Here is a 221,559-nt window from a genome sequence, read left to right as displayed (position 1 = left end):
CGGGTCGTGGCGCTGGGCGGGGTCGTGGTGCTCATGGGGCGGGTCCGTTCGGGTCGTGCGGTCAGCGGCCGAGGAAGCGCAGGGCGTTGTCGCGGAGGATGGCGGTCTTCTCGGCGTCGTCGAGGAAGGCGGAGCGGTGGACGACGTCGCCGACCGGTCGCTCGCCCAGGGGATACGGGTAGTCGCTGCCGACCATCACCTGCGAGGCGCCGAGCGTGTCGACGAGCAGGCGCAGTGCGGCCGGGTCGAACACGACGCTGTCGACACTGAACCGGTCGAGGTAGGCGGAGGGCGGCTGTGCGCTCACGCCGATCACGTCGGGCCGCTGCCGCCACGCGTTCTCGAAGCGGCCGAGCCAGAACGCGAACGAGCCGCCACCGTGCGCGAACGCGAGCCGCAGCGACGGCGGAACGCGGTCGAACACTCCGCCGAGGATCAGCGCGATGATCGACAGGTGCGTCTCGGCGGGCATGCCCGTGAGCCAGCGGGCCATCCAGCGATCGAGTCGCGGCGAGCCGGCCATGTCCCACGGATGCACGAACACGGGGATCCCGCGCTCGGCGCAGTGCTGGAGGAACGTGACGATACCGGCGTCGTCGAGGTCGCGGTCACCGACGTGGTTGCCGATCTCGACCCCGGCGTGACCGGAGGCGATCGCGCGGTCGGCCTCGACGCACGCGGCATCCGGATCCTGCAGCGGCACCTGCGCGAACGGGATGAGCCGATCGGGTGCGGGGGCGCAGATCTCCAGCGCCAGGTCGTTGAAGAGGCGCGCGACCTTCACCGCCTCGTCTCCCGACTTGTCATAGGAGAAGAACAGCGGAGTGGGGGAGACCACCTGCATCTCCACCCCGTCGGCGTCCATGTCGGCCAGGCGCACCTCGGCATCCCAGCAGTCGTCGCCGATGCGACGGAACTCGGACTCGCCGAGCATGATCATCGCCTCGCGCTCGGAGTCCACGCGCAGGGTCGGCCAGAGCCCCGGCCCGACCTGCGTGGACAGGTCGGGCCAGGCGCTCGGCACGAAGTGCGTGTGGACGTCGATCGTGCCCAACGCCGCGTCAGCCCTTGCCGGGATGGACGGTGCCGCACTCGGGGCAGGTGCGCCCCTCCTCGCTGTCGTAGAACTCGCGGAACACCGGCGGCAGGTCCTCCACGATGTCGCGCACCTGCAGCTCGACCTCGTGCACCTTGGTGTTGCAGTTCGGGCAGAACCACGCGAACTTCTCCAGCGTGCCCTCCTCGCGGATGCGCTCGATCACGATGCCGATCGACCCCTCCTCGGGGCGCTGCGGGGAGTGGAACACGTTGCCGGGCAGCAGCCACATCTCGCCCTCGCGGATGTCGATGCGCTGCGGGCCGTCCTCCGTCTGGATGTTCACGTGCATGTTGCCGCGGTACTGGTAGAACCACTCCTCGTACGGATCGAAGTGGAAGTCGGTGCGCTGGTTGGGGCCGCCGACGACCTGCACGATGAAGTCGCCCATCGGCGTCCAGGCGGCCTTGTTGTTGACCGGCGGCTTCAGGAGGTGCTCGTTCTCCGTGATCCAGGCGGCGAAGTCGATGACGGGTGGGATGGTGCTCATTTCTCCTCCTCGAGAGTGGCAGGGGTGGTGCGGTCGGGGCGCCTCGCGATCGCCTGGATCTCGAGGCGCAGGTGCGGATGCGGCAGGGCGTGCACGGCGACCGTGGTGCGGGCCGGGCCCTGCTCGTCGAAGTACTCGGCCCAGACGGCGTTGTAGGGGGCGAAGTCGTTCATGTCGACCAGGAACGTCGTGGCCTGCACGAGGTCGTCGAGGTCGCAGCCCGCGGCGGCCAGCACCGCGCGGATGTTCTCGATCACGGCGCGGGTCTGCACCGCGACGTCGAGCCGGGTCGCCCCGAACTCGTCGACCTCGGCGCCCGCGATCGTGTTGTCGGGGCGGCGGCTGGAGGTGCCCGACACGAACACGAGGTCGCCGCTGAGCTTGGCGTGCGGGAAGCGTCCGCGCGGGGTGGCCTTGCCCTCCACGAGGATGCCGCGGGACTCGGTCATGATGCGCCCTTCGGGCCGGACGACGCGGAACCGTCGTCCGTGCGGATCGTGACGCCGCCCAGACCGGTGACCGTCGCCTCGACCACACCGCGGTCGGGCAGGGGAACCGCGGCGGTCGCGGCCCCGGCGAGGAGCACCATGCCCGCCCGCAGCACGAAGCCGTGGCGGGCGCCGAGTCGAGCGGCCGCGAGGACGGCGCGACCGGGGTCGCCGAGGATCGCGGCGGTCGAGCCCGTCGCGGCGATGCGGCCGTCGACCTCGAGCCGCACGGCCCGGTTGTCGATGGCGCCCGCGCGGTCGAGCGGCGTCCAGGGGCCGATCGTGTAGGCCGCGGCGGAGGCGTTGTCGGCCACCACGTCGGCGAGGCTGAAGCGGAAGTCGCGGTACCGGGAGTCGATGATCTCCAGGGCGGGGGCGACCGCGGCCACCAGTTCCGACAGCGGCCGGTCGACCGCGGATGCGTCCAGGTCGGCGCGCAGGAGGTAGGCGACCTCGGGCTCGATGCGCGGGTGGATGGCGGACCGCCGCGCGAACACGCCGTCGTCGTCCAGGCGCATGGCATCGGTCAGGGTGCCCAGGATCACGTCGTGCACACCCATCTGCTGCGCCTTGGCCTGACTCGTGAACCCGAGCTTGACCCCGGTGATGTGCTCGCCGCGGGCGACCCGTCGGGCCATGAGGGCGTGCTGCGTGGCGTAGGCCGTGGCGAGGTCGACCTCCTCCGTGGGCGACAGCTGGTTGATGGGCGCGGCCGTGCGCTGGGCGGTGTCGAGAGCGGCGGCGTAGACCGCGTCGGTGCTCATGAGGCCGCCCCCGCGGAACGCGCGGCGACCAGGTCGAGCGCGACATCGACGATCATGTCCTCCTGGCCGCCCACCATGCGCCGTCGTCCGAGCTCGACCAGGATGTCCCGCGCGTCGAGGTCGTGCTTCGCGGCCGCGCGCTCGGCGTGCAGCAGGAAGCTGGAGTACACGCCCGCGTAGCCGAGAGTGAGCGTCTCGCGGTCGACGCGCACCGGACGGCGCTGCAGCGGACGCACGAGCTGCTCCGCGGCGTCCTGCAGGGCGAACAGGTCGCAGCCGTGCTCCCACCCGAGCAGATCCGCGACGGCGACGAACGCCTCGACGGGGCAGTTGCCCGCTCCGGCGCCCTGGCCCGCGAGCGAGGCATCGACGCGGTATGCGCCGTGCTCGACGGCGGTCACGCTGTTGGCGACGCTCAGCGAGAGGTTCTCGTGCGCGTGGATGCCGATCTGCGTCGCGGGGTCGAGCACGTCGCGATAGGCGTCCACGCGCGCGGCGACATCGTGCATCGTGAGGCGTCCGCCGGAGTCGGTCACATACACGCAGTGGGCGCCCGCCTGCTCCATGATCCGCGCCTGCTCGGCGAGCCCGCGCGGATCGTTCAGGTGGCTCATCATCAGGAACCCCGACACGTCCATGCCGTGCTCGCGCGCCCACGTGATGTGCTGGATCGCGACGTCGGCCTCGGTGCAGTGCGTCGCGACCCGCACGCTCGCGACGCCGAGGTCGCGGGCGCGGGCGAGGTCGTCGATCGTGCCGATGCCGGGCAGGATCAGGGTCGTCAGCACCGCCCGGTCCAGGACCTCGGCGGCCGCCGCGATCCACTGCCAATCGGTGTGGGCGCCGTGCCCGTAGGCGACGCTGGACCCGCCCAGACCGTCGCCGTGCGCGACCTCGATCGCATCCACGCCCGCCGCTTCCAGGGCCCGGGCGATGTCGCGAACCTGGTCGGTCGTGTAACCGTGGCCGATGGCGTGCATGCCGTCGCGCAGCGTCACGTCCTGCACGTACACGCGCGGAGTCGAGCCGGTCATGCGGGAACCCCCGTCCGTCGGGCGACGAGTCGCTCGGCGGTGCGCAGGGCGGCCGAGGTCATGATGTCGAGATTGCCCGCGTACTCCGGAAGGTAGTGCCCGGCGCCGGTCACCTCCAGCAGCACGGTCACGCGCGTGCCGCGGAACGCCCGGTCGAGCGCGGGGACGTACCCCTCGTCGACCGCGTCGAACTGCACGTCCTGCGCGAGCCGGTAGCCGCCCACGTACCCCTGCACCGCGGCGACCATGTCGGTCACCGAGGTGCGGACGGCGTCGCGGTCGAGCGTGGCGGGGTCGCCCTCGACCAGGCAGTACACGGTGTCGCGCATGATGAGCGGGGGGTCGGCGGGGTTCAGCACGATGATGGCCTTGCCGCGCTCGGCGCCCCCGATCACCTCCAGCGCGCGGGCCGTGGTCTCGGTGAACTCGTCGATGTTCGCGCGGGTGCCGGGTCCCGCGGACTTCGAGGCGATCGAGGCGACGATCTCGGCGTATGCGACCGGGGCCACGCGCGACACGGCGGCCACCATCGGCACGGTCGCCTGCCCGCCGCACGTGACCATGTTCACGTTGGTGGCCCCGGCGTGCGCGTCGAGGTTCACCACGGGCACCACATAGGGGCCGATCGCGGCGGGGGTGAGGTCGACCATGAGCCGTCCGGCGTTGCGCACGAGGGCGTCGTTGCGGGAGTGCGCGCCGGCCGAGGTCGCGTCGAACACCAGCTCGACATCGGCGAACTCAGGCATCGCGAGCAGCCCGTCCACCCCCTCGTGCGTGGTGGCGACACCCAGGCGGCGGGCCCGCGCGAGGCCGTCCGAGTGCTCGTCGATCCCGGCCATCGCCACCACGTGCAGCGTGGTCGACAGCCGCTTCACCTTGATGAGCAGGTCCGTGCCGATGTTGCCGGAGCCGATGATGGCGATTCCCGTGGTCATGCCGCCGCCCCTTCCGTCGTCGTGCCGGAGGCCGTGCCGTGGAAGTCGGCGCGCACCTCTCCGAGTCCGTCGAGCCGGGCGCGGAACACGCCGGCCGTCGCGTCGACCATGGGCCCGAGCGCCCCGGACAGGATCACCTCGCCCGCGCGCAGCGGCTGTCCGCGCCGGGCGACCTCGCGCGCCAGCCAGGCCACCGCGATCACGGGGCTGCCCAGGCACGCGGCGCCGCTGCCGGTCGAGACGGGGCGCCCGTCGCGGTCGAGCGTCATGCCGAGCGCGGTCAGATCCAAGCCGTCGAGCCGGCGGGGGGTCGTGCCCAGCACGACCGCGCCGCTGGAGGCGTTGTCGGCGATGGTGTCGGTGAGGCGGATGTCCCATCCCGCCACCCGGGAGTCCACGACCTCGATCGCGGGCAGCACGAACTCCGTCGCCCGCAGCACGTCGGCGACGGTCGTGGTGGGGGAGTCGAGGTCGCGCCCGAGCACGAACGCCACCTCGGCCTCGGCGCGCGGCTGCAGGAAGCGCCCGAGGTCGAGCGGCTCCCGGTCGGCGTGGATCATGTCGTCGAGCAGCACGCCGTAGTCGGGGCTGTCCACGCCGAGCTGCGCCTGCACGACCGGCGAGGTGAGGCCGATCTTGCGCCCCACGATGCGCCGGCCCCCGTCCACGCGACGGGCGATGCCGAGCGACTGCACGGCGTACGCGGCGTCCTGGTCGGTGTCGCCGAGCAGGTCGCGCACCGGAGCGCACGGGCGACCGGTCTCGGCCGCCCGCCGCAGCCGCTCGTCGGCGGCCCGCACGGCCTCGGTATCGAGGAGCCGGGTCACAGCTGCACGCACACGTTCGTCGGCTCGGTGTAGAACTCGAGCGAGTGGTGGCCGCCCTCGCGACCGATGCCGGAGAGCCCCACGCCGCCGAACGGGCTGCGCAGGTCGCGCAGGTACCAGGTGTTGACCCACGACATGCCCGTGCGCATCTGCTGGGCGACGCGGTGACCGCGGGTGAGATCGGTGGTCCAGGTGACGGCGGCGAGCCCGTAGTCGGTGTCGTTCGCGAGCCGGATCGCCTCCTCCTCGCTGTCGAACGGGATGAGGGCGGCGACCGGGCCGAACACCTCCTCGCGCACGGTGCGGTGGCTGTTGTCGAGCCCGGTCCACAGCGTCGGCTCGATCCAGGAGCCGCCGTCGAGTCCGTCGCCGAGGGTCGGCACCCCGCCACCCGCGAGCACCGTGGCGCCCTCCGACACCGCGAGGTCGAAGTACGACTGCACCTTCTGCCGGTGCGCCTGCGAGATCAGCGGGCCCGTGGTGGTCGCGGGGTCCTCCGGCCGACCGAGGCGCAGCCGCCCCGCGTGCTCGGCGAGCCCGGCCGCCACGTCGTCGAACACCGACCGCTCGACGTAGATGCGCTCGGTGCACAGGCACACCTGGCCCGTGTTGAGGTAGGTGCTGCGGGCGAGTCCGGCCACCGCGGCGTCGAGGTCGGCATCGGCGAACACGAGCGCGGCGTTCTTGCCCCCGAGCTCGAACGACACCGGACGCACGCGCGGTGCGACGGCCCGCATGATCGCGGAGCCCGTGGAGGACTCGCCCGTGAAGGTCACGCCGTCGATGCCGGGGTGCTTCGTGAGGGCCTCGCCCGCGGAACCCGCGCCGAAGCCGTGCACCACGTTCACCACCCCGGCCGGCACCCCCGCCTCCGCGAGGATCTCGGCGAGCAGCGTGGCCGACGACGGCGTCTCCTCGGACGGCTTGATCACCACGGTGTTGCCGGTGGCGAGGGCCGGCGCGAGCTTCCACGTGAGCAGCAGCAGCGGCAGGTTCCACGGCACGATCACCGCGACCACGCCGAGGGGCTTGCGCACCGCGTAGTTGAGGGCGCGGCGGCCGTCGGGCAGTTCGGTGAGGAACGAGTCGAGCCCGGTGGCGGAGACCGTGTCGGCGAAGGAGCGGAAGTTCGCGGCGGCCCTGGCCACGTCGAGGTCGCGGGCGAGGGACTCGGGCTTGCCGGTGTCGCCGACCTCTGCGGCCACGAGCTCGTCGGCGCGGCGGTCGATCGCGTCGGCCACGCCCCGCAACAGGCGGGCGCGCTCGGCCACCGTCATGCGACCCCACGGTCCGTCGAACGCGGCACGGGCGGCAGCCACGGCACGGTCGACCTGCTCGGCCCCGGCCTCGTGCACCTCGGCGATCAGCGTGCCGTCGATCGGACTGATCTTGGCGAACGAGCCGATGCCCTCGACGCGCTCGCCGGCGATCAGGTTGTGGATCGCGCGGGGCGCCCGGCCCTGCTCGGCGGCAGGGCGGGGAGGCGTCATCGTCTCGGAAGGCATGCGCTCAGGCTAGGAACGTCGAAGGGATGCCGACAAATACTCTCTTGATGCACTGCCATGCCCCCACGGCTATAGTCCCGCTCATGGTCACCGATCGACTGCTCGACGGCCGGGTCAAGATCCGGCACCTCGTCCTCATCACCGCGATCGCCGACGAGGGCACGCTCGTGCGCGCGGCCGAGTCGCTGCACATCACCCAGCCCGTCGTCACGCGCGGACTGCGCGAGGTGGAGGAGGTGCTCGGGGTCGCACTGTTCGAGCGCCTGCCGCGCGGGGTCAGACCGACGCCGTACGGGCACGCGTTCATCGAGCGGGCCCGGTCCGTGCTCGCCGAGCTGCGGGCGGCGGGGGAGGAGGTGCGGCTGCTGCAGTCCGGGCAGCTGGGCACGGTCACGGTCGGCACGCACCTGGCGGGGTCGAACCTGCTGCTGCCGCGGGCGATCGCGGGGCTGAAGGCCGAGCATCCCCGGCTCACGGTGGTGGTGCGCGAGGGTACGCCCGACACCCTGCAGCAGCTGCTGCTCGCGGGTGACCTCGACCTCACGGTGGGGCGGCTGTCGCCCACGGTGCCGGTGCGACTGGAGCAGGAGCGGCTGCACCTCGAGCCGATCCGCCTGGTCGCGCGGGCCGGGCACCCGGTGCTCGGTGGCGCCAAGGCGCACTCGCTCGCGGAGCTCATCTCCTACCCGTGGATCTTCCCCGTGGCCCAGACCGCCCTGCGCGCGGAGCTGGAGGCGGTGTTCTTCCACGAGGGGCTGCCCCTGCCTCCCGACCGCGTGGAGTGCACGTCGATGCTGACGCTGCGCACGCTGCTGATCTCGACCGACGTGATCGCGGCGCTGCCGATGTTCATCGCGGTCGACGACCGCGAGCTGCGGATCCTGCCCACGCCGCTCAGCTCGATCCGGCGTTCGGTCGGCGTCACGCTGCCCAAGGACCGGGCGCCCTCGCCCGCCGCGACCGCCCTGCTGACGCACCTGCGCGAGGAGGGCGCGCGGCTCGCGGCCCTGGAAAGCGAGTACACGGAGGGGGAGCCGCGACCCCTCGGCTGATATGCCCGGATGGTCATGGCTCTGACCCGTATGGATATTGGACAGCATCGCGGCACCGGGTGAATCTGAGGGGGACGACACGACGTCGTGACGATCCCACCCGATTCAGCCAATGGAGGCGACATGGCCGGCTCTCCCTACGTGCCCGATGCGAAGAAGTACCGTCCGGAGGACTTCGAGCGCGTCGCCGGAGAACCGGCCGATCCCGACCCCTCCACGTGGGGCATGCAGCCCGACGGCACGTTCCTGCCGCCCGCCCACACCCCCTCCGTCCCGCGCGACGTGTTCGTCGACTGGCCAGGCCAGCTCGACTACCGCGACCCGGAGACCTACACGCTCAACGCGAAGGCCGAGGCGTTCTACCCGATCGTGGTGAACACGAGCCACTCGTGGCAGTGCATCTACGACTGGGACGGGCGGCGGCTGATGCTGCACTACGGCGGCGGCAACCACTGGAAGCTGTACGACATCACCGACCCGCGCGACCTCACGATCGTCGACGAGGAGCAGTGGGGCTGGGGCGACCCCCGCCCGCAGTTCGGCGCGACCACCGTGCAGTGGAACCAGGAGCTCGGCGCGTACATCGCGATCCAGGCGAGCGAGACCCCGCGGTACTTCCTCCAGGGGCGTGTCGCCAACAAGTGGCTCGACGACACGGTCGAGGGGCAGCTGAAGGAGTGGGAGGGCCTGCGGGGCTTCCGCACCTGGCGGATGGACGGCCCGAGCCCGCGCGAGTGGACGCTGCTCACCGAGGTGTCGACCGACCCGAACCACTCGCCCGGCGAGATCCAGGAGGGCAACGGCGTGCTCGACCTCCCGGTGTACTACGGCGACAAGTACCTGTTCGTGGCCACCGCGCCCGACAACACCTTCACCAACCAGCCGTACCGCACCACGCTGTGGACCGCGGGCCACGCGGCCTACGACGTGTCCGACCCCGCGAAGCCCGAGCTGCTGTCGACCTGGTGGGTGCCCGGCTCGCGTGCCGGCGAGGAGGACGACTCCCCGTACCTGGCCGACAACGACCGCTGGAACAACAAGACCTCCTGGTTCGGCTCGCGCATGGGCGTGTTCCTGCCCCGCTCGGTCGAGTCGGGCTGGAAGTACGGCTACGCGGCGCAGGGCGGCCAGGGCTTCTTCGTGCTCGACGTCTCCGACCCGACGGACATCCACCACGTGGGCTGGTGCCCGCTGCCGACGAGCGTCGCCGGCACCGAGGGCGACAACGTCGACACCACCCAGGTCGAGGAGACCGGGTACGTCTACGTCTCCGGCTATCCGATGAACACCGACTGCTACGAGCCCGCCAAGGAGATCTACCAGATCGACGTGAGCGACCCGACGAACCCGCGGGTCGTGCGCACGCTGCCCCGGCCCACGCCGCCCGCGGAGGCGGCCTTCACCGACTGGGCGCAGCGCCGCGGCTCGTTCGGTCCCAAGCGCTCCGGCTACTTCACCAACACCGGCACGCCGCACGGCGGGGTCATCCCGTACGCGTTCTACGCCGCCGGTCTGCAGATCTTCGACGTGCGCGACCCCGAGGACCCCAAGGTGGGCGCCTACTTCGTGCCGCCGATGGGACTGAAGGACGACGACGATCTCGCCGCACCCGTGCACGGCATCTTCGTCGAGTGGGACCGCAACCTCATCTGGCTGTTCGCGAACCACGGCATCTACGCCGTGTCGACGCCGCTGCTGGGGGAGCCCGTCACCGGGATCCCCTCCGCCGACGGCTGACCCCGGCCCCCGGAACTCCGGCGTCCGTCCTGCACTCGGGGGCGAACAGGACGGACCCCGGACCACCCGCCCCCCGTGACGCCCCACCCGAAAGCAGCTCATGACGCAGACAGTCCGGCCGTGGCCCGCCCTGTGGGCCCTGTGCATCGGCTTCTTCATGATCCTCGTGGACACGACGATCGTGGCGATCGCCAACCCGGTCATCCTCGCGGCGTTCGACGCCGACCTCACGACGGTGATCTGGGTGACCAGCGCGTACCTGCTCGCCTACGCGGTGCCGCTGCTGATCACGGGCCGCCTCGGCGATCGGTTCGGCCCCAAGCGGGTGTACCTCGCGGGACTCGTGCTGTTCACCCTCGCCTCCCTCGCGTGCGGCCTGTCCGGCAGCATCGAGATGCTGATCGCGGCGCGGGCCGTGCAGGGCTTCGGCGCCGCGCTGATGACGCCGCAGACGATGGCGATCATCGCCCGCGTCTTCCCGCCGCGCGGCCGGGGCCAGGCGATGGGGGCGTGGGGTGCCGTGGGCGGCCTCGCGACGCTCGTCGGGCCGATCCTGGGCGGCGTGCTCACCGACACGGTCGGCTGGGAGTGGATCTTCTTCGTGAACGTCCCGGTCGGCGTGGTGGCGTTCGTCGTCGCGTGGCGGCTGGTGCCGGATCTGGACGGCCACCCCCATCGGTTCGACCTGCTCGGCGTGATCCTCTCGGGTGCCGGGCTCTTCCTCCTGGTCTTCGGACTCCAGGAGGGGGAGGTGTACGACTGGGGTGTGATCGCCGGTCCGGTCACGGTGTGGGGGCTGATCGCCGCGGGCGTCGTGCTGCTGGTGCTGTTCGTGGTGTGGCAGCGCGTCAGCCGCGCCGAGCCGCTGATGCCGCTGGCCCTGTTCCGCGACCGCAACTTCTCCGTCGCGAACGCCACGATCTTCCTGGTGGGGGTCGGCATCACCGCGATGCCCGTGCCGCTCGCCTTCTACTTTCAGGTCGCCCGTGGCCTCGACCCCACGCTCGCGGCCCTCATGCTCGCGCCGATGGCGGTGGTGTCCGGGGTGCTCGGGCCGTTCGTCGGAAAGCTCAGCGACCGGGTCGGACCGCGCTGGGTGACCTTCGCCGCGTTCACGATCTCGGCGGTCGCGATGGCCTGGTACGCCGCGACCATGACGCTCGATGCGCCGTTCTGGCTGCTGCTGCTGCCGTCGGCGCTGCTCGGGGTCGGGGTGTCCGGCATGTTCGGGCCGCTGGCCTCGACCGCCACGCGCAACCTGCCGCACACGCAGGCCGGGGCGGGCTCCGGGGTCTACTCGACGACGCGGCAGATGGGCTCCGTCATCGGTTCCGCCCTGCTGGCCGTGCTGATGAACGTGACCCTGGCGGCGCAGATCCGCGGGTTCGTGCCCGGTGCGATCCACCCCGGCAGTGTGCTGTCTGACGAGGACGGCGCGGGGCTGGCGCGGGCGATGTCGCAGTCGCTGCTGCTGTCGGCCGTGGCCTTCGGGGTGTGCGCGCTCGTGGTGCTGTTCTTCGTGAGGCCGCGGCCGTGGGGTGCACCCGCCGCCCCGCAGCCGGTGGCGGCGACGACGGGAGAGGGACGATGATGGCAGCGATGATTGTGGATCCAGAATCCAGAACAGGGGCCCGGGAGAGGACGCCGATGACCGCGAACGCCGGGGGCGGACGACTCGTCGTCGACGCCCTGAAGAAGGACTACGAGCTCGACGGCGCCGCCGTCCCCGTCGTGAAGGACGTCACGTTCACGATCGAGCCCGGCACGTTCTACTCCCTCCTCGGGCCGTCGGGCTGCGGCAAGACCACGACCCTGCGCTGCGTCGCCGGGCTCGAGCGCAGCAACGGCGGAGTCATCTCGCTCGACGGGGGCGTGCTGTCCACCGGCACCCAGCACGTGTCGCCCGACAAGCGCGACATCGGCATGGTCTTCCAGAACTACGCCATCTGGCCGCACATGACCGTGTTCGCCAACGCGATCTTCCCCCTCCAGGTCGCCGGCTCCCGGCTGCCGAAGCAGGAGGCGAAGAAGCGCGCGATGGAGGCACTGGAACTCGTGCAGCTCGACCACCTCGCGCAGCGCCCCGCCACCGCGCTGTCGGGCGGGCAGCAGCAGCGACTCGCGCTCGCCCGCGCGCTCGCGCACCGTCCGCGGCTGCTGCTGCTGGACGAGCCGCTGTCCAACCTCGACGCGAAGCTGCGCGACACCATGCGCAACGAGCTGCGCAGCCTGCAGCGCAGCCTCGGCATCAGCGCCCTCTACGTCACCCACGACCAGTCCGAGGCGTTGTCGATGTCCGACCGGGTGGCCGTGATGAACGGCGGCCGCATCGTGCAGGAGGCCGCCCCGCGCGAGCTCTACGACCAGCCGGCCGACCGCTTCGTGGCGGACTTCGTGGGCCGCGTGAACATGGTGCCCGCCCGTGTGGTCGACCGCGACGGCAGCGGTGACGCGGTGGTCGAGGCACTCGGCACCCGGCTGCACACGCCCGTCCCCGACGGGGTGACGGCGGGCGATGAGGTCACGCTGACGCTGCGGCCCGAGGCGGTGCGCTGGCATGAGACCGCGGTCGAGCGCCCCAACGTCGTCCCCGTGCGCATCGTGCGGGTGGAGTTCCTCGGCGAGATCGTCGAGTACGAGGCCGAGGTGCTCGCCGGCGGCGAGACGGTCGGCACGATCGTCGGCCGCGGAGCTCCGCTGGCGACACCCCCCGAGGGCGGCAGGGTCTTCCTCGAACTGGTCCCGCACGCCTGCCGCGTGCTGGCCGCATGACGCAACCCGCACCACACCCGAGATCACGCACCTGATGTCAGAGAGGACATTCGGATCATGAAGAGAACACTGGGAGCCGTCGCCGGAGCGGCGGTCGTCGCACTCGCCCTGAGCGGCTGCGGCACGCAGGCCGAGGCGGGCGACGGCGAGAGCTCGCTGAAGGGCGACGCCGCCGCGGCCACGTGCGACGCGGTCGACGTCGGAGCCATCACGCGCTGCGAGAACTTCTACGACGACTACTGGCCCGAGATCGACAAGCAGCTCGACGCCCTCTACGAGCAGGCGAAGGAGGAGGACGGCGGCACCCTGGTCATCTGGGACTGGTACGAGCTGTCGCCCGACGTGATCGCGCAGTTCAACGAGCGCTTCCCCGACATCAAGGTCGAGACGCGGGGCCTCACCTACAACCTGTCGTCGGCGATCATCTCGGCCAAGGCCACCGGGTCGCGCAACACCGACGTCGTCTCCGGATCGATCACCTCGATGGCCGCGATGTACGACGAGGGCTTCTGGGAGAAGGTCGACTGGCAGAGCTTCGGCGTGCCGGAGGAATACCTCACCCTCGGTGCCCCCGAGCTCATGCCCGACAGCATCAACGGCTCGCTGCTGCAGTACAACACCGACAAGATCGCGGAGGTCCCGGCGTCGCTCGACGGCCTGCTCGCCCCCGAGTACACCGGCAAGGTGTCGGTCGCCGGCTACAACGCGGTGGTCTTCGCGGGCTACGGCATGGCCGAGGGCGAAGACGCGATGCTCGACCTGATCGACGAGCTGATGTCGTCCGGCACCATGAAGCTGCTCGAAGACCAGGGTGCCCCGCTGTCGAGCGGAGACGTGCCGGTCGCGCTCAACCAGACCCTGTTCAACCCGAACCCGTCGCTGCAGGTGGCGCCGTTCGAGCACTCCGGGGTGTGGGCGCAGTTCTCGGGCGTCAACTCCGACGCGAAGAACAAGCCGGGCGCCGCGCTGTGGACCCTCTGGAACGCGTTCGACCCCGACTGGATCCACCTGCGCATGACCGACGAGCGTTTCGCCAGCACGCAGGTGCCGTTCGCCGGGCTCCCCGCCGCGACCTTCGGAGAGGCCACGGGCCTCATGAAGACGAACGCCGATGCGCTGCTGCTCGGCCTCGACAGCGGTGCCGAGACCGAGACGCAGGACACCCGCGACGACTGGCAGGCCATGATCAACGCGGCCGACAAGGCGCTGAACGGATAACCATGTTCCAGGCACGACGGACCACGGGACGCCGGCGTCCCACCTCGATGACGATCGCGATGGTCGTCTCCGGGATCGTCATCTTCCTCCTGCTCGCGGTGCCGCTGATCGTTCAGGTGATCACCGCGTTCCGTGGTCCGTTCCTGCCCTTCGGGGTCTCGTCCGCCCAGTGGGGCGTCGAGAACTTCGTCACCCTGTGGCAGCTGCGCGAGGACTTCTGGGGCGTGCTCGGCGCGACCGGGGCTTTCGTCGGCGGCTCGACCCTGCTCACGCTGCTGATGGCGTTCGGCCTGGCCTGGGTCACCGTCCGCACCGACGCCCCGTGGCGCCGGCTCATCTCGGTGCTCGTGATCGTGCCGTACATCATCCCGCCGATCGTGAAGGCGCAGGCGTATCTGCTGATGCTGTCGCCCGAGTCGGGTGTGCTGAACCAGCTGCTGCGGCTGCTGCCGTTCGCGAGCGACGTGCCGATCGACCCGTATGCGTTCCCGACGATGATCGTCATCCAGGCGCTCACCAACGTGACCTTCCCGTACCTGATGATCGTGCCGATCCTGACGAACATGGACGGGTCGCTCGAGGAGTCGGCGCGGGTGTCGGGCGCGTCATGGCCGCAGACCCTGCGGCGGGTGACGCTGCCGATGCTGTGGCCGGGGCTGCTCGGGGTGACGGTGCTGACGTTCATCCTCGGCCTCGGCAGCCTGGAGGTGCCGCTGCTGTTCGGCCAGGAGTCGGGGCGCAGCATCTTCGCCCTGAAGCTGTGGACGCTGATCAGCTCGAACGCGGGGGAGCTGCCGCAGTACGGCCTCGCCGCCGCGTGGGGCCTGGTGTTCCTGGTGATCACCACGATCGCGTTCGCGGTGTACCTGAGGGCGACAAGGAACGCGGAGCGCCGCGCCTCCGTGTCGGGCAAGGGCTTCCGGCCGTCGACCATGCGGATGGGGCCGTGGAAGATCCCGGTCATGGTGCTGGTGGCCGTGTTCGTGCTGCTGACCGCGGTGCTGCCGCTGCTCGCGCTGCTGTGGGCGGCGATCACCCCGTACCCGGTGGCGTTCTCGATCGACGCGATGCTGAGCCGCACCGACTTCGGGGCGTTCGGGGTGGTGCTCGCCGACTCCGAGTTCTGGGTGTCGCTCGGGCGCACGGTGCTCATCGCGGGCGGGAGCGCCACGATCGCGGTGGTCTTCGCGACCGTGCTCGCGTACGGCATCGCCCGCAGCAAGAAGACCGGGTGGATGAAGGCGCTCGACCTGTTCGCGTCGTCGTCGGTCGCGATCCCCGCGACCATCGCCGGCTTCGCGATGTTCCTCACCTTCATGGTGCTGAACCCCTACATCCCGCTCGCCGGGACGCTGTTCGCGCTCGTGATCGCCTACTCGTACCGGGTGTCGATCGCGTACCGCTCGTCGTACAGTGCGACGCTGCAGATCAGGCCCGAGCTGGAGGAGGCGGCGCTCACCAGCGGGGCCAGCAGGTTCCAGGGGTTCCGCCGCATCATCGCGCCGCTGCTGATGCCGACCGTGATGGCCGTGTGGATCCAGATGTTCATCCTCGGCACGAACGAGTTCACGCTGCCGGCGTTCCTGGCGACGCCGTCGTCTCGTCCGCTGTCGATGTACATCTACGCCATGATCAACCCGCGGTCCGCGCAGCTCTACGCACCCGATCAGGGTGCCGCGATGGCGCTGATCTTCACCCTCATGGTGTTCGCGATCGGCTACGGCCTGCAGTGGGTGCTGTCGCGCCGCGCGATCGGTCGCACGCGCAAGACCGTCGCCGCCGGCCTCCCCGACCTCGCCGCCGCGGCGCCCGCCCCCGCCGACTCCGCCACCGTGACCCTCGCCGTGCAGCGCCGTCGCCGCTGAGTGGGCGGTACAGGCGGGTCGGTCGCGTCGGCTGTCTCCTGGACGATCGGTCTTGCCGCCCTCCTCGGATGGCGGAGGGCGTGACTCCGAAAGAGGACGGGTCGAGTACCGCGGCCGCGTATCGGCCCGGCCTTCCGGGCATCGAGTTCGTGCTTAGTGACGGAATACTGCTGAGCCTGCATCGACGAGCTCCTGCGGTTTGACGGGGAACTCTCTGCGGCGTCAGCCTCTCCTGAAGCCGAGTCCCCCGAACGGCGGACAGACAGGTTCGAATGCGCGTCATAGCTTGAGCTGCGGCGGGTCGGCTGCTCACGGTGAGCGCGATGGATGGAGAAACTGTGCGTGTACATCAGAATCGGCGGATTGCGCTTGGCGCGTGTGTGGCGGTGAGCCTGCTCGCGACCGGGTCGCTGGGCTACATCGCTGGCTCCGCTTCGGCCCGGCCGGCTTCGACCCTCAACGGGACTCTGACGTCCGAGGCCTCGAGCGGCATAGAGGCCGTATCAGCCGGCGGTGAGGCCTCGACTCTGACGGGTGAAGCCGCCGAAGCCTATGAGGAGAACACGACTCCTATCGACCAGACCGACGTGACGTTCGACGAGAACACGGCGTTGTCGAGGGCGGAAGTTGAGGAACGAAAAGATGCACTAGCCGACCACTATTCAGTGGGACAGCCACTGAGCGCTGAGGACCTTGAGTTCATGCGCGCGTACTTGATAGACGCGGAGCCTCCCGCAAGTGCCAGTTCACCCGCGATCGAGGCTGCGGCATACGGCGGTGCCGAAGCCCGCATCGTCCCCGCTGCGTTGTACAACCTCAATCAATCGTTCAACGTGACAAGATCGGGGGCTGGCGCCACAGCGAACGCTAGTGGCCGCATTACTGGTGGTATCAATCTCGTGGATGCCAACTGGGGCGTTTCGTGGACGACCAAGCGCACGGGTGGCAAAGCGCTGACCAAGATCACGAGTTCGGTGAAGGCAGATGCATTCGGGGCGGTGGCTGCTTGGCCGTTTGTCGGACTGATCTACTCGAAGTCTTACAGCGCCACCTCACCAAGCGGGGCGAGTAGTTGGTCGTTCTCCCGGAACGGAAGAGTGACGGGCGCAGTAGCGTACATGCAGATGGATTGTCGGTCTTACGTATACACCACCTCCGGGTCGTTTGCGCTGCCGTAAGGAGTACGAAGATGGACGCGTCACTTTTCAGCTGGTCGGGGCTGATCATCAGCTTGCTGGTCGTCGCGGCGATTCTCGCTGTCGCCTTCATTCTCGTGCGCGGCGTTGTTCGTTTCATCCAGCGACGAACTCGGCATCGTGCGAATGGAGGCGCGTTGGACGAGGGGCTGTAGTTCGGTCAACGAATGACGAGGGTGTGGGTGGTGTGTTCAGGCACGCCACCCACGCTTTTGTGCTCGACGCCAAACGCATGGCGCCGACCCCGGGAGCAACAAATCTCAATCCCACAGCTAGCCGCTTGACTTTTGGATCCAGTATCCATTCAATGGAGACAGCGACGACGCGAGAGGAGGGGCCATGCACATCGGGTACGCCGCGATGCTGGAGCAGGTCCAGCCTTCCGCCGTCATCGAGAACTGCATCGCCGCCGAGGCCCACGGGTTCCGCGGCATCATGGCCACGGACCACTTCCAGCCGTGGCTCCCGCGACACCGGGCCTCCGCGCACGTGTGGACCATGCTCGGCGCGATCGGCGCGCACACCACGGGCGACCTGGGTCCCGGCGTCACGACCCCCGGGTTCCGCACGCACCCGGCCGTGGTCGCGCAGGCCGCCGCCACGCTGGCCACCCTGTACCCCGGCCGCGCGTGGCTCGGGGTCGGTTCCGGCGACGCGCTGAACGAGCACATCACGGGCGGCTACTGGCCCGAGCCCGCCGAGCGCATCGACCGCATGTTCGAGGCCGTCGACATCATCCGCAAGCTCTTCACCGCCTCGCTCGCGGGCCGCGACACCCGCCACCGCGGCGAGCACTTCCGCATGGAGTCCACCCGGCTGTGGACCATGCCCCCGGCCGCGCCCCCGGTGTTCGTCGCCACGGCGGGCCCCGTCACCGCGCGCCGCGCCGGCCGCAACGCCGACGGCCTCATCACGGTCGCGGCCGAGGTCGAGCGCCTCGCCCCGCTGCTCGCACGCTTCGCGGAGGGCGCGAGGGAGGCCGGGCGCGACGCCGACACCCTGCCGCGCGTGCTCCAGCTGCCGCTGTCGTGGGCGCCGACCGAGGAGCAGGCGCTCGCCCAGGCCCACGCCGAGTGGCCCATCGCGGCGCTGCGCATGCGGCGAGGCGACGTGCGCTCGCCCTACGACTTCGAGCAGCTCGTGCGCGGCGTGACTCCCGACGACATGCGCGCGTCGATGCTGATCTCCGCCGACCCCGACGTGCACCGCGCGCAGATCCAGCGCTATGCCGACCTCGGCTTCACCCGCATCTACCTGCACAACGTGGGGCCGAACCAGCGGGAGTGGCTCGAGGTCTTCGGGCGCGACGTGCTGCCGAAGGTGCGCGCATGACCGCCCCCGGCCTGCACGTGTTCGCCCTCCCCGGCATGGGCGAGGTGCGCCCGGGCGACGACCTGGTCGCGCTCATCCTCGCCACGGGCGTGGAACTGCTGCACGGCGACATCCTCGTCGTCACGTCGAAGATCGTGTCCAAGGCGGAGGGGCGCTACGTGCAGGCCGCCGACCGGGAGGCCGCGATCACGGCGGAGACCGTGCGCCTCGTCGCCTCCCGCACCCACGACGGCCACACCATGCGCATCGTCGAGAACCGCCTCGGCATGGTCGCCGCGGCGGCCGGAGTCGACGCCAGCAACACCCCCGACGGCTGGGTGCTGCTGCTGCCCGAAGACCCCGACCGCTCCGCCCGCGCGCTCGCCGCGGGGCTGCGTGCCGCGACCGGGGCCGAGGTCGGTGTGCTCCTCAGCGACACCCTCGGGCGGCCCTGGCGCGAAGGACAGACCGACGTCGCGATCGGCGGCGGCGGCGTGCACATGGTCGCCGACCTCCGCGGCACCACCGACCAGGCGGGCAAGGTGCTCAGCGTCACGACCCCGTGCGTCGCAGACGAGCTCGCCGCCGCCGCCGACCTCGTCAAGGGCAAGGCCAGCGGGAACCCGGTCGCCGTCGTGCGCGGCCGCGGCGACCTCGTGGGTCCGCTCGACCTGCCCGGCGCGTCGAGCATCGTGCGCGGCGCCGACCGCGACCTCTTCTGGCTGGGCACCGCCGAGGCGCTCGACCAGGGCTACCGCGACGGCTATGCGGCCGCGCGCGCCGAACTCTCCCCACCCGAACAGAAGGATGCGACATGACACTGACCCTCGGATACAAGGCCAGCGCCGAGCAGTTCGACCCGCGTGAGCTGGTCGAGATCTCGGTCGCGGCCGAGGCGCACGGCATGCAGTCCGTGTTCGCGAGCGACCACTTCCAGCCGTGGCGGCACACCGGCGGTCACGCGCCGTTCTCGCTCACCTGGATGGCGGCTGTCGGCGAGCGCACGTCGAGCATCCGCATCGGCACGTCCGTGCTCACCCCCACCTTCCGCTACAACCCGGCGGTGCTCGCCCAGGCGTTCGCGAGCCTCGGCTGCCTGTACCCCGACCGGGTGATCCTGGGGGTCGGCTCCGGCGAGGCGCTCAACGAGATCGCCACCGGGTTCCGCGGCGCCGGTGAGCAGGACTGGCCCGAGTTCAAGGAGCGCTACGCCCGCCTGCGCGAGTCGGTGCGGCTCATGCGGGCGCTGTGGTCGGGCGACCGCGTGAGCTTCGACGGCGAGTACTACTCCACGCACGACGCCTCCATCTACGACCGGCCCGAGGGCGGCATCCCCATCTACATCGCCGCGGGCGGCCCGATGGTCGCCCGCTACGCCGGCCGCGCGGGCGACGGCTTCATCTGCACGTCGGGCAAGGGCCAGGAGCTCTACGTCGACCAGCTGCTGCCCGCCGTGAAGGAGGGCCTGGAGCAGTCCGAGCGCTCCTTCGACACGTACGACCGCATGATCGAGATCAAGCTGTCGTACGAGGAGACCAGGGAGGCGGCGCTGGAGAACACCCGGTTCTGGTCCCCGCTGTCGCTGTCGAAGGAGCAGAAGCACGACATCACCGACCCGGTCGAGATGGAGAAGGCCGCCGACGCGCTGCCCCTGGAGACCATCGCCAAGCGGTGGATCGTCGGCAACGACCCCGACGCGGTCGCCGCCGAGATCCAGCAGTACATCGACTGGGGCTTCAACCACCTCGTCTTCCACGCGCCCGGTCACGATCAGCGCCGGTTCCTGCAGCTGTTCGAGCGCGACATCGCGCCGCGGCTGCGCGGGTGAGGGCGCGGCCATGACGGGCGGTCTGCGTGCCGGTGCGTCACCGCACGCCCCGGCGCGGGAGTGGGTGGTCGTGATCCCGGTGAAGCGGGCGGAGTTCGGGAAGACGCGACTGCGGCTCCCGGGCGTCGACCGCGAGCCGCTCGCCAGGGCGATCGCGCTCGACACGGTCGAGGCCGCCGCGCTGTGCCCGCGGGTCGCGGAGGTCGTGGTGGTCACGAGCGACGAGGTCACCGCGGCCGCCCTGCTCCCGGTGCCCCGCGTGCGGATCGTGCGCGACCGCGTCGAGGGACTGACCGCGGCGATCGCGCAGGGGGTGTCTGCGGCGTCGACGCGGCTCCCGCGGGCCGTGCTGCTCGGCGACCTCCCGGCCCTGCTGCCCGACGAGCTCACCCGGGCGCTCGACTACGCCGCAGCCCACCCGCGGGCCTTCGTGCCCGACGCGGAGGGCACCGGCACCGTGCTCGCGACCGCCCGCGCCGACGTGCCGCTGCGGCCCTGCTTCGGCGACGACTCGGCCGCCGCGCACCGCGCTGCCGGGTTCGCCGAGGTGGGGTTCCCCGTGCTGAGCGGGCTGCGCCGCGACCTCGACCACGCCGATCACCTCCGAGCCGCCCGGCGGTGCGGTCTCGGTCCGCGCACGGCGGCGCTCCTCGCCCCACGTCTCGTGCTGGCATCATGACCGGGCCGGAGGACCCCGGCCCGTCCGGCGTCGGTGTCGGGCGGGCTGAGCCCGCCTCGTCCGCGACCCCGTCGGCGCGCGGGGATGCGGTCGCCGGAGCGGCCGCCTCGACCGACGTCGAACCCGGGCCCGAGGCCGCCCCGCGGATCGTCGTGCTCGCCGGGGGCGTCGGCGGCGCGAAGTTCACGGTGGGGGTGCGCGAGGCCGCACGGCGATGCTGGCCGGACGGCGCCGGGGGCACGCGCGCCCGGATCACCGTGATCGCGAACACCGGCGACGACCTGTGGCTGAGCGGCCTGCGACTCCAGCCCGACGTCGACTCGATGGTCTACGCGCTCGCCGGGGTCAACGACACCGCGCGGGGCTGGGGCCGGGCGGGCGAATCCGAACGCACCGCCGCCGAGCTGCACGCCTGGGGTGCCGGGTGGCCGTGGTTCACGCTCGGCGACCTCGACCTCGGCACGCACATCGCCCGCACCGGGTGGCTGCACGAGGGCGCGACCGTGACCGAGGTCGTCGCGCGGCTCGCGTCGCGCTGGCCGCTCGGGGTCGCGCTGCTGCCGATGACCGACACCGAGGTCGACACGCACGTGGACACGACCCTCGGGCGCATGCACTTCCAGGAGTGGTGGACGCGCCACCGGGCGACCGTCCCCGCGCAGCGCTTCGACAACCCGCGGATCGAGCGCGCGACCCCGGCGCCGGGCGTGGTCGAGGCCATCGCCGCGGCCGACGCCGTGCTCTTCGCCCCGTCGAACCCCGTCGTGTCGCTCGGGCCCATCCTGGCCGTGCCCGGGCTCGCCGCGGCCGTGCGGGCGGCCTCCGGTCGGGTGGTGGGGGTGTCGCCGATCATCGCGGGATCCCCCGTGCGGGGCATGGCCGATGCGTGCCTGGCCGCGGTCGGCCTTCCCCCCACGGCCGATGCGGTCGGACGGCACTACGGCCCCCGTGCCACGGGCGGCCTGCTCGACGCGTGGCTGATCGGCGAGGAAGACGCCCCTCTCGCGCCCGACCTCGAGGCGCGGGGGCTGCCCGCGCCCGTGCACCCGCTGTGGATGCGCGACCTCGACACCGCCGCCGCCCTCGCCGCGGCCGCTCTCGGGGAGGCACTCGGGGAATCACCCGGCTTATTTCCGGCCGTGCCGCGAGAGGCGCAGCGGCCCCGGCCCTAGCCTGGAGGCGCAGTCCCCGAGGCGAGGAGAGCGGCCATGAGCGAAGCGACCGAGACCACCGAAGTCCGTCACCCCGACGACGGCAGGAGACGGATCGTGAAGGTCGTCGGCGTGCTGGGCATCGTCGGCGGCATCGTGCTGATCGTCGCCGGCATCGTCGTCTGGATCATGGTGTCGTCGCAGCTGCGGGCGGAGAACATCACGATCCCCGACGACGCGATGGCCTTCCAGGGGCAGACGGTCGCCGGACCGCTCACCGCCTACGTGCAGGCCGACATCATCCAGCACCACGCGCTCGAGGCGTCCGACGGCAAGACCTACGCGGAGCTCGCGATGGACGACCCGGTGCGGGCCACCCTGATGAACGCCTCGTTCCTGCGGGCGTCCCTGTTCACCTCCGTGGTGTCGTTCGGCGTCGCGGCGTTCGCGATGGGCATCGGCGTGCTGTCGATCCTGTTCGGCTGGGCCCTGCGCTCGCTGGCGGTCCTCCGCCCCCGCTCCGCCTGAGCACACGCACGCGCGGGGTCACCGCAGCACGGCGGGCTCGGGGTCGAACACGACCAGCGGGCGGCCGCTGCCCGCGCGGGACAGCACCTGCGCGTCGACCTGCCAGACGCGGGCGATGAGCTCCCGCGTCAGCACGTCGCCCGGGGTTCCCGCGGCCTGAACCCGTCCGTCCGCGATCACCACGATGCGGTCGGCGAAGGCGGCGGCGTGGTTGAGGTCGTGCAGTGCGGCGAGCACGGTCATGCCGTCGTCGGCGAGGTGACGGAGCAGTGCGAGCGCGTCGAGCTGGGCGCGGATGTCGAGGTGATTGGTCGGCTCGTCGCACAGCAGCAGCGACGGGCGCTGGGCGAGCGCCCTGGCGAGGTTCACGCGCTGGCGCTCGCCGCCGGAGAGCGTCGCGGCGTCGCGGTCGGCGACGGCGAGGGCCCCTGCGCGGACGAGGGCGTCGTGCACGGCCGCGGCGTCGCCCTCCTCGCCGTCGAAGGACAGCCATCCGCGGTGGGGCAGCAGCCCGAGCGCCACGATGTCGCGTCCGGTCAGCCCCTCGGCCGCCGACCACTCCTGCTCGACCAGGGCCACGCGTTGCGCACGGGCGCGGCGGCGCAGGTCGGGCAGCGACACCCCGTCGAGCGCGAGAGCCTCCACCTCGCCGCGGAGGGTGCCGGCGATCAGGCGCAGCAGCGTGCTCTTGCCGGAGCCGTTGGGGCCGAGAAGCGCCGTGACCGCACCGCCGGGCGCCGTGAGGGACAGGTCGCCGAGGATAGCCCGGTCGCCGTGGCCGAACCGGAGCCGCCGCGCGTCGAGGCCGTCGGTCGCCGGGCTCACGAGCGTGCCGTCCGTGGGCGCTGACGCGGAGCGGATGCGGGTCCGGCGCCCGGCGCGCTCAGCCCACCAGTCGCCCCGCTCATGCCCTGGCCTTCCGCATGCGCAGCATCAGGGCGGCGAACACGGGCCCGCCGATCAGCGCCGTGACGATGCCGACCGGCAGTTCGCGCGGATCGAACACGGTGCGGGCGATCGTGTCGGCCCAGATGAGGAACACGGCCCCCGCCAGGAACGACACCGGCAGCAGCACCCGGTGCCGTGAGCCGACGACCGCGCGCACCGCGTGGGGCAGGATCAGCCCGACGAAGCCGATCGATCCGCTCACGGCGACCAGGGCCCCGGTGAGCAGTGCCGTGCAGACGAACAGCAGCACGCGCAGCCGGGTGACCGGCAGGCCGAGCGCCTCGGCGGCGGTGTCGCCGAGCACCAGGCTGTCGAGCGGGCGGGCGGCCGCCAGCAGCGGCACGGCGCACACGAGCGCGGCGGTCCCGGCCAGCGCGACCGAGGACCAGTCGGCGCCGCCGAGGGAGCCGAGCAGCCAGCTGAGGATCTCGCGGTAGCTGTCGGTCGTCGCGCTCCAGAAGATCACGAGGCTGGTGAGCGCGCCGAGCACCGCCGACACCGCGAGCCCGGCCAGCACCACGGCGGTCGCGGAGGAAGCGCCGGCGGCCCTGGCCAGCCCCAGTGTGAGCGCGAGGGCGAGCAGCGCGCCCGCGAACGCCGCGAACGGCAGGGCCACGGCGGCGCCGAGCACGATCACGATCACGGCGCCCGTGGACGCTCCCGACGACAAGCCGAGCAGGTACGGGTCGGCGAGGGGGTTGCGGGTGAGGGCCTGCATGACCGCGCCGCACAGCGCGAGGCCGCCTCCCACCGCGGCGGCCGTGAGCACGCGGGGCACCCGTCCCTCCCACACGATCGCGTCGCGGATCGGACTCAGCCCGCTCGCGGCCCCGGTCAGGTGCGACCACGCGCTCGCCAGCAGCTCGGACGGCGTGATGTCGGCGGGACCGATGGCGACCGCCGCCACGACCGACCCCGCGAGCGCGAGCAGCAGCACCGCGGTCGCCGAGGCCGCGCGCCCCCGTCGCCGTGCCGGGCGGGCGACCGCGGCCGGGGCCGCCGTGCGCAGCGGCGCCGCCGCGACGCTCACAGCTCTCCGAGCCGCGCGACGATCGCGGCCACCGCGTCGACGTTGCGGATCCCGGCCTCCGTCGCCGGGAAGTCCACGACCACGTACCGCTCGTTCCGCACGGCGTCGAGCTGGGCGGTCACCGGGTTCGACGCCAGCAGCTCCTGCTTCGACGCGGCGGTGTTCCACGCGGCGTCCACCAGCACGATCACGTCGGGGTCGGCCTCCGCGATCAGCTCCCACGAGGTCGAGGTCCAGGTGTCGTGCACCTCGGCGAACACGTTCTCCAGCCCCGCGGCCGCCATGATCATCTGCGGTGCGCCGATGCCCGCGCCGACGAAGGGCTGGTCGCTGCCCGACGAGTACCAGACGGCGGAGAGCCCGCGGTCGTCGGGGGCGATCGCGTCGAGGGCGGTCCGCTGATCCGCGACGAGGGCCGCCGCGGCCTTCTGCTCGCCGAGCAGCTCGCCCGCCTCGGTGAAACCGTCGAACACGTCGTCGAACGTGAGCGGGTCGGGCATGTAGCCGGGCGCCTTGCACGCCGCCGGGGCGACGTAGGTGGCGATGCCCAGCTGCTGCAGGTCGTCGCGCTCGCCGGCGCCGTCGACCGAGAAGTTCGACTCCCATCCGGCGAACACCAGGTCGGGTTCGAGCTCGAGCACGGCCTCCTTCGACGGCACCTTGTCCGACACGGTGGGGATGCCGTCGGCCTCCGCCGCGAGCGCCTCGGGGAGCGGGCCGTCGGTGAAGGCGGAGCCGATGATGCGGTCGCCCGCGCCGAGGGCCAGGGCGAGTTCGAGGGTGGAGGACTTGACCGTGAGGATGCGCTGCGGCGGTCCGTCGAGGGTCACCTCGGTGCCGCAGTTGTCGAGGGTCGCACGGGGCCGGTCGGCGTCGGCGGCTGCGGGGGAGGCGGGGCCGCTCGCGCAGCCGCTGAGGCCCGCGGCGAGGAGGAGGGCGAGGACGGGGGTGGCGCCGAGCGCGCGGGCGGTGGGGGTCATGGTTCTCCGGAGGACGTGGGCGGGGAGGCGCGGGTGTGTGCGCGGTCGCAGTCCAGGTCGGGACCACCGGCGCCGGCCAATCGGGTCGGCGCGATGCGGTCATGCTAGCTCGGATTCTGGATCCAATCAATACTGGATTCTGGATCCAAAATGGGTCATGATGAAGAAGCCCCACCGCCGCGGCGCACATCGCCCGATCGCGACGCCGCGTTCAGCCGAGAGGAATCCATGCAGACCACACCCGTCTCGTTCTTCAGCGAGGGCTCCCGCATCTCCGCGATCTGGCGGACCCCCGACCATGACGGCCCGTACCGCGCGATCGTGCAGGGGCCCGGCTGGCTCGGCCTCAAGGACGCCAAGCTCTACGTCCGCTACCACGAGGCCCTCGTCGCGGCCGGCTTCGCGGTGCTCGTGATCGACTACCGCGGCTTCGGCGACTCCGACGGCGACCGCGGCTACCTCTCGCCCGCCTGGCAGCTACAGGACCTCGTCAACGCCGTCACCTACCTCACCACGCGCGACGACGTGATCGCCGACGCCATCGGGGTGTTCGGCACCGGCGGCACCGGCGGTGGCAACGCGGTGCTGCTCGCCGACGTCGATCCGCGCGTCAAGGCCGCCGTCAGCCAGGTTCCCGTGGCCGACGGCGAGGACTGGCTGCACCGCATGCGCAGCGAGTACGAGTGGCTCGACTTCCAGAAGTCGCTCGACGACGACCGCCGCCGGCGCGTCACCACGGGGGAGGGCCGCATCGTGCACCCCCGCGAGGAGATCATGATCCCCACGGCCGAGCGTCGCGCCACCACCATCAAGGCCGACGTCGACGACCGCATCCCCTCCGCCGTGCCGCTCGCGTGCGCCGAGGGCATCATCGCCTACCGCCCCATCGACGCCGCGGCCCGCCTGACCACGCCGCTGCTCGTGATCGGCGTCGAGGGCGATGCGACCACGCCGACCGATCACGCCGAGGCGCTGTACGAGGCGGCGCGCGGCCCCAAGCAGCTCATCATGCAGCGGCACACCACGCACTACGCCGCCTACGACACGTACTGGGAGCAGACCACCCCGGTGATCGTCGGCTGGTTCGACACGCACGTGCGCCCCGCGCATCTCATCCACCGGACCACGCCGTCGCCCGCGATCGGCGAGTCCATCCAGACAGAATCCGTTCAGGAACAGGAGGTCGCGCGATGAGCGTCGATCTGAAGATCACCGGCGGCACCGTCGTCACCCCCGCAGGACCGGTCGTCGCCGACCTGCTCGTCGCCGACGGCCGGGTCGCCGGCATCGTCGCGGCCGACACCGACATCGACGCCGCGCGCACGATCGACGCCACCGGCAAGCTCGTGCTGCCCGGCATGGTCGACGTGCACGTGCACACCCGCGAGCCCGGCTACGAGCACAAGGACGACATCTACACGACCAGCCTCCAGGCCGCGGCCGGCGGTGTCACGACGATGTTCGGCATGCCCAACCTCAAGCCGCCCACGACCGACGTCGCCACCCTCACCGACGTGTTCCGGCGCTACGAGGAGTCGTCGATCGTCGACTGGAACCACAACCCCGCCCCGACGAAGTTCGACGAGATCGCGGGCATGAGCGACCTCGGCATCCGCGCCTACAAGATCTACATGGTCGTCGACACGGGCCGCGACTACCCGCACCCCTCCGGAACCGGCATCCACGACCACGGGCACCTGCTCGAGATCATGGACCACATCGCCCAGACCGGGAAGCGCTTCATCGTGCACCCGCACGACCAGGCGCTCATGGACTACATCGAGGGCGCCTACCTCGCCCGCGGCGAGAACACCCCGCAGGGCTACGCCTCCGCCTACGCCGCGCGCGAGGGCGTGATCTGGGACACCGCGATCGACGTGGTGCTGCGGCTCGCCGAGGCCTCCGGCTGCCCCGTGCACATCGCGCACATCCAGACCCGGCGCTCGATCGAGGCCGTGCGCCGCGCCAAGCAGAACGGCATCGACGTCACATGCGAGGTCAACCACTGGGCGCCGTTCCTGTCCACGTGGGACGACGTGGAGACCCTCGGTCCCTACGCCCTGAGCTACTGGGTGCCCGACGACAACCGCACCGCCGTGTGGGAGGGCATGCGGGACGGCACGATCGACATCGCCGCCAGCGACCACGCCCCGCACACCCGCGAGGAGAAGGAGGTCGGCTGGACCAAGATGTGGAGCTCGCACACGGGCACCCCGGGCATCCAGTACTACTACGAGCTCATGCTCGACGCCGTGAACAAGGGCGAGCTCGACCTGCAGCGTGCGATCGACATGGTCGCCCACATCCCCGCCGCGAAGTTCGGCCTGGAGGGCGTCAAGGGCTCCCTCACGATCGGCGCCGACGCCGACATCGTGATCGCCGACCTGGCCGACGAGTGGACCATCACGAACGACGACGTGCTGTCGAAGATCGGCTGGACCCCGTACGACGGGCGCACCATCAGCGCCCGCATCCAGCGCACGCTGGTGCGCGGAGAAGACGTGTACGTCGACCGCGAGGTCGTCGGCGACCCCGCCTTCGGAAAGCTCGCCGCCTCGGCGGAAGACAGGGCGGCACTGGCCGCAGAGAGGAACTGACATGAAATTCGGACTGCTGCTGCCGCACTTCGGCGAGGAGGCGAGCAAGGAGAAGCTCCTGGAGGGGTCGAAGCTCGCCGAGAGCTTCGGATTCGACTCCGTGTGGGTGCGCGACCACCTCGTGTTCGAGCCGCACGGCGAGATGGAGAAGCCCAACCGCACGTTCTACGACGCGCTCACCACGCTCACCGCCATCGGCGCGGTGACCGAGAAGATCGAGCTCGGCACCGGGTCGCTCATCCCGTTCCGGCACCCGCTCGTGACGGCGCTGATGGCCGGCACCATGACCCAGCTGCTCGGCCCGCGCCTGATCCTCGGCTTCGGCGCCGGCACGTTCGACCACGAGTTCGAGGCGATCGGCTGGGGCGACCTGGACCGTGTGGAGATGGTGCGCTCGAACGCCGAGATCCTGCGCCGCGTGTTCACCGAGAACGACGTCACCTACGACGACGGCATCTTCTCGTTCGAGAACGTCACCATCGAGCCCAAGCCCGTCGGCGGTCGCATCCCGTTCTGGTACTGCGGCGCGACCCCGCGGTCGGCCCGCCTCGCGGCGGAGTTCGCCGACGGCTGGATGCCCGGCCGCACGGGTCTGGCCACGATGGAGAAGCGCATCCAGACCATGCGCGAGATGACCGACGAGAACGGCCGGCCGATGCCGACCATCGCTGTGATCCCGCCCACCTCCATCGAGGACACCCGCGAGGAGGCGCTCAAGCACGTGAACATCCCCGGCCTGCTGGCGTGGGCGAACAAGGCGAAGTTCGCGGTGAAGCCGCCGTCCGGCAGCTTCGAGACCGTGGAAGACCTGGAGGGTCAGCTCATCGTCGGCAGCCCCGACGAGGCGGTCGATCAGATCCGCCGGTTCGAGGAGATCGGCACCGAGCACCTGGTGTTCGACTTCCGCTTCAAGTTCGATCGGTTCTTCGAGCAGATCGAGCTCCTCGGCACCGAGGTGCTTCCTAAGCTGCGATAAGCCGCGCACCCGAGCGCGGCGACAAGACGAGAGGTCGACGATGACTGACGTGAAAGACACCGCACCCTCCGCCACGGACCCGTTGATCTCGGTCACCGGACTCTCCGTGAGCTACGACGTGGCGCGCACGGGGAAGAAGCTGATCGCGATCGAGAACGTCGACCTCGACGTGTTCGAGGGCGAGTTCATCACGGTGCTCGGCCCGTCGGGGTGCGGCAAGACGACGTTCATGAACGTCATCGCCGGCCTCGTCGCGCCGAGCACCGGGTCCGTCCTGGTGGATGGCACGGAGGTCGACGGCCCGGGACCCGACCGGGCCGTCGTGTTCCAGGACTACGCGCTGCTGCCCTGGCGCACGGTGTTCGACAACGTGAAGTTCGGGCTCGAGATGCAGAAGGGCCTGCGCACGGCCGACTGGCGCGAGCGCGTGCAGGAGGCCATCGACATGGTGGGCCTCAAGGGCTTCGAGTCGTCGTACCCGCGGGAGCTGTCCGGCGGCATGCAGCAGCGGGTGGGTCTCGCCCGGGCGTTCGTCGCCGAGCCGCGCATCCTGCTGATGGATGAGCCGCTGGGCGCCGTCGACGCCCTCACCCGCGAGGTGATGCGCGACGAGATCGAGAAGCTGATCGAGAAGACCGGCAAGACCGTCCTGTTCATCACGCACTCGATCGAGGAGGCGATCCTCCTGGGCGACCGCATCGTGGTGTTCAAGAGTCACCCCGGCGCGATCAAGGAGATCATCACCACGGGGATCGAGCGGCCGCGCTCCGAGCGGTCGGTGCAGCACGATCCCCGCTTCCTCGAACTCCGCGACCACCTCTGGGAGGCGCTGGAGGGCGAGGCCACGGCGGCAGCGGTGTCGAAATGAGCGCGCTGCTCGCCACGGGACCGAACCTCGGACGCGGCGGGGTCGCCGCCTGGCTCGCGGGGCTGAGCACGCGCGGCAAGGCCGCGGTCATCGCGGTCGAGGTCGTCGTGCTCCTGCTGCTGTGGCAGCTCGTGGTCGGAGTCCTGGGCTGGATCAACCCGGTCTTCCTGCCGCCCCCGCTGTCGATCGCGCAGGGTTTCGGGGAGATCATCGCGAACGGGTCGCTCGCCGCGAACGCCGGGATCTCGGCGCAGGCGTGGCTGACCGGCTTCGCGCTCGCCGTGGTCGTGGGCATCCCGGTCGGCCTGCTGATGGGCTCGTCCCTCCCGGTCGACCGCGTGGTCGGTCCGATCGCCTGGACCATCTACGCCACCCCGTCGATCGCATACCAGCCGCTCGCGAAGGCCTGGTTCGGCTTCGGCATCGGACCGGTCATCTTCCTCGTCACGATCAGCGCGATCTTCCCGATCCTGCTGAACGTCGCCGCCGGCATGCGCACCACGAACCCGTCGATCATCCGCGCCGCCCGCGTGTACGGCGCGGGCCGCCTGCGGCTGTACCGCTCGGTGTACCTGCCGTCGACGATCCCGTTCCTGTTCGCCGGTCTCCGCCAGGCGGTCGTGCTCGCCACGATCGGCATGGTCGTGGCCGAGCTCGCCGGGTCGTCGAGCGGCATGGGCGCGCTCATCATCCGCGCCTCCAACACGTATCAGACGGATCAGGCGTTCGCGGCGATCGCGCTCGTCGTGGTGTGGAGCGTGGGCATGACCCAGGTGGTCACCGCGATCGAGCGCGGGGTCGCGCCGTGGACGAGGAAGGGCAAGCGATGAGCGTCATGTCGGCCACCGGCACCGTGCGGATCGTGCGTCCCCGGCGCGTGGTGCGCGCTGGCGAGGGCAGGTGGACGCTGCTGCTGATCGCGGTCGTGGCCGCCGTGCTGCTCGTGTGGGAGGCGGCGGTCACCTGGTTCCAGTGGGTGCCCGAGGCGTTCCTGCCCGCGCCCAGCGCGATCGCCGTGGCCTTCGGGCGGCTCATGGTCGACCCGGAGTTCTGGGGCGCCTTCGGCTTCAGCGTCACGAACCTGCTCATCGGCCTGGCCATCGCGATCGTCGTGGGTGTGGTCGTGGGGCTCGCGGTCGGCTGGTCCCCGGTGCTGCGCTTCATGGTGGCCCCGTTCCTGTGGGTGCTCTACTCCACGCCCAAGGTCGCGCTCGCTCCGCTGTTCATCCTGGGCCTCGGGCTCGGCAGCGAGTCGAAGATCGCCCTCGTGATCCTGCTCGCGGTGTTCCCGATCCTGCTGAACACGATGGAGGGCGCGGTCACCGTGAACCCGTCGCTCGTGAACGCGGCGCGCGTATACGGCGCGAAGGGCATCGGGCTGGGGTGGAAGGTCGTCTTCCCGGCGACGCTGCCCTACAGCCTGTCCGGCATCCAGCGCGGTGCAGCCCTCGGCTTCACGGGCGAGGTGCTCGGCGAGTTCCTCGGCGGGACCGGGGGCCTCGGTCACCTGCTGGAGTTCGCGGCGTATCAGTTCCGCATGGACGAGGCGATCGCGATGGTCGTGGTGATGGTGATCATCGCGAACCTGACGCTGTTCCTCATCTCGGTGCTGCGCCGCAGGCTGGCGCCCTGGTACGACGAGCGGAAGATCGTCGGCTGACGCCGCCCCCGACTCCCGGCCCCCGTCTCATGCGCGACGGGGGTCGGGTCCGCCTTCTCGCTTCGCCGAGTGGTACGCTTTTCTGTACCACTCAGGAGGTGACGAGATGACGGCGATCTCCGCGACCGAGGCGCGGAAGAGTCTCTTCGGTCTCATCCAGCAGGTGAACGACGACCATGCTCCGGTCGAGGTCGTGTCCCGCCGCGGCAACGCCGTGCTCATGTCGAAGGACGACTACGACGCGCTCACGGAGACAGCCTACCTGCTGCGCAACCCCGTCGGCGCGGAGCGGCTCCTCTCGGCACTCGAGCGCGCCCGCCGAGGTGAGTCCGAGCAGCACGACCTGATCGACGAGTGAGCAGGCGGCTCGCCTTCGACCCGCACGGGTGGGAGGACTACACCGACTGGCAGGGCCAGGACCGGAAGACGCTGCGACGGATCAATCAGTTGATCGCCGATGTCCTCCGTGACCCGTTCGAGGGCATCGGCAAGCCGGAGCCCCTGAAGCACGTGCTCTCCGGCGCCTGGTCCCGCCGCATCGACCAGACCCACCGCCTCGTGTACTACGTGAGCGACGAGCAGATCGTGATCCTCCAGGCCCGCGATCGCTACTGACCCGCGGACGCGACGAGGCCCCACCGCCATGCGCAACGGTGGGGCCTCGTCCGGGGTCGTGCGGCTCAGGGGTAGGGGAGCGTCGCCGGTCCCTCGTTGTCGAGCCCGAGCAGCTCCTGCGCCTTGAACAGGTGCGCGAGCTGCGCGTCGTCGAACTCCAGCGGCTCGAGCTTCTGCGTCTCGATCGTGGTGTCCCAGGCGTCCGCGTCGAAGTACAGGTTCGGGCAGGCGAGGTGGCCGTCGAGGATCCAGACGCTGTCGGAGTCGCGGAGCTGCTGAACGTCGAAGTCGTTGGCCTCGTAGATGTCCAGCGCCTCCTCCGCGTTCTCCGGGAACTCGCCCGGTGCGGGGGCCGTCATGAAGTCGGTGGCCTTGAGTGTGGCGCGCAGGAACCGCACGAGCGAGTTCGGGTTCTCCTTCACCCAGGCCGTGCCGGCGATCTGCACGTCGTTGGCCCAGTTGCGCAGCGACTCCACGACGATGTTCGCGCCGTGCTCTTCCAGTGCCGCACGGTCGTCGGCGTAGAAGGGCTGCAGCGAGATGCGGTCGTTCACGAAGAACTCGGTCCACGATTCGGAGCCGGGTCCGGGGTAGACGACCTCCGCGTTGATGCTCTCGAGGTCCCAGCCCTCTTCCGCGAGCACCTGTGCCCGCTGGAACTCGGCCGGGTCGCCGGGGGTTCCGGCGAGGACGATCGAGGTGCCGTCGAGGTCTTCGACGCTCTCCACGTCGGACTGGGCCGCGAAGTCGAAGTTCTGGCGGCAGTAGTGGCCAGACACCAGGTCGATCTCCACGCCGCCGCGGATGGCGTCGATCACGGTGCCGGTGGACTCCACGCCGATGTCGGCGCTGCCGCTCGCGACCGCGGCGGTGACGTTGTCGGCGGTGATGACCTCGACGGTGAGGCCCTCCTCCTCGTAGTAGCCGAGGTCGGTGCCGAGGACGAACATCGAGTACATCGTGACGTCGGGGAAGGGGATGGCCACCGTGATGCTGGTGTCTTCGGCGGCGCCGGGTTCCCCGTCGCCGAGGTCGACCGGGCCGTCGGGTGCGGGTGTCGGCGAGGTGCAGCCGGCGAGCAGCGTCAGTGCTGCTGCGCCTCCGGCCACGGCGAGGCCGAGCCTGGTTCTTGTCGTGCGCATGACTCTCCATTCGGGCAGTGCGTGCGCCCCTTCGTGAGGGGGGCGTCTCACGCGGATTTTGGGATACGGTATCCAATTTGGTACCGGCTGTCCATGCTTCGGCCGATATCGTGCTGACAACGGGGTCTGGACGACCACGATGAAAATTGGATACAGTATCCGAAACAGTCCCACGATGAAGAGGTGACCATGCGTGCCGCCGTGCTGAGCAGCCACGACCTGGACGGCCTGACCGTCACGGAGTCGGCGGTGCCGTCGGCCGCTCCGGGCGAAGTGCTGATCCGCGTCGAGACCGTGGGCATCAACCAGCTCGACCTCAACGTCATCGCCGGCGTCGGCCCCGGAGCGCACGCCCGGCTCCCGCGCATCCTCGGCATCGACCCGGCGGGGGAGATCGTCGCCGTCGGCTCCGGCGTCGACCCCGAGCGCCTCGGCCAGGCCGTGGTCGTCAAGCCCAACATCGCCTGCGGCACGTGCCCCCGCTGCCACGCCGGAGACGAGGCCGACTGCCCATCGCAGACCGTCGTCGGCGTGCACCGCGACGGCGGCGCCGCCGAGTTCGTCGCGGTGCCCGCGCGCAACGCGATCGACCGCCACGGCCTGACCGCTGCCGACGCCACGGCTGTGGTGCACAGCGCCCCCATCGTGCTCAACGCCCTGCGGATCGCCGCGTTCGCCGCCGACGAGCGGATCCTCGTCACCGGTGCGGGCGGAACGCTCGGTCGCGCAGCCGTCGCGATCGCGCTCGCCCGGGGAGCCCGCGTGGTGGCGGCCTCCCGCCGGCCCCTGACGCCGGTCGGCGACGAGCGGCTCCTGCACGCGCCCGATCCCGCCGCCCTCGCGGACGCCCTCGCCGCGGAGGACGGCTTCGACGTGGTGCTCGACGTCTCCGGCCACGGCCCCACGCTGAGCGCCGGGGTCGCTGCGCTCGGCTGGGGTGGACGGGCCGTGTTCTGCTCGGCCTCGGTCGACCCCGACCTGCGGATCGATGCGCGCGACTTCTACCTGCGCCGCAAGCGCCTCGCGGGTGCCGCGAGCGCCCGGTACGACGACGTGGCGGAGGCCCTCGCCCTCGCCGCCGCCGGAGTGCTGCCGCCGCTCGCGGGCGCCCGGTACGCGCTCGACGACATCGCCACGGCCTACCGCGACTTCCCCCGCGCCGGCGACGGGAAGGTGATCGTGGATGTGCGCTGACCACGGGTATCGAAGAGGAGACCAGACGTGACGAGTACTGCACTGCCGGGCGCCGGGGCGCTCGCCGGGATCCGGGTGGTCGAGCTGGGCCAGTACATCTCCGGCCCTTTCGCGGCGAAGCTCCTGGCCGACCTCGGTGCCGAGGTGATCAAGGTCGAGTCGCCGGAGGGCGACCCGATGCGGCGGTGGGAGGGTCGAGCGACCATGAGCCCGCAGTTCGCCGCGTACAACCGGGGCAAGCGCGGGGTGGTGCTCGACCTGAAGAGTCCGCAGGGGCTGGCGGCGCTGTTCGCCCTGGTCGCCGACGCCGACATCGTGCTCGACAACTTCCGACCGGGCGTCGCCGAGCGGCTCGGCTTCGGTCCGGAGGCCCTGCACGCGCACAACCCGCGCGTCATCACCTGTTCCATCACCGGCTTCGGCCCCACGGGACCCTCGGCGAAGCGTCCCGCGTACGACACCGTGATCTCCGCGACCGGCGGTATGTACAGCCAGGTCGTCCCGGCCGACACGATCCGACCGCTCGGCCCGGCGTTCTCCGATCTGCTGTCGGGGATGTCGGCCGTGCAGGCGGTGCTCGCGGCCCTCCACGCCCGCGACGTGAGCGGGGAGGGCGAGCACGTCGAGGTGTCGATGGTGGGTGCGCTGCTCGACTTCCTCACCGAGTCCGCCTCCGCGTTCCTGGAGACCGGGCAGGTGTCGTCGCCGGACTCGCGTCCGCGTCGCGCCCAGGCGTACGCGTGCCGCGGCTCCGACGGCAAGGCGTTCGTGATCCACATGTCGGTGCCGGAGAAGTTCTGGACCGGGCTGCTCGACGTGCTGGAGCGGCCCGACCTCGCCGACGACCCCCGGTTCGCGACCAGGGAGGGGCGCGTGCGGAACTACGACGAGCTCGACGCGGTGCTCAAGGAGATCGCCGCCACCCGTCCGCGCGCCGAGTGGCTGGAGCGCCTGGCCGCGCACGACATCCCGCACGGCCCGCTCAACACGATGGGCGACCTGTTCGACGACCCGCAGATCGCGAGCATGGGCCTGGTCGAGGAGATCGCGGGACCGGGCGGCGCGGTGCGCGTGCCGGTGCCGAGCACCCGGTTCCACCGCAGCGGCCGGCCCGAGCTGGTCTATGCGCCCGCGCTCGGGGCCGACACCGAGGAGCTGACCGGCCTGCGCATCGCGACCGGAACCCTGAACGAAGGAGCGGCCTGATGCCCGGCATCGACGACCTGGTGGCGATCGACGTGCACACCCACCCGCAGACCGAGGAGTTCATCGCGGCGATGGGCACGCGGCACACGCAGATGGCCGCGCACTTCGGACGGGAGCGGCCGGTCGTGTCGTTCGCCGAGCAGGCCGACCAGTACCGCGACCGCAGGATGATGGCCGTGATCGTCAACTCCGACTCGGAGACGACCAGCGGGATCAAGGGCGCCCCCAACGACCTGCTGGGCCGGGCGCAGCGAGACCACCCCGACGTGTTCCTGGCCTTCGCGGGCATCGACCCGTGGAAGGGCGAGGCGGCGATCGCCGAGATCCGCCGCATGCACGACGAGTACGGCATCAAGGGCGTGGGCGAGCTGAACCCGTCGCGGCAGAGGTTCCTGGCGAACGACCGTCGGTTCTGGCCGATCTGGGAGACCTGCGCCGAGCTCGGGCTGGTGGTCATGTTCCACTCCGGGTTCCCCGGTGCGGGCGCCGGCACCCCGGGCGGCGGAGGGTACCGGCTGGAGAACGCCCGCCCCGTGCCCTACATCGACGACGTCGCGGCCGAGTTCCCCGAGCTGAACATCATCAGCGCGCACCCGGCGTGGCCGTGGCACCTGGAGAACCTGGCGATGGTGTGGCACAAGTCGAACGTGTACCTCGACCTCTCCGGCTGGGCTCCGAAGTACCTGCCGCCCGAGGTGGTGCGCTACGCGGACTCGCTCATCTCCGACCGGGTGCTGTTCGGCTCGGACTGGCCCGTGATGACCGCGGACCGGTGGATGGCGGAGTTCGACGAGCTCGGCTTCAAGGAGGAGTCGCGCCGCAAGATCCTGATCGACAACGCGCGGAAGCTGTTCCGGCTGTGACCGCGGAGAAGGGAGCCGACCGTGGCTGAACTGGTGCTGGCGGCGGCGACCCCGCACAACCCGCTGCTGTGGCGCGCGATGCGGGAGCCGTATCCGCCCGACCTGGTCGCGGTGGAGGCGAACTTCCGGCGCATCCGTGAGGCGATCGCCGAGGCCGAGGTCGACGTGCTGATCGTGCTCGGCACCGACCACGTGCGGCAGTTCTTCGCCGACAACTCGCCCGCGTTCATCGTCGGCAAAGCCGCGTCGTACCACGGCACGTACGAGAATGAGGTGCGCACGTTCGGCATGGAATACGCCGAGCTCACCGGGCATCCCGAGCTCGCGGCGCAGATCGCCGGACGCGAGGTGCTGCCCGAGGCGATCGACTTCTCGGTGTCGCACGAGTGGCGGCTCGACCACAGCTTCGTCCTCCCGCTGCAGTACGTGCGGCCCGAGCTCGACCTGCCGATCGTGCCCATCCACGCGAATGCCATCCTGCCGCCGCTGCCCTCGGCCGCGCGGTTCGCCGCGCTCGGACATCACCTGCGCGCCGCGGTCGAGTCGTGGGACGGCGGGGCCAGGGTGGCGCTGCTCACCTCGGGCCACATGGCCACCGACGTCGGAGGGCCGCGCACGTTCAACGGCTCGCCCGACCCCGCGTTCGACGCCGAGGCGGTCGGGTGGATGCGCGACGGCGACCTCGACGCCGCGATCGCCGGCTGCCGGTTCGACCGCATCATGGCGGCGGGCAACGTCACCTACCAGTACGTGAACATCGTCACGGCGCTCGCCGCGATGCAGGGCCGCCCGGCCGAGCTGGCGGAGGCCACCACGTCGCGTTTCGCCTCGAGCCCGTTCTTCCTGTGGAGGTCTGCATCGTGAGCAGGTACATGATCGGCAAGTTCATGCGGGCGGTCGAGATGAGCACGGCCAACGTGAACGCGTACGTCGCCGACACCGAGGGCTTCGTCGACCGGTGGCTGGCGGGCGGCGCCGGGCCGGATGCGGTCGCCGACGACCGGGAGCTGACGCCGCAGGAGCGGGCGGCCTTCATCGCGCGCGACTACGGGGCGCTGTACGGGCTCGGGGCGCATCCGTACCTGCTGTGGCACTTCACGGAGGCGGTGTACGAGCACGAGTACACGGAGGGCTTCGGCTGGCGCGAGCTCGTGGAGCGCTACCGGGCGGCGATCATCCCGCACGGCGAGGTCGACGACATCCTCTGAGGCGGGCGGAGAAGATCCGCTCTTGACAGGATTTCCGCACGTGCTGTTTATTTAGCTACGTGCAAAAAAAACTATCCGAGGTCCGGCTCGACGCCGCGGCGATCCGCGCGCACCACCGTCGCGTGCTGCTGCAGCTGCTGCGCTCGCACGGCCCGCTGTCGCGTCGCGATCTGTCCCGCGCCTCGGGCCTGAGCGCCGCCGCCGTGATGAACGTGGTCGTGGAACTGGTCGACGCAGGCCTCGTGGCGGAGGAGATCCCCGCCACCCGGGAGGCCAGGGTCGGCCGCCCGAGCACCGACGTCGCCCTCACCGGCACCCACCACGTGCTCGCACTGCAGATCGGCGCCGGGTTCCTCCAGGCAGGAGTGGTCGAGCTCACCTCGCGCGTCGTGGCGTCCGAGCAGATCCGCTTCCCGGTCCCCACCGCGCCCGAGGCCGTGCTCGACCTCGCGGACGAGCTGCTACAGCGGGTGATGGACACGGCGGGCATCTCGCTGGAGCAGGTGCTCGGCCTCGGCGTCGGCGTGGCCGGCATCGTCGACGCGAGCCGCCGCGTGAACATCTCCGCCCCCACGCTCGGCTGGACCGACGTGCCGATCGCCGAGCACTTCGAACGCACCCTCGGGCTCGACGTCGTGCTCGACCACAACGTGCGCGCCATGGCCGCCGGCGAGTCCCGCTACGGCACCGGCCAGGGGCTCGAGAGCCTCGCCTTCGTCTACGTGCGCACCGGTGTCGGCGCCGGCCTGATCCTGGGCGGCGCCGAGTACCGCGGCGGCACGCACGGCGCGGTCGAGATCGGTCACCTGCGCGTCGAGCAGGACGGCCCCACCTGCACCTGCGGCGGCCGCGGCTGCCTGGAGACCGTGGTCAGCGATGGTGTGCTCCGGCGGCGCATGATCGACGCCGGGCTGCTCGACGACGACCGCGCCCCCGACGACCGCACCTGGACGGAGGACTTCGTCGCCGCCGTCGAGGCCGCCGACCCGCGGGCACTGGAGGTGCGCGACGACCTCGTCCGGCACCTCAGCACCGCGCTGCTGAGCATGGTCAACCTCCTCAACCCGCAGCAGATCGTGCTGGGCGGACTGCTGTTCGACCTGGCCCCGGTCGTGATCGAACCCGTCAGGGCGGCCCTCGCGGAGCAGGTCATGCCCGTGCTGCGCGACGGCATCCGCGTCGAGCCGCCGCGCTTCGGTGCCGACGCGGGCATGATCGGCGCCGCCACCATCGCCCTGGACACCTTCGTGTTCGGGCCTCCCCTCCTTCCGACCGCCCCGGTCGGCTGACACCAACGGGCTCCCACGCAACGAAGGGAAAGAGCCATGATCGACGCCACACCCGAGACGGCGACCACGACGCTCTCGGTGCCGCGCGCCACGAGAGCGCGCCGCACGACCGTCCGCACCGAGAAACCGCTGACGCTGCTCTACCTCTCCACCCTGGTGCTCGGCATCGCGGTGTGGTGGATCATCGCGGTCGTCAGCGACAACCCGCTCGCCCCCACGCCGATCGCCGTGGTGCAGAGCTTCTGGGAGGGACTGCTCGACGGCAGCCTGCTGCTGAACACCGTGGCGAGCGTGCAGCGCGTCGTCATCGGCTTCCTCCTCGGCGTGATCGTCGCCGTCCCCGCCGGCTTCATCATGGGCTGGTATCGCTGGGGCCGCGGGCTGCTCGAGCCGTGGGTGCAGTTCTTCCGCACCGTGCCGCCGCTCGCGCTCATCCCGCTCGTGATCGTGTTCCTCGGCATCGGGGAGCCGGCGAAGATCTTCGTCATCTTCCTCGCGTCGTTCCTCTCGTGCGTGCTCGCCACCTTCCAGGGCGTGCGCAACGTCGACACCACCCTCGTCAACGCGGCTCGCGTGCTCGGCGCGAGCGACGGCACGATCTTCCTCCGCGTGGTCGTCCCGGCCTCGCTGCCGTTCATCTTCGTCGGCACCCGCGTCGCCCTCGGCGCGGCCTGGGCCACGGTCGTCGCCTCGGAGCTCATCGCGGCGGCCTTCGGTCTCGGCCGCATGATGCAGGCCGCCTCGCAGTTCCTCGACACCCCGCGCATCGTCGTGGGCATCATCCTCATCGGCGCGCTCGGGTTCGCGATGGACCGTGCCCTGCTCTTCGCCGAGAACAAGCTCACCGCCTGGCAGGAGGTCCGGAAATGACCGCGATGATCTCGATCCGCGGGGTCTCGAAGCACTACGAGACCAGCCGCGGCACGGTCCGCAGCCTCGACGACGTCGACCTCGACGTGGCAGACGGGGAGTTCATCACCCTCGTCGGGCCGAGCGGCTGTGGCAAGAGCACCCTGCTGAACCTGATGGCGGGGCTCCTCGACCCCACCGAGGGGGAGGTGCTCGTGGGCGGCCGACCGGTCACGGGGCCCGGGCCCGACCGGGGCGTGATCTTCCAGCAGTATGCGCTCTTCCCGTGGCTCACGGCCCGGCAGAACGTCGAGTTCGGCCTGCGGATCCGCGGCATGAAGAAGGCCGAGCGCGAGCAGGTGGCCCAGCACTACCTCGACCTCGTGGGCCTGGGCGACTTCGCCGGCGCGCTGCCGAAGGAGCTCTCGGGCGGCATGAAGCAGCGCTGCGCGATCGCCCGCGCCTATGCCGCGCAGCCGTCGATCCTGCTGATGGACGAGCCGTTCGGCGCGCTCGACGCGCTGACCCGGGTGAGCATGCAGGAGAACCTGCTCGAGACGTGGCAGCAGGAGCGGCGCACCGCCGTGTTCATCACCCACGACGTGGACGAGGCCGTGTTCCTCGCCAACCGCGTGATCGTGATGAGCCCGCGGCCCGGACGGATCACCGAGGTGATCGACGTGCCGCTCGCCTACCCGCGCACCGAGGAGATGCGCTTGTCTCCCGAGTTCGCCGCCCTCCGCGCCCGCGTCTGGCGCGGCGTGCACCACCAGCCGGAACCCACCACCGCCTGACCCGGCGGATCCGCACCCGCACGACCCACCGCACTCCCACCCGATCACGTAAGGAACCCGATGATGCGCTTCCCCACCCGGACCCGTCGCGCGGCCGTCGCCGCCGCGGCCGTCACCGCACTCACGATCGCCCTGTCCGCCTGCACGGGCTCGGCCGAACCGGCCCCCTCGTCCGACGCCGGAGGCGAGGCCCGTGAGCCGGTCTCCCTGAACGTCGGCTACATCGACACGAGCATCAACGGCGTCGGCGTGATCGCCGCCGCGAACGAGCTGGGTCTGTGGGAGAAGTACGGGCTGGACGTGACGCTGACGCCGTTCACGAACGGCCCCACCCAGATCCAGGCGATGCAGGCCGGCCAGATCGACGTCGGGTACATCGGCGCCGGGGCGACCTGGCTTCCGGCGACCGGACAGGCGACTGTGATCGTGCCCAGCGAGACCTCGCTCGGCGACGTGGTGCTCGCCCGCCCGGGCAGCGGCGTCGAGGATCCGAAAGACCTCAAGGGGCAGCGCGTCGGCGTGCCCGAGGGCGGGTCGGGGGAGATGATCCTCGCGCTCACGCTCCTGGAGGCCGGGCTCACGTTCGACGACGTCGAGCGCGTGGTGCTCGACCCGCCGAGCGTCGTCAGCGCCTACGTCGGCGGGCAGATCGACATCGCCGCGATCTTCTCGCCGCTGAGCGCGCAGATCCTCGACAGCGTGCCGGACACCGTGACGGTGGCCGACAACGCCTCGTTCCCGGAGACGTCGTTCCTCGGGTCGTGGGTCGCGTCGAACGAGGCCGTCGACGGCAAGGCCGACGCCCTGCAGCGCTTCCTCGAGGTGTACGCCGAGGTGAACGACTACCGCATCGACGACACGGAGCAGGTCGTCGAGTGGGCCTCCGCCGCGTCCGGTGCCCCGGTCGACCAGCTGACGCAGCAGGCGAGCATCTCCGGGTGGACGCCGTCCGACGAGATCCTCGCGAACAACGAGGACGGCACCACGTTCGAGCAGTACGAGTCGATCATGCGGGTGTTCGTCCAGTCCGGTCGCATGGAGGACATGACCGATCCGGCGTCGTTCGTCAACACCGAGCTGTTCGCCGCCGCCATGAAGGACCGCTCGTGACGGGTCCCGTCGGGCTGGGCATCGTCGGCTCCGGTTTCGTCGCCGAGTTCTACCTCCGGGCCCTGGCGGAGGTGCGCGACCACGAGGTCGTCGCCCTCGCCGCGCGCTCGCCCGAACGGGGCAGAGAGCTCGCCGACCGGTTCGGCGTGCGCGACGTGGTCGCCAGCGTTGAGGAGCTGGCCGCCCTTGCCGATGTCGACATCGTGGTCGTGGCCGTGCCGCAGGACGCGCACCTCGACGCGGTGACGGCGGCGGCCGCCGCGGGCAAGGCCGTGATCTGCACCAAGCCGCTCGGGCGCAGCGGCTCGGAGGCCGCGGCGTGCCTCGCCGCCGTGACCGCCGCGGGCGTGTGGCACGGCTATGCGGAGACCGCGGTCTTCTCGCCCGCGGTCATGCACGCCAAGGCGATGGTCGACGCGGGCGGCATCGGTCGGGTGCTCACCGTGCGCGCCCGCGAGGCCCACGGCAGCCCGCACAAGCACGCCAGGGAGATCGCGCGCATGGGCGGAGGGCCGCTGCGCGGTCTCGGCTGCCACGGTGTCGCCGTCGGGCGCTGGTTCCTGGAGGGCGCGACCCCCGTGGAGGCCTTCGCGTGGGGGGACCGGCTCGACCGCGACGACGTGGACTCCGAGGACAACGCGGTCCTGCTCGTGCGGTTCGACGACGGTCGTGTCGCCCAGGTCGAGGCCGGCTGGACGCATCGCCCCGGGCTGGACAACCGGCGCGAGATCCATGGCTCGGACGGCTGGCTCGGCGTGGACGAGACCGGCCCCGGTGCCCTCGCGGCGTTCGCGGGACAGGAGCTCGGTTACGTGGGGGAGAAGGCCGGCTCGACCCGCGGCTGGCTGCGGCCCGTGCTCGACGAGCCGCGCACGTACGGCTACCACGGCCAGTTCGCGCACTTCATCGAGAGTTTCCGCGCGGGTGTCGCGCCGCGGCAGACCCTGGCCGACGGCGTCATCGACAACGCGGTGATCGACGCGGCCTATCGCTCCATGACGACCGGTCGCTGGGAGCCCATCGACCTCTCCGGGCTCACGGCCCCTCCCGCCGAGATCGTCACCGACGCGTACCACCGCCCCGCAGAGAGAGAAGCACGATGACCGCCCGGCGACCGAACATCCTCATGATCCTCACCGACGACCACGCCACGCATGCGATCGGCGCCTACGGGTCGGTGGTGAACACGACCCCGCGCATCGACGAGATCGCGCAGTCCGGTCGTCGCGTCGATCACTGCTACTGCACGAACTCGCTGTGCACCCCGAGCCGCGCCAGCATCCTGACCGGCACGTACAGCCATGTCAACGGCGTCTCGACCCTGGTGACCCCCATCGACGCGAGCCAGCCGACGTTCGTGTCGCAGCTCAAGGAGGCGGGCTACCGCACGGCCATCGTCGGCAAGTGGCACATGGGGGAGGGGCCCGGCCATGATCCGCAGGGCTTCGACTACTGGGCGGTGCTGCGCGATCAGGGCGAGTACTTCGATCCGCAGATCCTCACCGCCGACGGCGTGCACATCGAGAAGGGTTACGCGACCGACATCATCACCGACCTGTCGCTGCAGTGGCTCGAGTCGCTGGAGGGCGATGAGCCGTGGTGCCTGCTGATCCATCACAAGGCGCCGCACCGCGCGTGGGAGCCCGACGAGGCGCACGCCCACCTGTACAGCGATCCGATCCCCGTGCCGTCCACGTTCACGGACGACTACGCGGGCCGGGCGAGCGCGGCGAAGCATGCCACCATGCGCATCGCGGAGCACCTGACGCTGGACGACCTCAAGGTGGAGCCGCCGCAGGACCTGACGCCCGACGAGCTCGCGCTGTGGAAGTACCAGCGGTACATGGAGGACTACTTGCGCTGCGTGGCCTCGGTTGACGACAACGTCGGACGGGTGATCGACTGGCTCGGCGCGCACGGCGTGCGGGATTCGACCCTCCTCACGTACAGCTCCGACCAGGGCTTCTTCCTCGGCGACCACGGGTGGTTCGACAAGCGCTTCATGTACGAGGAGTCGATCCGGATGCCGCTGCTCGTGTCGTGGCCGGAGCGGATCGCGCCCGCGGCCCCGATGGAGCAGATCGTGACGAACGTCGATTTCGCGCAGACCTTCCTGGATGCCGCCGGGGTCGATGCGCACGAGCGGATGCAGGGGAAGAGCTTCCTTCCGCAGCTGACCGGATCGGACGAGCCGACGCGCGACGCGTTCTACTACCGCTATTACGAGAACGACGACGAGAACCACCATGTGCTCGCGCACTACGGCATCCGCACGGAGGCCCACAAGCTCATCTACTTCTACAGCGACGGGATGGGTCTGCCCGGGTCGTCGCCGTTCCGGTTCGCGCCGGAGTGGGAGTTGTACGACCTGGAGGCCGACCCGGACGAGCTGGTGAACGTGTACCACGACCCCGCCTACGCGGAGGTGCGCGAGCAGCTCAAGGTGCGGCTGTGGGAGCTGCAGGCCGAGCTGGGCGACCAGCCCCACGCGAGTCAGCCGATACCCGCGCTGACGAGCTGAGCGCAGGCGTGAACGGATGCCCCGTGGCGGTTCGCCACGGGGCATCCGCGTGTCGCGCGGCCGTCGCGCTCGGCAGAGGAGGTGCGGGGGACGCACCGCACGAGCGGACGCTGCCGCGCACCGGCGGAGCCGTGTCTCCTCCCCCGAGGACACCGGCGCCGCCGGGGCTCAGCGCCTACGCCGTGCGACGGCGCAGCAGGCCCGCACCTCCCAGAAGCAGCAGGGCGGCGATCGCCCACAGCGCGGGCGACGGTGCACCGCCGGTCATGGCGAGACCGGTGGCCTCACCGGAGACGGCTGCGCCCGACGCCCAGGCCATGCCGGACGCGCCCGGAGTGGTGCCGGGGTTCGTTCCGGGGGTGGTGCCGGGGTCCGTGCCCGGGTCGGTTCCGGGGTCGGTTCCCGGGTCCGTACCGGGGTCCGTGCCCGGGTCAGTTCCGGGGTCGGTTCCGGGGTCGGTTCCGGGCGTGGTGCCCGGGCCGGTCACGGTGCTCTCGCCCACGACCGAGATGGCGTTGCCGCCGATCGTGATCGGAAGCGTCACGGGCAGACCCAGCTGGGTGCCGCCGAGGATGCCGCCCTCACCGGTGGTGATCCCGCCGCCGGTCGCCGGAGCGGTCGGGGTGGTCCCGGTGCCGGTGGTCCCGCCGGCGACGGTGGCGTCGTCGAGCACGGAGATCGCGTTGCCCGTCACGCCGATGGGGGCGGTGACGGGTGCGGTGACCTGGGTGCCGCCGAGGATGCCGTCCTCACCGGTGGTGATCCCGCCGGCCGCGGGTGCGGTCGGGGCCGTGCCTGTGCCGGTGGTGCCGCCGGTGACGGTGGCGTCGTCGAGCACGGAGATCGCGTTGCCCGTCACGCCGATGGGGGCGGTGACGGGCGCGGTGACCTGGGTGCCGCTGGCGGTGCCGTCCTCACCCGAAGTGGCGGGCGTGCCGCCGGTGGCGGGTGCGGACGGGGTGCCGCCGGTGCCGGTGTTACCGCTCGTGGCGCTGTCTCCCAGGAGCGAGATGGCGTTGCCGGTCACGGTCACGGGGGCCGTCACCGGGGCGACGACCTGGGTGCCGCTGGCGGTGCCGTCCTCACCCGAGGTGGCGGGGGCGCCGCCGTTCGCGGGTGCGGTCGGGGCCGTGGTGCCGGTACCGGTGGTGCCGCCGGTGGCGGTGGCGTCGTCGAGCACGGAGATGGCATTGCCGGTCACGCCGATGGGGGCGGTGATGGGTGCGACGACCTGCGAGCCGCCGACGACGCCGTCCTCACCCGAGGTGGCGGGGCTGCCGCCGTTCGCGGGTGCGGTGGGAGCCGCGCCGGTGCCGGTGCCGCCGGTGCTGGCGCTGTCGCCGAGCAGCGAGATGGCGTTGCCGGTCACGGTCACGGGAGCCGTCACGGGGGCGACGACCTGCGTGCCGCTGGCCGTGCCGTCCTCACCGCTGGTGCCCGCATCGACGCCGGTCGCGGGAGCCGGTGCTGCGGCCTCCGCGTCGGTCGAGGCCGACTCGGCGTCGCCCAGGAGCGACAGCGAGTTGCCCGACACGGTCACCGGGGCGTTCACCGCGAGCAGGGCCTGCGTGCCCGAGAGCACACCGTCCATGCCGTCGGTGTCGAGGGAAAGCACCCCGGCCGCGTCAGGGGCCTGGGGAGCCGCGCTCTGGGGTGGAGCGGCGGCCGGGGTGCTGGTCGTGGAGTCGTCGGTGAGGCTGATCGCGTTGCCCGACACGGTGACGGGCAGGTTCACGGTCACGACCGCCTGGGTTCCCGACGCGGTGCCCGAGCCGCCGTCCGTCTCCGCAGCGGGTGCGGGAGCCGGAGCGGGCGCCGGAGCGGGCGCGGGGGCTGGTGCCGGAGCGGGCGCGGGGGCCGGAGCCGGGGCCGGTGCGGGAGCCACCGCATCGCCGAGCACGGAGATCGCGTTGTCCACGACCGTGATCGGCGCTGTGATGGGTGCCACCGCCTGGGTGCCGGAGAGCAGTCCGTCGTCTCCGGATGTCTCGGCCGCATTGGCGGCCGTCGCGCCGAGCAGGGTGATCCCGCCGGCGAGGAGCGCGCCCCACAGGGCTCGCTTCGCGTAAGTACGCATGATGGTTCTCCTGACATGACTGGGGTGTCTGATGGGTGCACGCGATGAGGTGCGCGCGCAGCACGGCATCTGCCATCCGCGGGGATGGCGCGACAGTCAGTCAGTCAGGTGAGACGTCGGTGTCGGCGACGGGCGAGCCGGGAAGGGCATCGTCCGAGGCGCCGGCAACCCGCTCCCAGGCGCGGAGCGGGAGCACGCCGTCGTCGCCGAGGCGAGCGTGGGCGTACGGGGTGCCTCCGCCGGAGGTGGCGGAGGAAGACGGAGCGGCGGGGGCACCGGGGGGTGCGTTGCCGGGCGTGGGGGTGTGATCGCCCGCGGCAGGGTCGGCGGGCGGCGTGGCCCCCTCGGCGCGTTCGTCGGAGGCGCCGGAGATCGCGGCGGACACGCCGGGCGTCGTTGCGCCGGGCAGCGCGGACGCGGGCGCGGACGCAGAGGTGAGAGCCACCGCGGCGGCGGGGAGCGATCCGTCGCTCACCGGCGGAATTCCGGGCTGTAGGCCGTCGATCACGGGCGGCACGGTCTCGTCGACGGTGCCGCCGATCACGCCGGTCACCTCATCGACCACGCCCACCACCTCGGTCACGAGGTCGGACGCGCCGGAGTCGACGACGATCCCGCCGACGATCGGAAGGCGGCCGACGGCGTCGAGGATCGGTGCGGTCACGCGCGAGATGGGCGAGTCCGCGAGGAGGTCGGTGGTGGTGTCGACGACCGACGAGGTCGCGTCCGTGACCGTGCCGAGCACGGGCGCCGCGACCGACCCCACGACCGGCACGCTCTCGACCGTCTCCGTGACCGTCTCGACGACGGCGGGCGCGGCATGCACGGGGGCGACCGCCTGCGAGACGACGGGGGCGACCACCTGCGTCACCACCGGGGCGACCACCTGCGTGACGACGGGCGCGGCCACCTGGGTCACGACCGGGGCGACGACCTCGTTCACGACGGGTGCCGTCACGGCGGTCACCGTCTGCGTGACCGCGGTGGTCAGGGAGTCGAGCGGGCCGGGCTTCTGCTCGTCCGCGTGAGCGGATCCGCCACCGGTGAGCACCGTGAGTGCGGCCCACGCGAGCGCGCCGAGGCCACCCCAGAGAACGACGGCGGGTACGCCGCGTCGGGTCGCTCGAGCGCTCACGTCGTCCTCCCCCTCTGAAGGCAACGCCATATCGATACGGGTGTGTCGATGGGGAGCAGAATACTCGCGGGGTCCCACCCTGTCCAGGCCCATTTACAACCGCGACGGGTGGTGTCAGATCGTGACGCGCCCGGCGGATTTCCGGCTTGACTTTCCCCAAGTTCTACACATGTCGCTCCGGCAGGGGAAACCTTCAACGCGCGATTTAAGCTCGTTTCCATCCACAGGGTGGGGAAACGAGAAATCCCAGTTCAAGCGTCATAAAAAAGTTCTTCTTCACCACACTCCACCGGGTTATCCACACCCGTTCTGCACAGACACTCCGCGTTTCTCCGCACGCTCTCCACATGGTTATCCACAGGCTGTGTTGCACCGTGTGGAGACCGCTCATAGCGTGGTCGAGCGACCGAATGTCGGGGGCCCCTGTTTGTCTGGAACCGGCCGCCGCGCGGGCGTGGAACCACCGACGACCACTCGTCATCCGCTGTCGGAGTTCCGCATCGGAACCGTCGCATCGAAGGGAACACTGTGTCGATCGCCGACATCTCGGAGGAGCGCCTGGGAGGGCAGCGTCCGCCCGAGCGCACCCCGCCGCACGACCTCCTCGCCGAGCAGAGCGCCCTGGGCGGCATGCTGCTGTCGAAGGACGCGGTGGCCGACGTGATCGAGACCCTCAAGGGCGCCGACTTCTACATCCCGAAGCACGAGCTGATCTTCGAGGCGATCCTGTCGCTCTACTCGCACGGCGAGCCGACCGACGTGGTCGCCGTCACCGACGAGCTCATCAAGACGGGCGAGCTGAGCAAGGCCGGCGGCGCCGACTACCTGCACACGCTCACCTCGATCGTGCCGACTGCCGCGAACGCCGGCTACTACGCGGGCATCGTGTCGGAGCGGGCCATCCTCCGCCGGCTGGTCGACGCGGGCACCCGCATCGTGCAGCTCGGCTACGACGGCCAGGGCGACGCGACCGACATCGTCAACAACGCGCAGGCCGAGATCTACTCCGTCACCGGTTCGGAGACCGCCGAGGACTACGTGCCGCTGACGGTCGCGGTCGACGCGGCGGTCGAGGAGATCGAGGCGGCGAACGGCCGCGACGGCTCCATGACGGGCATCCCGACCGGTTTCCGTGAGCTCGACGAGCTGACCAACGGCCTGCACGGCGGCCAGATGATCGTCGTCGCCGCCCGACCGGCCATGGGAAAGTCGACGCTCGCGCTCGACTTCGCGCGCGCCGCCTCCATCGGCCATGACTTCCCCTCCATCTTCTTCTCGCTCGAGATGGGCAAGAGCGAGATCGCGATGCGTCTGCTCAGCGCCGAGGGAGCCATCCCGCTGCAGAACATGCGCAAGGGAACGCTCGACCCGCGCGACTGGACCACGGTCGCCGCGACCCGCGGCCGCATCAACGACGCGCCCCTCTACATCGACGACAGCCCGAACATGACGCTCGTCGAGATCCGCGCCAAGTGCCGGCGGCTCAAGCAGCGTGCCGGGCTGCGCATGGTCATCATCGACTACCTGCAGCTGATGACCTCGGGCAAGCGCGTCGAGTCCCGTCAGCAGGAGGTCTCGGAGTTCTCGCGAAGCCTCAAGCTCATCGCCAAGGAACTGCAGGTGCCGGTGATCGCGCTGTCGCAGCTGAACCGTGGTCCCGAGCAGCGGCAGGACAAGAAGCCCGCCATCAGCGACCTGCGTGAGTCGGGCTCGATCGAGCAGGACGCCGACATGGTGATCCTGCTGCACCGCGACTCCGTGTACGACAAGGACGTGCGTCCGGGTGAGGCCGACCTGATCGTGGCCAAGCACCGTAACGGCCCGACGGCCACCATCACGGTCGCGTTCCAGGGCCACTACTCCCGCTTCGCCGACATGGCCCCCGGCGGCGACTTCAACTGACGTGTGCACGGAACGTCGGTCGCCCGGGCCCGTCGCGCTGGCGCGGGCGGGCGCATCCTGACAAGCTGACGGGATGAACCGCACCCGCGCCATCGTCGCCGTCGTCGCGGGGGTGGCGGTCGCCGGTGTCGCGGCCCTCGCCGTCCCGGCTGTCGTCTCCGCCGTCTCCGCGCCATCCGAGACGTTCACGCACGCGCCCGCACCGGCCCCCGCCGCGGTCGACGAGTCGGAGTCCGCACCGGGCGAGGGCGACCTGGTCGATCTCGGTGACGGCGTCTCCGTGCCCGCGGGCGGTCCGGGGGAGTGCACCACGAACTCGCTCATCAACATCGTCGCCCAGGACGGAGAGGCGCCGCATGCGAAGCTGCTCGGCGACCTCGTCGAGATGGGGGCGTCCGACCTCGCGAACGGCACCCCCGTGCTCGGCGACGACGGGAAGGTCTTCGCCTACGAGGTCGCCCCGGGCGACAGCCTGATCGCGATCGGCCAGCGGTTCTGCATCGACTACGTCACCGTCTCGATGTACAACCACGTCGACGGCATGACCGTGCACCCGGGCGACGTGCTGATCCTCCGACCCGACCCCGCCCTCCCGTGGATCGACCAGTACGGGCCGTTCCGGGCGGAGGCCGGCACCTCCACCATCCCCTACGCCAACGCGTTCATCGAGTTCTCGAACGCGATCGCCGCGGGCGACCTGGGCGCGGCGCGCGTCGTGTGGCAGCGCCTCGGCCCCGACGTCTCGCCGGAGGGGCAGGCCGTGGTCACGCAGGCCCTCGCCGACGAGGACTGGGACGTGCTGCACCAGCTCTTCCCCTGACCTCGCGCCACAGGCCCTTGTGGCTCCCGCCCCGGCGGGTGTAAGACGGAGCCAGTCGAAGTGGACTGGGGTTCGACATGGGGACGTGGACGCGCGCACGGCGTCGTGCGCTGGCGGTGGTCGGAGCGACCGTGATGCTGGTCGGCGCGCTCGTGCCCGCCGTCGCCTCCGCCGCCGACGAGACCTTCACGATCGTGGTGCTGCCCGACACACAGGGCTACACCGTGTCGAGCACGTACGAGCAGACGATGGCCGCGCAGACGCAGTGGATCGTCGACTCCCGCGCACAGCTCAACACGAAGTTCGTGATCCAGGTGGGCGACCTCGTCGAGTCGTGGCCGAACGTGAACCACTGGGAGCGCGCGAGCCGGTACATGAAGACGCTCGACGACGCGGGCGTGCCGAACTCGGTGCTGCCGGGCAACCACGACCTCGACATCACGACCGGCGAGTCGAGCACGTACGACACCTACTTCCCGCCGAGCCGGTACTCCGCCGCCTCGTGGAACGGCCCGACGGTGTCGTACGGCGGATACCTGGGGCAGAACCAGTTCGGGCCCGACGGCATCGACCGCAAGAACAAGGACAGCTACAGCCTGCTCACGGTCGGCGACACGAAGCTGCTGCTGCTGAGCCTCGAATTCGAGTCGCCCGCCTACACCCTCGCGTGGGCCCAGCGCGTGCTCGACGCCCACCCCGACCGCAAGGTCATCCTCGCCACGCACGGCTTCATCAACACGGGCGGCACGCGCGCCACGCACGTCATCCGCACCGACGTCACCCCGGTGTCCGCGGTGACGCTGTGGAACGACTTCGTGTCGCAGAACTGCTCCATCTTCCTTGTCGTCAACGGCCACTGGCACGACGGCGACATCGGCGAGGCGCGACGCACCGACCCGAACTCCTGCGGCACGCCCGTGCACCAGATCCTGTCGAACTACCAGAGCCGCGCGAACGGGGGCAACGGCTGGCTGCGGTACTACACGTTCGATCCCGCCGCGGGCACGGTCGACGCCTTCACCTATTCGCCGACCCTCCAGCAGTACGAGACCGACGCCGGGAGCCGCTTCACCCTCCCGGTCCACCTGGAACCCGGCACGGATGAGGTACTGCTCGCGGGCGGGTCGACGTGGAAGTGGCGCAACTCGACGCAGGCGTGGCCGACCGGGTGGACGACCCTCGGCTTCGATGATTCCGGGTGGGGTTCGGGGAGGGCCCCACTCGGATGGGGCACCGGTGCCGTCACCTCGATCGACCTCGGGCCGCCGAGCACCAACCGCGCCCGCGCGATGCTCTTCCGCACCACCGTGGCCCTCGCCGACATCGACGAGCTCAGTGGCGTGACCGTGAGCACCCGGGCCGACGACGGGGTGGCGGTGTGGGTCAACGGCACGCTGCTGGGCACCTCGCACCTGCAGTCGACCGCGCCGACCAGCGCGACCTATGCCGACGCGGTGCGCTCGACGAGTGTCGCGACCGCCGACCCCGCCGTGTTCGCGGTGCCGTCCGGACTGCTGCGCGAGGGGGCGAACGTGATCGCCGCCTCGGCCCACGTGAACTACCGCGGCACGCCGGACAGCACGTTCGACCTGGTGATGACCGCACGCCGCACGACCGTCGACCCCCCGCAGGACCCTCCGGGCGCCCCCGCGGCCACCGCGACCGCCACGTCTCCCACGAGCGTGGACATCGCGTGGTCGCCGGGCCCCGGAGGTGCGGTGAGCGGTGTGGAGGTGTCGCGCCCTGGCATGACGACGCTCACGGGGACAGGGGCGACGGGGGTGGTGACGGACGCGGCGGCACCGGCGGGGAGTGCGGTGTCGTACGCGGTGGTCGCGATCGGGCCGGACGGTGCGCGGTCCGCCGCGACCACGGTCTCCGTCACCACACCTCCCGCGGCGACGCCCGTGCCGGTCACGCTCGTGCGCAGCGACGCCGCCTGGCGCTTCCGTTACGCGGCCGGAGCCTGGCCGACCGGATGGACGGGCGTCGCGTTCGACGACACGGCGTGGGGGCAGGGCGCCGCACCGCTGGGCTTCGGCAGCGGCATCACGACGGTCGTCGACGTGCCACCCCCCACCACGCAGCGCCCCATCAGCATGCTGTTCCGCACGTCGTTCACCGTCACCGACCCCGCGAAGCTCTCCGAGCTGGTGCTCACGGCGCGCGCGGACGACGGGGCGGTGGTGACGGTCAACGGAGTCGAGGTCGGTCGGCTCCGCATGCCGACGACGACCGTCACCTCGACCACGTACGCCACCGCGGCGCCGAACACGGCCGCCGCGGTCGCCTCACCGCTCGTGATCCCGATCCCCGCGTCGTCGCTGCGCGCCGGCGTCAACGTGATCGCCGTGTCGACGCACCTGAACTACCGCTCGACTCCCGGCGTCTCGTTCGTCGCGACGCTGGAGGGCAAGACCCTTCCCTGAGCCGCGTGCTCGCGCAGGGCGAGGTGCACGCGACAGGAATGCGCGTCGGTGAACGGCAGCACGCGATCGATCACGACCGGTCCGCCCGCGCGCTCCAGCAGTGAGCGCAGCAGCTCCTCGTGCACGCGGCAAGCGACCGGTCCGTCGTCGGCGAGCAGGGCGTGGAAGCGGCACGGTGCGAGCTCGATCGTCAGCGCCTCCTCGTCGACCTCGGGCTCCAGCCCCACCTCGTCCAGGTGGTGGTAGATCGCGTCGAGCTGGTGCGTCGCGTCGGTCGGCAGGGTGGACTCGGTCGCCGGGAGCACCGCGCGCATGAGATCGCCGTGCCGGATCGCCTCACGCAGATGCCGCTCCGCGACCTCGTTGCGATCGGTCGCTGTCACCACCGCGAAGCGCAGCCGGGGTCGTCCACGGCGGCCGGTGTGCTCGACCTCGGAGCGCACGTGCCCCTCCTTCTCGAGGATCCGGAGGTGATCGCGGAGGGTGTTGACGTGCAGGCCGGTGATGGCGGACAACTCGGCGAGACCGATCCCCGGGGTGTCGAGCAGGGCGTCGAGGACCCGCAGGCGACTCGACTGGGCAAGACCGCGGTAGGCGTCGATAGGACGTGGCATGTTACCTATTATCCGCGCAGGTCGGAGAACGGGCGAATTGCACGGCCCGCGTCTGCGCAGGCTCCCGGCCGCCTGGGTAGCGTGGGGCCATGACCGGCGGGCGTCTGACCACAGCACTGCGACTGCTGCTGCCTGCGTTCCTGCTCGGCGCGATGGTCGCCATCTCGTTCCTCGAGGCGCCGCTCAAGTTCCTGGCGCCGGGCGTGACCATCCCGATCGGACTCGGCATCGGGCGCCTGGTCTTCACCGCGCTCAACGTGCTCGCGGGTGTCGTGCTCCTCGTGCTAACGGTCGTCACGGTGCGGGCGCGCGCCGGGCGCACCGTCGGGGTGCTGCTCACCGCGATCTGGGTCGTGTTCGCCGTCGAGGTCGCGGTGATCCGCCCCGTGCTCAACCGCCGCAGTGATCGGGTGATCGCGGGGTCTGCCGCTCCCGGGACCGACGGGGCGCACTATGCCTACATCGCGGCCGACACGATCCTGGTCGTGCTGCTCGTGGCGCTCACGATCGTCACCGTGCGCTCGGTGCTGCCCGATCCTGCGGCGACGCCGGCTCCAGGAGTGTCCGTGCGCAGTCCCGGGCCACGAGGAACGGACCGTTGAACGTCCCCATCCCGACCGTGACGATCGCCCCTTCGTAGAGCAGCATCATCGCCTCGGCAGGCCGGTCCGGATGGTCGAAGCCCGCCTCGGCGAGCAGCTCGTGGAACACCGACAGCAGCCACGTCTTCTGCCGCGACGCCTCGGCGAGCACGAGGCGCTCGTCGTCTCCGCCGTCGATCTCCGCGCGGGCGTTGATCGCGCTGCACCCCTTGGGGCTGTTCTCGTCGGACCAGGTGATGGCGGCATCGAACACGGCGAGCACGCGGTCGACGCCCGGCTCCGGCACGCGGGCGAGGTGCGCGGCGACGTGATCGCGCCAGCGGGCGTCTCGGTGCTGGAGGTAGGAGACGACGAGCGCCTCCTTCGAGCCGAACCGGTCGTACAGCGTCTTCTTCGTCACTCCGGCGGCCGCCGCGATGGTGTCGACGCCGACGGTGTGGATCCCCCGTTCGTAGAACAGCCGGGACGCCGCGTCGAGCACGCGCTGTGCTCCCGGGGTCAGGGGAACGAGCTGCGGGGTCTCCTGGGGCATGACACGAGTATACCGCCCTGTATAGTCAGGATCATGAGTAAACAGATCGGTATACTTCACGGGGCGTTGACCGTGGCCGCCGCCGTCGCCTTCGTCGCCACGTGGAGCTCGGGTTTCGTGATCGCCGCCTTCGCCACGGCCGACACCTCCGCCCTCACCCTTCTCGTCTGGCGGTTCGTCCTCCTCGCGATCGTGCTGCTCCTTCTCGTCGGCGCGACCCGGGCGGCACGGGGTGTCACGCCGCGCGAACTCGGCGTCCAGGCCGCGATCGGGTTGTTCGCGCAGTTCGGCTACTGCGCCGCCGTGTGGGGCGCCGTCGCGGCCGGCATCGCCACCGGGACGGTCGCCCTCATCGACGCCGTGCAGCCGCTCGTCGTCGCCGCCCTGGTCGGCCCCCTCCTCGGCCTGCGCGTGCGCGGCGCCCAGTGGGCGGGGCTCGGAGTGGGTGCCATCGGCGTGGCCCTCGTCGTGCACTCCCAGCTCGGCTCCGCCGCGGCCACTCCCGCGGCCTACCTGCTGCCCGTGACCGCGATGGTGTGCCTCGTGATCGGCACGTTCCTCCAGCGGCGGTCGTCCGCGCACACGGGGGTCCTCGTGACCCTCGCCGTGCAGGTCACCGTCACGGCCGTCGTGCTGCTCGTGATCGCCCTGCTCGCCGGAGCGCTCGTCCCTCCGGCCACGGCGGGGTTCTGGATCTCGGTCGCGCTCGCCGCCGTGTTCCCGACGCTCGGCGCCTACGGTCTGTACTGGTGGCTGCTGCGTCGCGTGGGCATCACCGCACTGCAGGCCCTGCTGTTCCTCATCGCACCGGCCACCGCACTCGCCGGGGCACTGCTGCTGGGTGAGCCGTTGACCGTGCTCACCGTCGCCGGCTTCGTCCTGTGCGCCGGGGGTGTGACGCTCGTGCTCGCGGGCGAGCGGGAAGCGCGGACCGAGGGGGCGGAGGCTCAGGGCCGGACGCGCACCGCCCGGCCCTCGAACGCGACCACGTCGCCATCGTGCAGTTGACGACCACGGCGGCGGTCGACCTCACCGTTCACGGTCACGAAGCCGTCGATGATGACCTCCTTCGCGTCGCCGCCCGAATCGAGCAGACCGGCGAACTTGAGGAACTGGCCGAGGCGGATGACCTCACCGCCGATGGAGACCTCGTCGATCGGATCGGAGTTCGTCATGCCTGCATCGTATCGGCCGCCCGCCGCGTCTCAGTCGTCGAGGTCCGTGCCGACCACGGCGAAGGAGGCATCGAACTCGATGTCGACCGAGCGGTTGTCCGCCGTGAGCACGGAGGCGTCGTAGGGGCTCACATCGTCGGCGTCGACGTCGAGGTCGGTGATCATGCCGTCGGCCTCCGCGAGCGCGGCCTCGACCAGCGCCCGGATGGTCTCGTCGTCGAGCGTGAGCGTCGGCCCCGTGTCGTCGTCGTCCGCCTTCTCGGTCGCCACGACGGACGCCTTCAGGTCGTCGTCCACGCGCACGTCGCTCTCGTCGCCCGTGGCCGTGGTCAGCTGCACCTCCCACGTGCCGTCGCGCTTCGCGTCGATCGAGGTCACCTCGCCGTCCGCGGCTCCACGCGCCGCCTCGGCGATGTCGAGCAGCTCGTCGATCGAGGCGGTGCCGATACCGGTCACCGGTCCACCCGCACCGGCCGGCCGGTCGTCGCGGTCGCCCTCGCGCGGACCGTCGTCGTCGCGGGGGCCGTGGTCGCCGTCGCGGTGGTCGCCGTGGCGCGGTCCCTCCATCGACGGGTGGTCGTCGTCGCCGAACTCATCGCCGATCGCCGCGCCGACAGCCACCCCGCCACCCGCGAGCAGCACGGCCGCGGCGATGCCACCGCCGATGAGCAAGGCGCGCTTGCGTCCGGGCTTCGCCGGGGGAGTCGCCTCGCCTGCGGGCGCCGTGGAAGCGGGGGCGGGCTGTGCGGCGGCGGGCGCGGTCGGCTCGACCGGAACGGTGGGGGCGTCGGCGGCGGGGGTCGCGTCGGGCTGCGCGGGGGCCGGGCTCTGCGCGGCGGCGGGCTGCTCCGGGGTGCCGGGCTGCTCCGGGGTGGGGTTCTCGGGGGTGGGGTTCTTGTCGTCCATGTCCCGATGGTCTCGCGGGGGCGCTGAAGCCACCCTGAAGCGTCCTGAAGCGCTCTTCAGGAATGCCGTGCGGCGCCTCAGTCCGCCGAGGGCAGGGTCACGACGAACCGCGCCCCGCCCCATCGCGAGTCGTCCACCGTGACGGTGCCGTGCGCCGCGGTCGCGATGCTGCGGGCGATCGCCAGGCCCAGACCGCTGCCGCCCGCATCACGGCTGCGCGCCTCGTCGAGTCGCACGAACCGCTCGAAGATCCGCTCCCGCTCGGCCGCCGGCACGCCCGACCCGTCGTCCTCCACGGTCAGGAACACGTGCTGCTGCACCGTGGTGACCCCGATCGCCAGACGACCGCGGGCGTGGCGGGCGGCGTTGTCGGCGAGGTTGCGCACGAGCTGCGCGAGCAGCCGGGGGTCGCCCGACACCCGGGCGGCGCCGATGCCCGACCCGTCCACGTCGAGCCCCGCCGCGCGCAGGCGTCGCACCTCGGTGAGGGCGATGTCGTCGAGGTCCACCGGCTCCGCGGCACCCGCCACCCCCTCGTCGAGGCGGGCCAGCAGCAGGAGTGACTCGACGATGCCTTGCAGGCGCAGGCCCTCCTCCGACACCACGTCGGCGAGCTCGCGGATGCTCGTGACCTCGGGGTGCGACTGTGCCAGCTCGGCGTGCTGACGGATGGTCGCGAGCGGCGACCGCAGCTCGTGCGAGGCGTCGGACACGAAGCGGCGCTGGGCGGTCGCGGCGGCGTCGAGCCGGTCGAGCATGCCGTTCATCGTGGTCGCGAGGGACGCGATCTCGTCGCCCGTGTCGGGCACGGGCACGCGGCGGTCGAGGCGCTCGGCCGTGATGCCGTCGACCTCCGTGCGGATGCGCGAGACCGGACGCAGGGCTCGCCCCGTGACGAGCCAGGTGGTCGCGGCGACGAGCACCAGCAGGGCGGGGACGGCGACGGCCAACAGTGTCGCGACCGTGGCGAGCGTCTCCGCGTCGTCTTCCATCGGCACCGCCAGCACCAGGCTCTCACCGTCGTCGAGGTCGTCCGACACGACCACCATCCGCTCGCCGTCGATCACGAAGCTGCGCGGGTCGTCATGCACGGGCAGCGACCCCGACCCGAGGAGCTCCTGCGCCTCCTCGCTCGCGCGACGCACGGTCCCGTCGCGTCCGATCAGCTGCACGATGTCGTCGTCGAGCAGCTCGGGACCGGGGCGCCCCGGACCCTCGAAGCGCTGCACCAGCTCCTCCAGGCGCTGCTCGGCGGCGCGCTCCCTGGCGCCGTGGATGCTCGCGCTGAGCACGCCGTAGAAGGAGAAGGCGCCGATCAGCAGGGCCACCGCCACGACCACCGTCGCGCCGAGCGTCGTCCGGCCGCGCACCGAACGGAGGAACCGGCTAGCCACCGTCGGCCGCCAGCCGGTAGCCCGCCCCGCGGATGGTCTCGATGGCCGCGCGCCCGAACGGCTTGTCGACCTTGCGCCGCAGATGGCCGACGTACACCTCGACGATGTTCGGGTCGCCGTCGAAGTCGTCGTCCCAGACCCCCGCGATCAGGTCGCGCTTGGAGAGCACCTGGCCGCGGTGCCGCATCAGGTGCTCGAGCACCGCGAACTCCCTGGCCGTGAGGCTGATCGGCGTGTCGCCGCGCCATACGTGATGCGCCGCGGGATCCAGGCGCAGATCCCCGGCCTCCAGCACGGTCGGACGGGCAACGGCCCCGCGGCGCACCAGGGCCCGCAGCCGTGCGACCAGGATCGCGAACGAGAACGGCTTCGTGACGTAGTCGTCGGCGCCGGTCTCGAGGGCCTCGACCTGATCCCACTCGCCGTCCTTCGCGGTGAGCATGAGCACGGGCGTCCAGTTCTCCTCCGCCCGCAGCGCCTCGCACACCTTCCAGCCGCTCATGCCGGGCATCATCAGGTCGAGCACGATCGCGTCGTACCGCGTCTCCCGTGCCCGCCACAGTCCGTCGACCCCGTTGTGTGCCACGTCGACCGCGAAGCCCTCGGCCTCGAGCCCCCGACGCACGCCCTCCGCCAGGCGCACCTCGTCGTCCACCACCAGGATCCGCATCACCCCAGTGTGGCGGCTCGACGCTGAATCGCCGCTGAAGCGCGGCGTGCAGCGGGGTCAGGCGAGTGCGGCCTGCACCCGCCGGATCACCGCGCCGAGGTCGCCCGCGGCCAGCAGCCCGGGGCCGAGCGGTCCGGCGGTGTCGGTGCCGAGGAGGGGCAGGGAGCGCAGGGCCGAAGCTGCGGCGGGGGAGAGGAGGGCGAGCTGCTGCGTCACCTCCCGGTCGCGGGCGCGGGGGTCGTCGGGATGCGCGAGCCCCACGGCGACCGCGGCATACGCGGCCGCCCCGAGTGCATGCGCTCCCATGTGCGCCACCCCTGCGGCCTGGGCGGCGGCACGCGCGGCCGCTCGTCCGGCCGGGGTCGCGGCACTCCCGGCCGCCCGGCCTGCCACGAACCGCCGCCGGATCTCACCCGCGGCGGAGAGCTCCCCGCGCGCGAAGGCCCTGGTCCTGGCGATGGCGTCGCGCGGGCGGTCATCGCCGGGGGCGTCCGCCTCGAACAGCGGCAGCACGCGGTCGGCGCAGTCCGCGGCCCACACGGCGACGGTCCGGCGCTGCCCCTCGGTCATGCCCTGAGCGGTGCCCACCGTCACCGCCCTCGGCCCCACGACAGCTCAGGGAACTCGCTCCCCGGCTGCGGCGTCATGGCGAGCGCGCCGTCGAACGATCGCACGGCCTCGATGATCTGCTGTCTGTCCATGCTTCAATGGTCCGGTTGCAGTGCCTATGGAGTCTTGGCTGCGGAGAACAGGGGGTTACGGGTGAGCAACCCTCCAGAGCGGGTCAGGAGCACGGCGGAGATCGGCCGGAGCGTCGGCTATTCGGTGCAGCAGGTCCGCGACCTGGAGCGGCTCGGCATCATTCCCCCGGCGGCCCGCGCGGCGAACGGCTACCGGCGCTACGGTGCACGGCACGAGACCGCGGCGCGGGCGTACCGGGAGCTGGCCGCGGCCATCGGTCCGGTGGCGGCCCGCGCGCTCATGCCGATGCTCATCCGGTCCTCGGTCGAACGGGCCGCCGAGCGCATCGATGCCCTCCACGCCGACCTCGCCGACGAGCGCAGCCGGGTGCGGGAGGCGCTGCGCGGTCTGGAGGTCGCGGTGTCCGACGCCGACGACGTGTTCGACGACGCCGACGAGATGACGGTCGGTGAGCTCGCCCAGGCTCTCGGCGTGCGGACCTCGGCGCTGCGCCACTGGGAGCGCGAGGGGCTCATCCGTCCGATGCGCGACGGCAGGAGCGCCCGCCGCTACGGCTCGGGCGCGATCACCGAGGCCCGCGTGGTCGCCGCACTCCGGTCGGGCGGCTACGGGATCCCGGCCATCACCCGGATCCTGGAGGAGCTGCGGGCGCACGGCGAGAGCGGAGGGCTGCAGAGCATCCTCGCCGCCCGGCTCGACGCCCTCACCCGCCGCAGCGTCGCGCTGCTGGCGGCGGCGGGCAGCCTGCATGCACTGCTCGCCGACACCGACCGCGCGGGCGGCGCGGACACCGCGACGTCCGCCGGAGCTGGCGGTCCGGGAGGGGAGGATCCCGCGGCCAGCGCCCCTAGGCTGGACGTATGACCAAGAACATCTGGACCGTGCTCGGCGTGATCCTCGCTGTCGTGATCGCGTGGTGGATCGTCAGCGCCCTGTTCTCGGTGCTGTGGTTCATCGCGAAGCTCGCGATCGTCGCGGTCGTGGCCGTCGTGGTGTTCCTCGTGCTGCGGAACCTGTTCGCCCGCGACGCCGACTGACGCCGCTCAGGCCCGCGCCGCCGCCCCCACGCGGTACTGCGCGGCGCGGTGCGTGTCCTGCACGCGGTCGCCGCGCCCGTGGAGCTTGTGGCGCAGCGTGCCGGGCGTGTACTCCTCGGGGTACGCGCCGCGCTCGCGCAGCACCGGGATCACGTGCTCGATCACGTCCTGCCACGTGCCGGGCGTGACCGCGTAGGCGAGGTTGAAGCCGTCGATGTCGGTCTGCTCCACCCACGACTGCAGTTCGTCGGCGATCTCCTCGCCCGAGCCGACGACCGTGGGTCCGAGTCCGCCGATGGCGTTGTGCCGCCCGAAGTCGCCGACCGTCCACTCCCGGCCGAGATCGGCCTCCTCCTTCAGGTGCTGGAGCACCGACTGGATCGCGTTGGACTCCACGTTCCCCACGGGCTCGTCCTCGCCGTACTGCGACAGGTCGACGCCCATCCAGCCCGACATGAACGTGAGGGCCCCCTCGGGACTCGCATACGACAGGTACTCCGCGTGCTTCGCGGTCGCCTCCTCGCTCGTCGCCGCGGTGATCACGGTCAGCAGCGTGTAGATGCGGGCGTCGTAGCGGTCGCGTCCCGCCGCCTCGAGGGCGTCGCGGATGCGCTTCACGGTGCCGGCCAGCACCTCCTTCGACGGGGCGGCGACGAAGATCGCCTCGGCGTTCTCGGCCGCGAACCGCACGCCGCGGGGGCTCGCACCGGCCTGGTAGATGACGGGGGTGCGCTGCGGCGACGGCTCGGAGATGTGGATGCCCGGCACGCGGAAGTGCGTGCCCTCGTGCCGGATCGGGTGCACCTTGGCGGGGTCGGTGAAGATGCCGCGCTCGCGGTCCTCGACCACGGCGTCGTCCTCCCACGACCCCTCCCACAGCTTGTACAGCACCTCGACGTACTCGTCGGCGTGGTCGTAGCGGTCGTCGTGACCGAGCTGATCCTCCTGGCCCATGTTGCGGGCGGCGCTGGGGAGGTAGCCGGTGACGACGTTCCAGCCGATGCGGCCCTGCGTGAGGTGGTCGAGCGTGCTGAGCCGCCGTGCGAACGGGTAGGGGTGCTCGAACGCCGTGCCGGCCGTGATGCCGAAGCCGAGGTGCTCGGTCACCGCGGCCATCGCGCTCACGAGCAGGATCGGGTCGTTCACCGGCACCTGGGCGCCGTTGCGGATCGCGGCCTCGTTGGTGCCGCCGTACACGTCGTAGGTGCCGAGCACGTCGGCGATGAAGATGCCGTCGAAGGTCGCGCTCTCCAGCAGTGTCGCCAGCTCGGTCCAGTACGAGATCGTGTTGTACTGCCGCGACCGGTCGTCGGGGTGCCGCCACAGCCCGGACGACTGGTGGGCGACGCAGTTCATGTCGAAGGCGTTGAAGCGGATCTGTCGGGTCATGCGACCCATGAAACGGGACACACGGGGCCGCGGTCGAGCACCGCCGACACGCACCGAAACAATCGCGAGGGCGGCGGTCAGGGTCAGCGGTCGTAGACGTCGCGGCGGGTCAGAGGGCGTCCTCGTCGAGGCGTCGAGGGCTGGGGTCGGGAGGCAGGATCTCGATCCCGTGGTCGGCACGGCGCTGCGCCCGCCACCAGATCACGAACCCGACCGCGGTGAACACGCCGTAGAACACGTACATGAGGCCGGTCGCGTAGTAGCCGGAGCTGAACAGCAGCGGCACGCCGACCACGTCCACGGCGATCCAGATGAGCCAGAACTCCGTCCACCCCTTCGCCATGCCGTACGTGGCCAGGAGCGAGCCGACGAACGTCCAGGCGTCGGCCCACACCGGCTCCCACGACCCGAGCGCGCGGAACACCGGGGTGAGCGCGACCGTGCCGACGATCATCACCAGCACGATTCCGATGCGGGCACTCGTGGGTGCCCAGCGCGGCACCACGCGGCCGCCCTCGGCGTTGCGCCAGCGGATCCAGCCGTACACCGCGACGGCGATGAACATGACCTGCCGGCCGGCCTGGCCGAGCAGGTGGGGGAGCGAGGGGTCGGGGCTGAGCGCCGAACCGAGGAACACGGTCAGCAGCAGCAGGTTGCCGACGATGCCGACCGGCCACGCCCACACCTTGCGCCGCATGCCGCCGAGCGCGCTCGCCAGTCCGAACGCGTTGCCCACCACTTCGCGCACCAGCAGGGTCTGCCCGCCCGGCAGCAGCCACTGCGAATTGAAGGCGTCGACGAGCCACTGCAGCAGGTCCACCGGCGTCAGTCCTCGGTGCCGGGGCGCGCGTCGGGCGAGGGGCGGTCGTCGAGCACGAGCTGCAGCATGCTGAGGTCGAGCCAGCGGCCGAACTTCGCGCCCACCTGCGGCATGCGTCCGACCTCGCGGAAGCCGAGGCGCTCGTGCAGGGCGATCGACGCCGCGTTCCCGCTCTCCACCCCGCCGATCATCACGTGCATCCCGGCGGTGCGCGCGTGAGCGATGAGCTCCTCCATGAGCGCTCGGCCGATGCCGCGGCCGCGCTGATCACCCCGCACGTAGACGGAGTGCTCGACCGTGAGCCGGTAGCCGCTGTGCGGCCGCCACTGCGCGTACGACGCGTAGCCGAGCACGCCGGTGTCGTCGGCGGCGACGATCACCGGGTACCCGCGGGTGGTCCGGTCGGCGAGCCACGCGGCGCGGTCGGCGCGGTCCACCGCCTCCTCGTTCCAGATCGCCGTGGTGTGCACGACGGCGTGGTTGTGGATCTCGGTGATCGTGTCGAGGTCGGCATCGTGGGCTGGCCTGAGCTGCACGGCGGTCATGGGGTGCTCACCAGCAGGGTCGAGACGGGGATGCAGTCACGTTCCGCACTCTATCGGGGGTGACCAGCGCATCGCGTCATGGACAGGGTGGGGAACAGGCCCGCGGGGTCGAGGCCGACGGATTCGGCGCGGCCCGCCGGGGGTGAAGCGCAGCGCCCGGGCTGGTCGGGCGACCCGCCGTGGCCCCGGCGGTCAGCCGATGCGCTCGGAGTCGGACAGCGCAGCGCGGACGAGGATCGCGCGCCGCATGTCGGCCACGATCGGTTCCGAGAAGCGGGCGCGGTAGCGGCTCTCGCTCACGGCCGAGAACACGAACGGCAGCGCCGAGACGATGGCGACCAGCGTCGCCGCCTTGAGGAGGTTGACCGTGAGCGGAAGTGCCACGCCCTGCACCACGAGCGGCTGCACCACGAGCGCGTGCACCGACGTGGGATCACCCAGCCAGGTCTGCGCGAGATCCGGAGGAACGGCGATCGCCCCGATGAGCACGAGCAGCACGGCGAGCAGCAGAGCGAAGACGGCCGCCTGGACGAGGTGCGCGAGGGTCATCGCGAGCAGCATGTTGATCCGCTGCGGACGGCCGACGGTCGACGCCGGATCCGTCGACGCCGGGCGGCCCTCGGCCGGTGTGCCCCGCAGCAGGTCGCGCTCCTCGTCGACGGTGAGCGCGAGCGTCGCCGGGTCGACCTCGGTCGCGCTCACCTGCAGCACGACCGCGCCGGCGAGCGCGGCCACCACCAGTGCCAGGAGCCCGAGCGCGGACCACGACAGCACGGATGCCATCTGCCAGACCTCGACCGAGAAGAACGCGAACAGCACGAGCATGAGGATGACGGGAAGTGCGATGGTCGCCATGTGCCCGATCGCGGCGAGGTTGCGGGCTGCGAGCCTCGTGGCCCACGACAGCAGCGCGCCGCCGCCGAACGCGACCAGCAGCACGCTCCCGGCGACGATCGAGAGGGCTTCCGCGACCGGCGCTGCGGGCGCGCCCTCGGTGACGCCTCCTTCGAGCATCACGCCGGCAGCGCAGAGAGCGATGACCACCATCGCGGCCGCCGTGCGTCGAACCCCGCGCAGGTGGCGGAGCGTGACGCGCACCACGGCGAACCCGGCCCAGGCGAGGACGAGACTGGTCAGCAGCGCGGCGAGGATCGCGAACGCGAGGCCCGTGCCGTCCTTGGTCTCCACGAGCAGGTGCAGGGCGAACGAGAAGTCGTCGATCCCGTCGCCCGCGAGGGTCCAGTAGACGGACGCGGCGGCGATGAGCGGCGCCGACCGCGGCACGATGTCATGGAACCAGCGACGCCAGGGCACGAAGGTGGGGAGCCCCTGCGCCCGGAACCACCGGTCTGCAGCGAAGGAGGTGACGGTGATCGGCGACGGCGGACGTGGGCGCATCGGTGAAATCTAACATTTCACCCTCGGCATCCTCTGGTGCGACCGGTCTCCCCGGGTGCGACGCGCTCAGGCGTGGACGTCGGCGGGGGAGGTCTCGCCCTCGTGGAAGCTCGGCTTCTTGCCGAAGAGGCGCGCGATGCCCAGCACGATCCCGACGATCACGAGGCCCCACACGAGGCCGGCGATCGCGGAGATGAGGGTGTCGACGATCCACACCACGACGCCGCCGAGGGGTTCGAGCGCGTGCTCGACCGCGTGCAGCACGTCGGCCGGGGCGTGCAGGCCGACCTCGCTGAGGTTGATCAGCACCAGGTGACCGCCGACCCAGAGCATCGCGACCGTGCCCAGCACGCTGATGAAGCGGAACACGGCCGGCATCGACCGCACGATCCGGGTGCCGGTGTGGCGCACCCGCTGCACCGGGTTCTTCGCCATCTTCAGCCCGATGTCGTCGATCTTCACCAGCAGCGCGACCACGCCGTACACGGCCACCGTCATCAGCAGCGCGATCACGGCGAGGATCGCCAGTGTCGACCAGACGTCGAGGCCCTTGTCGAGGCTGGCCAGCGAGATGAGCATGATCTCGGTCGACAGGATGAGGTCGGTGCGGATGGCGCCGAACACGAGCTTGCGCTCGTCGCGCGCGCCCTCGTCGGCATGACCGTGCTGCACCCCGAACCACTCGAGCACCTTCTCGGCGCCCTCGAAGCACAGGTACGAGCCGCCCAGGATCAGCAGGTACGGGAGCACCCACGGGGCGAACGCCGTGAGCAGCAGCGCGATCGGGATGATGATGACGAACTTGTTCACCAGCGACCCGAGCGCGATCTTCCCCACCACCGGGAGCTCACGCGCCGGCGTGATGCCCTGCACGTACTGCGGGGTGACGGCGGCGTCGTCGATCACGACGCCGGCGGCCTTGGCGGAGGCCTTCATGGCCGCGCTCAGGATGTCGTCGACGACGGCGAGCAGTCCAACGGACATGGCAGTCCTCTTTCCGGTGGGGGGAAGGTCAGACTACCGACTCCCGGGGTCAGGCCCGTGCGTCCTCCGCGGTGGCGAGCACGCGCTGCAGCGGCTGGTAGTGCTCGATCACGGCCCGGCGGTACCGCTCCACGTCGCCGGCGCGTGCCGCGTCGAGCATGTCGCCGTGCGCCTGGGCGGTCTGGGTGATGTCGTCGGGCTGGGCGATGCCGAGCTGCGGGAGCACCGCGGTGTGCACGTCCCAGAACGCGCCGACGAGCTGTCCGACCAGGCGGTTGTCGATCGCGCCGAACAGCCGGGTGTGGAAAGCCCTGTCCTCTTCGAGGAAGTACTCGCCGCGCCCGGCCTTGTCGACCATGTCGGCCACGAGCTCGTCCAGCTCCGGATCCTCCTGTGCCTGGGCGGCCTCGACCACGCGCTCGGCCATCGACAGGTCGAGGGCGAGGCGCACCTCCACCACCTCGCGCAGCGCCTGCAGCGACCCCTCGGGCGAGAGCACGCCGCGGAACACGAGCGCCTCCACCATCGGGTCGAGCGACATCGGGCCGACGTAGGTGCCGTGGCCGTGGCGGACGTCGACGATGTCGAGGGTGGAGAGCGTGCGGATGGCCTCGCGGACGGAGGAGCGCGACACGTCGAGCTCCTCGCACAGCTCGGCCTCGGTGGGCAGCGGGTCGCCGGGGGTGAGCCCGCGCGTGAGGATGAGCTGCTTGATCTGGTCGGCCGTCGTGGCACGGCGCATGCGCGATGCCCTCCCCGTGGTGGACTTCATGGGGCCCCTCTCGTGCCTGACAGAAAACGCTCCGATCATCTCACTCTTGTGATCTGATCGAACGTGTGTTTAGAGTACATCAGACATCAGATGTCCTCAAGATGTCCCCCCTTCACCCTGGAGCACACATGAACCGACACATCACCCGCCGCCGCGCGGGTCGATTCGCGATGGCGGTCGCCGGCACGGTCGCCGCGTCCCTCGCCCTCGCCGGCTGCGGCGGCGGCGCCGCCAGCACGCCGGACGAGAGCCCCGCCGCGAGCGAGGTCGACCCCGACGGCATCATCGAGGCCGGCATCTCCTACACGCTCAACGGCAGCTTCGACCCGATGGTCGCGTCCGGCGCCGTCACGGTCTCCGCCAACTGGCACATCTTCGAGGGCCTCGTCGACCTCGACCCGGTCACGCAGGAGGCCGCCCCCGCGCTCGCCGCCGACTTCCCGACCAAGGTCGACGACACCACCTACGAGATCGACCTCCGCGAGGGCGCCACGTTCCAGAACGGCGACCCGGTCACCGCCGACGACGTGGTCTTCAGCTACGAGCGCGTGCTCGACCCGGCCAACAACTCGCTGTTCCGCTCGTTCGTCGACTTCATCGACACCGTCACCGCCGTCGACGAGGACACCGTCCGCATCACCACCGACTACCCGTTCTCGCTGATCGACGACCGCCTCGGCGTCGTCAAGATCGTGCCGAAGGCCGTGGTCGAGGCCGACCCCGAGGACTTCGGTGCCCACCCGATCGGATCCGGCCCGTACTCCCTGGTCTCCGCGGTGCCCGAGGACAAGCTCGTCTTCGAGCGCTACGACGACTACAACGGCCCGCGCCCCGCGCTCGCCGCCGGCATGAACTGGAACCTGCTCGCCGACGCCTCCGCCCGCGTCACCGCGATGTCGACCGGCACCGTGCAGGCCATCGAGGACGTGCCCTACATCGACGCCGACGCGCTCGCCGCCTCCGCCGACGTGGAGAGCGTGCAGTCGTTCGGCCTGCTGTTCATGATGTTCAACACGAAGGCCGCGCCCTTCGACGACGTGCGCGTGCGCCAGGCGCTGCACTACGCGCTCGACATGGACAAGATCATCGAGACCGGCATGCTCGGCAACGCCACCCCCGCCACCTCGTTCCTGCCCGAGGACTACCCGAACTACCACGAGGCGTCCACCGTCTACACCTACGACCCCGACAAGGCGAAGGAGCTGCTCGACGAGGCCGGGGTCTCCGACCTCGCCATCACGCTCCGCATGACCGACACCGGCTGGGTCAAGGAGGTCGCCCCGCTCATCAAGGAGTCGCTCGACGCGATCGGCATCGACACCACGCTCGACATCAGCCAGTCCGCGTCGATGTACGAGAAGATCGACTCCGGCGACTACACCGTCGCCATCGCCCCCGGTGACCCGTCGGTGTTCGGCGTCGACCCCGACCTGCTCATGAACTGGTGGTACGGCGAGAACGTCTGGACCCAGACGCGCACCGCCTGGGCCGACTCGCCCGAGTACGCCGAGCTGCGCACGCTGCTCGACACCGCCGTGACCCAGGAGGGCGACGAGCAGCAGAAGACCTGGGACCAGGCGTTCGACCTGATCTCCGACCAGGCCGTGCTGTACCCGCTGTTCCACCGCAAGCTGCCCACCGCCTGGAGCAGCCAGGAGCTCGTCGGCTTCCAGCCCGTCCCCACCACCGGCCTGTCGTTCCTCGACGTCGGCGTGGCGGCGAAGTAGCCCCGGCCCCACCCCGCGGGGGCGCGCTCGCCCGAAGAGCGCGTCCCCGCCACCACCCCCACCCGGAAGGAGCGGCACGTGTCCAACACGCTCCGCCTCATCGGCCGGCGACTGCTGCAGCTGCCGCTGATGATCCTCGGCATCACGTTCCTGGTCTTCTTCGTGATGTCGTTCTCGCCCGTCGACCCGGCGCGCACCGCGCTCGGCGAGACCGCGTCCCCCGAAGCCCTCGAGGCCTACCGCGAAGAGCACGGACTGAACCTTCCGCTGTTCGTGCGCTACGTGAACTTCCTGTTCGGCCTCGTGCAGGGCGACCTCGGCACCTACTCCGCCCGCAGCCTGCCCGTGATCGACGAGGTGGCCCGCGCGTTCCCCGTGACCCTGGCGCTGACCTTCCTCGGCCTGCTCATCGCGGTGATCGTGGCGTTCGCGATCGGTGTGCTCGCCGCCGTCTACCGCGACCGCTGGCCCGACCAGGTCATCCGCGTGTTCGGCGTCGCCGCCCTCTCCACGCCCTCGTTCTGGCTCGCGATCCTGCTCATCCAGCTCTTCACGCTCGGGCTCGGACTGCTGCCGGCGTCCGGCCCCCTGCCCGACTCCTGGACCGATCCGTCGGGCTGGCTCGCCCGCATGACGCTCCCCGCCGTCGCCCTCGCCGTCCCCGTGATCGGCCAGCTCTCGCGCGTCGTACGCACCTCGATGGTCGAGGAGCTCGACCGCGACTACGTGCGCACCGCGCTCGGCGCCGGGATCCCCCGCGTGATCGTGGTCGGCCGCAATGTGCTGCGCAACGCCCTCATCACCCCCGTCACCGTGCTCGGCCTGCGCATCGGCTACCTGCTCGGCGGGGCCGTGGTGATCGAGATCATCTTCGCGATCCCCGGCATGGGAACGCTGATCCTCAACGGCGTCACCAACAACGAACCCAACCTCGTGCAGGGAGTGACGCTCGCGGTCGCCCTCGCGTTCGTCGTGATCAACATCATCGTCGACCTCCTGTACGTGCTCATCAATCCTCGAATCCGGGCGGTGTGACATGCGACGCAGACTCACGGAACGACTCTCCGTCCCCGGCCTCCGCTGGGGCCGCCTCTCCCTCGGCTCGATCATCTGCCTGACGGTGCTCGCGCTCATCGCGCTGGCCGCCGTCCTGGCGCCGCTGATCTCGCCCTACGACCCGCTGGCCTCGGGCACCCCCGTGCAGCCGCCGAGCCCCGAGCACTGGTTCGGCACCGACCGTCAGGGCCGCGACATCTTCTCGCGCCTGGTCTACGGCGCCCGCTACTCGCTCGTGATCGGCCTGGGCGCGACCCTCGTGGCCCTCGCCGTCGCCTGTGTGCTCGGCACGATCGCCGCGACCGCGCCCAAGTGGATCTCCGAGACGCTGATGCGCGTCATGGACGTCATCATGTCGTTCCCCGGCATCGCGCTCGCCGCCGTGTTCGTGGCCGTGTTCGGCAAGTCCCTCCCGGTGCTGGTCCTCACGATCGCGTTCCTCTACGTGCCCCAGCTGACCCGCATCGTGCGCGCCAACATCCTCGACCAGTACGGCGAGGACTACGTCTCCGCCGTGCGGGTGATGGGAGCGGGCACCCCGCGCATCATCGTGCGGCACGTCGCCCGCAACGCGATGGCCCCCGTGCTCGTGTTCGCCACGGTGCTCGTCGCCGACGCGATCGTGTTCGAGGCCTCGCTGTCGTTCCTCCAGGCCGGGGTGCCCGACCCCGAGCCGTCCTGGGGCAACGTGATCGCCGCCGGCCGCAACCTCCTCATGAGCGGTGCGTGGTGGGCGACCTTCTTCCCCGGCATCCTCATCATGATCACGGTCCTGTGCCTCAACATCCTGTCCGAGGGCATGACCGACGCGATGGTGTCGCCGCGCGCCCGCAAGGTCACCGCGGACGCCGCGAACACCGAGGAGTCGACGCAGGAGCTGGAGGCCGCGGCCGCCCCCGACGACACGCACGTGATCCCCACCGTCGACACGTCCGTGAACCTGTCCGTGCCCAGCGGCGTGCCCGACGTGCTCGTGCCCACCGCCGAGACCGTGCCGCTCGCCGCACGCCTGGCCGAGCTGCGCGCCCGCGAGCTCGACCGCACCGACCGCCTCGTCTACACGGGCGATCAGGCGCCGCTGCTCGAGGTGCAGGACCTGTGCATCTCCTTCCCGCGCCACGGCGACGTGAACGTGGTCGACCACGTCAGCTTCACCGTGCGCCCCGGCGAGACGATGTCGCTCGTGGGCGAGTCGGGCTGCGGCAAGTCCATCACCTCGCTCGCGATCATGGGCCTGCTCGACCCGAAGGCCGACATCCGCGGACGCATCCTGTTCGATGGCAAGGACCTGCTGCAGATGTCCCCGAGGGAGCGCAACGCCCTCCGCGGACACGACATCGCGATGGTCTACCAGGACGCACTGAGCTCGCTGAACCCGGCGATGCTGATCCGCTCGCAGATGAAGCAGCTGACCTCGCGCGGCGGCACCCGCACCGCCGAGGAGCTGCTGGAGCTGGTCGGGCTCGACCCGCAGCGCACCCTCGCCTCGTACCCGCACGAGCTGTCGGGCGGTCAGCGGCAGCGCGTGCTGATCGCCATGGCCCTCACGCGCGACCCGCGCCTGGTGATCGCCGACGAGCCCACCACGGCCCTCGACGTGACCGTGCAGGCCCAGGTCGTGGAACTGCTGATGCGGCTGCAGCGCGAGCTCGGCTTCGCGCTCGTGTTCGTGTCGCACGACCTCGCCCTGGTCGCGGAGCTGTCGCACCGCATCACCGTCATGTACGCGGGGCAGGTGGTCGAGCAGGGCACCACGCGCGAGGTGCTCACGCAGCCGGTGCACGAGTACACGCAGGGCCTCCTGGGGGCCGTGCTGTCGATCGAGGCCGGATCCGACCGGCTGCACCAGGTGTCGGGCGTCGTGCCGTCGCCACGCGACTTCCCCGCGGGCGACCGCTTCGCGCCGCGCTCGTCCGACCCCGCCCGGTACGCGGGTGTGGAGCCCGTGCGGCGGCACATCGAGGGCACAGAGCACTACTACTCCGCGCATCCCGACGATGCGCCCGTCGAGGCGATCGGAGCAGGACGATGAGCGACCCCGTCATCCAGCTGCAGGACGTGCACGTCCGCTACAAGACCCGGGCGTCGTCGCTGTTCCGGCCCCGCTACGTCGACGCGCTCGACGGCGTCTCCCTCACGGTGCGCCGCGGCCAGACCCTCGGCATCGTGGGCGAGTCCGGATCGGGCAAGTCGACCTCGGCCAAGGTGCTGATCGGACTCGAGAAGCCCACCAGCGGGCAGGTCGTGTTCGACGGCGAGCCCGTGCGCTCGTTCACCCCCGCCGTGCGCAAACGCCTCGGACGCATCCTCTCGGTGGTGTTCCAAGACCCCGCGACCGCGCTGAACGCCCGCATGACGGTGCGCGACGCGCTGCTCGACCCGCTGCAGGTCCACCGCCTCGGCACCGCCGCGACCCGGTCGCGGAAGGTGCGCGACCTGGTCGGGCTCGTCGGGCTCCCCGCCTCCGCGCTCGACGCCCTGCCCAGCCAGCTCTCGGGCGGGCAGCGGCAGCGCGTCGCGATCGCCCGCGCGCTGGTGCTCGACCCGCAGGTGATCGTCGCGGACGAGCCCACCTCCGCGCTCGACGTGTCGGTGCGCGCGCAGATCCTGAACCTGCTCACCGACCTGAAGGAGCAGCTCGGCCTCGGCATGGTCTTCATCTCCCACGACATCCAGACCGTGCGCTACCTCTCCGACGAGATCGCCGTGATGAACAAGGGGAAGGTCGTCGAGTTCGGCGACGCGGCCCGCGTGTTCGACGATCCCGCCGATCCCTACACCAGAACGCTGCTGGGCGCCGCGCCCTCGCTGCTCGAACCCCACCACTGAAACGACCGGAACACACACATGTCCTCTGCTTCCCCCGCCCCTTCGTTCTCCGGCGTCGTCCCTCCCGTCGCCACCCCGCTCCTCCCGGACGGCACGATCGACCACGCCTCCCTCACCCGGCTCGTCGAACGGCTGATCGACGAGGGCGTCTCCGGCCTCTTCGCGCTCGGCTCGACCGGGGAGACCGCGTACTTCACCGACGACCAGCGCGTCGAGCTGCTGCGCACGATCGTCGCCGCGAACGCCGGCCGGGTGCCGGTGATCGCGGGCGCCATCGAGCTGACCGCCCCGCGCATCATCGAGACCGCCCGCCGCCTGGTCGAGGCGGGTGCGCAGGCCATCGTCACCACCGCCCCGCTGTACACGCTCAACTCGGCCGCCGAGGTCGCCGACCACTTCCGCACCATCGCCGCCGCGATCGACGCCCCGCTGTGGGCCTATGACGTACCCGTCCGGGTGCACACGAAGCTCGGGGTCGACCTGCTCGTGCAGCTGGGCACCGAGGGCGTGATCCAGGGTGTGAAGGACTCCTCGGGCGACGACGTGTCGTTCCGCCGCCTGGTCGCCGCGAACGAGGCGGCCGGCCGCCCGCTGCAGCTGCTCACCGGGCACGAGGTCGTGGTCGACGCGATGGCCCTGGTCGGCGCGGCCGGCGTGGTCCCGGGCCTCGCGAACGTCGAGGCCGCGGGCTACGTGCGCCTGTGGAACGCCGCGCAGCAGGGCGACTGGACGGCCGCCCGCGCCGAGCAGGAGCGCATCAACCGCCTGTTCGACATCGTGTTCCAGCCGCGGGGCCTCTCCGGCGACGCGACCGGGGTCGGCGCGTTCAAGGCGGCCATGCACGCCCGCGGCATCATCGACCACGCGACCATGGCCGACACGGTGCAGGCGCTCGACGCCGACGCGGTCGCCGGCATCCGCGCCATCCTCGACGAGCTCGGGCTGCTCCCGGTCGCGGTGTGATGGGCGAGGTCGTCCTCGCCGTCGACATCGGCGGCACCAAGACGGCCGCGGCGGTCGCCGACCGTTCGGACGTGCTGCTGCGCACCGAGGTGGCCCCCACGCCCGCCGCCGAGGGGCCGGCCGCGGTCGTCGCGACCGTGGCCGCGCTGGCCGAGCGGCTGCTCCCCGATGGCACGACGCTCGCGGGTGTCGGCATCGGCACGGCCGGGGTCGTCGACGCGTCGACGGGCACCATCGTGTCGGCCACCGACACGTTCGCCGACTGGCCGGGCACCCCGCTCGCCGCCCTCGTGCGCGCGGCCCTCGGTCCGCGGCTGCAGCCCGACGCCGTGGTCGCCGTGCAGAACGACGTCGACGCCCATGCCGCCGGGGAGCACCGCCACGGCGCGGCGTCCGGGGCCGCGAGCGCCCTGATCGTCGCGGTCGGCACGGGCGTCGGCGCCGGGCTGATCCTCGACGGCCGCGCGGCGCGCGGCGCCCATCACGTGGCGGGCGAGATCGCGCACCTCCCGACACCCGGGGCCGAGCATCTGCGCTGCCCCTGCGGTCGCCGCGGTCACCTGGAGGCGATCGGCTCCGGCATCGGCATGCACCGGCACTTCCTGTCGCTCGGTGGCGACCCCACGATCCGCGACGCCCGCGGTGTCGCGACCGCGGCCGCCGCCGGAGACCCCGTGGCCCGGCGCGCGCTCGAGGAGTCCGCGGCCGCCGTGGGCCGTGCGCTCGCGGGTGCCGCCACGATCCTCGACCCGGAGCGCTTCGTCGTCACCGGGGGCGTGCCGAACATCGGCGAGGCGTGGTGGGGTCCGATGCGCGCCGCGTACCGCGCCGAGGCCATCGACGCGCTGCAGTCCACCCCGATCCTGCCGGGTGCGCTCGGCGATGACGCACCGCTGCGGGGAGCCGCCGCATCGGCCTGGAGGAACTCATGAGATTCACCGACACCATCGACCGGCTGTGCGGCGGCCTGATCGTCTCGTGCCAGGCCTACCCCGGCGAGGCCATGCGCGACCCGCGCACCATGGCGCAGGTCGCCGCGGCCGCCCTCGCCGGCGGTGCTGCGGGCATCCGGGTGCAGGGCATCGACGACATCCGCGCGGTCGCCGACCTCCCGGTGCCGGTCGTCGGCCTGTGGAAGGACGGCGAGTCCGACGTCTTCATCACCCCGACCCTGGCACACGCGCAGGCCGTGGCGGATGCCGGGGCCGACATCGTCGCGATCGACGGCACCCGTCGACCGCGGCCGGACGGCCTCACGCTCGCGCAGACGATCGCCGGGCTCCGCGCCCACACCGACGCGCTGATCATGGCCGACTGCGGCTCGCTCGACGACGCGGTCGCCGCGGAGGAGGCGGGGGCGGACCTGCTCGGCACCACGCTCTCCGGGTACACGGGCGAGCGGCCGAAGACCGACGGGCCCGACCTGGAGCTGATCGAGCTGATCGCCGGGCGCTGCACCCGTCCGATCGTGGCGGAGGGCCGCGTCCACCGCCCGGAGCACGCCGCCGCGGCCCTCCGCGCCGGTGCCGCCTCCGTGTGCGTGGGCACCGCGATCACGCACCCGTCCACCCTCACGTCGTGGTTCGTCGACGGCATCGCGGAGGCCAGGGCGTGACCGCACCGCTGCTCGTCAGCGCCTACCCGCTCTCGCCCGCCCACGCCCAGTGGGATCCGGCGCTGGAGGCCGAGCTGCTGCCGGCGCTCTGCGCCCTTCCCGGGGTCGCGGGGCTCGAGGTGCCGTGGATGGGCGGCCTCCACCCGCACGACGACGACTGGTTCCTCGCGCACGTGCCCGGGGTGCCGCTCGCGGTCACGCCCGTGCCGTTCGTGATGCGCCGCGTGGGGGAGGACCCCCGCTACGGTCTCGCGTCGCCCGACGCCGAGGGCCGTGCGGCCGCGGTCGCCGATCTGCGCCGGGTGGCCGCCGACGTCGTCCGGCTCCGCGACGAGAGCGCCGCCCACGTGGCGGTGGTCACGCTGCACACCGCGCCGCGCGCGACCGGAGACGCCGCCGCCCTCGCCCGGTCGCTCGACGAGGTGACCGCGCTCGACTGGTCCGGCGCCGTCCTGGCGATCGAGCACTGCGACGCGCACGTGCCGGACCGGACGCCCGAGAAGGGGTTCCTGCCCCTCGCGGACGAGATCGCCGCGATCCGTCTGGCCGACGTCCCGGTGGGGCTGTGGCTGAACTGGGGGCGCTCCGCGATCGAGCTCCGCGATGCCGACGCGGTCACCGCGCAGATCGCCGACGCCGCGGCGTCCGGCCTGCTGACCGGGCTCGCCCTCTCCGGCGCCGCCCCCGTGGAGAGCCCCTACGGGTACCCGTGGATCGACGCGCACCTCCCGATCGCGGAGACCCACCCCGCGTCGCGCTCTCTGCTCGACCGCGCCCACGTCGCGGCGGCCCTCACCGCCGCCGGCGACGTCGCGTGGCTCGGCCTGAAAATCGCGCGACGCCCCGACGACCGCACGGTCGCCGACATCCTCCGCACCGCCACCGCGAATCTGGACCTCGTGCGCGCCTCCGCCTGAGCCGTCGAAAACTCACAGCCCGCTCCCAGCCCCGCGGGACCAAAACGGGGACGGTACGGGTTCTCCTCTATGACGCCGCAGCCAGCGGCGCCGGACAAGGAGCCACTCATGTCGAACGACTACGGCAAGACCCCCGAGGCGGTCAGCGCCCTGACGAACCTGCAGTACGAGGTGACGCAGCAGGACGCCACCGAGCCGCCCTTCCGCAACGCCTACTGGAACACCCACGACGACGGCATCTACGTCGATGTGGTCTCCGGGCAGCCGCTGTTCTCGTCCCGCGACAAGTACGACAGCGGCACCGGCTGGCCGAGCTTCACGCGCCCGATCGACGCCGAGGCCGTGACCACCAAGACCGACCGCACGCTGTGGATGACCCGCACCGAGGCCCGCTCGACCGGAGCCGACAGCCACCTGGGTCACGTGTTCGACGACGGACCGGCGGCCGAGGGCGGCCTGCGCTACTGCATGAACTCCGCGGCCCTGCGCTTCATCCCGGCTGACAGGCTGGAGGAGGAGGGGTACGGTCGCTACAGCCGCCTCTTCGCCGCGGACCCCACCACGACACCCGACACCCCCGACACCGCTGAGGAGCAGTCATGACCGACACCGGAACCATCACCCGCACCCCCGGGACCGAGACCGCCGTGCTGGCGGGCGGCTGCTTCTGGGGCATGGAAGACCTGATCCGCCGCCAGCCCGGGGTGCTCGACACCCGCGTGGGCTACACCGGTGGCGAGAACGACCACGCCACCTACCGCAACCACCCCGGTCACGCGGAGGCGGTCGAGATCGTGTTCGACCCGACCCAGACGACCTACCGCGACATCCTCGCGTTCTTCTTCCAGATCCACGACCCGTCGACGCTGAACCGTCAGGGCAACGACATCGGGTCGAGCTACCGCTCCGCGATCTTCCCGCTCACTCCCGAGCAGGAGCAGGTCGCGCGCGACACGATCGCCGACGTCGACGCCTCCGGGCTGTGGCCGGCGAAGGCCGTCACCACCATCGAGCCCGCCGGGCCGTTTTGGCAGGCCGAGGAGGAGCACCAGGACTACCTGATCAAGTACCCGAACGGCTACACGTGCCACTTCCCGCGCGCGGGCTGGGTGCTGCCGAAGCGTGAGGACGCCACCGCGAGCTGACCGCGGTCAGCCCTCGGCGAAGAAGGCGAGCGCGGCTTCCTTGAAGTCGCGCGAGCCCGGCGCGTTGAAGTGATGCCGGTTCGGGATCTCCACGAACCGGCCGTCGGGGGCCGCGGCCGCCAGTGCCCGCGAGCCCTCGATGATCGCGTCTTTCGACCCGGTCGCGAACAGGATCGGCCGGGTCGGGGCGTCGGCCGGGTCGGGGTCGATCGTGCCCGAGCCGCGCAGCCCCTCCGCCAGCGCGACCAGGGCCCGCAGGTCGTTGCCGGGCACGCGCTCGGTCAGGGCGATGTAGTTCTGGGTGGTGCGGTCGGTCACCGGCGTGCCGTCGGCGAGATACGCCCGCACCTCGTCCAGGTCGAGCCGGGCCAGGGGGATGCCGTCGGGAACCCCTCCGAGCACCGCCCGGCCGATCCGGTGCGGGAGCTCCCGCACGACCTCCCAGCCGACGCGCGCACCCAGCGAGTAGCCCAGGTAGAAGGCGTCGTCGACGAGGTAGGTGTCCATCACCGTCTCCACGTCGGTCGCCAGGGCGCGGATCGCGTAGGCGTCGGCCTCGTGCGGCTTGTCGCTCTGGCCGTGCCCCCGCTGGTCCAGGGCCAGCACGCGGTAGCCGGCCGCGGTGAGCTCGCGCACCCAGCCCGTGAGCACCCAGTTGTCGCGCGCGCTCGACGCGAAGCCGTGCACCGCCACCACGACCGGGGCATCGAGCTCACCCCACGTGTAGGTCGCCAGCCGGGTGCCGTCGGGGGCGTACACGTGCTGGGGAGCGGGCATCGCGGTCAGGTCGGAGAGGGGAACGGCCACCCCTCCATCCTGCTCCCTCTCGCGCGGCAACGGCCGCACCGACGACGAACCCCCTCCTGCGGGCACGGTGCAGAAGGGGGCGTTCGTCGGGGTCCCCGCCGGCGGCGCCCCTCCCCGGATGACGGAGGGAGGGGCGCCGACCCGGGTCAGACCCGGTCGCGGAGCGCGGCGCCGAGCTCGGCGTCCACGTTCGTCCAGTACTGGAAGAAGCGCTCGCGGATCGCGTCGATCGTGATCGAGCGGCCCTGGCCGGTCAGCGTCTCCAGGAAGCGGGCGCGCTGCTCCCCGTCGAACACCTCGCGGTAGAGCGTGCCGGCCTGGCCGAAGTCGTCGTCCTCGGCGTGCAGGGTCGCCGCGGAGCGGGTCAGCTCGCCGTCGGCCGCCCAGTTCGCCTCGACACCCTTCGCCGGGTCGGCCTCGGGGCCGCCGGCGGGGCCGAACGAGTTCGGCTGGTAGGTGCGGTGCGCGGCGTCGTTGTACTGGTACCGCATCGAGCCCTCGTGCTGGTAGTTGCGCACCTCGGCCGCGTGCGGCTGGTTGACCGGCAGCTGGTTGTAGTTCGCGCCGATGCGGTGACGCTGCGCGTCGGGGTACGCGAAGATGCGGCCCATCAGCATCTTGTCGGGGGAGATGCCCGTGCCGGGCACCTGGTTGCCGGGCGCGAAGCCCGCCTGCTCGATCTGCGCGAAGAAGTTCTCCGGGTTGCGGTTCAGGGTCAGCGTGCCGACCTTGATGCGCGGGTAGTCCTTCTTGGAGATCGTCTTGGTCAGGTCGAACGGGTTGAAGCGGTAGTCCTTCGCCTCGTCGTACGGCATGATCTGCACGTACAGGTCCCACTTCGGGAAGTCACCCTGGGCGATCGACTGGAACAGGTCGCGGCGGTAGTGGTCGGCGTCGGTGCCGGCGAGCTTCTCTGCCTCCTCCGGGCTCATCGCCTCGACGCCCTGGTGCGCCAGGAAGTGGTACTTCACCCAGAACAGCTCGCCCGCGGCGTTCACCCACGAGTACGTGTGCGAGCCGTAGCCGTTCATGTGGCGCCAGCTGCGGGGGAGCCCGCGGTCGCCCATGAGGTACGTGACCTGGTGGGCGGACTCGGGCGAGAGCGTCCAGAAGTCCCACTGCATGTCGGCGTCGCGCAGACCGGAGTCGCCCAGGCGCTTCTGCGAGTGGATGAAGTCGGGGAACTTGATGGCGTCGCGCAGGAAGAACGTGGGGGTGTTGTTGCCCACGATGTCGAGGTTGCCCTCGGTCGTGTAGAACCGCAGCGAGAAGCCGCGCACGTCGCGCCAGGTGTCGGGGGAGCCCTGCTCGCCCGCGACGGAGGAGAAGCGGATCAGCGTCTCGGACGTGGCACCGGGCTGGAACACCGCGGCCCTGGTGTACTGCGACACGTCCTCCGTGACGACGAACTCGCCGAACGCGCCACCGCCCTTGGCGTGCGGGTTGCGCTCCGGCACCCGCTCGCGGTTGAACGAGGCGATCTTCTCGACCAGGTGCTGGTCGTGCAGCACGGTGGGGCCGTCGGCACCGACCGTGAGGGAGTGGGTGTCGCTCGCGATGGGCGTACCCGTCTGCGTCGTGGTGGCCGGACGGTTCGACCCGGTGGGGTTCGACATGGTGTTCTCCTTCTGCGCGCGGGCACGCCGAACAGCGCCGTCGGGGGACGGGCGGTCGGAGGCGGGCCTACGCGGCGTTCTGGCAGCTGGGGCACAGGCCCCAGAAGGTGACTTCGGCTGTCTGGACGGTGAATCCCCCCGTGGAGGAGGGGGTGAGGCACGGCGCCTCGCCGACGACGCAGTCCACATCGCCGATCGCACCGCAGGAGGTGCACACGACGTGGTGGTGGTTGTCGCCGATGCGCCGTTCGTAGAGCGCCGCGGATCCTGCCGGTTCGATCCGGCGGATGAGCCCCGCCGTCGTCAGGTCCGCGAGGATGTTGTGCACCGACTGGATCGACGTGGTCGGCAGCGACTCGGAGACCGCGCGGTAGACGCGCTCCGCATCCGTGTGGGCCATGGAGCCGAGAGCCTCGAGAACGGCGACGCGGCCCGCGGTCGCACGCAGCCCGGCGCCTCGCAGCGCCGAGTCGAGGTCTGTCTCCATGTCCTCGACTCTACACGTTCTTTTGAGTGACTCAAAAAGAGCATGCCGGCATGGCGAGTCGCCCCGGCGGCCGCGGGCCTCAGCGCCGCGTCACCGTGAAGCCCCGCCCCCGCACGCGCACGCGGCCGCCCGGGGTGCCGTTCCCGCGCGGTGCTCCGCTCTCGTCGTAGGCCGTGCCCGCTCCGGGTGCCAGGGGTGCCACGCGCTGCTGCTCCGCGGTCGCGTTGGCGTACAGCACCGCCGCGCCGCCCGTGGTCGCGTACACCGCCGTGGTCACGCGGGGTTGCACCACCAGCGCGTCCAGGCGCAGGTCGCCGCGGCTGGTGCAGCGCACGGTCACGGGGCCGTCCGGGAGTCCGCCGCCGAGCAGCTGCGGCACGAGCATGCCGTCCGCCTCCGTGAGTCCGCGGTCGCCCGTGCCCCCGGCCGCGGTCTCGGTGCTCCACAGCCGCCGTCCGCCGCGCCGCGCCTCCCACACCGCGGTCCCGGCGTCCGCGGCCTGCCGCCACACGAGCCCGTGCAGCACCCCGCCAGGCTCGGTGAGGTCGAACTCGACCCACTCGCCCTCGGGCACCCGCACGAACGCGCCGCCCGCGAGGTTGCCCTCGCCGGTCCACGCGCCGTCCGCGGGACGCTCGACCGTGCACCCGGGCGAGAGCCGTGCGGTCTCGGCGTCGAGCGCCCGCAGTCCCGCGAACGACGACAGCCCCGTGATCGAGGTCGCCAGCCGCGCCACGTCGGGGTTCGCGTCGAGCAGCTGCATCGTGAGCAGGCCGTGGATCGTCGACTCCGCGCCCGAGTTGCGGTTCACGCGGCCGTCGGTCTCGACGCCGTCGAAGGTCACGCCGGTCGCGGGGTCGTACACCGGCACACCCGCGGTGTTGGCGCCGAAGAACCATCCCGCCGCGAGCCCCGCGATCACCCGCAGTCCCTCGCCGCCCGCGCTCGCCGCCTGCAGCGCCCCGGCCACGCGGCCGTGTGCGCCGTAGGCGATCTGCGCCTCGGCGGGCAGCGGCGCCCACGCGTTGTGCGGTCCGCCCGAGGTCAGCACCTGCGGCGTGAAGCGGGCCGCGTCCGCCACGGCCGCGGCGGAGAGGTCGGGGCGTCGCAGCACGCCGCCCGCCCTGGCCAGCGCCTCGGGAGCCGCCGCGCCCCACGCGTGCCAGAACCCCAGCGAGCCCGTCCACGGCAGCACGGCCCCGAACGGCCAGTCCTGATCGGGGTCGGTCGCCATGGCCGCCACGCCCTCGGCGTACGTCTGGAGGGCCGTGCGACTGCGGTCGTCTCCGGCCTCCGCGGCGGCGGCGAGCCCGAGCATCGCCTCCGCGGTGGCGTCGGCGCCGCCCGCGATGAGCCACGCCGGCAGGTCGCGTCCGTCGCTGCGGACCCACTGCCCTGCACGGCCGAGCGACTCGCGCGCCAGCGCGTCCAGGCACAGGTGCAGCCGCGCTCGCAGGAACTCCGCGAAGGCGGGATCCTCCGTGCGGAACGCGGTGTATCCCTCTCCGAAGGCCCACACGGTGCGGGCCAGCCAGTACGACTCCGCCGAGTCCGAGGGGTCGGGCAGCTCGACCGGGATCGCGCTCGGCGTGAGTGTGCCGTCCTCCTGCTGCCACAGCACCACGCGTCCGGCGTTCGGCCCCGACACGGTCTGGAGGAACGCGAGGGAGCGGAGCACGTCGCGGGCGTCGTCGCGGCTCTGCGGGTCGCCCGTGGCGCGCCAGTCCCGCAGGAACACCACCGCGGCGCGGGCGATGTCGTCGGCGTTGTACGCGCCCTGCGACCAGTAGCCGGTGGCGGCGTCGCGCGTGCCGCCGCCGACGGGACGGTAGCCGCCCGCGCCGTCGGTGTCGGCGTAGGTCCACGGCGCCCGCACGACGGGGCGCTCCGCGATGCCCTCGGTGGTGTGCGTGTCGCTCGCGACGACCGGCACGTCGGCCAGCAGGAACCGCAGGTGCGCGAGGTTCGTGAGGCGGCGACCGCGGGCGCTGGCCGGGCGGAGGGCCGATCCGGCCGCGGTGCCTTGGGCCACCGCGGCGTCGACGGGCAGCAGCGCCAGGGCGGACGTGGTCGCGGCGAGCGTCAGGAAGGTGCGGCGCGTGGTCTCCATGGCCTCACTCCTCGCCCTCGGCCTCGCGCAGCGCGCGGCCCCACGGCTCCGCGGGGTCGTGGATCGCGACGGCCAGGGTCGTGTCGGACTGGCCGTAGTACGCGAACCACTTCCCGTGGAACTTCACCAGTCCCTCCACGAAGGTCACGTTCGACACCAGGCCGTGCAGATCCTCGAAGCTCTGCGGGCGCAGCCACGGCTCCTGCATCCGGGCGATGACCTTCGTCGGCTCGTCCGGGTCGATGGCGATCTGCCCGCAGCGGTAGTCGACGTCGACCGTGCCGTCGTCGTGCACCGTGCGTGTGGCGCCGTTGGTGAGCATCACCAGCAGCCCGTTGTCGGTGACCACGGGCGAGGTACCGATCTCCACCAGCGCCTCGTCCCAGGTGCCGGGCGTGGGCGTGTACATCGGCTCGGTGTCGGGGGTGCCGGGTGTCCAGTGGATGAGGTCGTCGCTGGTCGCCCAGTAGATGCCGCCCTCGCCGAAGTACATCCACCACTTGCCGTGCATCTTCTGCGGGACGATCACCCCGGCCTTCGACCAGTTGAACCCGCGGGGGTCCATGGTCTTGAAGGTGTCGAAGTCGTCGAACAGCGGGCCGTGCCTGGTCCAGGTGCGCAGATCGGTCGAGGTCGCCAGGCACAGCTGCGCGCTGTGACGGTCCCAGCCGGTGTAGGTGAGGTAGTAGGTGCCGCCGATCAGCGCGATGCGCGGATCCTCGCAGCCGTAGCGCTCGTAGTCCTCGACGGGGGAGAGGATCGGCGCGTCCTCGCGCGTGAACGTGACCCCGTCGCGGGAGCGGGCGAGCCCGATGTGCGACACGATGTCGTCGGCGTGCGCGCGGTACAGCAGCAGCACCTCGTCGCCGTCGACCAGGGCCGCCGGGTTGTAGAGGTTCGCCGACTCCCAGCTGTCGCCGCGCGGACGCAGGATCGGGTTCCCCTCGTAGGGGGTGAACGGACCGAGGGGGAAGGATGCTCCGGTGAACATGGATGCCCTTTCTGGCTAGCCCTTGACGGCCGCGCCGAGGTCGGTGGCCTTGAAGAAGCGCTGGAAGACGATGAACAGGATGACGACGGGGAATGCGAGTGCCGTGGCGCCCGCGAGGATCGCCCCGTTCGGGTTGGCGGTTGACTGCGCGACGTTGGAGATGTAGTTCGCGAGCGACACGGCGAGCGGCTGCAGCGACGCATCCTTCGTGATGAGGAACGGCCACAGGAACTCGTTCCACGGGCCGATGAAGGTGACCAGCACCACGGTCACCAGCACGGGGCGGATCAGCGGGATCGCGACCGAGGTGAGCAGGCGGATCTCGCCCGCGCCGTCGATGCGCGCGGCCTCGAAGATCTCCGTGGGCAGCGCCCGGAAGAACTGCACGAAGATGAACACCGCGGTCGTGTTGATGAGGAACGGCAGGATCATGCCCAGGTACGAGTCGCCCAGACCGTAGTTGCGCGTGATCTGCACGTACAGCGGGATCATCAGCAGCTGGAACGGCACCATCTGCACGAGCAGCATCAGCACCCAGATCACGCCGCGGCCGCGGAAGTCGAGCCGGGCGATCGCATAGCCGGCGAGCAGCCCGAACACGACGGTGCCCAGCAGCACGCCGAGCGTGAAGATCATCGAGTTGACGAGCGAGCCGACCAGGTCGATGCGCGAGTCGATCGCGATGAAGTTGTCGACCGTCCACCCGCCCGTGGGGATGAGCTGGCTGGGCGAGTTCGTCGGGTTCTCCTGGAACGCGCCGACCAGCATGAAGTAGAACGGGAAGGCGAAGCCGATCGCTGCGATCGTGAGCGCGATCACGCTCAGCACGCGGGGCAGGGTGTTCTTCCGGCGCATCATCGCTCCCTCGTCGCGCGGTTGGCGGCCAGCGACAGCATCCCCACGAGCACCACCAGGATCATGCCGATCGCGGCCGCGGTGTCGGGGTTCTGCTGCTGGATGCCCAGCTGGTAGATGAGCAGCACCGGCGTGGTGGACGCGCCGTCCGGCCCGCCGCCGTTGGTGAGCAGGTACGGCTCGGTGAAGAGGTTCGCCCCGGTGATGATCGAGAGGATCAGCACGAGCGTGGTCGCACTGCGCACGCCGGGGACGGTCACGTTCCAGAACCGCGCGAGGGCGCCGGCGCCGTCGGTCTCGGCGGACTCGTACAGCTCCTTCGGCACGTTCTGCAGCGCCGCCAGGTACAGCAGGATGTAGAAGCCGAGCTGCTTCCAGGTGACGTAGAGCGCGATCATCGGCATGGCCAGCGCGCTGTTCACGAGCCACGACGGGTCGGGCGCGAGCGGCCCCAGGATCGTGTTGACGAGCCCGTTGCCCGAGAACAGCAGCATCCACACGCCCACCAGCGAGACGCTCGCGGTGAGGTACGGCACGTAGAAGGCCACGCGGTACGCGGCCACCCAGCGGATGCCGGTGTTCAGGGCGGCTGCGAGCACGAGCGCCAGCACCGCCGTGAGCGGCACGTTGATCACCAGGAACACGAGGGTGTTGCGGAACGCTCCGAGCACGCGCGGGTCGGTGAGCACCGTGACGAAGTTGTCGAAGCCGACGAAGGGCCGGTCGACCTCGGCGCCCGGCGCGGTGAAGAAGTAGTCGTGGAAGGCGATGTAGATGGCGAAACCGAGCGGATACGCGAAGATCGCGATCACGAACACGAGGTACGGCAGCGCGAAGAGGCCGCCGATCGGCTGCGCACCCAGCCACCGGGTGCGCAGCCGTCGGTTGTCGGTGGTCATGTCACTCGGCGACGAGCTCGTCGACCTTCGCGGCGGCGTTCTTCAGGAAGTCGGAGGTCGACTCCTTCGCGAAGATCACCGCGGACGAGTACTCGTCGCGGAACGCCTGCCAGGCCTCCACCGAGTTCGGGATGCTGGGCACGTCGGCCGTGTTCTCCGCCTGCTCCGCGAACGCCACATAGTCCGGGTTGGCGGAGAAGTAGTCGGCGTACGTGTCGGTGAGGTCCGTGCGCATCGGCATCTGGCCGGTCGCCTCGAGCAGCTGGCCGTCGGCCTCCTCGCTCGTGGAGAACTTCAGGAACTCCCACGCGGTCGCCTGGTTCTCGCAGGCGGTGAACATCGACACGCTCTTGGAGTCGGCGAACGTGGTGGGGTTCTCCCGGCCGTCGCTGGTCGGCACGGGCATGAAGCCCACGTCGACCGTCTCGGCGTACGACGGGATGGCCCAGGGGCCGGCGAGCTGCATGGCCGTGGTGCCGGCGGACATCGCGTCGTCGGTCGCCGCCTCGTTCGGCGCGAGCTTCTCCTCGTACACGGTGGCCCAGAAGTCGGCCACGGTCTTGCCGTCGTCCGAGTCGAACGTGGCCTTGCCGTCCTCCACGAGCATGGTGCCGTCGGTCTCGGCGAGGTACAGCGGATAGAAGTCGAACCACGGCTGGTAGAACTCGCTCGTCGGCGCGGGCCAGATGGCGCTCTGCACGCCCGAGTCGACGATGGCGCGCGCCCCCTCCAGGAACGCGTCGTACGTGTTCATCTGCGGGTCCGCGGGGTCGAGCCCGGCGGCCTGGAACAGGGTCTTGTTGTACATGACCATGACCGGGTTCGACTTCCACGGCAGCTGGTAGTACTTGCCGTCCGTGGCGTAGGGCTCGACGTCGCCGCTGCGCTCGGTGATGTAGTCGCTGCCGCCGTCCATCGAGCTGAGGTCGACCAGGCCGCCCTGCTTGACCCAGCCCGACACGGCCGCCGGCGCGACGTTGTAGACGAGGCACGGTGCGGTCCCGGCGGTGATCGCCGCGGTGATGGCCTCCTCCGAGGACGAGCCTGCCGGGATCTCCTGCGCGGTGACCTTCTCGTCGGGGTGCTCCTCGTTCCAGGCGTCGACGACCGCCTGACCCCAGGCGACCTCCTGCTCGTTGTTCGACAGCCAGATGTCGATGGGGCCGGTGCCCTCGGCGGAGCCTTCGCCGCCTCCGCCGCCGGACGAGCATCCGGTGACGACGAGCGCGACGGCGCCCACGAGTGCTGCTGCGCGGATCTTCTTCATGGTGTCCTCCTTGACGCGATGGGTGGTGCGGGGGCTCAGGAGCCGGTGCTCTCCCGGAAGTGCACGACGTTGCAGTCCACGACCTCGGTGCGCGGTTCGGCGCCGAGGATGCTCTCCTGCAGCAGCCGGGCGGCCGCGCGGCCCCGGGCGGCCGGATCGGACGACACGCTCGTGAGCGCGGGGGAGAGGTGGGCGGAGAGGTGGTCGTCGTCGAAGCCGGAGATGGCCAGGTCGCGGGGGATCGCGAGACCCTGCGAGCGGGCGAGGGAGAGCCCGGCGATGGCCATGGTGTCGTTCGAGTAGAGGATCGCCGTGGGGCGGTCGGGCAGCGCGAGCAGTTCCTCGGTCACGTCGCGCCCGCTCGCGGCGGTGAAGTCGCCCTCGCGCAGCAGCTCGTCGGAGCCCGCGGCCTCGGTGTAGGCGGCGGCACGGGCGGCCGAGTGCACGTAGTCGAGCGGGCCGGACACGTGGGCGATGCGGGTGTGCCCTGCGGCGCGGAGCCGGTCGAGGATCTCGCGCATCGGCGCGGCGTCGTCGGTGCGCACGCACGAGAACGGGCTGGGCTGGTCGTAGGCGCCGACCAGCACGGTGGGCAGCCCGAGCTCGTCGAGGAAGGGCACGCGCCAGTCGTCGGTGCGCAGGTCGAGCAGCAGCGCGCCGTCGGCCCGGCCGCGGGCGAGCGTGCGGTACGCGCGCTCCTCGGCCTCGCGACCCTGCACCACCTGGAGCACGAGCGCGGTCTCGGTCTCGGCGAGCACCGACTCGACCCCGGCGATGAACGCGGGGAAGAACGAGTCGTTCGCGATGACCTCGGGGTCGCGCGCGAGGACGACGGCGATCGCGTTGGCGCGGCGCGTGGCGAGGGCTCTGGCGCTCTGGCTCGGAGCCCAGTCGAGCTTGCGGGCCGCGGCGAGCACCTTCGCCCTGGTCTCCTCGGAGATGGGGCGGTTGCCGCTGAGCGCGTGCGACACGGTGGCCTTGGTGACGCCGGCCTCGCGGGCGACGTCGGCGATCGTGGTGCGGCCCATGCCGCCTCCTCGCGGGTGTCGGGCTCACTCGGGTGCGTGAACCGGTTTGACGAGTGTAAACCGGTTTGATGACAAGCGTCAAGAGCGGGATCGCGGACGAGCGGAGGGTCAGACGAACCGGACGGTCTGCTGCAGGCGCGTGCGCACGTCGAACAGCTCGTTGCCGCCGATCGCCCTGGCCCCCGGCACCCCCTGGCGCAGCATCATCGCCAGCGCACTGCGCCGCACCACCACGACCGGAACCCCGCGGCTGCTGCCGAGCGGGGTCACCGCCTGCGCCAGATCGTCGTCCGGCAGCACCACGATCGCGCCGCCGAACCTGACCTTCGCGGCCTTCGCCACCTGACGCATCCGGCCGAGCGCCGCCGTCACCGGAGCCCTGGTGCCCAGGCTCGGGCCGGTGATCTCGCCGCGGCGGAAGCCCACCACCCCGCCGAAGTCCTCCGACATGATGCCGTACAGGCCCGAGGGACTGAGCACCACGTGGTCGAGCTTGTCGTCGGGCGTCTGCCCGGCCGCGACGTCGTGCCACACGGTGAAGCCCATCCCGAGGTCGGACACCGTGCGCGCGGTCGCCTCCTCCGCGAGGGCGTCGGCCAGCATGCGCCGCAGCTCCCGCGGTGCGGCCCGCACGAGAGCCGGCGCGTACGGGTCGGGCACCTCCACCCCGTGGCCCGCCCACTCCCGGATGAGCGTGAGGTAGCGCTCGCGGCGCCAGCCGCCGGGCTGTCCGTACGACCGCGCCCGCGGACGGGTGTCGGTGCGCGCGGTCTGCGGTCGCCAGCCGCTCCACTCGGCGCCGTCGTCGGTCACGCCCGTGCGGCGGTCGTAGGCCGCGCGACCCTCCGCCGTGCCGATCAGCTCCCACGCCCGCTGCACCTGGATGAACACCGCGGCGTCGCCGCCCGTGTCGGGGTGCGTCTGGCGGAGGCGGAGGCGGTAGGCCCGGCGCAGCTCCGCGTCGTCGACGGACGGGTCGACCTCGAGGATCTCGTATGGCGAGGCCGAGAGCGGACTGTCGAACATCGCTCTCCTTCCGCGACCGCGGCGTCCAGGATAGCCGCCGCGCGTATGCGCCCGCCGGGAGTGCCGGTCAGGCGGGCACGTCGACCACGCGCTCGACGCCGGTCTCGAGGCGCACGGCTCCGGCCGACGCGGCGGCGAGGTCGTCGGACAGTCGCGGCAGCTCCTCCGCAGGAACCCACAGCTCCAGGCGCGCGGCCTCTCCGTACTGCGGCGTGCCGAGGGTCGCGCCGTGCTGCTGCGCCCACTCCCGCAGCAGGTTGTCGTAGCGCCCGGCGTCGGCGTGGGGCACCTCGACCGTGGTCTGGGTCAACGCCCGTCGGTGCACGAGCGCCGCGCGGTCGAGGGCTTCCGACACCGCGGAGCCGTACGCGCGCACGAGCCCGCCCGCCCCGAGCTTCACCCCGCCGAAGTAGCGCGTCACGACCGCGACCACGTCGGTCAGTTCCCGCCGGCGCAGCACCTCCAGCATCGGCACTCCCGCGGTGCCCGACGGCTCGCCGTCGTCGGAGGAGCGGGCCTGATCGCCGCGCAGCCCCGTGACCATGGCCGTGCAGTTGTGGTTCGCGTCCCACGCGCGCTTGCGCACGCCCGCGATCACGGTCTCCGCCTCGGCCACCGACGCCACGGGCGCGACCAGCGTCAGGAAGCGCGACTTGCGGATCACGAGCTCGTGCTCCACCGGGGCCGCGATCGTCGCGGGGTAGGGGTGGGCGGCGGTCACGGCCTCACGATACCGAGGTCGTCCGCCGCCTCCGTCGAACGATGGACGCACGGGCGGGCCGTCGGGGGAAGAATGTGAGCATGTCGTCGCCAGAGCCCGCACCGCGCCCCGGCACCGGTCGGTGGTCGTGGGCGACACTGGTGGGCTCGATCCGCGTGGGTCAGGCGGTCATCACCGCGGTGCTGCTCGCGGTCGGCGTGGTCAGGGCGGCGATCGACGGCGTGCCGCTGCCGTGGGTGCTCGCCCTCGGGCTGGTGTTCCTCGGGTGGTACGGCGGCGGGCTGCTGCTCGGCGAGCGCACGGCCGACCGGCGCCTCGCCACCTGGTGGCTGCTCGGCCTCGCCCTCATCTGGCTCGGGGCCGTGGTCGTGTCGCCGGAGTTCGTGTGGCTGGCGTTCGCGCTGTGGCTGCTCGCCGGGTTCATCCTGCCGCTGCGGTGGGCGGTGCCCCTCAGCGTGCTCGTGCTCGCGGTGGTGATCCTCGCCCCGGTCGTGCACACCGGAGAGACGACGTACGCCAACGTGATCGGTCCTCTCGTGGGCGGGGTCTTCGCGCTCGGCATCTCCCGGGGCTACCTCGTGCTGGTGCGCGACGGCCGGGAGCGACGGCGGCTGATCGCCTCGCTCGTGGCCACGCAGGAGGAGATGGCCGCGGTGCAGGACGAGCTCGCCCGCATGCAGCGCGAGTCGGGGGCGAGCGCCGAACGCACCAGGGTGTCGCGCGACCTGCACGACACCGTCGCGCAGAGCCTGTCGTCGGTGGGGATGCTGTCGCGCGCGGCGCTCGCGGGCGACGACCAGGAACAGCGCACCAGGGCGCTCGAGCAGATCGGCGCGCTCGCAGCCGAGGGGCTGGCCGACGCGCGGCGCATCGTGAACGACCTGATGCCCGCGGAGCTGGAGTCCACCGCGCTCGCCGACGCCCTCGCGCGGATGCTCGACCGCCTGTCCGACGAGACCGGCATCGACACGACCCTGCACGCCGACGACGAGCTGCCGCCGCTGGGCATCGACGCCGAGATCGCGCTGCTGCGGACGGCGCAGTCGGCCCTCGCGAACGTCCGCACGCACGCCGGCGCCTCCCGCGTCGTGGTGACCCTGGCGGATGCGGGCGACGCCGTGCGGCTCGACATCGTCGACGACGGGGCGGGTTTCGACGCGTCCCGGTGGGATGCGCGCGGCACGTCGGGGGCGGGCGGCGGCTACGGGTTGCGCTCGATGCGGGCGCGGCTGCGGGAGCTCGGCGGAGGCCTCGACGTGGAGAGCGCCCCGGGCGACGGGACGGCCCTCTCGGCGCACGTGCCGCTGCGGACCGCGGGCCCCCGGGAGACGGGAGCGCTGCGGTGACCGCGGTGCGGGTGCTGCTCGTCGACGACCACCCCATCGTCCGCGCGGGGGTGCGGTCGCTGTTCGACCACCGCGACGACGTGGAGGTCGTGGGCGAGGCGGCGTCGGGGGAGGAGGCGGTCGCCCTCGCGCGGCACCTGCACCCCGACGTCGTGCTGTGCGACCTGCGGCTGGGCGCGGGCATGGACGGCGTGCAGACCACGGCGGCTTTGCGTGCGCAGGACCCCGCCCCCGCCGTGCTCATCCTGACCACGTTCGACCGCGACGCCGAGATCCTCGGGGCCGTCGAGGCGGGCGCCGCGGGCTACCTGCTGAAGGACATCGCCCCGGACGACATCGTGCGTGCGGTGCGTGCGGCCGCGTCGGGCGGGCTCGTCCTCACGCCGGAGCTCAGCGAGCGCGTCGGCCAGGTGCTGCGGGCACCCCGGGTGCGTCTGACCGACCGGGAGCTCGACGTGCTGCGGCTGCTCGCCACGGGCGCCTCGAACCGCGAGATCGCGAAGACCCTGTTCGTGACGGAGGCCACGGTCAAGACCCACCTCGTGCACGTGTTCGAGAAGCTCGGCGCGGACAGTCGCGCCAGGGCCGTGGCGATCGCGCGCGAGACGGGCGTGATCTGAGCCCCGCATCTCCACCGTTCGATGGATCCGCGGATTCCCGGCCCGACGGAGGCTGGGGGTGACCCGAAAGGAACACCCATGCGCCGACTCTTCTACGCCGCGTTCGCCTCCATGCTCGCCGGGGTCGCCTCCGGCCTCTTCTACCGCGAGTTCACCAAGCTCAACGACTTCCCCGAGGGCGCCTCGACGCAGCTCGGGCTCGTGCACACCCACCTGCTGGTGCTGGGCTTCGTGGTCTACCTGATCGTGCTGCTGCTGGAGCGGGCGTTCACGCTCTCCGCGAGCCGCCTGTTCGGCTGGTTCTTCTGGCTCTACACCGCCGGACTCGTGCTCACCTCGGCCATGCTGCTGTGGCACGGCTCCCTGACGGTGCTCGGCCTGGAGTCGTCCAAGATGATCGCCGGCATCGCCGGACTGGGCCACATGCTGCTCACGGCCGGGATGGTGCTGCTGTTCCTCGCTCTGCGCAAGCGCCTGCCCGCCGCGCGACCCGTCGCAGCACCCGTGTCCGCCACCGCGAGCGTCTGACCTCGCCGCAACTCCCCAGAACCGCGGCGTCACACGCGAATCGGCGGGCTCCCCTCCCGGGGGCCCGCCGATTCTGCGCAGTCGCGTGCGTCTAGTGTGCGTCGATGCTCTCGTCGCGCAGGTAGGCGATGTGCGCCTCGTGCCGGGCGATGTGATGGGGCGACTTGCGCACGAACACCCACGCGACGATGAGGATCGCGAACCAGATCGGCGTGACCAGGAGGGCCGTCAGCGTGTCGGGCTGGGTGGTGAGCGCCCACAGGATGAAGACGAAGAAGGCGAGCACCACGAACACCATGAACACGCCGCCGGGCATCTTGAACGCCGAGGCCGCGGCCTTCTCCGGACGGGTGCGCCGGTACTTCAGGTAGCTGCACAGGAAGATCGTCCACACGAACATGAAGCACACCGCCGACACCGTGGTCACCATGTCGAACGCGGTGCCGATGTCCTTGCCCGCATAGAGCAGCACCACGCCCGACAGCAGCAGGATGCAGGAGAGGAACAGGGCGTTCTGCGGCACGCGACGCTTCGACAGGCGGGCGAACATTTGCGGCGCATCGCCGTCCTGCGCGAGGCCGAACACCATGCGCGAGGTCGAGTAGATGCCCGAGTTCGCGCTCGACATGGCCGAGGTGAGCACCACGAGGTTGACGACGGTCGCGGCGATGCCGAGGCCGGCGAGGGCGAACATCGCGATGAACGGGCTCTCCCCGGCCACGTACTCGGTCCACGGGGTGACCGCCATCAGCACGATCAGCGCGCCGACGTAGAACAGCAGCACGCGGATCGGGATCGCGTTGATCGCTTTCGGGAGGTTGCGCTTCGGGTCTTTGGTCTCGGCGGCGGCGGTGCCCACGAGTTCGATCCCGACGAACGCGAACACCGCGATCTGGAAGCCCGCGACGAAGCCCATGAACCCGTGCGGGAACATGCCGCCGTGCTCCCACAGGTTCGAGAAGCTCGCGGTGCCGGCGTCGTGCTGGAAGCCGGTGAACACCATCACCAGACCCGTCGCGATGAGCGCCACGATCGCCACGATCTTGATGAGCGCGAACCAGAACTCCATCTCGCCGAACGCGGCGACGGTCGGCAGGTTCAGCGCGAGCAGGATCACCACGACCAGCAGGCCGGGGATCCACAGCGGGATGCCGGGGATGAGCGCATCCGTGTACCCGGCGATCGCGATCACGTCGGCGACGCCCGTCACCACCCAGCAGAACCAGTAGGTCCAGCCGGTGAAGAACCCGGCCCAGGGCCCGAGCAGATCGCTCGCGAAGTCGCTGAACGACTTGTACTTCAGGTTCGACAACAGCAGCTCGCCCATCGCCCGCATGACGAAGAACAGCATGAACCCGATGATCATGTAGACGAAGATCACCGAGGGCCCGGCGACCGAGATCGTCTTGCCGCTTCCCATGAACAGGCCGGTGCCGATGGCGCCGCCGATGGCCAGCAGCTGGATGTGCCGGTTGCTCAGTGCCCGCCGCAGGTGCTGCTCGCTCCCCGCATCGGCGGTGGCCCCCGTGCTGTTGATCGCCCCCGTGTCTTCCTTCGTCACGCTGTCTCCTCCGGTCTTCGTCGACACGCCGCGACACTCGCGTGCCGGCGACTGATGCAGAGTAACCACCGCGGTGCGCTCGCCCGAAATCGGCAGAGAAGCTCCGGCATTCCGCCCCCCCGGTGTTCCCTCGTCCCGAAACGATTCGATAAACTGGTCGCTCCCCGATCCGCCCTTCGTCTTCTGCGAGCCGCTCTTCATGGCCACCACCCTCACCACGGGCCGTCCGTGGCGTGTCATCCTCGCCTTCTCGATCCCCCTCCTGCTCGGCAACGTCGTGCAGCAGCTGTACCAGTTCGCCGACGCGATCGTGGTCGGGCGCCACCTCGGCGTCCAGTCGCTCGCGGCGGTCGGCGCGACCGGCAGCCTCCTGTTCCTGCTGCTCGGGTTCGCGTGGGGCCTGACGAGCGGCTTCGCGATCCCGGTCGCCCAGGCCTTCGGCGCCCGAGACGATGCCGCCGTGCGCCGCTCGGTCGCGACCGGGGTGCTGCTGAGCGGCATCACCAGCGTCATCCTCACCGTGGTCGCGCCGCTCATCGCCGGGCCGATCCTGGCGCTGCTGCAGACCCCGTCCGAGCTCATGCCCGAGGCGACGGTGTTCACGCAGATCAGCTTCCTCGGCGCGGGCGCGACCATGTTCTTCAACTACCTCTCCGCGATCATCCGCGCGATCGGCGACTCCAAGACCCCGCTGGTGTTCCTCACGGTGTCGTGCGCGCTCAACGTGGGGCTCGTCGTCCTGATGGTGGGGCCGCTGGAGTGGGGCGTCGCGGGGGCCGCCCTGGCGACCGTGGTCGCGCAGGCCGTGTCGGTGATCCTGTGCCTGGAGTTCGTGCGGCGCCGCCTGCCGATGCTGCACCTGCGCCGCGCCGACTGGCGCATCACCGGCTCCGACATCGCGGAGCATCTGCGTCTCGGCCTGCCGATGGGCTTCCAGGCGTCGATCATCGCGATCGGGACGCTCACGGTGCAGGTGGCACTGAACACCCTCGGCGCCGACGCGGTGGCGGCGTACACCACGGCCTCGCGTGTGGACAGCCTCGCGGTCGCCCTGCTCTCGTCGCTCGGGCTCGCCGTGTCGATGTATGCGGCGCAGAACCACGGCGGACGGCGGCCCGACCGCATCCGCCGCGGCGTGGTCGAGGCGACGTGGATGGCGGTGGCCGCCGCGATCGTGCTCGGCGGACTGCTCATCGCGTTCGGCGCTCCCATGGTGCGGCTGTTCGTCGGAGAGGGCTCCGACGGCGTGGTCGACATGGCGCACCGGATGCTCATCATCAACGGCTGCGGCTACTGGGCACTGGGCATGCTGTTCGTGCTCCGCGGTGCGCTCCAGGGGCTCGGGCACACGCTCGTGCCGACCGTGACGGGCGTGATCGAGCTGGTGATGCGCGTCGGGGCGGCCGTGGTGCTCGGGGCCATGATCGGCTTCGACGGCGTCGCGCTCAGCAACCCGCTCGCCTGGGTCGGCGCGATCCTGCTGCTGGCGCCCGCGTACGTCCGTGCCCACCGCGGTCTCGCGAAGCTCCCGGTCGCTCCGGCCGAGGCGACCGAGACCTCGGCGATCGCGATCGTCGGGCCCACCGACGGCTCGATGGTCGTCGACGCCGTGGTCACGCAACCGGTGCGGGTCGTGCGCCCTCGGCGCCTGCGCTGGCCCGTTCGCCGCTGACCGCATGCCTCCGGAGCGCCCCGCGGTCCTCGCCAGGGCCGCGGGGCGTTCGTGTGCGTTGCCGATCCAGCCGATATATCCCTCTGGAGGATGATGCGGATCGGACTTGAGACGGATGGCCCCGAGGGGACACACTTCTAGTGTCGAGAATGCGGGAATTCCGCAGACCGGGGGGTCAACATGACGACATTGAGGGTGGCCAGCGAGCTGGCAGCGGTCCTGATTCCGATCGGGTACGTGGGCGCGGCGATCGCCGTGATCTGCGCGATCGTCGCCGGGATCGCGATCGCGCGGGGTGCCGGTGGTCTCACCGGCGGGGCCGTCGGGGTCTGGATCGTCGGGGCGCTGCTGAGCGTCACCGCGTCTTTCGGCAGCCAGTGGCTGCCGCTGATCATCTCGGGCTCCGCACTCGTGCTGATGCTCACGATCGGCGGCGTCGTGCGCGGCATGGTGGGTGCCGCGGGGCTGACGCGCCGCAGCGAGGCGCCGGCCGAGGCGCTTCCGGTGGCCGCGGCTCCCGCGAAGACCGGGACGCCGAAGGTCGCCGCGGTCGTCAAGGCGGCGACGTCGTCGACGCCCACGTCGCCCGTCGCCGTCGTCTCCTGAGCGCTCAGCGGTAGTCGCGGTCGCGGTGCTGCCGTGAGTCGTCGCCCGACGCGACGCGCTCGGCCTCGCGCGCCCGCAGCTCCACGCGACGGATCTTGCCCGAGATGGTCTTCGGCAGCTCCGGCACGAACTCGATGATCCGCACCCACAGGTGCGACGACAGGCGCTCGTGCGCGTACGCGAACACGGATCGTGCCGCGGCCGTCTCGTCCGCCGCATCCGCGGTCAGGCACACGTACGCCTTCGGCACCGCGAGCCGCGTCGGGTCGGGGCTGGGGATCACGGCCGCCTCGACCACGAGCTCGTGCTCCAGGAGCACCGACTCGAGCTCGAACGGCGAGATCTTGTAGTCCGAGGCCTTGAACACGTCGTCGGAGCGCCCGATGTAGGTGAGGTAGCCGTCGTCGTCGCGCACCGCGATGTCGCCCGTGTGGTGGTATCCGCCGGCGCGTGACTCCGCCGTCTTCTCCGGGTCGTCGTAGTACCCCGCCATGAGTCCGAGCGGCGCGCGCGACAGGTCGAGCGCGATCTCGCCCTCCCGCTCGACCACCGCGCCCGTGGCGGGGTCGAGCAGCACCACCGGGTATCCCGGCAACGGGCGGCCCATCGAGCCGATCTTCACCGGCTGCCCGGGGGAGTTGCCGATGCACGCCGTCATCTCGGTCTGGCCGAAACCGTCGCGGATGGTGCCGCCCCAGGCCTCCCGCACCCGGTCGATGACCTCGGGGTTCAGCGGCTCGCCGGCGCCCACCAGCTCGCGCGGAGGGTGCGTCAGGCGGCCCAGGTCGGCCTGGATGAGCATGCGCCACACGGTGGGCGGGGCGCAGAAGGTCGACACGTGGTGGGTGTCCATGACCTGCATGAGCGTGTTCGCGTCGAACCGGGCGTAGTCGTAGACGAACACGGTGGCCTCGGCCAGGAACGGCGAGTAGAAGCTCGACCACGCGTGCTTCGCCCACCCGGGCGATGAGATGTTGAGGTGCACGTCGTCGGGGCGGACCCCGAGCCACCACATGGTCGACAGGTGCCCGACCGGATACGAGACGTGGGTGTGCTGCACGAGCTTCGGCCGGTTCGTGGTGCCCGAGGTGAAGTACAGCAGTGCGGTGTCGGACGCGGGGGTCGGGCCGTCCGGCTCGAACGCGGCGGGCGCGGCGGCGGAGTCGGCGTAGCGGGCCCAGGCGGGCGGGGCCTCGCCGACGCCGATGCGGAGGATGTCGGGGCCGAGATCGTCGACCCGTTCGGCGAGAGTCCCGAGGGTGACGACGGCGCTGGCGCGGCCGTGCTCCACGCGATAGGCGAGGTCGGTGGCCGACAGCAGCGTGGACGTCGGGATCGACACCGCCCCGATCTTGGTGATCGCCAGCATCACCTCCCACAGCTCGATCGTGTTGTTGAGCATCACGATCACGTGGTCGCCGCGGCGGATGCCGAGCCGCGTGAGCCAGGACGCGACCTGGTCGGAGCGAGCGGAGAGCTCGCCGTACGTCCACGACCGCAGGCGAAGGTCGGCGTCGACGATCTGCACGGCGGGGCGCTGCGGATTCTCGGCGGCCACCACGTCGAACCACTCCAGGGCGAAGTTGAATTCGTCGACCTGCGGCCACGCGAATCCCGCCCGCGCGGCGGCATAGTCCGTGGCGTGCTCGAACAGGAAGTCGCGCATCTCGCGGACGGCGTTCGTGGCGGCGGTGGCACTGCGGCTCATGGTGCTCCTTTGCTGGCGTGCACTCCATCTTTCCGCGTCGGCCCGCCGGACGGCACGCCCCGCGCCGCTTCTCATGTCCTCCCATCGACCGGAGAGAAGGTATACCAGTGTCCTCATTTGACGACGCTAGTCTGGTGGGAGCTCCAGTCAGGCGAGCCAGAGGAGGGCGATGGTGGAGGCGACGAAGAGGACTCCACGCCCGCGCATGAGTACCAATGCGCCCCCTGCCGTGTTCGTCATCGGGATGCTGATGCTCCCCGTGGCATTCCTCGCGGCGGCCCTGTTCCTGCCGTCGCCCCTCGGTGTCCCGGTTGGGATCGGGGCAGCGATCGTTGTCGGCATCACGACCAACCGGCTCACTGCGACACAAGTGCGGAGAGAGGCAGAACGGGTAAGAGCGGTCGGTGACGGGAAGGGGATGAGCTAGCGGGGGAGCAGGCCGGTGCCGTCGCGGAGCTCGAACACGAGCTGGGTCTCGGTGCCGCGCACGACCGGGTGGATCGTGATGTGTTCCAGCACGATGTCGCGCAGCGCCGTCGCATCCTCCACCGCGACGTGCACCAGGAAGTCGTCGACGCCCGCGACGTGGAACACCTGCAGCACGCGGGGCACCGCGACCAGGGCGTCGAAGAGCGCCGTCACCTTCGGCCCGGTGTGATTGGCGAGGCGCACCTTGATGATCGCCTGCAGCGGGTATCCGAGCGCCGCGCCGTCGACCCGCACGCGGGTGTCGCGGATGATGCCGCGCTCGCGCAGTGCCCGCACGCGGTGCGCGCACGTGGACTCGGCCAACCCCAGCCGATGCGCGAGAGCCTTGTTCGTGATCTCGGCATCGCGGGTCAGCGCCGCGAGGAGCTCCAGATCGGTCTCGTCGAGTTGCGCTTTCGCCAAGGTGCCGCCCTCCCGCTCGCCGGATGTTGCACAGAATATCGGATGAGGCCTCCTTTCCCGCAGATGCTGTCGAATTCCGGCGGTTCTCTCACGTTTCCGGCAACGTGGAGGCATGACCGCACCGCTGCATCCCGACACGATCGCCGTCCACAGCGGCCGCTCCGACCTGGAGGGGCTCGGCGTCCACGCGCTGCCGATCGACCTGTCCACCACCAACCCGCTGCCCGATGTCGAGCGCGGGGGCGACTCGTACGAGGCCATGGCCACCGGGGGCCGTCCGCCCGCCGATGGCAGCATGGTCTACGCCCGACTCTGGAACCCCACGGTCGCGCGCTTCGAGGAGGCCCTCGCCGAGCTCGAGCACGCGGAGGCCGCGGTCGCGTTCGCGTCGGGCATGGCCGCCATGACCGCGGTGATCCTCGCCCGCACCGGTGCGACGGGCACCCGCCACGTGGTCGCGGTCCGTCCGCTGTACGGCGGCACCGACCACCTGCTGGGCTCGGGGCTGCTCGGCGTCGACACCACGTACTGCCGCCCCGAGGAGGTCGCCGCGTCGATCCGTCCCGACACCGGGCTCGTGGTCGTCGAGACGCCCGCCAACCCCACGCTCGACATCGCCGACATCGCCGACGTGGTGCGCCAGGCCGGCGGCGTCCCGGTCGTGGTCGACAACACGTTCGCCACCCCGGTGCTGCAGAACCCGATCGACCTGGGCGCGGCGATGTCGCTGCACAGCGCCACCAAGTACCTCGGCGGCCACGGCGACGTCATCGCCGGTGTCGTCGCCTGCGACGAGGAGACCGCAGAAGCGCTGCGCCGAGTGCGTGCGGTGACCGGGGGGCTGCTGCACCCGCTCGGCGCATATCTCCTCCACCGCGGGCTCACGACCCTGCCCGTGCGCGTGCGGCAGCAGCAGGACACTGCTCGCCGCCTCGTGCAGTGGCTGATCGACCGACCAGAGGTCGCCGAGGTCTTCTACCCGGGGCTCGACGGGGATCCCCGCGGGATCCTCGGCCGGCAGATGCGCGGCACGGGCGCCATGATCGCGATGCGGATGCGGGGCGGGTACGCGGCGGCGTCGGCGGTGGCGTCGGCGACCTCGCTGTTCACGCACGCCGTGTCGCTCGGGGGCGTGGACTCGCTGATCCAGCACCCTGCCGCTCTCACGCACCGTCCGGTGCCCCCGGAGGCACGACCCGCCGCCGACGTGCTGCGGCTGTCGATCGGCCTCGAGAACGCGGACGACCTGATCGCCGACCTGGACCGCGCGTTCGCGGTGCTCGCCGAGCGCTCGACGGGCGAGGGCGCCGGCCCGGTCGCGGTGGCCGGCCGCGGCGCCTCCCTGCCGGGCTAGCGGCGACGGCGCGGGGCGGCGTTCGCGGGGTGGGGGCGCGGACGCCGCTTTGTGCATCCACCACAAGAAACTGAGTCCCGCGTGCGCTGGGACTTGGTATCGTCCGGCAATTCCGGTGCGGCGGGGGACCGGGGCCCTACAGTCGCCCGTGGCAACGACGCCACACACCACCCGGGAGTCCTCAATGACGAGTGCAACACCCCACGCGCACGGCCTCGGCATGCGCATCGCCGTGATCGTGCTCAGCCTGCTGCTGGCCGCCATGATCCTGCTGTTCTTCGCCACCACGAGCAAGATCGCCGCCGGCGCCGCGGAGCTCGCCGACGGCACCACCGCCGCGGAAGACGGGTCGGCGCAGCTCGCGGCCGGTGCCGCCGAACTGTCCGACGGCGCGCAGACCCTCGCCGACGGGACGCAGGATCTCGCCGCGGGTGCCGCGAGCGCCGAGGACGGCTCGCAGAAGCTGAGCGATGGTGCCACCACCGCGGCAGCGGGAGCCACGGCCCTCGCCGCGGGTGCGGGCGACCTCGCCGCGGGCGCCGCGAACGCCGAGGCCGGTGCGAGCCGCCTGAGCGGTGGCGCGCAGACCGCGCTCGCCGGATCGCAGGACCTCGCGGCCGGTGCCGCCGCAGCCGATGCGGGCGCGCAGCAGCTCGTCGCGGGCGCCACCCGGCTGTCGGCGGGCGTGACGGGTGCGCACCAGTACACGACCGGCGTGCTGGCGGGTGCCACCACGCTGAGCGACACCCTCCGCGCCGGAGTGACGACCTCGGTGCAGACGCTCGCCCATCCCGACACGAAGACCGCGCTGCAGAACGCCGCGACGGCCGCTCCCGGGCGCTCGCAGCAGCTCGCGGACAGCCTCGCCGGGATGCTCGCCGCCGACCCGACCAACGTGCAGCTGCAGCAGCTCGCGCAGCTCGCGGCCGGTGTCGATCAGGCCGTCGACGCCCTCGCGGCCCCGGCCGCCGCCGCACCCTCGCTCGCGCAGGGACTCATCGGCGCGGCCGACGGTGCCGCGCGCGTCACGGCCGGGGTCAACGCCATCGCCAACGGCGACCCCGCACTCGGCTGGCCAGGAACGGTCGCCCTGGTCGCTCCGGAGGGCGCCCCCGCGCTCGTCGCCGGCACACAGGCGCTCCAGGCCGGAACCGCCCAGCTCAGCGCCGGAGCCACGAAGCTCACGCAGGGCCTCGGCACGCTCTCGACCGGTGCCTCCACGCTGCACGCCGGCACCGTGCGACTCGACGACGGCGCCGGCCGGCTCGACGAGGGCGCCAGCACCCTGGCCACCGGCATCGGCACGCTGCAGTCCGGCGCGAGTGCCCTCCACACGGGCATGGGCGAGCTGAGCGCCGGAGCCGACGCGGTCGCGGACGGATCGGGCGACCTGGCCGCGGGCGGCGGGACGCTCGAAGCGGGCGCGGCCGACCTCGCCTCCGGCAACGGGCGCATCGCCGACGGCTCCGGCACGCTCGCCACCGCCACGGCGGGCGCCGCGCCGTCGATGCTCCCGTGGATCCTCGGGGTCGCGCTCGCCGGGCTCATCGCGATCGGGTTCTGGGTGGGGCACCGGATCAGCCACCGCCGCGCGCTCGCCCTGGCCGCCTGACCCCTGACCCCTTCTCTTCTGAGCGGACGCCGTTCCCCCCGGCGGCGTCCGCTCAGAGCTTCGGCAGCCGGACCGTCCCGGTGGCGATGCGCTCCGTGGGCATGCGATCGCGGTTGTAGGTGATCTCGCGATAGCCGTGCGGGGTCGGCATCCCGTCCTCGTCCAGGCTCACGAACACGATCTCGTCGATCGTGAGGATGCGCTTGCGGGTGATCATGTTGCGGGCGACCGCGCGCATCGTCAGCGACGTGGTGCCGAACCGCGTCGCCTGCAGGCCGATCTCGATCAGGTCGCCCTGCACCGCCGACGCCTCGAACGTGATCGCGGAGATGTGCTTCGTCACGGCGCGGTAGTTGCCCAGCTGCACGATCGCGTAGATCGCCGCCTCTTCATCGATCCACTTCAGCAGGCTGCCGCCGAACAGCGTGCCGTTCGCGTTGAGGTCTTCGGGGCGCACCCACTTGCGGGTGCGGAAGTTGATCCCGTCTTCCGACCACTGCCATTCCGGTGCCTTCTGTCTCGCCATGTGCTCGAGGCTAGGAGCGTCGTGAGTCGGGGGTGTTACGCGCGGCTTTCGGGCAGCGCACACGCCCTCCGCCCACGGCGGATCCGCCCACGGCGGAGACCGACCCACCGGCTCCCGGAGCGACGGAGGCTGGGGTCATGAGCGACGAGAAACCCATACCCCAGTTCAGCCAGGAAGCCCGGCGCGCGCTCTTCCACGAGCGCGTGCTCGTGCTCGACGGCGCCCTCGACGACGACAACGGCACGCTGCTGATGACGCAGCTGCTCAGCCTCTCGGCAGAAGACCCCGTCGCCGACATCGCCCTGTGGATCCACTCTCCCGGCGGATCCGTGCCGTCGATGCTCGCGATCCGCGACCTCATGCGGCTCGTCCCCAACGACGTCTCGACCCTCGCGCTCGGCCTCGCGTGCAGCGCCGGACAGTTCCTGCTGTCGGCTGGCACACCGGGCAAGCGTCGGGCGCTGCCGCACGCGCGCATCCTCATGCATCAGGGTTCGGCGGGCATCGGCGGATCCGCGGTCGAGATCGAAGCGCAGGCGGACGACCTCCGTCACATGCGCGACACCGTGCTCGGACTCATCGCCCACGACACCGGTCAGCCCGTGGAGCGGATCTTCGAGGACTCCCTGCACGACCGCTGGTACACCGCCACGCAGGCGCAGGAGTACGGCTTCATCGACCGGATCGTGGAGTCGACGGCCGACATCATGCCGCGACGCCGCGCGCGCGTGGGACTGGGGGCGGACGCATGAGCAGCTACACGATCCCCAACGTGATCGCCCAGCACCCCCGCGGCGAGCGGGTCATGGACGTGTACTCGCACCTGCTGGCCGAACGCGTCATCTACCTCGGCACCGGCATCGACGCGGGCGTGGCGAACGCGCTCATCGCACAGCTGCTGCACCTCGACGCCGACAGCCCCGACTCCGCGGTGCAGTTCTACATCAACAGCGAGGGCGGCGATCCCGGGGCGGCGCTCGCGATCTACGACACGATGCAGCACATCCGTCCCCGCATCGCCACGACCTGCGTCGGCCAGGCCATCGGTCCGGCGGCGCTGCTCGTCGCGGCAGGGGCGCCGGGGGAGCGGGCCGCTCTCGCGCACGCGCGCATCGTGCTGCATCAGCCCGCCGGGCAGTCGCGGGGTGCGATCCCCGACCTCATCCTCGCGGCCGACGAGGTGGTGCGGGTGCGGTCCGACATGGAGGCGATCCTGGCCAGGCACAGCGGTCGCACCCTCGAGGAGCTCCGCGTCGACACCGACCGCGACCGGGTGTTCACGGCCGTGGCGGCGAAGGAGTACGGCCTGATCGACACCGTGCTCGGGCCGCGCGACGCGGGGTGACGCCCGGACCCGGGGCCGGCGCTGCGGTGCCGCGTCGGCCCCGGGGCTCCACCGGGCGGCGCGTGCGGGCGGGGCAGGCGTCGCGGGCGACGGCGAACCCGGGCTCCACCGGGGAGGTCAGGCCGCGAGGGCGAAGGCGCCGCGCGAGGCCGAGACCGCAGCCGATGCCGATGCCGAGGCCGCAGTCGCGCGCAGGTCGTCGGCCACGGCGCTGGTCAGCTCGACCAGGCTCGTGTCGAGGGCTCCGGCGATCGCGGCGATCATCTCGCTCGACGGCTCCTTGAGCCCGCGCTCGACCTCGGAGAGGTATTGCGGCGACACCCCGGCCTTCTCGGCGGTGGCGGTGAGGGTCTCCTCGCGGTCGTGCCGCCGACGGCGGAGCTGGTCGCCCAGCAGCTGCCGCCACAGCGGCTCGGGGTCGCTCGGCTGGGGACGGGCGGGACGGGGAGCGCGGGGGAACGGGACGATGTCGGCCATGCCTCACGATAATCCGGGCGCGCGGCGGGGTTCGAGGCGTTCTGCTCAGAGCAGAACGCCTCAGAGTGCGGCGGTCACACCCGGGAGCAGCTTGGTGAGGATCGACTGGAGCTGTTCGCGTTCCGCGGGGGTGAGCGGGTCGAGCACCAGCTCGCGCACCTGCTCCACGTGCACGGGGGCGGCGGTGCGCAGCATCTCCCTGCCCGCGGGGGTGAGCGCGGCCGACAGCGTGCGCTTGTCAGTACTGCACGACGTGCGCTCGACCCAGCCCCGCTCCTCCAGCGAGTCGAGCGCGTGACTCAGCCGCGAACGGCTCAGACCGGCGATGCGTGCGAGTTCCGTCATGGTCACCGCGCCGTCGTCGCGCCCCGCGAGCGTGACCATGATCGCGTAGCGTGCGTGATTCAGGCCCACCTCGTCCTTGAGAGTGCGGTCGAGCACCTGGGGCAGCAGCTGCACGAAGCGGATGACGGGCAGCCACGTCGCCATCTCCGTGTCGTCGAGCCGACGCTCCGAGCGCTGGGCCGTCATGGTGTCCTCCCCGCCGGTCACGCCGCCGACAGGTCGATCGTGTGCGCGGTGTGGTCGCGCTTGGCCTGCAGGTAGCGCGAGTTCGACTCCGACAGGTGCACGCCGGTGGGCACGCGCTCGGTCACGCGGATGCCCAGCGCCTCGAGCTGCACGGCCTTGTCGGGGTTGTTGCTCAGCAGACGGATGCCGTCGACCCCGACGGCGCGGAGCATCTGGGCGGCGACCGTGTAGTCGCGCTCGTCCTCGCCGTGACCCAGGGCGACGTTCGCCTCGTACGTGTCGAGACCGGCGTCCTGCAGCGCGTAGGCGTCGAGCTTGGCGTAGAGGCCGATGCCGCGGCCCTCCTGGCGCAGATACAGCAGGAACCCGCCCTGCTCGGCGATCCGCTCGACCGCTTCGCGCAGCTGGGGGCCGCAGTCGCAGCGCTCGGAGCCGAACACGTCGCCGGTGAGGCACTCGCTGTGCGGGCGGACGAGCGGGGCATCGCCGCCCTCGGCCGCGCGGTCGAGCGCCGCGCGCCAGTCGCCGAGGCCGAGCAGCAGGTGCTCCCGTCCGTCGACCAGTCCGTCGAAGGTCACGACGTCGGCCGTGGTGGTGTACCCGTCGCCGAAGCGCAGCGGCACCCGCACGCGGGTCCGTTCGGTGGCGGCCGGCGCGACGGTTGAACTTTCAATCATGCGGGGTGCAACGCCCGCCGCCCGCTTCTATTCCCGACGGGGTCCGCGAATAAACCCGGGCATCTCGCTACTCGAAGGAGAAGCGACGTGACATCATCGGCCCCCGACGGCGGAACCGAGGAGCGGATGGTCGGGGTGGAACGCGGAAGCATCATGCTCGGAGCGGGCACTCTCGCTTCCCGGGTAACCGGTCTCCTGCGGACGGTCGTTCTCGTTGGTGTGGTCGGCTCGAACAGATCGGCGGTCGCCGACGCGTTCTCCGTGGCGAACCAACTTCCTAACAGCATCTTCGGGCTGATCTCCGTCGGTATCCTCACGGCCGTGATCGTGCCCCAGATCGTCCGAGCATCGCGGCGCCAAGACGGCGAGGAGTTTGTATCGAAGCTGGTCACGATGGGCGGAGCTATTTTCCTGCTGATGACGGGCGCGGCCGTCGTTGTGGCACCCTGGCTGGTCTCCTTGCAGTTGCGCCCTGAGAACACCGCTCAGATCGCCCTCGCCACCGCGTTCGCGTATTGGTGTCTCCCGCAGATCTTCTTCTACGGCTTGTATGCGCTGCTCGGTGAGGTGCTGAATGCCAAGGGCATTTTTGGCCCGTTCGCCTGGGCGCCGGTGGCGAACAACATCTTTTCGATCATCGGATTCCTGCTCATCGGTATGGCATTCGGCGAGAACCTTGCGCGAGTGGCGGAATGGAGCCCGGGCATGATCGCGTCACTAGGCGGCGTAGCGACCGGCGGCATTGCCCTGCAAGCGCTGGTCCTCCTTCTCTTCTGGAGGAGAACCGGTATCCGGCTGGAGATCGACTTCCGGTGGCGGGGCGCCCAGCTGGGCGATCTTGGCCGCGTTGCGAGCTGGACTCTTCTTATGGCATTGGTCAGCCTCGGCGCGGGCTTCTATCAGAGCTGGGTCGCAAACGAGGCATCCGGCCAGGGCGCCGCGTCGGCCGTGATGAGCAATGCCTGGCTCGTCTTCATGCTGCCGTATTCGATCATCGTGCTGTCGATCGGAACCCCCTATTACACGCGATTGTCCGAGCACGCGTCGCTCGGCGCATATCCCGAAATGAGGCGGGACATTTCGCGGAGCATCAGAACGCTGGGGTTCTTCTTGTTCGCAGCACTGGCGGCCTTAGTCGCGGCTGCCGTGCCCGCTTCGCGCGTCTTTACGAATTCGCCACACGATGCAGCGGAGGCCTCTCTCGTCCTTTGTTGCTACTTGTTGAGTCTGGTACCGCTCGCCGTTCTATTTATCGTGCAGCGGACCTTTTATGCGCTCGGAGATACACGTACGCCGTTCTGGTTCACGCTCTTCCAGACCGCAGTCGTGATCGCGACCGCCAGCCTCGCGTGGCTGCTCCATGAGCTGCATATCCTCCCGGTCACATCTCTTGCAGCAGCCGTCGCTCTGGGGCAGTCGGTCGCGTCGATCGGCCAGAGCGCAATCGCCGTGGTGTTGCTCCGGCGGAGACTCGGCGGTCTTCACGTCCAAGATTGGGTTCGCCCACTGGCGCGGTGTCTCTTGGCGGCAGTGCCAGCGACACTCGCGGGGTGGGCGTTGTATCTCGCACTCGGCGGTCAGGCTGGTTGGTTCGTCAGTGACAAGCTCCCGGGTGTTCTCGGGACGATCGCGATCGGTCTGCTCAGTGGGGCGGTCTACGTCTCGGCATTGGCGATGTTCCGCGCACCTGAGCTTGCCGCTGCGCTGGCGCTGATTCGTGCGCGCTTCCCGCGACGCTTCTCGGCCGTGTCGTCGGATGACGCGACGAACCGAAGACGCACGGGGAGTCGGTAGCCTCGCAGCATGAGCGACCTCGTCTCCGCGACCGAACTGCACGACCTCCTCGCCGGTGAGGCGCCCGTCCGCGTGATCGATGTGCGCTGGCGTCTCGATCGACCGGAGGCCGGGCACGCCGACTACCTCACCGGTCACATCCCCGGCGCGGTGTTCGCGGCTCTGGACACGGAGCTGTCCACGCACGGCGAGCCGGACGCGGGGCGCCACCCACTGCCGTCGACCGCCACGCTCCAGGCGGCCGCGCGCCGGTGGGGCGTGCGCGAGGGCGACACGGTCGTGGCGTACGACGACACGAAGGGGCTCGCGGCGGCTCGCGCGTGGTGGCTGCTCCGGCAGGCCGGTGTTCCTGTGCGCGTGCTCGACGGCGGGCTCCGCGCCTGGACGGCCGCCGGGTACGGCACCGCGACCGACGACGTGATCCCGGAGCCGGGCGATGTGGTGCTCGACGAGATCGGCGACGACGCCCTCACGATCGACGAGGCCGCTGCGTTCCCGGAGTCGGGCGTGCTCCTCGACGTGCGCGCGCCCGAGCGCTACCGCGGCGAGACCGAGCCGCTCGACCCGGTGGCCGGACACATCCCCGGTGCCATCAACCTCCCGACCGGTCTGCATCTCGATGCGGACGGCCGGGTGCTCGACCGCGACACCGTGCTCGCCACGCTCGAAGGGGTCGGCGTCACCCGCGGCACCCCTGTTGCGGCGTACTGCGGCTCCGGCGTCACCGCGGCGCACACGGCGCTCGTGCTGCACGAGGTCGGCATCGACGCCCGGGTGTTCCCCGGCTCGTGGAGCCAGTGGTCGAACACCCCCGGTCGTCCGGTCGCGACGGGCGATCAGCCCGGCTGAACCTCCGCGTCCGCGGGCTCGTACCCCCAGCGCAGCTGGAGGGCGCCCGGGCCGAACGCGCGCCGCACCTGGTGCACGGAGGTGCCGCGGGTGAGCGGGACGGGCGAGACCGAGCGGCCGTCCGGGGTCTCCACGACCTCTTCGCACCAGTCGGGCACCGCGTCGGGGTGGAATCGCGTCCACACCAGCAGCTCCCGGCACTGGCGGCCCACCGCGTGCCCGGTGTCGCGCGACGGCGGCGACCCCGGCGGGTACTCCACCGACCACTCGACCATCGCCGTGTCGGGCGCCTCGAGGGGCACGTCCAGCTCGAACAGCGCGCCGTGCACCTCGCCACCCGGGTGCGAGTAGTGGCGGGTGAAACGGCCGCCCGACACCGCCCGAAGGATGGGGGCGGGGGAGGGCAGCCCCGGCATGATCTCCAGGAACGGGATGGCATGGATGGTGCCGGTCGTGGACTGCACGATGCTCCTGGTGGAGCAGAAGGACACGTTGCCTCGCTCGTCGACGTCGGTGACCGAGTGCGTGGTCAGCTCGCGTGACGTGTCGGGATACGGGCTGCCCATCGCCGTGTAGGCGTCGATCACGGCCTGCTCGATCTCGCGGTGGTCGATGGGGAAGCCGCTCACCCCGAGCGGTCCGGTGCGGTTGGGGCGGAGCAGACGGCTGAGTGCGGCGTCCTCCAGGCCGAGCAGGTCCTCGATGTCTGCCAGGGCCGCGAGCGACTGCGCGCCCTCCGGCCGGCGAGACCCGGAGCGCCAGTAGCTCAGCGTGGCCATCGACACCCGGTTGCCGCGTGCCTTGAGCTGGCGTTGCAGCCAGGAGAGCGTCACGGGTCTCGCGTTGATCGCGTCGCGCAGTGCCCTGGCGAAGGCGCTGCGCCCGGGTGGGCGCGGCACGCCACCGTTCGTGTACTCCATCACAACCCCCCGTCCGGTATGTGAAGAACACTTCCCTAGAGTGAGCATAAGACCGCGCGAGCACGCTTCAGGGGACCGAGCGAGCACGTGGGTCACTGGGCTCTGACGTGTGGGGGAGGTGCCCGACCCCGCGACCGTCCGGCCCGACGCAGTGACGCCCCCCGTGCTGCGTATGTCGTGAAGCCCGGCAATCGATCTGGGGAGATCCGCCGGGCTTCACGCGCATCCGCCCGGCGCTGGCGTCTCCCGCCCCCGCGTAGACTGGGGGGAAACCCCGGAGGACTCTGCATGTCTGCCCCTGCTCGCGCGTTCACCATGCGCCACGTGCAACTGCTGCGCGCACTGTTCGCGGCCGTCGCCGCCCTCATGATCACCTTCTCGTCGGATCACTCCGCCCCGGTGGGGCTGTCGGTGTTCAGCGGGTTCGTGCTGGTGACGGCGCTCGTGCACGTGCTGGCCGCCTGGCTGGTGCTGCCCGCGGGTTCGCGCTGGTCCTCCATCCTGCTCGCCGTGGTGAGCGCCCTCGCCGGCATGGCGAGCGGCGTCCCCGCCTGGCGCACGGACGACGTGTTCTTCGTGGTGGTGATCTCGTGGGCGGTGCTCAGCGGCGGGATCGAGCTGCTCGCGGGCATCCGGGCGCGTCGCGTGGGCGGGATGCTCGCCCGCGACGCGATCACGGTCGGCGCGCTGACGCTCCTGCTGGCGGTGGTGATGCTGCTGATCCCGGCCGGGTTCGTGCAGGAGTACACGATCGACGCGGCGGGCACGTTCGTGCTCTCCGGCATCATCCTGGGCGTGGGCATGTTCGGCGGTTATGCGGCGATCGTCGCCGTCTTCCTCGGCATTGCGGGACTGACCCCGAAGCGCGCCGACGCGCCGGAGGTCCCCCACGACGACCAGAGCGAGCCGGTCCAGCACGGAGGAGAGCGATGAGCGACGAGAAGCCCACCCGGCGGGACATCCTGCGTCCGCTCCACCTGCTCGGCATCGCGCTGGGCTGCGGCGTGTTCGCGATGGTGGTCACGCTGGTGTCGACCGGTGCCTTCACCCTGCGCGTGAACACGGCCATCGCGAACGGCACGTACGAAGGGCTCACGCCGCTGGCCCTGAGCCTGGTCGTGGGTGGCTCCGCGTTCATCGTCACCCTGCTGATCCTCGCGATGCTGATCCTCGCGGTCGACCCGGCCGATGTGACCAAGACCATCGACCGGCCGGTGCTGTACGACGCGGAGCCGGGCGAGAAGCCCGACAGCGACGACCAGGCCCCCGGGCGCTCCGGCACCGCGAAGTGACGACCCTCGGCCGCCCGTCCGTCGGAATACTCCGGCGGGCGGGCGGCTTGTGCCTGACGTGAGCACCCCCATCGATCGCGCCTCCGTCGGACTCCGCTCGGAACGCGGACCGGTGCTCGCGGCGCTGATGCTCTCGACGGGTCTCATCGCGATCGACGCCACGATCCTGGCCACCGCCGTGCCCAGCATCGTGCGCGACCTCGGCAGTTACCAGCAGTTCCCGTGGCTCTTCTCGGTGTACCTGCTCGCCCAGGCCGTGAGCGTGCCCATCTACTCGCGCTTCGCGGACACGGTCGGACGCAAGCCCATCATCCTGCTCGGCATCGCCCTGTTCCTGCTCGGCTCGGTCCTCTGCGGTCTCGCGTGGAGCATGCCGGCGCTCATCGCGTTCCGGGTGGTCCAGGGGCTCGGCGCCGGAGCCGTCGCCCCCATGTCGATGACGATCGTCGGCGACATCTACACGGTCGCCGAGCGCGCGAAGGTGCAGGGCTACATCGCCAGCGTGTGGGCGGTGTCGTCGGTGGTCGGACCGGCCCTCGGCGGCGTGTTCGCCCAGCTCGACGCGTGGCGCTGGATCTTCCTGATCAACATCCCCCTGTGCCTGCTCGCCGCGTGGGTGCTGCTGCGGCGGTACACGGAGCAGAAGCAGACGCAACGGCACCGCATCGACTACCTCGGGGCCGTGCTGCTGACGGTCGGCCTGACCGGGGTGATCCTCGGGCTGCTCGAGGGCGGCAACGCCTGGGAGTGGCTGTCGGCGCCGAGCGCGCTGTGCTTCGGGGCGGGGATCGCGGCCCTGGTGCTGTTCGCGCTGGTGGAGCGGCGGGCACCGGAGCCGATCGTCGACCTGCGGCTCGTCTCGCGCCGGCTCATCCTCACCACGACCCTGGTGTCGCTCGGCGTGGGGGCGCTCATGATCGGCGTGACCAGCTTCGCGCCCACCTACCTGGAGGGCTCGCTCGGCATCGTGCCGCTGCTGTCGGGCCTCGCCGTGGCCGCGCTCACGCTCGGGTGGCCCATCGCCGCGGCCAACGTGGGGCGGTTGTACCTGCGCATCGGCTTCCGCCGCACCACGCTGATCGGCATGAGCATCGCCTCGGTCGCGGCGATCGTCCTGGCCTCGGTCGCGTCGTGGCCGAACCCGTACGTGCTCGCCGTGATCGCGTTCGTGCTGGGCTTCGGCCTGGGGTGGAGCGCGGCGCCGACCCTGATCGCCGCGCAGTCGTCGGTGGAGTGGGGTGAGCGCGGTGCCGTGACCGGCATGAACGCGTTCGCCCGCTCGGCAGGCAGCGCGGTCGGGGTGGCCGTGTTCGGGGCGATCTCGAACGCGATCATCTCCCAGGGGGCAGGGCCGGACGACCCCGGCACGATCGTGCACGCGTCGGTCGGGGTGTTCATCGCGGTCGCCCTGACCGCGCTGCTCACCCTGCTCGCGGCGTCGTTCATGCCGCGCGACCGCGTGGAGTCGTACTCCGGCTGACCGCGCGCGGGCTCAGCGGGCGAGGCGCTCGGCGATACCCGTGTAGGTCGCGGGGGTCAGGGCGAGCAGGCGCTGCTTGGCGGCGTCGCCGATCTCCAGACCCTCGACGAATGCCGCGAGCTCGGCCGCGCCGACGCGGTGCCCGCGCGTGAGCTCCTTGAGCAGCGCGTACGGGTCGGTGATGGTGGAGCGCCCGGCGACCACCTCGGCCCGGATGACCGTCTGGATCGCCTCGGCCAGCACCTCCCAGTTGCCGTCGAGGTCGGCGAGCAGCACGTCGCGCGAGAGCGAGATCGCGTTGAGTCCCCGGCGCAGGTTGTCGAGCGCGAGCAGCGAGTGCCCGAACGCGACACCGATGTTGCGCTGCGTGGTGGAGTCGGTGAGGTCGCGCTGCAGGCGGCTCGTGACGAGGGTCTGCCCGAGCGACGCGAACAGGGCGCCGGAGATCTCCAGGTTCGCCTCGGCGTTCTCGAAGCGGATCGGGTTGATCTTGTGTGGCATGGTCGACGAGCCCGTGGCACCGGCGACCGGGATCTGCGCGAAGTAGCCGAGCGAGATGTACGTCCAGATGTCGGTGGCGAGGTTGTGCAGGATGCCACCGGCGTGCCGCACGCGGTCGTAGAGCTCGACCTGCCAGTCGTGCGACTCGATCTGCGTCGTCAGGAGGTTGAAGCCGAGCCCCAGGCCCTCGATGTACTCGCGGGCGATGGTGGGCCAGTCGGCGTCGGGGTCGGCGGACAGGTGTGCCGACCAGGTGCCGGTCGCGCCGGAGAACTTCGCGAGGTAGTCGGTGCCGGCGATCTGCGCACGGACGCGCTCCAGCCGCCACGCGAACACCGCGAGCTCCTTGCCCATGGTCGAGGGCGTGGCGGGCTGGCCGTGCGTGCGGGACAGCATCGCGGCGTCGGCGTGCTCGACCGCCAGCTCGCGCAGCTTCGCGATCACGGTGTCGAGGGCCGGGAGCCAGACCTCCTCGACCGCGCGCTTGACGGTGAGGGCGTAGGAGGCGGAGTTGATGTCCTCGCTCGTGCAGGCGAAGTGCGTGAGCTCGGCGATCGCGTCGAGTCCGAGCGTCGAGAGACGGTCGCGCACCAGGTACTCCACGGCCTTCACGTCGTGCTGCGTGACGGCCTCCTTCTCGGCGAGCCAGTCGATCTCGGCCTGGCCGAAGTCGCGGTACAGCGCGCGCAGGCGCTCCTTGTCGGCGTCCGACAGCGGGCTCGTCTCGAAGAGCGAGCGGTCGGTGAGCGCGATCAGCCATTCCACCTCGACCTCGACGCGCGCGCGGTTGAGCCCGGCTTCGGAGAGGAAGTCGGCGAGTCCGGTGACGGCACCGCGGTAGCGACCGTCGAGGGGGCTCAGGGGCTGCGGCGGGAGCGAGGGCTGGAAAGTCAGGGGAGTCCTCCTGATCGGGCCCCTCAGAGTCGGGGCGTGCGGGGCGGGCGCAGAGCGGGTTCGAGCTGGCGGAACAGCCCCCGCGTGGCGGTCTCAATCATACCGAGCACCGAATCGAACATCTCGGCGCCCGCGTAGTAGGGGTCCGGCACGTCGGGGCTCGGCGCGTTCGGGTCGAACGAGAGCAGGAGCGTGACCTTGCCCTCCTCGTCTTCGTCGCGCGCCCACTCCCGCAGGATGCGCTCGTGCGTGCGGTCGAGCGCGACCACGAGGTCGTTCTCCGCGAACGACGCGAACGTGAACTGCTTGGCGCGGTGCTGCGAGCCGTCGTAGCCGCGGCGCGCGAGCGAGTCGATCGTGCGGTGGTCGGCGCGCTCGCCCAGGTGCCAGTCGCCCGTGCCCGCGCTGCGCGAGACGATCCGCGCGCCGAGGCCCTGGCGTTCCGCGAGGTCGCGGAACACGACCTCGGCCATGGGGGAGCGGCAGATGTTGCCCGTGCAGACGAAGATCACGCGGAAGGGATCCTGGGCTGTCACGGTGACCATTCTGCCGGTCGGGGCGCCTCCTGCACAGCGGCGGCCTCCCGGGACCCGCCCTTCCTGCACGTCTGTGCATCCGCGCGATCTCTTCACGGGCGCTGCGAACCGGGTCGGGAGCCATGTCGGCACCGGCGCAGGGTGGAGCCATGACCGCGTTCACCGCCACCACCTTCGACACTCCACCGCACGTCTGGGCCCGCATCCGCGCCTCGAGCCATCTGGGCGATGCGCTGCACGCGCTGAACGATGCCGTCGGCACGCTGCGCGCGGTGGTCGACGACACGGCGTGGGAGTCCGCAGCGCTCCGGGCGCTGCACGAGGGGATCGAGCGGCAGCACCACGCCGCGTCTGCCGAGGTCGAACGGCTCCGCGGTGTGCGCGACCACTGCCTGGGAGGCGACCGGTGGGCGGGCTGAGCATCGACCACGGCGGAGTGATCGCGGTCGACACCGAGGAGCTGCGGGCCGTGGCTGCGCGGATCGCCGCGGCCGCGGGGGCGTGCGGACGAGCGGCGACGGCGGTCGAGCAGGCCCGAGTCGCGGTGTCGTCCGATCCCGAGGCCTTCGAGGGGGTGCCGCTCCCCGCGCTGCGCGCCGCGGCCCAGGTGCTGCACGAGGTCGCCGCCGAGCTCGCACACGCGGCGGACGGAGCGCGACGCACGGCCGACGTGTTCGAGATCGTGGAGCTGCGGGCGAAGGTCGAGGCGCTCGCTCACACGGATGCGGGCGCGGCCACGGCGGCGCAGGCTCGGCTCGACCGTCTGCTCGCCGCCGACCCGGCTCTCGGCCTCGTCGCGACCGCGCTCGTGCTGCAGTGGACGACCCGTCCGCTCCTCGGCCCCGGGCTGCTCCTCGGCGGGCTCGGGCCGTCGGTGGCTCCGGCGGCGGCGGTGACCCAGTTGCTCGGCTCGACCACCGGTTTCGCGAAGGTGCAGCCGGGGGAGCGCCTCCGGGGTCACGCCGATCCGGTGCGCGTGACGGCGGTCGCCCGGTCCGCGCCGCGGGCTCCTGCCGACCTCACCGCGGCGCTGCGCCGTCTTCCGGAGAGCGGCGGCGCCCAGGTGGCCGTCGAGCGCTACACGATGAAGGACGGTGCGACCCGCTACGTGGCGTATCTCTCCGGCACGCGGTCGGTGTCGCTCGCGCCGACCGGGACGGAGCCGTGGGACATGCGCTCGAACGTGCAGCTGTACGCCGGTACGCGGTCGGCGTCGTACCAGGCGACCCTCGATGCGCTCGCAGCGTCGGGGGCGCAGCCCGGGGATCGTGTGGACGTCGTGGCGTACTCGCAGTCGGGCATGATCGCCGCGCACGTCGCGATGGAGAGCGACTTCGACGTGGAGCTGCAGATCACGGCGGGCAGTCCGTCGGAGCCGACGCTGGACGACGATCAGACGCTCGTGCAGCTGCGCCATGCCGACGATGTGGTCTCCCGGCTCGCGACGGGCGGCTCCGCTGAGGGCACGGGTTCGGCCGACAGCTTCACGGCCAGCAGGCTCGTCGAACCGCTGCCCGGCCCGGACGATCTGGGACTGGGGTCGCACGGGATCGAGGAGTACGAGGAGACCGCCCGCCTGGTGGACGCGTCGTCTGACCCGCGCGCCGAGGCCCTCGGCCGGTACTGGACCGAACTGGGCGAGGCCACCGAGGTGGAGCGTACGGAGTACCGTGCCGAACGCGTCGGATGAACTGCTGCGGTCCGCCACGGTGCGGCTAGGCGAACGCGAACGACTCCACGAGCGCGTACCCCTGGTCGTTCGACACCCGCACGGTGAAGTCCGTCTGCGGGGCGGGGTAGGGCAGGGCGCGCTCCTCGCCGGGCGCCAGCACCACGGTGTCCGTGGACTCGGGGCTGCCGTCGCTGCCCAGGTCGAACGCGACGGTCACGGTCATGGGCGCCGTCGAGTCGTTGCGCACGTGCACGGTCAGCACGCCGGAGCCGTCGTCCGGGTCGATCCGCGCGGTCAGTCCGAGCGGAGCGCAGTCGAGCTCCACGCGCTGCTGGAACCGGAGCCCCTCGTCGGTGCTCGCGCGGATCGTGTATCCGCCGTTGGGCACGAGCCCGAAGCCGAACGGGCGGGTCTCCCCCGGGGAGAGCAGGGGGCCGGGGCCCGCGTCCGGCTGAGCGCCGTCGGCGGTGAGCTCGAGGTACGTCTGGAGGGGATCCGCGGTGTCGTTGCGCAGCATGAGGGTGATGCGGTCGGCGGACTCGCACGCGGTCACGGTCCAGGCCGTCAGCTCCGGGGTCGCGCTCGCCGCGGCGACCGGGGCCGCGGCAACGGCCGCGACCACGGGAACACTCCAGGCCGCGGCGACCACGGCGCGCCGCGTCACGCCCGCCGCCGCATCTCGTCCCTGCCGCTCGCCGAGGGGCTGCGGCTCGAACGGCCCCACGTCAGTCGCGGCGCGAGCGCTTGCTCTGCGGACGCAGGATGGCGCCGAAGATCCCGTTGATGATCGAGATGATCAGGGCGGCCAGCACGCCCCACCAGAACGAGCCGACCGACAGCCCCCAGCCGAAGCTGCTCGTGATCCAGGCCGTCAGCCACAGCAGGAAGCCGTTGATCACGAAGCCGATGAGCCCGAGCGTGAGGATGTACAGCGGGAAGGCCACGACCTTCACGACCGTGCCGATGATGGTGTTCACCAGGGCGAAGATCGCGCCGACCGCGAGCAGCGTGAGCACGAGCTGCAGGGTCTCTCCCGGGGGGAAGGCGGTCACGGTCACCTGAAGGACCGGGATGAGGGTGACGACCCAGATGGCGAAGGCATTGACGACGACGCGGATGATGAAGCGCATAGTCCGTTCAGTGTCCCACGGCGACCGCGAGCTGTCAGCCTAGACTCGACGCGTGACCGAGCCCATCCTGCCCCGCATCCGTCCCGCCATCGCCGCCCTCGCGCCGTATCGGCAGGGGAAGCAGGCGGGGCCCGAGGCCTTCAAGCTGTCCAGCAACGAGAACCCGTTCGAGCCGCTGCCCTCGGTCGTCGACGCGCTGCAGCGCACCACCCCGATCAACCGCTACCCGGACGCCACGGCCGGGCGGCTGCGGGAGCGTCTCGGGGCGCGCTACGGCGTGCGGCCCGACGAGGTGCACGTCGCCTCGGGGAGCGTGTCGATCCTGCACCAGCTGATCCTCGCGACCGCATCGGCCGGCGACGAGGTGGTCTACGCGTGGCGGTCGTTCGAGGCGTACCCGAGCCTGCCGCTCGTGGCCGGGGCGACCGGCGTGCAGGTGCCGCTCACGGCCGATGCGCGGCACGACCTCGACGCGATGGCCGCGGCGGTGACCGACCGCACGCGCGCCATCATCCTGTGCACGCCCAACAACCCGACCGGCCCGATCATCACGGCGTCGGAGTTCGACCGCTTCATCGACCGCGTTCCGGCCGACGTGCTCGTGATCCTCGACGAGGCGTACGCCGAGTTCGTGACCGCACCCGACGCCGTCGACGGTCTCGCCGCCCGCGTGTTCGAGCGGCACCCGAACGTGGTCGTGCTGCGCACCTTCTCCAAGGCGTACGGCCTGGCCGGTCTCCGCGTGGGCTACGCGATCGGGCACGAGAAGGTGCTCGACGCGGCACGCACCACGGGTATCCCGCTGTCGGTCACGTCCGCCGCCGAGAGCGCCGCGATCGCCAGCCTCGACGCCGAGGACGAACTGCTCGAGCGCGTCGCGGTCATCGTGGAGCGCCGTGAGCGCCTGGTGGCCGGGCTCCGCGCGCTCGGCTGGGACGTGCCCGACTCGCAGGCCAACTTCGTGTGGCTGCCCACCGGGGAGCGCACCGACGAGGTGGCCGCCGCTTTCGTGGCCGCCGACCTCATCGTGCGGCCTTTCTCGGGCGACGGGATCCGCATCTCGGTCGGCGAGGAGGAGTCGCTCGACCGCGTGCTGGAGGCCGCCGCAGCGCAGCGCTGACACCCCGGGATCCGCGGAATCTCGGGCTTCCGCGAAGATACGAGGGGGCCCTAGGTATGCGTGACCCGGAATGCCGGCACGGGTAGCGTGGGGCCCGTGAGCACCCCAGAGACCCCCCTCGTACGCGTGCTGGACGAGACCGGAAAGGTCGCGCCCACGGCGGAGGCCGAACAGTATCTGCCGCTCGTCGAGGCGATCCCCGACGCCGAGCTCGAGCAGTTCTACCGCGACATGGTGAGCATCCGGGCCATCGACACCCAGGCGACGAACCTGCAGCGCCAGGGGCAGCTCGCCCTCTGGCCCCCGAGCCGCGGCCAGGAGGCGGCGCAGGTCGGCTCCGGTCGCGCCGCCCGCGCGCAGGACACGATCTTCCCGTCGTACCGTGAGCACGCGGTCACGCGCATCCGCGGCGTCGACCCGCTCGACATCATCAAGCTGATGCGCGGTGTCTCGCACGGCGGCTGGGACCCCACCGAGCCGAAGAACGGCAACACGCGGCTGTACACCCTGGTGCTGGGCTCGCAGGTGCTGCACGCGGCGGGCTATGCGATGGGGGTCGCGTTCGACGGACGCTCGGGCACCGGCGACCCCGAGCGGGACGAGGCCGTCATCGTCTACTACGGCGACGGAGCCTCCAGCCAGGGCGACGTGCACGAGGCCATGGTCTTCGCCGCGAGCTACCAGGCTCCGACCGTGTTCTTCCTGCAGAACAACCACTGGGCGATCTCGGTGCCCGTGACCACGCAGTCGCGCGTGCCGCTCGTGCAGCGCAGCGCCGGATACGGCATTCCCAGCGTGCGCGTCGACGGCAACGACGTGCTCGCCAGCTACGCGGTGTCCCGCGTGGCGCTCGACGAGGCCCGGGCGGGCGGCGGTCCGCGCGCGATCGAGGCCGTGACCTACCGGCTGGGTGCGCACACCACGAGCGACGACCCCACCAAGTACCGCGGCAACGACGAAGAGCTGATGTGGGAGGGACGCGACCCGATCGTGCGCATGCGCGCGTTCCTGGAGAATCGCGGCGCCTCAGCGCGGTTCTTCGACGAGGTCGACGCGGAGGCGGCCGACGCCGCGGAGGATCTGCGCGCGCGCACGGTGACCCTCGGCATGCCCGACCCCGACGAGATGTTCGACCACGTGTACAGCGACCCGCACCCGCTGATCGATCAGCAGAAGGCGTGGCGTGCGCAGTACGAGGCCTCGTTCGAAGGAGACGCCCGGTGACCCTGGAGACGATGCCGCTCGGCAAGGCGCTGAACGCGGGGCTGCGCAAGGCGATGGAGGACGACCCGAAGGTCCTCCTGATGGGTGAGGACATCGGGAAGCTCGGGGGCGTGTTCCGCATCACCGAGCACCTGCAGCGCGACTTCGGCGACCGGCGGGTGCTGGACACGCCGCTGGCGGAGTCGGGCATCGTCGGCACAGCGATCGGCCTGGCGATGGCCGGGTTCCGTCCGGTGGTCGAGATCCAGTTCGACGGGTTCGTGTTCCCGGCGTTCGACCAGATCACGACGCAGCTCGCGAAGCTCACCAACCGCCACGCGGGTTCGCTCAGCCTGCCGATCGTGATCCGCATCCCCTACGGCGGCCACATCGGCGCGGTCGAGCACCACCAGGAGAGCCCGGAGGCGTACTTCACGCATACCCCCGGTCTGCGCGTGGTGTCGCCGTCGACCGCGAACGACGCGTACTGGATGATCCAGGAGGCGATCGCGTCGAACGACCCGGTGATCTTCCTCGAACCCAAGAGCCGGTACTGGCCCAAGGGGGAGGTCGAGCTCGACGCGTCGGCCGTGCCGCTGCACTCGTCCCGGGTGGTGCGCACCGGCAGCGACGTCACCCTCGTGGGCCACGGCGCGATGGTCACCACGCTGCTGCAGGCCGCGGCGCTCGCGGAGGCCGAGGGCACGAGCTGCGAGGTCGTCGACGTGCGGTCGCTGTCGCCGGTCGACTACGACCCCATCCTGGGCTCGGTGCGCAAGACCGGTCGCATGGTCTACGCGCAGGAGGCTCCCGGTCACACGAGCCTCGGCAGCGAGATCGCGGCGACCGTGATGGAGCGCGCGTTCTATGCGCTCGAGGCTCCCGTGCTGCGGGTGTCGGGTTACGACACGCCGTTCCCTGCCGCCAAGCTGGAGGGCGCGTACCTGCCGGATGCCGACCGCATCCTCGAGGCCGTCGACCGCTCCCTCGCCTACTGAATCCGGTCCACGAGAGGATCACGCATGAGCACGCAGAACTTCCCCCTTCCCGATGTCGGTGAGGGTCTGACCGAGGCGGAGATCGTCGCGTGGAAGGTGGCACCGGGCGACCGGGTCGCCATCAACGATGTGATCTGCGAGATCGAGACCGCGAAGTCGCTGGTCGAGCTGCCCTCTCCGCACGCGGGCGTCGTGGGTGAGCTGCTCGTCGACGAGGGAGCGACGGTCGAGGTCGGGACCCCCATCATCACGTTCGTGACGGATGCCCGCGACGACGCCGGTCCCGGCGCCGTCGTCACGGCCGAAGCACCCGCTCCCGAGGAGGGTGGCGGCTCGGTGCTGGTCGGCTACGGTTCGGGGGGCGGGGCGACGTCGCGCCGCAAGCGTCCGGCCGAGCGCCCCGTGCGGTCGTCGGTGGGCGTGATCGCGAAGCCGCCCATCCGCAAGCTCGCCCGCGACCTCGGCGTCGACCTCACCACGGTCACCCCGACGGGTGCGGACGGCGAGGTCACCCGGGACGACGTGGTGAAGCACGCCTCGCAGGCCAGCGTGTTCCGCAACATCGAGACGCCCGAGTGGGGGAGTGTGCGCGAGGAGACGGTGCCCGCTCCATCGGCGGCGCCGTCCGGGTTGGCGCGGGGCCTCACGGCCACCCGGCCCTCGGCGGCGGGCGACGACCGCACCGAATCGATCCCGGTGAAGGGCGTGCGCAAGGCCACGTCGTCGGCGATGGTGCAGAGTGCGTACTCGGCACCGCACGTGACGGTGTGGAAGGAGGTCGACGCGACCCGCACGATGGAGCTCGTGAAGCGCCTCAAGGCGTCGCCGGACTATGCCGACATCAAGGTCTCGCCGCTGCTGCTCATGGCACGCGCGGTGATCTGGGCGGTGCGACGCACCCCGATGGTGAACGCCGCGTGGATCGATACGGAGGCCGGGGCCGAGATCGCCGTCCGTCACTACGTGAACCTGGGCATCGCGGCCGCCACGCCGCGCGGCCTGCTCGTGCCGAACATCAAGGACGCCCAGGACCTCAGCATGAAGGAGCTCGCCCGAGCCCTGAACCGGCTGACGCTGACGGCGCGGGAGGGCAAGACGCCTCCGGCCGACCAGCAGGGCGGCACCATCACCATCACGAACATCGGTGTGTTCGGGATGGATGCGGGAACGCCGATCATCAACCCGGGCGAGGCGGGCATCGTGGCGATGGGCACGATCAGTCAGAAGCCGTGGGTCGTCGACGGTGAGGTGCGTCCGCGCTGGGTGACCACGGTCGCCGGCTCGTTCGACCACCGTGTGATCGACGGCGACGGCATGAGCCGCTTCGTCGCCGACGTCGCCTCGGTCCTGGAGGAGCCCGCGCTCCTCGTGGACTGATGTGAGACGGCGCCGAGCTCTGAGCGGTGGAGGGCTTCATCGCGGGAGACGAGCTGCGCGTCTCGGTCAGGGAGGTGTCGCGCTCCGGACGATCAGGATGCGCGGGTCGTCCGCCCGTCGTCGGCGCTCAATCGACGAGACCTCAGACGTCGTCAGCGCACCCAAGCGGCGCGTTCGCGGTCCGCGAACTGCCGGAACGTCGTGGCGGGTCGTCCGGTCAGTCGTCGTACCGATCGGTTCGGGAAGGCGGAGACGTTGAAACGGACGACACGGTAGATCATCTTCTGCACGTCGATGTAGTCCTGCGGGTAGCCTTCCTCGGCGAGCCGAGCGAGGTACTCGTCCTCGCTCGGCCGGAGGTACCGGATTCGACGGCCGAGAACGTCGGAGAGGATCCGGGCGACGTTGCGATAGGTGAGGGTCTGCTCTCCGTTCAGCGTGTACTTCTTGTTGTCGTGCCCCGGCGAGGTGAGCACCGCGGCAGCGACCGCTCCGATGTCGTGTGCGTCGATGAATGCCGTGAAGGCGTGTCCGGCTGGCAGGAAGATCTGATCACGGTCGCGGATGTCGTCGCGGTATGTGGTCGAGAGGTTCTGCATGAAGAAGTTCGGACGGAGGAACGTGTACGGAGCACGGATTCTCTCCAGGTACTTCTCCACGCGGTAGTGCGGAACACCCTTGTTGTGCTCCACGCCCTGTAGTGAGAGGAACACGATCTGACGGATGCTGAGACGCCTGGCGGCGTCGATCAGAGGAAAGAGGTACCGCTCGACGTTTTCGATCGGTGGCGGACGCATGAGGAATAGGCGATCGCACCCTTCGAGGGCCTCTCGCATCGCGTCGGCGTCGCCGCCGAAGTCGAACACTCGCGCCTCTGCCCGCGGCGGCAACTGCTCCGCCGCGGAATCGCTGCGGACGGCGGCGACGACGCGCTCACCCTTGCTGAGGAGGCCGGAGGCGACGGCAGCGCCTACCGAGCCCGTCGCGCCGGTAACGAAGACCCCTGCTCTGAGCTCAGACATATCTGTATGATACAACTATACGCATGGACCTGGCCAGGATCGATGATGCGTTGCTCGCGATGCGCCGGATCTGGGCTCCGACGACCTCCGGGCGCCCGGCTCGCGGCGCGTCGCCGACCGTCGACCTCTCGACGGTGCTCCTCGTGCATGCCGTGGGCGAGGGCGAAGGTGTCCTGACGGTCACCGAGGCCGCGGAGCGTCTGGGAGTCACACCGACGACAGCGAGCCGGTTGTGCGCTCGCGCCGTCGACGGGGGCTATCTCGACAAGGTGTCCGCCGTCGCGGATGCTCGTCGGCGCGGACTCACGTTGACCGAGAAGGGTCGGCGGCTGCGGCGAGAGTCCGAGACCTTTCGCCTCGAGTACCTGCAACGTGTGCTCGAAGGGTGGACGTCCGACGAGGTCCACACCTTCTCCGTTCTCCTTTCTCGTTTCGCCAGCGTTGTTGCCGTGAACCCGCCGACGCCGCCTCCCCCTTTCCTGAACAATGAAGGAGCTTCCTCATGAAGGTCGCTGTTCTCGGCGGTACCGGCCGCACCGGATCCCTCCTCGTCGACGACCTTCTCGAAAGGGGACAGCAGGTCGTCATGCTCGTGCGGGACGCGAAGAAAGCGGCAATGGTCGCCGACCGCGTGACCCTCATCGAGGGTGATGTCCGCGATCCTGACGCTGTCGCCCGCACCATCGACGGTGCGAACGCCATCGCTTCAGCGCTGGGTCCGGTAGGCAAGGACGCGACGCTGCTGCGCGACACGGCCGGCATCGTGACGTCCGCCATGGCTGAGGCCCATATCAGCCGCTACGTCGGTATCAGCGTGGCCGGCCTCACTCTTCCCGCGGACCGCAAACGTCCGCGTGACAAGGTCATCTCCTGGCTGTTGAACCGACTCGGGGGCGAGCTCGCGAAAGACAAGATCGAAGAGTATTCGGCATGGGCGCACAGCGGCCTGGACTGGACTCTCGCCCGCGTGCCCCGGTTGATCGACGGACCGCTCAGCGAGCTCGACGTTGACCCGCATGTATCGGGGAGGCGGACGACGCTCACGCGTGCCAATCTCGCCCGCTTTCTCTGCGATGCCGTCGTGGACGGCGGCTACTCACGCTCGGCCCCGTTCCTCAGCGACCGCTGAGACGCCTGCCGCCGGCCAGCCAGAGGTCCCAGCCGAGGAAGGACGTCTGATTCGGTGTCCGCGCTCAGTGAGTCGCTGGTGCGCTCGATGTAGACCAGAACGCGCGTCCTTGCGGTCACGAGAACACTGACGGGTCTCCCGCCGGCGGGAGCGCTTTGCGCAGGAGCGCGGTGAGGAGCTCCTGCTCCTCGTCGGACAGTCGCGCGAGCGCCTCCCGTGCGAACGAGAAGGCACGCCCGAAGTCGCGGTCGAGAGCGTCGCCCTTCGGGGTGCGGGCCACCATCCGGACGCGCTTGTCCTCGGCGGCGGCCTCTCGGTAGGTGAGGCCCGCGCCGTCGAGGCGACGGACGATCTGCGTGATGTTCGACGCGTCGCACTCGAGCTCGACAGCGAGCCCGCCCATCGACCGGGACCGGGAGAGCCGCCCGAGGACGCACGCCTGGGCAGCGCTGAGTCCGACGGATTCGGCGGCGCGGTCGAAGGCCTGCTCGTACGCGTTTACCAGGTCGAGGAGAAGCTCTTCGGCCTCCGAGGTCCCGGTCGCGACGCGGTGGGTGACTGCCATGCCCCGATCCTAAACGCTTGAGGCGATCAATCAACCGCGGAGCTCGGGAGCCTCGGCGGGCAGCAGCGGGCGCATGAAGGTGCGCTCGTAGCGGAGGACGCAGCCGCTCTCGTCGCGGATCCGGTCCGCGGCGATGAACTCCGGATCGACGCCGAAGCGCTGCCGGTAGACCTCGTAGGCTGCGAGCGAGGGGAACGTGAACAGCGCCAGCGCCTCGTCGCTCTTCCCCTCCGACGGCAGGAAGTACCCGTGGTGGATGCCGCCGTGGCGAGTCACGAGATCCATCCACGCGCGGGCGAACCTCTCGAATGCCTCGATGCGGGCGGGGTCGACCGTGTACGTCACGACGCAGGTGATCACGGACACACCTTACGGCCGACCCGCGACCGCCGGCGGGAGGAGCCCGTGGTCGCGGATGATCAGCGCCAGTTTGCCGACGTAGTGATCGCGGAGCGCGCGGTGGGCATCCCGCACCTGCGACAGCGGGAATCGCCGGGCGACGTGGGGCGTGAACGACCCCGACTCGATGACGGCGTTGAGGCGGTCGAGCGCGGCTCGCGAGCGGTCGCCGTCGAACGAGAGGATCGGCACGGCAGGCGCGGTGACGGGCAGCGGATGGACTCCGTGCGGCCACGCCACCCGCCCCGACGGCGCGAGGGCCTGCAGGGCGCGCTCCGCCATGGGGCCGCCCGCCGTGATCAGGGCGCCGTCGATGCCGTCCGGGGCGAACTCCTTCGCCGCGACCAGTACGTCCTCCGCGCGACCGTCGACGACCGCGTCGGCACCCTGCTCGCGCGAGAGGGCGACACCATCCGCGCCGGACGACGCCGCGAGCACCCGCAGGCCACGCTGGCGTGCCAGCTGCACCGCCATGTGCCCCATGCCGCCGCTGGCGCCGAACACCAGGAGCGTCTGTCCGCGGTCGAGGTCGAGTGCATCGAGGCCGCTCTGCGCGGTGAGGGCGTCCCACGCCATCACGCCCGCCTGCTCGAGGGACAGACGCGCGGGTACGTGCGCGACGTGCTCTTCGTCGACGACGCCGTACTCTGCGTAGAAGCCCCCGCGGGGCACCGGGGTGGATGCCGCATAGACCCGATCGCCGACCGCGAAGCGCGTGACCTCGCTGCCGACCGCCGCCACGGTCCCCGCCGCGTCCCACCCGAGCACGTAGGGAAAGCGCGACGGGATGCCGAAGACTCCGTCGTAATCGCCGCGGCGCTCGACCGCGTCCCACGAGGCCACGGCGGCGACGTGCACACGGAGGAGCACGTCGCTCGGGCCCATCTCGGGGACGGCGATCTCGCGCGACCGGAGTTCGTCCTCGTCTCCGAACCGGTCGAGCACGATCGCGTTCATGCGCGGGGGAACGGTCGGCGATGCGGGCATGGGTGCTCCTTTACTTGAGTGACTCAACTACATCACAAGTGCTTGAGCCGATCAAGCACTGACGCCGACCCTTCATGCGGGTCCCCCTGCCGGTGGATGTGCGTGCCCGCGGGCCCTCCCTACGGTGGAAGCACAGCGCACGACCACACGGCAGGGGATGATCGATGCAGCGCAGCGAGGGGTTCGGAGACCCGGCGACGGAGCTGGCGACGCTCGCCGGCTCGGCTGAGGCTTCCGTCGCGGCAGCCCTCCGCGGAAGCTCCGGGGAGTGGACGCAGGTGGCCTATCCGGTGGAGGCGACACGCGCGCGCTTCGAGATCGGCTCGGTGAGCAAGGCGCTCACGGGCTCCCTGTTCGGCGTGCTCCTCGCCGCCGGCGACGTGGACGCGGAGCGGCCGATCGACGACGCGCGCGGTGAGCGCCTCCCGTGGCGAGGGGCCGCGCCCACGCTGCTCGACCTGGCGACCCATCGCTCCGGACTGCCGAACACGCCGCGGCGGCTCGTGCGGCGCGAACTCGCCACCGCGCTGGGGTTCAGCGTCAAGGACCCGTGGCGCGGTGTGGACGACGACCACTACCGCGAGCTGCTGTCGGCCAGCGCCGGACGCGCGCGTCGAGACGGCCGCTTCCGCTACTCCAGCATGGGCGTCGGGCTCCTGGGCGACGCACTCGCCGCGGTGACCGGGGTGCCGTTCGCGGAGCTGATGCGCGAGCGGCTCCTCGATCCGCTCGGCATGACCAGGACCGGACTCGATCGGCCGACCGCGGGTCCGGATGTGGTGGAGCGGCCCACGAACGGCAAGGGCGTCGGGCTGCCCTACCTGAAGGACGCGATGCCGGCCGCGGGCATGTACGCCTCCACGCTCGACGACCTGCAACGGCTGGCGGACGCGTTGCTCGGCCCGGCGCCCGTGGAGGTCGCCGAGGGACTGCGCCTGGCCGTCACCCCGCACCACCGCCTCAAGGACGACCTGCAGCTCGGGCTCTGCTGGTTCCTGGTGGGCTCGGGTCCGGCGCCCGTGATCGAGCACACCGGGGGCACCTGGGGCTCGCAGGCTCAGTTCACGGTGCAGCCGGGCACCGGCCGGGCGGTCGTCGCGCTCACGGCCACCCCTCGCCGCATCGACTCCTTTGCCGCCCGCTACCTGGCCGCCGGAGCGTCGGCGGTCGAGTCGCGCGCGGACGAGACCGCCGAGGCGCACACTCCCGAGCCGCCGGAGGCGACGGCGGCGTCGCCCCGCACCCCGTGACCTGGGCGGTCGCGCTCTAGGCGGTCGTGCGCAGGCGCCGGGCCGCGAGCAGCGGGACCGCGTGCTCCCGGGCGGCGCGGCGGGCGGTCGCGACGGCGCCCACCGACACGACCTCTGCACCGAGCGACGACGCGAGGATCTCGGGCGCCGGCAGGTGCAGTTCCGCGGGGAGGATGCGGCGGGCGGCGGCGAGCACCGGCTCCACGCTCTCGGCCACCGCGCCGCACACGATCACGCGGGCGGGGTCGTACATGCTGCCGAGCACGCCGACCACACGGGCGACCGTGGCGCCCACCCGCTCGGCGACCCGCAGCGCGTCGGGGTCGCCGGAGGCGGCGAGGGTGAGCACGAGCCGCGGCTCCACGGGGCCGTCCGCCACGAGCCGTCCGAGGGAGCCGTCGGTCGCGGCCTCTCCCGACTCGACGGCGGCGCGTGCCTGGTCCTGCAGGGCATAGCGGAGCCCGAACGCCGAGCCGACGCCGACGATGTGGTCGAACACCACGCCCTCGCCCACGCCGCCGTGGGCCCCGTGCAGCACGTGCCCGTCGACGACGACTCCGCCGCCGAAGCGTTCGCTGGCGAGAAGGGCCACGTAGTCGCGGCAGTCCTGCGCGGCGCCGAGCGTGCCCTCGGCGATCGCGGCGAGCTGGGCGTCGTTCTTCACCTCGACCACGGGTGCCCAGTCGCGCAGGGCCGCGGCGAGGCCGGGGTTGGTGCGCTCCCAGAAACCCTGGGGGTGCGGCGGGGAGATGCCGTCGCGGTCGACCGGGGCGGCGACGCCGACGCACACCGCGAGCACGTGGTCCGCGTCGACCCCGGCCTCGCTGCGGGCGGCCTGCATCCGCTCGACGATCGTGGCCCGGCGGGCCTCGGCGCTCTGGGTCGGGTCGAGCTCGGTGCGGTGATGCACGAGCGTGCGGTCGAGCGGGTCGGCGACCGTGACCGCGAGGTGGGTGTCGCCCGCGTCGACGCCGATCACCACGCCGAGGTCGGGGGAGAGGGCGAACCGTCGGGCGGGGCGTCCGGCGCGGTAGTCGCCCGTGGCCCTGGCGTTGGGCAGCTCGCGCAGCACCTCGGCGCCCACGAGGGTGTCGATCGCGTCGATCGCGGTCGAGCGGGTGAGGGAGGTGCCGGCCATGGCCTCGGTGGCGGTGAACTCGCTGGCGGTCCAGGCGAAGTCGAGGACGGCGCCGACGCTCGCGCGCCCGGTGCCCAATCCCGCCGAGACCTCCGCCACTCCCCTTGACCTTTCTGTCGCCCAGATGAGACAGTACCTCCTGACGGACTAGATTCGCTCACTAGATTTAGTCCCCAGATCTACCGACGGAAGGACAACGGTGTCTGCACGACGAACACGCCCGCTGCGCGGGATCGCCGGAGCGCTCGGCCTGGTTCTCGCCGGCGTCGCGCTCACGAGCTGCGCGGCAGGGGACGGGCCGGAGACCATCCGGTTCACCTTCAGCAAGCGCGAGGCCATCCCGTTCATGACCGACCTGGTCGCGGACTACAACGCCTCCCAGAACGACGTCCGCGTCGAGATCGACACCTCGGGCGTCGACGTCGTCTCTGCCAGCTTCGTCCGTGGCAACCCGCCGGACATCATGCTCGCGAACTACAACTACGAGGTCGCCCGGTTCGTGCAGCGCTGCGCGCTCACCGACCTCTCCGACACCGAGGCCGCGGCGGGCATCCGCGACGACCTGCAGCCGCTGATGGACCAGTACGGCTCGTGCGAGGGCCGAACGAGTGCCCTGCCGTACTCGGTCATGGCCGCCTCCGTCATCTACAACACGCAGATCTTCGACGAGCAGGGGCTCGAGGTGCCGCAGACCTGGGACGAGCTGATCGCCGTGTGCGACCAGCTGCGCGAGGCGGGCATCGACCCCTTCTACGGCACCTTCAAGGACGACTGGACCGTGGCGCAGGGCTGGTACGACTACGCGGTCGGCGGTTCCCTCGACGTGCTCGAGTTCTTCGACGCCCTCGCCGCCGAGGGTACCGACGTGGGTCCCGACTCCGAGGTCTCGTTCCAGAAGGACTTCGCCGAGCCGATGGACAAGATGATGCAGCTCGCGAACGACTACACCAATGAAGACGCCCCGAGTCGCGGCTACGGCGACGGCAACCTCGCCTTCGCGAAGGGCGAGGCGGCGATGTACCTGCAGGGGCCGTGGGCGTTCAGCGAGATCGCGAAGACCGCTCCCGATCTGCCCCTGGGCACCTTCCCGCTGCCCATGACCGACGATCCCGACGACCTCGCGGTGCGGGTGAACATGGACCTCGCGGCGATGATCCCCGTGGAGTCCCGGCACCAGGAGGCCGCCCGCGACTTCCTCGAGTACCTCTACCTCCCCGAGAACATCGAGGAGTACAACGCCTCGCAGCTCGGATTCACCCCGACGACCGACGCGGCAGCGCCGGACGACCCGCGCATCGAGGGCATGATCCCGTACTACGACGACGGCAAGATCTACCAGGGCCCGTCCGTGCTCGTTCCGAAGACCCTGCCGATCTTCAACTATGCGCAGGCCATGGTGCTCGGCGCCGCGCCGTCGTCGATCCTCCGCACGATGGACGCCGACTGGGCCCGTATCGCCTTCCGCGCTCCCATCCCGACCTCGCAGGATTCCGCATCGGCCGAGACAGAGGAGTCCGCGCCATGACCACCACCACCGCCACCGACACCGGTGCCAGCACCACCGCGATCGTGACGGGCGGCGAGCGGAAGCTCCGCCGGCACACCCGCCGCGTCGAGCCGATCTACTACCTCTTCCTGCTGCCGACCCTGGTGATCTTCACGCTCGCGATCACCGTCCCCGGCGTGATCGGCATCTTCTTCAGCTTCACCGACTCGATCGGCATCGGTGAATGGAGCTTCAACGGCCTCACCAACTACATCGCCCTGTTCAGCGATCCCGCGATCCTGCAGAGCTACCTGTTCACGTTCGGCTTCTCCATCGCGACCGTGATCGTGGTGAACGTGATCGCGTTCCTCCTCGCGGTCGGGCTCACCTCCCGCATCCGCTTCAAGACCGGACTGCGGACGATCTTCGTGATCCCGATGGTGATCTCGGGCATCATCATCGCCTACGTCTTCAACTTCCTGTTCTCCAACTCGCTGCCCGCGGCGGGGGCCGCGACGGGGATCGAGTGGCTGCAGACCAGCCTGCTCGCCAACCCCGACCTCGCGTGGGTCGCGATCGTCATCGTCACCGCGTGGCAGGCCGTGCCCGGCACGCTGCTCATCTACATCGCCGGTCTGCTGTCGGTGCCGGGCGAGGTGTACGAGGCGGCCAGCATCGACGGGGCCAGCCGCACGCAGCAGCTCACCCGCATCACCATCCCGCTCGTCGCCGGGTACGTCGTGATCAACGTGATCCTCGGGTTCAAGGGCTTCCTCAACGCCTACGACATCATCGTCGGCCTCACGAACGGCGGTCCGGGCACCGCCACCCGCAGCGTGGCCATGACGATCATCGCGGGCTTCAACGGCGGCGACTACGCCTACCAGATGGCCAACGCCACGATCTTCTTCATCGTGGCCGTGCTCATCTCGGTCTTCCAGCTCTCGCTGACCCGCGGAAGGAACACGTTCTGATGACCACGCAGACCCTCACCACGGCCCCGGCCGGCGGCCGGAAGAAGCGCGAGAAGATGGAGCGCGTCAACTGGTCGGGCACCATCATCCTGATCCTCTGCACCGCGACGGTCCTCATCCCGCTGTACGTCACGATCTCGATGGCGTTCAAGACCACCGGTCAGGCCGTCGACGGCAACGCGTTCTCGTTCCCCGCGCCGTTCAGCTTCGACGGATTCGTGCAGGCCTGGAACCTCACGAAGTTCCCCGTCGGTGCCGGCATCTCCCTGCTCGTCACGGCGGGAACGGTCGTCGCCACGATCGTGCTCGCGGCCTTCGCCTCGTACGCGATCGTGCGCAACTGGGACCGCCGGCTGTTCCGGTACTCCTTCTTCTACCTGCTCGCGGCGATGTTCATCCCCTTCCCTGTCGTGGCGCTGCCGCAGATCCAGCTCACCGGACGCGTCGGACTCGACAACCCGTTCGGCGTGATCATCCTCGCCACGATGTTCCAGCTGAGCTTCAGCGTGCTGCTGTTCACGGCGTTCCTGCGGTCGATCCCGATCGAGCTGGAGGAGAGCGCCCGCATCGACGGGGCGACCACGTGGCAGACCTTCTGGCGGCTGATCTTCCCGCTGCTCGCGCCCATGAGCGCGACCGTCGGCATCTTCGCGTTCCTCTACGCCTGGAACGACTTCATGATGCCGTCGCTCATCATCTCCGACCCGGCACTGCAGACGCTGCCGGTGCGGCAGAACCTCTTCCAGAACCAGTTCAGCAACAACTACAACGTCGCCTTCGCCTCGTACCTCATGGCGATGGCCCCCGCGATCGTCGCCTACCTCTTCACTCAGCGCTGGGTGATGGAGGGCGTCACGCAGGGTGCCGTCAAGGGCTGACGCCGACCACCGCAAGAAAGCAAGGAGTTCCACCCCTCATGACCGATTCGCTGCTCACCGAGACCCGCGAAGACGACAAGACCGCGACCTGGTGGCGCCAGGCCGCCGTCTACCAGATCTACCCCCGCAGCTTCGCCGACGCCGACGGCGATGGACTGGGCGACCTCCCCGGCATCGTCTCCCGTGCCGACTACCTCGCCGAGCTCGGCATCGACGCGGTGTGGCTGAGTCCCTTCTACCCGTCCGAACTCGCCGACGGCGGCTACGACGTGGCCGACTACCGCAACGTCGACCCGCGCCTGGGCACGCTGGCCGACTTCGACGCGATGGTGGAGGCGCTGCACGCGCGCGGCATCCGCGTCGTGGTCGACATCGTCCCCAACCACACCTCCGACCAGCATGCGTGGTTCCAGGAGGCGCTCGCCGCGGGGCGTGGGTCGGCCGCGCGGGAGCGCTACATCTTCCGGGAGGGCACGGGGCCCGACGGTGCGGAGCCGCCCACCGACTGGATCTCGATCTTCGGTGGCAGCGCCTGGGAGCGCGTAGCCGACGGTCAGTGGTACCTGCACAACTTCGCGGTCGAGCAGCCCGACCTCAACTGGGACCACCCCGAGGTGCGCGCGGACTTCCTGACGACACTGCGCTTCTGGTCGGACCGCGGCGTCGACGGGTTCCGCATCGACGTCGCCCACATGCTCACGAAGGACCTCACCGAGCCGCTGCCGTCGCGCGCCCAGCTCGACGCGATGGACCGCACCTCGGGCACCCACCCGATGATCGACCGCGACGACGTGCACGAGATCTACGCCGAGTGGCGTCGGGTGTTCAACGAGTACGACCCGCCGCGCACCGCCGTCGCCGAAGCGTGGGTGGAGACGCCGGAGCGCCGGGCGAAGTACGCCTCCGCGGAGGGGCTGGGCCAGGCGTTCAACTTCGACCTGCTCGTGGCCGACTTCGATGCGGGCGACTTCCAGCGCATCATCGCCGACAACCTCGCCCAGGCGCACGCGGCAGGGTCGTCGACCACCTGGGTGCTGTCCAACCATGACGTGACCCGCCACGCCACGCGGTACGGCCTTCCGCCGCTGCGCGGTCGCGCGGTGAAGCAGGGCACGGAGTGGGTGCGTGCCGGCGGCCCGGAGGACGGACTCGACCGGGAGGGCGGACTGCGTCGGGCGCACGCCGCGACCCTGCTGTTGCTCGGCCTCCCCGGCAGCGCGTACCTGTATCAGGGCGAGGAGCTCGGGCTGCACGAGGTGGCCGACATCGCGCCGGAGCAGCGGCAGGACCCCGGGTTCTTCCGCGGGGCCGACTTCGATGGTCTCGGTCGCGACGGGTGCCGTGTGCCCCTGCCGTGGACGGCGTCGGGCAGCTCGTACGGGTTCGGCGAGGGCGGCGCGCATCTGCCTCAGCCGGCGTGGTTCGCCGCGGCTGCGGTCGAGGTGGAGGATGCCGACCCCGGTTCCACGCTCAACCTCTACCGCGAGGCTCTGCGGCTGCGGCGGTTGCTGCAGACCGGCGAGAGCCTGGAGTGGAGGGAGACGGGTCGTGCGGACGTGCTGCGGTTCCGTCGTCCGAACGGCTGGGAGGTCGTGACGAACTTCGGCACGGAGCCTTTCGAGCTCGGAGCGGCCGCGGAGGACGCGGTGCTGTCGACCGTGGCGCTGGACGGCTCCGCGCTGCCCGCGGAGGCGACCGCATGGATCGCGCCGCAGGGGCTCGTGGGGTGAGTCGGGGCTGACGAAAGGCGGAGGGCGTGGTCGCACGCTCTCCGCCTTTCCCGTCCGCGGAGTGTTCGATTTGATAATGGTTCTCATTAGCGTTTACGCTGGCATCATGAAGAAGCCCGCGCTCACTCTCGCCCTCGCCTCCGTCGCCGCCCTCTCGCTGGCCGGATGCTCCAGCCCCGCCGCGTCGGGGCAGGGCGACGACGGAACGATCACCGTCGTGGCGAGCACCAACGTCTACGGCGACATCGCCGCGCAGATCGGCGGCGACCGCGTCGACGTCGAGTCGATCATCACCTCCGCCTCCCAGGACCCGCACTCCTACGAGGCCAGCGCCCGCGACCGGCTCACGCTCCAGAAAGCCGACCTCGTCGTCGAGAACGGCGGCGGCTACGACGCCTTCATCGACAGCCTGCTGCAGGACGCCCAGGACCCGCACGTCGTCACCGCCGTCGAGTACTCCCACGACTTCCCCGGCAACGAGGGCCATGAGGAGGACGCCCACGACCACGCCGACGACGCCGCCGCCGACGAGTCGCACGACCACGAGCATGCCGAGGGCGAGGACGGTCACGACCACGAGGGCCACAACCACATCGAGGGCTTCAACGAGCACGTGTGGTTCGACCCGCACACGATGATCCACGTGGTCGAGGCCATCGCCGACGAGCTGACGGCGCTCGACCCCGACGGCGCGGACACGTTCGCGACCAACGCCGACGAGCTGGTCGCCGAGCTCGAGGGCTTCGAGTCCGACCTCGAGACGCTCAAGGCCTCCGCCGAGGGCAAGACGGTGTTCCTGACCGAGCCGCTGCCCGGCTACCTCGCCGCGGCCGCCGGTCTCACCGACGTGACGCCCGAGGGCTTCGCCGAGTCGGTCGAGGAGGGCAGCGACGTCGCGCCGGCGGTACTGCTCGAGTCGCTCGATGTGATCGCGTCCGGACAGGTGACCGCCCTGCTGACCAACGCCCAGACGGGCGGTGCCGAGACCGAGCGGGTCGAGAAGGCCGCGGACGACGCCGGAGTGCCGGTGGTCGCCTTCACGGAGCTGCTGGAGGACGGATCGTCGTACTCTGAGTGGATGCGTGACGCGATCCAGAGCCTCGCCGCCGCCGTCCAGTCGTGAGCGGCGCGGTCGACCGCGCGGCGCCCGTGCTCGAGATCGCCGACGGGGCACTGCACCGCGGAGACCGCGAGCTCTGGTCGGGCCTCGATCTCACGGTGCAGCCGGGGGAGTTCATCGCCGTGCTCGGACCCTCCGGGTCGGGCAAGACGACACTCCTGCGCAGCATCCTCGGCCTCCAGCCCCTCTCCCGCGGCACGATCCGCGTGGCAGGTGAGCCCGTGCACCGCGGCAACGCCCGCATCGGCTACATCCCGCAGCAGCGCGCGATCGCTCCCGACACCAGCATGCGTGCCAGGGATCTCGTGGCGCTCGGCGTGCAGGGCAGCCGGTTCGGCCTCCCGTTCCCGCACCGCGGCGACCGCGCGAAGGTCGATGCACTGCTCGACGCGGTCGGCGCCGTGCACTACGCCGACCGTCGGGTGGGGTTGCTGTCGGGCGGAGAGCAGCAGCGGCTCCGCGTGGGACAGGCGCTCGCCGACGAACCGGCCCTGCTGCTGTGCGACGAGCCGCTGTCGAACCTCGACCTCGCGAACCAGGTGGGCGTCACCGACATCATCGACCGCCAGCGGCGCGAGCGCGGTGCGGCGGTGCTGTTCGTGACGCACGACATCAACCCGATCCTCGGCCGGGTCGACCGCATCCTCTACATCGCCGGCGGGCGCTTCCTGCTCGGCACCCCGGACGAGGTGCTGCAGACGCGCGTGCTCAGCGACCTGTACGGCACACCCGTGTTCGTGCTCCGAGCGGGCGACCGGCTCGTGGTCGTGGGTGTCCCCGACGCCGAGCCCCACCACCTGCACGACGACCACGACCACGGAGGGACCGCATGACCGCCGCCGCCCTCCTCGTCCCTGCCGTCGGGTGGGACGAGATCTTCTCCTTCCAGGACTACGGCGAGCTCGTCGCCCTGCTCGCGAACTCGATCATTGCCGGTGCGGTGCTCGGTATCGTCGGTGGCCTGATCGGCGTGTTCGTGATGCAGCGCGACCTCGCCTTCGCGGTCCACGGGGTCAGCGAGCTCTCCTTCGCCGGTGCCGCGGCCGCGTTGCTCTTCGGCGGCAGCGTGGTGTTCGGCTCACTCGGCGGGGCACTGGTCGCGGCGATCCTCATCGGCGTGCTCGGTGCGAAGGCGCGTGACCGCAACTCGATCGTCGGTGTGCTCATGCCGTTCGGCCTCGGCCTCGGCATCCTCTTCCTGTCGCTGTACGACGGACGCAGCGCCAACCGCTTCAGCCTCCTCACCGGTCAGATCGTGTCGGTGTCGAGCCCTGACCTGGGGTGGCTCATCGGCATCAGCCTCGTCGTGCTGCTCGGGCTGCTGGTGATGTGGAACCCGCTGCGGTTCGATTCGCTCGACCCGGAGTCGGCGGCGGCCCGCGGTGTGCCGACCCGCGCGGTGAGCCTGCTGTTCATGGTGCTGCTGGGCCTGATCGTCGCGGTGAGCGTGCACATCATCGGAGCTCTGCTGGTGATGGCGCTTCTGGTGACACCGGCCGCCGCGGCCATGCGGGTCACAGCGGGTCCGGTCGCGGTGCCGCTGCTGGCCGCGCTGTTCGGCTTCGTCTCGGCGGTCGGCGGCATCCTGCTCGCCCTCGCCGGCACCCTCCCGGTGAGCCCGTACATCACGACGCTGTCGTTCACGATCTACGTCGTGTGCTGGATCGTGCAGAAGACCCGGTCGCGCGTCCGTCGCGTCTCCGCCTGAGCCGTCGGCGAATGGTGCCGGGCCGTCGCCCTGACGGACGACGGCCCGGGCTGGAGTCACTCGTCGGACGGGGGCCGGTTGCGGCGCACGAGCCACCGTGTGACGTCGAACACGAGGCCACCGGCGAGGAAAGATCCCGCGATCAGCATTATCATGCGCAGTCCGTCGTCGGCGGTGGTGACCGCCCCACTGAACGCCATCCAGGTGCCGATGGCGACGAACGCCCACCCAGCGATCATGCGTCCCGAGGGGCGCGAGGCGGAGGGTGTCGAGTGAGCGCTCCTCTTCTCCATCGTCGGCTCCTCCGTCTTGGACTACTCTTCTAGCGTACGCGTATGACGGCTATCCGCTGTCATGCGTAGGCAATCATCCCAATATGCGCGCGCGGCACGTGTCGCGATCCGATCCGGAGAGTGACTCCGGTCCCGCCCCCGTCCGCTCCCAGCCCTCGCCAACCCCCTCCGGCCTAGAATCGAAGGCATGGCTCAGCGGAACACCTGGCAGCGCGAACGCGTGCGCGAAGCACTCGCCGACGCCCGCGGTTTCGTCAGCGCACAGAGCCTGCACGCCTCCCTCCGCGACGACAACACCGGCATCGGCCTCGCCACGGTCTACCGCGCACTGGCAGGGCTCGCCGCCTCCGGTGACGCCGACTCGCTGCAGAGCCCCGAGGGCGAGGCGCTGTACCGTGCCTGCTCCACGCAGGGGCACCACCACCACCTGATCTGCCGGTCGTGCGGGCTCACGGTCGAGATCGAGGCGAAGGACGTCGAGCAGTGGGCGCACCGCACCGCCGCTCTGCACGGGTTCACCGACGCCGCGCACGTCGTCGACATCTTCGGGCTGTGCACCCCGTGCGCCAACAAGCGCGAGGCCGGCAGGACAGCGACAGCGTGAGTTCCCCGGCACGAACGGCCTCCCGTCCGGGCCACACGCACCGACACGCGACACCGCCGCGGTCGCCCTGGATCGGCCTCGGTCTCGGCGCCGCGATCGTGGCGGCGCTGTTCCTGATCGACCTGCTGCTCCCGTCGCTGTACCCGGCATCGCTGCCGACCAGGGCGCAGGACGGCCTCACCCTGGCGCTCAGCGTGCTGATCGAAGCACTGCCGTTCGTGATCCTCGGCGTGCTGCTGTCGATCGTCGTGCAGGTGTGGCTGCCCGCCGACGTCATCCACCGCTGGCTGCCACGCCGCGCGTGGGCCCGGCGCGCGGTGCTGTCCCTCCTCGGGATGCTCATCCCGGTGTGCGAGTGCGGCAACGTCCCCTTCGCGCGCGGTCTGATGATGCGCGGCCTCGCCCCGGCGGAGGCCCTCACCTTCCTGATCGCCGCGCCCATCGTCAACCCGATCGTCATCCTCACCACGCACGCGGCCTTCGGTTGGGACGGCGGCATCCTCGTCGCGCGCCTGGTCGGCGGCTACCTGATCGCGAACCTGATCGGCTGGATCTACAGCCTGCACCCGTCGCCGGACTCGCTGCTCACCCAGCGCTTCGTCGACACGTGCGAGCGCGTGACGCACGAGCCGGGCACCCCGATCCGCCGCAGCCTCACGCAGTTCCTTGTCGAGCTGCGGGCGGTGATGCCGGCGCTCGTGATCGGCTCAGCGCTCGCGGGAGCCGTGCAGGTGCTGATCCCGCGCGACGTGCTGCTGGCGATCGGGTCGAACCCGGTGCTGTCGATCGTGGCGATGATGCTGCTCGCGATCGTGGTCGCCATCTGCTCCAACGTCGACGCGTTCTTCGCGCTGTCGTTCGCGTCCACCTTCTCCAGCGGGGCGATCGTGGCGTTCCTGCTGGTCGGGCCGCTCGTCGACATCAAGATGCTGGCGCTCATGCGCACGACCTTCACCGCGCGCACGCTCGTCGGGATCACCGCGGTCGTGCTGGCCGCGGCCTTCGCGATCGGGATCGGGGTGAACGTCTTTGTCTGAGCAGCAGACACCGCGCGCTCGAGCCCTCGCGACCCGATGGCTGGGCGTCGGACTGGCCTCCGCGGTCGCGGTCGTGACGCTCGGGCTCGCGGTCACCGGGCGCCTGACGCTCTACATCAGCCCCGAGTCGGTCTGGTTCGCGAGTGCGGCCGCCGTGGTCACGCTCGCCGGGGCGGTGTGGTCGTGCACCCTGCCGCTCGGGACCGAGGACGACCACGGCCACGACCACGGCGACGCCACCGCGGAGCCCGAGCACGCGGACGACGAGGCGTCGCGCACGACCGTGACTCCCCGGCGGACCCTGGCCGGAGTCGGCGCGGTCGCGGGCGGTGTGGTCGCCACCGGGGTCGTGGCCGCAGCGCTCGTGCTGCCGCCCGCCTCGCTGTCGGTCGAGCTCGCGATGTCGCGTGCGGGGGAGCAGGCCACGCTGTTCGCCGGGGCGGACACCGTGGCCCTCGGCGTCGCGGACACCTCGACGTTCGGCATCGGCGACTGGGCCAGTGTCTTCGCGGGGGCCACGAACACCGCGGCGTACGACGGGGCCCCGGTCACGCTCACCGGCTTCGTCACCCCGGCGGGGAAGGGCGACGGCGTGAATCTCACCCGGCTCGTCATCACGCACTGCGTGATCGACGCGCAGACCGCGGCCCTGCCGACCGACGTCGACCCCGGTGAGTATGAGACGGGGCAGTGGGTCGAGGTGACGGGCACGGTGCGCGCCGACGCCGACGGCACGCTGCGCATCGAGCCGACGGACGTCGTCGCGATCGACGAGCCGAAGGACCCCTATGAGTACTGACGACGAGCGCCGCGAGACGCCCGCCGTCCCGCGCACGCGCGCCGAACTGCGCGCCGCGCGGGAGGCGGCGGAGCGTGCGGCCGCCGAGTCGGTCTCCCTGGTCGAGGGGGAGGGCCCCGCCCCCGCCCCCGAGGCCCCTTCCGCCGAGCCGGATGCGCCCGCGTCGCCCGCGTCGACGGAGCCGTCTTCGGTGGTGCCCGCGACTTCCCCCGCCGTGCCTGAGGCGCCCGCCGCTCCTTCCGTCGAGCCGGATGCGCCCGCCGCGGTCCCGTCGACGGGATCCTCCGCGTCCGCCTCCGCGATCCCGTCCGCCGGATCGTCTGTGCCCGCGGTGCCGCTCGCCCCCGAACCCGTGTCCGCCGCCGCCGCGCCGCCCGCGACCCCGACGCCGCCCGCGGCCGAGTCGTCAGAGGGTGCCGCGCCGGGCTGGCGTCCCGCCGATGGCCCGCCCGCGGCGAGCGACCGCGCCGGTGCGGCGGCCGGGCCGCGGATGTCACGTCGGTTCCTGCTGACGATCGGTGCCGTGCTGGGTGTGCTGGTGCTGGTCGGCACCGGCTTCGGCGTCGTGAGCCTGCTGCAGGGTCCGCGCATCTCGGAGGTGCAGGTCGACGCGGCCCAGGCGATCGAATCGTCCGGCAGTCGCCTGATCCTCACCGCGAACCAGCCCCTCGCCGCGGTCGAGGCGGACCAGGTGTCGGTCGAGCCGGCTGTGCCGTTCACGGTCGACGCGGCCGGCCGCGGGATCGGGGTGCGCTTCACGGTGCCGCTCGACGACGACACGACGTACACCGTGACGGTGTCCGATGCCGTCGGTGCGAGCGGTGGTCCGTCCGCCGAGCTCACGACGAGCTTCACCACGCCCGCTTCGACGATGTTCCTGCTGCGGCGCGACGTCGACGGCGACGACACGATCTTCCGCACCGACCTCAGCGGCGAGAAGGCGGTGCCGGTGTTCTCGCATCCGCGGATCAACGACTTCCGCGCCACCTCCACGCGCCTCGTGGCCTCGGTCGAGGAAGACGACGGCTCGCACCTGCTGGTGATGGACCGCGACGGTGAGGACCAGCGCGAGCTGACGCTGCCCGGCGACGGCTATGTCCGAGAGATCCAGGTCTCCGAGCGCGGCAACCTCGTCGGCTACAGCTACTCCGACCGCGAGCTCGGCGACAGCGAGGGCCGCGCGAGCGTGCTCGTGACCCAGTCGCTGAGCGGCGACGACGAGCCGCAGATCATCGAGGTCGCGGGCGAGGAGGCGAGCGTCTTCGTGTGGCAGTTCGTGCCGGACAGCGCCGCCGTGCTCTTCATCGACTTCGACGGCGCGCTCGCCCTCGTCGACCGTTCCAGCGACGCGGGAGTGCAGTCGCTCGGGCTCGCCACCACCATTCAGGGCATCTCGCGCGGCACCTACACCGCGATCGTGGAGCGTCTCGACGGCACCGTGGTCGAGCTGAACCTCACCGACGGCTCGGAGCAGCCGCTCGCGGCCTCGACGCCCGACTACGGCACGGCCACGACGATCACGCCGTTCCCCGGTGGCACGCTGCGGCACGTGGTGTCGCGCGACGATTCGGGTCTGCCGATCGGGCAGGCGGTGGTCCGCGTGGACGACGACGGGGTCGCAGAACCCCTGGTCGAGGTGGGGTCGAGCGACGCCATCCTCCAGGCGTGCGCGTCGCCGAGCGGGCAGTACGCGGCCGTCGTGGTCGCCCCCGATATGGCGAACAACCCCTACGACGGCATGCTGCTGCCGCTTCCGGGGCGGCTGGAGACCCACCTGATCGACCTGGACTCCGGGAAGGAGCTCGTGGCCCTCACCGGCTTCGACGCCTCCTGGTGCCAGACGGCGCCGCGGTTCTGACGTGTCGGCCGTTCCGCTGCGACGCGTGACCCGCGACGACGTGATGCGCTCCGCCGTCGAGGTGGCGCCCACCCTGCTCGGCGCGGAACTGCGCACCGTGGTGATCGAGGGCGGTGTGCCGGTGGAGGTCCGCGTGCGCGTCACCGAGGTCGAGGCGTATCACGGCCAGGGAACGGGCGACCGCGTCGACCCCGGCTCGCACGCGCGCATGGGTCGCACCGCCCGCAACGCCACGATGTGGGGCGAGCCGGGCCACCTGTATGTCTACCTGAGCCACGGGATCCACTCGTGCGTGAACGTGGCGTGCGGTCCGGAGGGGCAGGGTGACGGGGTGCTGCTGCGCGCCGGAGAGGTGGTGGCCGGTGAGGACGCTGCGGCCGTCCGCCGCGGTGCCCCGCTCCCGCTGGGGCGAACGGCCCGACGCGACCTCGCCAGGGGGCCGGGGCGACTGGGCCAGGCGGTCGGCCTGCGCCACGCGCTGCACGACGGGATCGACGCGGTCACGGGCGCGGAGCACAACGGCGCCCGCGCGGAGCTGTGGCTCGGCGCGCCGGTCGCGGATGTGTCGCAGGGGCCGAGGGTCGGGGTCGCGGGGGTCGCGGGGACGGACGCCTTCCCGTGGCGGTTCTGGATCCCGGGCGACCCGACCGTGTCGGCGTTTCGGTGGGGGCGCGGTGCCGCCGAGGCCGCGGCACTGGGGGCGACCCTGCCCGTGCTAGACTGACTCTTTGTCTGCGCACGCTCCTGTGCGTAGTTCGCATGCTTCCCCTTCCGCGGCCGAGAGATCGGCGGGTCGAGGTTGCGTGCAGACAAGGGATCTTGGGTGGGGCCGTCCGGCCTCACGGTAATGAAGGAGTCATCATCATGGCAGCAGTGTGCCAGGTGACCGGAGCTGTTCCCGGCTTCGGTCACAACGTCTCGCACTCGCACCGCCGGACGAAGCGCCGCTTCGACCCGAACGTGCAGAAGAAGACCTATTTCGTGCCCTCGCTCGGTCGTAAGATCACGCTCAACGTGTCCGCCAAGGGCATCAAGGTGATCGACGCGCGCGGCATCGAGAACGTCGTCAAGGACCTCCAGGCGAAGGGTGTGAAGCTCTAATGGCCAAGAAGGCTCAGGACGTCCGTCCGATCATCAAGCTGCGTTCCACGGCGGGTACGGGTTACACGTACGTGACCAAGAAGAACCGCCGCAACACCCCCGACCGCCTCGTGCTGAAGAAGTACGACCCGGTCATCCGTCAGCACGTCGAATTCCGAGAGGAGCGTTGATCCATGGCTAAGAAGAGCAAGATCGCGCGCAACGAGCAGCGCAAGGTCATCGTCGAGCGCTACGCCGAGCGTCGTGCCGAGCTGAAGAAGACCCTGGTCGACCCGAACGCCACCGACGAGGCCCGCGAGGCCGCTCGCGTCGGCCTGCAGAAGCTGCCGCGCAACGCGTCGCCGGCTCGCGTGCGTTCGCGCGACGTCATCGACGGCCGCCCCCGCGGTGTCCTCACGAAGTTCGGCATCTCGCGTGTCCGCTTCCGTGACATGGCACACCGTGGCGAGCTGCCCGGCGTGACCAAGTCGAGCTGGTAAGTCACCGCCGTCGACAGGGGCGAGGATCTTCGGATCCTCGCCCCTTTCGCGTGCCCCCGCGTCTCCGTCGTCTCGCGGCCCGGGTGAGCGCCGACGCGCTCCGGCGATCGCGAGAGTGCCGCGAGATCGGGCAGACCGGCAGGGGTGGGTGGCGCTCGCGGACGCCGATCCCGTGATCGTCGGCGCCGTCCCGCGCGAGGGCATGAGCCTCCCGAATTCTGTGACACGTGTGACCAAAGTGGCGCGACACGCCGGGTAATTGGTCAAAACCCGCGAAATGACGCGGAAATCCGGGTGGTGGTTGGTACATTCAAGGCGGTCACTCGACCAACGGGAGGCACCCGCCTCTCGCACCCACAACGATGCGACGGTCCTTCGTCGCTGGAGGATGACATGGCTGACAAGTCCATCACCAAGACCGAGCTCGTCGCGAGCATCGCTTCCGCCACCGGCCAGAGCCAGGCCACCGTCTCCGGTGTCCTCGACTCGCTGTTCGCCACGGTCTCCGACGCTGTCGCCAAGGGCAGCAAGGTCTCGATCCCGGGCTGGATCTCCTTCGAGCAGGTCGACACCGCTGCTCGCACGGGCCGCAACCCGCAGACCGGCGCCGAGATCAAGATCCCCGCTGGCAAGCGCGTCAAGGTGACCGCCGGCTCCAAGCTCAAGGCTGCCGTCAAGTAAGACCGCACCCGTTCGAAGGCCGCTCCCGATCCGGGAGCGGCCTTCGTGCTTTCCCCCCGTCCAGCGCGCCTAGGCTGGAGGGGTGAGTTCCCGCACCGAGACGCCGAGCACGACGTCGGCGTATCGCGTCGCCGGCGTCGTCATCCTGCTGGCGGCGGGTCTCGTCGCCCTCGTGTGGGCGCTGCTCATCGGCGGCGGTGCCAAGCCGCCCCTGCTGCAGGACCCGGGGCCCGTGGTGCTGTGGGGCACACCGATCGCCAAGCTCGTGATGAACCTCTCGGGCGCGCTCATGCTCGGGTCGCTCGTGCTCGCTCTGTTCGCACTCCGCGCGGGCGAGCGGTCGTTCGACAGGGCCCTGAACATCGCGTCGATCGGTGCCGCGGTGTTCACGGTCTCGGCCGGTCTCGCCGGCTTCCTCGCCTTCATGGCGGCGTTCAACCCGAAGCTCAGCATCGAGCGGGAGTTCGGTGCACAGCTCGGACGGTTCCTGCTGGAGCTGCCGCTCGGACAGTCGTGGCTCATCACCACGATCCTCGGCGCCGTGATCACGGTGCTCGCGTTCGCCTGGCGGTCCTGGACGCCCACCCTGATCACGGCCCTGCTCGCCGCGGTGTCGTTCCTGCCGCTGGCGACCCAGGGCCATGCGGGCGACCTCGACGGCCACAACATGGCGGTCAACTCGATCCTGCTGCACACCATCGGGGCCGCGGTGTGGCTGGGCGGCCTGCTGCTGCTGGTGCTGCTGCGCGGAGAGCCGGGCATCGACCGCGCCCGCCTGGTGTCGCGCTACTCCTCGCTCGCCATCGCGGCCTTCGCGGTCGTGGCGCTCTCCGGCTTCACCCGGTCGATCGTCGCGGTGGGGTCCTGGGAGGCGGTGTGGTCGACGCCATACGGCACGATCGTGATCGCGAAGGCCGTGCTGCTGGTCGGCATGGGCCTGCTCGGCGCCTGGTACCGCGCCCGACTCATCCCGAAGCTCGACGGTGACCGCGCCAACCGCTGGTTCTGGCTGCTGGTGCTGGGCGAGGTCGCGCTGATGGGGCTCGCCTCGGGCGCCGCGGCGGCCCTCGCGCGCACCCCTCCCCCCACGGGCGAGACCGCCGCGTTCGCGCAGACCCCGGCGCAGATCCTCACCGGCTCCCTGCTTCCCCCCGAGCTCACGCTCGCGCGGTGGTTCACGGCGTGGGACATCGACGTGCTGTGGCTGGTGGCTGCCGGGTTCGGGCTCTTCCTCTACCTCGCGGGCGTGCGGCGGCTGCGGCTGCGCGGCGACCGCTGGCCGATCCACCGCACCGTCTTCTGGGTGCTCGGCATGCTGATGCTGGTGTGGGTGACGGGCGGGCCCATCAACGCGTATCAGGAGTACCTGTTCAGCGTGCACATGCTCGGGCACATGATGCTCTCGATGGCGATCCCGCTGCTGCTCGTCTCGGGTGCACCCATCACCCTGGCGTTGCGCGCGATCCACAAGCGCGACGACGGCACCCGCGGCGGCCGCGAGTGGATCATGTGGGCCGTGCACTCGCCGTTCGCGCGCGTGGTGACCCACCCGTTCGTCGCGGCCGCGATCTTCATCGTGTCGCTGTGGGCGTTCTACTTCACCGACCTGGTGCGCTGGTCGATGTACGAGCACCTCGGGCACGAGTGGATGGTCATCCACTTCCTGATCTCGGGCTACCTGTTCGTGATGAGCCTGATCGGTGCCGACCCCGTGCCGTACCGGCTGCCGTACCCCGGCCGGCTCATCACCCTCATCGCCGTGATGGCCATGCACGCGTTCTTCGGCATGGCGATCATGATGCAGGAGGGGCTGATGGTCGCCGACTGGTTCGGCGCGATGGGCCGCGACTGGGGCGCCGATCCCATGACCGATCAGTACGTGGGCGGCGGCATCGCCTGGTCGATCGGAGAGATCCCGACGCTGATCCTCGCCATCACGGTCGCGATCCAGTGGAGCCGCAGCGACACCAAGCTGCAGAAGCGTCGCGACCGGCACGCCGACCGCACGGGGGACGCCGAGCTGGAGGAGTACAACGCGCGCCTCGCCGAGCTCGCGGCGCGGGACCAGCGCGCGGCGGAGCGCCAGGCCCAGCGCGACCGGCGCTGATCCCCGGCGTCAGTCCTCGGCGGGCTCGTCGGGAGAGCCGACCCTGATCGACGCGGAGCCGTCGGGGAGGATCGCGATGGTGCCGTTCACGCGGAACGGCACGTCTTCCGACACCGGCTCGACCGAGCCGTCGAACAGCGACTGGATCTCGACCTCGACGTGGGCCACCGCATCGGCCGGCGGGATCTGCCACTGACCGTCCTCGGCGGGGACGACCGCGATCTGGGGCTGACTCGTGATCGACCAGGTGGGCGGCGCGGAGATGCGGTTCGTCACGCGCAGGCCGAACGGGCACGCGGTGGGCTGCAGCACCTCCTGGGTCGTGCACTGCGTGAGGAACTCCTCGACGCGCTGCTGCACCACCGACACGAACTCGGGAGTCGGCTCGGTCTGCACGTCGAGCGGCGTGACGGCGAGCGGCTTGTCGGCGAGCACCCCGTGGCCGGACGACGTCGAGATCGCGGTGTCGACCGTGACGGAGTAGACGCCGGGGGTGAACACGAGCAGCGGCAGGGGGTCGAGCGGCTGGGCCTCGGCCCCCGCGACGGACACCTGCCGACGATCGACCTCGAACCCGTTCACGGCGAAGCGGTCGGAGCCGCGCACGGTGAGCTGGACCACCGCGAGAGGGCTCGTGGTGAACCGCCAGTCGGGGGTGACGCCGGCCCAGCCGTCCTGCTGCACCTGGAAGGTCGTGGTGCCGTGATGGCCACCGGCCGTGTAGCCGACGGTGACGGCAGTGCCCTCGCCGGAGGGCCGTTCGGACTTCACCTCGATGTCGGTGAGGGGGCCGAGCGCGGAGCGCCGCAGCATCGCCTCCGAGGCGCGAGGGTCGATGCCGGCCTTCTCGAGCGTCTCGCGGTCGATGGCGACACCGGGCACCCGGAGCGCATCGGCCGCGCGGCCGGATGCGAGCAGGTCGAGGTAGCGGACCACGAACGCCGAGGGGCCGTAGAACTGCTGGTAGAGGGTCGCGCCGCCCGCCCCGATCGCGGCGAACAGCATCACGCCGACGACGGCGAGCATGGTCAGATCCACGCCCAGGCGCGCACGCCGGGGCGTGCTCCTCCCGGCCCGCTCCATGGCGTCAGTCTAGGAGGGAGTCCTGGGGGGACGCCGAGCGTCGGCGCCCCGCGGCTCCCGGCGCGACGTAGCATGGGTGGGCGCCCCCGTCCGCCCCTGCAGCCCTGAGAGAACCGTGTCCCTTCCCGCCCTGTCCGAGGAGCAGCAGGAGCTGTTCCGCCTCATCGAGGACACCGGGGAGCACGTGTTCATCACCGGCCGCGCCGGCACCGGCAAGTCGACGCTCCTGCAGCACTTCGCCTGGAACACGAAGAAGCAGATCGCGATCTGCGCGCCCACCGGCGTCGCCGCGCTGAACGTCGAGGGGCAGACGATCCACTCGCTGTTCCGGCTCCCGATCGGGCTGATCGGCGACGCGGACATCGACCAGAACGATGCCACCCGGCGCATCCTGAATGCGATCGAGACCCTCGTGATCGATGAGATCTCGATGGTCAACGCCGACCTCATGGACGCGATCGACCGCTCGCTGCGGCAGGCCCGCGGACGCAGGGGCGAACCGTTCGGCGGTGTGCAGGTGGTGATGTTCGGCGACCCGTACCAGCTCGCGCCGGTCCCGCCGCGCGGCGACGAGGCCCGCTACGTTAAGGACCACTACCGCTCCTTCTGGTTCTTCGACGCGAAGGTGTGGTCGGGCGGCTCCGGGCTCTCCGACCAGGAGGGCCTGTTCCAGGTCGACACCAGGGCCGAGCTGCACGTGCGGGAGCTGGTGCAGATCCACCGGCAGTCCGACGACGGGTTCAAGGCGATGCTCAACGCCGTGCGCTACGGCCGGGTGACCGCGGAGATCGCCGGGGTGCTGAACGCGCAGGGTGCCCGCACGCCGCCCGACCCCGAGCCGGGCGAGGTGCCGATGATCACCCTCGCGACGCGCAACGACATCGTGAACGGCATCAACGGCCGTCACCTCGCCGCCCTCCCCGGCAAGGAGCAGACCGCGCGCGCCGAGATCAACGGCGACTTCGGACGCGGCGAGGCCGCCCTGCCTGCCGAGTCGGAGCTCAAGCTCAAGGTCGGCGCGCAGGTGATGTTCCTCCGCAACGACACCGCCATGTCGGGCGAGCCGCCGCGCTGGGTCAACGGCACCATCGGCACCGTCACCCGCATTCTCGGCGGGGCCGTGCGGGTGGAGATCGACGGCGAGGAGGTGGAGGTCGAGCCGGCCGTGTGGGAACGGTTCCGCTACGCCTACGACCCGAACACGAAGAAGCTGTCCCGCGACGTGGTGGCGGAGTTCACGCAGTTCCCGCTGCGGCTCGCGTGGGCCGTGACCATCCACAAGTCGCAGGGCAAGACCTATGACCGCGCGATCATCGACCTCGGCTCCGGGGCGTTCGCGCCGGGGCAGACGTATGTGGCGCTGAGCCGTCTGACCTCGCTCGACGGGCTGTACCTGTCGCGACCGTTGCGGCCGAGCGACATCCGTGTCGACGAGGACGTACGGCGCTTCATGCGCGACGCGTGGCTGGCGGCGTCGACGCCGGAGCTTCCCACGGGCTGAACCGCGGTGGACGCCCTTCGTCTCGCGGGCGCTCGCTCAGGGACAGGTGAGGGCGCTCAAGCGGCGGCGCGGGCGCGGTCGAGGTCTTCGAACAGCTCTGTGTTGAACCGGTAGGCGAGCAGCACCTCGTCGATCACGCGCTCGCGCTCCGCCTCGTCCCACGGGGCGGCGTCGAGCTGTTCGCGGTACACGTCCTTGAAGGCGGACGGATCGGCGATGTCGTCGAACAGGTAGAAGCCGACGCCGTTGGTCTCGAAGCCGAAGCGGCGGGACATGACGCGGCCGATGAAGATGCCGCCGGAGAGGTCGCCGAGGTAGCGCGTGTAGTGGTGGGCGACGAAGCCCCCGGCCCAGGTCGCGCCCACCTGGCGGATGCGCTCCACGTAGCGCTGCGTGGTGGGCAGCGGCGTGATCCGGTCGCGCCAGTCCGCGCCGAGCAGGAACTCGAGGTCGGCCTCGAGCGCGGGGAGGCGGGTGAGCTTGTCGCTGAGGAACACGGAGGCGACGGGGTCGGTGCGCATGCGGTCGCCCGCGCTCTCGAGGGCCTCGTAGATGAAGTAGTGCTGCGCGACGAGCGCGATGTAGTCCTCGCGGGATCCCTCGCCCTTGAGCAGGTCGGACATGAAGCCGGCCGTCTCGCTGCGCGAGTGCGACCCGGAGGAGCGCTCGCGGAGGGCGGCGGAGAAGGAGAGGATCTCGGGCATGGCCCCAGTGTAAGGGCAGCCTAACCTTGGACGGAAGTCCGAGTCGGTGCGGAGTCAGTCGTGCGGCCGCGGCTCGACGCCCAGGCGCGCGCACGCCGCGTCGTACAGCGCCACGACCTCGCGTCGTACCTCGGGGCGCTCCGTGATCGGGCCGCCGGGCCACGGCACGCGCAGCGTCGAGGTGGAGCCGCCGCGGGTGACCTCCCACACGCCGGCCTCGCCGTCGAAGCCGGTCATGACGGACGCCGTCGGCTCCTGGTCGGCGGGCTCGGCGAAGGCGCGGGCGATCAGCAGGTTGTCGTCGGTGTGGTCGCCGTTCATGTGGCGGAGCACGGCGGCGATCACGTCGGGAGCGAAGTCGTGGGGCACCCTCACACCCTACGGGCCGCGATCGGCGCGGTCCCGCGAGGCGGACTTCCAGCATCCTCGCTCTAGACTCGGGAGATACGTCCTCGGGGGTTCCTTCACATGCAGCTTCTCTCGTCGCGCCGGTGGCGCGCCGCAGCGGCCACGGCCGTCGTGCTCGGGCTCGTCCTCACCGGTTGTTCGTCCGAGGACTCCTTCAGCTACACGCCGCCCGACCAGGTCGACGCCTCCCTGCCCGACGACACCGTCGCGGCGATGCAGACCGCGGTCGACAACGCGCTCACCGCGTCGGGTGCGTCCGGAGCCATCGTCGGCGTCTGGGTGCCGTGGAGCGGCAGCTGGGTCGCGGCGGCCGGCACGCAGGACAAGGAGGGCGGAGCCGAGCTGACGACGGACATGTCGTTCCGCATCGCCGACGTCACGCGCCTCATGACGTGCGACGTGCTGTACGCGCTCGCCGACGAGGGCACCGTGGAGCTCGACGCGAAGGTGCCCACCTACGTCTCCGGCGTCGCGGACATGACCGACGTGACCCTGCTCGACCTCTGCAACGGCACGAGCGGCGCCGGGTCGTCCGAGGAGACCGCCAAGGCCGCCTGGATCAACACCCCCGAGCGCGTGTGGGCTCCGCTCGAGCTCGCCGGCTACGGCCTCGGCCGCGCCAGGGTGGCCCCGCACACGACCTTCCGCGACTCCGACGCGGGCTACCTGCTGCTCGGCCTCGCGCTCGAGCGCGCCACCGGCATGACCGCGCGCGAGCTCATCGCGGAGTACGTCACCGAGCCCCTCGGCCTCACGCAGACCGAGCTGCCCACGCCGCAGGCCGCCCCGCCGGTGCCCGAGCCCGCCATGAACGGCCACTACATGTCGGCTGTCGAGGGCGGCTTCAACTGCGCGGCCCCGGTCGACATCACCACGCTCTCGTCGAGCTCCGGCTTCACCGACTCCGGCGTCGTGTCGACCATCACCGACCTCGGCCGCTACGCCCAGGCGGAGGCCGCGCAGGCGCTGCGCACGAAGGAGGAGCCCGCGCGCTTCGGCTCGCCGCTGCCCGTGTCCGACACGGCCGCGTCGTGGTTCCAGGCCACCGGCGGTGCCTACCTCGTCGGCTCGATGGTCGGCCAGCACGGCTGGACCCCCGGCTATGCGACCGCCGCCTACTCCGACCCGGCCACCGGGTTCACGGTCGCCGTGGTGCTGAACGACTCCACCGCCGGGGCGCTGTTCGCCCAGCAGCTGTCGTGGGAGCTCGCGGCCATCGCGTCGAAGGCTCCCGCCGCGTCCGGGCAGACCGCCCCCGACTTCGGGCTGCCGTTCACCGCGGAGCAGTACCACCAGGCCACCACGGACGCCGCGCTCCCGTGCGTCGCGCCCGCGGAGGAGTGAGCACCGGCTGATCGGAAGGGGTCGTCGTGGCGATCGTCGACAACGCGATCTACGTGGACGGCGTCCGCACGGAGAACCCGCGGACCCTCAGCGAGACGTTCGAGCGCATGCGCGAGCGACGCGGCATGAGCTGGATCGGGCTGTATCGGCCGAGTCCGGAGGAGATCCGCGCCGTGGCCGACGAGTTCGCCCTCCACGAGCTCGTGGTGGAGGACGCGCTGTCCGGCCACCAGCGTTCCAAGCTCGAGCGCTACGGTGACGTGCTGTTCATGGTGCTGCGACCCGCCCGCTACCTCGACGACCTGGAGGAGGTCGAGTTCGGCGAGGTGCACGTGCTCGTCGGGCCGGACTTCGTGGTGACCATCCGCCACGCGGAGGCCCCGGATCTGGCGCGGGTGCGCCGCCGCCTCGAGGCCGACCCCGCGCTGCTCTCCCACGGGCCGGAGGCCGTGCTGTACGCGATCCTCGACGAGGTGGTCGACGAGTACGCCCCCGTGCTCGCCGGCCTCGAGAACGACATCGACGAGATCGAGAGCCAGCTCTTCGAGGAGGATGTGGACGCCACGCAGCGCATCTACGACCTGGGCCGCGAGGTGATCGACTTCCAGCGTGCCACCCAGCCGCTCGTCGGCATGCTCGAGGCGCTCCTGCGCGGTTCCGACAAGGACCGGGTGAGCGAGGAGCTGCAGCGGTACCTGCGCGACGTGCTCGACCACACCCTGCGCGTGAGCGACAGGGCGACCACGTTCCGCACCGTGCTCGACAACGCGCTCACGGTCGAGTCGACCATCGTCGCGCGCCGCCAGAACGAGGAGATGCGGCGCATGACCGAGCTCAGCATCCGGCAGAACGAAGAGGTGAAGAAGATCTCCGGCTGGGCGGCGATCCTGTTCGCCCCGACCCTGGTCGGCACGATCTACGGCATGAACTTCGACCACATGCCCGAGCTGCACTGGCTGCTCGGCTATCCGATGGCGCTCGCGCTCATGGTCGCGATGGGCCTCGGACTCTACGCGGCGTTCAAGAACAAGGGATGGCTCTGACGCCGTGGGATGATCGCAGGATGGAACTCGTGGCGGGAATCGACTCCTCGACCCAGTCCTGCAAGGTCGTCATCGCCGACGCCCTCTCCGGTCGGGTGATCCGCGAGGGGCGTGCGCCGCACCCGCCGGGCACCGAGGTCGACCCGGAGGAGTGGTGGCGGGCGCTGCAGGCCGCGATCGCCGCGGCGGGCGGGTTCGACGACGTGCGGGCCTGGGCGATCAGCGGGCAGCAGCACGGCATGGTCGCGCTCGAAGGCCGGGGACGGGTCGTGCGACCGGCCCTGCTGTGGAACGACCTGCGCTCGGCAGACGCGGCGGCCGCCCTGATCGCGGAGCACGGCGCCGCCGCCCTCGCCGAGCGCACGGGCCTGGTGCCCGTGCCGTCGTTCACGCTCACCAAGGTGCGGTGGCTGCGCGAGCACGAGCCGGAGCACGCCGCGCAGGTGCGAGCGGTCGCCCTGCCCCACGACTGGCTCACCTGGCGGTTGCGCGGCTTCGGACCGGACGCGCCGCGCGGAGCCGACCTCGACGAGCTGATCACCGACCGTTCCGAGGCCTCGGGCACCGGGTACTGGACGGACGCGGGCTACGACCGCGAGCTGTTCGGCGCCGCGCTCGGCCGCGACGCGATCCTGCCCCGTGTGCTCGCGCACGACGCGGCCGTGACCGATGCGGACGGGCGCCGCGTCGGCCCGGGGTCGGGCGACAACGCCGGTGCGGCGCTGGGGCTCGGCGCGGCCGTGGGTGACGTGGTGGTGTCGATCGGCACGAGCGGCACGGTGTTCGCCACGAGTGCCCACCGCACGATCGACCCGTCGGGCATGGTCGCGGGCTTCGCCGACGCGGCCGGGGGCCACCTGCCTCTCGTCGCGACCGTGAACGCGGCACGCGTGCTCGACACGCTGGCCACGCTGCTCGCGGTGGACCACGAGGAGCTCGGGCGGCTCGCGCTCGCCGCCGACCCGGGTGCCGGGGGACTGGTGCTGGAGCCGTACTTCGAGGGGGAGCGCACGCCGAACCTGCCCGACGCCACGGGCACCCTGTTCGGCATGACCCTCGCGGCCACCACGCGCGAGAACCTGGCGCGTTCCGCGTTCGAGGGCGTGCTGGGCGGCCTGCGCTACGGCCTCGACGCGATCCGCGCGCTCGGGGTGCCGACGGCGCGGGGCATCCTGATCGGCGGCGGCGCCCGGTCGGCGGCGGTCAGGGAGATCGCGCCGCTCATCCTCGACATCCCGATGACGGCACCGCCCGCGGGTGAGTTCGTCGCCTGGGGCATGGCGCGTCAGGCCGCTCGCACGCTCGGGCACGAGCTGCCGCCCGCGGCCTGACCCACGCGGCTCAGGCCTCAGCGGCGGGCCGCAGCAGGTCAGACCACGCCGCGGTGCCGTCGAACACGAGGTCGGTGCCGACCACGGCCCAGTCGGCGCCGACCACGGCCAGGGCCTCCGCGTGCTCACGGCGCACGCCGCCGTCCACGCCGAGGGGTCGTGCGGGCGCGGCATCGCGGAGGGCCGAGAGCTTCGCCAGCACCCGCTCGTCGAACGTGCTCCCGGCCTGCCCCGGCACGATCGACATGCACAGCACGGGCAGGTCGAGCGGCACGGCCGTCGCGGGCGTCTGCGGGGAGACGGCGAGCCCGGCGCGCACGCCCCGGCGTTCGATCCGCGCGACCGCATCCTTCCAGTCGGCGCTCTCGACGTGCACGAGCACGAGGTCGCAGAAGTCGGCCCACGCGTCGACCTCGCGCGCGGAGCGGTGCGCCATCACGTGCGCCTCGGCCGTCATGCCCGCCTGCGCGGCCAGCGCGGCGGCGGCGTCCGGAGTGAAGCCCCCGGCCGCGGCGAACCGTCCGTCGGTGGTGTCCCAGTGCAGCCGGCCCAGGCCCGCGTCGCGCAGTCGCAGTGCGGTGTCGAGGCGGTCGTCCGGGGCCACGGACCACAGCGACCCGGCGATCCGCATCACTCGTCGTCCGCCAACACGGCCTGGGCGAGGGCGTGGTCGGTGAACAGTTCGCTGATCAGTCCCACCCGCGACACCGTGCGGATCGCGTCGGCTTTCGCTGCTCCTCCCGCGACGGCGACCACGCGCGGCACTTTCTGGAGCTGCTCGTACGAGATGTTGATGCAGCGGTCCTGGAACTCCGTGTCGACGGGGGTCCCGTCGCTGCGGATGAGGATGCCGGCGATGTCGGCGACGCACCCCTTGCTGAGCGCGTTGGCGAGGTCGTCGATGGGCAGCACGTCGCGCACCTGCGACACGGGCGGGTCCCATGCTCCGACCGACAGCAGCGCCGTGGTGACGGAGGGGAAAAGGTCGATCGCCGAGCGGATGTCGGGGTGCCGGCGCAGGCTCATCGCGGTCTCGCGGTCGTCCACGATGAGCGGCGAGAAGATCGGGTACACCGCGCCTCCCGCGCGACGCGAGGTCTGTCGCACCACCTCGATCGGGGAGGAGGCGAGGTCGCCCGCCACGACGCCGGTGAGCTGCACGATCGACAGGCGCGGCAGGTGCGCGAACTGGCTCGCGGTGGCGGTGAGCGTGCGACCCCAGGTGACGCCGAGCACCTCGTCCTCCTGCAGCGTCTCGCTGAGCGCGCGGGCGGCGGCGGCGCCGATCTGGCGGCGCACGTCATCGTCGTCTCCGTGTGAGCGCACGACGAGGCAGCGCTCCAGGCCGAGCTTGTCCTGCAGGCGCTGGCTCAGCTCCACGTCGGGGAGACCCCAGTCGTGGATCTCGATCGTGACGATGCCCTCCTCCTTGGCGCGGCTGAGCAGGCGGGCGACCTTGAAGCGCGAGATGCCGAGGGCGTCGGAGATGTCGACGCGGGAGCGGTCCTCCAGGTAGTGCGCCCGGGCGACGGCCGCCATGAGGGCGCGATCCTGATCCACGCTCTTCGTCGCATCGCTCATTTGAGCGTTGAAATCACGAAACTGTGACATATGTGACGGCTGCCTTTCCTCCGGCTCGCGACGGTTCCTATGCTCAAACGTACATCCAAGCATCACAGATGAGCGCAGCATGTGCGAGGCGCGATCGAGGGAGAACGTGTTGAACGTCGATGACGACATCCTGGCGGTAGCGCGCGGGCGGCTCCAGGCCGAGGCCGAGGCGGTGCGCGCACTGATCGACACGATCGACGGCACCCTGGTCACCGCGGCCTCGATGATCCTGTCCGCCACGGGCAAGCTGTTCATCGGCGGCTCGGGCACCTCCGGCACGGTCGCCCGGCGCATGGCGCACATCCTGTCCGTCACCGGCACGCCGTCGCTGCCGTTCTCCCCGATGGACGGGCTGCACGGGGCCTCCGGCGCCATCACCGCCGACGACCTCGTGCTGCTGATCTCCAACGGCGGCGCCTCCGACGAGGTCGTGCAGCTCGCCCGCATCGCCCGCGGCCGCGGCGCCCGCGTGATCGCCCTCACCCGCAGCCACGACACCCCCCTCGCGCGGCTCGCCGACCACAGCGTCGCCGTGGCCGTGCACCCCTCGGCCGACATCGGCGGCATCGTGGCCACCGGCATCACGATCGCGCAGTCCGCGTGGGGCGACGCGCTCGCCGAGGTGCTCATGCGCGGTCGCGGCTACACGTGGGCGGAGTTCATGACCACGCACCCCGCGGGCGCCGTCGGACGCCTCGAAGACCTCCCCGCCGACCCCTCCCGCCTCGCCGTTCCGCCGCTCGAGGAGGTCGCGCGATGATCGACGTGGTCGCCGGAGTCGACAGCTCCACCCAGTCGTGCACGGTCGAGCTGCGCGACGCCGCCACCGGGGCGCTCGTCGCCACCGGGCGCGCCCCCCACCCCGTGACCCACCCGCCCGTCAGCGAGCAGGACCCCGAGGCGTGGTGGGCGGCCCTGGTCGCCGCGATGGCCGAGGCCCGCCGCGGCGCCGACGTGCGGATCGTCGCGGTCGGCGTCGGTGCGCAGTGCCACGGCCTCGTCGTGTCGGATGCCGACGGACGCGTCCTGCGCCCCGCGCGACTGTGGAACGACACCACCTCCGCCCCGCAGGCCGCGGCGCTGCTCGCGCGTCACCCCGCCGCCTGGTGGGCGCAGCAGATCGGGATCGTGCCGTCGGCGGCCATCACCGTGTCGAAGCTCGCGCTGCTGGCCGAGACCGAGCCGGAGACCCTCGCCCGCGCGCGTCACCTCTCCGTGCCGCACGACTGGCTCACGTACCGCCTCACCGGGCGCCGCGTGACCGACCGCTCCGACGCCTCGGGCACCGGCTACTACTCCGCCGCGACGGGACGCTGGCGCACCGACATCCTCGACGAGGCGGTGGGCGAGCGCGACTGGGCGCCGCTGCTGCCCGAGGTGCTCGGACCGGACGAGGCCGCCGGGCGCATCCTCCCCGCCGCGGCCGACGCGCTCGGCATCGACCGCGACGCGCAGGTCAGCGCGGGTGGCGGCGACCAGCACCTCGCCGCCCAGGGCATCGGGCTCGGGGAGGGCGACGTGGCGTACAGCCTCGGCACCTCGGGCGTCGTGTTCGCGACCACGCCCGACCCGGTCGCCGACGTGACCGGGGCCGTCGACGGTGTCGCCAACGTGACCGGCGGCTACCTGCCGCTCGTCTGCACGCTCAACGCCACCAAGGTGACCGACACGATCGCGCGGCTGCTCGGCGTCGACCACCGCGAGCTCACCGACCTCGCCCTCGCCGCCCCGCTCGACCCTGAGCGACCCGTGCTGGCCGCCTACCTCGACGGGGAGCGCTCGCCCCGGCTCCCCTCCGCCCGGGGCATGCTCGCCGGACTCACCACCGCGACCGGACGCGAGCAGCTCGCCCTCGCCGCGTTCGAGGGCGTCGCGCTCGGACTCGTCCGCGGGGAGCGGGCCCTCGCGGCGCTCGGCATCCCCACCACGGGCCTCACCATCGCGATCGGCGGCGGCGCCCGCTCGCTCGCCTACCGGCAGGTGATCGCCGACCTCACGCAGCGGCCCGTGCACACCGTCGACGCGCCGGAGGGCACCGCGCGCGGCGCCGCGATCCAGGCCGCCGCCGTGCACCGCGGCGAGACGGTCGCCGCCGTGACCGCGGCCTGGCGCCCCGCCACCACCTCGGTGACCGAGCCCGCCGCCGACCGCAGCGACGTGTGGGACCGCTACCTGCACCTCGCCGACCTGCAGGCCGAGCCGGCCGCGGCCCACCCGCTTTCCCCCGAGAGAGAGGACACTCATGTCTGAGATCCCGTCCACGATGACCGCCAGCGTGCTGCGGGGGGTGAAGGACCTGGTGCTCGAGGAGCGCCCCGTCCCCACGCCCGCCGCAGACGAGGTGCTCGTGGAGGTCGCGAGCGTCGGCGTCTGCGGATCCGACGTGCACTACTACGAGCACGGACGCATCGGACCCTACATCGTCGAGACCCCGCTGATCCTCGGCCACGAGGTGAGCGGCCGGATCGTCGCGGTCGGCGCCGACGTCGACCCCGCCCGCGTCGGGCAGCGCGTCGCCATCGAGCCGCAGCGCCCGTGCCGCCGGTGCGACTTCTGCCGCGCCGGCGACTACAACCTCTGCCCGCAGATGGAGTTCTACGCCACCCCGCCGATCGACGGCGCCTTCTGCGACTACGTGCTGATCCAGGACGACTTCGCCTACGAGGTGCCCGACGCCATCAGCGACAACGCCGCCGCGCTCATGGAGCCGCTGTCGGTGGGCATCGCCGCCGCGCAGAAGGGTGGCATCAAGGTGGGCGACACCGTGCTGATCGCCGGCGGCGGCCCCATCGGCATCATCGCCGCGCAGGTCGCGAAGGCGTTCGGCGCGGTCGACGTCGTGGTCGCCGACATCAACCCGGCCCGCCGCGAGCTCGCCGCCTCCTACGGCGCCCGCGTGGTCGACCCCGCCGCGGAGTCCACCGTCGAGCTGGCGGCGAACGTCTTCATCGACGCCTCGGGCGCCACCCCCGCGATCGTCAACGGCATCCGCTCCACCCGCGCGGGCGGCACCGTGGTGCTGGTGGGCAGCGCCGACGAGTTCCCGCTCTCGGTGCCCGAGGTCGCGATGCGCGAGCTCAACGTCACCGGCATCTTCCGCTACACCGGCACCTGGCCCATCGCCCGCGCCCTGCTCGAGTCCGGCCAGGTCGAGCTCGACTCGCTCGTCACCCACGTGTACGGCATCGAGCAGGTCGAGGAGGCGCTGTCGGGCGAGGGGTCGGTCGACTCGCTCAAGCGCATCGTCCTGCCCCGCACCCGGCGCGTGGACGAGCCGTCGGTCAAGGCGGCGTCATGAGCGAGACGCTGCTGTCGGTCGAGGGGGTGTCGAAGTCGTTCCCCGGGGTGAAGGCCCTCGACGACGTCTCCTTCGACGTGCGCCCCGGCACCGTGCACGCCCTGTGCGGCGAGAACGGCGCCGGCAAGTCGACGCTCATGAAGATCATCAACGGCATCTACCAGCCCGACGCCGGGACGATCCGGGTGCGCGGCGAGGAGGTGCGGATCAAGAACCCCATCGACGCCCGCGCCCGCGGCATCGCGATGATCTCGCAGGAGCTCAACTACGTGCCGGGCATGACGATCGCGGAGAGCTTCTTCCTCGGCCGGCTGCCGATGAAGTACGGCAAGGTCGACTGGCGGTTCATCCGCAGCGAGGCCCGCCGCATCCTCGCCGAGGAGGGCCTGGACTTCTCGATCAACCGGCGCCTGGGCACCCTCACCGTGTCGGAGATCCAGACCCTGGAGATCCTGCGCGCGGTCTACCACAGCGCCGACGTGCTGATCATGGACGAGCCGACCTCGGCCATCGCGCACAAGGAGGTCGAGTCGCTGTTCGCGAAGATCCGCGACCTGCGCGCCCAGGGCAAGTCGATCATCTACATCTCGCACAAGATGGACGAGGTCTTCGAGCTCGCCGACGACATCAGCGTGCTGCGCGACGGCACCGTCGTCAGCTCGCAGCCCGCCGCGGACATCACCTCCAGTCAGGTGATCGCGCAGATGGTGGGCCGCGACCTCGACCACCAGTCCTACCCCAAGGAGCGGGTCGAGATCGGCGACACCGTGTTCCGCGCCACCGGGCTCTCCGCCGCGCACATGTTCGAGGACATCGACCTGCACATCCGCGCGGGCGAGATCGTCGGGCTCGCGGGGCTCATCGGCGCCGGACGCAGCGAGGTCATCCGTGCGGTGTTCGGGCTCGACAAGCTCGACGCGGGCGAGATCGAGGTCGACACGAAGACCGTGAAGATCAAGAACCCCACCCACGCGATCAAGGCCGGCGTCGCGATGCTCTCGGAGGACCGCCGCCTGGTCGGCATCGTCCCGCAGCTGAGCATCATGAAGAACGCCACGCTGGCGAGCCTGCGCAAGGTCATCCGCGGGGGCTTCGCGCGGCGCCGCGAGGAGGAGAAGCTCGTCACCGAGTACTTCCAGAAGATGAACGTCAAGGCGCCCAGCCTGCAGACGCGCATCGCGAACCTCAGCGGCGGCAACCAGCAGAAGGTGCTCCTCGCCCGCTGGCTGATCGCCGACCCGAAGGTGCTGCTGCTCGACGAGCCCACCCGCGGCATCGACGTCGGCGCCAAGTTCGAGATCTACAAGATCATGACCGAGCTCGCCCGCCAGGGCCGCGGCATCCTCATGATCTCCTCCGAGCTGCCCGAGCTCATCGGGATGTGCGACCGCATCTACGTGATGTCGGCCGGACGCCTCACCGCGGAGCTGACGCCCGATCAGTTCTCGCAGGAAACCATCCTCACCTACGCCATGAATGAAATCGAGGTGGCATGACAATGCTCCAGAACCTGAAGAGACTCGAGGTGAACCGCTTCTCGATCTACATCATCCTGCTGGTGGTGATCGTCGCGGCGAGCTTCCTGAGCCCGAACTTCCTGAGCTCCGACAACATCTTCAACGTGCTCCGCCAGGTCGCCGTGATCACGATCCTCGCGTTCGGCGCGATGACGCTCATCATCGGCGGCATGATCGACCTGTCGGCCGGTGCCGTCATGGCGTTCGCGGGCGTCGTGTCGGTGCTGGTCTACAAGTCGACGGGCAACCTGCTGCTCGCGATCCTCGCCGGCATCCTCATCGGCATGCTCTGCAACCTCGTCAACGCGTTCCTCGTGGCGACGCTGAAGACCCCCGCGTTCATCGTGACCCTCGGCATGATGCTGATGGCGCGCGGCGCGGTGCTCGAACTCACGCAGGGGCAGAACGTGCTGCAGCTGGGCGACTTCATCCTCATCGGCCAGGGCAACCTCGGCTGGCTGCCCATCCCGGTGCTGGTGCTCATCGGCGTCACCATCGTGATCTGGTACCTGATGAACCAGACGCGCTACGGCCGCTCCGTCTACGCGGTCGGCGGCAACGAGGAGGCGGCTCGCGCTGCCGGGATCTCGGTCGAGCGGGTGAAGTACCAGGCGTTCCTCGTCAACGGCGCCCTGGTCGGCATCGCGGGCGTGATCTTCATGTCGCGCGTCAACGCCGGGCTCCCCAACGCGGGCGTCGGCTACGAGCTGCAGGCCATCACCGCCCCGATCATCGGCGGCACCAGCTTCTCGGGCGGCGTCGGCACGGTCATGGGCACCCTCGCGGGCGCGCTGATCGTCGGCATCCTCGGCAACATCATGAACCTCATCGGGATCGGCTCGTACATCCAGCAGATCGTGATGGGCGCCATCATCGTCGTCGCCGTCGCCTACGACGTCTTCAGCAAGCGCGGCAAGGCGAAGACCACCATCCTCAAGTCCGACGCGAAGGGCGACCCCTTCCCCGTCGGAGCCTCCTCGTCCGCATCCGATCCGGGAGGCGGCAGGACCTCGTCCTGACCCCTCCGTCCATCGCTTCACCCACCCACAGAAAACAGGAGAAGACAATGAAGAGTCTTACCCGCAGGATCATCGCGCTCGGCGCCGCTGCCGCCGCGGCGATCAGCCTCGCCGGCTGCGCCGTCACCACCGGGAACCCGGCCGGGAACGGCGGCGGAGGCGCCTCCGAGGACAAGGACGAGTACCGCGTCGCGTACATCGCCCGCGCCCAGGCCGACTCGTTCGCCGCGTGGCTCGCGAACGAGATGAAGCAGGAAGCCGGCAACTACGACGACATCACTCTCGAGGTGTTCGACGGCCAGGCCGACGACGAGATCGAGAACAAGATGATCGAGAACGCGATCGCCAACCGGTTCGACGCGATCATCATCCAGGCGAACAACGCCGACGCGCAGCTGCCGTACATCCAGCAGTCCATCGACGCGGGCATCGTGACCATCACCACGAACCCGCGCGTCGAAGGCCTGAGCGGCGGCAACTCGGTCGACGCCGACCCGTACAAGCAGGGCGCCGTGGTCGCCGAGCTCGCGGTCGAGCAGATCCCCGACGGAGCCAACGTCGTGGTGCTGAACGGCCCGGCGGGCAACTTCCACAGCACGGCCCGCCGTGACGCGTGGCAGAAGGAGTTCTTCGAGAAGCGCAGCGACGTGAACATCGTCGCGGAGGACATCGCGAACTGGAACAAGGACGAGGCCATGACCCTCATGGAGGACTGGTCGCTCGCGAACCCGCAGATCGACGCGATCATCTCGATGAACGACAACATGGCGTCGGGTGCGCTCGAGGCCGTGAAGGGCAAGAGCGGCTTCGACGGCATCCTCGCGTTCGGCGTGGACGGCACCCCCGAGGCCACGCTGCTCATCGAGGCGGGGACCATGACGGCGACCTCGCTGCAGAACGCCCGCGAGCTGGCGCAGCTGAACCTCAAGGCCGTGCACGACCTGCTCACGGGCGCCGAGGACGAGGTCAACGTCGACATCGGCAACCCGCTGATCACGAAGGACAACGTGCAGGAGTACATCGACCTGTACAAGGAGGCCGGTCTGCTGGACCAGTGACACCGCGTCGGGGGAGCGGGCGACCGCCCGTTCCCCCGGCCCGTGCCCCCGCCCGTCCCCTCCCCGAAAGACCCCGATGCGCGCACTGACCGCCGCCGACGCTCCCGTCCGGGTGCGCGAGCTCTCCCGCGACGCACGTCCGTTCCTGCTCGGCGTCGTCGGGCCGCCCGGCGCCGGCAAGTCCACGCTCGCCGCCGCCCTGGGGGAACCGGTGCTGCCGATGGACGGGTTCCACCTCGCCAACGAGCACCTCGACCGTCTCGGACTGCGCGACCGCAAGGGCGCCCCGGAGACCTTCGACGTGCACGGCTTCGCCGCCCTGCTCACCCGACTCCGCGCGGGCGAGGCCGTGCTCGCCCCGCGTTTCGACCGCGACCTCGACGCCGCGGTCGCCGGCGCCCTCCCGCTCTCCGCCTCCGACCGCGTGATCGTGGTCGAGGGCAACTACCTGCTGCACGACGCGGGCGGTTGGGAGCGCGTGCGCCCGCTGCTCGACGAGGTCTGGTACCTCGACGTGCCCGACGGACTGCGCGTGCGCCGCCTCGTCGCCCGTCACGAGGCCCACGGCCGCTCCCACGACGACGCCGTCGCCTGGGCGACCCACGTCGACGGCCCCAACGCCGACCTCATCCGCGCGACCCGCCACCGGGCCGACGCGATCCTCACCCCGACCGAAGGAGACGACGCATGAGCGTCATGGACACATTCGCCCTCACCGACCGCACCGCCCTCGTCACCGGCGCCACGCGCGGCCTCGGACGGGAGTTCGCCCGCGCGCTCGCCGAGGCCGGAGCCGACGTGGTCGTGCACGGCCGCGACGAAGCGGCGGCACGCGAGACCGCGGCGGAGATCGAGGCCGTGGGGCGGCGGGCCTGGGTGGTGCTGGGCGACCTGACCGACCGTGCGTCGGTCGACCGCATCGCCGCCGAGGCCATCGACGCCGCGGGCGGACGCCTCGACATCCTCATCAACAACGCCGGGGCGTGCATCCACCGTCCGGCGCTCGAGGTGACCGACGACGAGTGGTCGCACGTGATCGACACGAACCTCACGGCCCTGTGGCGGATGTCGCAGACCGTCGGCGCGCACATGGTCGCCCGCGGCTCCGGGTCGATCGTGAACGTGGGCTCGATCTCGGCGCAGATCGTGAACCGTCCGCAGTTCCAGCCGGCGTACAACGCCTCCAAGGCCGCGGTGCACCACCTCACCAAGTCGCTCGCGGCCGAGTGGGCCCCGTCCGGCGTGCGGGTCAACGCCGTCGCGCCCGGATACATCAAGACCGACATGTCGCCGGTGGACGAGCCGCGCTTCCGCCGCTTCTGGATCGAGGACTCGGCTCAGCAGCGCTACGCCACGCCGAGTGAGGTCAGCCCGTCCGTCGTGTTCCTCGCCTCCGACGCGGCGAGCTTCATGTCGGGCACCGTGCTCGTGGTCGACGGCGGCTACACGCTGTTCTGATCGCGGCGCACACGCGAACGCCCGCTCCCGGGGGAGGAGAGCGGGCGTTCGTGCGTGCGGGGTCAGTCCTCGCCGTCGGCCTCGGGCATGCCGGGGCCGGGGCCCGGGCGCACTTCGGCGTCGTCGCGGATGTCGACGCGCGTGGTGCCGTCGTGCTCGCTCACGTCGATGCGGGGGGCGGCGTCGGCCTCGGTCGCATCGGGAGCCGAGGTGAGCTGGTCGTGCCGGTTCTCCTCGAAGCTCTCGCGGTCGTCGCCGGTGCGGTCGTGGTCAGGCGTGCTCATGATGCTCCTTCTGGTCGTCGGTCGTCGAACGGGAACGCGTCCAGCGTGCCACGGCGTACAGCACCCCGCCCACCGCGAGCAGGATCGCGCCGAACAGCCACACCTGCGCACGCTGCTGGGTGAGCAGCAGGATGCACGACCCGACGCCCAGCACCGGCACGAAGGTCCACACGCGGAAGTGGTCGTGCTCCACGCGGTCGCGCCGCAGCACCAGCACCGACACGTTCACGCTGAGGAACACGACGAGCAGCAGCAGCACCACGGTCTCGGCCAGAGTGGCCAGGTCGCCGACGAGCGTGAGGCCCATCGCGACGAGGGTCGTGGTGAGGATCGCGACCCACGGGGTCTTCCGCTTCGGCAGCACGCGTCCGAGCACGGACGGCAACAGGTTCTGCTCGGCCATGCCGTACGTGAGGCGGCTGACCATGATCATGGTCAACAGGGCGCCGTTGGCCACGGCGATGAGGGCGATGAGGCTGAACAGCCACGACGGCACGTTCACCCCGGTGGCCTCCACCACGGCGAGCAGCGGGCCGCTGGACTCCTGCAGTTCGGACGACGGGAGGGCGATCGCGCTCGCGAGCCCCACGAGCACGTACACGACGCCGGCGGTGATCAGGGCGGCGAAGAGCGCCCGCGGGTACGTGCGGCGCGGGTCCTTCACCTCTTCGATCATGTTCGCCGAGGTCTCGAACCCGACGAACGAGTAGTACGCGATCACGGCTCCGGAGAGCACGGCGATCGCCACGTTCGACCCCTCGGGCGCGGCCATCGCGCGCGACACGTCGCCACCGCCGCCGCCCACGAAGATCGCGACGACGACGATCACGATCACCAGACCGCTGAGCTCGATCGCGGTCATCACGAGGTTCGCGCCCATCGACTCGCGGATCCCCCGGGCGTTCAGCAGGCCGACGAGTGCGAGGAAGGCGATCGCGACGGGGATGGTCGGCAGGTCGACGAAGGTGCTGAGGTAGTCGCCGGCGAAGGCGATCGCGAGCCCGGCGGCACTGGTCACCCCGGCCGCGAGCATGCTGAAGCCCACCAGGAACGACACCAGCGGGCTGTGGAAGGCACGCTCCGCGAACACCGCGGCGCCGCCCGCGCGCGGGTACTTCGTGACGAGCTCGGCGTAGGAGCCCGCCGTGAGCAGCGCGAGCAGCAGCGCCAGCACCAGGGGTGCCCACAGCAGGCCGCCGACCTTGCCCGACAGCACGCCCATGAGCGCGTAGATGCCCGCGCCCAGCACGTCGCCGAGGATGAAGGCGTAGAGCAGGGGCCCGGTGATGGCGCGCCGCAGCTTGGTGGGCGCCTCGGTCGCGGGCGCAGTCTGGGAGGTCATGCTCGCACGCTAGGGGTGCGGGCGGCGACGGGCGACGGGCTTGACAGGGGTGCGGAACATGCGCGAAGCCTTCGGCCTTGCACCGTCCTCAGGTGCGACAGCGCCCCGTCCAGCGTTTTCCCAGAAAAGACCGCGCGGCTCCGCCTCCCGGCCCACCGCGGCCGCTATCCTCAGTGCCGCAAGGCGGGTCGTCGGCTACGAATTGCCGAGCGGACGGGGTGGCCGCCTTCGGTTCCACAGAAAAGGGCACACTCATGACCGGTACACCGCGGAAGGCCATCGCCGAAGCGATCGCCACCTTCCTCTTCGTCCTCGCGATCATCGCGGCCATCAACAGCGGCAGCCCGCTGACGCCGCTCGCGATCGGCTTCACACTGATGGTGCTCGTGTACTCCACGGGCCACATCTCCGGCGCTCACCTGAACCCCGCCGTCTCGCTCGGCGTCTTCCTCCGCGGCGGCCTGAGCGTCGCCGACTTCATCGCCTACCTGATCGCCCAGTTCGTGGGTGGCGCGCTCGCCGCCCTCGCCGCGCTCGCCGTCTGGCCCGCGGGCGACAAGGCCATGGTGATCGAGGTCGGCCCGGCGTTCCTGGTCGAGGCGCTGTTCACGCTCATCCTCGTGTGGGTCGTGCTGAACTCCGCCACGTCGAAGGACACCGCGGGCAACTCGTTCTACGGCCTCGCGATCGGCGCCACCGTGTTCATCGGCGCCGCGACCGTCGGCTCCATCTCGGGCGGCGGCTTCAACCCCGCCGTGGCCCTCGGCCTCTCGGTCAGCGGCCACTTCGCGTGGAGCTCGCTGTGGCTCTACATCGTGGCCCCGGCCGTCGGCGCGATCATCGCCGCGGTCCTGTTCCGCGTGCTCAACACCGACGACGCGAAGAAGATCGCCGCCGCCGAGTGACACCGTGACACCGGAGCGCCGCATCCCCTCGGGGGTGCGGCGCTTCTGTGTGTCAGGGGTCAGGGGTCAGGGGGGCGACCGTCCGGAGAATAATCAGCGAGCGATCAGGTGGGCTCTCTGACGCCGTGGCATCCTGCGGAGGCCGAGCGGGGGCCGGTAGAACGCGACCGGCGAAGATCGACCCGAGATAGGGGGACCCTCGCATGGGAACCGAAGGAATCAGCAGACGGACTTTCGCCAAGAGCGCGGCCTGGGTGGCCATGGCGGCGCTCGCCTCCACCGCCGCACCGGTCTCCGCGGCCGCGGACTCCGTCCCGGATGGAGTGACCGTGTCGTTCGTCGGCTTCGACTCGCCTCCGGCGGGGAGCGATCGCGATACCGGCGATCCGACATGGCCGGAGAACTACCTGCTGGAGGCGCGCTTCCGTCTGCAGCTGGCGCCCGGGGTCTCTCTTCCTGCGGGATCCCGCCTGTTCATCGGCGCGGACGCCGGGATCTTCCCGTCGGGCTTCGCCTTCTTCCGCGGCCCGGCCGTCGGAGCGAGCACCTCGGACGGCCTCTGGGTGCGAGACCCCGACGAGTACTACACGGAGAACTACAACCCGAACACCGGCTCGCGGAAGTTCGCGTACGCGGTCTACCGCCTCGCGCGCGACCTCGCAGCGCCGGCGGACCTGACGTTCTCGGTGGCGGGGGTGAGCAACGCCGCCCTCCCGACGGGATGGAACGCGCAGACGGTGCTCGTGGCCGACCTGGTGTCGGCCAGCTCGTTCAGCGCCGGTGCCGCGCATCACCGGGCGCTCTCATCGCCCTTCCGGATCGTGGACGTGCCCCCGGACCCGAAGGCCGACACGAACGGAACCGGAGTGCCCGGGCTCTACGCGTACCCCCGCGCGACGGCCGCGGGCCGAGTCGCCGAGTTCAGCACGCTGCTGCGGGTGATGCCGACGATGACCGCGAACATCTTCTGGAGCCACCAGTTCGGGATCTCTGGAACGTCGGGCGGCTACACCGGCGTGCAGACCTACGGGAACACGAACGGAAGGCAATGGCTCTTCTCCCTCTGGGGGGCGACCGACGCCGAGGTCAATCCGAGCCTGCACGGGGTGATGGCCGGCGACACCGACGGTGCGCCCGGCCGATCCGTCCGGGTGTTCCGTCCGTGGACCACCGGTCGGACGTATGTCTTCCGCGTCGCGGAGATCCCCGGACGCCCCGGCTGGTGGAACTCGACGGTGACCGACACGGCCGACGGCACGAGCTTCTCGATCGGCAACCTGTTCGTGCCGCAGCAGGGTGCGCTCATCTCACCCCAGGCGTCGTGGGTCGAGTACTGGAACTGGAACGATTCCACAGCCCAGTGCCTCGATCAGGAGAACAGCGACGCCGTGTATGCACCGCTGAGGCTCGATGGCCTGCTCGTGCCGTACGTGGTGGGCAAGTCCAATCCGCCGTGCTCGGGCGGCTCGGTGACGATCACCCCCGACGGGTCCGCTCGCCTGCGGGCCTACCCCGGCACCTGACGGCACCGACACCGGAGCGCCGCATCCCCCGGGGATGCGGCGCTTCTGTGTGTCAGGCGGACGCGCGCTGGGTGCTCTCCCGCTCCACGAGGCGGAAGTCGACGGGGTCGGTGCGGGCGTTCTCGCCGCGCACGAGAGCGACCGCTCGCTGCGCGATGCCGCGCTTGTCGGGCGCGATGGTCGTCAGACGAGGAATGGAGTACTGGCCTTCGGTGATGTCGTCGAATCCGGCGAGCGCGATGTCGGCCGGCACCCGCAGCCCGGCGTCGTGCAGCGCGCGGAGCACGCCGATGGCGACCTCGTCGGTCACGCAGAAGACGGCATCGATCTCCTCGCCCCCGGCGATGCGATCGGCGAGAGCCCGCCCGGCGTCGTACCCGTCCCGCGTCGTGAAGTCGGCGGCGTGGGCCTCGCGCACCGCGGGGAGTCCCGCGGCGCGCAGGGCGGCGGTGTACCCGGTCCTGCGCAGCTCGTTGAATCGCGGTGCGGGGCCGGCGACGCCGACGTAGGCGATCCTCGCGCATCCCGAGTGGATGAGGTGGCCGACCACGGCCTCGGAGGCGGCGATGTTGTCCACCGCGATCGAGCCGACGCCCGAGCCGGCGAAGTGCTCTCCGATCAACGCGAGGCCCACGCGGCCGCCGATGCTCCCGATGTCGGCGGAAGTGAGTTCGAGCGGGCTCACGATCAGCCCGTCGGGTTGGAGCGCGATGAGGCGTTCGATCTCGGCCATTTCGCGCTCGCGGATGCCGTGCGTCTGCGCCACGACGGTGCCGATGCCGTGCGCCGCCGCCTCCTCGACGATGAGCGTGCAGAGTTCCCCGAAGTAGCCGACCCCCATCTCCGGGACGACAAGCGCCACCACGCCGCTGTGTCCGGTCCGCAGCTGCTGCGCGGCGCGATTGGGCACGTATCCGAGCTCCGCGATCGCTTGCTGCACACGCGCGCGCACGTCGTCGCTGACGTACGGGAACCCGGTGACGACGTTCGAGACGGTTCGCCTCGCCACGCCCGCGCGGCGGGCGACGTCCATTTGAGTGACCACGGCACCTCCTCCGCCGCCGACAGTAGCAAGTCGCACGCCGACCACGGAAACCGCTATCGTGGCACCGTATTGCCACGTGGCAATACCAACTCCCGCTTCGAGAGGACTGACGATGACGTCACCCCGACCCCTCTCCGCCCCGCGCCCGTCGAGCCCGCGCCCCCAGCGCCTCGGCGTCCGCGTCTGGACCGCCCTCGTGGTCGTCGGCCTGGTCGGCCAGGTCGCGTGGACGGTGGAGAACATGTATCTCAACGTCTTCGTGTACGAGCGCATCACCCAGGACCCGACCGTGATCGCGATGATGGTCGCGCTGAGCGCCGTGGCCGCGACCGTCGCCACCCTTCTGATCGGAGCGTGGTCGGATCGCACGGGTCGTCGTCGCCTCTTCGTCGCCGTCGGATACGTCGCCTGGGGGGCCTGCACCGCGGCCTTCGGTCTGCTCTCACCCTCGGAAGGCGCCGTCGCCGCGCCCTTCGTGCTCCTCGCCGTGGTCGGGATCATCGCCCTCGACTGCGTCATGAGCATGATCGGCTCCGGAGCCAACAATGCGGCCTTCGGTGCCTGGGTCACGGATGTCACCACGCCCCGCACCCGCGGACGCGCGGACGCCGTGCTCGCAGCCCTGCCCCTCCTCGCCATGCTGGTCGTGTTCGGTGCTCTCGACGGACTTACTCGCGCTGGCGAGTGGCGGACCTTCTTCGCCGTCGTCGGGGGAGTGACGGCGGTCTCGGGGCTCCTCGCCTGGATGCTCCTGCGCGATGCGGCACCCGCCGCGACCCTCGATGTCGCACCCGTGGCCGTGCGGCTACTGCGCGGATTCCACCCCTCGACGGTCCGCGCGCACGCGCCGCTCTACCTGTCGCTCGCCATGCTCGCTGTGATCGGCACGGCGGCGCAGGTGTTCCTGCCCTACGTCATCATCTACCTGCAGTACGGGCTGCGCGTGGAGTCCTACGCGCTGATCCTCGGAGTGTCCCTGCTGGCGGCCGCGACCATCAGCGTGGTCGGCGGGATGCTCATGGATCGGCTCGGCAAGCGCCGCCTGCTCCTGCCAGCGACGCTGCTCTTCGCGGTCGGGCTCCTCCTGATGTTCTTCGCGCGGGACACGGTGAGCGTGATCGTGGCGGCGGCGCTCGCGCTCGGCGGGATGATGCTGGCGACCGCTTCGGCCTCTGCCACGGCTCGAGACGAGACCCCCGACGGGCAGGCCGGGATGGTCCAAGGTCTCCGGATGGTGACGGGCACGATGATCCCGATGATCGTCGGACCGTTCATCGGCGCCTGGGTGATCGTCGGCGACGGGCGCACCTACCTCGACCTCGGCGTCGAGCGGCCCGTGCCGGGGCCCGCGATGTTCCTCGCGGCCGCCGCGATCCTGGCCCTCGTCCCCGCCCTGGCCGCCTGGCGGACGCGGCGCGAGAGGACGCCCCGGTGACCTCGGACGCCCCGCTCGCCGCGTATCCGCGGCCGCAGCTCCGGCGCGACGGCCACCGGATCCTCAACGGCTGGTGGGAGTGCGCCTTCACCGATGCGGGCGCGGCGCCGACACGGTGGGATCGCCGCATCCTCGTGCCGTTCTCGCCGGAGACCCCGCGCTCGGGAGTCGGCCGCCAGCTTCAGTCGCACGAGTCGCTCTGGTACCGACGCCGCTTCACCCACGCCGCGAGGCCCGGCTACCGCACGATCCTCCACTTCGGGGCGGTCGACCAGTCGTGCCGGGTGCGGATCGACGGCGTCGAGGTCACGACGCACGTGGGCGGCTACCTGCCGTTCGCGGTCGATGTCACCGAGGCCCTGCGCGCCGACGACGACCACGAGATCGAGGTCGAGGTGCGTGATGTGAGCGATGGCTCGCACCACTCCGTCGGCAAGCAGCGCCTGAAGCGCGGAGGCATCTGGTACACCGCGCAGTCCGGCATCTGGCAGACGGTCTGGATGGAGGAGGTCCCACCGACGTACGTGACGGGGTTGCGGCTGAGGACTCCGGACGTGCGGGTCGGGATGGCGACAGCGACGCTGGAGGTGACGGTCGAGGCGTCGGCGCCCGGAGCTCCGGTGACCGTGGCCGTGCGCGCCGGAGAGACGGTCGTCGCGTCCGCGGAGGGGGTCGCCGGCACCGCACTGCCCCTTCGCCTCCCTCGACCGCGGCTGTGGAGTCCGGAGGATCCGTTCCTGTACGACCTCGACATCGCCGTCGGCGACGACCGGGTGGCGAGCTACGTCGGGGTGCGCAGCGTCGACGTCGACCGTGACGCCAGGGGGATGCCGCGGCTGCGCCTCAACGGCGAGCCGTACCCGCACATCGGCGTGCTCGACCAGGGGTACTGGGGAGACGACCTGTACACCGCGCCCGACGATGACGCCCTCGTGGCCGACATCGTCGCGATGAAGGAGCTCGGCTTCACGATGCTCCGCAAGCACATCAAGGTGGAGTCGCTCCGCTGGTATCACCACTGCGACCGGCTCGGCATGCTGGTCTGGCAGGACGCGGTCAACGGCGGGTCGACCTACCGCCCCTGGGTGATCACCGCCCCGGTAGCCTCCCCGCACATCCGCCTCGCCGATCGATGGCACCGGATCTTCGGACGCGCCGAGGCCGCGGGGCGGGAGGAGTTCCTCGACGAGCTCGACGAGATGGTGGACCTGCTGCGCAACTCGCCCTCCGTGGTCACCTGGGTGCCGTTCAACGAGGGCTGGGGGCAGTTCGACGCCGCCCGGGTCGTCGAGCACCTGCGGCGCCGTGACCCCGACCGGGTGATCGACCACGCGAGCGGGTGGCACGATCAGCGCTCGGGCGACCTGCGCAGCCTGCACGTCTACTTTCAGCCGATCCGGCCGGCGCGGTGGTGGGGTCGCGACGGCCGTGCCCTCGTCGTGTCCGAGTTCGGGGGGTACAGCCTGAGGCTCCCCGGCCACCGCTACCCCGCACGTGAGTTCGGCTACCGACGCCTGAGCTCTCGGGAAGACCTCACCCGCGCGTACGAACGACTGCACCGGCGCGAAGTGCTCCCGGCGATCCCGCGGGGGCTGTCGGCCACCGTGTACACCCAGCTCGCCGACGTGGAGGACGAATCGAACGGCCTCCTGACAGCCGATCGCACATCGCTGAAACCGGACGCCGCGACCGTGCGCGCCCTCAACACCGAGTTCCGGCGCGTCTTCGACGCCGCGACTCGAGAACGGAGCCCCGAATGATCGAGCGCGAGATCACCGAGCGTGTCGCCCTGACGACCCCGGACGGCCGCTTCCACCCCGCCGCCCTCGGATGGTCGCGCACCCCGCTGCACGACACGTCCGCACTCGGCAGGCGCGCCTGGGGCCGGAACAAGCGCTGGGAGTACTGGAACGTGATGACTCCGCAGCACATCCTCGCCCTGACCGTGTCCTGCATCGACTACCTGTCGCTGCATTCGATCTGGGTGCTCGACCGGACGACGGGCGTGTCGTCCGACATGACGGTGGTCGTACCCGGCGCCCGGAGCGCGACACTGCCACCGTCGCATGGCGAAGGGCCTGCACGCGCCCGCACGAGAAGACTGTCGCTCGACATCGACGACCTGGGCGCGGCGGGGACGCGCCTGCGCGGCACAGCACCCGGTGTCGAGTTCGACATCACGGCCTCCCGGCCGGACGGGCATGAGTCGCTCGGCGTCGTGGTTCCCTGGCACTCCGCGAAGGGCATCCGGCGCTTCCAGTACACGGTGAAGGACGTCGCCCGGCCAGCGCACGGGTCGCTCACGGTGAATGGGGCGACCCACGCGATCGCCGAGAACGCGTGGGCGGTGCTCGACCACGGGCGCGGACGATGGCCGTACGACGTCAGCTGGAACTGGGCGGCCGGGAGCGGCACGGTGGACGGCCGGGTCGTCGGCCTGCAGTTCGGCTCCCAGTGGACCGACGGCTCCGGGGCCACCGAGAACGCGGTGGTGGCCGACGGGCACCTGTCCAAGATCAGCGAGGAGCTCGTGTGGGAGTACGACCGCACCTCCGATCGACGGCCCTGGCGCATCGGGGGCGAGAACGCCGACCTGACCTTCACCCCGTCGTACGCGAAGCGCTCCCGGACCCGCGCGCTGCTCATTTCGAGCCGCACCGATCAGCTGTTCGGGGTCTGGTCGGGGTGGGTGCTCGACGACCGCGGGGAGCGCGTGGTCGTCGACGGGATCGAAGGGTGGGCCGAGGACGTGCGGAACCGGTGGTGAGGCTGCTCCGCTCAGCGTTCGAGGAGCAGCGCCGTGCCCTGACCGACGCCCACACACATGGCCGCGGCGCCTCGGCGGACGTCGTCCGCCACCATCCGCGACAGCAGCGTGACCACAATCCGGGCTCCCGACGAGCCGAGCGGATGCCCGAGAGCGATCGCGCCGCCCCACGCGTTCACGAGGGCCGGGTCCCACTCGAGTCGGTCGCGGCAGGCGAGCGCCTGTGCGGCGAACGCCTCGTTCAGCTCCATCGCGCCCAGATCCTCCGAGCGCCAGCCTGCTCGGCGCAGTGCCGCGGTCGCCGCATCGACCGGGCCCATCCCCATGATCGACGGGTGGAGGGCCGACGCGGCGTGCGCGACGATCCGAGCCCGCGGGGTCAATCCGTGCGTCCGCACCGCGGCCTCGCTCGCGAGCAGTACGGCCGATGCCCCGTCATTCAGGGTGCTGGCGTTGCCGGCCGTCACGATCCGTCCACCGGCGACCACGGGGCGCAGGCGCGCGAGGGCGGCGGCGTCGGTGTCCCGCCGCGGTCCTTCATCGGCCATGACGGGGCCGGTCGCGGTGTCGACGGCGACGATCTCCCCGTTGAACCGCCCGGCGTCGACCGCTGCGATCGCCCGACGGTGGCTTTCCAGGGCGAAGTCATCGGCCCGTTCGCGTCCGATCCCGAAGCGCTCGGCGACGAGCTCCGCCGTCTCGGGCATGCTCAGGGTGATGTCGTCGTCGTCGCGTTCGAGGCGCGGATTCACGAACCGCCAACCGATCGACGTGTCGAACTGCGCACCCGGGCCGGCGAACGCCCGGTGCGGCTTCGCCTGGACCCACGGCGCCCGCGACATCGACTCGACCCCTCCGGCGACCATCACCTCGGCCGCCCCGGAAGCGATCAGGGCATGCGCGGTGGTGATCGCCGTCATCCCCGACGCGCAGAGCCGGTTGACCGTGAAGGCGGGGAGGGAGACGGGGAGGCCAGCGAGCAGGACGGCCATCCGCGCCACATTGCGGTTGTCCTCGCCGGACTGGTTCGCCGCTCCCAGTACCACCTCGTCGATCGCGGAGGGGTCCACGCCGGACCGCTCGACCACCGCGCCCACCGCCAGGGCGGCGAGATCGTCGGGGCGCACGGATGACAGGCTCCCCCCGTAGCGGCCGACCGGCGTGCGGACGCCATCGACGATGTAGACGGCGGTCATCGCGCACCACCGTTGACGTACACGGTCTGGCCGGAGACATAGGCGGCGTCGTCGCTCGCGAGGAAGGCCACCACGGCGGCGACGTCGTCGGGGCGCCCCACTCGGCGCAGCGGGGTCACGGATGCGGCCTGCTCCTGATGGGCAGCCGCGTCCATCCCCACCCGTTCGGCGGTTCGCGCCGTCATCGGCGTCGCGATGTAGCCGGGCGCGACCGCATTCACGCGGATGCCCAGCGGGCCGAGCTCGATCGCCGCGGTCGCGGTGAGCCCCTGGATCCCCGCCTTCGCTGCGGAGTAGTTCGCCTGTCCCCGGTTGCCCAGGGCCGACCGGCTCGACAGGTTCACGATGGCTCCCGCGCGCGCGGGGACCATCTTCCGCTGCGCGGCGCGGAGGCCGAGAAAGGCCGTCGTGAGGTTCGTGCGGAGGACGAAGTCCCAATCGTCGACCGACATCCGGAACAGCAGGTCGTCGCGCGTGGCACCCGCGTTGTTGACGAACACGTCCAGGCGTCCCTCGGCATCGACGAACCCGTCGACCGCACGGGCGACGAGCTCGGCGTCGGTCATGTCCGCGGCGAGGGCCACGGCGCTCCCGCCGGAGTCCCTCGTCGCCCCGTCGTCGGAGATGGCGGCGGCCGCGTGGAGGGCGTCGCTGTGCACGAGATCGAGCACGCCCACGCGCGCCCCCTCCCGCGCGAGCCGAAGAGCGGTGGCGTGACCGATGCCTCTGGCGCCTCCCGTCACGATCGCCGTACGTCCGATGAACCGCATGCGGAACCTGCTTCCTGTCGTCGTTCTGTTGTGGGGGATAGGGGCGGTCGGGCGTCAGCGGAAGGCGGAGATGCCCGTGATCTCGCGTCCGATGAGCAGCGACTGCACGGTGTCGGTGCCCTCGTAGGTGTAGACGACCTCCATGTCTGTCAAATGGCGGGCGACGTGGTTCTCCAGCAGCAGTCCGTTTCCGCCGAGGATGTCGCGGGCCTCGGAGCACACCCAGCGCCCGCGATCCGCGGTGAACATCTTGGCGATCGACGCCATCGGCCCGGTCAGAGCGGACTCCGCGGACAGCTCGGCGAGGCGGAAGCACATGAGCTGCATGGCCGTGACCTCGGCGAGCATCTTGGCCAGTCGCTGCTGGATGATCTGGTGGGCGGCCAGCGGCTTGCCGAACTGCACCCGGGACCGCGCGTAGTCGACGGCGATGTCGTACGCCGCCATCGCATGTCCCGTCGCCTCCCACGATGCCCCGGAGCGGGTGCGGGCGAGGACCGCTCCGGCGTCGCGGAACGAGGTGGAGCCGGCGAGGAGGTTCGCGGCGGGCACGCGGACCGCATCGAGGGTGATGTCGGGCTGCAGGATCGCCCGCTTGCCGATCTTGCCGGTGATCACCTCGGCGCGATACCCGGCCGGGTGCCGTCCGTCCGCGCCCTTCTCGATGACGAACGCCTTGACCTGGCCGTCCGCGGTGTCCCGCGCCCACAGCACGACGACGTCGGCGCTGTGGCCGTTGCCGATCCAGCGCTTGGCTCCGGTGAGCACGAAGCTGTCGCCGTCCCTCGTCGCGCTCGTCTCGAGCGCGACGGAGTCGGAGCCGTGTCCTGGCTCGGTGAGGGCGAAGGCCCCGATCTTCTCCAGGCGCGCCATCGCGGGCAGCCACCGCTGCTTCTGCTCCTCGGAGCCGAGCAGGTCGATCGTGCCCATGCTCAGTCCCGACTGCACACCGAGGAAGGTGTTGATGCTTCCGTCACCGCGTGACATCTCGAGCGCGACGAGACCCGCCGCGAGCGGACTGAGCCCTGGGCAGCCGTACCCCCGGATGGTGGTGCCGATCACGCCGAGCTCGGCGATGCCGGGGATCAGGTCGGCGGGGAACTCGGCCCGCTCCCAGTGCTCGTTGATCGTGGGGAGCACGCGCTCGCGCACGAAATCCCGCACACGAGCCACGATCGCGCGCTCGTCCGTATCGAGCCGGTCGTACAGGCGGAGGAAGTCGGTTTCGGGGGGAGCGGTGGTCAGGAGGGTCATCGGTGGTTCCTTCGAGCTTGCCTTTTCAGTAGTTCGGTGTAATCCTTACACTAAATACGCCGCACGAATCCCATCCGGACAAATGTGCGCGGACCTGACGACTTCGACGAGGATGCGCATGACCACCACCTACGACGTGACGGCCCTCCCGGGTCTCGTCGGCACGGAGCTCGGCGTCAGCGCGTGGACCACCATCGACCAGGACCGCATCCAGCGCTTTGCCAGCGCGACCGGCGACGAGCAGTGGCTGCACACAGACGCGGCGCGTGCGGCGCGAGGACCGTTCGGACGCACGGTCGCCCACGGCCTCCTGACGCTGTCCCTGCTTCCCGCGCTCGCCGCACAGGCCTACACCTTCTCCGGGGCGGTCGGTCGGGTCAACTACGGATACGAGCGCGTGCGCTTCCCGGCGCCGGTCGCGGCCGGCAGTCGCGTGCGCGACAGGATCGTGCTCGACGCCGTGACCGCCCTCGACGGCGCGGTCCGCGTGCACACCACGCACACCGTGGAGATCGACGACGATGGCGACCGTCCCGCCTGCGTCGCCCGCGCCATCACCCACCTCGTCCTCGGCGGTGCGCGATGACGAACCCCCTCGCCGACGAACGCCCCGGGCCGCTGCAGGGCATCGTCGTCGCAGACCTCTCTCGCATCCTCGCCGGCCCCTACTGCACCATGCTCCTCGCCGACATGGGCGCGACCGTCGTGAAGATCGAGAGCCCGGACGGCGACGACACCCGCCGGTTCGCGCCGCCCGTGCACGAGGGTGTCGCCACCTACTACCAGTCGGCGAACCGCAACAAGCGCTCCCTCGTGCTCGATCTCGCCGACGACGGCGACCTCGCGATCGCCCGGGACGTCATCGCCCAGGCCGACGTGGTCGTCGAGAACTTCAAGGCCGGCGGGTTGCGGCGCTTCGGGCTCGACTACGCGACGCTCGCCGTCGATCGACCCGACCTCGTCTACGCCTCGATCACCGGATTCGGCACCGGGGCCGGGGCGCACCTCGCCGGCTACGACCTCATGGTCCAGGCGCTGAGCGGGTTCATGGACACCACTGGCGCGCAGCACGGCGAGCCGTTCCGAGGTGGTTTCGCACTGTTCGACGTGCTGACCGGACTCCACACGGCCGTCGGCATCCTCGCGGCGCTGCGGCATCGCGAGCGAACGGGACTCGGGCAGCTCGTGGAGACGAACCTCCTGTCGGCGGCGCTGTCGTCGATGGTGAACCAGACCCAGGCGTACGCCGCGGCGGGCCACGTGCCCCGCCGCATGGGCAACCAGCACCCCAGCCTCTACCCGTACGAGCCGTTCCCGACCTCTGACCTGCCGCTCGTGATCGCCGTGGGCAACGACGCGCAGTTCGAGCGCCTGTGCGCCGTGATCGGGCGCGACGACCTGGCGACCGACCCGCGCTTCGCCGCACCCCAGCTGCGCAACGCCCACCGCGACGCACTGCGCCCCGAGATCGTGGCCGCGCTTGCCGACCGCGGTGCCGCCGAGTGGTTCGACCTGCTGACCGGGGTCGGTGTGCCCAGCGCGCCGATCCAGACGATCGAAGACGGCATCCGCTTCGCCGAGCGGATCGGACTCGAACCCGTAGGCCTCGCGGGAGACGCCCTGCCGATCGTGCGCAACCCGCTCACGTTCTCGCACACACCCGTGGACTACCCGCTGGCCCCTCCGTCACTCGACGAAGGGGGAAGCGAGCTGCGGGAGCGGCTGTCCGCCGTCACGAGGGAGAAGACCCCATGAACCCATCCGCCTACGCGGCCGTCGACACACTGCTCGGCCTCGAGGAGCGTCTGAGCCCCGAGGACCGCGCCTGGGGTTCGCGCGCGGCCGCCGTCGCCGCAGACGTCGTCCTGCCGACGATCGACGCAGACTTCGAGGAGGCGCGGTTCCGCGCCGAGATCGTGCCCGCCTTCGCGGACGCCGGGCTGTTCGGCATGCACCTGGAGGCACCGGGGTGCGCCGGAGCGAGCCCCACCGCCTACGGCCTGGCGTGCGCGGCGATCGAGGCGGTCGACAGTGGATGGCGGACACTCGTCTCCGTCCAGGGCTCCCTCACGATGACGGCGATCGCGCGGTTCGGCTCCGACCGGCAGCGCGCGTCCCTGCTCCCGGAGATGGCCGCCGGCCGCCTGCTCGGATGCTTCGCGCTGACCGAGCCGCAGGGCGGGAGCGACCCCGGAGCGATGACGACCGTCGCCGAGCGCGACGGCGACGGGTGGGTGCTCTCGGGGGCGAAGCGCTGGATCGGCTTGGCCACCGTCGCCGACATCGCGATCGTGTGGGCCCGCACGTCGGACGGGGTGCGCGGATTCGTGGTCCCCACTGACGCTCCCGGCTTCACCGCGACACCGATCCTGCACAAGCACGCCATGCGCGCCTCGATCCAGTGCGACGTGAACCTGGACGAGGTCCGACTGCCGGGCGACGCGATCCTCGAGCGGGCGACAGGACTCGGCGCGCCGCTGACCTGCCTCAACGAGGCGCGGTTCGGAATCGCGTGGGGCGTCCTCGGCATCGCACGGGAGTGCCTCGCCCTCAGCGTCGACTACGCCGGCCGACGGACCTCGTTCGGCGGGGTGCTCGCCGGCAAGCAGCTCGTGCAGGCGCGACTGGCCGAGATGATGCTGGCCTACCAGGGCGGAATGCTCACCGCGCTGCACCTGGCGTCGCTGAAGTCGGAGGGGCGGATGCAGCCCGCACAGGTCAGCATCGCGAAGCTCGGCAACGTGCGCTCGGCGATCGCGATCGCCCGGTCGGCACGCGAGCTCCTCGGCGGGGACGGCGTCACGGCCGACTACCCCGTGATGCGGCACATGGCCAACCTCGAGGCCGTGCGCACGTACGAGGGCACCGACGACATCCACGCCCTCTCGATCGGGCGGGCGCTCACGGGCGTCTCCGCCTTCTAGGAGGGGCCATGGTCGAGATCGCCGATCGCACCAAGCTGGCGCTGCGCGCCGCCCAGCTCTACTACCTGCGCGACCTGAAGATGAAGGCCATCGCGGACTCGCTCCACATGAGCCGGTCCTCGGTGTCGCGACTGCTGTCCTACGCCAGGGACACCGGGCTGGTCGACATCCGCATCAAGCACCCGACCGACGGCATCTCCCGGCTCCAGCACGAGATCCGCCTGCACGACGGCGTCACCGCCTACATCATCCCCGCATCGACCGGGATGAGCGTGCGCGAACGCAACGCCCAGGTCGCCCGCCACGCCGGACGCATCCTGTCGGCGATGGTGGAGTCGTCGTCGACTATCGGGGTCGCCTGGGGGAACACCATGGCGGCCGTCAGCCATCACCTCGTCGACCGCCCGCTCACCGACGTGACCGTCGTGCAGTTGAACGGCGCCGCCTACGGCGAGAATTTCGGGCTCGGGTACGTCGGCGACATTCTCCAGCGCTTCGCCGAGGCGTTCAACGCGCACGTCGAACCCCTCCCCGTACCGGCGTTCTTCGACGACCCGCTGACGAAGACCGTCCTCTGGCGCGAGCGGAGCGTGGCACGGATCCTCGCCCTGCAGCAGCGGATCGACATCGCCGTGTTCGGCGTCGGCGACCCGCACTCCACGATCCCCGGTCACGTGTACCGCAACGGCTACCTGAGTGACGCCGACCGCGAGGAGCTCGAGGCCGCCGAGGTCGTCGGGGACGTCGCGACCGTGTTCCTCCGCGGCGACGGCACGCACGCGGGCATCCGCCTCAACGAGCGCTCGAGCGGCCCCGACCTCGACACCCTCCGTCGCGCCCCCCGTCGCGTGTGCGTGGTCAGCGACCCCAGCCGCATCCCCGCTCTGCGCGGCGCGCTGGCCGCCGGCCTCGTGACCGATCTGATCATCGACGAGCACTCCGCCAGAGAGGTCGCCAGCACATATGTGCAGGGCGCTTGACGGTCGGAAGCGGCCGCCGCGAGCATGACCAGGCCTGTGACCACACCCCACAGGTGCCGCCCCCCGAAGGCGGAACCCGAGAGAAAGAGAATGCAATGATGCAACGACGCAGGCTGCGTTCGCGCCGCCCGATCACCCTGGCCGGCGGGGCGATGATCATCACCACGGTCCTCCTCGCCGGCTGCGCCGCCGGTGGCTCGGGGGAGGAGCCTTCCGCCGACGGTGGTGGGCTCGGCACCGATGACGAGCGGATCGATCTCAAGATCCTCGTCAACGACGCCTACGCCAGCCAGTGGCAGGACAACCTGATCCCCGAGTTCGCCAAGGACTACCCGAACATCGACGTCACGATCGACGGTGTGCCGTACAACGATCAGCTGGCCAAGACGATGCTCGAACTGACCAACACCGATGCCACGTACGACATCGTGATGGCGGACGACAACTGGACGCCGCAGCTCGCCTCGACGGGCGGGCTCATGGACCTGCGCGGCGACGAGCTGGAGCAGTGGACCGCCGACGACTACGACTGGGACGACTTCTACCCGGCGGCCCTGGCGGCCGGCGAGTTCGACGGCAAGCAGTACGCGGTACCCGCGCGGTCGAACATCCTCATGATGCTCTACAACAAGAGCCTCTACGAGTCGGCCGGCGTTCCGCTCCCGACCCCGGACCTGACCTGGGACGAGTACCTGGATCAGGCGCCCGACCTGGTGCAGGACACCGACGGCGACGGCACCGACGACGCCTGGGCCGTCGGCACGTACTTCGTGCGCGATGGGCTCACGCCGACCATCTGGCAGACGATCATGAACTCCAACGGCGGCCAGATCCTGAACGAGGACAACACGGAGGCCGTGCTCGGCGACGACGCCGTCGAGGCCATGGACATCCACCGCCAGCTGCTCGACGTCGCCCCTCCCGGGGCGGTGAGCTGGCAGTTCAACGAGCCGCTCGAGGCGTTCCGACAGGGGCGCCTGGCGACCCTGTTCACTTGGGGCTCGGTCTACCGCGGTTCGGCGGTCGACCCGGCCACGACCACGCTCACACCCGAGCAGGTCGGCATCCAGACCCTGCCCGCGGGCAGCGAGGGCCCCGGCGCGCACCGCGGGGTGTGGTCGATGGGCGTCAACTCCAAGACCGACGTCCCGGAGGCCGCCTGGACCTTCGTGCAGTGGCTGACCTCGAAGAAGGGTGAGCAGTGGCAGACCAACACGCTCGGCGTCTTCCCGGCGCGTGCCAGCACCCTGGAGACCACGCCGGAGCAGGAGTGGCTGTCGCCCGTCTACGAGGCCCTCGAGGTGGCGTGGCCCGCGATCGAGGCCGGACAGATGTGGCGCCCGCACATCGTCGAGTCCGACGCCGTGCAGCAAGTCCTGGCAACGGAGACCGGCGAGTTCATCCCCGGCAACATCACGGCGAAAGACGCCGTGAAGCGGATGAACGACGGCATCGACGATCTCCTCGAGTAAGACGGGAAGACGACTGGTGATGACAAGCGCCCGACGACGTATGAGCCGGTACGGTCTCATCGATCTCGCGAACAGGTGGACGTTCGTCCTGCCCGCCGTGATCCTGATGGCTGCCCTGCTCGGCTACCCCATCCTCTACACGCTGCAGATCAGCTTCTCGGAGCTCGATCTCGCCACCTTCACTCCCCGCGAGTGGGTCGGGTGGGAGCACTACGTCGAGGCGTTCACGGACGAGAAGTTCCACAACTCCCTCGTCGTGACGGGGATCTATCTGGTGTTCGCTCTTCCCATCCAGATGATCCTGGGCTTCGGCATCGCCTTCCTCGTCAACGCCGAGTGGAGAGGGCGCGGCCTCATTCGCGCCCTCTTCCTCGTGCCGCTCGCCGTCGCACCGGTCGTCGCGGGCGGTGTGTGGAAAATGCTGCTCGACCCGCTTTGGGGCGTCTTCAACTGGATCGGCGGCCTGTTCGGTCTGCCGGCGGTGGACTGGCTGGGTGACCCGACGATGGCGATGGCCACGGTCATCATCATCGACACCTGGCGCTGGACGCCGTTCATCATCCTGGTGGCGTCGGCCGCGCTGCTCACGCTCCCGAACGACGTGCTGGAGGCCGCCTCGGTCGACGGCGCGAACTGGTGGCACAAGCTGTGGCACGTGTCGCTCCCGCTGCTGGCGCCGATCATCGCCGCGACCTTCGTCGTGCGCTGGCTCGGAGCGATGAAGATGTTCGACATCGCGCTCGTGGCCACCCGCGGCGGCCCCGGCCAGGCGACCAACGTGGTGAACCTCTACATCTACGAGCAGGCGTTCCGCTCGCTGCACTTCGGCGAGTCCGCGGCCATGGCCGTGATCGTGCTGGTGATCACCATGATCCTGATGTTCGTGTTCCTCCGAGGGACCCGCAAGCTGGAGGAGAAGTTTTGAGCTCGTCGACCCTCACCCCCGCCCCGCTCGACACGGCGACCGCGATCGGCGCCGTGCGGCCGACACCCGCACGCCGGTCGCGACGCCGCCTGGGCCACCGCATTCGCATCATCGCCGGCATCGTCATCTGCCTGCTCTTCCTGCTGCCGGTGATCTGGATGATCCTCACGTCGTTCAAGCTTCCGCGCGATATCTTTACCACGCCGCCGACCCTCTTCACCGAGCCGACGCTGGACAACTACCTCAACCTCGCCAACTACGACATCCCGCGGCGGATGCTGAACACGGTGATCGTGTCGCTCGGCGCCGGGCTGCTCGCGGTGTTCGTCGGCTCCATGGCCGGATACGGCATCGCCCGGATGAAGCTCGCCGGCGGCGGGATGATCGGCGCCCTGATCCTCGCCACCCGCGGAGTGCCGCCGATCGCCCTGGCCGTTCCGCTGTTCCTCGTCGCGCGGAACCTGGGGATGACCGACCAGCACCTGACGCTCATCCTGGCCTACTCGACGTTCCTCATCCCGTACGTCATGTGGCTCATGCGCTCGTTCTTCCTCGCCATCCCGAAGGAGCTGGAGGAGTCGGCGATGATCGACGGCACCTCCCGACTCGGCGCGTACTTCCGCATCATCCTGCCGATCCTGACCCCTGCGCTCGTGTCATCGCTCATCTTCAGCGTGATGATGGCGTACGAGGAGCTGCTGTTCGCCCTGGTGCTCACCAACCGGAACGCCTCGACGATCCCGGTCGCGATCCAGGGCATGGCCGTGGATACCGAGAGCGGGGGCATGTGGGGCCTGCTCACCGCGGCGGGGACGGTGACGGTCGTCCCGGTCGTGATCTTCACGCTGCTCCTGCAGAAGTACCTGATCAAGGGTCTCGCCGACGGCGCGACGAAGGGCTGAGACGGTGACGGTGTTCGAGCGAGACGTGCCTAAGTCCGAACGCGAGCTGACCCGAAGGGTCGACCTGTGCCTGCCGGGCGGTCGGCTGAACCCGGCGGCGGTCGGGTGGTCGCGGTACCCGCATCTGCGTGCCAATCTGCGGTGGTGGGGCCGCCGGAAGCGGTTCGAGTACTGGGCGATCTCGACGCCCGAACTCGTCTTCGCGTTCAGCTTCTCGCACGCCGACTACCGTGCCGGGCTCGCGATCTACGCCCTCGACCTCGCGTCGGGCGCCGAGGTCGTCGACGGCGAGGCTGTATGGTTCCCCGGCCGGGCGGACCTCCCCGAGACGAGCGGGGACACCCCGATGGGGAGGCGCACCGCCAGCACCGCCGTCGCCATCACCCCCACTGCCGAAGGGACCCTCCTCGAGGTGCGCGGCACCCGCGTCACCGCCCGGATCCAGGTGCTCGAGGAGAAGGGGCACGAGTCCATGGGCGTGGTCGTGCCGTGGACCTCGCGCCGATTCCAGTACACCCGCAAGGACAACTGTCTGCGCGCGAGCGGCTGGGTGGAGGTCGACGGCGTGCGACGCACGGTCGACCCGTCCGAGGCATGGGCGGCGCTCGATCACGGTCGTGGGAAGTGGCCGGCGAAGGTGCTGTGGAACTGGGGGAGCGGTGCCGGGTACACCGACGGCCATGAGATCGGCATCCAGCTCGGTGCGAAGTGGACGAACGGCTCGCCGTCGACCGAGAACGCGCTGCGCGTGGACGGCGTGATCGAGAAGCTCAGCCACGACGTCGAGTGGACGTACGACACGGAGGACTTCCTGAAGCCGTGGACCTTCCGCGGCCCGCAGGTCGACCTCGTCTTCACGCCGGCGCACCACCGTCACTCGCTCACGAAGAAGCTGCTGTTCCTCAGCCGCGAGGATCAGTGCTTCGGCCGCTGGGACGGGGAGATCCGGCTCTCGTCGGGAAGCGTCTACCGTGTCGAGAACGTGTTCGGGTGGGCGGAGGAGGTCCAGCGCCGCTGGTGACACCTCGCGGCGAGGAGCCGTATCGGAACGGTCAGGTCCAGGAGGACGCGCGGATCACCGGCTTGTCGAGGTTGCCGCGTTCTTCGACGATGCGCTCGAACGCCTCGAGGTGGCGGTCCATCGCGCGCGCGGCGCCCTCCCCGTCGCGGGCGAGGATGCGCTGCACCACCTTGGTGTGCGCCGCCTTCGCGAACACGAGGTCGTGGTCGTCCAGACCCTCGTCCGGCGTGTGCCAGCCCGCGATCGAGACCACGATCTTCTGCGCGACGCGGAAGAATTCGTTGCCGGTGCATTCGGCGATGAGGTCGTGGAAGTCGATGACCTCGGAGAGCGGATGCGGTTCCTCCGCCACCGCTTCGCGCAGCCTCTCGCGTTGCGCGTCCGTGGCGTTGACCGCGGCGAGCCGCGCGCACTCCCGTTCGATCAGGCGGCGGAACGCGAACGCGTCGCCGAGCGTCGCCTCGCTCATCGCGAGGTGTACGGCGATGGTGCGCACGGTCGACTGCAGGTCGAGCTGGCCGACGCGCAGCCCGCCTCCGGGTCCGCGGCGCGACACGATGAGGCCCTCGGCTTCGAGCAGCCGCAGCGCCTCCCGCACGGTCGCGCGGCTCAGGCCGGACGTCTCGATGATCTCGGCCTCGGACGGGAAAGGCGTGCCGGCGGCGAGCTTTCCGCGCACGATCGACGTGCGCAGTTCGTTCGCGAGGATGCTGCTGGCCTTCGGGACGGTCGTACGCGGGAGGTGATGGTCCGCGGAGGACGCTCCGCGTGCCACCGTCATGACAGCTCCGCCGGGAAGCCCGTCACGACCGTCTTCGGGTGCAGGTAGTGCTCGATGCCTTCCGTGCCGTTCTCGGCGCCGAGCCCGCTGAGCCCCACCCCGGAGAACGGCGCGACGGCCGTGCTGACGAGGAAGCTGTTGATGCCGAGCATCCCGGCCCGCACCCGCTCGCTGAGCAGCCGGGCGCGGTCGAGCCGCGTCGTGAAGATGTAGCCGGCCAGCCCATAGTCGGTGGAGTTCGCCACGCGCACCGCCTCGTCGAGGTCGTCGTAGGCGATGACTACGGCGACCGGCCCGAACGGCTCCTCGGTGCGGACCCGGGCGTCCTGTGGAACGTCGCGGAGCACGGTGGGCTCGTAGAAGTGTCCGCCCAGCTCCGGGGCCGAGCGCCCGCCCGTCTCGGCGACAGCGCCGCGGGCGAGCGCATCGTCGATCAGGGCCGCGAAGTCGTCGTGACGTCGACCACTGCACAGCGGCCCGACGTCGGTGCGCTCGTGCGTGCCGTCGCCGAGGGCGAGCTCCCGCGTGGCAGCCGTGAACGCATCGACGAACTCGTCGTGGATGCTCCGCGCCACCAGGAAGCGGGTGGGGGAGATGCACACCTGGCCGGCGTTGCGGAACTTGGTCTGCGCGCAGAGGCGGGCGACGGCGGGCACATCGACGTCGTCGCAGACGACGACCGGACCGTGGCCGCCGAGTTCGAGGGAGACGGCGGCCATGTTCTGGGCAGCGAGGGTCATCAGGTGCTGACCGACGCGCACGGACCCGGTGAGCGAGACCTTGCGGATGATCGGCGAGGCGATCAGATGCGCGCTGATGGTCGCCGGATCGCCGGTGACCGCGGCGATGACTCCGGCGGGGAAGCCCGCGTCCTGCACGGCCCGCACCATCGCGAGACAGGCGGAGGGCGCCTCTTCGGCGGGCTTCAGGATGATCGGGCACCCGGCCGCCAGCGCCGGAGCGAGCTTGCGTGCGGCGAGCATCACCGGGAAGTTCCAGGGGGTGAAGGCCGCCACGGGGCCGATCGCCTCCTTGCGTACCTCGATGCGGATGGCGGCGGACGTACCGTCCACGGTCCGGCCGTAGATGCGCCGCGCTTCGTCGGCGTACCACTCGAACTGCTCCGCTGCGGAGAGCACTTCCGCGCGCGACTCGCGCAGCGGTTTCCCCTGTTCGGCCGTCAGGAGCGCGGCGATGTCGTCCACGCGGTCGACGATGGTGCGGGCGGCGGTGCGCAACAGCGCCGAACGCTCCCAGGCCGGGGTGTCCGCCCACGCTTCGCGCGTACGGTCCGCCGCCGCGAGGGCCGCGTCGAGGTCGCCGGCCGTCACCATGGGGGCCGTCGCGACGATCGACAGATCGGCGGGGTTCTCCACCGTGAGCGTGCCGCCGTCGGAAGCGGCGCGCCAGGTGCCGTCGATCAGGATCGACTCGGATCGGATGGTGCTCATCGGACTCTCCTTCGGCCTACCTTCCCATTCAGCCACAGGGACACGGAGAACCGGTGGCCGGCTCCCTGCACGTGTGTGCAAGTCGTGCGCGGAGCCTCTGCGCAACACGGGCCGATTCCTAAACTTGCAGTGGCGTCCGGCCGGGGTCATCGAGAGCGCTGTGGAGGCGATTCCCCGATGTCCTCGTGAGCGGTTTACTGACCTTTCCCGTTCGCATCCGGCCGGACGTCTTCCTCTTTGTACCACCGTCGTGCCGCCGAGGCCGGGTGTGCGTGGTCAGCCGAAGGCCGCGTCGCGGGTGAGGCGGCGGCCGAGGCGGCGGCGCAGCGCGGCGGACACCACGGCGACCACGGTGCCGACCGCGACGCCGATGAGGGTCTCGAGCACGCGGTCGGTCAACAGCGCGTCGACCGGGGTGGGGGCCGCGAGGTGCACCATCAGCAGCGCGAGCGGGGTGACGAACACCATCGCGATGCCGTAGTTGCGGCCGATGAACAGCTCCGCGACTCCCTGCAGCACCACGACCAGGGCGATCACGGCGATCGGCGCAAGGTCGAGCGCCAGCACCCCGGCGGCGACGAGCACCCCGAGCAGTGTGCCGACCAGGCGCTGGATGCCGCGGATGATCCGGGCGTTGAGCTGTGCGCCGCTCACGGCCGCGACCGCACCGACCGCCGCCCAGTACCAGTGCGTGCCGCCGAGCAGCAGCCCCGCGATCCCGGCACCCACGATGGCGACGGCGACCGAGACCGCCATCTCGACCGCGACGGCGCCCACGGTGGGGCGCACCTTCGGCACTCCCTCTCCCGTGGTCCGCGTGGCGACGGCGACGAGCGCGGTGAGGGCCAGACCGAACAGGACGCTCGCCCCGCCCACGAGCAGCACGGAGCCGAACGAGCCGGCGGTGGCGGGAATGGTCGCGCACGCCCCGGTCGCGAACACCGTGAACAGCGGCCCTGGTGGGTGCCACTGCATCGTGTACGCCAGCAGGGTGACGGCGGCGGCGACGAGCGCGACCACGACCACGCTGACGACCGTCGGGGCGGCCAGGACCGACAGCGCCGTGCCGATCAGCATCGCCGCAAGCAGCACCCCGCCCGCGCTGGCCTGCATGCGGATGCGGTCGCGGAACCCGTCGTGGCGGCCGTAGAGCGCGGCGAAGGCGCCGAAGCTCGCGTAGATGCTGAGGTCGAGCCGGCCGAGCGCCCAGAGCACGAGCAGCGGGACGGCGACGCTCACGGCGACTCGGATCGCGACGCGATGGTCGCCGCGGTGCGGGCCGACGCGCAGGACCCCCGTCCACACCCGCCCCTGCGATTCCGCCACCGATCCAGCCTACGTCCGCGCCCGCGGCCCCCGCGCCGTGGGAGGCTGGACGGGTGACCGCCGCCCCGCCTCCTCACCGCACGCTGCTCGTCGGTTTCGGCAAGCTCGGCGCGCGGCTCGCCCCGCGGCTGGTGGCGGACGGGGGAGAGGTCGTCGCCCTCCGCCGCAGCGACGGGCCCCTGCCCCAGGGGGTGACAGGCGTCATGGGTGATCTCGCCGCCCCGCTGCGCGAGCCCCTGCCCGCGGTCGATGCCGTGGTGGTCACGCTGCCGCCGGGCACGGGCGCCTCCGCGTACCCGTCCGTGCTCGCGCATCTCGCCGCGGCCCTGCCCTCCCGGCCCGCGCGCACGGTCTTCGTCTCGTCCACCGGGGTGTTCGAAGGCGCGGGCAGCCCGACCCCGCTCACCGAGCGCGACGCCCCGGAGCCGGTCACCGACCGCGGTCGCGGGCTGCGGGAGGGTGAGCGCGCTGCGGTCGACCTCTTCGGCGCCGTGGTCGTGCGGCCCGCGGGCATCTACGGTCCGGGGCGCGACTTCCTGGTGCGCCGCGTGCGTGAGGGGGCACCCGTGAACCCCCGGCGCCGCACGAACCGCATCCACGAGACCGACCTCGTCCGCACGCTCGACCTGCTGCTGCGGATGCCCGAGCCGCCGTCGCTCGTGCACGCGGTGGACGCGGCTCCCGCCCCGCTGGGCGACGTCGTGGCGTTCCTCGCCGCGCGCCTCGGGCTGCCGGTGCCGCCCGACGACGGCGGCAGCGTGAACGGTTTCGTCTACGACGGCGCTCTGCTTCGTTCGCTGCTCGGCCACCTGGACTACCCGTCGTTCGAGGACGGCTACGCCGACATGCTCGAGCGCGGCGCCTGACCCCCGCCACATCGGGGCTCTGGGGTGTGGACCGGCCGGGAGGCCGACCCCAGGACGCGCCAGGGTGACCGTCTGGTGCTAGCACAGAACGGTCACCACCCGCCGTGATCGAGCGATCTCCGTGCGCTCGGATTGACTTGTCTGACGTCTGATATCTAGCGTCGGAGTGTCCGAGCTATGCACCAGCAACAAAGGAGTTCCTCATGGCTTTCCCCTACCCCGATAAGGGAACGCGCGCCCGCCTGCGCACCATGACCCTCGCCGCGGCCACCGCGGTGAGCGTCATGACTCTCGCCTCCTGCGCCGGCACGAGCCCCGACTCCGATACATCAGCAGGAGACGGCGAGCTCAGCGGCGACGTGGTCTTCTGGCACAGCTTCACGCAGGGCCCGCGCGCCGAGTACATGGAGCGGATGGCCGAGGAGTTCGAGGCCGAGCACCCCGACATCGACATCACCATCGAGACCTTCAGCTGGGGCGAGTTCCAGACCAAGTGGACCACCGGCCTCGCCGCCGGGCAGGTGCCCGACCTGTCGACCGCCCAGCCCAACCAGGTCGTGCAGATGATCGACGTCGGCGCTCTCGCCCCGGTCGACGACGTGATCGACGCGATCGGGCGCGACCGGTTCACCGAGGCGGCGCTCGGCGAAGGCACCCTCGACGGTGTCTCCTACTCGCTGCCGATCTACTCGCACGCCCAGGTCATGTGGTACCGCGCCGACCTGCTCGAAGCGGCCGGCCTTGACGTCCCGGAGACCTGGGACGAGCTGAAGGAGGCGGCCGTCGCGCTCACCACCGGTCCCGACCAGTACGGGCTCGCGGTCCCGATGGGCACGAACGACCTGATGGGCACGCGCTTCCTCAACTTCTACCTGCAGTCGGCGGGCGAGAGCCTGCTGAATGAGGACGGCCGCGCCAACCTCACCTCCGACGCGGCCATCGACGGCATCGAGTACTGGGTCGACATGTACGAGAAGACCTCGCCGGAGGGCAGCGTCAACTACAACGTGCTCGACCAGGCGACGCTGTTCTACCAGGGCAAGACCGCCTTCGACTTCAACTCCGGGTTCCAGATCTCCGGCGTCGTCGGCACCTCGCCGCAGCTGGAGTCGGTGATCAAGGCCGCGCCCCTGCCGCGCCTGAAGGCCGGCGACGAGGTGTACGGCGGAGAGACCTCCAACATCGCCACCGTCGTCTGGGAGAAGAGCGACGTGCAGGAGGAGGCGAAGGCGTTCCTGGAGTTCCTCTACCGCGACGAGGACTACATCGACTTCCTCCACTCGGTCCCTGGCGGCATGCTGCCGTCCCTGCAGGACATCGCGGAGAACGAGGCCTACCTCGACGACGAGACCCTGCAGCGGCACGCCGACAGCGTCGCCGTGATCAGCGAGGCCGTGCCGGCCGGGACCGCCATCGGCATGGAGACGGGTCCGCTCGTGCAGTCCGGCATCCTCACCAGCCAGGCCGTCATCGAGAAGATGCTGCAGGACATCGTCCTCAACGGCACCGACGTCGAGACCGCGGCGAAGGCGGCGGAGGATCAGCTCAACCAGCTGTTCGTCTCGTCCGGTGTTTCGTTCTGAGCCCCGCCCCGGGTCCGGTCGCCCCGCGCGACCGGACCCCGGGTCCTCCGTGATCATGCGCTCCCGCCGCACCGTCCATCTCACCGGCGTGCTGTTCGTCGCGCCGTCGCTGCTGATCGTCGTCCTGCTGCTCTTCTACCCGGTGGTGTCGAGCGTCGTCTACAGCTTCACCAACCGCCACCTGCTGCGCCCCGCCGTCGACTTCGTCGGCATCGACAACTTCGTCGCCGTGCTGCAGAGCGAGCAGTTCTGGAACGCCTTCCGGGTGTCGCTGCTGTGGACCGTCGCGTCGATCGCCGGGCAGCTCCTCGTGGGGTTCGTGGCCGCGATCGCCCTCAACCGCATCCGCCACCTCACCGGCCTGTTCCGCACGCTGCTGATCATCCCGTGGGCGTTCCCGGCCATCGTGATCGCGTTCGGCTGGCGCTGGATCCTCAACGACGTGTACGGCTTCCTGCCCAACCTGCTCACGCGGCTCGGCCTCACCGCGCAGAACGTGAGCTTCCTGTCCAACCCCGACGCGGTGATGCTGACCGTGCTCGCCATCAACATCTGGTTCGGGGCGCCCCTGTTCATGGTGAACATCCTCGCGGCGCTCAAGACCGTCCCGGCGGAGCAGTTCGAGGCCGCCACCGTCGACGGCGCGAACGCCTGGCAGCGGTTCGCGTTCATCACCCTCCCGCACGTGAAGAAGGTGGTCGGACTGCTCGTGATCCTCCGCAGCATCTGGGTGTTCAACAACTTCGAGCTGCTGTTCCTGCTCACCGGCGGCGGCCCCGCCGGGCTCACCGAGACCCTGCCGATCTTCGCGTACCGCACCGGCTGGGGGCTGCAGCAGCTCGGCGTCGCCTCCGCCATCACCGTGCTGCTGCTCGTGTTCCTGCTGCTCCTCGGAGGCCTGGCCTTCCGACTGCTCAACCGCTGGGACCGGAAGGACGCCTGATGTCGACGAGAACCCTGCGGCGCCTGTCCGCCGCCCCCGCCTATCTGTTCCTCACCGTGCTCGCGGTCGTGTCGGTGTTCCCGCTCGTGTGGATCATCACATCGAGCTTCAAGAGCTCGGGGGAGCTGGCCACCGACCCGATCGGCTTCTGGCCCGACTCGTTCACGACCGACCACTACACCCGCGTGCTGTTCGACCTGGGCATCCTGAACAACCTCGGTAACAGCCTGTTCATCGCCCTGTCGACCACCGTCGTCACGATCGCGGTGAGCTCGACGTGCGCCTACGGCATCGTGCGCTTCTTCCCGCGCGTCGGGCAGAAGCTCACGCAGATCCTCATCAGCACCTACATGTTCCCGCCGATCCTGCTGGCGGTGCCGTACACGCTGATCATGATCTCGCTCGGCCTGATCAACACCTACGCCGGGCTCGTGCTCGCCTACCTCTCCTTCTCGATCCCGTACGCGGTGTGGATGCTGACCGCGTTCTACCAGACCGTCCCGGTCGAGATCGAGGAGGCCGCGCAGGTCGACGGCGCCGGAAGGTTCCGCGTGTTCGCGACCATCGCCACGCCCATCGTCGCGCCCGGCATCGTCGCCACCGCGATCTACACGTTCATCAACTCGTTCAACGAGTTCCTGTTCGCGCTGCTGTTCATCAACAGCAGCGACCGCATGCCCATCACGGTCGCCCTGTACTCCCTCAGCGGCTCCGAGGTGCTCGACTGGGGCGCCATGCTCGCGGCGTCCGTGGTCGTGGTCGTGCCCTCCGTCGTCTTCTTCCTCGTCATCCAACGCCACATCGCCGCCGGGCTCTCGGAGGGGTCCGTCAAATGAACACATCCGTCGCATCGTCCACCGCCCGCCCCGAGCCCCGCGAGGAGGTGCGCTACGGCCTGGTCGGCTCCGGCTACTTCGGGCTCGCGCTCGGCCGTGGCTTCGACCGCCTGCCGGGCGCCTCGATCACCCGCGTCTTCGACCCGGAGAACGCCGCCGGGGCCGTGCGGGAGTTCGGCGCGGTCGCCACCGCGAGCATCGAGGAGCTGTGCCGCAGCGACGACGTGGACGCGGTGATCGTCGCGTCGCCGAACTGGGCGCACCGCGAGGCCGTGGTCGCGGCGGCGGAGGCCGGCAAGCCGATCTTCTGCGAGAAGCCGATGGCGCTGTCGTTCGAGGACTGCTCGGCGATGGTCGACGCGGCGGACGCGGCCGGGGTGCTGCTCATGTCGGGCCACGTGATGAACTTCATGAACGGCGTGCGCCGGGTCAAGCGGCTCGTCGCCGACGGGGTGCTGGGGGACATCGTGTACTGCCGCGCCGCGCGCAACGGGTGGGAGGAGCCGCAGCCGTCCATCTCGTGGAAGAAGCGGCGCGAGCTGTCGGGCGGACACCTCTACCACCACATCCATGAGCTCGACGTGGTGCAGTTCCTCCTGGGTGTCCCTGAGACGGCGACCATGGTGGGCGGCAACGTGGCGCACCGCGGCGAGCAGTTCGGCGACGAGGACGATCTGCTCCTCATCACGCTCGAGTTCCCCGGCGGGGCGTTCGCCACGCTGGAGTACGGCTCCGCGTTCCGCTGGCCCGAGCACTACCTGCTGGTGCAGGGCACGCTCGGCGCCGCCCGCATCGACATGACCGACACGGGTGTGACGGTGCGGCACTCCGGCCGGGAGGAGCGCTTCCTGCTGCACCGCAGCGAGGAGGAGGACGCACAGCGCACGGCGATCTACGCCTCCAGCTCGACCGACGGCGGCATCATGTACGGCAACCCGGAGACCACGCCGCCGCTGTGGTTGAGCGGCATCGTCGAGGAGGAGACCGCATACTTCCACGGGCTGCTCACCGGTGCCGCACCGGAGCCCGAGTTCGCCGCGCTCACCGACGGCTCCGCGGCGCGGTCGTCGATCGCCACCGCCGACGCCCTCACGCTGTCGCTCGCCCAGGACCGCAAGGTGCGTATCGCCGAGATCCTGGAGGGCGCCCGTGCGCACGCGTGACCTGCCGGGCCGATACGATCGCGACATCGAGGTGGGGTCGGCGGCGTGACGGAGTCGACCTGGTCGTCGCTCGGAGCGGCTGCCGCGGAAAGGGTGACGGTGGGAGCGATCCGGCTCAGCGTGCTGCACGCCGAGGCGTTCCGTTTCCCCGCTCCCTGGACGTTCCCGCCGTCGGAGCTGCCGTACTCGATCCTGCGGCTGGTCCACTCCGGCACGGGGGAGATCGCGTTCGACGGGGCGCGGCACAGCGTGTCCGCCGGTGACCTGGTGTTCATCCACGAGGGCGCCGTGCTGAGCTGCCGTGCCACGTCGTCGGACTTCGCGTTCGGCTCGATCCGGTTCTCCGCCTCGCTCGACGCGCAGGGCAGCGTCGCGGTCGGCATCGCGGTGCCGGCGGTGTCGGACGCGGGGGCGCACCCCGTCGTGCGCGCGAACTTCGACGCCGTGATCGACGCGTGGGAGGGGGCGTCCGCGGGCCGGGCGCTGCTCGCCTCGGGTCACCTGGCCGTCGTGCTCGGCACCACGGCCGAGTTGATGGCCGACCGGGGGGTGACGGTCGCGCCCCCGTCGCGTCGCCGCGGGGTGCGGGCGCCCGTCCGCGCCAGGGATCCGCGCATCGCCCGCGTGGTCGACCACCTGCTGCTGGACGTGCGCCGCACGCCCGACGTCGCGACCCTGTGCGCGCTGGCCCACATGAGCGAGTCCACGCTGCGCCGCACGTTCAAGGAGCAGACCGGGAAGACGATCGTCGCGTTCCTGCGCGAGGCGCGCATCTCGATCGCCGCGCGGCGGCTCGCGTTCGGCGACGACCCCATCGCGCGCATCGCGGAAGACGTCGGCCTGCCCGACGCGAACTACTTCTCCCGCAGTTTCCGCGAGGTGCTGCGGGTCACCCCGACCGAGTATCGCCGCCTGACCGCGCAGACCTGATCCCGCCCGCGCGACGCGAATTAGCCTGGGGTGATGACGAGCTCGAGCGCCCGTGCGGCGGTGGACGTGGTCGACTGGCGGCGGCGGGTGTTCGCCCTGTACGAGGCCGTGCGCCGCGCGGACTCCCCGGACGAGGCGCACGAGCTGTGGCGCATCGAACGCGATGAGCTGATGCTGCACCACCCGGCCACCCCGCTGCTGCCGGAGGATCGGGTGCTGTTCGAGGGGCTGCCCATCGCGCCGTACGACCCGCAGTGGCGGTTCGCACTGCCGATCCTGGAGGCGGAGCCGGCGGCGTTCGAGTTCGCGACGGGTACCGACGGCCTGGTGCCGTTCGAGCGCGTCGGTGTGGTCGAGGTCCCCGACGCCGGAACCCTCGACGTGTGGCGGCTGCGCTCGTACGGCGGCGGGCTGTTCGTGCCGGTGCGCGATGCATCAGCCGGGCATCCGGGCGGCACGTACGGCGGTGGGCGCTACCTGCTCGACACGATCAAGGGTGCCGACCTGGGCGGGGACGCCGCGCGCGGCACGATCGTGCTCGACTTCAACTTCGCGTACAACCCCTCGTGCGCGTACGACCCGGCGTGGGCCTGCCCGCTCGCACCTCCGGGGAACGTGCTGCCCGTGGCCGTTCCCGTGGGGGAGCGGTACGACGGGGCGTAGATCGCGCCCGCGTCAGCCGAGGAACAGCGGCACGAACGAGCCGATCAGCCCGAGCACCCCGACCGCGCTGAACACGATCCCGAGCGTGCGCACGACGCGCCGGGCGTGCGGCGGTTCGCCCACCCGTGCCCTGGCGGGGTTGTGGCTGCTGACGACGCCCGTGGTGAAGCCGTCGTCCGCGGTCGAGGATTCGCCGCGGCGCAGTGGTCGCTCGTGGAAGTCGCCGCCCGCGAACCACCGGGCGATCGTGGTGCCGTCGCGTTCGATGATCGCTATGTCGACCGGGAGCCACGGGCCCTCGGCCAGCCGCATGAGCAGGGCGATCAGCAGCAGCGGCACCCCCACGCCGAGCCCGATCCAGGACAGCACCTCGCCGACGAGGGCGAGGGTGTCGACGGGCGGCATGATCCCATCGTAGGGACGCCGGACCGCGGGAGCGTGCGCGCCGCGGTCAGCTCACGTTGTCCCTGAGCCACGGCAGCGGGTCGATCGCGACCGTGTTGATGTGCACCTCGAAGTGCAGGCACGAGCCGAACACGTAGCCGGTCGAGCCGACGTCGCCGAGGTACTGGCCGGCCTCGACGCAGTCACCGACCTCGACGGCGCGCGTGCCGTTCTTCATGTGCGAGTACACGGTACTCACGGCCTGGCCGTTCACGATGCTCTCGACCTGGATCGTGACGCCGTAGCCCTGGTAGCTCTCCGTGGAGCGCGAGACGCAGCCCTTCATGGCGGCGTTGATGGGGGTGCCGATGCCGGCGGCGAAGTCCTGACCCAGGTGCGACCGGCCCGGTCGGGCGGCCCCGAAGCCATCGGTGAACGAGTACGAGCCGTCGGCCATCGGCATCACCACCCGGTCGGCGATCGGGATGTCCATCGCGCTGCTGAGCGGCATGCCCGCGGCGATGGCGGCTGCGGCCGCGCGGGCGTGGGTCTCCTTGATCTCCTCCGGCGTGGTCGCCGCGAAGGAGCCGCGCGCGGAGATGGTGGCGCGGATGGCATCGGTGGCCGTGTACGACTGGGCGGCGTCCTTCAGCGCTGCCGCACCGGCGACGGTCGCCACGGCGTGCTCGCCCCCGGGGGCGAGCACCGGGAGGGCGGCCCCGGTGACCATGACGCCGACGGCGAGGACGGCACCGAGCGCCTTGATCTTCGATGTGCCCCGGCCCCGCGGGCGGTCCGTCCGCCGCGGACGCCGCGAGACCCGCGGGATCCGCGGGGTGCGGGATCCGGTGCGGGATCCGGTCGGTGAGGGGGTGGTGGTGGTCGGCTCGGCGGCGGTGTCAGGCTCGGCGGCCGTGTCAGGCTCGGCGGCGGCGGTGGTCGGCTCGGCGGCGGCGGTCGGCTCGGCGGCGGCGGCGGTCGGCTCGGCGGCGACGGCAGGCTCGGTGGTAGCGGTCGGGTCGGTGGCGGTGGTCGGCTCGCTGGCGACGGAAGTCTCTGCGGGGGAGGCGGGCGCGTCGGCTGCGGCGAGGGTCGGCTCTGCTCCGGCGGCGACCGGAGTCGCTGCTGCGGCGAGGGTCGGCTCTACTGCGGCAGCAACGGTCCGCTCGGCGGCGGCAGCAACGGTCGGTGCACCCTGCGGCTCGGGACGGAGGGCCCGGGAGCGGATGGCGGCCCGAGTGGCGGGCGGGGACGGGGTCGGCGTCACGGTCGCCGCGGGGGTCGGCTCCTCCGGCGGGGTCGGAGCGGACGTGCGACGTCGGTCGCGGCGCAGCAGGGGCCGGGGGTCGATCGCGGATGCTGCGGGGTCGAGCGGGGCGTTCTCGAGCGAACGTCCGGAGGGTAGAGCAGTCGTGACGGGGTCCTTCCGCGAGCAGATGATCTCGGGTCACGGCCCCTTCGGGAGGACCGTTACCGTCCCGTAACCTACGTTGCCGTTCGGGGAGGCGTCAAATCCTCCGTGCCGGCATTCCTGCTGCGCAGGCTCCCGATGTCGTTGCGCCGCCTGGGCCCGTGGACGAGGGCGGAGTCGTCGCGGAGCATCAGAGTGGCATCGACGAGATCGCACCAGAGGGTGACACCGTGCCGGTGCCGATCGTGCGAAGGGTATTGGAGGGGCTGACGGGAATCGAACCCGCGCTGTCTGCTTGGGAAGCAGAAGTTCTACCATTGAACTACAGCCCCGAACCCGCCCGAGAGCAGGTGAGGGCAAGCCTACCCGTCTCCGGGGCGATGGCCAAAGCGTGAACCGCGGCGTCAGGTCGTGGCGTCCGCCGTCGCGGGGGTGTCGCGCTGCTGCCCCGCGTACATCGTGCCCCACCGCGTGAGCGCGTCGACGAGCGGGGTCGCGGTCGCACCCAGCTCGCTCAGCCGGTACTCCACCTTGGGCGGGACTTCGCGGTAGACCGTGCGGGTGATCAGGCCGTCCGCCTCCAGCTCGCGCAGCTGCCGGGTGAGCACGCGCGACGTGGGGTCCTGCAGCAGGCGCCCGAGCTCACCGAAGCGCAGCACGCCGTGCTCGGCGAGCAGCGACAGGATGCTCGGCTTCCACGCGCCGCCGAGCACGGCGATCGAGACCTCCGCGTCGCAGGTCTCGGTCCACTCGCGGACGATCCTGGCCGTCTTCTCGCGCATCGCGCCTCCACAGTATCCAAACGGTAAGTACGTGACGACAATGTCGGTACTTGTGGCCTTTGCCTGTACTTTACAGACTGAGTCCGTGACCACCAGCCCCGTCGTCGTCCCCGTCCGCTCCTCTCTCCGGCTCTGGATGGCGATGGTGCCGCTCCTGCTCGGCGTCCTCATCGGCGCCCTCGCCATCAGCAGCGTGTCCACGGCGCTGCCCGCGATCCGCGACGACCTCGCGCTGACCGACACCGAGGGTCTCTGGCTCGTCGACGTCTACGCGCTGTCGCTCGCGGCGACGCTGATCCTGGCGGCGCGGATCGGCGACGCGTTCGGCCGCAAGACCATCGTCGTGATCGGGCTCGTCGGCTTCGCGGTGCTCAACGGCATCGGCGGCGTCGCCACCAGTGGCCTGCTGCTCATCGTGATCCGGGCTCTGCTCGGCGTCGCGGAGGCCTTCGTGGTCGCGGGTGTGGTGGCCACGATCGGTGCGACTTTCCAGGCGAGGGAGCGCGTGCTCGCGTACGGGCTCTGGACCGCCACCTTCGGAACCGGCAGCGCCCTCGGTCCCGTGCTCGGCGGGCTCCTCGCGGAGGGGCCCGGCTGGCGATGGCTGCTGCTGGGCAGTGTGCCGCTCGCGGTGGCCGCCGCCCTGCTCGCCCTGTGGCTCGTGCCGGACTCGCGCAGCACGCAGCCACCGTCGTGGGACGTGCCGAGCATCCTGTCGTCGATCGTCGCGCTCGGCGCCCTCGTTTTCGCGCTGCACGAGGTGCTGGCCGCTCCCGTGTCGGCCGCGGTGGCCGCGGTCGTGTCGGTCGCCAGCCTCGTGTTCTTCGTACGGCGGCAGCGTCGGCTGCCCCTCCCGCTGCTCGACCTGGCCCTTTTCCGGGTGCCGGGATTCAGCCCGGCGATCGTGCGCATCATCGTCAGCAGCGGGGCGTCGTCGGCGTCGGTGCTCCTGGTGAGCCTGCACCTGCAGGATGCGCGGGGGCAGAGTGCCGCCGAGGCGGGCATCGCGCTGCTGCCGCAGGCCGCGGCGATCGCGATCGGCGGGGTGCTGGCGCCGCTCGCGCTGCGCTGGCTGTCGGCGAACGCACTCACCGTGCTGGTGCTGCTGCTGCAGGCGTTCGGGCTCGTGTGGCTCGCGTTCGACCCCGGCATCGTGGCGCTGCCCCTCGTGCTGGTCGGGCTCGGGTTCGGCATCGCGGGGACCCTCGCCGCCGCGACGCTGTTCGAGGTGACGACCGAGGATCAGGCGGGACAGGTCGGGGCGGTGCAGGAGGTGGGCTTCGCCCTGGGCGGCGGACTCGGCATCGCGGTGTTCGGCACGATCGCGGCCGTGCTCGTGACGGGCGGCTTCCCGGTGGCGGTGGTCGCGGCGGCGGTGACCGTGACGGCGGCCGCGCTGCTCCCGCTGCTCTCGCGTCGCAGCGCCCCGGCCCTGTGACGCGGATGCCGCAGGTCGCGTGAGGCGCGACCCGTGCGGTGACTAGGCTGAGGCCGTGCTTCTCAGCGATCGCGACATCAGGGCAGAACTCGCGTCGGGCCGTGTCGGCCTGGCTCCGCACGAGCCGGAGATGATCCAGCCGTCCAGCATCGACGTGCGCCTGGACCGCTACTTCCGCCTCTTCGACAACCACAAGTACCCGTTCATCGACCCGTCGGTGGATCAGCCCGAGCTCACCCGGCTCATCGAGGTCGATCCCGACGAGCCGTTCATCCTCCACCCCGGCGAGTTCGCGCTCGGCGCGACGTTCGAGCAGGTGACGCTGCCGGACGACATCGCCGCCCGGCTCGAGGGCAAGTCCTCGCTCGGGCGCCTCGGCCTGATCACGCACTCCACGGCCGGGTTCATCGACCCCGGGTTCACGGGTCATGTGACGCTGGAGCTGGCGAACGTCGCGACCCTGCCGATCAAGCTGTGGCCGGGGATGAAGATCGGGCAGCTGTGCTTCTTCCGGCTCACCTCGCCCGCCGAGAACCCCTACGGCTCCGGCCCCTACGGCAACCGGTACCAGGGGCAGCGCGGGCCCACCGCGTCGCGGTCGTTCCAGAACTTCCACCGCACCGATGTGGGCGTGACCGATGTGGGAGCGATCGGAGGCTGACATGAGCGACGGCGACGGGCGGACCCCGGAGGAGCCCGGAACCCCGGGTGGACCTGTGGCCCCGGACGGCCCGGTGACGCCCGAGCCCCTGCTGCCTCATGAGCCCGCGGCCCCGGACGAGCCGGTGGCCCCGGATGAGCCGGATGCTGCCGGTGCGGCCGTCCCGACGGAGTCCGCGGCGATCCGCCCGGCCGACGACGTGATCCCCCCGGCCCCGCCGGAGACCCCGATCCCGGACGGCCTGCTCGACCCGCCGCCCGCCGACATCCCGCCCGCGGACGCCGTGCTCCCGCCGCCTCCGCCGCCCACGCGCCGCTCGGAGCGCGAGCGCCCGACGCCCGCGATCCTCGAGGGGGAGCCGCCCGCTGCGGCGGCCGACGACTGGTCGCAGCCGTCGCTCGCTCCGGAGGTGCCGGAGGGCGGCAGCTACCGCGTGCTCGCCGGCCTCATCTTCGTGTTCCTGTTCCTGCTGCTCGTCGCCGCCGTGGTCGCGCTCGTGGTCCTGGTGAATGCCGGGTTCCCGACCCTCGCCGACGCGGCGCCCGCGCTGATTCCGCTGCGGGTCTGACGCCGGATCTTCGGGCTCGCCGGCGTCCGGCGCCATCGGATCGGTGTCCCGGTCTGCGTGCGGTCGCCCGCGATGTCGGTCGAGGGCCTGGAATCAGGCGCGGGCGGCGGACTCCGCGGTCGAGTGTGCGGCGTGCGACGGCTCGGGGGTGGGGTGTGTAGCGTGCGTGGACTGCGCCGTGGGGCCCGGGGCGTGCGCGGGCTCTGCGTCATCGGCCACGTGCGACCGCGTCGGCGGCGTCGCTGCCGTGGCGGTGCCGAGCGCGTCGATCGCGGGCAGCCCGCCCGTGACGAGAGCCACGACCGCGTCGAGGGTGGGGTCGGCCGAGAGCACCTTCGTGTGACCGAGGCCCACCGTGCGCAGCATCCGCGAGCGGCCGGGGTGGGCGGCGTGCAGGCGCAGGGCGTCACGGTCGGGCAGGCGGCGGTCGCCGCGGTCGTGCACCACGAGCAGCGCGGTGCCGTCGGGCAACGGGTGTCGTCCGGCGTCGAAGCGCTCGGCCGCCGTGGCCTCGTCGATCGCGAGGCGGCGGTGGAACCGCTCGCGGAGGTTCTGCGCGGTGGGCTCGTCGAGGCGCAGGTCGCTGGCGAACTGGGCGAGGAAGGCCTCGGGCGCCGCGGCGCCGGCGAGCACGGCCACCGCGGGCACCGGCACGGTCGTGCGGGCGGCGGTGAGGGCGCCCAGCGCGCCGAAGGAGTGGCCGATCAGCGCCTCGAACGGGCCGTGCTCGCCCTGCAGTCGCTCGGCGACCGTCACCCAGTCGCGCACGTCGGTCGCGCGGCCGCCGGACGATCCGTGTGCCGGCCCGTCGAAGGCGAGCACGCGGAACCCCTCGGCCACCAGCTCGCGCACGAGCGGCGCGAACTGCGACGCCCGGCCGCGCCAGCCGTGCAGGAGCAGCACGGTGCGCGGCCCGCGACCCCACTCGTACGTGGTGACCTCGATGCCGCGCACCGTGACGGTGCCGCGGCGGGCGTCGCTGTGGGTCGGCGCATCGGCGGGGCGCACGCGCATGCGGGGCCCGGTGGTGAAGAACAGGCGGAGCGCCACGGCGCCCGCCAGCCGTGGCGAGACGCGGGCGAGCAGGGGGACGGTACGGGCGAGCAGGACGGGCAGGGACGGCATCGTGACTCCTTCGCCGGAACAATACGAACGATCATACGTATACTAGGCGAACGATCGTTCGTATACTAGGGGGATGTCCGAGAGCCCGATCCTGGACGGCCGACGGGTACGGGGTGATGCCTCCCGCCGCGTCGTGCTCCACAGCGCCACGAACCTGGCGTCGGTCGAGGGTCTCGACGGCCTGACGATCGGTCGGCTCGCTACGGCGTCCGGATCGAGCAAGAGCAGCATCGCCACGCTCTTCCGCAGCAAGGAGGGGTTGCAGCTCGCCACGATCGAAGCCGCCAGGGAGATCTTCCTCGCACGGATCGTCGAGCCCGCCCGTGCCGAGCCCCGCGGCGTGCGACGCCTCGCGGCGCTGCTGCGCCATTCGCTGCTCTATTCGAAGGACCGCGTGTTCTCCGGAGGCTGCTTCTTCGCCGCGACCTCCGCCGACGTCGACTCCAAGACCGGGCCGGTGACCGACGCCGTGCGCGCGGCCCTGACCGACTGGCACGGGTACATCGAGGCCCAGCTGCGTCACGCCATCGCGGTCGGAGAGATCGCGGTCGACGACGTGGACGTGCTGGCGTTCGAACTCGTCGCGCTGAACGAGGAAGCCAACTCGCGCTCGCTGCTCCTCGACGACGAACGGCCCTATGCCCTCGCCGCGGCGGCGATGCGCGGACGCCTCCGTGCTGTCGGCGCCCCCGACGACGCCGTGGCGCTCCTCGACCTCGAGATGTAGAGCCCCGGCGCGCGACAGGGCGCCTTCCCAGACGGGAAGGCGCCCTGTGGTGCGGCGGTCAGGCGGCGCGACCGCGGCGAAACCCGGCGTCGTAGCCGCGCTCGAACGCGTGACGTGCGCGGCGCTCGCCCTGGTGGCCGTGACCGCACGGCCCCTCCGGCATCGCGTGGCCGTCGTGGCCGTGGCCGTGCCCACGGCTGTGGAAGCCGTGGCGGCCGTCGGCCTCGTGACGGTCGTCGAACGCGTGACGTTCGCGTTCGCCGAAGCCGTTGCCGCGCTCGAACCCACGGGGACCGAAGCCCCGTGGACCGAAGCCGTGGCGACCGAAGCCGTGGCCGAACGGGGCGCGGAAACCGTGACCGTGCCGGTGGCCCCGCGGGCCGCGGTGCGTGCGGGGGAGGGGTGTGCCCTCCTCCCACCCGAACGCGCGGGCGATGGCCTCGAGCGATGCGAGCGTCGTGGCGAGGTCGTCCGTGGGGACGGCGTCGACGACCTTGGCGCGGATGCCGTCGACCAGGGCGCCGAGGCGCTCCTTCGCGGCGCGGCCGTCGTCGGTGAGGGACCAGCCCTCGCCGTCGGTGACGACCCACCCGCGGACGATCAGGCGGCGCAGCTTGTGCGCACGAAGCGGGCGTTCGCGTTCGACCGAGCCGTCGACGACGTTGAGCAGGCGCCAGTCGCGCCGGGTGATGCCCTCGTCGTCGAACGCGGCGGCGAACTCGGCCGCCATGAGGCGGTCGACGGCCTTGAGCCAGTAGCCGAACGGGCGCGGCGGCTGGGGAGTCTCTGTGGTGTCTGTGGTGGTGTTCATGGGGTTGTCCTCTGTTCAGGGGCGGCTGGTGGGCCGCGGTGGTGGCCGGTGGATGTCAGGTGACATATCCATGTGATCCGGCATGTACATGTAGTGTGACATGCAGATCTAAAGCATGTCAAGTCGCATGTAAAATCGAGGCATGGCCACCCGTTCCCGCGATTCCGAACCGCACGACCCCGCCGAGGCGATCGCCCAGGCCCTGTCTCGTCTCCGCGGGCGCCGGCCCGGTCAGCGCGAGCACGGACCGCGCGGACGCGGCGGACCCCACGGCTGGCCCGGCGGAGGTCACGACGGCCCGCACGCCGACGATGCCCACGAGCACTTCGGCCATCACCGCGGGCACCCCGGGATGCCGCCGTGGATGGCCGACCCCTCCGGACGCCTCGGCGGCCCCGCCCGCATGCGGATGCTCGAGGCACTGGCCTCGGCGCCCGAACCGCTGAGCGTGAGCGCGCTCGGCCAGGCGATCGGCGTGGATCAGCCCCGCGCGTCGCGGCTCGTGCAGCAGGGCGTGCAGGGCGGCTTCGTGCGTCGTGAGGCCGACCCGGACGACGCGCGCCGCACCCGGATCGCGCTGACCGACGAGGGCCGCCGGCTCGCGCGCGGTCTGCGCGGGGAGAGGAGGGAGCTGCTCACCCAGGCGCTCGCGCCCTTCACCGACGACGAGCGCACCGAACTCGCGCGTCTGCTCACCAAGCTCGCCGACAACTGGCCGCGCTGACGCCGCGACGATTCCTGCTCCGCCGGTCTCGCTCCGCCGGTCTCGCTCCGCCGGTGTCGCGCCTCCGACCCCGCTCCGCCGGTCTCGCTCCGCGGGTCTCGCTCCGCGACTCAGGCGCGCGCGAAGTCGAGCGAGGGCTCGTCGTCCACCGAGAGGGACAGCACGACCGCCTCGATCGCGTCGTGCGCCTGGATCCGCCGCTCCACCTCGCGCAGCCGACGCGCCACGTCGTGCTCGCGCGCGTCGCCCGACAGGTCGACCTCGGCCACGAGGAACAGCCGGTTCGGCCCCACGTACTCGATGTGCAGGTAGGTCACCCGTTCGATGTCGTCCAGCCCCAGCAGAGCCGTGCCGACCCGCGAGCGCAGGGTGGGGGAGACGCTCGTGCCGACGAGGAATGCGATGTTGCGTCCGATCAGGATCACCGCGACCACCCCGAGCAGCACGCCCACCAGGATCGAGCCGATCGCGTCCCAGGCGGCCACGCCGGTGAGCTGGTGCAGCAGGATCGAGCCGCCCGCGAGGACCAGGCCGACGAGGGCTGCCGAGTCCTCGAAGAACACGGCGCGGAGGGTCGTGTCGCTCGTCTCCAGCACGAAGTCCCACGTGGAGCTGCCGCGCTCGCGCGCCAGGCGGCGGGAGCGGATCATCGCCTGCGTGAACGACGCCCCCTCGAGCACGAACGCGATACCGAGGACGACGTAGGCGACGACCGGGCTCTCCACCGGGCCGGTGTCGGACAGCTCCTGGATGCCGTGCATGATCGACACGATCGAGCCCGCGGTGAAGATGCCGAACGCGGCGATCAGCGACCACACGAAGGCGTTGCGGCCGTAGCCGAGCGGATGCCGCGCGTCTTTGGTCTTCGCGCCGCGCCGGTCGGCGATCAGCAGGAACACCTCGTTGCCCGCGTCCGCCCAGGAGTGCGCGGCCTCGGCGACCATCGACGCGGACGAGGTGATGACCGCGGCCACCGTCTTCGCGATCGCGACGAGCACGTTGGCGAGGAAGGCGAGCAGCACGGTCACCCCGGTCACGCTACTCCTGCCCCGCGGGGCGGTCGCGTCCTAGCGCGGAGCCTTCACCGGCAGCAGCAGGAGGAACCCGGCGATCAGCACGATCACGATGCCGAGGATGCCGAACGCCGTCTGCGCGGTCAGGGCGATCAGCACGGTCCAGGCGGCGGAGGCCATCCAGCTCGCCGCCCGTCCCGTCGTCGCGTACAGGCCGAAGATCTCGCCCTCGCGGCCGGCCGGGGTGACGCGGGCCAGGAAGGACCGCGCGGCGGCCTGCGCCGGTCCGACGAACGCGCACAGGATGAGTCCGCCCACCCAGAACACGATCGCGCCGGCGTCGCGCAGCAGGAAGACCGCGAGCCCCGCGACGATCATGGCCGCGATCGAGCCGAGGATGATGCGCTTCGGGCCGAGGCGGTCGTCGAGTCGTCCGGCCAGGATCGTCGACACCCCCGCGACGAGGTTCGCCGCGATGCCGAACACGATGATGTCCTGCGTGCCGAACCGGAACACGGCCGTGCCGATGATCGCGCCGAACGCGAACACCCCGCCCAGGCCGTCGCGGAACACCGCGCTGGCGAGCAGGTACCAGAAGGTCGAGCGGGTCTCCGGGTCGCGGTACAGCCCCACGACGTCCTGCACCAGCAGCACGTACGACCGGAAGAAGCCGACCTTCCGCTCCGGGCGGCCGAGCGACGGTTCCGGCACGTTGAGGAAGATCGGGATGGCGAACACGATCGCCCAGACCGCGCAGCCGACCGCGATCAGGCGGTACGCGAGTCCGTTGTCGGTCGGCATCCCGAACCAGTCGAAGGTGTCGAGCACCACCACGATCACGAGCGCGATGATGCCGCCGAGGTACCCGAAGCCCCAGCCGAGGCCCGAGATGCGTCCGACGTTCTTGGGGTTCGCGATGCCGATCAGCATGGCGTTGGAGTTGACCGCTGCGATCTCGCCGAACACCGACCCGGCGGAGATCAGCGCCACGCCCACCCAGAACAGGGCGGGGACCGGCTCGACGAACCACAGCCCGAACATGCAGAGGATCAGTGCGCCCGTGCCGATGCCCAGCCACAGCTTCTGGCGTCCGGCGGCATCCGCCCGCTGACCGAGCACCGGGGCGAGCAGGAGGATGCCGAAGGCGGCGACCGTGAGGCCGAGACCGAGGCCGGACGCGAGGTCGGCCTCCGCGGCGATCCGTACCGGGTCGTTCTCGTCGAGCGCGGCGACCTCGGGCGGCAGGAACGAGGGGCTGACGAGGTAGAGCGCCGTGAACACGAACGTGAGGATCACCGTGTTGAACGGCTGGGTCGCCCAGTCCCACAGGGCCCACGAGTACACCTGCTTCTTCGGGGCGGGGGTCTCGCCGCGCAGGTCGAGGCCGACCACGGCGACGGCTCCGCTGCTCGCGGTCGCTGCGGGCTCCGGTGCGCCGCTGCGGGATTCGGGTTCGCTCATGCTCGCAGTCTGGCGGGGCCCGGTGAACGCCCGGTGACGGCGCGCCGTGTCCCGCGCCGCACCCCGGCTCAACCCACTCCGCCCGGGTCAGAGGGCGGGGCCGCGGCGGATGCGCACCGGGCCGCGCGCGGAGGCGATATCGACCGGCTCGCCCTTCTGGGTCACCACGACCTCGTCCCGGTCGGCGAGCGCGGCGGTCACGCGGCGCACCTCGTCCATCCGGTTGCGCCAGGCCTCCCCGCCGACGGCTCTGGCGACGTCGCTCGGGCAGATCGACGACCCCTCCCTCTTGCGGGTGAGGGTGCGGATGGCGGCCGCGATGCGCTCCGCGGACTCCTCGGGCGTCGGCTGCTCCCACCACGGGGCGCCGCGTTCGCCGAGGGCGGTCTTCGCATCGTGCACGCGGCGCCGCGCCTCGGGCTCCGCCGCCTTGACGGCGCGCCGCGCGGCCATCAGCTCGTCGACCAGCTCCTGGCGCAGCTTCTCCGGGATCGCCGGGTCGGTCGCCCGCCACCGGCGTCCGTTCACGACGATGTGGTGGCCATCGGGCGTGCGCTCCGGTGCCGTGGCCGCGTCCGGCTCGTCGGGCTGCTCCATGTCGGCAGTGTGCCGCGGCGGGCCCCCCAACGGCAGACCCTTGACGCGCGGCCCTCCGCGTCGGGTGCGGTCGAAGCGCGACGGACACCGGGTGCGTAGGGTCGAGGGATGGCGGCGAGCGCGGGGCGAGGAGGCGGCACGGTCGTGCTGTTCGAGGGGGCGAGCGACCGGCTCGCGTTCCTCGCCGCGGCGCAGCGCCTCGGCGAGACGCTCGACGACCTCGACCTGGTCGACCTCGACGGCATCACGAACCTCCGTTCCCGGCTCGCGGCCCTCCGCGCGGTCGAGCCTGCCGTGCGGGTGCTCGGCCTCTACGACGCGGCGGAGGGCGCGTACGTGACCCGGGTCCTGCGCGACGACGGCGCGATCGACGCCACGGGCGTGCCCGCCGATGCGGGGTTCTTCGGCTGTGAGCGCGACCTCGAAGACGAGGTCATCCGTGCCGCCGGGGTTCCGTTGGTGGAGCAGGCGCTGGCGGCGCGGGGCGAGCTCGGGCGGTTCCGCGTGTTCCAGGGGCAGCCGGCGCAGCGGGGCAGGGTCGTGGAGGATCAGCTGCATCGCTTCGCCGGGACGGCCGCGGGACGCAAAGCGCGGTTCGCCGCGGACATCGTCGGCCTGCTCCCGCTCGACCGGATGCCGCCCGCGCTGTCGGCCCTGCTCGACGCGGTCCGCCCCGCCGCCTGACCCGCGCTCGACGCGGTGCATGCCGCGTGACCCCCGACCCGGGCGACTTCGCGCTCACTCCGTGCGGAGCGGGCGGAGCGTGCGGGCGTAGTCCTCCTTGAGCACCGCGAGGTGGAGCCAGGCCTCGATCCGGGTCACTCCGGGCAGCGCGCGCAGGCGCTCCAGGCTCGCGTACAGGGCGCCGGCCGAGGGCTCAACGAGTGTCGCGACCGCGTCGAAGCGGCCGAGCGTGCGGGCGGCGAAGTCGACACCGCGACCGCGTCGCAGCTCCTCGATCACGGCCTCGTCGTCGTCGCCGAGGGTCATGCCCACGCCCATCGACAGCTGCCGGTGCGCGAGGCCGCGTGCCTCGACCGCGCTGATCTTGATGACGCCCGCGTCGATGAGCCGCTGCACCCGAGTCGCGACGGCGCTGGGGGAGAGGCGCACCTCTTCGCCGAGCGCGCGGAAGCTCATGCGGCCATCGGCCTGCAGGTGCTCCACGAGGGCTTCGTCGATCGCGTCGAGCGTGACCCCGCCGTGGTACTCCGACACGAAGAACCCCTTGATCACGGTCGAGTAGATGATGGTGTTGATGTCGAGCACGCCCGCGCTGCCGCGGATGCGGGCGAGCAGGTCGTGCAGTTCCGACATCGACCCGACGCGCACCTCGGTCACGATGTCGTGCGCGCCGCCGACGGCCGACACGAGCACGGTCTCGCTCATGTCGCGCAGGTGCTCGGCCACGACCTCGACGGCGCCGTCGGTGCGGATCGACACGTGCGCCAGGACGTGCTGGCCGAGGAAGACCGGGTCCACCGCGGCGACCACGCGCACCGTGCGGTCGGCCAGCAGCGTGCGCAGTCGTGCGGCCACCGCGGCCCTGGACTGCCCGAGCCGCTCGGCCAGGGCGCGGATGCTCGCGCGCCCGTCCTCCTGGAGCGCGCGGATGAGTTCGGCGTCGAAATCCATGGCTGCGTCCCGATCCGTCAGTTTCCCCGGTCTGCACGACGACGCGCGCAGAACCTCAGCGTAACCCCGCGTGCGACCGGCGGGAAGGCCCGCTTTGCGTGCCCAAGGGACCAGAAGTCCAGTGAATCCCCGTTCTCGCTGGAGTTCTGCGCTTGCCGCCGGGTCGTCGCGTCCCTAGCATCGTTCGCTATCCGACACCATCCGCGAAGGAGCGGGTCCATGACCACCACCCCCACCCCCCGAAGCGGCGTCCACAGCCGCGCACGCCGCGCCGGCATCGCCGCCTTCGTCGGCACCACGATCGAGTGGTACGACTTCTACGTCTACGCCACGGCCGCCGCCCTCGTCTTCGGCCCGCTGTTCTTCCCGAGCGACGACCCCCTCGCCGAGACCGCCGCGGCGTTCGCGACGTTCGCGGTCGCCTTCCTCGTCCGTCCCCTCGGCGGCATCGTCTTCGGCCACATCGGCGACAAGCTCGGCCGCCGCGTCTCGCTCGTCATCACCCTGCTGCTGATGGGCGCCGCGACCGTCCTCGTCGGCTGCCTCCCCACCTACGAGAACATCGGCATCCTCGCGCCGATCCTCCTGATCCTGCTGCGCGCCATCCAGGGCCTCGCGGTCGGTGGCGAGTGGGGTGGCGCCGTGCTCATGAGCGTCGAGCACGCCCCGGAGAAGTCGAAGACGTTCTACGGCGGCTTCACCCAGCTCGGCAACCCCGCCGGTGCGCTGCTCGCCTCGGGCATCTTCGCGATCATGGCCCGCGGCGGCGACACGTTCATCATCGATGGCGGCTGGCGCATCCCGTTCCTGCTGTCGATCGTGCTGATCGCCGTCGGCCTGTGGGTCCGCTACCGCGTGGAGGAGTCGCCGGTCTTCGAGGAGAAGATCGAGGGCCGCAAGCAGTCCATGCCCCTCGCCTTCGCGCTGCGCGTCAACTGGAAGCCGATCCTGCTCGGCATCGGCATCCTGCCCATCTCCACGGGCGGCTACTACCTGGCCACGACCTTCGCCACCGCCTACGCGACCGGCGAGCCCATCGCGATCAGCGAGCAGGTGATCCTCGACGCCATGACGATCGCCTCGTTCGTGGAGTTCGTGGTCACGCTGCCGGTCGCCTGGCTCGGCGACAAGTGGGGCCGCAAGAACGTGATGTACATCGGCCTGATCACCTCGGTGCTGACGTTCGCGCCGTTCCTGCTGGTGATGCCGGGACGGGTCGAGCCGCTCATCTTCCTGCTCGCCTCGCTGGTGCGCATCGCGATGAGCGCGACCTACGCCCCGATCGCCGCGATCCTCGCGCAGATGTTCCGCCCGCAGGCGCGGTACACCTCGATCGCCCTCTCCTACGGCGTGGGTGCCGCGATCTGGGCCGGCTTCTCGCCGTGGTTCGCGACGCAGCTGATCGCCTGGACGGGCAGCGTCTGGTCGGTGATCGCGATGTTCGTCGGCATGGCCGTGATCGCCGGGATCTGCACGCGCCTCGCGCCGCAGCACTCCGACGAGGCACCGGTCACGGCCTCGTTCACCGCCCGGACCGACACCACGGCGAACCGCCTGCCCTGATCGGCTCCGCTCCCCACCCGCAAGACCCCACCGCGAACAGGCTCCTCATGCGCAAGCTCACCCCCTTCGACCGCTCGGCCCAGGCCGCCCCCGCCCTCGTCACCGCCCGCGCCATCCACACCGCGGACGCGGCGGACACCACCGCGACCGCGATGCTCACCGACCGGGGGCGCATCGTCGCCCTCGGCACGGTCGCGGAGTGCGAGGACGTGGCGGCCAGGGCCGGGCTGACCCCGGAGCGCGTCGAGCTCGGCGACGCGGTCGTGGTGCCCGGGTTCGTCGACGCGCACGCGCACCCGCTCATGTTCGGGCAGATGATGACGTGGGTGGACTGCGGGCCGGAGAAGGCGGGCAGCATCCCCGAGATCGTCGCCCTGCTGAAGGCCGCGGCGGCCGGGCTCCCCGCCGGTCGCCCGGTGCGCGGCTACGGCTACGAGCAGCGCAACCTCGCCGAGAAGCGCCACCCCACCCGGTTCGAGCTCGACGAGGTCGCGTCCGACCGGGAGGTGTACCTCATGAACGCCTCGGGTCACGGCGGCGTCGTGAACTCCTACACGCTCGACATCAACGGCGTGGACCGCGACACCCCGAACCCGGACGGCGGCGAGTTCTTCCGCGACGCCGACGGCGAGCTCACCGGGGAGCTGTCCGACGCGGCGTGCAACATCCTGACGGGCGTGCACGGGGTGAAGATCGGCCACCACGGCCCGAACTTCCACCTGGCCGATGAGCCGGAGGAGCACCTGCGGCAGCTCGACGCCGCGACGCAGCGGTTCCTTGCGGGCGGTGTCACCTCGATCGGCGACTGCCAGGTCACGCGCCGCGAGTTCGACATGTACCTGCGGCTCGCGGAGGCCGGGCGACTCGAGCTGCGCGTGTCGATGTACCTGCTGTCGCATCTGCTCGACGAGGCGCTCGAGATGGGGCTCGTCGGACAGTTCGGCAACGCGCACCTGAGCTTCGCCGGCATCAAGTTCTACGCCGACGGCACCCTCGGCGGCTGGACCGCGTACTTCCCCGACGGCTACGTGGGCGACCCGTGCCGCACGGGCCAGCTGTACCACGAGCCCGCCGACTACGCCGAGCTGATCCGCAAGGCGCACGCCGCGGGGCTCCAGACGGCGACGCACGCGCAGTCGCCCACCGCGATCGAGATGGTCGTGTCGGCGATCGAGGCCGCGCTCGCCGAACGTCCCGATGCGGACGCCCGGCACCGCATCGAGCACTGCGGCCTGCCCACGCCCGAGCAGATCGCGCGCATGGCGACCGCCGGCATCCGTCCCGTCAACCAGACCCAGCACTACTTCAACTGGGGCGAGGGCGTGGAGGAGGCCATCGGCACCCCGGGCGAGCGGTTCAACCCGCTCGGCGAGTTCGAGCGGGCGGGCGTGCCCATGACGATCTCCTCCGACGCCCCGGTCGCCGAGCCGATCCCGCTGGAGGCCATCCAGACGGCGGTCACCCGCGTCACCCGCCGCGGCCACCGGCTCGGGCCCGACGACCTGCGCATCTCCGCGCTCGCCGCACTGCGCGCCCACACGATCGAGGGGGCCGTGTCGATCGGGCGGGAAGACGACCTGGGCTCGCTGGAAGTGGGCAAGCTCGCCGACTTCGCGGTGCTCTCGGACGACCCGCTGGCCGTGCCCGCCGAGGAGATCGCGGCCATCGAGGTACGCGAGACCTGGGTCGACGGCGTGCGCCGCCACGTCGCCGCCCGCACCACGGCCGCCGTCTGAACGAGGATACGAGCATGAGCGCCGACGCGAACCCCACCGCCCCGTACGCCGACACGGCGGGCCGCGCGGTGCTGGAGACCATCCGCGGCTACGGGGTGACGGCGGTGTTCGGCATCCCCGGCACCCACAACCTGGAGCTGTACCGCCCCCTGGCCGACCTCGGCATCCGCGCCGTCACCAACCGGCACGAGCAGGGCTCCGGCTACGGCGCCGACGGCTGGGCGCAGCAGACCGGGCTCCCCGGCGTCGTGATCACCACGTCGGGCCCCGGGCTGCAGAACGCCCTGAGCGCGATCGGCACCGCGTTCTGCGAGTCGCGTCCGCTGATCGTGCTGTCGCCCGGGGTGCCGCTCGGCGCGGAGTTCGCCGACGTGGGCACCCTGCACGAGACGAAGGACGCCACGGCCATGGTCGGCGCGATCGCGGAGTGGTCGCGCCGGGTGACCACGGCGGCCGAGGGAGTGGAGGCCGTGCACGACGCCTTCCACCTCTTCCGCACCGGTCGCCCGCGCCCCGTGCACATCGAGATCCCGCTCGACGTGCTGGAGGCCCCGGCCGACGTGCCCGCCGCCGCCCGGGCGCCCCGTCCGATGCCCGAGCGCGTGGCCGGTGACCCGGTCGCGCTCGCCGAGGCCGGGCGACTGCTGTCGGCCGCGCGCACCCCGGTGATCGTCGCCGGCGGGGGAGCCGTGGACGCGGTGCATCAGGTGACCGCGATCGCCGAGCGCCTGGGCGCCCCCGTGCTCACCACCCTGAACGGCAAGGGCGTGCTCGACGAGGGCCACCCGCTGTCGCTCGGCTCGAACCTGCGCCTCGCCGCCGCGCGAGCCGTCGCCGAGGCCGCGGACGTGCTGCTCGTGGTCGGCTCGAAGCTCGGGGAGGCGGAGCTGTGGGCCCCGCGCCTCGAGGCCCGCGGCGCTGTGATCCGCATCGACATCTCCCCGGCGCAGCGCGACAAGAACCTCACCGCGACCGTCGGGATCACGGGCGACGCGGCCGCGGTGACCGATGCCCTGCTGCCGCTGCTGCCCGACACGGCCCCGACGCCGCGCGACCTGTCGGCCGAACGGGCCGCGATCGAGGACGAGTCCCGCGCCACGGCCCCCGAGACGGTGGCGCTCGCGGAGGTGATCGCCGCGGCACTGCCCGACGACGCGATCGTGGCGGGCGACTCGTCGCAGATCGTGTACACGGCGCTGGGCAGCGTGCTGCGACAGGAGCATCCGCACTCCCTGCTCTACACGCCCACCTATGCCACGCTCGGCTACGGGCTGCCGGCCGCGATCGGCGCCGCGGTCGCGCAGACCGAGCGCCCCGTGGTCACGGTGATCGGCGACGGCGCGCTCATGTTCTGCGTGAACGAGCTCGTCACCGCGGTCGAGCAGCGCCTCGACCTCACGGTCGTGTGCGTCGACAACGGCGGCTACGCCGAGATCCGCCAGAACGAGGTCGACCGCGGCATGGCCCCGATCGGCGTGGATCTGGTGCAGCCCGACTGGGCCGCGCTCGCCACCGCGTTCGGCGCGACCGGGCATCGTGTCGAGAGACGCGACGACATCGCCCCGAGCATCCGCGCCGCCATCGCCGCGGGCGGCGTGCAGCTCGTGCACCTGCCGCAGCACGCCCTCTGAGCCCTTCGACACCCCGAACGAACAGGAACGAGAAATGACCGACACCATCGGCCCCGTCGACGCCTCCGTGAACCCGCGGTACTCCGGCATCGCCACCTTCGCCCGCCTGCCCCGCATCGAAGACGTGCCGCGCGCCGACATCGCCGTGGTGGGGATCCCGTTCGACTCCGGTGTGAGCTACCGCCCCGGCACGCGGTTCGGTCCGTCGCACGTGCGGGAGTCGTCGCGTCTGCTGCGCCCGTACAACCCGGCGCAGGACGTGTCGCCCTTCCAGCTCGCGCAGGTCGTCGACGCGGGCGACATCCCCGTGAACCCCTTCGACCTCACCGAGGCCGTGACCGAGGTCGAGCGCGCGGCGACGGCGCTCGGCGAGCAGGTGCAGCGCATCGTGACGATCGGCGGCGACCACACCGTGGCCCTGCCGCTGCTGCGCGCCGTGGCCGCGAAGCACGGGCCGGTCGCGGTGCTGCACTTCGACGCGCACCTCGACACGTGGGACACCTACTTCGGCGCGCCCATCACGCACGGCACGCCCTTCCGCCGCGCGAGCGAGGAGGGGCTGATCGACCTCACCGCCAGCTGCCACGTGGGCACGCGCGGACCCCTCTACTCCAAGCAGGACCTGGAGGACGACGAGCGCCTGGGGTTCTCGATCGTGTCGAGCGAGTACATCGAGGAGCACGGCGTCGAAGCCGCGATCGACCGGATCCTCACGCGCATCGGCGACAAGCCGCTGTACGTGTCGATCGACATCGACGTGCTCGACCCCGCGCACGCCCCCGGCACCGGGACCCCCGAGGCGGGAGGACTCACGAGCCGTGAGCTGCTGCGCATCCTCCGCGCGCTGCGCGACCGCGACATCGTGGGCGCCGACGTCGTGGAGGTGTCGCCCGCCTACGACCACGCGCAGATGACCGGGATCGCCGCGAGCCACGTGGTGTACGAGCTCGTGACGCTGCTGGCCGCCCGCCTGGCCTCCTGACACGACGGGTCAGTACAGCGCCGCGAGCAGGTCGGCGAACAGCTCCTCGGCGTCGCACTCCACGCGGCGCCGCGCGAACCAGTCGCACACGTTCACGCAGTCGCGGTGCAGCAGGTCGAGCCCCTGCGGGTTCGCGATCACGTCCACGATCTGCGGCAGGTCGATCACCCGCACCCGCCCCTGGTGCACGAGCAGGTTGTACGCGGACAGGTCGCCGTGCGCGAAACCCGCCGCGGCGAACACCCGCATGAGCTCGACCACCTGCGCGTAGTGCTCCTGCAGGGTGTCGCGGTCGGCGCGCACCTGCGCGAGGCGCGGGGCTGCGGTGCCGTCGTCATCGCCGAGGAACTCCATGAGCACCTCGGTCCCGCTCACCTGCACGGGGTAGGGCACCGGGGCGCCGAGCTGCCACAGGCGGCACAGCGCCTCGAACTCCGCGAACGACCACTGCGCCGCAGCCACCGCGCGCCCGTGCTCCGACTTGCGGGCCAGGGCCCTGGTGTCGCGGGTGTTCCGGGTGCTGCGGCCCTCCGTGTACACGGCGGAGCGGTGGAAGCTCCGGTTCTCCTCGCCGCGGTAGCGCTTCGCCGCCAGCAGCGTGCGCTGCGTGGGGTCGTCGGGAACGGCGCGTTCGAGCAGGAACACGTCGGCCTCCTTGCCCGTCTTGAGGATGCCGAGCTCGGTGTCGAGCGCGCCCGCCGAGGTCACGACCCACGCGGGCCGCGGCTCGGGGCCGCGCTCGGTCGGGGTGGCGGAGGGCCAGGTGGTCCAGCGCTGCCCGTCACCGGGTTCGACGTCGGCGAAGGACAGGGAGGTCTCGAGGGAATCGAAGGGGGAGGCGTCGAAGGACGCGGCTTCCGGGGAAGCGGAGGGATCGGTCACGGTGTGGCTCCGGGAAGGGAGGCCGCACGGCGATCAGGAGCGGGCGGCCTCGAGGGGAAGGTGGTCGGCGAAGGGCGCGACGACGACGGTGTTCATCTCATCGCCTCCTTCTGCTCGGGCTTCCCGGGCGACTCCCGGTGCGACGACGAGCCTACGGGGGTGCGCGGGCGCGTGTCCAGGGTCGGACGATCGGTCGGACGCGGCGGACGACCGGTCGGGCGCGGACGCACGGGCGCCGGAAGGGTGGAAGCATGACCACGACTGCCCCCGTCCCCACCGCGGCGCCCACCCGGGCCGACCGCATCCGCTACGGCGGACTCATCGCGCTCATGATCATGGGCTTCCTGCTCGTGACCGCCGAGTTCCTCCCCAACGGTGTCCTCACCGAGATGGCCGACGGCCTCGGGGTCACCCCGGGTCAGGCGGGGCAGACGGTCACGGTCACGGCGCTGGTGGGACTCGTCGTCGCGCCCACGATCGGGCTGATGTTCCCGCGCCTCGACCGCCGGTCGCTGCTGGTGTGGATGGCGCTCGCCGCGGCCGTGTCGAACCTCGTGGTCGCGATCGCGCCGAACCTGCTGCTCGTGCTCGCCGCCCGGTTCCTGCTGGGCGCGGCGATCAGCGCCTACTGGACCATGTCGATCACGGTCGCCGCACGGCTCGCGGGGCCGGAGCACCTGGGCCGCGGGGTCATGTTCACCTCGGCCGGGGTGTCGCTGGCCACGGTCGCCGGGGTGCCGATCGGCGTGATGCTCAGCGAGGTCGTCGACTGGCGGATGGTGTTCGCGCTCGCCGGCGTGCTGATGGTGGTGCTGGCGGTCGCGCTGCGCTGGGCGCTGCCGGCGGTGCCGGCCGAGCGGGCGTCGAGCCTGCGGCTGCTCGTCGACACGGTCCGCCGCCCCGGTATCGGGCTGGGCATGGTCGGGCACGTCCTCGTGGTGCTCGGGCACTTCCTCGCCTACACGTACGTGCGGCTGGCGCTCGAGCGCATCCCCGACGTCGACGCCTCGACCATCGTGGTGCTGCTGGCGCTGTTCGGCGTCGGCGGTCTCCTCGGCAACATCTCGATCGGGCTGGTGATCGACCGGTCGTTCGCGTTCTTCGCCGTGTTCGCGCCGCTCGTGATCGCGGCCGCGGTCATCTCGATGATCCTCTTCTCCGGGTCGATCATCGGCGTCGGCGTGGTCGTGCTCGTCTGGGGCTTCGTCTTCTCGTCGTGGCTGATCGTGATCAACACGTGGGTCGGGCACCGCATGCCGGATCGCCTGGAGGCGGGCGGCAGCCTCGTGGTCGTCGGGTTCCAGGGTGCGATCACCCTCGCCGCGGGTCTGGGCGGGCTGCTCGTCGACACGCTGAGCGTGGAGCTCGCCTACGTGATCGGCGCGGTGTCGCTGCTCGCGGGTGCGGTGCTGTTCGGCCTGTCGAACCGGCTGAGCACGCGGGGCTGACGGGGCACAAGGGGCGGCGCCGCCTCCCGCGGTTCCGGTTCACAACTCCGCAGTTTCCCGGCGATGTGTCGCCTGCCCGTCGCCCGAGCAGTCGCATCGCCGCGGATCTGCGGAGTCGTGGGCAGCCCGCCATCGAGATCGGGCTGAGACGCGATCGGTCACCGGGACGTCGGCGGCGGGGGTCGGCGCTCAGACCAGGGCGGGAGTGCGAGCGGCGGAACGCCAGGACGACGGGGTCATACCCGTGCGGCGGCGGAATGCGCGGCTGAAGCCCTCGTCGGACGCGTAGCCGAGTTCGCGCGACACGTCCGACACGGAGCGCCCGGCGTCGAGCAGGCGCTTGGCCGCGTCGATGCGCACCTCCGTGACGTAGTCGGCGGGGGAGCGGCCGACCGCGACGCGGAACCGCTCGGCGAAGGTGGAGCGCGACATGGCGCCGATGGCCGCGAGGCGCTCGACCGTCCAGTCGCGTCCTGGCTCCTGGTGGATGGCGTCGACCACGCGGTCGAGGAACGGGTCGTTCGACAGCGAGGGCCAGCCCGCGGGTGCGCAGCCGTTGGCGGCCCAGGCGCGGATGACCGACATCAGCACGGTCTTCGCCATCATGCGGCAGATCACGGGGTCGCCCTGCCGGGCGGGGGAGGCCGCGGGGTCGACGAGGCCCATGTTCTCGGCGAGCGCGGCGGCCGCGGGCTCGAGCGCGTCGAATCCGGTGACGGTGAGGAACGGCGGCAGGAGGGCGGGCAGCGGTGAGGTGGCGTCGGCGAACTCGAGGTCGACCACCATGAGCGTGGTGTCGCGGTCGGCCTCCAGCACGAACGCGGTGCGGCCGAGGGTGAGGAACGCGTCACCGGCGACCAGGTGGTCGCGGCGCTCTCGGGGCTCGAGGGTGAGGCGGCGGGAGTCGGGGTCGACGCCGAGGCGGCAGCCGTCGCCGAGGGGCGGATGCCCCTGCACGCTGCCCGATGCGAGGTAGACGAGCGTCGTGGGCCCGGCCGGGATCGGGAGCAGCCCTCCGGCGGCGAGCGGGATGCGCCGCGCCACGCCGACCCGCAGCTCCACGGCGTCGAGCACGTGCGAGAGCGCGTCCGCGTCCACTGTCACCATGCCTTCGGCAACGCCCCTCCCTCGTCCGGTATTCCGGTGGGAACGGCGGGTGCTGCGATTCGGCGCCCGCGGACGGCGCGGATACTCTGGAGGGGTACCCCACCCGAGGAGTCCCGTGTTCCGCACCCCTGGCCGTCTGTACCGTGTCCTGGCGATCGCGGAGGCGATCACCTGGACGATCCTGATCGCCGCGATCATCGCCAGGGCGGTCGGCGCCCCCGGGGTCGTGGTCACGGTCGGCGGCGGCATCCACGGCTTCGTGTTCCTCGCCTATGCCGCCACCGCCGTCCTGGTCGCGCTCAATCAGCGCTGGCACCCGGGCGTCGGCGTACTGGCGGTGGCGAGCGCCGTGATCCCCTACGCCACCATCCCGATGGAGATCTGGCTGCACCGCTCCGGTCGGCTGCGCGGCGACTGGCGGCTCGACCCCACCGACGACCCCCGCGACCGCCGCTGGTACGACCGGCCGATGCGCTGGTTCCTCCGCCGCCCGTGGGTGCTCGCGGTGCTGCTGGTCGTGGGCATCGTCGCGCTCTACGTGATCCTGCTGCTGATCGGTCCTCCCGGCGGCAAGTGAGCCGGATCCGGACTGGTTCCGGATCCTCTCCCTCCGGCCCCATGGGGGTCCGGACACTCCGTCGACCCCGGCGATACAAAGTTGAGCCGAGCCATATCAAGTTTGTTTGACACGGTCGTGCGGCCGGAGTACACTTGAGCCATCGCGACTCAGGTTTCCCTGATCGCCGCAGGTTTTCCGAACCACAACAGACTTCCCAACAAAGGAGAGAACACATGGCACGTGCTGTCGGTATCGACCTCGGAACCACCAACTCCGTCGTCAGCGTCCTCGAGGGCGGCGAGCCCAAGGTCATCGCCAATGCCGAAGGCTTCCGCACGACCCCCTCGGTCGTGGCCTTCACCAAGGACGGGGAGGTGCTCGTCGGCGAGACCGCGAAGCGCCAGGCCGTCACCAACGTCGACCGGACCATCGCCTCGGTCAAGCGCCACATGGGCACCGACTGGACCTTCGAGGTCGACGGCAAGAAGTGGACGCCGCAGGAGATCTCCGCGCGCATCCTCCAGAAGCTCAAGCGCGACGCCGAGTCGTACCTGGGCGACACCGTGACCGACGCGGTCATCACCGTCCCCGCGTACTTCAACGACGCCGAGCGCCAGGCCACCAAGGAGGCCGGTGAGATCGCGGGCCTCAACGTGCTCCGCATCATCAACGAGCCGACCGCGGCGGCCCTCGCCTACGGCCTCGACAAGGGCAAGGAAGACGAGCTCATCCTCGTCTTCGACCTCGGTGGCGGAACGTTCGACGTCTCCCTCCTCGAGGTGGGCAAGGACGACGACTTCTCCACGATCCAGGTGCGCGCCACCGCCGGTGACAACCGCCTCGGTGGAGACGACTGGGACCAGCGCCTCGTCGACTACCTGATCAAGCAGTTCAAGGAGACCACGGGCGTCGACGTCTCGGGCGACAAGATCGCGCTGCAGCGCCTCAAGGAGGCCGCGGAGCAGGCCAAGAAGGAGCTCTCCAGCTCCACCTCGACCAGCATCAACCTGCCGTACCTGTCGCTGACCGAGTCCGGCCCGGTGTCGCTGAGCGAGACCATCACCCGCGCGAAGTTCGAGGACCTCACGAAGGACCTGCTCGACCGCACCAAGAAGCCGTTCGAGGACGTGATCCGCGAGGCCGGCATCAAGGTGTCCGACATCGACCACATCGTGCTCGTGGGTGGATCGACCCGCATGCCCGCCGTCGCCGAGCTCGTCAAGCGCGAGACCGGCAAGGAGGCCAACAAGGGCGTGAACCCCGACGAGGTCGTGGCCGTCGGTGCGGCTCTGCAGGCCGGTGTGCTGAAGGGCGAGCGCAAGGACGTCCTGCTCATCGACGTGACCCCGCTCTCCCTCGGCATCGAGACCAAGGGCGGCATGATGACCAAGCTCATCGAGCGCAACACGGCCATCCCGACGAAGCGCAGCGAGACCTTCACCACGGCCGACGACAACCAGCCGTCCGTCGCGATCCAGGTCTTCCAGGGCGAGCGCGACTTCACGCGCGACAACAAGCCGCTCGGCACGTTCGAGCTGACCGGCATCGCCCCGGCGCCCCGCGGCATCCCGCAGATCGAGGTCACGTTCGACATCGACGCCAACGGCATCGTGCACGTGTCCGCGAAGGACAAGGGCACCGGCACCGAGAAGTCGATCGTCATCTCCGGCGGCTCGTCGCTGTCGAAGGAAGACATCGAGCGCATGGTGCGCGAGGCCGAGGAGCACGCCGCCGAGGACAAGGCGCGCCGTGAGGCCGCCGAGACCCGCAACCAGGCCGAGACCCTGGCGTACTCGATCGAGAAGCTGATCTCCGAGAACGAGGACAAGCTCCCCGACGACGTCAAGACCGAGGTCAAGGGCGATGTCGATGCCCTCAAGACGGCCCTGGCCGGCGACGACGACGAGGCCGTGAAGACCGCGTTCGAGAAGCTCAACCAGTCGCAGTCCAAGCTCGGCGAGGCGATCTACGCCTCCTCGCAGGCGGATGCCGCCGCCGGCGCTTCGGCTGACGGCGAGGCCCCGGCCGGTGACGCCCCCTCCTCCGAGGAAGACGTCATCGACGCCGAGGTCGTCGACGACGAGGACGAGAAGAAGTAACCATGACCGACAAGAACTTCGACGAGAACCAGAATCCTGAGTCCGCCGAAGGTCGCAGCGAGGGGTCGGACGCTCAGGCGTCCGGCCCCGCGCCGCAGAACCCGGACTCCCGCGAGGCGCAGGCCGCCGAAGGGTCGGACGAGACGCCGGTCGACGGCGCCCCCGACGACCTGACGGTGGACGACATCCTGGGCGCGACGCAGACCGGCGAGGCCGCGGCGGAAGACGCCGTGCTCGCCGACCTCGAGTCGACGCTGCTGAACGACCTCAAGCGCCTGCAGGCCGAGTACGCCAACTACCGCCGCCGCACCGAGGAACAGCGCCAGATCGAGATCGAGCGCGCCAAGGGCGAGGCCGCCAAGGGCCTCATCCCCGTGCTCGACGACCTGGGCCGCGCCGAACAGCACGGCGACCTGGTGGAGGGCACCCCCTTCGCCGTGATCGCCGACAAGGTGCGCGCCGTGGTGGAGCGTCTCGGAGTCGTGGCCTACGGCGACAAGGGCGAGGAATTCGACCCGCAGCGCCACGAGGCCATCTTCCAGCAGCCGACCCCCGGCGTCGAGAAGGCCACGGTGCTCGAGGTCGTCGAGGTGGGGTACCGCCTGGGCGACGTCGAGCTGCGTCCCGCGAAGGTCGTCGTCGCCGTCCCTGCGGAGTAGGTGATCGATGGCCAGCCAGGATTGGTTCGACAAGGACTTCTACAAGACCCTCGGGGTCACGAAGGACGTCAGCGACGCTGACCTCAAGAAGACGTACCGCAAGCTCGCGCGCAAGTATCACCCCGACTCCAATCAGGGCGATGCGAAGGCCGAGGCCAAGTTCAAGGAGATCAGCGAGGCCTACTCGGTGCTCTCCGACCCCGAGCAGCGCAAGGAGTACGACGAGATCCGCGCCATGGGCTCGGGCGCCCGCTTCACCGCCAGCGGTTCCGGGGCGGGCGGGTTCGAAGACGTCTTCAGCCGGTTCGGACAGCAGGGGCGAGGCCAGAGCGCCGACTTCGAGGACATCTTCGCGATGTTCAACCAGGGGCAGGGCAGCGGCTTCGGCGGCGGCCGGTTCGGTCAGCCGAGCGGCGGGTTCCGCGGCTTCGGCGGACCGCAGCGCGGCGCCGACGTGACCGCGCGCACCACGCTCGACTTCACCACCGCCGTGCAGGGTGAGACCATCACGCTGCAGGGTGAGGACGGCAAGCCGTTCAAGGTGAAGATCCCCGCGGGCGTCGCCGACGGGCAGAAGATCCGGCTGCGCGGCCGGGGTCGTCCGTCGCCGGACGGCGGGGAGAGCGGTGACATCGTGGTGCAGATCACGGTGCGACCGCACCCCGTGTTCACGCGCGACGGCCTCAACCTCCGCGTGGTCGTGCCGGTCACGTTCACCGAGGCCACGCTCGGTGCCACCATCGAGGTGCCGACGCTCGGCGGTGACGTGGTCAAGCTGCGCGTCGCCCCTGGCACTCCGTCCGGGCGCGTGCTGCGCGTCAAGGGCCGCGGTGTCGCGACCTCCAAGGGCACGGGCGACCTGCTCGCCGAGCTCCAGGTCGCGGTGCCGACGCACCTCGACGACGCCGCGCGCGAGGCGCTGGAGAAGTTCCAGCAGCTGGAGCCGCAGGAGAACCCGCGGGCGGAGTTGATGGCGAAGGCCCGCCGATGAGTGCGAACGCCGAGGGACGGGGGTGGAGTGCGTGATGGACGCCGACACCCCCGTCTTCGCGATCGCCGCGGCCGCCGAGCTGTCGGGCCTGCACCCGCAGACCCTCCGCCAGTACGACCGCATCGGGCTCGTGGTGCCCGGCCGCACGCCGGGCGGCTCCCGGCGGTATTCGTCGCGGAACATCGAGCAGCTGCGGGAGGTCGCGCAGCTCTCCTCCGAGGGGATGAGCCTGCCCGCGATCGCCAAGCTCCTCGACCTGGAGGACGAGAACCGGATGCTGCGCGGGCGCGTCGTCGCGCTCGAGGCCGCGCTGCGCGCCGAGCGGGAGAACCGCCCGGGCGTGCGGGTGTTCGCGGCCGGCTCGTCCGGCGTGGTCCCGATGCCCGGCGGACGACGGCTGCGTCGCTCGACCGAGCTGGTGCTGTGGCACCCGCGCGGCTCGGCGTGACCTGAGCCCGACACGTTCAGGGGATGGAAAGCCGCTCTTCCTAGCGTGGGGGCAGGGAACCCCCTGGTCCGCGCCGCGCGCGGGTGTCCTGCCACGACGGAAGAACTCCTCATGACGAACACCACTGCCCACCGCCCCGCCCCCTCGCTGGGACTCCTGATCCTCCGGGTCGTCACCGGTGCGATCTTCGCCGCCCACGGCGCCCAGAAGATCTTCGAGTACACGATCCCCGGAACCATCGGCAGCTTCGCCGGCATGGGTGTGCCGTTCGCGGAGATCGCCGCGCCCGTGGTCGCCTTCGTCGAGCTGATCGGCGGCATCCTGCTGATGCTCGGGCTGTTCACCCGCCCGGTCGGCGTGGTGCTCGCGATCGACATGCTGGTCGCGCTCGTGCTCGTGCACCTGCCCGCCGGTCTCTGGGTGGGCGAGGGCGGCTACGAGTTCGTGGCCGTGCTGGGCGCGGCCGCTCTGGCCCTCGCGCTCACCGGTGCCGGGCGCTTCTCGATCGACGGAGCCGTGCTGCGGGGCCGAGCTCCCGCCTGGCTCGCCTGACCGCTCAGCCCTCGCCCCGGTCGACGCCGACCCGCCGCACCAGCACCCACGTGTTTCCGGCGTCGCCCGGCACGTGCCGGAACTCGTCGAGCGCGGCCTGCGACAGTGCCAGGCCGCGCCCGCTCTCGCTGTCCTCGCCCGGCATGGACACGGTGTCCCAGTCGATCGGGGCGGGCGGCGCGGTGTCGCGGATGTAGGCGCGCAGCTCGTCCGCCGAGACACGCACGTCGACGCTGAACACCACGTCGGTGCGCTCGTTGTGCTGCGCGATGTTGGTGGTCACTTCGCTGACGGCCAGCGCGAACAGCACCTGGTCCTCGGCGGGGATCTCCGGACCGTCGGCCCAGAGCCGGTCGAGCGCGTCGAGCGCGCTGTCGACCAGGGCGAGCCCGGCGGGCCCGTCGACGTGGAACGCCCGGACCTCAGCGGCCATCGAACGCCGATTCCGGCGTCGGGTAGTCGCGCAGCACGCGATCCAGGTTGGTCAGGTGGAGCACCGTGCGCACGGCCTCCGGCACGGCCGCGATCCGCAGGTCGCCCCCGGCCACGCGGGCGCTCTTGAGCCCGCCGACGAGGGCGCCGAGGCCCGAGGAGTCGACGAACTCGGTGCCGCTGAGGTCGATCGCGATGCGCGGCTGCCCCGCGGCGACGAGGTCGCTCACGGCGTTGCGCAGCAGGGGTGCGCCGGACGCGGTGAGGCGCCCCGTGATGGCGACGACGGCGTAGCCGTCCCTGGTGTCAGTGCTGACGTTCATTCGACTCCTTCTCGAGGATGGCCGCGGCGGGACCGCGGTACCGGGCGGCCTGGATGATCACGCTGAGCACGACGAGGTCGTACAGCACCCAGGCGGTGTTGACGAGGGTGCCCGTGCCGTCGGCCGTGCCGAGGAACACCCGCACCACCCCGATCACGAGCGCGACGGCGAGCACGATCATGGCGGTGAGCTGCGGCCAGATCTCGCCCCACGGCACGCCGCGCGGGTCGCGGCCGTCCTTGCGGGTGACGGCGAACGACAGCGGCCGGCCGAGCACGACGTTCGCGAAGGCCGTCCAGCAGGCACGGATCCACACCGGGAACAGGGCGAGCGAATACTGCTGGCCGCGCCAGGTCTTCACGCCCTTCGCGACCACGAGGAACAGCGCCTGGTTGATGAGGAAGTACGGCAGGAACCGCGCGAAGAAGTCCACCGACCACGCGGTCACCGGGAGCACCCCGAACACCAGGTAGATCACGGGCGCGGCGAGGTAGACGATCGCCGCGAAGCCCGACAGGTAGCTCCACATCGTGGCGAAGTACATCAGCCGCTGCCCGACCGAGAGGCCGCGCTTGGCGAGCGGGTTGTCGCGCAGCATCACCTGCAACGTGCCCTGTGCCCACCGCAGGCGCTGCGTGAGCATGGTGCGCAGGTCTTCCGGGGCGAGCCCGTGGGCCAGGATCTCGTGGTGGTAGACGCTGCGCCAGCCGAGGGCGTGCAGCTGCATCGCGGTCGCCATGTCTTCCGTGACCGAGATCGTGGCGAGCGGGAGGATCGGCTGCGCCTCGTCGCCGCGGTCGAGCCGCAGCGTGTTAAGCAGTCCGCGCACGGCCTCCACCGCGGTGATGGGCGACAGGTCCGACGCCGCCAGGGCGTCGAGCCCGGCCTCGTCGACCACGACGAGTCCGAGCTCGGCGTCGTGCTGCATCGGCAGCGCGCCGATCTCGGCCAGGTCGGCGCGGATGCCGTCCAGGTCGTGCGCGACCAGGATGCGGGAGGCGTTGTCGACGGCGTCGCCGACGCGTGCCGCCACCTCGGCGACCGATTCCCCGGCGGCGAGGTCTTTCCGGCCGCGCGAGATCGCGATGCGCAGCGCCCCGAGCTCGGTCGCCAGGGCGGGGTCGGTCGCGGCCTCCGCCTCCTTCGCGATCAGGGTCTCGGAGGTCTTGAGCGCCTTCGCGGCCGACTCCGTCACCTCGCGCACGTAGCCGACGATGCCGAGCTGCATGAGCGCCTCACGCCGCAGCACGGCGTTGGAGCCGCAGAAGAACGCGGCGTTCCAGCCGTCCTTGCCC

224 protein-coding genes and 1 tRNA gene (2 of these 225 cut by a window edge) are annotated in these 221,559 nt (G+C 71.2%); 139 read left to right on the top strand and 86 right to left on the bottom strand.

The annotated features are described in order from the left end of the window. The 9 genes in view from kynU to ACWH95_RS04960 are tightly spaced (at most 26 nt apart) and all read right to left on the bottom strand, a layout consistent with a single transcriptional unit that may run on beyond the window. Positions 1-35: the 5' end (the start) of a kynureninase gene (gene kynU / locus ACWH95_RS05000; RefSeq protein ID WP_378803046.1), read on the bottom strand. The gene continues 1,255 nt to the left of window position 1, outside the view; 35 of the gene's 1,290 nt are visible here — the first part of the coding sequence; the start codon lies at positions 33-35; the stop codon falls past the left edge of the window. A 26-nt stretch (positions 36-61) separates the two neighbouring features. Beyond that, positions 62-1,054 carry an amidohydrolase family protein gene (locus tag ACWH95_RS04995; protein ID WP_247638011.1) on the bottom strand — a complete coding sequence of 331 codons (993 nt, stop codon included), beginning with the start codon at positions 1,052-1,054 and terminating at the stop codon, positions 62-64. A gap of 7 nt (positions 1,055-1,061) precedes the next feature. Further along, positions 1,062-1,586, bottom strand: coding sequence for a 3-hydroxyanthranilate 3,4-dioxygenase (locus ACWH95_RS04990; RefSeq protein ID WP_136033880.1), 525 nt, complete (start codon positions 1,584-1,586; stop codon positions 1,062-1,064). Then, complete coding sequence (locus ACWH95_RS04985; protein ID WP_136033882.1) at positions 1,583-2,035, bottom strand: RidA family protein; 453 nt, start codon at positions 2,033-2,035, stop codon at positions 1,583-1,585. Before ACWH95_RS04985 ends, ACWH95_RS04990 begins: the two co-directional genes overlap by 4 nt. Next, positions 2,032-2,838, bottom strand: coding sequence for a 2-keto-4-pentenoate hydratase (locus ACWH95_RS04980; RefSeq protein ID WP_454120301.1), 807 nt, complete (start codon positions 2,836-2,838; stop codon positions 2,032-2,034). The genes ACWH95_RS04985 and ACWH95_RS04980 overlap by 4 nt, the downstream gene beginning before the upstream one ends. Next, positions 2,835-3,872, bottom strand: a complete 1,038-nt coding sequence (gene dmpG / locus ACWH95_RS04975; RefSeq protein ID WP_206252194.1) for a 4-hydroxy-2-oxovalerate aldolase — start codon at positions 3,870-3,872, stop codon at positions 2,835-2,837. Before dmpG ends, ACWH95_RS04980 begins: the two co-directional genes overlap by 4 nt. Further along, positions 3,869-4,807 carry an acetaldehyde dehydrogenase (acetylating) gene (locus ACWH95_RS04970; RefSeq protein WP_247638008.1) on the bottom strand — a complete coding sequence of 313 codons (939 nt, stop codon included), beginning with the start codon at positions 4,805-4,807 and terminating at the stop codon, positions 3,869-3,871. The genes dmpG and ACWH95_RS04970 overlap by 4 nt, the downstream gene beginning before the upstream one ends. Next, a complete protein-coding gene (locus ACWH95_RS04965; protein ID WP_454120300.1) occupies positions 4,804-5,634 on the bottom strand; it encodes a 2-keto-4-pentenoate hydratase in 831 nt (276 codons plus the stop codon). The genes ACWH95_RS04970 and ACWH95_RS04965 overlap by 4 nt, the downstream gene beginning before the upstream one ends. Further along, positions 5,631-7,139 (bottom strand): 2-hydroxymuconic semialdehyde dehydrogenase, encoded by a 1,509-nt coding sequence (locus tag ACWH95_RS04960; RefSeq protein ID WP_240744646.1) that lies wholly within the window; start codon positions 7,137-7,139, stop codon positions 5,631-5,633. Before ACWH95_RS04960 ends, ACWH95_RS04965 begins: the two co-directional genes overlap by 4 nt. A gap of 83 nt (positions 7,140-7,222) precedes the next feature. On the opposite strand from ACWH95_RS04960, the gene ACWH95_RS04955 reads away from it, so the two are divergent. The 14 genes from ACWH95_RS04955 (at position 7,223) to ACWH95_RS04890 (ending at position 22,476) form a co-directional block, all read left to right on the top strand. After that, positions 7,223-8,191 carry a LysR substrate-binding domain-containing protein gene (locus ACWH95_RS04955; protein ID WP_136033891.1) on the top strand — a complete coding sequence of 323 codons (969 nt, stop codon included), beginning with the start codon at positions 7,223-7,225 and terminating at the stop codon, positions 8,189-8,191. 123 nt (positions 8,192-8,314) lie between these two features. Continuing rightward, positions 8,315-9,928 carry an LVIVD repeat-containing protein gene (locus tag ACWH95_RS04950; protein ID WP_206252196.1) on the top strand — a complete coding sequence of 538 codons (1,614 nt, stop codon included), beginning with the start codon at positions 8,315-8,317 and terminating at the stop codon, positions 9,926-9,928. A gap of 100 nt (positions 9,929-10,028) precedes the next feature. After that, complete coding sequence (locus ACWH95_RS04945; protein WP_247638004.1) at positions 10,029-11,519, top strand: DHA2 family efflux MFS transporter permease subunit; 1,491 nt, start codon at positions 10,029-10,031, stop codon at positions 11,517-11,519. Positions 11,520-11,575: 56 nt separating this feature from the next. Further along, positions 11,576-12,700, top strand: coding sequence for an ABC transporter ATP-binding protein (locus ACWH95_RS04940; protein ID WP_168387144.1), 1,125 nt, complete (start codon positions 11,576-11,578; stop codon positions 12,698-12,700). 57 nt (positions 12,701-12,757) lie between these two features. Further along, positions 12,758-13,918 (top strand): ABC transporter substrate-binding protein, encoded by a 1,161-nt coding sequence (locus tag ACWH95_RS04935; RefSeq protein WP_136035839.1) that lies wholly within the window; start codon positions 12,758-12,760, stop codon positions 13,916-13,918. A gap of 2 nt (positions 13,919-13,920) precedes the next feature. Beyond that, entirely contained in the window at positions 13,921-15,783 is a 1,863-nt protein-coding gene (locus ACWH95_RS04930; protein WP_136035840.1) for an ABC transporter permease, read from the top strand. Between the two features lie 314 nt (positions 15,784-16,097). Then, a complete protein-coding gene (locus ACWH95_RS04925; protein WP_454120299.1) occupies positions 16,098-16,961 on the top strand; it encodes a hypothetical protein in 864 nt (287 codons plus the stop codon). An 11-nt stretch (positions 16,962-16,972) separates the two neighbouring features. After that, positions 16,973-17,134, top strand: a complete 162-nt coding sequence (locus tag ACWH95_RS04920; RefSeq protein WP_168443074.1) for a hypothetical protein — start codon at positions 16,973-16,975, stop codon at positions 17,132-17,134. 184 nt (positions 17,135-17,318) lie between these two features. Then, entirely contained in the window at positions 17,319-18,311 is a 993-nt protein-coding gene (locus ACWH95_RS04915) for a TIGR03557 family F420-dependent LLM class oxidoreductase (RefSeq protein ID WP_206252202.1), read from the top strand. After that, complete coding sequence (gene cofE, locus ACWH95_RS04910) at positions 18,308-19,108, top strand: coenzyme F420-0:L-glutamate ligase (protein WP_136035289.1); 801 nt, start codon at positions 18,308-18,310, stop codon at positions 19,106-19,108. The genes ACWH95_RS04915 and cofE overlap by 4 nt, the downstream gene beginning before the upstream one ends. Further along, positions 19,105-20,118: a glucose-6-phosphate dehydrogenase (coenzyme-F420) gene (fgd, locus tag ACWH95_RS04905; protein ID WP_378803035.1), complete on the top strand. Its 1,014-nt coding sequence runs from the start codon at positions 19,105-19,107 to the stop codon at positions 20,116-20,118. The genes cofE and fgd overlap by 4 nt, the downstream gene beginning before the upstream one ends. 10 nt (positions 20,119-20,128) lie before the next feature. Then, entirely contained in the window at positions 20,129-20,797 is a 669-nt protein-coding gene (gene cofC / locus ACWH95_RS04900) for a 2-phospho-L-lactate guanylyltransferase (protein ID WP_206252205.1), read from the top strand. Continuing rightward, positions 20,794-21,969, top strand: coding sequence for a 2-phospho-L-lactate transferase (cofD, locus tag ACWH95_RS04895; RefSeq protein WP_454120298.1), 1,176 nt, complete (start codon positions 20,794-20,796; stop codon positions 21,967-21,969). The genes cofC and cofD overlap by 4 nt, the downstream gene beginning before the upstream one ends. Positions 21,970-22,005: 36 nt before the next feature. Then, positions 22,006-22,476: an aromatic ring-opening dioxygenase LigA gene (locus ACWH95_RS04890; protein ID WP_136033914.1), complete on the top strand. Its 471-nt coding sequence runs from the start codon at positions 22,006-22,008 to the stop codon at positions 22,474-22,476. An 18-nt stretch (positions 22,477-22,494) separates the two neighbouring features. Here ACWH95_RS04890 and ACWH95_RS04885 read toward each other — a convergent pair whose 3' ends face one another. The 3 genes from ACWH95_RS04885 to ACWH95_RS04875 form a co-directional block, all read right to left on the bottom strand. After that, complete coding sequence (locus tag ACWH95_RS04885; RefSeq protein WP_454120297.1) at positions 22,495-23,301, bottom strand: ABC transporter ATP-binding protein; 807 nt, start codon at positions 23,299-23,301, stop codon at positions 22,495-22,497. A 79-nt stretch (positions 23,302-23,380) separates the two neighbouring features. Then, a complete protein-coding gene (locus tag ACWH95_RS04880) occupies positions 23,381-24,454 on the bottom strand; it encodes a putative F420-0 ABC transporter permease subunit (protein WP_454120296.1) in 1,074 nt (357 codons plus the stop codon). Continuing rightward, positions 24,451-25,434 (bottom strand): putative F420-0 ABC transporter substrate-binding protein, encoded by a 984-nt coding sequence (locus ACWH95_RS04875; RefSeq protein WP_454120295.1) that lies wholly within the window; start codon positions 25,432-25,434, stop codon positions 24,451-24,453. The genes ACWH95_RS04880 and ACWH95_RS04875 overlap by 4 nt, the downstream gene beginning before the upstream one ends. 228 nt (positions 25,435-25,662) lie before the next feature. Between ACWH95_RS04875 and ACWH95_RS04870 the strand changes: the two genes are divergently transcribed. The 8 genes from ACWH95_RS04870 to ACWH95_RS04835 all read left to right on the top strand — a co-directional run bounded on the left by ACWH95_RS04870 (position 25,663) and on the right by ACWH95_RS04835 (position 32,150). Further along, the gene (locus ACWH95_RS04870) at positions 25,663-26,628 is read left to right on the top strand and encodes an alpha/beta hydrolase (RefSeq protein WP_136035178.1); all 966 of its coding nucleotides are present in this window, start codon (positions 25,663-25,665) and stop codon (positions 26,626-26,628) included. Further along, positions 26,625-28,031 (top strand): dihydroorotase, encoded by a 1,407-nt coding sequence (locus ACWH95_RS04865; RefSeq protein ID WP_136036801.1) that lies wholly within the window; start codon positions 26,625-26,627, stop codon positions 28,029-28,031. Before ACWH95_RS04870 ends, ACWH95_RS04865 begins: the two co-directional genes overlap by 4 nt. A 1-nt stretch (position 28,032) precedes the next feature. After that, positions 28,033-29,007 carry an LLM class flavin-dependent oxidoreductase gene (locus ACWH95_RS04860; protein WP_136035176.1) on the top strand — a complete coding sequence of 325 codons (975 nt, stop codon included), beginning with the start codon at positions 28,033-28,035 and terminating at the stop codon, positions 29,005-29,007. Between the two features lie 40 nt (positions 29,008-29,047). Then, entirely contained in the window at positions 29,048-29,875 is an 828-nt protein-coding gene (locus ACWH95_RS04855) for an ABC transporter ATP-binding protein (RefSeq protein WP_136035175.1), read from the top strand. Then, a complete protein-coding gene (locus ACWH95_RS04850; protein WP_454120294.1) occupies positions 29,872-30,705 on the top strand; it encodes an ABC transporter permease in 834 nt (277 codons plus the stop codon). Before ACWH95_RS04855 ends, ACWH95_RS04850 begins: the two co-directional genes overlap by 4 nt. Next, a complete protein-coding gene (locus ACWH95_RS04845) occupies positions 30,702-31,535 on the top strand; it encodes an ABC transporter permease (RefSeq protein ID WP_454120293.1) in 834 nt (277 codons plus the stop codon). The genes ACWH95_RS04850 and ACWH95_RS04845 overlap by 4 nt, the downstream gene beginning before the upstream one ends. A gap of 106 nt (positions 31,536-31,641) precedes the next feature. Beyond that, complete coding sequence (locus ACWH95_RS04840) at positions 31,642-31,893, top strand: type II toxin-antitoxin system Phd/YefM family antitoxin (protein ID WP_136035172.1); 252 nt, start codon at positions 31,642-31,644, stop codon at positions 31,891-31,893. Further along, positions 31,890-32,150 carry a Txe/YoeB family addiction module toxin gene (locus ACWH95_RS04835; RefSeq protein ID WP_454120292.1) on the top strand — a complete coding sequence of 87 codons (261 nt, stop codon included), beginning with the start codon at positions 31,890-31,892 and terminating at the stop codon, positions 32,148-32,150. Before ACWH95_RS04840 ends, ACWH95_RS04835 begins: the two co-directional genes overlap by 4 nt. A gap of 65 nt (positions 32,151-32,215) precedes the next feature. On the opposite strand, the gene ACWH95_RS04830 is transcribed toward ACWH95_RS04835, so the two are convergent. Further along, positions 32,216-33,292, bottom strand: a complete 1,077-nt coding sequence (locus tag ACWH95_RS04830) for an ABC transporter substrate-binding protein (RefSeq protein ID WP_454120291.1) — start codon at positions 33,290-33,292, stop codon at positions 32,216-32,218. A gap of 189 nt (positions 33,293-33,481) precedes the next feature. On the opposite strand from ACWH95_RS04830, the gene ACWH95_RS04825 reads away from it, so the two are divergent. The 11 genes from ACWH95_RS04825 to ACWH95_RS04775 are packed head-to-tail and all read left to right on the top strand — an operon-like array spanning position 33,482 to position 44,326. After that, positions 33,482-34,486, top strand: coding sequence for an alcohol dehydrogenase catalytic domain-containing protein (locus tag ACWH95_RS04825; protein ID WP_454120656.1), 1,005 nt, complete (start codon positions 33,482-33,484; stop codon positions 34,484-34,486). Positions 34,487-34,513: 27 nt separating this feature from the next. Next, positions 34,514-35,692, top strand: a complete 1,179-nt coding sequence (locus tag ACWH95_RS04820; RefSeq protein WP_454120289.1) for a CaiB/BaiF CoA transferase family protein — start codon at positions 34,514-34,516, stop codon at positions 35,690-35,692. Further along, on the top strand, positions 35,692-36,555 hold the full coding sequence (locus ACWH95_RS04815; RefSeq protein ID WP_136036795.1) for an amidohydrolase family protein: 864 nt from the start codon (positions 35,692-35,694) through the stop codon (positions 36,553-36,555). Before ACWH95_RS04820 ends, ACWH95_RS04815 begins: the two co-directional genes overlap by 1 nt. 21 nt (positions 36,556-36,576) lie before the next feature. Further along, positions 36,577-37,419 carry a DODA-type extradiol aromatic ring-opening family dioxygenase gene (locus tag ACWH95_RS04810; RefSeq protein WP_136044496.1) on the top strand — a complete coding sequence of 281 codons (843 nt, stop codon included), beginning with the start codon at positions 36,577-36,579 and terminating at the stop codon, positions 37,417-37,419. After that, the gene (locus tag ACWH95_RS04805; RefSeq protein WP_136035165.1) at positions 37,416-37,763 is read left to right on the top strand and encodes a hypothetical protein; all 348 of its coding nucleotides are present in this window, start codon (positions 37,416-37,418) and stop codon (positions 37,761-37,763) included. The genes ACWH95_RS04810 and ACWH95_RS04805 overlap by 4 nt, the downstream gene beginning before the upstream one ends. A 59-nt stretch (positions 37,764-37,822) precedes the next feature. Beyond that, positions 37,823-39,052, top strand: coding sequence for an ROK family transcriptional regulator (locus ACWH95_RS04800; protein WP_136035164.1), 1,230 nt, complete (start codon positions 37,823-37,825; stop codon positions 39,050-39,052). A gap of 36 nt (positions 39,053-39,088) precedes the next feature. Then, positions 39,089-39,922, top strand: a complete 834-nt coding sequence (locus ACWH95_RS04795) for an ABC transporter permease (RefSeq protein WP_136035163.1) — start codon at positions 39,089-39,091, stop codon at positions 39,920-39,922. Then, positions 39,919-40,695, top strand: a complete 777-nt coding sequence (locus tag ACWH95_RS04790) for an ABC transporter ATP-binding protein (protein ID WP_136035162.1) — start codon at positions 39,919-39,921, stop codon at positions 40,693-40,695. The genes ACWH95_RS04795 and ACWH95_RS04790 overlap by 4 nt, the downstream gene beginning before the upstream one ends. Positions 40,696-40,755: 60 nt before the next feature. Continuing rightward, positions 40,756-41,805: an ABC transporter substrate-binding protein gene (locus tag ACWH95_RS04785; protein WP_136035161.1), complete on the top strand. Its 1,050-nt coding sequence runs from the start codon at positions 40,756-40,758 to the stop codon at positions 41,803-41,805. Further along, positions 41,802-42,908: a Gfo/Idh/MocA family protein gene (locus tag ACWH95_RS04780; protein ID WP_447653388.1), complete on the top strand. Its 1,107-nt coding sequence runs from the start codon at positions 41,802-41,804 to the stop codon at positions 42,906-42,908. The genes ACWH95_RS04785 and ACWH95_RS04780 overlap by 4 nt, the downstream gene beginning before the upstream one ends. Then, the gene (locus ACWH95_RS04775) at positions 42,905-44,326 is read left to right on the top strand and encodes a sulfatase family protein (RefSeq protein WP_136035159.1); all 1,422 of its coding nucleotides are present in this window, start codon (positions 42,905-42,907) and stop codon (positions 44,324-44,326) included. The genes ACWH95_RS04780 and ACWH95_RS04775 overlap by 4 nt, the downstream gene beginning before the upstream one ends. A 175-nt stretch (positions 44,327-44,501) precedes the next feature. On the opposite strand, the gene ACWH95_RS04770 is transcribed toward ACWH95_RS04775, so the two are convergent. Both ACWH95_RS04770 and ACWH95_RS04765 read right to left on the bottom strand, forming a co-directional pair. After that, a complete protein-coding gene (locus ACWH95_RS04770; protein ID WP_454120288.1) occupies positions 44,502-46,403 on the bottom strand; it encodes a beta strand repeat-containing protein in 1,902 nt (633 codons plus the stop codon). A gap of 100 nt (positions 46,404-46,503) precedes the next feature. Then, complete coding sequence (locus tag ACWH95_RS04765; RefSeq protein WP_454120287.1) at positions 46,504-47,538, bottom strand: hypothetical protein; 1,035 nt, start codon at positions 47,536-47,538, stop codon at positions 46,504-46,506. Positions 47,539-48,066: 528 nt separating this feature from the next. Between ACWH95_RS04765 and dnaB the strand changes: the two genes are divergently transcribed. The 3 genes from dnaB (at position 48,067) to ACWH95_RS04750 (ending at position 52,689) form a co-directional block, all read left to right on the top strand. After that, the gene (gene dnaB, locus ACWH95_RS04760; RefSeq protein ID WP_062637804.1) at positions 48,067-49,440 is read left to right on the top strand and encodes a replicative DNA helicase; all 1,374 of its coding nucleotides are present in this window, start codon (positions 48,067-48,069) and stop codon (positions 49,438-49,440) included. A 73-nt stretch (positions 49,441-49,513) separates the two neighbouring features. Next, positions 49,514-50,260, top strand: coding sequence for a LysM peptidoglycan-binding domain-containing protein (locus ACWH95_RS04755; protein ID WP_136036753.1), 747 nt, complete (start codon positions 49,514-49,516; stop codon positions 50,258-50,260). A gap of 77 nt (positions 50,261-50,337) precedes the next feature. Then, a complete protein-coding gene (locus tag ACWH95_RS04750; protein WP_454120286.1) occupies positions 50,338-52,689 on the top strand; it encodes a metallophosphoesterase in 2,352 nt (783 codons plus the stop codon). Here ACWH95_RS04750 and ACWH95_RS04745 read toward each other — a convergent pair. Continuing rightward, the gene (locus ACWH95_RS04745; RefSeq protein WP_454120285.1) at positions 52,629-53,303 is read right to left on the bottom strand and encodes a winged helix-turn-helix transcriptional regulator; all 675 of its coding nucleotides are present in this window, start codon (positions 53,301-53,303) and stop codon (positions 52,629-52,631) included. The genes ACWH95_RS04750 and ACWH95_RS04745 overlap by 61 nt on opposite strands. Positions 53,304-53,392: 89 nt before the next feature. On the opposite strand from ACWH95_RS04745, the gene ACWH95_RS04740 reads away from it, so the two are divergent. Beyond that, on the top strand, positions 53,393-53,905 hold the full coding sequence (locus ACWH95_RS04740; protein ID WP_454120284.1) for a hypothetical protein: 513 nt from the start codon (positions 53,393-53,395) through the stop codon (positions 53,903-53,905). Here ACWH95_RS04740 and ACWH95_RS04735 read toward each other — a convergent pair. Further along, positions 53,814-54,437: a TetR/AcrR family transcriptional regulator gene (locus tag ACWH95_RS04735; RefSeq protein WP_454120283.1), complete on the bottom strand. Its 624-nt coding sequence runs from the start codon at positions 54,435-54,437 to the stop codon at positions 53,814-53,816. The genes ACWH95_RS04740 and ACWH95_RS04735 overlap by 92 nt on opposite strands. Positions 54,438-54,470: 33 nt before the next feature. Here ACWH95_RS04735 and ACWH95_RS04730 point away from each other — a divergent pair, with 33 nt between their 5' ends. Beyond that, the gene (locus ACWH95_RS04730) at positions 54,471-55,445 is read left to right on the top strand and encodes a DMT family transporter (RefSeq protein ID WP_247982431.1); all 975 of its coding nucleotides are present in this window, start codon (positions 54,471-54,473) and stop codon (positions 55,443-55,445) included. Here ACWH95_RS04730 and ACWH95_RS04725 read toward each other — a convergent pair. The 5 genes from ACWH95_RS04725 to ACWH95_RS04705 form a co-directional block, all read right to left on the bottom strand. Continuing rightward, positions 55,385-55,612 carry an RNA-binding S4 domain-containing protein gene (locus ACWH95_RS04725; RefSeq protein ID WP_136028492.1) on the bottom strand — a complete coding sequence of 76 codons (228 nt, stop codon included), beginning with the start codon at positions 55,610-55,612 and terminating at the stop codon, positions 55,385-55,387. The two genes, ACWH95_RS04730 and ACWH95_RS04725, sit on opposite strands and share 61 nt — an antisense overlap. A 30-nt stretch (positions 55,613-55,642) precedes the next feature. Then, positions 55,643-56,518 carry a hypothetical protein gene (locus tag ACWH95_RS04720; protein WP_247637982.1) on the bottom strand — a complete coding sequence of 292 codons (876 nt, stop codon included), beginning with the start codon at positions 56,516-56,518 and terminating at the stop codon, positions 55,643-55,645. Between the two features lie 77 nt (positions 56,519-56,595). After that, positions 56,596-57,912 carry a sensor histidine kinase gene (locus ACWH95_RS04715; protein ID WP_206252227.1) on the bottom strand — a complete coding sequence of 439 codons (1,317 nt, stop codon included), beginning with the start codon at positions 57,910-57,912 and terminating at the stop codon, positions 56,596-56,598. Further along, positions 57,905-58,582, bottom strand: a complete 678-nt coding sequence (locus ACWH95_RS04710; protein WP_136030477.1) for a response regulator transcription factor — start codon at positions 58,580-58,582, stop codon at positions 57,905-57,907. Before ACWH95_RS04710 ends, ACWH95_RS04715 begins: the two co-directional genes overlap by 8 nt. A 57-nt stretch (positions 58,583-58,639) precedes the next feature. Next, complete coding sequence (locus tag ACWH95_RS04705) at positions 58,640-59,170, bottom strand: putative immunity protein (protein ID WP_454120282.1); 531 nt, start codon at positions 59,168-59,170, stop codon at positions 58,640-58,642. A 174-nt stretch (positions 59,171-59,344) separates the two neighbouring features. On the opposite strand from ACWH95_RS04705, the gene ACWH95_RS04700 reads away from it, so the two are divergent. Continuing rightward, on the top strand, positions 59,345-60,148 hold the full coding sequence (locus ACWH95_RS04700) for a MerR family transcriptional regulator (RefSeq protein ID WP_454120280.1): 804 nt from the start codon (positions 59,345-59,347) through the stop codon (positions 60,146-60,148). Further along, on the top strand, positions 60,145-60,321 hold the full coding sequence (locus ACWH95_RS04695) for a hypothetical protein (RefSeq protein ID WP_168387206.1): 177 nt from the start codon (positions 60,145-60,147) through the stop codon (positions 60,319-60,321). The genes ACWH95_RS04700 and ACWH95_RS04695 overlap by 4 nt, the downstream gene beginning before the upstream one ends. 6 nt (positions 60,322-60,327) lie before the next feature. Here the strand turns inward: ACWH95_RS04695 and ACWH95_RS04690 are convergent, their stop codons facing one another. The 6 genes from ACWH95_RS04690 to ACWH95_RS04665 all read right to left on the bottom strand — a co-directional run bounded on the left by ACWH95_RS04690 (position 60,328) and on the right by ACWH95_RS04665 (position 66,229). Then, a complete protein-coding gene (locus ACWH95_RS04690) occupies positions 60,328-61,710 on the bottom strand; it encodes an LLM class flavin-dependent oxidoreductase (protein WP_247637978.1) in 1,383 nt (460 codons plus the stop codon). 109 nt (positions 61,711-61,819) lie between these two features. Then, positions 61,820-62,530 (bottom strand): nicotinamide riboside transporter PnuC, encoded by a 711-nt coding sequence (gene pnuC, locus ACWH95_RS04685; protein WP_454120279.1) that lies wholly within the window; start codon positions 62,528-62,530, stop codon positions 61,820-61,822. Positions 62,531-62,535: 5 nt separating this feature from the next. Next, on the bottom strand, positions 62,536-63,075 hold the full coding sequence (locus ACWH95_RS04680) for an N-acetyltransferase family protein (protein ID WP_454120278.1): 540 nt from the start codon (positions 63,073-63,075) through the stop codon (positions 62,536-62,538). A 192-nt stretch (positions 63,076-63,267) separates the two neighbouring features. Next, positions 63,268-64,473 carry a hypothetical protein gene (locus ACWH95_RS04675; RefSeq protein WP_136035574.1) on the bottom strand — a complete coding sequence of 402 codons (1,206 nt, stop codon included), beginning with the start codon at positions 64,471-64,473 and terminating at the stop codon, positions 63,268-63,270. A 66-nt stretch (positions 64,474-64,539) separates the two neighbouring features. Beyond that, on the bottom strand, positions 64,540-65,457 hold the full coding sequence (locus ACWH95_RS04670; RefSeq protein ID WP_454120277.1) for a DUF808 domain-containing protein: 918 nt from the start codon (positions 65,455-65,457) through the stop codon (positions 64,540-64,542). A 49-nt stretch (positions 65,458-65,506) separates the two neighbouring features. Beyond that, on the bottom strand, positions 65,507-66,229 hold the full coding sequence (locus tag ACWH95_RS04665) for a FadR/GntR family transcriptional regulator (RefSeq protein WP_240745299.1): 723 nt from the start codon (positions 66,227-66,229) through the stop codon (positions 65,507-65,509). A gap of 128 nt (positions 66,230-66,357) precedes the next feature. On the opposite strand from ACWH95_RS04665, the gene ACWH95_RS04660 reads away from it, so the two are divergent. The 10 genes from ACWH95_RS04660 to msrA all read left to right on the top strand — a co-directional run bounded on the left by ACWH95_RS04660 (position 66,358) and on the right by msrA (position 76,481). Continuing rightward, positions 66,358-67,956 carry an ABC transporter substrate-binding protein gene (locus ACWH95_RS04660; RefSeq protein WP_206252239.1) on the top strand — a complete coding sequence of 533 codons (1,599 nt, stop codon included), beginning with the start codon at positions 66,358-66,360 and terminating at the stop codon, positions 67,954-67,956. Positions 67,957-68,034: 78 nt separating this feature from the next. Beyond that, entirely contained in the window at positions 68,035-68,991 is a 957-nt protein-coding gene (locus ACWH95_RS04655) for an ABC transporter permease (RefSeq protein ID WP_454120276.1), read from the top strand. A gap of 1 nt (position 68,992) precedes the next feature. Further along, positions 68,993-71,044: a dipeptide/oligopeptide/nickel ABC transporter permease/ATP-binding protein gene (locus tag ACWH95_RS04650; protein WP_136031950.1), complete on the top strand. Its 2,052-nt coding sequence runs from the start codon at positions 68,993-68,995 to the stop codon at positions 71,042-71,044. Then, a complete protein-coding gene (locus ACWH95_RS04645) occupies positions 71,041-71,841 on the top strand; it encodes an ABC transporter ATP-binding protein (protein ID WP_136031953.1) in 801 nt (266 codons plus the stop codon). Before ACWH95_RS04650 ends, ACWH95_RS04645 begins: the two co-directional genes overlap by 4 nt. An 18-nt stretch (positions 71,842-71,859) precedes the next feature. Continuing rightward, on the top strand, positions 71,860-72,804 hold the full coding sequence (locus tag ACWH95_RS04640) for a dihydrodipicolinate synthase family protein (RefSeq protein ID WP_136035578.1): 945 nt from the start codon (positions 71,860-71,862) through the stop codon (positions 72,802-72,804). Further along, positions 72,804-73,736 carry an ROK family protein gene (locus tag ACWH95_RS04635; protein ID WP_247637973.1) on the top strand — a complete coding sequence of 311 codons (933 nt, stop codon included), beginning with the start codon at positions 72,804-72,806 and terminating at the stop codon, positions 73,734-73,736. The genes ACWH95_RS04640 and ACWH95_RS04635 overlap by 1 nt, the downstream gene beginning before the upstream one ends. After that, the gene (locus tag ACWH95_RS04630; protein ID WP_454120275.1) at positions 73,733-74,419 is read left to right on the top strand and encodes an N-acetylmannosamine-6-phosphate 2-epimerase; all 687 of its coding nucleotides are present in this window, start codon (positions 73,733-73,735) and stop codon (positions 74,417-74,419) included. The genes ACWH95_RS04635 and ACWH95_RS04630 overlap by 4 nt, the downstream gene beginning before the upstream one ends. Next, complete coding sequence (locus ACWH95_RS04625; RefSeq protein WP_454120274.1) at positions 74,416-75,336, top strand: DUF4862 family protein; 921 nt, start codon at positions 74,416-74,418, stop codon at positions 75,334-75,336. The genes ACWH95_RS04630 and ACWH95_RS04625 overlap by 4 nt, the downstream gene beginning before the upstream one ends. 108 nt (positions 75,337-75,444) lie before the next feature. Beyond that, positions 75,445-75,939 (top strand): peptide-methionine (R)-S-oxide reductase MsrB, encoded by a 495-nt coding sequence (gene msrB / locus ACWH95_RS04620; protein WP_136028559.1) that lies wholly within the window; start codon positions 75,445-75,447, stop codon positions 75,937-75,939. Beyond that, positions 75,936-76,481, top strand: coding sequence for a peptide-methionine (S)-S-oxide reductase MsrA (gene msrA / locus ACWH95_RS04615; RefSeq protein ID WP_136028560.1), 546 nt, complete (start codon positions 75,936-75,938; stop codon positions 76,479-76,481). Before msrB ends, msrA begins: the two co-directional genes overlap by 4 nt. A gap of 6 nt (positions 76,482-76,487) precedes the next feature. On the opposite strand, the gene ACWH95_RS04610 is transcribed toward msrA, so the two are convergent. The 11 genes from ACWH95_RS04610 to ACWH95_RS04560 form a co-directional block, all read right to left on the bottom strand. Beyond that, positions 76,488-77,288, bottom strand: coding sequence for an alpha/beta fold hydrolase (locus ACWH95_RS04610; protein WP_136028561.1), 801 nt, complete (start codon positions 77,286-77,288; stop codon positions 76,488-76,490). Positions 77,289-77,434: 146 nt separating this feature from the next. Further along, positions 77,435-78,904: a catalase gene (locus tag ACWH95_RS04605; protein ID WP_136028562.1), complete on the bottom strand. Its 1,470-nt coding sequence runs from the start codon at positions 78,902-78,904 to the stop codon at positions 77,435-77,437. A 67-nt stretch (positions 78,905-78,971) separates the two neighbouring features. Beyond that, positions 78,972-79,391, bottom strand: a complete 420-nt coding sequence (locus tag ACWH95_RS04600; protein ID WP_136028563.1) for a Fur family transcriptional regulator — start codon at positions 79,389-79,391, stop codon at positions 78,972-78,974. 79 nt (positions 79,392-79,470) lie between these two features. Next, a complete protein-coding gene (locus ACWH95_RS04595; RefSeq protein WP_454120273.1) occupies positions 79,471-81,501 on the bottom strand; it encodes a hypothetical protein in 2,031 nt (676 codons plus the stop codon). 4 nt (positions 81,502-81,505) lie between these two features. Beyond that, complete coding sequence (locus ACWH95_RS04590; protein WP_454120272.1) at positions 81,506-82,492, bottom strand: glycoside hydrolase family 130 protein; 987 nt, start codon at positions 82,490-82,492, stop codon at positions 81,506-81,508. A 15-nt stretch (positions 82,493-82,507) separates the two neighbouring features. Then, positions 82,508-83,350, bottom strand: coding sequence for a carbohydrate ABC transporter permease (locus ACWH95_RS04585; protein ID WP_454120271.1), 843 nt, complete (start codon positions 83,348-83,350; stop codon positions 82,508-82,510). Next, positions 83,347-84,246: a carbohydrate ABC transporter permease gene (locus tag ACWH95_RS04580; protein WP_378803011.1), complete on the bottom strand. Its 900-nt coding sequence runs from the start codon at positions 84,244-84,246 to the stop codon at positions 83,347-83,349. The genes ACWH95_RS04585 and ACWH95_RS04580 overlap by 4 nt, the downstream gene beginning before the upstream one ends. A 1-nt stretch (position 84,247) precedes the next feature. Further along, a complete protein-coding gene (locus ACWH95_RS04575; RefSeq protein WP_454120270.1) occupies positions 84,248-85,513 on the bottom strand; it encodes an ABC transporter substrate-binding protein in 1,266 nt (421 codons plus the stop codon). 35 nt (positions 85,514-85,548) lie between these two features. Next, complete coding sequence (locus ACWH95_RS04570; RefSeq protein WP_247637968.1) at positions 85,549-86,541, bottom strand: LacI family DNA-binding transcriptional regulator; 993 nt, start codon at positions 86,539-86,541, stop codon at positions 85,549-85,551. A 108-nt stretch (positions 86,542-86,649) separates the two neighbouring features. Continuing rightward, positions 86,650-87,567 (bottom strand): DnaJ domain-containing protein, encoded by a 918-nt coding sequence (locus tag ACWH95_RS04565; protein WP_454120269.1) that lies wholly within the window; start codon positions 87,565-87,567, stop codon positions 86,650-86,652. Positions 87,568-87,634: 67 nt separating this feature from the next. Then, positions 87,635-88,288 (bottom strand): IMPACT family protein, encoded by a 654-nt coding sequence (locus ACWH95_RS04560; RefSeq protein WP_454120268.1) that lies wholly within the window; start codon positions 88,286-88,288, stop codon positions 87,635-87,637. An 80-nt stretch (positions 88,289-88,368) separates the two neighbouring features. On the opposite strand from ACWH95_RS04560, the gene ACWH95_RS04555 reads away from it, so the two are divergent. The 3 genes from ACWH95_RS04555 (at position 88,369) to ACWH95_RS04545 (ending at position 90,782) form a co-directional block, all read left to right on the top strand. Continuing rightward, complete coding sequence (locus tag ACWH95_RS04555) at positions 88,369-89,634, top strand: sensor histidine kinase (protein WP_454120267.1); 1,266 nt, start codon at positions 88,369-88,371, stop codon at positions 89,632-89,634. Beyond that, positions 89,631-90,254 carry a response regulator gene (locus tag ACWH95_RS04550; RefSeq protein WP_136028572.1) on the top strand — a complete coding sequence of 208 codons (624 nt, stop codon included), beginning with the start codon at positions 89,631-89,633 and terminating at the stop codon, positions 90,252-90,254. The genes ACWH95_RS04555 and ACWH95_RS04550 overlap by 4 nt, the downstream gene beginning before the upstream one ends. A gap of 78 nt (positions 90,255-90,332) precedes the next feature. After that, on the top strand, positions 90,333-90,782 hold the full coding sequence (locus ACWH95_RS04545) for a DUF2871 domain-containing protein (protein WP_454120266.1): 450 nt from the start codon (positions 90,333-90,335) through the stop codon (positions 90,780-90,782). A gap of 91 nt (positions 90,783-90,873) precedes the next feature. Here ACWH95_RS04545 and cycA read toward each other — a convergent pair whose 3' ends face one another. Continuing rightward, complete coding sequence (gene cycA / locus ACWH95_RS04540) at positions 90,874-92,319, bottom strand: D-serine/D-alanine/glycine transporter (RefSeq protein WP_454120655.1); 1,446 nt, start codon at positions 92,317-92,319, stop codon at positions 90,874-90,876. A 223-nt stretch (positions 92,320-92,542) separates the two neighbouring features. Between cycA and ACWH95_RS04535 the strand changes: the two genes are divergently transcribed. Both ACWH95_RS04535 and ACWH95_RS04530 read left to right on the top strand, forming a co-directional pair. Then, positions 92,543-94,015 (top strand): MATE family efflux transporter, encoded by a 1,473-nt coding sequence (locus ACWH95_RS04535; protein ID WP_454120265.1) that lies wholly within the window; start codon positions 92,543-92,545, stop codon positions 94,013-94,015. 180 nt (positions 94,016-94,195) lie between these two features. Next, the gene (locus ACWH95_RS04530; protein ID WP_136029013.1) at positions 94,196-94,621 is read left to right on the top strand and encodes a hypothetical protein; all 426 of its coding nucleotides are present in this window, start codon (positions 94,196-94,198) and stop codon (positions 94,619-94,621) included. A 4-nt stretch (positions 94,622-94,625) separates the two neighbouring features. On the opposite strand, the gene ACWH95_RS04525 is transcribed toward ACWH95_RS04530, so the two are convergent. Together ACWH95_RS04525 and ACWH95_RS04520 are read right to left on the bottom strand one after the other, a co-directional pair. Next, entirely contained in the window at positions 94,626-96,329 is a 1,704-nt protein-coding gene (locus ACWH95_RS04525) for an AMP-binding protein (RefSeq protein WP_454120264.1), read from the bottom strand. A 423-nt stretch (positions 96,330-96,752) separates the two neighbouring features. Continuing rightward, complete coding sequence (locus ACWH95_RS04520; RefSeq protein ID WP_136029008.1) at positions 96,753-97,220, bottom strand: Lrp/AsnC family transcriptional regulator; 468 nt, start codon at positions 97,218-97,220, stop codon at positions 96,753-96,755. Positions 97,221-97,332: 112 nt separating this feature from the next. Here ACWH95_RS04520 and ACWH95_RS04515 point away from each other — a divergent pair, with 112 nt between their 5' ends. Together ACWH95_RS04515 and ACWH95_RS04510 are read left to right on the top strand one after the other, a co-directional pair. Next, complete coding sequence (locus tag ACWH95_RS04515; RefSeq protein ID WP_136029006.1) at positions 97,333-98,574, top strand: trans-sulfuration enzyme family protein; 1,242 nt, start codon at positions 97,333-97,335, stop codon at positions 98,572-98,574. A gap of 184 nt (positions 98,575-98,758) precedes the next feature. After that, the gene (locus tag ACWH95_RS04510; protein WP_454120263.1) at positions 98,759-100,186 is read left to right on the top strand and encodes a hypothetical protein; all 1,428 of its coding nucleotides are present in this window, start codon (positions 98,759-98,761) and stop codon (positions 100,184-100,186) included. A gap of 52 nt (positions 100,187-100,238) precedes the next feature. Here ACWH95_RS04510 and ACWH95_RS04505 read toward each other — a convergent pair whose 3' ends face one another. Beyond that, positions 100,239-100,712: an acyl-CoA thioesterase gene (locus tag ACWH95_RS04505; protein WP_136029001.1), complete on the bottom strand. Its 474-nt coding sequence runs from the start codon at positions 100,710-100,712 to the stop codon at positions 100,239-100,241. Positions 100,713-100,849: 137 nt separating this feature from the next. On the opposite strand from ACWH95_RS04505, the gene ACWH95_RS04500 reads away from it, so the two are divergent. Further along, entirely contained in the window at positions 100,850-101,464 is a 615-nt protein-coding gene (locus ACWH95_RS04500; RefSeq protein WP_136029000.1) for a ClpP family protease, read from the top strand. Further along, complete coding sequence (locus tag ACWH95_RS04495) at positions 101,461-102,057, top strand: ClpP family protease (protein WP_136028998.1); 597 nt, start codon at positions 101,461-101,463, stop codon at positions 102,055-102,057. Before ACWH95_RS04500 ends, ACWH95_RS04495 begins: the two co-directional genes overlap by 4 nt. A gap of 117 nt (positions 102,058-102,174) precedes the next feature. Here the strand turns inward: ACWH95_RS04495 and ACWH95_RS04490 are convergent, their stop codons facing one another. From ACWH95_RS04490 to ACWH95_RS04480, 3 genes are read right to left on the bottom strand one after another with little or no spacing between them, the layout of a single operon-like run. Continuing rightward, positions 102,175-102,534: a helix-turn-helix domain-containing protein gene (locus ACWH95_RS04490; RefSeq protein WP_136036392.1), complete on the bottom strand. Its 360-nt coding sequence runs from the start codon at positions 102,532-102,534 to the stop codon at positions 102,175-102,177. A gap of 60 nt (positions 102,535-102,594) precedes the next feature. Continuing rightward, positions 102,595-103,065 carry a MarR family winged helix-turn-helix transcriptional regulator gene (locus tag ACWH95_RS04485; RefSeq protein ID WP_136045102.1) on the bottom strand — a complete coding sequence of 157 codons (471 nt, stop codon included), beginning with the start codon at positions 103,063-103,065 and terminating at the stop codon, positions 102,595-102,597. Positions 103,066-103,082: 17 nt separating this feature from the next. Next, positions 103,083-103,742: a GTP cyclohydrolase II gene (locus ACWH95_RS04480; RefSeq protein ID WP_136032021.1), complete on the bottom strand. Its 660-nt coding sequence runs from the start codon at positions 103,740-103,742 to the stop codon at positions 103,083-103,085. 87 nt (positions 103,743-103,829) lie between these two features. Between ACWH95_RS04480 and murJ the strand changes: the two genes are divergently transcribed. After that, positions 103,830-105,536, top strand: coding sequence for a murein biosynthesis integral membrane protein MurJ (gene murJ / locus ACWH95_RS04475; protein WP_454120262.1), 1,707 nt, complete (start codon positions 103,830-103,832; stop codon positions 105,534-105,536). Positions 105,537-105,545: 9 nt separating this feature from the next. Continuing rightward, positions 105,546-106,385: a sulfurtransferase gene (locus ACWH95_RS04470; RefSeq protein WP_247982405.1), complete on the top strand. Its 840-nt coding sequence runs from the start codon at positions 105,546-105,548 to the stop codon at positions 106,383-106,385. Here the strand turns inward: ACWH95_RS04470 and ACWH95_RS04465 are convergent. After that, positions 106,373-107,305: a hypothetical protein gene (locus tag ACWH95_RS04465; protein WP_454120261.1), complete on the bottom strand. Its 933-nt coding sequence runs from the start codon at positions 107,303-107,305 to the stop codon at positions 106,373-106,375. The genes ACWH95_RS04470 and ACWH95_RS04465 overlap by 13 nt on opposite strands. Positions 107,306-107,593: 288 nt before the next feature. On the opposite strand from ACWH95_RS04465, the gene ACWH95_RS04460 reads away from it, so the two are divergent. The 3 genes from ACWH95_RS04460 (at position 107,594) to ACWH95_RS04450 (ending at position 110,077) form a co-directional block, all read left to right on the top strand. Continuing rightward, positions 107,594-108,238 carry an acyl-CoA synthetase gene (locus ACWH95_RS04460; protein ID WP_136036388.1) on the top strand — a complete coding sequence of 215 codons (645 nt, stop codon included), beginning with the start codon at positions 107,594-107,596 and terminating at the stop codon, positions 108,236-108,238. After that, complete coding sequence (locus ACWH95_RS04455) at positions 108,235-108,597, top strand: hypothetical protein (RefSeq protein WP_136032030.1); 363 nt, start codon at positions 108,235-108,237, stop codon at positions 108,595-108,597. The genes ACWH95_RS04460 and ACWH95_RS04455 overlap by 4 nt, the downstream gene beginning before the upstream one ends. 127 nt (positions 108,598-108,724) lie before the next feature. After that, positions 108,725-110,077, top strand: coding sequence for an MFS transporter (locus tag ACWH95_RS04450; RefSeq protein ID WP_241115559.1), 1,353 nt, complete (start codon positions 108,725-108,727; stop codon positions 110,075-110,077). A gap of 12 nt (positions 110,078-110,089) precedes the next feature. Here ACWH95_RS04450 and purB read toward each other — a convergent pair whose 3' ends face one another. Together purB and ACWH95_RS04440 are read right to left on the bottom strand one after the other, a co-directional pair. Next, a complete protein-coding gene (gene purB / locus ACWH95_RS04445) occupies positions 110,090-111,472 on the bottom strand; it encodes an adenylosuccinate lyase (RefSeq protein WP_136032033.1) in 1,383 nt (460 codons plus the stop codon). A 23-nt stretch (positions 111,473-111,495) separates the two neighbouring features. Continuing rightward, complete coding sequence (locus ACWH95_RS04440) at positions 111,496-112,017, bottom strand: low molecular weight protein-tyrosine-phosphatase (protein WP_205812681.1); 522 nt, start codon at positions 112,015-112,017, stop codon at positions 111,496-111,498. 140 nt (positions 112,018-112,157) lie between these two features. Between ACWH95_RS04440 and ACWH95_RS04435 the strand changes: the two genes are divergently transcribed. Then, on the top strand, positions 112,158-112,427 hold the full coding sequence (locus ACWH95_RS04435; RefSeq protein ID WP_136032036.1) for a hypothetical protein: 270 nt from the start codon (positions 112,158-112,160) through the stop codon (positions 112,425-112,427). Continuing rightward, entirely contained in the window at positions 112,415-113,698 is a 1,284-nt protein-coding gene (locus tag ACWH95_RS04430) for a hypothetical protein (RefSeq protein WP_378803002.1), read from the top strand. Before ACWH95_RS04435 ends, ACWH95_RS04430 begins: the two co-directional genes overlap by 13 nt. Before the next feature lie 25 nt (positions 113,699-113,723). On the opposite strand, the gene ACWH95_RS04425 is transcribed toward ACWH95_RS04430, so the two are convergent. Continuing rightward, positions 113,724-114,344 carry a hypothetical protein gene (locus ACWH95_RS04425; RefSeq protein ID WP_454120260.1) on the bottom strand — a complete coding sequence of 207 codons (621 nt, stop codon included), beginning with the start codon at positions 114,342-114,344 and terminating at the stop codon, positions 113,724-113,726. A 61-nt stretch (positions 114,345-114,405) separates the two neighbouring features. Beyond that, the gene (locus tag ACWH95_RS04420; protein ID WP_136032042.1) at positions 114,406-114,810 is read right to left on the bottom strand and encodes a phage holin family protein; all 405 of its coding nucleotides are present in this window, start codon (positions 114,808-114,810) and stop codon (positions 114,406-114,408) included. 52 nt (positions 114,811-114,862) lie between these two features. Here ACWH95_RS04420 and ACWH95_RS04415 point away from each other — a divergent pair, with 52 nt between their 5' ends. From ACWH95_RS04415 to ACWH95_RS04400, 4 genes are all read left to right on the top strand, one after another. After that, positions 114,863-115,930, top strand: a complete 1,068-nt coding sequence (locus tag ACWH95_RS04415) for a histidinol-phosphate transaminase (protein WP_454120259.1) — start codon at positions 114,863-114,865, stop codon at positions 115,928-115,930. 96 nt (positions 115,931-116,026) lie between these two features. Then, entirely contained in the window at positions 116,027-117,154 is a 1,128-nt protein-coding gene (locus tag ACWH95_RS04410) for a thiamine pyrophosphate-dependent dehydrogenase E1 component subunit alpha (protein WP_454120258.1), read from the top strand. Between the two features lie 11 nt (positions 117,155-117,165). Continuing rightward, the gene (locus tag ACWH95_RS04405; RefSeq protein WP_168387233.1) at positions 117,166-118,131 is read left to right on the top strand and encodes an alpha-ketoacid dehydrogenase subunit beta; all 966 of its coding nucleotides are present in this window, start codon (positions 117,166-117,168) and stop codon (positions 118,129-118,131) included. Positions 118,132-118,155: 24 nt separating this feature from the next. After that, the gene (locus ACWH95_RS04400; RefSeq protein ID WP_136032052.1) at positions 118,156-119,508 is read left to right on the top strand and encodes a dihydrolipoamide acetyltransferase family protein; all 1,353 of its coding nucleotides are present in this window, start codon (positions 118,156-118,158) and stop codon (positions 119,506-119,508) included. A 152-nt stretch (positions 119,509-119,660) separates the two neighbouring features. On the opposite strand, the gene ACWH95_RS04395 is transcribed toward ACWH95_RS04400, so the two are convergent. Next, complete coding sequence (locus ACWH95_RS04395) at positions 119,661-120,530, bottom strand: SDR family oxidoreductase (RefSeq protein WP_454120257.1); 870 nt, start codon at positions 120,528-120,530, stop codon at positions 119,661-119,663. Positions 120,531-120,553: 23 nt separating this feature from the next. Between ACWH95_RS04395 and ACWH95_RS04390 the strand changes: the two genes are divergently transcribed. After that, the gene (locus ACWH95_RS04390) at positions 120,554-121,036 is read left to right on the top strand and encodes a MarR family winged helix-turn-helix transcriptional regulator (protein WP_136035300.1); all 483 of its coding nucleotides are present in this window, start codon (positions 120,554-120,556) and stop codon (positions 121,034-121,036) included. Next, a complete protein-coding gene (locus ACWH95_RS04385) occupies positions 121,033-121,659 on the top strand; it encodes an NAD(P)-dependent oxidoreductase (protein WP_136035299.1) in 627 nt (208 codons plus the stop codon). The genes ACWH95_RS04390 and ACWH95_RS04385 overlap by 4 nt, the downstream gene beginning before the upstream one ends. A 115-nt stretch (positions 121,660-121,774) precedes the next feature. Here the strand turns inward: ACWH95_RS04385 and ACWH95_RS04380 are convergent, their stop codons facing one another. The 3 genes from ACWH95_RS04380 to ACWH95_RS04370 are packed head-to-tail and all read right to left on the bottom strand — an operon-like array spanning position 121,775 to position 123,610. Continuing rightward, entirely contained in the window at positions 121,775-122,224 is a 450-nt protein-coding gene (locus tag ACWH95_RS04380) for a MarR family winged helix-turn-helix transcriptional regulator (protein WP_136032060.1), read from the bottom strand. 30 nt (positions 122,225-122,254) lie between these two features. After that, positions 122,255-122,584, bottom strand: coding sequence for an NIPSNAP family protein (locus tag ACWH95_RS04375; protein WP_447653363.1), 330 nt, complete (start codon positions 122,582-122,584; stop codon positions 122,255-122,257). A gap of 9 nt (positions 122,585-122,593) precedes the next feature. Beyond that, on the bottom strand, positions 122,594-123,610 hold the full coding sequence (locus tag ACWH95_RS04370; protein WP_454120256.1) for a quinone oxidoreductase family protein: 1,017 nt from the start codon (positions 123,608-123,610) through the stop codon (positions 122,594-122,596). A 164-nt stretch (positions 123,611-123,774) separates the two neighbouring features. Between ACWH95_RS04370 and ACWH95_RS04365 the strand changes: the two genes are divergently transcribed. Continuing rightward, the gene (locus ACWH95_RS04365; RefSeq protein ID WP_454120255.1) at positions 123,775-124,860 is read left to right on the top strand and encodes a serine hydrolase domain-containing protein; all 1,086 of its coding nucleotides are present in this window, start codon (positions 123,775-123,777) and stop codon (positions 124,858-124,860) included. 16 nt (positions 124,861-124,876) lie between these two features. Here ACWH95_RS04365 and ACWH95_RS04360 read toward each other — a convergent pair whose 3' ends face one another. Next, entirely contained in the window at positions 124,877-126,097 is a 1,221-nt protein-coding gene (locus ACWH95_RS04360) for an ROK family protein (RefSeq protein WP_206252290.1), read from the bottom strand. Between the two features lie 100 nt (positions 126,098-126,197). Here ACWH95_RS04360 and ACWH95_RS04355 point away from each other — a divergent pair, with 100 nt between their 5' ends. The 7 genes from ACWH95_RS04355 to ACWH95_RS04325 all read left to right on the top strand — a co-directional run bounded on the left by ACWH95_RS04355 (position 126,198) and on the right by ACWH95_RS04325 (position 133,894). Next, positions 126,198-127,523 carry an ABC transporter substrate-binding protein gene (locus tag ACWH95_RS04355; protein ID WP_454120254.1) on the top strand — a complete coding sequence of 442 codons (1,326 nt, stop codon included), beginning with the start codon at positions 126,198-126,200 and terminating at the stop codon, positions 127,521-127,523. After that, entirely contained in the window at positions 127,520-128,458 is a 939-nt protein-coding gene (locus ACWH95_RS04350; RefSeq protein ID WP_205814395.1) for a carbohydrate ABC transporter permease, read from the top strand. The genes ACWH95_RS04355 and ACWH95_RS04350 overlap by 4 nt, the downstream gene beginning before the upstream one ends. Beyond that, entirely contained in the window at positions 128,458-129,336 is an 879-nt protein-coding gene (locus tag ACWH95_RS04345; RefSeq protein WP_136036820.1) for a carbohydrate ABC transporter permease, read from the top strand. The genes ACWH95_RS04350 and ACWH95_RS04345 overlap by 1 nt, the downstream gene beginning before the upstream one ends. Positions 129,337-129,374: 38 nt before the next feature. Beyond that, positions 129,375-131,066: a glycoside hydrolase family 13 protein gene (locus tag ACWH95_RS04340; protein WP_454120253.1), complete on the top strand. Its 1,692-nt coding sequence runs from the start codon at positions 129,375-129,377 to the stop codon at positions 131,064-131,066. A gap of 106 nt (positions 131,067-131,172) precedes the next feature. After that, a complete protein-coding gene (locus tag ACWH95_RS04335; protein WP_454120252.1) occupies positions 131,173-132,189 on the top strand; it encodes a metal ABC transporter substrate-binding protein in 1,017 nt (338 codons plus the stop codon). Further along, a complete protein-coding gene (locus ACWH95_RS04330) occupies positions 132,186-133,019 on the top strand; it encodes a metal ABC transporter ATP-binding protein (RefSeq protein WP_454120251.1) in 834 nt (277 codons plus the stop codon). The genes ACWH95_RS04335 and ACWH95_RS04330 overlap by 4 nt, the downstream gene beginning before the upstream one ends. Next, positions 133,016-133,894, top strand: coding sequence for a metal ABC transporter permease (locus tag ACWH95_RS04325; protein ID WP_454120250.1), 879 nt, complete (start codon positions 133,016-133,018; stop codon positions 133,892-133,894). The genes ACWH95_RS04330 and ACWH95_RS04325 overlap by 4 nt, the downstream gene beginning before the upstream one ends. Positions 133,895-133,950: 56 nt before the next feature. On the opposite strand, the gene ACWH95_RS04320 is transcribed toward ACWH95_RS04325, so the two are convergent. Then, a complete protein-coding gene (locus ACWH95_RS04320; protein ID WP_454120249.1) occupies positions 133,951-134,187 on the bottom strand; it encodes a hypothetical protein in 237 nt (78 codons plus the stop codon). Positions 134,188-134,374: 187 nt separating this feature from the next. Here ACWH95_RS04320 and ACWH95_RS04315 point away from each other — a divergent pair, with 187 nt between their 5' ends. The 10 genes from ACWH95_RS04315 (at position 134,375) to ACWH95_RS04270 (ending at position 142,853) form a co-directional block, all read left to right on the top strand. Beyond that, entirely contained in the window at positions 134,375-134,791 is a 417-nt protein-coding gene (locus ACWH95_RS04315) for a Fur family transcriptional regulator (protein ID WP_136032082.1), read from the top strand. Beyond that, complete coding sequence (locus tag ACWH95_RS04310; RefSeq protein ID WP_136032084.1) at positions 134,788-135,828, top strand: permease; 1,041 nt, start codon at positions 134,788-134,790, stop codon at positions 135,826-135,828. Before ACWH95_RS04315 ends, ACWH95_RS04310 begins: the two co-directional genes overlap by 4 nt. Next, a complete protein-coding gene (locus ACWH95_RS04305; RefSeq protein ID WP_454120248.1) occupies positions 135,821-136,627 on the top strand; it encodes a TIGR03943 family putative permease subunit in 807 nt (268 codons plus the stop codon). Before ACWH95_RS04310 ends, ACWH95_RS04305 begins: the two co-directional genes overlap by 8 nt. Continuing rightward, a complete protein-coding gene (locus ACWH95_RS04300) occupies positions 136,617-138,485 on the top strand; it encodes a hypothetical protein (RefSeq protein ID WP_454120247.1) in 1,869 nt (622 codons plus the stop codon). The genes ACWH95_RS04305 and ACWH95_RS04300 overlap by 11 nt, the downstream gene beginning before the upstream one ends. A 16-nt stretch (positions 138,486-138,501) precedes the next feature. After that, on the top strand, positions 138,502-139,209 hold the full coding sequence (locus ACWH95_RS04295) for a DNA-3-methyladenine glycosylase (RefSeq protein WP_454120654.1): 708 nt from the start codon (positions 138,502-138,504) through the stop codon (positions 139,207-139,209). A 140-nt stretch (positions 139,210-139,349) separates the two neighbouring features. Beyond that, on the top strand, positions 139,350-139,586 hold the full coding sequence (rpmB, locus tag ACWH95_RS04290) for a 50S ribosomal protein L28 (protein WP_025102729.1): 237 nt from the start codon (positions 139,350-139,352) through the stop codon (positions 139,584-139,586). After that, a complete protein-coding gene (gene rpmG, locus ACWH95_RS04285) occupies positions 139,586-139,756 on the top strand; it encodes a 50S ribosomal protein L33 (RefSeq protein WP_017203558.1) in 171 nt (56 codons plus the stop codon). The genes rpmB and rpmG overlap by 1 nt, the downstream gene beginning before the upstream one ends. Before the next feature lie 3 nt (positions 139,757-139,759). Then, on the top strand, positions 139,760-140,065 hold the full coding sequence (gene rpsN / locus ACWH95_RS04280) for a 30S ribosomal protein S14 (RefSeq protein WP_017829734.1): 306 nt from the start codon (positions 139,760-139,762) through the stop codon (positions 140,063-140,065). A 393-nt stretch (positions 140,066-140,458) separates the two neighbouring features. Then, positions 140,459-140,746: an HU family DNA-binding protein gene (locus ACWH95_RS04275; protein WP_017203554.1), complete on the top strand. Its 288-nt coding sequence runs from the start codon at positions 140,459-140,461 to the stop codon at positions 140,744-140,746. An 82-nt stretch (positions 140,747-140,828) separates the two neighbouring features. Continuing rightward, on the top strand, positions 140,829-142,853 hold the full coding sequence (locus tag ACWH95_RS04270) for a cytochrome c oxidase assembly protein (protein WP_206252308.1): 2,025 nt from the start codon (positions 140,829-140,831) through the stop codon (positions 142,851-142,853). A 9-nt stretch (positions 142,854-142,862) separates the two neighbouring features. Here ACWH95_RS04270 and ACWH95_RS04265 read toward each other — a convergent pair whose 3' ends face one another. Next, positions 142,863-143,936: a hypothetical protein gene (locus tag ACWH95_RS04265; RefSeq protein WP_136036975.1), complete on the bottom strand. Its 1,074-nt coding sequence runs from the start codon at positions 143,934-143,936 to the stop codon at positions 142,863-142,865. A gap of 115 nt (positions 143,937-144,051) precedes the next feature. On the opposite strand from ACWH95_RS04265, the gene ACWH95_RS04260 reads away from it, so the two are divergent. Next, the gene (locus ACWH95_RS04260; RefSeq protein WP_136029696.1) at positions 144,052-145,437 is read left to right on the top strand and encodes an ATP-dependent DNA helicase; all 1,386 of its coding nucleotides are present in this window, start codon (positions 144,052-144,054) and stop codon (positions 145,435-145,437) included. Positions 145,438-145,493: 56 nt separating this feature from the next. Here ACWH95_RS04260 and ACWH95_RS04255 read toward each other — a convergent pair whose 3' ends face one another. Both ACWH95_RS04255 and ACWH95_RS04250 read right to left on the bottom strand, forming a co-directional pair. Beyond that, positions 145,494-146,141 carry a biliverdin-producing heme oxygenase gene (locus ACWH95_RS04255; RefSeq protein WP_240744512.1) on the bottom strand — a complete coding sequence of 216 codons (648 nt, stop codon included), beginning with the start codon at positions 146,139-146,141 and terminating at the stop codon, positions 145,494-145,496. A 54-nt stretch (positions 146,142-146,195) separates the two neighbouring features. Then, positions 146,196-146,510 carry a DUF2470 domain-containing protein gene (locus tag ACWH95_RS04250; protein ID WP_136044268.1) on the bottom strand — a complete coding sequence of 105 codons (315 nt, stop codon included), beginning with the start codon at positions 146,508-146,510 and terminating at the stop codon, positions 146,196-146,198. A 99-nt stretch (positions 146,511-146,609) separates the two neighbouring features. Here ACWH95_RS04250 and ACWH95_RS04245 point away from each other — a divergent pair, with 99 nt between their 5' ends. From ACWH95_RS04245 to ACWH95_RS04235, 3 genes are read left to right on the top strand one after another with little or no spacing between them, the layout of a single operon-like run. Continuing rightward, positions 146,610-147,893, top strand: coding sequence for a serine hydrolase domain-containing protein (locus ACWH95_RS04245; RefSeq protein WP_136029698.1), 1,284 nt, complete (start codon positions 146,610-146,612; stop codon positions 147,891-147,893). 26 nt (positions 147,894-147,919) lie between these two features. Beyond that, entirely contained in the window at positions 147,920-148,936 is a 1,017-nt protein-coding gene (gene corA / locus ACWH95_RS04240) for a magnesium/cobalt transporter CorA (protein ID WP_136044266.1), read from the top strand. A 20-nt stretch (positions 148,937-148,956) separates the two neighbouring features. After that, a complete protein-coding gene (locus ACWH95_RS04235) occupies positions 148,957-150,267 on the top strand; it encodes an FGGY family carbohydrate kinase (RefSeq protein ID WP_454120246.1) in 1,311 nt (436 codons plus the stop codon). A 10-nt stretch (positions 150,268-150,277) separates the two neighbouring features. On the opposite strand, the gene ACWH95_RS04230 is transcribed toward ACWH95_RS04235, so the two are convergent. Both ACWH95_RS04230 and ACWH95_RS04225 read right to left on the bottom strand, forming a co-directional pair. Further along, positions 150,278-150,898, bottom strand: a complete 621-nt coding sequence (locus ACWH95_RS04230; protein ID WP_454120245.1) for a hypothetical protein — start codon at positions 150,896-150,898, stop codon at positions 150,278-150,280. After that, positions 150,898-151,848, bottom strand: a complete 951-nt coding sequence (locus tag ACWH95_RS04225) for a sugar-binding transcriptional regulator (protein ID WP_168387142.1) — start codon at positions 151,846-151,848, stop codon at positions 150,898-150,900. The genes ACWH95_RS04230 and ACWH95_RS04225 overlap by 1 nt, the downstream gene beginning before the upstream one ends. A gap of 139 nt (positions 151,849-151,987) precedes the next feature. On the opposite strand from ACWH95_RS04225, the gene ACWH95_RS04220 reads away from it, so the two are divergent. The 8 genes from ACWH95_RS04220 (at position 151,988) to ACWH95_RS04185 (ending at position 160,228) form a co-directional block, all read left to right on the top strand. Further along, complete coding sequence (locus tag ACWH95_RS04220) at positions 151,988-152,638, top strand: SIS domain-containing protein (RefSeq protein ID WP_454120244.1); 651 nt, start codon at positions 151,988-151,990, stop codon at positions 152,636-152,638. Further along, the gene (xylB, locus tag ACWH95_RS04215; protein WP_366628149.1) at positions 152,635-154,128 is read left to right on the top strand and encodes a xylulokinase; all 1,494 of its coding nucleotides are present in this window, start codon (positions 152,635-152,637) and stop codon (positions 154,126-154,128) included. Before ACWH95_RS04220 ends, xylB begins: the two co-directional genes overlap by 4 nt. Continuing rightward, positions 154,121-155,176, top strand: a complete 1,056-nt coding sequence (locus tag ACWH95_RS04210; RefSeq protein ID WP_454120243.1) for an NAD(P)-dependent alcohol dehydrogenase — start codon at positions 154,121-154,123, stop codon at positions 155,174-155,176. Before xylB ends, ACWH95_RS04210 begins: the two co-directional genes overlap by 8 nt. Next, entirely contained in the window at positions 155,173-156,672 is a 1,500-nt protein-coding gene (locus tag ACWH95_RS04205) for a sugar ABC transporter ATP-binding protein (protein ID WP_136029713.1), read from the top strand. Before ACWH95_RS04210 ends, ACWH95_RS04205 begins: the two co-directional genes overlap by 4 nt. Next, positions 156,669-157,712: an ABC transporter permease gene (locus ACWH95_RS04200; RefSeq protein WP_240744513.1), complete on the top strand. Its 1,044-nt coding sequence runs from the start codon at positions 156,669-156,671 to the stop codon at positions 157,710-157,712. The genes ACWH95_RS04205 and ACWH95_RS04200 overlap by 4 nt, the downstream gene beginning before the upstream one ends. A gap of 47 nt (positions 157,713-157,759) precedes the next feature. Next, a complete protein-coding gene (locus ACWH95_RS04195) occupies positions 157,760-158,770 on the top strand; it encodes a sugar ABC transporter substrate-binding protein (protein ID WP_136044352.1) in 1,011 nt (336 codons plus the stop codon). A gap of 76 nt (positions 158,771-158,846) precedes the next feature. Further along, positions 158,847-159,461 carry a nucleoside/nucleotide kinase family protein gene (locus ACWH95_RS04190; protein ID WP_136044351.1) on the top strand — a complete coding sequence of 205 codons (615 nt, stop codon included), beginning with the start codon at positions 158,847-158,849 and terminating at the stop codon, positions 159,459-159,461. Further along, positions 159,458-160,228, top strand: coding sequence for an SDR family NAD(P)-dependent oxidoreductase (locus ACWH95_RS04185; protein ID WP_136037150.1), 771 nt, complete (start codon positions 159,458-159,460; stop codon positions 160,226-160,228). Before ACWH95_RS04190 ends, ACWH95_RS04185 begins: the two co-directional genes overlap by 4 nt. 62 nt (positions 160,229-160,290) lie before the next feature. Here ACWH95_RS04185 and ACWH95_RS04180 read toward each other — a convergent pair whose 3' ends face one another. Both ACWH95_RS04180 and ACWH95_RS04175 read right to left on the bottom strand, forming a co-directional pair. Further along, the gene (locus ACWH95_RS04180) at positions 160,291-160,512 is read right to left on the bottom strand and encodes a multidrug transporter (protein ID WP_136029719.1); all 222 of its coding nucleotides are present in this window, start codon (positions 160,510-160,512) and stop codon (positions 160,291-160,293) included. Then, positions 160,499-161,854 carry an APC family permease gene (locus ACWH95_RS04175; RefSeq protein WP_378822155.1) on the bottom strand — a complete coding sequence of 452 codons (1,356 nt, stop codon included), beginning with the start codon at positions 161,852-161,854 and terminating at the stop codon, positions 160,499-160,501. The genes ACWH95_RS04180 and ACWH95_RS04175 overlap by 14 nt, the downstream gene beginning before the upstream one ends. 254 nt (positions 161,855-162,108) lie before the next feature. Between ACWH95_RS04175 and ACWH95_RS04170 the strand changes: the two genes are divergently transcribed. Together ACWH95_RS04170 and ACWH95_RS04165 are read left to right on the top strand one after the other, a co-directional pair. Beyond that, a complete protein-coding gene (locus tag ACWH95_RS04170) occupies positions 162,109-162,759 on the top strand; it encodes an MIP/aquaporin family protein (RefSeq protein WP_136037148.1) in 651 nt (216 codons plus the stop codon). 203 nt (positions 162,760-162,962) lie between these two features. Beyond that, positions 162,963-164,282, top strand: a complete 1,320-nt coding sequence (locus tag ACWH95_RS04165) for a hypothetical protein (protein ID WP_454120242.1) — start codon at positions 162,963-162,965, stop codon at positions 164,280-164,282. A gap of 52 nt (positions 164,283-164,334) precedes the next feature. Here the strand turns inward: ACWH95_RS04165 and ACWH95_RS04160 are convergent, their stop codons facing one another. Beyond that, positions 164,335-165,327, bottom strand: a complete 993-nt coding sequence (locus ACWH95_RS04160; RefSeq protein ID WP_454120241.1) for a LacI family DNA-binding transcriptional regulator — start codon at positions 165,325-165,327, stop codon at positions 164,335-164,337. A gap of 112 nt (positions 165,328-165,439) precedes the next feature. Here ACWH95_RS04160 and ACWH95_RS04155 point away from each other — a divergent pair, with 112 nt between their 5' ends. The 3 genes from ACWH95_RS04155 to ACWH95_RS04145 are packed head-to-tail and all read left to right on the top strand — an operon-like array spanning position 165,440 to position 169,529. After that, a complete protein-coding gene (locus ACWH95_RS04155) occupies positions 165,440-166,762 on the top strand; it encodes an MFS transporter (protein WP_454120240.1) in 1,323 nt (440 codons plus the stop codon). Continuing rightward, complete coding sequence (locus tag ACWH95_RS04150) at positions 166,759-168,522, top strand: glycoside hydrolase family 2 protein (RefSeq protein ID WP_240744489.1); 1,764 nt, start codon at positions 166,759-166,761, stop codon at positions 168,520-168,522. Before ACWH95_RS04155 ends, ACWH95_RS04150 begins: the two co-directional genes overlap by 4 nt. Then, positions 168,519-169,529 (top strand): DUF2804 domain-containing protein, encoded by a 1,011-nt coding sequence (locus tag ACWH95_RS04145; protein WP_454120239.1) that lies wholly within the window; start codon positions 168,519-168,521, stop codon positions 169,527-169,529. Before ACWH95_RS04150 ends, ACWH95_RS04145 begins: the two co-directional genes overlap by 4 nt. Before the next feature lie 11 nt (positions 169,530-169,540). Here the strand turns inward: ACWH95_RS04145 and ACWH95_RS04140 are convergent, their stop codons facing one another. Genes ACWH95_RS04140 through ACWH95_RS04130 form a run of 3 tightly spaced genes read right to left on the bottom strand, consistent with a single transcriptional unit; the run spans position 169,541 to position 172,749 of the window. Then, a complete protein-coding gene (locus ACWH95_RS04140; protein ID WP_136028779.1) occupies positions 169,541-170,725 on the bottom strand; it encodes a thiolase family protein in 1,185 nt (394 codons plus the stop codon). Beyond that, complete coding sequence (locus tag ACWH95_RS04135; protein WP_136028778.1) at positions 170,722-171,495, bottom strand: SDR family oxidoreductase; 774 nt, start codon at positions 171,493-171,495, stop codon at positions 170,722-170,724. The genes ACWH95_RS04140 and ACWH95_RS04135 overlap by 4 nt, the downstream gene beginning before the upstream one ends. Before the next feature lie 54 nt (positions 171,496-171,549). Further along, positions 171,550-172,749, bottom strand: coding sequence for an acyl-CoA dehydrogenase family protein (locus tag ACWH95_RS04130; protein ID WP_136028777.1), 1,200 nt, complete (start codon positions 172,747-172,749; stop codon positions 171,550-171,552). Positions 172,750-172,867: 118 nt separating this feature from the next. Here ACWH95_RS04130 and ACWH95_RS04125 point away from each other — a divergent pair, with 118 nt between their 5' ends. The 8 genes from ACWH95_RS04125 to ACWH95_RS04090 all read left to right on the top strand — a co-directional run bounded on the left by ACWH95_RS04125 (position 172,868) and on the right by ACWH95_RS04090 (position 180,973). Then, positions 172,868-173,335 (top strand): MaoC family dehydratase, encoded by a 468-nt coding sequence (locus ACWH95_RS04125; RefSeq protein ID WP_136028776.1) that lies wholly within the window; start codon positions 172,868-172,870, stop codon positions 173,333-173,335. Continuing rightward, a complete protein-coding gene (locus ACWH95_RS04120; protein ID WP_454120238.1) occupies positions 173,332-174,504 on the top strand; it encodes a CaiB/BaiF CoA transferase family protein in 1,173 nt (390 codons plus the stop codon). Before ACWH95_RS04125 ends, ACWH95_RS04120 begins: the two co-directional genes overlap by 4 nt. Further along, positions 174,501-175,673: an acyl-CoA dehydrogenase family protein gene (locus tag ACWH95_RS04115; protein ID WP_454120237.1), complete on the top strand. Its 1,173-nt coding sequence runs from the start codon at positions 174,501-174,503 to the stop codon at positions 175,671-175,673. The genes ACWH95_RS04120 and ACWH95_RS04115 overlap by 4 nt, the downstream gene beginning before the upstream one ends. 8 nt (positions 175,674-175,681) lie before the next feature. Further along, a complete protein-coding gene (locus ACWH95_RS04110) occupies positions 175,682-176,653 on the top strand; it encodes a sugar-binding transcriptional regulator (RefSeq protein WP_454120236.1) in 972 nt (323 codons plus the stop codon). 98 nt (positions 176,654-176,751) lie between these two features. Beyond that, positions 176,752-178,125 carry an ABC transporter substrate-binding protein gene (locus ACWH95_RS04105; RefSeq protein WP_168442770.1) on the top strand — a complete coding sequence of 458 codons (1,374 nt, stop codon included), beginning with the start codon at positions 176,752-176,754 and terminating at the stop codon, positions 178,123-178,125. Between the two features lie 19 nt (positions 178,126-178,144). Then, positions 178,145-179,050 (top strand): carbohydrate ABC transporter permease, encoded by a 906-nt coding sequence (locus ACWH95_RS04100; protein ID WP_378802979.1) that lies wholly within the window; start codon positions 178,145-178,147, stop codon positions 179,048-179,050. Then, complete coding sequence (locus tag ACWH95_RS04095) at positions 179,047-179,952, top strand: carbohydrate ABC transporter permease (protein ID WP_205828201.1); 906 nt, start codon at positions 179,047-179,049, stop codon at positions 179,950-179,952. The genes ACWH95_RS04100 and ACWH95_RS04095 overlap by 4 nt, the downstream gene beginning before the upstream one ends. A gap of 25 nt (positions 179,953-179,977) precedes the next feature. Further along, positions 179,978-180,973, top strand: a complete 996-nt coding sequence (locus tag ACWH95_RS04090; RefSeq protein WP_454120235.1) for a DUF2804 domain-containing protein — start codon at positions 179,978-179,980, stop codon at positions 180,971-180,973. Positions 180,974-181,004: 31 nt separating this feature from the next. Here the strand turns inward: ACWH95_RS04090 and ACWH95_RS04085 are convergent, their stop codons facing one another. The 3 genes from ACWH95_RS04085 to ACWH95_RS04075 all read right to left on the bottom strand — a co-directional run bounded on the left by ACWH95_RS04085 (position 181,005) and on the right by ACWH95_RS04075 (position 184,531). Continuing rightward, complete coding sequence (locus ACWH95_RS04085; RefSeq protein WP_454120234.1) at positions 181,005-181,754, bottom strand: FadR/GntR family transcriptional regulator; 750 nt, start codon at positions 181,752-181,754, stop codon at positions 181,005-181,007. Next, positions 181,751-183,205 (bottom strand): NAD-dependent succinate-semialdehyde dehydrogenase, encoded by a 1,455-nt coding sequence (locus ACWH95_RS04080; protein ID WP_454120233.1) that lies wholly within the window; start codon positions 183,203-183,205, stop codon positions 181,751-181,753. Before ACWH95_RS04080 ends, ACWH95_RS04085 begins: the two co-directional genes overlap by 4 nt. A 276-nt stretch (positions 183,206-183,481) precedes the next feature. Next, positions 183,482-184,531 carry an FUSC family protein gene (locus ACWH95_RS04075; protein WP_454120232.1) on the bottom strand — a complete coding sequence of 350 codons (1,050 nt, stop codon included), beginning with the start codon at positions 184,529-184,531 and terminating at the stop codon, positions 183,482-183,484. Between the two features lie 53 nt (positions 184,532-184,584). On the opposite strand from ACWH95_RS04075, the gene ACWH95_RS04070 reads away from it, so the two are divergent. The 7 genes from ACWH95_RS04070 to ACWH95_RS04040 all read left to right on the top strand — a co-directional run bounded on the left by ACWH95_RS04070 (position 184,585) and on the right by ACWH95_RS04040 (position 191,515). After that, entirely contained in the window at positions 184,585-185,397 is an 813-nt protein-coding gene (locus ACWH95_RS04070) for a sugar nucleotide-binding protein (RefSeq protein WP_454120231.1), read from the top strand. A gap of 203 nt (positions 185,398-185,600) precedes the next feature. Further along, entirely contained in the window at positions 185,601-186,980 is a 1,380-nt protein-coding gene (locus tag ACWH95_RS04065; RefSeq protein ID WP_454120230.1) for an ABC transporter substrate-binding protein, read from the top strand. Positions 186,981-187,035: 55 nt separating this feature from the next. After that, positions 187,036-187,923: a carbohydrate ABC transporter permease gene (locus ACWH95_RS04060; RefSeq protein ID WP_136036553.1), complete on the top strand. Its 888-nt coding sequence runs from the start codon at positions 187,036-187,038 to the stop codon at positions 187,921-187,923. Continuing rightward, positions 187,923-188,759, top strand: coding sequence for a carbohydrate ABC transporter permease (locus tag ACWH95_RS04055; RefSeq protein WP_447653350.1), 837 nt, complete (start codon positions 187,923-187,925; stop codon positions 188,757-188,759). The genes ACWH95_RS04060 and ACWH95_RS04055 overlap by 1 nt, the downstream gene beginning before the upstream one ends. Further along, positions 188,756-189,922, top strand: coding sequence for a Gfo/Idh/MocA family protein (locus ACWH95_RS04050; protein ID WP_447653349.1), 1,167 nt, complete (start codon positions 188,756-188,758; stop codon positions 189,920-189,922). The genes ACWH95_RS04055 and ACWH95_RS04050 overlap by 4 nt, the downstream gene beginning before the upstream one ends. Positions 189,923-189,967: 45 nt before the next feature. Further along, the gene (locus ACWH95_RS04045) at positions 189,968-190,852 is read left to right on the top strand and encodes an AraC family transcriptional regulator (RefSeq protein ID WP_454120229.1); all 885 of its coding nucleotides are present in this window, start codon (positions 189,968-189,970) and stop codon (positions 190,850-190,852) included. A 33-nt stretch (positions 190,853-190,885) separates the two neighbouring features. Further along, positions 190,886-191,515, top strand: coding sequence for a DUF1684 domain-containing protein (locus ACWH95_RS04040; RefSeq protein WP_454120228.1), 630 nt, complete (start codon positions 190,886-190,888; stop codon positions 191,513-191,515). A gap of 12 nt (positions 191,516-191,527) precedes the next feature. On the opposite strand, the gene ACWH95_RS04035 is transcribed toward ACWH95_RS04040, so the two are convergent. The 4 genes from ACWH95_RS04035 to ACWH95_RS04020 form a co-directional block, all read right to left on the bottom strand. Beyond that, on the bottom strand, positions 191,528-191,920 hold the full coding sequence (locus ACWH95_RS04035; RefSeq protein WP_454120227.1) for a hypothetical protein: 393 nt from the start codon (positions 191,918-191,920) through the stop codon (positions 191,528-191,530). Positions 191,921-191,966: 46 nt separating this feature from the next. Then, a complete protein-coding gene (locus tag ACWH95_RS04030; protein ID WP_454120226.1) occupies positions 191,967-193,166 on the bottom strand; it encodes a M23 family metallopeptidase in 1,200 nt (399 codons plus the stop codon). 402 nt (positions 193,167-193,568) lie between these two features. Next, positions 193,569-193,642, bottom strand: a tRNA-Gly gene (locus ACWH95_RS04025). A 72-nt stretch (positions 193,643-193,714) separates the two neighbouring features. Next, complete coding sequence (locus tag ACWH95_RS04020) at positions 193,715-194,092, bottom strand: winged helix-turn-helix transcriptional regulator (RefSeq protein WP_136028729.1); 378 nt, start codon at positions 194,090-194,092, stop codon at positions 193,715-193,717. A gap of 85 nt (positions 194,093-194,177) precedes the next feature. Here ACWH95_RS04020 and ACWH95_RS04015 point away from each other — a divergent pair, with 85 nt between their 5' ends. The 3 genes from ACWH95_RS04015 to ACWH95_RS04005 are packed head-to-tail and all read left to right on the top strand — an operon-like array spanning position 194,178 to position 196,759. Then, the gene (locus tag ACWH95_RS04015) at positions 194,178-195,530 is read left to right on the top strand and encodes an MFS transporter (RefSeq protein ID WP_454120225.1); all 1,353 of its coding nucleotides are present in this window, start codon (positions 194,178-194,180) and stop codon (positions 195,528-195,530) included. A 55-nt stretch (positions 195,531-195,585) separates the two neighbouring features. Continuing rightward, positions 195,586-196,191 carry a dCTP deaminase gene (gene dcd, locus ACWH95_RS04010; RefSeq protein WP_136028727.1) on the top strand — a complete coding sequence of 202 codons (606 nt, stop codon included), beginning with the start codon at positions 195,586-195,588 and terminating at the stop codon, positions 196,189-196,191. Between the two features lies 1 nt (position 196,192). After that, entirely contained in the window at positions 196,193-196,759 is a 567-nt protein-coding gene (locus ACWH95_RS04005) for a hypothetical protein (protein ID WP_454120224.1), read from the top strand. Positions 196,760-196,852: 93 nt separating this feature from the next. Here ACWH95_RS04005 and ACWH95_RS04000 read toward each other — a convergent pair whose 3' ends face one another. Continuing rightward, positions 196,853-197,884: an alpha/beta fold hydrolase gene (locus ACWH95_RS04000; RefSeq protein ID WP_454120223.1), complete on the bottom strand. Its 1,032-nt coding sequence runs from the start codon at positions 197,882-197,884 to the stop codon at positions 196,853-196,855. A gap of 73 nt (positions 197,885-197,957) precedes the next feature. On the opposite strand from ACWH95_RS04000, the gene ACWH95_RS03995 reads away from it, so the two are divergent. Further along, a complete protein-coding gene (locus ACWH95_RS03995) occupies positions 197,958-198,611 on the top strand; it encodes a TetR/AcrR family transcriptional regulator (RefSeq protein ID WP_454120222.1) in 654 nt (217 codons plus the stop codon). Positions 198,612-198,669: 58 nt separating this feature from the next. Here ACWH95_RS03995 and ACWH95_RS03990 read toward each other — a convergent pair whose 3' ends face one another. Continuing rightward, positions 198,670-199,422 (bottom strand): hypothetical protein, encoded by a 753-nt coding sequence (locus ACWH95_RS03990; protein WP_454120221.1) that lies wholly within the window; start codon positions 199,420-199,422, stop codon positions 198,670-198,672. A gap of 142 nt (positions 199,423-199,564) precedes the next feature. On the opposite strand from ACWH95_RS03990, the gene ACWH95_RS03985 reads away from it, so the two are divergent. Continuing rightward, the gene (locus tag ACWH95_RS03985; protein ID WP_454120220.1) at positions 199,565-200,146 is read left to right on the top strand and encodes a MarR family winged helix-turn-helix transcriptional regulator; all 582 of its coding nucleotides are present in this window, start codon (positions 199,565-199,567) and stop codon (positions 200,144-200,146) included. 110 nt (positions 200,147-200,256) lie between these two features. Here ACWH95_RS03985 and ACWH95_RS03980 read toward each other — a convergent pair whose 3' ends face one another. From ACWH95_RS03980 to ACWH95_RS03970, 3 genes are all read right to left on the bottom strand, one after another. Next, on the bottom strand, positions 200,257-201,174 hold the full coding sequence (locus tag ACWH95_RS03980; RefSeq protein ID WP_454120653.1) for a cation diffusion facilitator family transporter: 918 nt from the start codon (positions 201,172-201,174) through the stop codon (positions 200,257-200,259). Positions 201,175-201,213: 39 nt separating this feature from the next. Beyond that, on the bottom strand, positions 201,214-202,620 hold the full coding sequence (locus ACWH95_RS03975) for an MFS transporter (protein ID WP_454120219.1): 1,407 nt from the start codon (positions 202,618-202,620) through the stop codon (positions 201,214-201,216). Positions 202,621-202,707: 87 nt separating this feature from the next. After that, entirely contained in the window at positions 202,708-203,217 is a 510-nt protein-coding gene (locus tag ACWH95_RS03970; RefSeq protein WP_136044336.1) for a DUF3253 domain-containing protein, read from the bottom strand. 108 nt (positions 203,218-203,325) lie between these two features. On the opposite strand from ACWH95_RS03970, the gene ACWH95_RS03965 reads away from it, so the two are divergent. Next, on the top strand, positions 203,326-203,901 hold the full coding sequence (locus ACWH95_RS03965; protein ID WP_136036427.1) for an ATP-dependent endonuclease: 576 nt from the start codon (positions 203,326-203,328) through the stop codon (positions 203,899-203,901). Positions 203,902-203,955: 54 nt separating this feature from the next. Here the strand turns inward: ACWH95_RS03965 and ACWH95_RS03960 are convergent, their stop codons facing one another. Then, on the bottom strand, positions 203,956-204,852 hold the full coding sequence (locus ACWH95_RS03960) for an Lrp/AsnC family transcriptional regulator (RefSeq protein WP_136028719.1): 897 nt from the start codon (positions 204,850-204,852) through the stop codon (positions 203,956-203,958). 219 nt (positions 204,853-205,071) lie between these two features. On the opposite strand from ACWH95_RS03960, the gene ACWH95_RS03955 reads away from it, so the two are divergent. From ACWH95_RS03955 to speB, 4 genes are read left to right on the top strand one after another with little or no spacing between them, the layout of a single operon-like run. Next, a complete protein-coding gene (locus ACWH95_RS03955) occupies positions 205,072-206,415 on the top strand; it encodes an MFS transporter (RefSeq protein WP_136028718.1) in 1,344 nt (447 codons plus the stop codon). Positions 206,416-206,462: 47 nt separating this feature from the next. Further along, on the top strand, positions 206,463-208,151 hold the full coding sequence (locus ACWH95_RS03950) for an amidohydrolase (protein WP_136028717.1): 1,689 nt from the start codon (positions 206,463-206,465) through the stop codon (positions 208,149-208,151). A gap of 14 nt (positions 208,152-208,165) precedes the next feature. Next, positions 208,166-209,782 (top strand): thiamine pyrophosphate-binding protein, encoded by a 1,617-nt coding sequence (locus tag ACWH95_RS03945; RefSeq protein ID WP_454120218.1) that lies wholly within the window; start codon positions 208,166-208,168, stop codon positions 209,780-209,782. 34 nt (positions 209,783-209,816) lie between these two features. Next, on the top strand, positions 209,817-210,764 hold the full coding sequence (gene speB, locus ACWH95_RS03940) for an agmatinase (protein WP_136028715.1): 948 nt from the start codon (positions 209,817-209,819) through the stop codon (positions 210,762-210,764). 9 nt (positions 210,765-210,773) lie between these two features. Here the strand turns inward: speB and ACWH95_RS03935 are convergent, their stop codons facing one another. Further along, positions 210,774-211,646 (bottom strand): serine protein kinase RIO, encoded by an 873-nt coding sequence (locus ACWH95_RS03935; RefSeq protein WP_454120216.1) that lies wholly within the window; start codon positions 211,644-211,646, stop codon positions 210,774-210,776. A gap of 251 nt (positions 211,647-211,897) precedes the next feature. On the opposite strand from ACWH95_RS03935, the gene ACWH95_RS03930 reads away from it, so the two are divergent. After that, complete coding sequence (locus tag ACWH95_RS03930; protein ID WP_454120215.1) at positions 211,898-213,094, top strand: MFS transporter; 1,197 nt, start codon at positions 211,898-211,900, stop codon at positions 213,092-213,094. A gap of 189 nt (positions 213,095-213,283) precedes the next feature. On the opposite strand, the gene ACWH95_RS03925 is transcribed toward ACWH95_RS03930, so the two are convergent. Then, on the bottom strand, positions 213,284-214,201 hold the full coding sequence (locus ACWH95_RS03925) for a helix-turn-helix domain-containing protein (protein WP_454120214.1): 918 nt from the start codon (positions 214,199-214,201) through the stop codon (positions 213,284-213,286). A gap of 115 nt (positions 214,202-214,316) precedes the next feature. Here ACWH95_RS03925 and ACWH95_RS03920 point away from each other — a divergent pair, with 115 nt between their 5' ends. The 6 genes from ACWH95_RS03920 to ACWH95_RS03895 all read left to right on the top strand — a co-directional run bounded on the left by ACWH95_RS03920 (position 214,317) and on the right by ACWH95_RS03895 (position 219,509). Continuing rightward, positions 214,317-214,778: a DUF3817 domain-containing protein gene (locus ACWH95_RS03920; RefSeq protein ID WP_454120213.1), complete on the top strand. Its 462-nt coding sequence runs from the start codon at positions 214,317-214,319 to the stop codon at positions 214,776-214,778. Between the two features lie 215 nt (positions 214,779-214,993). Continuing rightward, entirely contained in the window at positions 214,994-216,859 is a 1,866-nt protein-coding gene (dnaK, locus tag ACWH95_RS03915; RefSeq protein WP_136028707.1) for a molecular chaperone DnaK, read from the top strand. Between the two features lie 2 nt (positions 216,860-216,861). Next, positions 216,862-217,518 carry a nucleotide exchange factor GrpE gene (locus ACWH95_RS03910; RefSeq protein WP_136028706.1) on the top strand — a complete coding sequence of 219 codons (657 nt, stop codon included), beginning with the start codon at positions 216,862-216,864 and terminating at the stop codon, positions 217,516-217,518. A 7-nt stretch (positions 217,519-217,525) separates the two neighbouring features. Further along, complete coding sequence (locus ACWH95_RS03905) at positions 217,526-218,509, top strand: DnaJ C-terminal domain-containing protein (RefSeq protein ID WP_136028705.1); 984 nt, start codon at positions 217,526-217,528, stop codon at positions 218,507-218,509. Between the two features lie 34 nt (positions 218,510-218,543). Then, a complete protein-coding gene (locus ACWH95_RS03900) occupies positions 218,544-218,957 on the top strand; it encodes a heat shock protein transcriptional repressor HspR (RefSeq protein ID WP_136028704.1) in 414 nt (137 codons plus the stop codon). Between the two features lie 111 nt (positions 218,958-219,068). Beyond that, positions 219,069-219,509: a DoxX family protein gene (locus ACWH95_RS03895; RefSeq protein WP_136035959.1), complete on the top strand. Its 441-nt coding sequence runs from the start codon at positions 219,069-219,071 to the stop codon at positions 219,507-219,509. Between the two features lie 4 nt (positions 219,510-219,513). Here the strand turns inward: ACWH95_RS03895 and ACWH95_RS03890 are convergent, their stop codons facing one another. The 3 genes in view from ACWH95_RS03890 to ACWH95_RS03880 are tightly spaced (each overlapping or abutting the next) and all read right to left on the bottom strand, a layout consistent with a single transcriptional unit that may run on beyond the window. Further along, positions 219,514-219,942, bottom strand: a complete 429-nt coding sequence (locus ACWH95_RS03890; protein WP_136028702.1) for an ATP-binding protein — start codon at positions 219,940-219,942, stop codon at positions 219,514-219,516. Next, complete coding sequence (locus ACWH95_RS03885; protein WP_025102664.1) at positions 219,932-220,264, bottom strand: STAS domain-containing protein; 333 nt, start codon at positions 220,262-220,264, stop codon at positions 219,932-219,934. Before ACWH95_RS03885 ends, ACWH95_RS03890 begins: the two co-directional genes overlap by 11 nt. Further along, a protein-coding gene (locus tag ACWH95_RS03880; protein ID WP_454120212.1) for a glycosyltransferase family 2 protein crosses the window boundary here: on the bottom strand, positions 220,248-221,559 show its 3' portion. 653 nt of this gene lie beyond the right edge of the window; 1,312 of the gene's 1,965 nt are visible here — the last part of the coding sequence; its start codon lies off the right edge, out of view; it ends in the stop codon at positions 220,248-220,250. The genes ACWH95_RS03885 and ACWH95_RS03880 overlap by 17 nt, the downstream gene beginning before the upstream one ends.

The sequence above is a fragment of the Microbacterium sp. NPDC055502 genome, from assembly GCF_053643635.1.
Note: the sequence above shows the minus strand (reverse complement) of the source record. Positions and strands in the feature narration are given on the sequence as shown.

What these genes read in the sequence shown, in the direction of transcription:
- ACWH95_RS04990 (WP_136033880.1), bottom strand. Translation starts at nt 1,586, where the DNA reads ATGAGCACCATCCCACCCGTCATCGACTTCGCCGCCTGGATCACGGAG.
- ACWH95_RS04985 (WP_136033882.1), bottom strand. Translation starts at nt 2,035, where the DNA reads ATGACCGAGTCCCGCGGCATCCTCGTGGAGGGCAAGGCCACCCCGCGC.
- ACWH95_RS04980 (WP_454120301.1), bottom strand. Translation starts at nt 2,838, where the DNA reads ATGAGCACCGACGCGGTCTACGCCGCCGCTCTCGACACCGCCCAGCGC.
- dmpG (WP_206252194.1), bottom strand. Translation starts at nt 3,872, where the DNA reads ATGACCGGCTCGACTCCGCGCGTGTACGTGCAGGACGTGACGCTGCGC.
- ACWH95_RS04970 (WP_247638008.1), bottom strand. Translation starts at nt 4,807, where the DNA reads ATGACCACGGGAATCGCCATCATCGGCTCCGGCAACATCGGCACGGAC.
- ACWH95_RS04960 (WP_240744646.1), bottom strand. Translation starts at nt 7,139, where the DNA reads ATGCCTTCCGAGACGATGACGCCTCCCCGCCCTGCCGCCGAGCAGGGC.
- ACWH95_RS04955 (WP_136033891.1), top strand. Translation starts at nt 7,223, where the DNA reads ATGGTCACCGATCGACTGCTCGACGGCCGGGTCAAGATCCGGCACCTC.
- ACWH95_RS04950 (WP_206252196.1), top strand. Translation starts at nt 8,315, where the DNA reads ATGGCCGGCTCTCCCTACGTGCCCGATGCGAAGAAGTACCGTCCGGAG.
- ACWH95_RS04945 (WP_247638004.1), top strand. Translation starts at nt 10,029, where the DNA reads ATGACGCAGACAGTCCGGCCGTGGCCCGCCCTGTGGGCCCTGTGCATC.
- ACWH95_RS04940 (WP_168387144.1), top strand. Translation starts at nt 11,576, where the DNA reads ATGACCGCGAACGCCGGGGGCGGACGACTCGTCGTCGACGCCCTGAAG.
- ACWH95_RS04935 (WP_136035839.1), top strand. Translation starts at nt 12,758, where the DNA reads ATGAAGAGAACACTGGGAGCCGTCGCCGGAGCGGCGGTCGTCGCACTC.
- ACWH95_RS04930 (WP_136035840.1), top strand. Translation starts at nt 13,921, where the DNA reads ATGTTCCAGGCACGACGGACCACGGGACGCCGGCGTCCCACCTCGATG.
- ACWH95_RS04920 (WP_168443074.1), top strand. Translation starts at nt 16,973, where the DNA reads ATGGACGCGTCACTTTTCAGCTGGTCGGGGCTGATCATCAGCTTGCTG.
- ACWH95_RS04915 (WP_206252202.1), top strand. Translation starts at nt 17,319, where the DNA reads ATGCACATCGGGTACGCCGCGATGCTGGAGCAGGTCCAGCCTTCCGCC.
- cofE (WP_136035289.1), top strand. Translation starts at nt 18,308, where the DNA reads ATGACCGCCCCCGGCCTGCACGTGTTCGCCCTCCCCGGCATGGGCGAG.
- fgd (WP_378803035.1), top strand. Translation starts at nt 19,105, where the DNA reads ATGACACTGACCCTCGGATACAAGGCCAGCGCCGAGCAGTTCGACCCG.
- cofC (WP_206252205.1), top strand. Translation starts at nt 20,129, where the DNA reads ATGACGGGCGGTCTGCGTGCCGGTGCGTCACCGCACGCCCCGGCGCGG.
- cofD (WP_454120298.1), top strand. Translation starts at nt 20,794, where the DNA reads ATGACCGGGCCGGAGGACCCCGGCCCGTCCGGCGTCGGTGTCGGGCGG.
- ACWH95_RS04890 (WP_136033914.1), top strand. Translation starts at nt 22,006, where the DNA reads ATGAGCGAAGCGACCGAGACCACCGAAGTCCGTCACCCCGACGACGGC.
- ACWH95_RS04875 (WP_454120295.1), bottom strand. Translation starts at nt 25,434, where the DNA reads ATGACCCCCACCGCCCGCGCGCTCGGCGCCACCCCCGTCCTCGCCCTC.
- ACWH95_RS04870 (WP_136035178.1), top strand. Translation starts at nt 25,663, where the DNA reads ATGCAGACCACACCCGTCTCGTTCTTCAGCGAGGGCTCCCGCATCTCC.
- ACWH95_RS04865 (WP_136036801.1), top strand. Translation starts at nt 26,625, where the DNA reads ATGAGCGTCGATCTGAAGATCACCGGCGGCACCGTCGTCACCCCCGCA.
- ACWH95_RS04860 (WP_136035176.1), top strand. Translation starts at nt 28,033, where the DNA reads ATGAAATTCGGACTGCTGCTGCCGCACTTCGGCGAGGAGGCGAGCAAG.
- ACWH95_RS04855 (WP_136035175.1), top strand. Translation starts at nt 29,048, where the DNA reads ATGACTGACGTGAAAGACACCGCACCCTCCGCCACGGACCCGTTGATC.
- ACWH95_RS04850 (WP_454120294.1), top strand. Translation starts at nt 29,872, where the DNA reads ATGAGCGCGCTGCTCGCCACGGGACCGAACCTCGGACGCGGCGGGGTC.
- ACWH95_RS04845 (WP_454120293.1), top strand. Translation starts at nt 30,702, where the DNA reads ATGAGCGTCATGTCGGCCACCGGCACCGTGCGGATCGTGCGTCCCCGG.
- ACWH95_RS04840 (WP_136035172.1), top strand. Translation starts at nt 31,642, where the DNA reads ATGACGGCGATCTCCGCGACCGAGGCGCGGAAGAGTCTCTTCGGTCTC.
- ACWH95_RS04830 (WP_454120291.1), bottom strand. Translation starts at nt 33,292, where the DNA reads ATGCGCACGACAAGAACCAGGCTCGGCCTCGCCGTGGCCGGAGGCGCA.
- ACWH95_RS04825 (WP_454120656.1), top strand. Translation starts at nt 33,482, where the DNA reads ATGCGTGCCGCCGTGCTGAGCAGCCACGACCTGGACGGCCTGACCGTC.
- ACWH95_RS04815 (WP_136036795.1), top strand. Translation starts at nt 35,692, where the DNA reads ATGCCCGGCATCGACGACCTGGTGGCGATCGACGTGCACACCCACCCG.
- ACWH95_RS04795 (WP_136035163.1), top strand. Translation starts at nt 39,089, where the DNA reads ATGATCGACGCCACACCCGAGACGGCGACCACGACGCTCTCGGTGCCG.
- ACWH95_RS04790 (WP_136035162.1), top strand. Translation starts at nt 39,919, where the DNA reads ATGACCGCGATGATCTCGATCCGCGGGGTCTCGAAGCACTACGAGACC.
- ACWH95_RS04785 (WP_136035161.1), top strand. Translation starts at nt 40,756, where the DNA reads ATGATGCGCTTCCCCACCCGGACCCGTCGCGCGGCCGTCGCCGCCGCG.
- ACWH95_RS04775 (WP_136035159.1), top strand. Translation starts at nt 42,905, where the DNA reads ATGACCGCCCGGCGACCGAACATCCTCATGATCCTCACCGACGACCAC.
- ACWH95_RS04770 (WP_454120288.1), bottom strand. Translation starts at nt 46,403, where the DNA reads ATGCGTACTTACGCGAAGCGAGCCCTGTGGGGCGCGCTCCTCGCCGGC.
- ACWH95_RS04755 (WP_136036753.1), top strand. Translation starts at nt 49,514, where the DNA reads ATGAACCGCACCCGCGCCATCGTCGCCGTCGTCGCGGGGGTGGCGGTC.
- ACWH95_RS04750 (WP_454120286.1), top strand. Translation starts at nt 50,338, where the DNA reads ATGGGGACGTGGACGCGCGCACGGCGTCGTGCGCTGGCGGTGGTCGGA.
- ACWH95_RS04745 (WP_454120285.1), bottom strand. Translation starts at nt 53,303, where the DNA reads ATGCCACGTCCTATCGACGCCTACCGCGGTCTTGCCCAGTCGAGTCGC.
- ACWH95_RS04740 (WP_454120284.1), top strand. Translation starts at nt 53,393, where the DNA reads ATGACCGGCGGGCGTCTGACCACAGCACTGCGACTGCTGCTGCCTGCG.
- ACWH95_RS04735 (WP_454120283.1), bottom strand. Translation starts at nt 54,437, where the DNA reads ATGCCCCAGGAGACCCCGCAGCTCGTTCCCCTGACCCCGGGAGCACAG.
- ACWH95_RS04730 (WP_247982431.1), top strand. Translation starts at nt 54,471, where the DNA reads ATGAGTAAACAGATCGGTATACTTCACGGGGCGTTGACCGTGGCCGCC.
- ACWH95_RS04725 (WP_136028492.1), bottom strand. Translation starts at nt 55,612, where the DNA reads ATGACGAACTCCGATCCGATCGACGAGGTCTCCATCGGCGGTGAGGTC.
- ACWH95_RS04720 (WP_247637982.1), bottom strand. Translation starts at nt 56,518, where the DNA reads ATGGACGACAAGAACCCCACCCCCGAGAACCCCACCCCGGAGCAGCCC.
- ACWH95_RS04710 (WP_136030477.1), bottom strand. Translation starts at nt 58,582, where the DNA reads ATGCGGATCCTGGTGGTGGACGACGAGGTGCGCCTGGCGGAGGGCGTG.
- ACWH95_RS04695 (WP_168387206.1), top strand. Translation starts at nt 60,145, where the DNA reads ATGACCAAGAACATCTGGACCGTGCTCGGCGTGATCCTCGCTGTCGTG.
- ACWH95_RS04690 (WP_247637978.1), bottom strand. Translation starts at nt 61,710, where the DNA reads ATGACCCGACAGATCCGCTTCAACGCCTTCGACATGAACTGCGTCGCC.
- ACWH95_RS04680 (WP_454120278.1), bottom strand. Translation starts at nt 63,075, where the DNA reads ATGACCGCCGTGCAGCTCAGGCCAGCCCACGATGCCGACCTCGACACG.
- ACWH95_RS04675 (WP_136035574.1), bottom strand. Translation starts at nt 64,473, where the DNA reads ATGCGCCCACGTCCGCCGTCGCCGATCACCGTCACCTCCTTCGCTGCA.
- ACWH95_RS04670 (WP_454120277.1), bottom strand. Translation starts at nt 65,457, where the DNA reads ATGTCCGTTGGACTGCTCGCCGTCGTCGACGACATCCTGAGCGCGGCC.
- ACWH95_RS04665 (WP_240745299.1), bottom strand. Translation starts at nt 66,229, where the DNA reads ATGAAGTCCACCACGGGGAGGGCATCGCGCATGCGCCGTGCCACGACG.
- ACWH95_RS04660 (WP_206252239.1), top strand. Translation starts at nt 66,358, where the DNA reads ATGAACCGACACATCACCCGCCGCCGCGCGGGTCGATTCGCGATGGCG.
- ACWH95_RS04650 (WP_136031950.1), top strand. Translation starts at nt 68,993, where the DNA reads ATGCGACGCAGACTCACGGAACGACTCTCCGTCCCCGGCCTCCGCTGG.
- ACWH95_RS04645 (WP_136031953.1), top strand. Translation starts at nt 71,041, where the DNA reads ATGAGCGACCCCGTCATCCAGCTGCAGGACGTGCACGTCCGCTACAAG.
- ACWH95_RS04640 (WP_136035578.1), top strand. Translation starts at nt 71,860, where the DNA reads ATGTCCTCTGCTTCCCCCGCCCCTTCGTTCTCCGGCGTCGTCCCTCCC.
- ACWH95_RS04635 (WP_247637973.1), top strand. Translation starts at nt 72,804, where the DNA reads ATGGGCGAGGTCGTCCTCGCCGTCGACATCGGCGGCACCAAGACGGCC.
- ACWH95_RS04630 (WP_454120275.1), top strand. Translation starts at nt 73,733, where the DNA reads ATGAGATTCACCGACACCATCGACCGGCTGTGCGGCGGCCTGATCGTC.
- msrB (WP_136028559.1), top strand. Translation starts at nt 75,445, where the DNA reads ATGTCGAACGACTACGGCAAGACCCCCGAGGCGGTCAGCGCCCTGACG.
- msrA (WP_136028560.1), top strand. Translation starts at nt 75,936, where the DNA reads ATGACCGACACCGGAACCATCACCCGCACCCCCGGGACCGAGACCGCC.
- ACWH95_RS04605 (WP_136028562.1), bottom strand. Translation starts at nt 78,904, where the DNA reads ATGTCGAACCCCACCGGGTCGAACCGTCCGGCCACCACGACGCAGACG.
- ACWH95_RS04600 (WP_136028563.1), bottom strand. Translation starts at nt 79,391, where the DNA reads ATGGAGACAGACCTCGACTCGGCGCTGCGAGGCGCCGGGCTGCGTGCG.
- ACWH95_RS04595 (WP_454120273.1), bottom strand. Translation starts at nt 81,501, where the DNA reads ATGGAGACCACGCGCCGCACCTTCCTGACGCTCGCCGCGACCACGTCC.
- ACWH95_RS04590 (WP_454120272.1), bottom strand. Translation starts at nt 82,492, where the DNA reads ATGTTCACCGGAGCATCCTTCCCCCTCGGTCCGTTCACCCCCTACGAG.
- ACWH95_RS04585 (WP_454120271.1), bottom strand. Translation starts at nt 83,350, where the DNA reads ATGATGCGCCGGAAGAACACCCTGCCCCGCGTGCTGAGCGTGATCGCG.
- ACWH95_RS04580 (WP_378803011.1), bottom strand. Translation starts at nt 84,246, where the DNA reads ATGACCACCGACAACCGACGGCTGCGCACCCGGTGGCTGGGTGCGCAG.
- ACWH95_RS04575 (WP_454120270.1), bottom strand. Translation starts at nt 85,513, where the DNA reads ATGAAGAAGATCCGCGCAGCAGCACTCGTGGGCGCCGTCGCGCTCGTC.
- ACWH95_RS04570 (WP_247637968.1), bottom strand. Translation starts at nt 86,541, where the DNA reads ATGGGCCGCACCACGATCGCCGACGTCGCCCGCGAGGCCGGCGTCACC.
- ACWH95_RS04565 (WP_454120269.1), bottom strand. Translation starts at nt 87,567, where the DNA reads ATGTTCGACAGTCCGCTCTCGGCCTCGCCATACGAGATCCTCGAGGTC.
- ACWH95_RS04555 (WP_454120267.1), top strand. Translation starts at nt 88,369, where the DNA reads ATGTCGTCGCCAGAGCCCGCACCGCGCCCCGGCACCGGTCGGTGGTCG.
- ACWH95_RS04545 (WP_454120266.1), top strand. Translation starts at nt 90,333, where the DNA reads ATGCGCCGACTCTTCTACGCCGCGTTCGCCTCCATGCTCGCCGGGGTC.
- ACWH95_RS04535 (WP_454120265.1), top strand. Translation starts at nt 92,543, where the DNA reads ATGGCCACCACCCTCACCACGGGCCGTCCGTGGCGTGTCATCCTCGCC.
- ACWH95_RS04530 (WP_136029013.1), top strand. Translation starts at nt 94,196, where the DNA reads ATGACGACATTGAGGGTGGCCAGCGAGCTGGCAGCGGTCCTGATTCCG.
- ACWH95_RS04525 (WP_454120264.1), bottom strand. Translation starts at nt 96,329, where the DNA reads ATGAGCCGCAGTGCCACCGCCGCCACGAACGCCGTCCGCGAGATGCGC.
- ACWH95_RS04515 (WP_136029006.1), top strand. Translation starts at nt 97,333, where the DNA reads ATGACCGCACCGCTGCATCCCGACACGATCGCCGTCCACAGCGGCCGC.
- ACWH95_RS04510 (WP_454120263.1), top strand. Translation starts at nt 98,759, where the DNA reads ATGACGAGTGCAACACCCCACGCGCACGGCCTCGGCATGCGCATCGCC.
- ACWH95_RS04505 (WP_136029001.1), bottom strand. Translation starts at nt 100,712, where the DNA reads ATGGCGAGACAGAAGGCACCGGAATGGCAGTGGTCGGAAGACGGGATC.
- ACWH95_RS04500 (WP_136029000.1), top strand. Translation starts at nt 100,850, where the DNA reads ATGAGCGACGAGAAACCCATACCCCAGTTCAGCCAGGAAGCCCGGCGC.
- ACWH95_RS04495 (WP_136028998.1), top strand. Translation starts at nt 101,461, where the DNA reads ATGAGCAGCTACACGATCCCCAACGTGATCGCCCAGCACCCCCGCGGC.
- ACWH95_RS04490 (WP_136036392.1), bottom strand. Translation starts at nt 102,534, where the DNA reads ATGGCCGACATCGTCCCGTTCCCCCGCGCTCCCCGTCCCGCCCGTCCC.
- ACWH95_RS04485 (WP_136045102.1), bottom strand. Translation starts at nt 103,065, where the DNA reads ATGACGGCCCAGCGCTCGGAGCGTCGGCTCGACGACACGGAGATGGCG.
- ACWH95_RS04480 (WP_136032021.1), bottom strand. Translation starts at nt 103,742, where the DNA reads ATGATTGAAAGTTCAACCGTCGCGCCGGCCGCCACCGAACGGACCCGC.
- ACWH95_RS04470 (WP_247982405.1), top strand. Translation starts at nt 105,546, where the DNA reads ATGAGCGACCTCGTCTCCGCGACCGAACTGCACGACCTCCTCGCCGGT.
- ACWH95_RS04465 (WP_454120261.1), bottom strand. Translation starts at nt 107,305, where the DNA reads ATGGAGTACACGAACGGTGGCGTGCCGCGCCCACCCGGGCGCAGCGCC.
- ACWH95_RS04460 (WP_136036388.1), top strand. Translation starts at nt 107,594, where the DNA reads ATGTCTGCCCCTGCTCGCGCGTTCACCATGCGCCACGTGCAACTGCTG.
- ACWH95_RS04455 (WP_136032030.1), top strand. Translation starts at nt 108,235, where the DNA reads ATGAGCGACGAGAAGCCCACCCGGCGGGACATCCTGCGTCCGCTCCAC.
- ACWH95_RS04450 (WP_241115559.1), top strand. Translation starts at nt 108,725, where the DNA reads ATGCTCTCGACGGGTCTCATCGCGATCGACGCCACGATCCTGGCCACC.
- ACWH95_RS04440 (WP_205812681.1), bottom strand. Translation starts at nt 112,017, where the DNA reads ATGGTCACCGTGACAGCCCAGGATCCCTTCCGCGTGATCTTCGTCTGC.
- ACWH95_RS04435 (WP_136032036.1), top strand. Translation starts at nt 112,158, where the DNA reads ATGACCGCGTTCACCGCCACCACCTTCGACACTCCACCGCACGTCTGG.
- ACWH95_RS04420 (WP_136032042.1), bottom strand. Translation starts at nt 114,810, where the DNA reads ATGCGCTTCATCATCCGCGTCGTCGTCAATGCCTTCGCCATCTGGGTC.
- ACWH95_RS04405 (WP_168387233.1), top strand. Translation starts at nt 117,166, where the DNA reads ATGCCGCTCGGCAAGGCGCTGAACGCGGGGCTGCGCAAGGCGATGGAG.
- ACWH95_RS04400 (WP_136032052.1), top strand. Translation starts at nt 118,156, where the DNA reads ATGAGCACGCAGAACTTCCCCCTTCCCGATGTCGGTGAGGGTCTGACC.
- ACWH95_RS04395 (WP_454120257.1), bottom strand. Translation starts at nt 120,530, where the DNA reads ATGTCTGAGCTCAGAGCAGGGGTCTTCGTTACCGGCGCGACGGGCTCG.
- ACWH95_RS04390 (WP_136035300.1), top strand. Translation starts at nt 120,554, where the DNA reads ATGGACCTGGCCAGGATCGATGATGCGTTGCTCGCGATGCGCCGGATC.
- ACWH95_RS04385 (WP_136035299.1), top strand. Translation starts at nt 121,033, where the DNA reads ATGAAGGTCGCTGTTCTCGGCGGTACCGGCCGCACCGGATCCCTCCTC.
- ACWH95_RS04380 (WP_136032060.1), bottom strand. Translation starts at nt 122,224, where the DNA reads ATGGCAGTCACCCACCGCGTCGCGACCGGGACCTCGGAGGCCGAAGAG.
- ACWH95_RS04370 (WP_454120256.1), bottom strand. Translation starts at nt 123,610, where the DNA reads ATGCCCGCATCGCCGACCGTTCCCCCGCGCATGAACGCGATCGTGCTC.
- ACWH95_RS04365 (WP_454120255.1), top strand. Translation starts at nt 123,775, where the DNA reads ATGCAGCGCAGCGAGGGGTTCGGAGACCCGGCGACGGAGCTGGCGACG.
- ACWH95_RS04350 (WP_205814395.1), top strand. Translation starts at nt 127,520, where the DNA reads ATGACCACCACCACCGCCACCGACACCGGTGCCAGCACCACCGCGATC.
- ACWH95_RS04345 (WP_136036820.1), top strand. Translation starts at nt 128,458, where the DNA reads ATGACCACGCAGACCCTCACCACGGCCCCGGCCGGCGGCCGGAAGAAG.
- ACWH95_RS04340 (WP_454120253.1), top strand. Translation starts at nt 129,375, where the DNA reads ATGACCGATTCGCTGCTCACCGAGACCCGCGAAGACGACAAGACCGCG.
- ACWH95_RS04335 (WP_454120252.1), top strand. Translation starts at nt 131,173, where the DNA reads ATGAAGAAGCCCGCGCTCACTCTCGCCCTCGCCTCCGTCGCCGCCCTC.
- ACWH95_RS04325 (WP_454120250.1), top strand. Translation starts at nt 133,016, where the DNA reads ATGACCGCCGCCGCCCTCCTCGTCCCTGCCGTCGGGTGGGACGAGATC.
- ACWH95_RS04320 (WP_454120249.1), bottom strand. Translation starts at nt 134,187, where the DNA reads ATGGAGAAGAGGAGCGCTCACTCGACACCCTCCGCCTCGCGCCCCTCG.
- ACWH95_RS04315 (WP_136032082.1), top strand. Translation starts at nt 134,375, where the DNA reads ATGGCTCAGCGGAACACCTGGCAGCGCGAACGCGTGCGCGAAGCACTC.
- ACWH95_RS04300 (WP_454120247.1), top strand. Translation starts at nt 136,617, where the DNA reads ATGAGTACTGACGACGAGCGCCGCGAGACGCCCGCCGTCCCGCGCACG.
- rpmB (WP_025102729.1), top strand. Translation starts at nt 139,350, where the DNA reads ATGGCAGCAGTGTGCCAGGTGACCGGAGCTGTTCCCGGCTTCGGTCAC.
- rpmG (WP_017203558.1), top strand. Translation starts at nt 139,586, where the DNA reads ATGGCCAAGAAGGCTCAGGACGTCCGTCCGATCATCAAGCTGCGTTCC.
- rpsN (WP_017829734.1), top strand. Translation starts at nt 139,760, where the DNA reads ATGGCTAAGAAGAGCAAGATCGCGCGCAACGAGCAGCGCAAGGTCATC.
- ACWH95_RS04275 (WP_017203554.1), top strand. Translation starts at nt 140,459, where the DNA reads ATGGCTGACAAGTCCATCACCAAGACCGAGCTCGTCGCGAGCATCGCT.
- ACWH95_RS04265 (WP_136036975.1), bottom strand. Translation starts at nt 143,936, where the DNA reads ATGGAGCGGGCCGGGAGGAGCACGCCCCGGCGTGCGCGCCTGGGCGTG.
- ACWH95_RS04255 (WP_240744512.1), bottom strand. Translation starts at nt 146,141, where the DNA reads ATGCCCGAGATCCTCTCCTTCTCCGCCGCCCTCCGCGAGCGCTCCTCC.
- ACWH95_RS04245 (WP_136029698.1), top strand. Translation starts at nt 146,610, where the DNA reads ATGCAGCTTCTCTCGTCGCGCCGGTGGCGCGCCGCAGCGGCCACGGCC.
- ACWH95_RS04235 (WP_454120246.1), top strand. Translation starts at nt 148,957, where the DNA reads ATGGAACTCGTGGCGGGAATCGACTCCTCGACCCAGTCCTGCAAGGTC.
- ACWH95_RS04230 (WP_454120245.1), bottom strand. Translation starts at nt 150,898, where the DNA reads ATGCGGATCGCCGGGTCGCTGTGGTCCGTGGCCCCGGACGACCGCCTC.
- ACWH95_RS04225 (WP_168387142.1), bottom strand. Translation starts at nt 151,848, where the DNA reads ATGAGCGATGCGACGAAGAGCGTGGATCAGGATCGCGCCCTCATGGCG.
- xylB (WP_366628149.1), top strand. Translation starts at nt 152,635, where the DNA reads ATGATCGACGTGGTCGCCGGAGTCGACAGCTCCACCCAGTCGTGCACG.
- ACWH95_RS04210 (WP_454120243.1), top strand. Translation starts at nt 154,121, where the DNA reads ATGTCTGAGATCCCGTCCACGATGACCGCCAGCGTGCTGCGGGGGGTG.
- ACWH95_RS04205 (WP_136029713.1), top strand. Translation starts at nt 155,173, where the DNA reads ATGAGCGAGACGCTGCTGTCGGTCGAGGGGGTGTCGAAGTCGTTCCCC.
- ACWH95_RS04200 (WP_240744513.1), top strand. Translation starts at nt 156,669, where the DNA reads ATGACAATGCTCCAGAACCTGAAGAGACTCGAGGTGAACCGCTTCTCG.
- ACWH95_RS04195 (WP_136044352.1), top strand. Translation starts at nt 157,760, where the DNA reads ATGAAGAGTCTTACCCGCAGGATCATCGCGCTCGGCGCCGCTGCCGCC.
- ACWH95_RS04190 (WP_136044351.1), top strand. Translation starts at nt 158,847, where the DNA reads ATGCGCGCACTGACCGCCGCCGACGCTCCCGTCCGGGTGCGCGAGCTC.
- ACWH95_RS04185 (WP_136037150.1), top strand. Translation starts at nt 159,458, where the DNA reads ATGAGCGTCATGGACACATTCGCCCTCACCGACCGCACCGCCCTCGTC.
- ACWH95_RS04180 (WP_136029719.1), bottom strand. Translation starts at nt 160,512, where the DNA reads ATGAGCACGCCTGACCACGACCGCACCGGCGACGACCGCGAGAGCTTC.
- ACWH95_RS04175 (WP_378822155.1), bottom strand. Translation starts at nt 161,854, where the DNA reads ATGACCTCCCAGACTGCGCCCGCGACCGAGGCGCCCACCAAGCTGCGG.
- ACWH95_RS04170 (WP_136037148.1), top strand. Translation starts at nt 162,109, where the DNA reads ATGACCGGTACACCGCGGAAGGCCATCGCCGAAGCGATCGCCACCTTC.
- ACWH95_RS04165 (WP_454120242.1), top strand. Translation starts at nt 162,963, where the DNA reads ATGGGAACCGAAGGAATCAGCAGACGGACTTTCGCCAAGAGCGCGGCC.
- ACWH95_RS04155 (WP_454120240.1), top strand. Translation starts at nt 165,440, where the DNA reads ATGACGTCACCCCGACCCCTCTCCGCCCCGCGCCCGTCGAGCCCGCGC.
- ACWH95_RS04145 (WP_454120239.1), top strand. Translation starts at nt 168,519, where the DNA reads ATGATCGAGCGCGAGATCACCGAGCGTGTCGCCCTGACGACCCCGGAC.
- ACWH95_RS04140 (WP_136028779.1), bottom strand. Translation starts at nt 170,725, where the DNA reads ATGACCGCCGTCTACATCGTCGATGGCGTCCGCACGCCGGTCGGCCGC.
- ACWH95_RS04135 (WP_136028778.1), bottom strand. Translation starts at nt 171,495, where the DNA reads ATGCGGTTCATCGGACGTACGGCGATCGTGACGGGAGGCGCCAGAGGC.
- ACWH95_RS04130 (WP_136028777.1), bottom strand. Translation starts at nt 172,749, where the DNA reads ATGACCCTCCTGACCACCGCTCCCCCCGAAACCGACTTCCTCCGCCTG.
- ACWH95_RS04125 (WP_136028776.1), top strand. Translation starts at nt 172,868, where the DNA reads ATGACCACCACCTACGACGTGACGGCCCTCCCGGGTCTCGTCGGCACG.
- ACWH95_RS04120 (WP_454120238.1), top strand. Translation starts at nt 173,332, where the DNA reads ATGACGAACCCCCTCGCCGACGAACGCCCCGGGCCGCTGCAGGGCATC.
- ACWH95_RS04115 (WP_454120237.1), top strand. Translation starts at nt 174,501, where the DNA reads ATGAACCCATCCGCCTACGCGGCCGTCGACACACTGCTCGGCCTCGAG.
- ACWH95_RS04110 (WP_454120236.1), top strand. Translation starts at nt 175,682, where the DNA reads ATGGTCGAGATCGCCGATCGCACCAAGCTGGCGCTGCGCGCCGCCCAG.
- ACWH95_RS04105 (WP_168442770.1), top strand. Translation starts at nt 176,752, where the DNA reads ATGCAACGACGCAGGCTGCGTTCGCGCCGCCCGATCACCCTGGCCGGC.
- ACWH95_RS04100 (WP_378802979.1), top strand. Translation starts at nt 178,145, where the DNA reads ATGACAAGCGCCCGACGACGTATGAGCCGGTACGGTCTCATCGATCTC.
- ACWH95_RS04085 (WP_454120234.1), bottom strand. Translation starts at nt 181,754, where the DNA reads ATGACGGTGGCACGCGGAGCGTCCTCCGCGGACCATCACCTCCCGCGT.
- ACWH95_RS04080 (WP_454120233.1), bottom strand. Translation starts at nt 183,205, where the DNA reads ATGAGCACCATCCGATCCGAGTCGATCCTGATCGACGGCACCTGGCGC.
- ACWH95_RS04065 (WP_454120230.1), top strand. Translation starts at nt 185,601, where the DNA reads ATGGCTTTCCCCTACCCCGATAAGGGAACGCGCGCCCGCCTGCGCACC.
- ACWH95_RS04060 (WP_136036553.1), top strand. Translation starts at nt 187,036, where the DNA reads ATGCGCTCCCGCCGCACCGTCCATCTCACCGGCGTGCTGTTCGTCGCG.
- ACWH95_RS04055 (WP_447653350.1), top strand. Translation starts at nt 187,923, where the DNA reads ATGTCGACGAGAACCCTGCGGCGCCTGTCCGCCGCCCCCGCCTATCTG.
- ACWH95_RS04050 (WP_447653349.1), top strand. Translation starts at nt 188,756, where the DNA reads ATGAACACATCCGTCGCATCGTCCACCGCCCGCCCCGAGCCCCGCGAG.
- ACWH95_RS04040 (WP_454120228.1), top strand. Translation starts at nt 190,886, where the DNA reads ATGACGAGCTCGAGCGCCCGTGCGGCGGTGGACGTGGTCGACTGGCGG.
- ACWH95_RS04035 (WP_454120227.1), bottom strand. Translation starts at nt 191,920, where the DNA reads ATGCCGCCCGTCGACACCCTCGCCCTCGTCGGCGAGGTGCTGTCCTGG.
- ACWH95_RS04020 (WP_136028729.1), bottom strand. Translation starts at nt 194,092, where the DNA reads ATGCGCGAGAAGACGGCCAGGATCGTCCGCGAGTGGACCGAGACCTGC.
- ACWH95_RS04005 (WP_454120224.1), top strand. Translation starts at nt 196,193, where the DNA reads ATGAGCGACGGCGACGGGCGGACCCCGGAGGAGCCCGGAACCCCGGGT.
- ACWH95_RS04000 (WP_454120223.1), bottom strand. Translation starts at nt 197,884, where the DNA reads ATGCCGTCCCTGCCCGTCCTGCTCGCCCGTACCGTCCCCCTGCTCGCC.
- ACWH95_RS03995 (WP_454120222.1), top strand. Translation starts at nt 197,958, where the DNA reads ATGTCCGAGAGCCCGATCCTGGACGGCCGACGGGTACGGGGTGATGCC.
- ACWH95_RS03990 (WP_454120221.1), bottom strand. Translation starts at nt 199,422, where the DNA reads ATGAACACCACCACAGACACCACAGAGACTCCCCAGCCGCCGCGCCCG.
- ACWH95_RS03985 (WP_454120220.1), top strand. Translation starts at nt 199,565, where the DNA reads ATGGCCACCCGTTCCCGCGATTCCGAACCGCACGACCCCGCCGAGGCG.
- ACWH95_RS03975 (WP_454120219.1), bottom strand. Translation starts at nt 202,620, where the DNA reads ATGAGCGAACCCGAATCCCGCAGCGGCGCACCGGAGCCCGCAGCGACC.
- ACWH95_RS03970 (WP_136044336.1), bottom strand. Translation starts at nt 203,217, where the DNA reads ATGGAGCAGCCCGACGAGCCGGACGCGGCCACGGCACCGGAGCGCACG.
- ACWH95_RS03965 (WP_136036427.1), top strand. Translation starts at nt 203,326, where the DNA reads ATGGCGGCGAGCGCGGGGCGAGGAGGCGGCACGGTCGTGCTGTTCGAG.
- ACWH95_RS03960 (WP_136028719.1), bottom strand. Translation starts at nt 204,852, where the DNA reads ATGGATTTCGACGCCGAACTCATCCGCGCGCTCCAGGAGGACGGGCGC.
- ACWH95_RS03955 (WP_136028718.1), top strand. Translation starts at nt 205,072, where the DNA reads ATGACCACCACCCCCACCCCCCGAAGCGGCGTCCACAGCCGCGCACGC.
- ACWH95_RS03950 (WP_136028717.1), top strand. Translation starts at nt 206,463, where the DNA reads ATGCGCAAGCTCACCCCCTTCGACCGCTCGGCCCAGGCCGCCCCCGCC.
- ACWH95_RS03945 (WP_454120218.1), top strand. Translation starts at nt 208,166, where the DNA reads ATGAGCGCCGACGCGAACCCCACCGCCCCGTACGCCGACACGGCGGGC.
- speB (WP_136028715.1), top strand. Translation starts at nt 209,817, where the DNA reads ATGACCGACACCATCGGCCCCGTCGACGCCTCCGTGAACCCGCGGTAC.
- ACWH95_RS03930 (WP_454120215.1), top strand. Translation starts at nt 211,898, where the DNA reads ATGACCACGACTGCCCCCGTCCCCACCGCGGCGCCCACCCGGGCCGAC.
- ACWH95_RS03925 (WP_454120214.1), bottom strand. Translation starts at nt 214,201, where the DNA reads ATGGTGACAGTGGACGCGGACGCGCTCTCGCACGTGCTCGACGCCGTG.
- dnaK (WP_136028707.1), top strand. Translation starts at nt 214,994, where the DNA reads ATGGCACGTGCTGTCGGTATCGACCTCGGAACCACCAACTCCGTCGTC.
- ACWH95_RS03910 (WP_136028706.1), top strand. Translation starts at nt 216,862, where the DNA reads ATGACCGACAAGAACTTCGACGAGAACCAGAATCCTGAGTCCGCCGAA.
- ACWH95_RS03905 (WP_136028705.1), top strand. Translation starts at nt 217,526, where the DNA reads ATGGCCAGCCAGGATTGGTTCGACAAGGACTTCTACAAGACCCTCGGG.
- ACWH95_RS03900 (WP_136028704.1), top strand. Translation starts at nt 218,544, where the DNA reads ATGGACGCCGACACCCCCGTCTTCGCGATCGCCGCGGCCGCCGAGCTG.
- ACWH95_RS03895 (WP_136035959.1), top strand. Translation starts at nt 219,069, where the DNA reads ATGACGAACACCACTGCCCACCGCCCCGCCCCCTCGCTGGGACTCCTG.
- ACWH95_RS03890 (WP_136028702.1), bottom strand. Translation starts at nt 219,942, where the DNA reads ATGGCCGCTGAGGTCCGGGCGTTCCACGTCGACGGGCCCGCCGGGCTC.
- ACWH95_RS03885 (WP_025102664.1), bottom strand. Translation starts at nt 220,264, where the DNA reads ATGAACGTCAGCACTGACACCAGGGACGGCTACGCCGTCGTCGCCATC.